Below are 230,686 nucleotides of genomic sequence, written 5' to 3'. Positions count from 1 at the left end.
AACACGCAATTAAGTCATTTCGGCAAGCTACGTGAACCAATACAGCGTTTTTTAGCTTGGGCACATAGCTTCAATGCAAACTCACCGAGCGATCTTTGGCGCGTTGGCGACACCAGCGATGCCGGCACCAAGCTTGGACAAAGCCCACTACGCTCCCCTAGCGTATTTAACTTCTATCGCCCTGGTTATGTGCCGCCAAACACCAGCATTGCCGCGGCATCTCTGAGCGCACCAGAAATGCAAATGGTCAGCGAATCTTCGGTTGTTGGCTACGTTAATTTTATGCAGGACATCATTGATGGCACGCGAGGTGGCAATGACCTGCAAGCAGATTACAGCAACTTACTTTTGCTCGCAGATAATCCAGCTGCCTTAGTTGGCGAAATCAACTTACTGTTGGCGGCAGAACAGTTAAGCAATGCCAGCGTGCAAACCATACAAAATGCCATCGCCAGTATCCCGATGACTACAACGAACAGCGAGCGCGCTAAATATCAACGCATTTACGCTGCTTTATTGTTGGTACTGGCATCACCAGAATTTATCGTTCTGAAATAAACCTGTCTACGTTTGAGGAAAAGATCATCATGCGTCATCAATCCGACACCAATCCTTCCCGTCGCGCTTTTTTACAGCGCGTTAGTGCAATGTCACTGGCTGGGGTAGCGACCCCTTGGGCAATTAATTTGGCAGCAATGGCGGAAGCTTCGGCCGCAAATGCGCAGGACTATAAAGCGATTGTTTGTGTGTTTTTGTATGGCGGGAATGACTATGCCAATACACTGGTGCCTTACGACACGAATAGCTATAAGGCCTATCAAAGCCTGCGTCCCAACCTCGCCTATGCACGCGATCGCCTACATGCCACCGCACTCAATTCATCGATGCCATTAATCGATAGAAATGGTCTTCAGCGGCAATATGCTTTAGCCCCCGAACTAGCACCGCTTTCGCCCTTATTCGATAGCGGCAAACTCGGCGTTTTATTAAACGTTGGCAGCCTGATACAAAAGACCGGCAAGGCGCAATACACCAACAAAACCGTGCCCTTGCCGCCGAAATTGTTCTCACACAATGATCAGCAGTCAATCTGGCAATCATCCTCGCCCGAAGGTGCTGTATCTGGTTGGGGTGGAAGAATGGGCGATCTGTTCGTTAGCGGGAATGGCAAAGCCACATTCACCTGCGTGAATGTATCGGGGAACGCGGTTTTTCTCTCAGGTAATCAAGCGGTGCAGTATCAGGTCACCAGCAATGGATCAGTTCCTTTGAACGGGCTCAGCACACCGCTATTTGGTTCGACGGCATGTTCCGACGCATTACGCCAATTGGTGACACAAAGCCGTACGCATTTATTTGAAAATGAATACAATCGGGTCAGTGCCCGCTCGATTGAAGCAGATCAAATTCTCAGTGCGACACTTACCTCGGCGCCACCAATCAACACCACTTTTCCTGCCGATAATCGCTTAGCATCACAACTTAAAATGGTGGCGCGCATGATTGCATCGGCCTCTGCACTCAGCGCGAAAAGACAGGTCTTCTTTGTCTCACTTGGCGGCTTCGATACCCACGATGGTCTGTTGACCGAACATCCTGTCTTACTGAAAACAGTGGCTGATGCGCTTGCTGCCTTCTACAACGCAACTGTCGAATTAGGTGTAGCAAATCAAGTCACCGCATTTACCGCATCAGATTTTGGCCGTACCCTTACTGGCAATAATGATGGCAGCGATCATGGTTGGGGCAGCATGCATTTTATGCTGGGTGGTGCAGTGAAAGGCGGAGCACTTTATGGTACCCCACCTGTAGTCGCTAACAATGGCGAGGACGATGTCGGTCAAGGTCGCTTATTGCCAAGCACCGCGGTCGAACAATATGCTGCAACGCTGGGCAAATGGCTAGGAATTTCCGATTCCGAACTGATTGATTTGTTACCGAATCTCAAAAATTTTGATGCCAGCACAAGGGATTTAGGCTTTCTTTAATGGTTTTTAATAGTCTTTAGGAATTTAGGATCTACGCAATACAGCCGATGGCGGTGTTGTATTCCCTTGGGGTGCCCGATAAACGGGGGGGAGCAGTATTGACCTCAAGAATATTTGGAGTTGGGTAGGGTGCGCCGTGCGCACCGAAGCAAACTATGTGTGTGGTGCGCACGGCGCACCCTACGCAATGAAGTCCAAGTCTGTGCAATTTGCGGAAGTCCTAAATTTTTAAGAGCATTTAAATAAGCTTAAGTACTTTCAACAAACTTCCATCAAGATAATTTACTGAAAGCAAGCAGGGATCAATTAGTTGTTATTGACAACCAATTAATCCCTGCTTATGATGTCTGCTCCTTTACCACCCCCATCATACTTTTTATGTCCGCATCACCATTATCAGGTTCTCTGGTCAGAGAAGTTAGCCGCCTTTTTGTTCGCTCACAACGTGCGCAGACCGCTTGCGTCGACGGCGCTTCGAATGTGCAATGCCATGTTTTGACTGAATTATTGCGAGTTGACGGCATTACTCAACAAGCCTTGGTCGAACGCTTATCTCTGGACAAGGCGTGGATCAGCCGTGCAGTAGAAGCGCTAGTCGGTGATGGCGTCGTCTCGAAGGTGACAAGTGAGCTCGATAAACGCAGTGTTAAACTCAGCCTCACTCCACTCGGGCGGGTACGTGCTGAGAAATTGGAAAATGCGCTCAATCATCACGCAGCCCAAGTATTTGATCTAATTCCGCAAGACAAACACGCACAATTGGAAGAGTCGCTCAACATCTTGATCGCAGCCTTGCGACAAAATCCTTTCGATGCTGCGAGTCGTGAAGTATCCAGTGCCTCCATTCAAGCGCCTGCCTCTGAGCTGGGATGTGTTGACCTAGTGCCACGCAAAGCACAGACGCATGATTGGCAAGCCATTGAGCACATGCTCAAGCAGGCCGGCTTACCTGTTGAAGGCGCGCTTGAACACTTGCATCATTTTTGTGTGATCAGCAAATCGGATCGCATTATTGCACTCGGTGGATTTGAGCTATATGGTCAGGTCGCCTTATTACGCTCTATCGTGGTTGACGAAAGTGCACGCGGCGCAAATCTAGGCTTACAGATCGTCACACATTTACGCCAACAGGCAAAGGCTACAGGGGTACACGATTTGTTTTTACAAACAACCAATGCACAAACTTATTTTGAAAAACTAGGATTTGAATCGATCAAGCGTGCCGAAGTTCCACACGCAATTTTGGCGTCTAGCCAATTCCAAGGAGCATGTCCGGCATCGGCTCATAGTATGCAACTAAAGATCGGATAACGACGCAATTACAATGCAACTACAACGGAAATAAGCACACACTCAAAACGGCAAACCACGCTCTTTGCTTAAGGCTGCCAGGTAGCGCTGCGCATCTTCCCAACTAATATTGCTTACTTGCACAGTCTCGCGCGTCTCCGCTGTTGTTTGACGTGCTTGCTGCAATAAACGCAACTCAGCCGCTTTATTGCGTCGTTCAAGCGCTTCTAAATCACGCAGTCGTTTTTGTTTTTCTGCCAAAGCATGCAAGGCTGCAGAAGCTTGTTGACGTCTTTGTAGTTCTAATTCTTTACGCAATCGTCTTTGTTCAGCACGCTGTTGCGATGCGCTATCCAAAACGGACAATTCTTGTGGTGGCACGGTTGATGAGGACAAGCCTGGTTCATGCACAAGCTGCGCGGCTTTTTTCATCGCTATTAAAAGCGCCAATGCAGTCGATGGACGCTTAGCAGCTTCGATCGCAAAACCACTTTGCAAAACCTGCCACTGTGCCTGATTGATGCCCAGCGGCTTCTGTGCCTGTTGTTGCGGTTGCCGATATTCACCAAAAGGCAAACGCCCTTCCAACATTTGATAAATCATAATTGCCATGGCATACACATCCAACGCTGGCGTGTATTGTGGTGTTTGAGAATTACTATGGGCTTGCATATCCGCTTCTGGTGCGCGATACCCTGCAGTTCCGGCATGCGGAGAACGCACACTAGGAAAACCCGGGGTACTCAATCCCGTACTAGTTTGCGTACGTAAACGCGCTGAAATACCAAAATCGAGCAACTTCACGTGACCATCACGGGTCAGGAATAAGTTGCCTGGCTTCAGATCACGGTGAACCAGTTTGTGTTTTTCCCACGCGTATTGCAAAGCATGCGCAACTGGCAACAACATGCGCAAAGCTTGTTGCCATTCACAGCGTTGATGTTGTGCCAGATAACGATCAAAATCTTGTCCATCCAGATATTCCATCATAATGAAATAGCTGTTGGTAGCAGGATCGCGCGCCCAATCATAAACTCGTACAATATGCTCATGCGCTAGTTTGCGCACCAACGAAGCTTCTTCAATGAGCAAACGTGTATGCAGTGTACTTTGGGTAAAATGCGGCGGAAGAATTTTGATCGCCAGTTTTTCACTATGACCAATTGCAGCAAGCGTCGCTAAATCACTAACTTGCCACACTTGTCCCATTCCACCCTGACCTAACAAGCGTTCTAATTGATAACGTTTGGCTTGGCCGCCAATTTCTTGACCTGCGACGAAACCTAAATCGGTTCCATCACTTGATTCAAACTGCGATTGCGGTGCACTCAAACTACCATTCGGGCCAAACTCAGTATCTAGAATCGCATTTTTTCTTTGCGTAAATTCTTGCTCGCTCAATAAACCTTCGTTCAAGAGATCACGCAATTCACGGATTTTTTGGAGTGGCTTTTGCATGATCTAGATTTGGTGCTTCGTTTTGTGCTTCATTTGTGCACTTTATTGTGCGTTTAGTTTGCTACTTTATGAATGACACTTTTCTGTCATTGACTTCCACAAGCGAGGCTCCGAAGCTCATTTTCTGCCGACGGATGACGCATGAGGACGTTGTAGTGGCATCAAATTCTGAACGATGCTCAAATCAATTTCGTGCCGTCTTTGCTGATCTGCCTCACGTTGCTCACGCTCTTCGCGCAAACGCTCTTGTAGCATCTTCATTGACTGCTCTAAACTCATGCCGTGCTGAATTTGTGCCATCGCACTCATCGCTTGCGCTGCATGACTTGATTGGCCGGCTTGCGCCGCTAATATCTGCTCAGCACTCATGCCTGCCTGTGTTTGCAGCTTCATCACTTCGGCTAAGGCGTTTGCATTGGCAACATCAGCGGTGGCGATCTTGCCAGTTTCACTAAAATTCGCAATCGCCTGCAAGCGCTCGACCTGTGTTTTTTCCATCGCGATCTGATGTTGCTGTTGTTTTTCCAGGCTCTGTTGTTGACGATCCCATGCTTGCTGCTCTGCCTGCAGCTGTAACTTCATCCGACTTTCTTCGATCGCAAACACCGCCAGCGCGGCTTGCTCTTGACGCTGCTGTTCTTGTTCTTGGAAACGTGCATGTAGCTCTATCGTGCGTTGTAATTTCCCTTGCTGTGTCGTGATGCGAGCCTGCTCTTCTCGCTGTTGAATCGAGGTGATTTGCTCTTGCACTTGCGCCAGTTTGAAAGCCGCATCCATCTCCTTAATTTGCTGCTCTCTTTGCAAATCATCGACGCGGGTTTTATGCAGTTCTTGCTCCCATGCTTGCATGCGTTGAAACTCGCGTGCGCGCAATTCGGTTTCTAAACTGATACTCATCAAACGATGTTTTTGACGTTCGTCTTCTAACTCTTGTTCCGCTTGTTGCAAGCTTTGCTGCTGTTGCCTTTGTAATTCAAGCTGCGATGCTTGCTGTGCCTTATCGGCGATTAACTGATTTTGTGCGATCTCATGTTCAAGCTGAATTTTTTGCAGCTGCTGTGCGCTTTGTAATTGCAATAATTGCGCTGCTTGTTTACTGTGCAATTGCGTTAATTCAGATTCTGAACGCATCTTGATACGCGCTAAAGTACGCACGTGCAACCATTGATCTGCCTCATTTTGGCGGATCTCATTTTTTTCTTTTAAATCATGTTCCAAGGCGCGTACCGTTTCACCCGCGCCTGCATCAATCGCTTGCTGACGGCTACTTGCCTCAGTCACCTGCGCGTATAAATCCAATTCGCGCAAACGTATGGTCTGCAAACGTTCTGCTTCATCTTGCTGCAACTTAGCGCGACTTAAACGCTTTTTCGCTTTATCGTAGTCACCTTGCAAATATAACCAACCCAGATCTTTCGCAAATTGCGCGCGCATTTCTTCATGACGATATCGCAAACGTACTTGCTCTTCTTGCTTGCTGACTCTTTGCCATTCACGTTCACGGTATAAATCATCAGCTTGTTTTGTGTGCTGTAATTGGGCACGATTGGCATCCAGTTGCAAAGCCTGCAGTTCAGCATTTTCGCTCAACGCCTCTCTCTCATTCGACAGTTTTACGTGTTGCAGTTGCTGCGTAATCAGCTGTGTCAACGCTAAGCCATAATTAGAAAACCTTTGGTTCAAAGTCGATAGCAATTGCTCATCTAGTTGCGCATAAAAATCAACATCATCTTGCATCGTTCGTAAAGACTTGGCTCTCACCACGCTTAGCAAGGCTTGTCTTACCATAGGTGCCAATAATGCCTGCAACTGCACAGTATTCAGTGTTCCTGGTGTCAGCATAAACTGATGTGCGAATTGCGCAATCTGGTCAATCTTAACGCGCAATAAAACACTGGCCGTTATTGGCAAAAACTCACTGGAATGCAAGTCATCGAATACAAAGTTCAAGGCTAAAGGGTGGGAACGCGTGATCAACAAATCCACTGCCTGATCAGGATTCAATGCATTAGTACGTGCGCGCAAGCTTTGCGCATCGTAACTACCTGAAAATAGCTCAACACTGCGGTCATTTTGCAAGACATAAGCGCGCGCACGGGCAGGAATTTGCACGCCATCTTTCGCCAGCTTTGCCAAGGACTCCACCGCAAAAAATACTGCCATCTCATCATCAGCAGGCAACCAATACGCTTGTTTAAAAATCGCTTCATGTGGCGGACTACCAACCAGCAAACCGCACTGCGAACAATAACTAGCATCTTTGGGATTTGCGGAGCTGCCAGAACTGCAATAAGCAGCACAACGAGCGCATTGAAGCTTGAAGGAATGAAATAATGAGCGCATGCAAAACCCCTTCCGACGGATCGCGTCGGCAACGAACAATCAATTGAAAACTGCGTAGAAAGATGCAGTGAGGAAAAGAATAGCATTCGCCCGCGAATCAAGAGGCGCGAATAGAGGCCGAAAAACCCGTCAAATCGGGATTATGGATAGAATGAAATTTGACGAAAAATCAAGCAATTCAAGTGTCGCAGGTGTACCGGTATGCCTGCAGGCTAGGATGCAGCCCTGCGAGTTCGATGGATGGATCAAGCACACTATCTTGCAAACTATGCGGATCGTGATACCAAAATTGCCCATGCTGATGAAAGAACAGCAGATTCTCATTGGTGGCCATCTTATTCGGCATTAGAGTCGGCATTAAAGTCGGCATTGAATCTGATGTACCAACTTCAGGTCGCTGCTCGGGGTTCAGCAGGTAAAACAGCGCGACTACATTTCCACCCACGATTCTTTGCAAGATGACGGCATGTGGAAAAATAGCAGCAACGCGCAATTCAACTAAGCCTTTAAAGCTTGCGGATAATTCCAGCCGCATGCCAACAAACAAGGGCATAGGGTGGTATTTTTCCAAAATGACCCCGTCGACCAAAAGACCGTAACGCGAAACATCGGTGATTTCAACACGCGCATCTTGCCTGCGGATAATCGCATGACGACTACTGATGCGCTTGGTCAACACTTGCTTTTGACCAGATTCGGTCAAGTGCTGCAATTGAATATCGGCGTTTTGTCGACTACCGTCTTGCCGCCCCAAACACCATTCATCGAGCGCTAACAAATGGAATGGTACTGCATTGGCGCGATTTTTAGCAACTAAGCTGGCGCGATAGGTGGTTGAATTTCTTACTGAGTTCGTTGTTGAGTTCGTTACTAAATTCGTTATTGATTTCGTCGCTGAATTTGTCGAATCAGGTTTCATCAAATCTTGCCTTGCTGGCGTTACGGGTAGGTTGAGTGATGAGGCTGGCACCGCAAGCTCAATTAATACTTCGCGCCAGGCGATACTACTTAAACCTATTGCATATTTCCCTTGATCACCACCAGCGCTATCTAAGGCATTGAAATCAAGTTGGGCGATTGCCGCATCTTTGGCATAAATATCCACATCCAAATTCGCATGCATGCCTATACCTGCTGGCTGAAAACCACTCAACTTAGCAATCGCACCATCTTCCGCATGGACCCGATATTGTTTTTGTGCCGCTAAAAATACCTGATGAATTTCACTCAGACTTGCATTCGCTCGCGGTAGCAAAATCGTACTGGTACAAACCCATAAATGCGGCTCACCTGCTGCATCGTGATAAGTCAGATGAATTTCTAATGGATATTGACCATGCTCACGCGTTTTAGTAGAGAAGCTCAACAAGATTGGTGGCCATATTCCAGCCGGGCTGCGTAACAGTTGATGGACGCTACCAGACTGTGCGATTAGCTCGGAACGGCAAGTTAAACTAATCTGCTGCAAACCAGGTTCAAAATCTTCAGGCAACTCTAATTTAAGCGTTTGCCGGCCGCCCGCTGCCCTCGGATCATAGCCACTAAATCGCAGATACGGTTGAACCGTCGTCAGGCCTGCGGATAATTTTCCCGATCCATAGGAAGACAGCGTGCCCAAGCTGGCCTGTGCCGACAAGTTTTGCCACGAATTTGCTTCTTGAGATTTATTCATTTTGCACAGACTTCACGATGGATCGCTGACTGCGCTTAATGTAGTCCATTCTGCGCGATGCAAATCCGCAGAACAGACTAAGATTTCCAGTCCAATTGCAAAGCTCAATCCTGTTAAAAAGTTAAGTCCATGGATTGACCAGTAGATCGCAGTGCAGTAACCTAGCCGCGCTCTTCATTTTGCGGACAGACTGCACTTCATAGCAAAATTCACAAAGAATGAAGACAAAGCATGCTCAAATCCATCTGCCCTAAAATAAAAATATTCTTGGCACCTCCACACAAACCGGAAACAGAATGAAAAAAATCGTTGTTAAATTTGGCGGCTCTAACTTACGCAAACCACAAGACATTGATCGCATCGTCAACGTCGTACAAACCTATCAACGCCCTTTGATTTTGGTGGTATCCGCATTTTATGGCATCACGAATGCCTTAATTACCTGTGTACAAGCGGCCAAAGAAGGTGCAGGAACCAAAGCCGCGTTAGCAGAAAGCCAGAATTACACGCAACATCTCCGACGTTTAAAACGTGAGCTGATTGACGCGAATGTCGCCGACCAAGCGCAACGCGATCGCATAGAAAAAGCCTTGGCAGTGCGGATCGATCAGTTAGATCGTTACCTGACTGGTATCCATTGTATTGGCGACGTACCAACCTTTGTCTATGACGCGATACTCAGCTATGGCGAACGTCTGTCCAGCTTATTGCTAACAGAAGTGCTACTCAGCCGCGGCATCCAAGCACGCGAGGCCTTACCAGAAGACATCGGACTAATTACTGACGGCGTGTTCGGCAACTCTGCCTGTGATTTTGCCGCAAGTACCGCATCGGTATCACAAGCCCTCGCTGGTGACGGTGTGATCGTGGTGCCGGGTTTTTATGGCATTGACCGTGATGGCAAAGCCACTTTGTTCGGCCGTGGAGGTTCCGACTATTCTGCAGCATCAATTGCCTGCTGTATCGGCGCAGAATCGCTTGATGTATGGAAAGACGTGGACGGTTTTTTAAGCGCGGATCCTGGCACTGTCAGTACACCACGTTCCATCGCACAATTAAATTATCTGGAAGCTGCGGAGTTATCGTATTTCGGCGCGAAAATTTTGCACCCACGAACCGTCGAACCATTATTTGACCAAGACATTCCTATTCGCATCTTGAACATCACTAAACCAGAGCGCGGCTTGCAGCCTTACACCATGATTAACGGACAACGGAAAGTAACCAAGGATGTGGTAAAGAGCGTGACCTCAACCGAAGATGTCGCCATCTTAAAATTACATGGTCCCGGAGTTGGCTTTAAATCGGGAATTTTGGCGCGTGTCACGAATCAACTCGATAGTTTGGGAATCAATATCAAGAGTGTGTTAACCGCACAGACGGCGATTAATATTTTGCTCGCACGTGATCACTTAGATGCAGCTTATGCGGCATTGGCAGAGCACCATTTGGCAGGCGTAGTGGAGGTATCCCGCAACGCTGAAGTGGCGATTGTCGCGGTGGTGGGTGATGGCGTGCTAGAAGCCTCTGATGTCGGCAGTGCAATTGCCAGTCGTGCGCTTTCCGCAGCAATTGCTAGCGGGGTTCGCGTTTGCCTAGCCGCTGCCGGTGCGAGCGAAGTCGCAGCGTATATGTTGGTACATCAGGATGATACGAAACTCGCATTGCAAGCGGTACACGCTGAGTTTTTTGGCGCATAACTTTCATCACCATCCCAATTAACCTAGACCCACTAAAGAGAACACGATGGAAAAACGCATTAGCGCCGACGCCGCCTTAGGGCGCCCCTTAGAAGGCTGGCGTTTACGTTTATACACCATCATTTTTGAGGCGGATACAAGAGCCGGACGTAATTTTGATATTGCACTGATCGTCGCGATTTTATTGAGCATCTTATTTGTGATGTTGGGTAGCGTCGCTTCAATTAATGCACAACATGCCGCACTGTTTAGCTGGGTCGAAATTGGCTTCACCGCTTTATTTACAATGGAATATATTGCCAGGTTAATCTGCGTCAGACATCCATTACGATATGCCTTGAGTTTCTTTGGTATTGTTGATTTACTCGCCACGCTACCTAGTTATCTGGCTTTGTTTTTTCCAGAAGTGTATGTACTGGTGGATATTCGCGTATTGCGCTTATTACGCATATTCCGGATTTTCAAACTCACTGCCTACTTGGCAGAATTCACGACACTTGGTTTCGCATTACGCGCTAGCGCACGTAAAATTTTGGTGTTTTTGTCAGTCGTCTTGATGGTTGTCGTAATCATGGGTACGGTCATGTATGCGGTCGAAGGACCAGAGCATGGTTACACTAGTATCCCCGCCAGCATTTATTGGGCAATTACAACCATGACTACGGTTGGCTTTGGTGATATCACGCCAAAAACCGATCTGGGTCGCTTCATCGCATCCACCATGATGTTAATGGGCTGGGGCGTATTGGCAGTGCCAACTGGCATCGTCACCGCGGAAATGACCGCACAACGTCGCCAATCTGCGAACACACCAACCACTCGTACTTGCCAAGAATGTCTGAGCGAAGGACATCAAGCCGACGCGAACTTTTGTCAACATTGCGGTGCGCATCTGCCGCTGTATCAACACTAATTTCCGATTTAATTCCGATTTGCGCTAAGACAAAAAGTATCTAGGTTTTTTTGAATATTGTTGGAGAGCAGTTTATGCTGGTCTTCGGCAATATTTTTGATATGAATTGCAAACGCAAAACTGGAGCGCATGATGACCTCAGGCAAAGACAATGGTGATTGGCTTTCTGCACAACAGGCAGTACAAGCCGATGGCAGCGAACGCGAGAATCTACCGCTAATCAATAAAAAATTACCGCCTTTAGTTCGCGATACAGAGGCAATCACTATGGTCGTCAACACTGCATCAACAAACGACAAGCTAGCGACAGACATTGAACAAACCTAGTTTGTCATCTAAGTTATTTGATACAAACCACTCTGACTTGTTTCATGTCGGTGATGCCGGATAGGACTTTTTCTATACCATCCATTTTCAAGGTCAGCATGCCGTCTTCCAACGCTGCGGTAAATAATTGCGCGACGCGTGCATGTTCCTGTATCAATTTTTTTACAGGGTCACTGCCAACCATGAGCTCATGCAAACCAACCCTGCCCTTATAACCATTCACACATTTATCGCAGCCTTGAGGGCGATATAAAGTAAATTGTCCTTTGGCATCGGCATAATCCTTCGCCCATTTTTTCAACACCTGACGTTTAGCTGCCTCGGCATCTTGTTGGAACGCAGAGGTTGGTAGCAACTCCGCGCAATACTCATTGAGCAAACTGAGCAATTCATCCTGCGTAGGATGATAAGCAACTTTACATTGATTACATAAACGCTTGGCCAAACGCTGCGCCAAAATACCGAGCAAAGCATCGGCGAAATTGAATGGGTCCATACCCATATCCAGCAAACGAATAATCGACTCCGGCGCGCTATTCGTATGCAAAGTTGCGAAAACCAAATGCCCAGTTAACGATGCTTCTAAACCAATCGATACGGTCTCTTTGTCACGCATCTCACCAACCATAATGATATCGGGATCGGCACGTAAAAATGCCCGCATCACAGTCGCGAAATCCATACCAGCTTTGCGATTGACCTGCACTTGTCGTAAGCCTTTTTGCGTAATCTCAACGGGATCTTCGGCGGTCCAAATTTTGGTTTCTGGTCGGTTCAAATAATGTAAAACCGAATGCAAGGTCGTCGTCTTACCTGAGCCGGTCGGCCCGCACACAAAGAAAATACCATAAGGTTTTTCCACCACGTCTTTCAAACGTTGTAGGTTATGCGGTAACACGCCTAGTTTATCTAAGGGTATCGGTTCACCAGCCGCCAAAATACGCATGACCACGTCTTCCATTCCTGCCGCGGATGGAATGGTTGCTACCCGCAATTCAATATCGAGAGGGCCGTATTTTTTAAATTTGATTTTGCCGTCTTGCGGCTTACGTTTTTCAGAAATATCCAGATCACACATGATCTTAATCCGCGCTAACAAAGCATTGCGATAGCTGGCTGGGATTTCAATATAGGGCGATAAAGAACCGTCTTTTCGGAAACGAATCAAGGTCTTCTCTTTACCCGGGCGCGGTTCGATATGAATATCCGAAGCGCCTTGCTGATAGGCATCGACAATCACTTTATTGAGTAACTTAACCAATTCGTTTTCGACCGCTGCGGAAACCTCTAGATTCGTACCAGCGGTGTCATCCTCTTCACCTTCCATGCCAGATAACAGTTCACCAACGCTGGCGCTATCCACAGTCTGTCCAAAAAATTGGTCAACTGTGAGTTTAAATTCACGTCTGGTCGTGACCTTGAAAGACAAACGTGCGCTAGGAAAAATCAAGTTAACCACCCTTGTACTTTTCACTTTTTCTGGATCTAATGCCAGAATAGTCATGCCACTCTTATCTTCAGAAATCGGCAACCAATTATTTTCTTCAACATATTGGCGTTTTAATTTCTTCACCAGTTCGACATCAACCACGCGGCCATCTTGCCAGGCTTCGTAAGGCACACCAAAAAACTTCGCTAGCGACAATCCCATTTTGACGACCGGTACCTGAAACTCATCGATTAGGATGTCTTCTAAATCCGCTTGTTTTTTTCTTGCTGCGCTGATCGCTAATTCAAACTCAGGCAAAGATAAAATTCCATCAGACACCAAGCCATTAAATTTTGACGGCGGAATAACTAAAGGCTTGCTCTTTTGCGCAAAAGCAATCGCCAAGGTTTCACACAGCTCACGCACGCCCTCCTGCGCAATTGCATTAAATGTCGTGCCATGACGACTATTGATAAACTGTATGGCGCCCAATAAGTCGCCTTTTACCGCATCAATAATGGGGGCGACGAGCATCTCTTTGGTACGGTAACCCGTACGCTGATCGATCGCTTTTTGAAAATGCAAATCAGCGGAAATAGCGCGCAACTCGGCTTCATCGTACACATCATTAATGCAAAGCACTTCGCGATTCAAAGCGACGTACCCAGCAATACTTTGGTCTGAGATCGGCAAACGAATGTCTTTAAAGGAATTGAGTCCTTTCTTTACCTTAGAAATCAAATTGCTAGCATCGGGAGCCACCACATAAATCGTCAGACGGTCACAATCAAATAAATCACAAATATCAGCGACCAAATCCGAAACAATTTGATCGACCGTGCTACTGGCATGAATCTTATTTGTTAGCGTCTGTAATCGTTTAAAGAAAATCAAACGCTGTGTGGCGCTATCTGCGCTGCTGTTTGGCTTCACCTGCATATTTTCCTTCTTTCATCAAAGCGGAAATAAATGATGCTGCATGATGGCATTATCACTCAATAAAATCATATTGAAAAAATAAGGGCGCGTACTTTAGACTCTTCTGCAACACATTTCTCAATCCCTGCTCACAACAACAGCTGATATTTTCATAAGAAAAAAAAGATTAGGTGATTTTAGATAAAGCATGTATATTCCGTTCCGTACTTGTATCAGGTCGTAATATTGTTGGTCCCAATTCCGCATGGCTGTTCTTCTCTAGTCGTTCTGTTTTATCTCCTTCGGTTTCATCTCTTGGTTTTAAGTGCCTAACAGGCAATCTTGCCTATCGGCCGCAAATCACGCACAAACTTTGTTTTGCGCAGTGAGCGCTGCCACTAATCTAAAGGAAATAAAATGAGTACTCAAACTGGAATCGTCAAATGGTTCAACGATGCTAAGGGCTTCGGCTTCATCACACCTGACGCTGGTGGCGCAGATTTATTCGCTCACTTCCAAGACATCCAATCTTCTGGTTTCAAAAGCCTGTCGGAAAATCAACGCGTTTCTTTCGAACGCAGCGCTAGTCCTAAGGGCGACAAAGCCAGCAACATTCAGATTTTGTAATCGCTACAAGATCTAATTAAATTTGATGTGTAATACATACGCATCAAAGCGAATGCAGGTCAGCACCGAGTTAAACCCTCGTGCGCACCAGCTAAAAAAGATTCACACCACGCAGATAGCATGGGTGAATTTGATTTAGATTCACACCCACATTCAAACCGCAAATGGTCGAAGTAAGTCGGGCAACAAACCCGGCACGCAGACCGCACAAACTGGTTCTAACCGGCTAAGGCCACTATGCAGATAGCATGGGGTAGTAGAAAATGGTTTAGCCAGGCGTGATGAAATTCAAGATGTCACCTTCATTCATGATTGGTGCAAGATGAAACATCAGGCAAAGCTAAAATTTCGCAAAATAACAGGCTGATTTGTGTACTTTGTGATTTGACGATGATTCGTCAAACGCAATCATTTGCTGCAAATAATTTGTACTTTGCACTGCACCTGTGTGATCAAACAGCTGCAGCCGCATAATTCCGAACGCACACCACGCAGATAGCATGGGTGCCGGAACCTTAGTAACACTTGGCAGATAGCCTTGGTTGTTAATGAATTATCGCAATGCATGAAGAGCCCGCCCTTGGTGGGCTTTTTGCTTTTTGCTTTTTACAAATACCAAATAATATTGTTCGGCGATTTTCATCAAGAATGTTGGTCATGAACATCATTTCATCGAATCAAATTTGACCACCACAAGTCTAAGCCCGATACTGAGCGGCTGCCTGAAAAACCATCAATCACATACTCAGGCAATCACATCAAACCCGGAGTATCGAATGAAAAAAACTATTTGTTCCGCCCTCATTTCCGCTGCATTTTGTATGAGCGCACCGGCACTCGCCGCAGACACTGCCGACACCTTGATCACTGCGCGCCAAATGCTCGACGTGCGTACTGGCAAAATGATCGCTAATCCACAAATTTTGGTGCGCGATGGTCGCATCATTAGCGTTAAACAAAATGGTAGCGCCAGCACCGACAGCAAATTGCAAAAAATCGATTTAGCTGGCATGACCTTGGTACCCGGCTTAATCGATATGCATGTCCATTTGGATACCGATCCGACTTATGGTGGTTACAGTAGCCTGCAATACAATGATCGTTTCTGGTCTATGCTCAATGTACCGCATGCAAGCCGTACTCTAGAAGCTGGCTTTACCACGGTGCGCACACTAGGTTCCGATGCATGGAATGATATCGGCTTACGCCAAGCGATTGATGAAGGAAAAGTGCCAGGCCCACGTATTGTCGCGGCGGCTTACTCTTTTGGTGCGACCGGTGGTCACTGCGATTCGACTTTCTTCCCACCATCAATGAACCAACAAAGTCCGTTTAATGCGGATAGTCCTGAAGAAGGACGCAAACGCGTACGCGAAATTCGCAAACACGGTGCGCAAGTCATCAAAATCTGCGCAACTGGTGGTGTGTTTTCACATAACACCGAGCCAGGTCAACAGCAAATGAGTTTGAAAGAAATGACGGCGATTGCGGAAGAAGCGCATCAATGGGGCATACGTGTCGCCGCACACGCACATGGCACTTCTGGTATTAAAGATGCGATTCGCGCTGGTATTGATACGATAGAACACGCCAGTTTGATTGATGATGAAGGTATTGCTTTAGCTAAAAAGCATGGCACTTATCTGTCGATGGATATCTACAATACGGATTACACCCAATCTGAAGGTAAGAAAAATGGCGTGATGGAAGACAATCTGCGCAAAGACCGTGAAGTCGCCGACGTGCAACGTGAAGGCTTCCGTCGTGCTCATGCGGCAGGTGTCAAAATGGTTTATGGCACTGATGCCGGCATTTATCCACATGGTGAAAACGCCAAACAATTTGCGACGATGGTGAAGTATGGCATGACGCCAGTACAAGCAATTCAAGCCGCAACAATCAATGCAGCAGAAGCACTCGCGAGCAAAGATGTGGGCATTATCGAAGCTGGACGCTTTGCTGATATGGTGGCAGTTGCTGGTGATCCCAGCAAAGATGTGCGCGTCTTGGAAAATGTCGCGGTAGTGATTAAAGGCGGGAAGATCGTCAAAGCACAACAGAAATAAAAGAGATTTATAAAGGCCAAGCGCTTTAACGAGTAAGAAGCGAGATGACGAGCGATATGCAGTCATCTCGCTTTTTTTATGATGAGATCTTCTTAGTCGAACTTCGGCGGCACTTCCTTGCTCGCCAGTGCTTGAGACCTCTGCTTAATAATTTTTCTGTTCGCGCCACCACAGCAGTAACAATGCAAGGATCAAACCCAATGCCCACGGCCAAGTTGCTAGGGGCTGATGTAGAGGTTTAGCATTTGGCGTCTGAATCGGTGCGAGCGCCTGCATCGCCTTAGTGTCCGCGCGCGCTTGCGCTCTTTGCCATGCTGGCCAATCTTGTGGCTGATACACATAAATCGCACCCGCTGGTGTTACGGTTGCGTCCTTGCTGTTCGCTGATTCAGGGTGTGTGACGACAGCCTGCCAATCTAACCATGCAGATTTTTCTGGCCAAAATGCAGCACAACGCGCATCCGCTTGATCACGTACTGCCTGCAATGGCATTCGCTTATTCAATAATGGAAATACGAGCGTCGCTTGTTGCAAACCTTGTCCACAAAAGCGTAAGTGTTGCCCTACGATCGGCATCTTAGGTTCGGTGCGAACTTCCCACTCAGCGCGTTTTTTTACTTGCGCCTGGTCTAAGATATTTTGCCACCATGCTTGTAAAGAATTCGTCGCACTGATTTGATAACGATGCCAATCAGCGACGCCAAGCCAAACAATCTGCCCTTGCCCCCAAGCACGCTGCGCCATCCAAGTTTGTGCTGTTGCTTGAACCCAGTAAGCATCCGATTTAACTTGCGGTGTCCATGCGGTAGATTGCAAGGACATCAAAGGATCAATCACGACTTCTTTCGCAGTATCGGTCGCTTGCAAACGCAAGCCAAGCTCGCGTCGCCATAGCGCCGTATCGCTGGCATTCGCACCCAGTATCAATAAGGATCCACCGGCAGCCACTTGTTGCAACACTTGCGCGCGCGCTCTCGAACTTTGTTGTTCGAAATAAGCGGCATCTTGGACGAATAAATCTGGGTTTGATGTATCCGCATTCGCGATTGAGTTCGATTGTTCTGCCGTCTCTGTTTGTGCAGTCTCGATGCGCGTAACAGTTTTACCCAACTTGGTTTGCCAATCTAACTTTGCCTGACTTTGGCTGAGCATGGCATTCAATACCTTGCTATCGAATGAAGGCGCAGCAAATCGACCTTGCACCAATAAATTTTGCGCGGCGATGACTTCTAAAGGAATCGGGCCCTGTTCAAGCACACGCCCCTGCTGATCAAGAATTTTTGCTTGCAACACCAAACGCTCTGCGGCCGGTGGTAACCATTGCAAACTGAGTCGTTTATCACGCCCACGCGTTTCTGCTAAGACTTGCTGATTCTCTGCAAGTAGTTGCAAACGCCACTCACCATCGACATGCTGACGTTGCACACTTAAATGAAAGATGCGGCCTTGCCTTATTTGCGTGGGGAAATCGAGTTCTATTTCAAGTCCTAGCACTTCGGCAGCTTTAGCCGAGCTTTGTTTAGGCACATCAACAGATTCAATACGGATAGGTAAGCGCGGCAAATCTTGCCACTGCGCCCAGCGTAAGCCGTCACCTCGCACTAGATAGGAATCTGCACTTTGACTCTGCTGTAATAATTGCGCCATGTGTTGCTGACTTTGCCTACCATCAATCAGCATCGGGTTCGCCATCAACGGCAGACTCGGCTCGACGATCATCATAGAAAAGCACAGTCCAGCGGCAACGATCAGCGCGGCATTGATGCGCTTACTTTGCCGCCAATAGACGAGTGCGGACAAAATTGCGACCAAGATCACGCCTACACATAACACGATCTGCCAATTTTCAAGCACCAGATGAGAAGTGAGACTCTGCATCATCGTTGCACCTCTTGCTTCAGTTGCACCAACTTCTTCCATGCTTGTTCAAATTCGCTCTCACGTTTTGACTGAAACACAGTCCGCCCTTGCAGAATCAACTCCGCCTGCGGAATTGCCTGACGTAGCCATGCCGCCAACACTGGTCGGCACTTTAAGCATCCATTTTCCACATCTAAAATCGCTGCCTGTGCTGCTAAGCGCTGTTCTTCATTACTGAGATGTAAGGCAATCCATGATCGCGCTGTTTTTGACCATAAGGCGGGCAACACGGTTTCGGATTGTAAAGCGCGCAGTAAATTCTGCAAATCTTCTGGGACGATCTGTTGCGCGGCATCTTGTTTCTTCTGTGTATTTTTTAAGTCCAATACATCACCAGTCAAACGCTTTTCTTCCTTAATCGCTGGCGGGGTAAATGCAGCTTTATGCAAATAGATGCGATCAGCTTGCTGCAATTGCTTAATCGCTTCCAAGGCTTTGTTCTCTGGCGCTAAAGCGCTTGCCGGACTAATCGCACGCAAAGCTTTTTCAGCGTCCCACATGGCGACCAAGGCGCGGCGTAAAATCTTCTTCGTTGCTTCATCAAACAAAGTCGCATTTTCTTCTTGATCATGCGCATGTCCATATTGCGCCGCTAAATTCTGTGGAGCAGCATCACCGTGATCATGTCCGTCATCGGCACTATGACCTTCTTGGTGATCCTCATCGCCAAATAAGCTCGATTCCTCGCCAAGAAACTTGCCGTACCGACGACGTAGAGTTCCCTGATCGCCCGCTATCGCTTCACTACGCGTGCGGATCAAATTCGGGTTCATCTTTGGATTCGCCTTCATATCCGCGATCAATTGTTCGGTGTCGATAATGATCTGACGCTGACTACGCAATGACTCTGGTTTAGCCAACATAGGTAAGGCCGAAGTTTCTTCCGCTTGGGCTTCAGGAGCAGGCAAACGTAAGGTATAGGTCGCTGAACGACTAATGTGAGGATTCTTATCCGCGTTATCGGTGGCGCGCACAAAGAAATACAACTCATCACCCGCTTCCATCCCCAATTCACTTAATGACCAGGTTTTATCCCACTGCCGCGTTTGCGGATTTTTGCCCTGAGGGATAGGTAGCTCTTTATCGCTGAAACGGATATTCTCGCCGCTGCCACGCGCCAAAGTCATATGCATCGTGGCCTGATTAATTTTGTAATCATCATCGATACGCATAGCGATCTTGACTTGCCGCGCATCGGGCGACAAGATTTGCAATAACTCACTAGGTTGCTCAATCTTGATTTGTGGTGCTTGGTCCAAAGTCACTTTCAATACCGTGCGGCTTTTCCCTGCGTCACCACTCCAACTCCAAAAGACCGTTTCACTCGCCTGCCAACTTGCGCACAGCGTTGATGTTTCTTTCAACTTTGTGTTTGTTGTTGCCTGCGTTTGTGTTTGCACTTGCGTCTGCATTTGCTTGTGGTCATCAGACACAGTAAATGGAATCTCTTGTCCATGGCTGAGTGTCAAGGTTGGGTTTGGCTCACCGCTTTGATTACCCTGTATGCACCATTTCACCAGGCTATTTTCGGGAACTTGTAACTCTTTAGGCGCAGAGTTAACACTTGCCAAGCCAGTATAAGCAGGAGGTACAACGTGCATGGACATACGCCATTGCGCATCTACCGCATTGCGCTGATCCGCAACAGCACCCGGTTTCGTTGATGCTTGCATAGACAGAAAAAACACCAGCAAGGCGCTGATCCAACTCACAGCGATCAAGCTACGCGGAAAAGCTAAATGCTGTTGTACCAATTGCCGACAGGCTGCGGGATGCAGCACTTGCGTCACGCGACCAAGTAGGCGTTGTTGCTGCAAGTGAAGCAGCGATGAGTTCTTGGCACTTTTGTTGGCTTGATTTTCCGCCAGTTTTTCTGCCGACTTTTCGACCAATAGTTGCACGCTGTCTTCAAGTTCTGGAAACGCCGTATTAGCCCAAGAAACCCAAGCCTTTTTTATCTGAGTACGCAGCCACCATGCATGCAAGGTGATCAAACCAAGGCCGATAATGAGTATCCAGAATTGCCGCAAAATGATCCACGGTGCCAATACCGCTAGCCACGCGAGTAAGTTGTGGCGACAAGCTGCCCGCCACAGTCCTTGAGAAATGGACACGAGCATGGCGCTGGTATCTTGTGGTTCAGAGACGTTTGACATGACTTACCATTCGCTCCAACGCAAACACCACTAACAGACACATTAATAAAAAACGACGCGTATTCTCTTGCTGCCCCGGCACAGCAGACTCGGCGCGTGGCAAAGTAAATCCGGTGAACGCAAAATCCATTTGTGGCGCTTTACTGTGTTGCCATGCGCTGTACCATTGCCTGGTTTCTTGTAAACTATTAAAGGGCCAACGACCTGTCTCATCGGTCAGCCAATAACGGACTTTTCCTTGTTGGTATTGACGCAGTTTCAATCCAACTAAGATAGGATTATCTTGCGCGACAAGGTTTGTTGGGATTCCGCCTGCTGGCCGACGCATCCACCAGTAAGGTGCATGCCAATTGGCTGGCGGCACTTCATTGCTATCCCAAATAATTAAGTCAGTCTTGGCATCGGATTGTTGCTGCCATACATATTCATCGCGTCCATCACCCGCCACGGTGAACGCGCGAAACAATGCTTGCCAGAGCTCAGGGCGATCACTACGCAACATGAGATGGTGCGTGCGGGTTGGCGCTTGGCGTGCATCGGCTTGAATGCGCACCTCAGTTGATAGATGCAATTGTGGTAATTCGGCGTTGAGTGGCAGCTGACCTGTCTTGGCCGCGATCAAAATGCGAGCGTCTGCTTTCCACCAAGCTTGCTTCTGCTCAAGCCAATACAGAATCTGTGTGCTTTGAATATCGCAATCACGACGCTCGCAAAAGCGCTGCTGCTTTGCATCCTGCATACCGGTTTCTTTGAGCTGTTGCTGCAACCATGCCGAATCCACACCGTCGGCTACCAACACCGTATCACCACGCCAAGCGACAAATAAGCTAGCGAGGTAGGCGAGCACGATTATCAAAAGCAAACAACGCAATAGCATCAATAACCATTCACGCCAACGCCACACACGAACTAATTGTGGATTTGCCGCGGCTAAGAATTTTGCCGTCGCCAAAATTTTTCGTTGCGCGCTTTCACGTCGTTGGCGCAACCACCAAATTGGTAAAATCAACAGTGGCAATAACAACCACCATGCAGGACTCAAGCCAAGATTCCAGTTCATCATGCGCGTCCTGCTAACTTAAGCCAATCCCGTAGGGTCCTGCCGACATCTTGTTCGATACAAGCACGCAAAAAAGGAATGTTCACTTGTCGGCACTGCTGTTCCACCCGCTGAAAATGCGCAGTATGGGCAGCCAAAAATTCCACCTTCGCATTGTCGGAGAATTTCACAGGATTGGCATGGTGTTCGGGGTCGACATACGCCGTATCAGAAGGAAAGCTGGCTTCGCATTCTGCCTTTGTTTGCAGACACAGGGCACGCACATCATGCTGCATATGACGCAAACGCACCAAGCTTTCAGAACAAGCAGATGGCCATTCCAGAAAATCACTAATCGCAAAAATCAAACTTGGCGCACGCGCAAAGTGCAGCTGCGTTTTAAGCAGCGCGGCATCAGGCAAGACGCCGGCAGGGTCCGTTTGCTTTAGCTGTGCCATTACACGATGAAATTGTCGTGGGCCACGCGCCGCCGGAGTAATCTGCAAGCGTCCTTGTTGCGCAATCAATAAACCAAAAGCATCGCCTTGACGCTGCGCAACCGCTGCAAGACAAGCAAAAATCACGCGGGCAAAATCCAATTTGGTAATGCCCGGAATCTGATAACTAGGTTCAGCCATTGACGCACTGGCATCTAGCCACAACCAGATCGCGACATGGCTATCGCGTTCTGCTTCGCGTACATAGTAACGATCATTGCGCGCTAATAATTTCCAATCGACTCGACGCCATTCATCGCCTGGCGCATAAGCACGATATTCTGAAAACTCGACACCTGCACCGCGCTCACGACCTGCGTGCAAGCCGTGACCAAGCCCCGCCAGTACATGGCGAACAATCAAATCCAAATCCTGGCTATGGGCCAACAAAGAAGCGCTATCAAGCATAAGCGGTCATGCGAATTTCAAATATTATGGCAAACGTGATGACACTATTCGACGCGTATCTGCTCGCGTAGCGCAAGCAAAATATCCGCAATCGCGACACCGTCGGCTTCTGCTTCAAAGTTACGCAACACACGATGTGCCAATACAGGCAACAACATCGCTGCCATATCATCACGCGTCACAGCCAATCGTCCATGCATTAAGGCGCGTGCTTTAGATGCTAGCACCAGCGCCTGACCTGCACGAGGTCCAGCACCCCAACCGACATGTTTGCGCACGCTGTCGACCGTCGTCAGTTGTGGTCGGGTAGCGCGGATCAGACGCGTCGCATAGCGCACTAAATGTTCACCCACTTCAATATCGCGCACCAAACTTTGTAATCGCAACAGACTCGCCACATCCATCGCACTCACCGCGTCAGCGATGCCAGCGTGCGTGGTGCGTTCAACCATCAACATTTCTTCGTCTTCACTTGGGTAGCCAACATCGATACGCAATAAGAAACGATCTAATTGCGCCTCTGGTAAAGGATAAGTGCCCGCCTGCTCAATCGGATTTTGTGTCGCTAACACAAAGAAAGGTTTGGGCAAACGATGCGTTTGCCCAGCAAAGGTCACACTGCGCTCTTGCATCGCTTCAAGCAATGCGGATTGGGTTTTTGGTGGCGCGCGATTAATCTCATCAGCCAGTAAAACTTGCGTGAATACAGGACCTTTTTGAAAGCGAAAAACACGTTGGCGCGTGCTGGTATCTTCTTCCAAAATCTCCGTACCAACGATATCCGACGGCATTAAATCGGGCGTAAATTGCACGCGACGAAACTCGAGATCTGTAGCTTGCGCTAAGGATTTCACTAACAGTGTTTTACCTAAACCGGGCACCCCTTCAACTAAGGCATGACCACCCGCCAACAAGCAAATCACTAAAGATTCAATCACCTCTTTTTGCCCAATAATCACTTGCGACATACTGGCGGTCAGGGCATGCACCTTCGCACTCAAATCGGCGACTTCGGCCTCACTCCAACTAATTGGCATACTCGACTGCATACTACGCTCCTAAAGCATACTGAATAATATTGACGGCAAAGCGGGTGTTATCGACCGCTAAAAACCGCTTATTCCGAAAATCATAATCCCATTCGCAACCGTAATCTTTGTTGCTATATAAAAGGCGAATACGACCATTGATCTCAACCGCTTTTAAATAATCATGCACGAGATCATCGCCCCAACCATTGAGTTCAACGCTGGTATTGGGCGGGCCATCAAAACGGAAAAAGCAGGAATACAAAGGATGGTTATTGGGAATTTTCTTTAAGGCTTTGATACCGAAAATTTGCGCGATTTCAGCTTCAAAAGACTTTGCGAACAAACCATCGATATCGTGATTGCAATCGTCTACAAAAAGAAAGCCACCGCCTTTAATGTAGCGCTCCAAGTGCTTACGTTCGGTCGCACTCAATTGCACTAGCTTATGTCCCGCCATGTAACAAAATGGCGCCTCTAGAATTTTAGGATCAGACAGTGCCGTCACGCGCTCTACGGTATCCACCCGCAAGGTCGTATACTCAACGAGTGAATTTAAAATGTTACTCGGCATACGGATATCTACATCCCAGTCGCCAGAGTCATACATTACACGGGTGAAGTAAAAATCGAAATTGGACATGCTGTCTTAATAAGGCAGGAACGAGCGTTTCAAACAAACGAATGTGGAAACGGCGAATGCTTTTTCACCGTTTCCAATTTGCACTGATTCAATACGCAACAAGAATATTGAGATCAGCCAGCAATTACACCGCGTCCGACAAAGAAGTAAAGTTAAAGTCACGCAACTTCATCGCTGGCACCACCGATTTGCGACCATCGCCAAACACTTGTGTCTTGCCCAAATCATCAATATTGTTCAACATCGTGACGGGGCTTTCATTGAAGCGGAAATTTTTGACGGGATGTTTGACCTTGCCGTTCTCGATATAGAAAGTACCATCGCGGGTCAAGCCTGTTACCAACAAAGATTGTGGATCAACGGAACGGATATACCAAGTACGCGTCACCAAAATACCTTTCTTGGTCGAGGCAATCAGTTCTTCCGTCGATTTGGTACCACCGGACATAATCGTATTGCCTGCACGACCGCGCGGCGCGACACCTTGCTTCTTCGCCCAGAAATTTGAATACTGCAAAGACTCGATCTTGCCATTCTTGACCATAGACATAGGCTCACGCGCCAACATCGATCCGCTATCCCATGGACTCACAGGCGCATCAGCATTCCAAGGATCGGTCCAGATATTCACCTGTTCATCAAACATTTTCTCGCCAAGACGATTACCACCACCTTTTTTGGATAAGAAACTGCGCCCCTCATCGGCCTGACGTGCGTCAAATGCATTGAACATAAAATTCAAAATATCGGAAGAAGCTGCAGGTTCCAGCACCACCGTATAACGGCCCGGTTCTAAGGCTTTGGCATCGACGGAACGCATCGCTTTTTCAATCGCAATTTCAGACGCTTCGCGCGGATCAAATTTACTCACGTCATTCGCGCTACGTGTCACCCAGCCAGAACCGCGACCATCTTCGGTACGGGCGGTACAACTAAAACTCAAATTCGTCGATTCTTGAAAGCCAAAAACACCATTTGAATTCGCAATCACTTCAAAGCCCAAGGTATCGAGGAAAAAGCCCGCAGAAACGAGTTTATTTTTCTTTGCCAAGCTAATGCTTTGTGCCGCTACTTCTGCACGGTATTCAGGATCAATCGCGGCAGTTTTTTCAAAATAAGTCGGAGTCGCTTTAAATTCTTGCTTGCTTGCCGCTGGCATAAATTCTGGATTTTCCGGTGCCAAACGGGCGATATCTTCGGCACGACGTACGGCTTTTTCCAAAGATTTATCATCAAATTCATTGATCGTCGCAGTACCTTGGCGTTTGCCAAAAGCGACGCTAACCGACAACTGAGTATCTTGATTCAAACCGGCAGTGGAGACACTATTTTGTGCATAACGAATATTACCAGCGCGGCTACCTTGAATCACAACGCGGCATTCATCGGCTTTTGAAAATCCAATCACACGGTCACAGATGCGCTTCGCTTCTTCTTGAGTCATTTTCTTCATCATATGTTTCCTATTTTTATTGGCTTATTTTGTAAGGGTATTTGGTTTAGCAAAATACAATGGATCAAGCAATTTTACGTGCTGTGTTGATCACATTAATGCCGTTAAACCGCGTTGTACTGGAGCCATGCGAGACCGCACTGACCTGACTTGGTTGGCCTTTTCCGTCAAAGAAAGAACCACCCATGCGCCAATCTCGATCATCACAAATCGCACTACAACTATTCCAAAACTCTTGTGTATTGGATTGATAAGCGACATCTTCAACCGGGCCAATGATCTTGCCGTTTTTGATTTCGAAGAATAATTGACCACCAAATTGGAAGTTATAACGTTGTTGATCGATAGAATAAGAACCACGACCTAAAATATAGATGCCCTTCTTGACGTCTTTCACCATCTCGTCCGGTGTCAAAGGTGTTTTGCCAGCGGCTAAGGAAACATTTGGCATACGCTGGAACTGTACGCTGCTCCAACTATCGGCATAAGAACAGCCATGCGATTCTTTTTCATCAATGATATGTGCTTGATCGCGCGTCGCCTGATAATTCACCAACACGCCGTCTTTGATGATGTCCCAACGCTTGCCTGCTACACCTTCGTCATCGTAGCCAACTGCACCGAGCGAACCAGGTGTGGTTTTATCGGCGAAGAAATTGACGCGATCAGAACCAAACTTAAATTTCTTCGTGCGCCATTTATCCAAGGTCGCAAAACTGGTTCCTGCATAGTTTGCTTCATAACCAAGAACGCGATCGAGTTCAGTTGGATGTCCGACTGATTCATGTATCGTTAAGAACAAATGATCTGGACTCAAGACCAAATCATATTTACCAGGCTCAACCGATTTCGCTGCCAATTTTTCACGTGCTTGACGCCCCGCTTCGCGCGCCTCTTCGATCACATCCAACGAGTTCTTATACAGCGTGACAACACCGCCTGCTGCTTTCACTTTGTCTTCTGGCTTGGCATCGAAGAATTCAAAACCCATGCCGACTGGTGAAGACAAGCTTTCACGACTGCGGAATTTGTTGGTCGCTTTATCGACTGCAGTTGCCGTCATCGGTGCCCACAAGCGATGGATATCTTGATCAATGTAGGAACCATCCGTAGAAGCGAAATACTTTTCTTGATTCACTTGGAATAGATTGGACTGCATAAAATTCGCACCCGCCTCTAAACCAGCGCGATTAGCTGCGATCAGCATATCCGCTTTTTCTTTTACCGGAACAGTACGCCAATCTTTGGTAAATGGTGTCGCCCAACTCACTTCGCCGACACCTTTTACTGGCGCCAAAATCAAAGGCTCACTCTGTAATTTCGCATTCGCTTTAGCAATCGCCACCGCTTGTTTCGCCATGCTGGCAACCGCATCCAAAGACAAATCATTGGTTGAAGCAAATCCATAAGCACCACCTGCAATCACACGCACGCCCACGCCCATCGATTCCGTGTTGACGATATTTTCTACTCGGGTGTCACGCGTGGTGATGAATTGGTTCACATAGCGACCAATGCGCACATCGCAATAACTCGCGCCCGCTTTGGTCGCCGCATTCATCGCGGCATCTGCCAAACTTTTCTTAAATGCTTTACCAACGGGATTTAATAGTTCTTCTGCGGCGATCGCATTCCCACATACAGGAATAATCAAACTGCCGGCGGCAATACCACTAATCTTTAAAAAGCTACGTCGTTCCATAGCAACTCCTGAAAAAATACTATCGTGAATAATCTTATTTTGTTGGTTTGCTCTACACCGCGTCGGATAGAGAAGTAAAATTGAAGTCACGCACTTTCATCGGCGGAATCAACATTTGGTACGGCACTTCATCACCAGCAATGATGACTGGCTTACCGATTTCCTCAATATTGTTCAACATACTGATCGGGCTTTCATTGAAACGGAAATTTTTGATCGGATACATGATCTTGCCGTTCTCAATGTAAAACGTGCCATCACGCGTTAAGCCTGTTAAGAGAACCGATTGCGGATCGACCATACGGATGTACCAAGTACGTGTCACCAACACACCTTTTTTGGTATTAGCGATTAACTCTGCTGTCGTTTTGTCGGTTCCTGCCATGATCATATTGCCATGGCTCGCCATAGGTGCGACTTGCTGTTTCTGCGCCCAAAAGCGCGAATATTCGAGCGAATTGACTCTGCCATTTTTGATCACTTCGGTACGTTGGCGCGGCAACATGGCACCATCCCACGGCAACACACCGATCTCTGGATGCCAAGGATCAGCCCAAATATTAACCTGCTCATCAAACAGCTTTTCACCGAGACGATTACCGCCGCCTTTCTTCGATAAGAAACTGCGACCTTCATCGGCTTGACGGGCATCAAAATTGCCGAGCATATTGCCGATCAAATCGGAAGTGGCGGCTGGTTCTAAAATAACCGTATAACGACCAGGTTCGAGCGCTTTGGCATTCAAAGAACGTTTTGCCTTATCCATCGCCACATCGACAGCTTCGCGCACATCGAAACGGCCGGCATCGCTAATCGAGCGCTTGACCCAACCAGAACCGCGACCATCTTCAGTACGCACGGTGCACGTAAAATCTAAACCTGTTTGGCGCTGAAATCCAAACACGCCATTGGAGTTAGCGATGCAGCTAAAACCATTGTTATCAGTAAAAAAACCTGCGCCGACCAATTTGTTTTTGCGACAAGCTTCCACCGCATACGCAGCGACTTCGGCACGAAATTCCGGATCGATATCCGCTGTCTTTTGATGAAAAGTTGGTGATGCTTGAAAGCTTTGCTTCGTCACTGCTGGCATGAACTCAGGATTTTCTGGTGCCAAGCGCGCCAAATCTTCTGCACGTCGCACCACTTTTTCTAAGGATGCATCATCAAATTCGTTGATAGTGGTAATGCCTTGTTTCTTGCCAAAGGCAACTGCCACCACCAATTGCGTATCGCCAATCACCCCTGAAGTAGAAACGGCATTGCGGGCAAAACGAATATTCCCTGTACTGCCGCCACCGAGCTGCACATTGCATTCGTCTGCCTTAGAAAAAGACATGACTTTATCGCAGATACGTTTGGCTTCTTCTTGGCTAAGTTGATTCAATAGTTTCATGATCATCCTCGCCTTAAGCAATCTTACGTGCTGTGTTAATCACATTGATGCCATTAAAACGCGTAGTGCTAGAGCCGTGCGATACCGCGCTCGATTGACTTGGCTGTCCTTTGCCATCAAAGAAGGAACCGCCTAAACGCCAATCACGCTCATCACAGGTCGCACTGCAGGCATTCCAAAATTCTTGGGTGTTCGATTGATAAGCAACATCTTCTAATTGCTCGCCAATCTTGCCATTCTTGATCTCGAAATACATCTGACCACCGAACTGGAAGTTAAAGCGCTGTTGATCGATAGAGAACGATCCATCACCAACGATGTAAATCCCTTTCTTCACGTCTTTCACCATCTCATCGGGTGTCAGACGTTTTTTGCCTGGAGCCAGAGAGATATTTGGCATACGTTGGAATTGAACGCTACTCCAGTTGTCTGCGTAAGAGCAGCCATGGGATTCGGTTTGACCGAGCATGTGCACTTGATCGCGGGTCGCTTGGTAGTTGACCAAAATACCGTCTTTAATGATGTCCCACTGCTTGCAAGCGACGCCTTCGTCATCGTAACCAACCGCACCGAGTGAACCAGGTACAGTTTTATCGGCGACGATATTCACATTGCTGGAGCCATATTTGAATTTCTTGCTTTCCCACTTATCAATCGTGGCGAAACTCGTGCCTGCGAAATTAGCTTCATAGCCAAGTACACGATCAAGCTCAGTTGGATGACCAACGGATTCATGTATCGTCAACCATAAATGTTCAGGGCTTAAGACCAGATCATACTTGCCTGGCACGACTGATTTTGCCGTCAATTTTTGTTTGGCGCTGGCACCACATGCGCGTGCATCGGCAATCAGGTCGTAGGAATTTTTATACAAAGTGGCAACTCCACCAGCTGCTTGTACTTTATCTTCTGGACGTGCATCGAGATATTCGTAACCCATGCCAACTGGCGCTGACAAACCTTGACGGGTACGGAATTTATTTGTTTTGGTATCCACCGCGGTCGCACTCAGAGGCATCCAGAAGCGGTGTACATCTTGGTCGATATAAGAACCGTCAGTCGACGCGAAGTATTTTTGTTGATTGACCTGGAACATCACCGATTGCATAAAGTTCGCACCCGCCTCCATCCCAGCTTTGTTCGCAGCTAGCAGCAATTCTACTTTTTCTTTGATTGGTACGGTACGCCAGTCTTTCTTAATCGGCGTCGCCCAACTAACTTCGCCAACACCTTTCACTGCGGCTAAACGCACAGGTTCCGTTTGCAATTTGGCATTCGCTTTCGCAATCGCCACCGCCTGACGCGCTGCTGTCGCGATACTGTCCGGTGACATATCGTTGCTGGCCGCGAAACCATAGGCACCATTGGCGATCACGCGCACACCGACACCTGCGGATTCCGTGTTGACGACATTCTCGACGTTCAAATCACGGGTAGAAATGAACTGATTCAGATAACGCCCAATCCGCACATCGCAATAACTGGCGCCCGCGGTTGTTGCCGCGTTCAAGGCGATATCCGCTAAGGTCTTGCGGACTTGATTAGAGACCGGCTTTAGCAATTCTTCAACTTCAATCGCACGCGCAAAGGAAGGTAGTAAAAGACCGCCTAGCGCAGCACCACCCATTTGTAGAAAATCACGTCTTTGCATCACATCTCCTTTTTTCTCGATATTGTTGGTCACTGCAATTCTGTTTCTTCGACCTATTCGACCTATGTAAGCTTGTTCCTATGCAGAGGTCACTCTCCACTGATTCTTGACGATACGTCTGCTGCTTGACTAAAGTTTGGTGTTTCCAAGTCAGACAAGTAATCAGGCGTACACGTTAAGAAGATAGGACTAAGTTCATCACGATAAGTTCCAGATTACTAGAATTTGGACAGTGATTTGTGACTATTTATTCAAATAGAAAATGGAAAGTTCTGGACACGTCTAAGCGCATTTGCAAGACATGATAAATAGCATTGCAAAATTAACTTGCTCTTGATTTATTGGCGCCTATTTATAGACTTACACAAAATTGCATTGACCAGAGCCTAACATCGTAGGGTGCGCCGTGCGCACCACACACATCAATTACGATTTCAGTACGCACGGCGCACCCTAGCGTATCAGCATCAGTTTTGTGTAGCCTCTAAGAATAAGAGATTTGATAAGCCCGCAATGCAAATGCTTCGAACTCGGCAAGTGCTAAAGGTTTGCTATATAAATAGCCTTGATATGCGCGGCAACCTTGTTGTTCAAGGAAGGCTTTTTGCGCCAGTGTTTCTACACCTTCGGCGACTACGCTTAGCCCTAAACTATCGGCCAAAACGATGACCATTTTTGCGATTGCGGCATCGTTCGGATCAATCAAAATATCACGTACAAAACTTTGATCAATTTTTAACTGATCCAAAGGCAAACGTTTCAAATACGACAGCGATGAATAACCAGTACCGAAATCATCTAAAGAGAAACTGACACCACGTTGTCGCAAGCTCGACATTCTGGCGATGACCTCTTCAATATTCGAAATTGAAAATCCCTCAGTCAATTCCAATTTCAGACGACGTGGATCGGCACCCGTCAGATCGATCACATCCGTGACTTGGTCAACAAAATTTTTCTGATGGAATTGGCTTGGACTGACATTCACTGCCAAGGTGAGTCCGGCAAATTCTGGATGCTCCGCCCATTTGGCCAACTGTTGCATTGCAGTGTTTAGCACCCAATAGCCAAGAATCGTAATCAAGCCAGTATCTTCTGCAATCGGAATAAATTCGGCTGGGGAGATCAAACCACGCTCAGGATGACGCCAACGGATTAATGCCTCTGCCGCAAACAACTGGCCTTGATCATTGAACTGCGCTTGATAGTGCAATTCGAACTGATCGTTCAACATCGCATCACGCAAGTCTTCTTCCAGCTCAGCACGCTGTGTCACCATCGCCTGCATTTTAGGATCAAAGAAACGCACCGTATTACGCCCCGCCGCTTTGGCCTGATACATGGCGAGATCGGCACGCTTTAAGGGCTCGGCAATGGTCTCGGTTTTTTCACCGAATAGTGTCACACCAATACTAGGTGAACTGTGATGCTCACTAACACCTAACCAGTAGGTTTGGTTCAACTCAGACAAGATCTTAATCGCCACCGTCTCTGCCTGATTTGCGGCATCAAAAATATCTTCATCGAGATTTTCCAACATCACCACAAACTCGTCGCCACCAAGTCGCGCCACGGTATCTCCCTCGCGGGTGCACAAACTCAAACGCTCGGCAACTTGTCGCAACAGCAGGTCACCATGATCGTGTCCTAAGGTGTCATTTAAGGTTTTGAAATTATCCAAATCAATAAATAGTAAAGCGCCTTTACGCTGATGACGATTGCCCGAGGCTAGCGCTTGTTCCAGCCTGTCCATCAATAAGCGGCGATTTGGCAATTGCGTCAATGGATCATAAAAAGCCAAATTACGAATTTCATCTTCGGCAGTTTTACGCAAGGTAATATCATTAAAAGTACCAACGTAATGCGTGATCACTCCAGCTTCATCGGTCACGCTCGAAATGTTAACCCATGCTGGAAAGGCACTACCATTTTTGCGCTGATCCGCGACTTCCCCTTGCCATGCACCACGTTCGGCGATGCTATTGAGCATGGCAACATAATTACTGTCTTGCTTAAATTGTTCACTTAAAAAGCGCGGCGGCAGACCAACGATTTCGTCAGCATGGAATCCGGTAATCTGATTAAACGATTGATTCGTGCGTAAAATCAGCCAATTCGCATCGGTAACAAACATGCCTTCTTGTGATTCAAATGCGGTGGCGGCAATACGTTGCGATTCTGCATGACGTTTGGCTTCGGTGGCATCATGCCATGCGACATAAATCGACGGAGCACCGTCAAAATCAATCAAAGCGCCCTGCGCCATCACATCAATCGCCGTACCATCGACTTTAACGAACTTGATTTCATAGCTTTGCTCTTGCCCACCTGGTTCATTGATTGTCTTAATTCTGGTTTGTAACAAGTGATGGAAATCAGGATGAATAATCTCGGTGATCGGACGTCCAATTAACTGCTCAGCAGAGCTCGCACCAAGCATGCGAATCGCCGAGGCGTTCACATAAATTAAACGTCCCTTGCGATGTACATTAATTCCCTCTGGCGACCATTCGACCAAAGTACGATGCCGTTCTTCGCTCGCGTGCAAAGCCGCTTCTACTTTTTTACGCACCGAGATGTCACGCACACTCGCTTGTATCAAACTCTTTCCATCTAGCTCGACTAAATTAAGCAACACTTCCGCATCAAAACACGCATCATTATCCAAGCGTTTATGCACCCATTCGCAGGAATACATGCCCTGCTCTCGCGCTAGCGAAAAATAGTGGTTTGATAGATGTAATGAACTGACACCTTCCGATTGAAATTCGGGTGATAAATCGATAGGCTTACACCGCATTAAGTGCTGTCGGTCACGCGCGCCGAATAAAGTGACTGCCGCTGGATTGCAATCGATCATACGACGTACATCCATCACAATCACGGCACTGGCGGTGGCATTGAATAAAGTTAAGTGACGTGCTTCTGACCATGCTAATTCCTGACTACGATCGACAATCGTCGCTTCTAAAGATTCTTGCGCGTTTTGTACCGCATCCGCCATGCCATTAAACGCCTTGGTCAAGGTGTGGATTTCACGTGAGTCATCTGCATTGACTACAGCGCGCACTGCCAAATCACCGCGCCCTAATTGTGCAGCACTACTCGCTAAACCATCGAGTGGGCGTGTCAATCGGCGTGCAAACATCCAAATCAAACTCAGCGCCAACAAGCTAATCAAGCTACCGGCAATCAACAAGAAATCGATATTCTTGAGTAAGCCAGACAACACATCGGTTTTTTTAGTCACCAATACCATCGTCCACATTTGCGTTGGACTCAAAGGCAGATTTCTATAGACCGCAATTAACTCTTCATCGGCTGCATTGCGTTGCGATACACTGCCCTCAAACCCGCCCATTACCGTCTGATTTGGAATGTATAAGGGCGACGTACTAAGTATCTTAGGAAAACTAAAAATCAGATTCGCTTTTGCATCAAACAATAAAGTGGTGCCAAAACGTTTGACCAAACTAGCATCGAGCGTGAGCCTGTCTTGTACAAATAATTCCAAATCCAGCAAGCCGACTAAGATCGTTGATATGGGTGCTGACGCAGTTTCTCTAACGGGTAACACAATCGCTTGTAGCGTATGTGCTGATTGGGCGGCTGGTAAATCGGTATTCGACCAACTCAAAATGTGTGAATCAAAATTTGGCATTGCGATCAAAGCGTTTAAATCTTGATCTGGGATTTTTTGCTGTTGACCCGATGCAGTTGCAGCCAATACCGTTTTACTTTGTAGATCAATCAGCATCAATCCAGTAAAACGCTGAGAACGCAGCTTGCCTAAAATTTGAAATTTCTTTTCTAGCTGGGCGGACAACACCGACGCGACAGCTAAAGTTGATGAGCCTGACGGCTTTGACGATGAAGAGAATAATGTGCGCTTGATCTCATCACTCTCCGCAATAAACATTAAATCGGCACTACTATCTTGCAGATCTGCAATCACCAGGTTTCTTTGCAGATCCGCTTTCATTTCTAGTTGCGCAATCGCACTGAGCAAACGCTCTTCGCGCGCGCCGGTGAGCCCAAGCGAGGGTAGGCCAACATACCACAGCAAAAACAATATCCCCATCGCCGCAATTAACACTGCGGCGAAATATCCTGTAATCCGATTGGAAAAAGAAGTGAACATATTGATTGTTGGCGAACCCTTTTATTGGGATATTGCGAGATTGCGTACTCAGGCGTGCTTATTCACCTGTGTTCACCTGTATTGACCTGTATGGATCTGTACTTATTCTGCAAAAAATTGCGTTCGCAAATCACGATATTGCTGGGCTTGCAAACGTGGGCCATATTGGGTCACCACGGTGGCGGCAGCGATATTGGCAAACTCAGCAGCGCGTGCGAAATTGACACCGCGATGGATTGCATACAAAAATGCTCCTGCAAACATATCGCCAGCACCATTGGTATCAATTGCCTGCACTTTCGGGGCATTCACTTGATGCAGTTGTTCGCCATCAAAGACGACCGCGCCATCTGCGCCACAAGTGATGGCAAATTTAGTCGCAAATTTCTTGAGCAATTCACAGGCTTGTTCAAAACTGTCTGATTGGGTGAAGCCCAAGACCTCGTCGCGATTACAGAAAATCAAATCGACTTTGTCGCCTATCATTTCTAGCAAACCATCGCGAAAAAATTGCACCATCGCCGGATCAGACAAGCTTAATGCCACCTGTGTTCCATGCTGTTGGGCCTGTTCACGTAACTGTATTGCGGCGCGACGACCAGTGGGTGAAGTGACCAAATAGCCTTCGATATAAACATAATCGCTGTCCTTCAAAGCCGCTAAATCAAGCTCATCGACACTGAGTTTTTCACTAATACCAAGAAAGGTATTCATGGTGCGCTCGGCGTCTGGTGTAATCATGACCAGACATTTGCCAGTAATGCCGGCCGGCGGTGTAATGTGCTGAGGAATCGAAACACCAGCGGCTTTCAAATCCGCTAAATAAAACGCGCCGTTCTCATCATTCGCCACTTTGCAAGAATAAAAACTCTGGCAACCAAAATAGCTGGCGGCAATTGTTGTATTGGCAGCAGAGCCGCCACTGGCACGTTTTGATGCCACCAGATGGTGTTCCAACGCCGCAATCAACTCTGCTTGACGGGCTTCATCGACCAGGGTCATGACACCTTTATCGACTTTCATCGCGATCAAATCCGCATCGCTCAAAGTAATTTCGGTATCAACTAAGGCGGCGCCTAGTCCATAAATGGCATAATTTTTTTTCATAGGTGGTGTTATCAAAAGAGGTAAAACTATTACGTTGAATAAATTCTTTTAAAATTTTGTCAGTCTGCCTTGTGGATGCGCCTAAAAATCAAATGAAGATCAAGCGCAGACCAAACAAAGAACAGGCAAAAAAATTTACTAAAATACATCAATATCAATTAATTTCGTCTAATTTTTTCTAATTTTGTCTATACAAGACAAATTCACTGCTTGCGAATGCGATTGACCTGATCAAATTGCCCAATCAATCTCACTGATTCATTCGAGTTTGAGTATTTTGCGCTCAAAATGTTGCATTTTCGCGCAAATTAACACTTCCCCAAAGAAATATTTGATTGACGGCAATATCAAAACCCCGCAATACTTGAAAACTGTCAATCGCTAAGACTTGCATGGACTGTTTTTCGTGAAGAAATTCTGGCTCAAAAAGCAGTGGCTGCTTCCGCAATATCTCCCCACTGCCATCTTCATTCTCGGCATGTGCTTCGCTACCGCGGGCACTTGGTGGCTGAATCATAACGAAAAAAATAAGCTTGAAAATGACTTTCGCAATAAAGCCGAGCGCCTGACCAATGAAATCGAGCAACGCTTTTCAACACCGATCTATGGCTTAAACGGCATCAAAAGTTTATTCGGCGTTAATCAACAACTGCGCTCTGCGGAGTTTAGGGCCGCTATTAAAACACATGATCTCGGCACTGAATACCCTGGTGTTCGTGGTTTTGGATTTATCGAGAAAGTCGCCAAAACAGAGGTTCATCGCTATTTTCAGCAACAAGAAAAAGACAGCGGGAAAAAATTTAGCTTGCAAGCATTTGATGAGAATGAAACCGATACCTGTTATCTCGCCAAATTCTTTGAAACTCCCTACAACAATCATTTTGTTCCCGGTACCGATTTTGGATCGGATCGCCGACGCCGTGCGGCGATCGAATCCGCAATCAGTTCTGGCTTACCAAGCATCAGTTCGCTGATTTATGCACCACCCAAGGCAGAGAAAAAAGCCAGCGTCTTATTATTTGTTCCTGTGTATCAAAATGCCTCGACGCATAACACCACGGCTGAACGCCATGCGACCGTGCTCGGGGTAGTTTACGCGCCGATTTTTCTTGCCGAACTGATGTCTGCCATTCCAGATGTCGACAAAGATATTGTGCAATTCCAATTGGAAAACACCGAATCATTCAACCAAGCAGAGATCACCCGGTTTCTCAGTCAGAATGCCAAAGTCAACGAAAACACCAACATCCCGCAAATGCAATATGCGATGTTTTCCAGCAGCAAATTAATCACCTTTCACAAACGTGATTTCAAATTAACCATCGCCAGTACCGAGAAATTCGAATCAAATCTTCACCGCACGGTGCCGATTGCTTTCTTCATTGCGATGAGTTTAATCAGTGCTCTACTAGCGTCTCTACTGAAAATACAACGGAGTTTCAATGAGCAAATTCAGAAAAAATTAAATGCCGCGGAACGTGATAACGACGCCTTGCTCAGCACACTGAATATGCATGCGATTGTGTCGGTTACCGATGCGAGCGGCGAGATTATCGATGTCAACGAAGCGTTTTGTCGGATTAGCGGCTATCCACGAGAATCCTTGGTCGGTCAAAACCACCGGATTATCAGCTCACAAGAACATTCAAGTGAATTTTGGTCGGATATCTGGTGCAAGATTTCAAACGGCACACCATGGCGCGGGGAAGTCTGCAACCGCGCACGTGATGGCCAACTTTATTGGGTCGATACCTTTATTGCGCCATTCACCAATACCGAAGGAATCATCGAGAAATACATCGCGATCTGTACCGATGTAACGAATAATAAATTGGCAGAGCAACACTTGCAGGCAGCCTTACGTGATAGTGATGCGCTGTTAAGTACCTTGAACATGCATGCGATTGTTTCGATTGCCAATGACGAAGGAAAAATTGTCGATGTGAATCAAGCGTATTGTCGTATCAGTGGCTACACACGGGAAGAAATATTAGAAGGTAATCACAAAATCGTTGCCACGGGCGTGCAGTCTCCCGATTTCTTATCAAATATGTGGCGCACAATTTCGTCAGGAACGCCATGGCGTGGCGAGGTTTGTAACCGTACCAAGGCAGGTAATTTGTATTGGGTCGATACCTTCATCGCACCATTCAAAAACGCCGATGGAAAAATAGAAAAATTCATCTCCATCCGCACCGACATTACCGCCAGTAAAAAGGCCGCCAGCCGGCTCGCCAACCAACGCTCGGCACTCGCTCACATCATCGAAGGAACCAATGTCGGCACTTGGGAATGGAATGTCGTTACCGGAGAGATGCGCTTAAATGAACGATGGGCCGATCAGGTTGGCTATGAACTCAATGAGTTAGGCACACCCAGTATTCAGATTTGGGACAATTTGACCCATCCCGACGATTTGAAGAAAGCAAAAGCCTTAATGTCCAAGCATTTTGCGCATGAACTCTCTTACTACGAATGCGAAAATCGTCTGAAACATAAAAATGGTTCGTGGATTTGGGTACTAACCCGTGGCAGGATTTCTTCGTACACCGCAGTCGGCAAACCCGAATGGGTTTCTGGTACCCAGATGGATATTACAGAGCGCAAAAAGGCAGAGGCTGAATTACAAAAAAGCACGCAACTTTTGCTCACCGTGCGCGATCAATTAACCAAGGCAGCAGAGATTGCCGAGCTTGGTATTTGGAGCTGGGATTTGCACACCAATGAGCTAGTCTTTAACGAACGCATGTTCGATATCTATGAAGTCCCGCAAAATTTAAGAAGCAATAAATTATTCTATGATTTTTGGCGTGCCAAACTTCATCCTGATGATTTAGCCGAAACTGAAGAACGCCTGCAAGGTGCGATTGCCGGAACCCATAGTTATAGTCCAATTTTCCGTATCATCAGTCCAAGCAAAGGCATACGATATATTCAGGCAGCAGGCGGGATAGAACGCGATGAATTCGGCAATCCTATGCTGGTCACGGGGATTAATCGTGACATCACTTTGCAATACCAAGCAGAAGAAGCTTTACGCCACGCCAAACAGGCGGCCGATGATGCGAGTCAGGCGAAATCTGCATTTCTGGCCAACATGAGTCATGAAATCCGCACACCGATGAACGCGATCTTGGGCATGTTAAACCTGCTACGGAAAACCCCGTTGTCACCGCAACAAAATGACTATGCGAGCAAAACCGAAGGTGCGGCCCGTTCTCTGCTCAATTTACTCAACGACATTCTAGATATTTCTAAGGTCGAGGCGGGCAAAATGACGCTCGATCCGCATCCGTTCAAACTCGAACAATTATTAGTTGAACTGTCAGACTTGCTACTCATCAATCTGACCGACAAACCGGTTGATATTTTGTTCGATATTGATCCACAAATCCCGGCACGCTTAATCGGTGATGCGATGCGCTTGCGGCAAGTACTGACCAATCTGGGAAGTAATGCGATTAAATTCACCGGGCAAGGTGAAGTCGTCATTGCGATCCGCGTGCTAGAACAAAGCGCCGATACCGTACATTTGCAGTTTTTAGTCCGAGATACGGGAATAGGCATAGCGCCAGAAAATCACGAGAAAATCTTTAGCGGATTTACCCAAGCAGAAGCCTCGACCACCCGTCGTTTTGGTGGTTCAGGTTTAGGGATTGCGATTAGCCAAGGCTTGGTTGACATGATGGGTGGCAAGTTACAGTTAGAAAGTACCTTGGGCGAAGGTGCGTGCTTCCACTTTACGATTGCGCTACCGATCGCACAAGATCAGACAATGCCATTGGAAGACTACGCCACCAATCAAGTCTCAGATCTCACCATGCATTTGCTGGTGGATGAAGCCAATTTATTTGTTCGCGAACACCTCAAAACAGCCTGTACAGAATTGCGTTTCACCGCAGACTTTATCGATAGCAGTCAATCCGCATTAGAAGCCTTGCAGAGGGAGCAAACACACTATCAAGCGATCTTAATTGACTGGGATAGCATCGAAGCAGATGGCTGGAGTGTGATCCGGGAAATCCGTGATGTCGCATCGGCGCGCTCACAAACCATGTTATTGCTAATGCGTGAAACCGAACGTGCCTTGTTTCAACGCGCTTCACCTAAGGATCAACTGTTATTCGATCATGTCTTATTTAAACCGGTGAATACGCAAAAGTTAGCCAACAGCTTGTTAAAAATGCGTACGCAAAGAAATGTTATTGCGAATAACGCTGTGACAAGCAGTGCGAGCCAGCCCCTACAAAATCTGCGCATCTTATTGGTGGAAGACAATCTCAACAATCAACAGGTAGCTCGTGAACTGCTGGAAGCAGAAGGTGCCAGAGTTGTACTAGCCAATCATGGACTCGAAGCGATCGAATTGATCACCAGCGAACGCCTGCCATTTGATTTGGTCTTGATGGATTTGCAGATGCCAATCATGGACGGTTTTACCGCCACAAAAAAAATCCGTGGAGAATTGCGACGCACCAATCTCCCGATTGTTGCAATGTCAGCGAATGTGATGGAATCAGATAAGATCGCTTGCCTAGAGGCAGGTTTAAATGATCACGTTGGCAAACCCTTCGATTTGCAAAATCTGGTGCAGGTGATCTTACGGCACACCTTCAAAGATGATCAAGTCAATCGTGATCATAGCAATTTGACGATCCCTGAAGATGTGGAGTTAACGACGACAGCAAAGCAATTGGGCTTCGATATTTACCCTGCGCTGAACCGAATTGGTGGCAGGGTTGATGTGTATTTACGCATGCTCGACATGTTCCGCAAAGATTTACAAGCACTGCCAGCGCAACTGCACAGCTGTGTCCCGGATCACTTGAGTACGGCATTACGCCATTTACACACCGTCAAGGGTTTATCAGGCACTTTGGGTGCGAATGAGCATGCCAAAGTACTAGCCCAGATTGAAAAAAACTTAGCCCAAGCCAGTGCAGACAATGACATTCAGGCGTGCCGTCAGCTAATCCAAAAAACCTGTGAACTCATCACCGATTTAGATCTGCAATTAGCAGAACTCGCCAAGTATTTACACGGTCGCAGCCAAACTCATACGCCGGCACCTGCGGATAATGGATTCGCGGTCAATCTCGATACCACGCAATTTCGACGCGGTTTATCAGAATTAGCCGATCAACTTGATAATGCAGATATGGCGGCAACTGAAACCATTCTTGAATTATTACAGCAGTTCGGCTCTGGCTTTCATGAACAACTAAGACCGATAGAAATCGCCATTTCCACCTTAGATTTTAAACTGGCACAATCGCTCTGTACCGATTTGCTAGAAGGATTATCCAAGTGACAGCAAACTCCTATAACCCGATGAATCCAAACGAAGACTTGCTTCCTCTGCCAAGCAAGCCACGACTGTTGGTGGTCGATGATCAGGCTGCCAATATTCAAGTCTTGTATCAGATTTTATCTAACGACTACCAAGTCTTAATGGCTACCAGCGGTGCACAGGCACTGGCTTTGTGTGCATCTAAGCAACCTGATTTAGTCTTGCTCGACTTAGTGATGCCAGAAATGGACGGCTATCAGGTATGCCAACGCTTAAAAGCAGATTCCATCATGCGCGATATTCCCGTGATTTTTATCACCGCGCAAACCGATGAATCAGCTGAGGAAAAAGGCCTGGATTTAGGTGCGGTTGATTTCATCTCTAAACCGATCAATCCGCGCATCGTGCGTGCCAGAATTAAAACCCACTTAATGTTAAAAGCGCAGTCAGATTTATTGCGGAGCTGGGCGTATTTGGATGGCTTAACTGGCGTACACAACCGACGTTTTTTTGACGAACGCGTGAATGCTGAAATGGGACGCGCTATTCGTAATCAAACAGCATTAAGTTTAGTGATGTTGGACGTGGACTTCTTCAAACGCTTCAATGATCATTATGGACATCAGGCGGGCGATGATTGCTTACGACGCGTCGCAAAAACTTTGAAGACCAGTTTGATGCGTTCAGGCGATAACATCGCACGCTATGGCGGAGAAGAATTTGTTTGTCTGTTGCCGGATACGGGATTTGCAGGTGCCATGCAATTGGCAGAAACCATACGCAAAGATGTGGCAAGTTTACAGATAGAACACGCGGCATCTTCTGTCGCGCCATTTGTCACGGTGAGTCTGGGCGTCGGCTGCAAACCAGAGAAAGCGCATGGGAATGCGAATAGCCTCATTAATCTGGCCGACACGCAATTATACAAAGCCAAAGAACATGGCCGTCACCGGATATTTGGCGCTGAATTATTGGTTGATATTTAGTTGGAACTAAGTTGAAACCAAGTTGAAACTGAGTTGACGCTTAGCAGATGCTTAGCTGAATTTGGAGAAATGCTAGCTTGGTTAAGTAGTCATCAAGCCTAAGCCAAATACAGATAATACTAATACTGTTTTAGCTTGCTGGTTTTTCCTGCACGTATAAATCAAAGGCTTCTCTGGAATGGTCAATGTGTTACTTAACACACTGAAAAAAGACTTTGATTTGTACACGCAAAATGAAGAGTGTGAAATTCGCTTCTACATTGTTGGGTCAGTACACCGAAAACACTTAGAACGATTTAAGTCTGCGAAGGTCTGCAAAGCTTTATACATTAGCACTTATATGCAAACACGATACAAACAAGACACACTCTTGAGTGAGCATCACGCTTCATAGATTAACCCTTCGTGATTGCTTTGTTTTTTGCAGCTGATTGCCACGCACGATCTTGTGCATCCATTGCCAGTTTTTGTTCAGGCGTTAAACGCTTAGCGCTGATAATCACGGTTTGCATGCCAGTCGATTGCAAATCAAATGCTAACTTTTCTTCTGGGCTCATACGCTTTGCCGCCACGGTCACTTGTTGCATTGTTTGTTTGCCTGCTACGACTTGTTTAGTTTGATTTGTTTGAAATGCATTTGCTGCGCTAACCACAACAACTGCTGAAACAACCGCTACGATCGCTTTATGGGTGAATGTCGATTTCATTTTATTTCTCCTTCAAAGTAGTTGATTTGGGTTTTAACTCGTCTCGACCTGTGTCGATGGTTGAACTATAGCGATAGCACTTTTTACTTACCATCGACTTGCGACGAAATGCAAAAACACGGGGATAAAGACACAAAATGTGCTGGCGAAAATACTTTATCAGCATGAAATCTGAAGAATTGGTCCAGCGGCACGCGAGAAGCGGCTTGCCAGCGTACAATGACGCTTTTCGGCAATCGCAACACCATCGATTCCCTGCATCACACCTTCTATTTTTATGACTATCCTGCTCTCCACCCTCAATGCCCGCTACGCCCACGCCTCTATGGGGTTGCGTTATCTGTACGCAAATATGGGAGAGTTACAGTCACAAACCCACTTACAAGAATTCGTGATCGGGGCAAAAACCACCGATTTATTAGAACGCTTATTAAGCTGGCAACGTGCCGATGAAAAATTGATCATCGGGTTCGGCGTGTATATTTGGAATGTCGAAGAAACCACGCGTTTAGTCGCGCTAATCAAACGCGTCGCGCCGGAAGTGATCATCGTGCTAGGCGGGCCAGAAGTCTCGTATGAGACGCAAGAACAAGCCATCGTCGGCTTAGCAGATTATGTGATCACTGGCTGGGGTGATATCAGCTTCGCCGCGCTATGCCAACAAATTCTGAACGGCCCCAAGCCATTAATGAAAATTCACGCAGGCGTGCAAGCCAAGCTCGATGAATTGCAATTGCCTTACGACTATTACACAGATAAAGATATACAAACCCGCACCTTGTATGTCGAAGCATCGCGCGGTTGTCCATTTAAATGTGAATTTTGCTTGTCCGCTTTAGATAAAACTGCCTGGCCATTTGACATCGACCGCTTCTTGGCCGAAATGGAAAAATTGCATGCTCGCGGCGCTCGCTTGTTTAAGTTCGTTGATCGCACCTTTAATCTGAATATCAAAACCAGTTTAAAGATTATGCAATTTTTCCTCGACAAGCTAGAAGCGAATCCCGATGATCCGGTGTTTGCCCACTTTGAAGTGGTGCCAGATCATTTACCTGATGCACTTAAAGCAGGAATACAAAAATTCCCTGATGGCAGTTTGCAATTTGAAATTGGTATCCAGAGCTTTAATCCCGAAGTGCAAAGCCGTATCAGCCGCAAACAAGACAACGCCAAGGCTGCAGAAAATATTCAATGGTTGTGCCAACATTCCAAAGCCCATTTACACGTCGATTTGATTGCTGGTCTGCCTGGTGAAACCGTCGCTAGTTTTGCCTCTGGCTTCAATCAATTGTATGCACTAGGACCACATGAAATCCAATTTGGCATCTTAAAACGCCTGCGCGGTACACCTATCATTCGCCACACCGAAGATTTCGGTATGCGCTTTGATCCTTATCCGCCCTACACAATTTTAGCGAACAAAGATGTGCCGTTTGCAGAAATGCAAAAACTGGTACGCTTCGCCCGCTATTGGGATCTAGTCGCCAACTCCGGTCGCTTTAGCCATACTTTACCGGTGATTCTGGGCGATGCGCCGTTCGAAAATTTCATGGCATTGTCTGACTGGATTTACGCCAAAACCGATGCCACGCATAAAATCGCTCTGGATCGCTTAGCCAATTTAGTCACCCAATGGTTGTGTCAAGAACGTGGTATGCCGCAACAGGAAGTCTTAACCATGATCGGTAAAGATTACGCTGGTGACGCGAAGCATAAGCAAAGTCCTGAAATCTTGCGGGCGGAAAATTTAGCAGATAAGTCTGCACAAAAGTCAGCAGCGACGACTTTAGTCGCTGAAAACAAAGCCAGACCAAAGCGTCAGAGTCGACATTTGCATAACTAATAATCGACATCGTATCGATAAGATGTCTATTTTTCATGTTTGGGTGTGTATTGGTATTGCATTAGGATCACATTAGGGCTGTATAGAACCTGAATTGACATCTAACAAAACAACAACATCAAAAAACTGTTTTTCGATCATCGTCGTCAATTGACAATAATTTGCTTTGAAGAATGTTTTTTGAAGACAGTTTCGCGCATAATGCAGAGGTTATTCTAAGTTCAATAAACTCGCATAATGCCGCCACAAGTTTTTCTTAATCAAGAAAGCCCGCTGAGCCGACTCAACTTCGGCTTCCGTTTGCTGTTGATTTTTGCCTCGTACTTTTTGGCGGGCGGCGCCAGTCTGAATTTTCCGTTTATGACACCGAACCTGATCTTGGTTTGGCTGCCCAGTGGAATTGCCTTAGCCGCGCTCTTAGGATGGGGCTACGCAATGGCTATTCCCATCTTCTTCGCATCACTCAGTCTGAACTTAATCAGTGGTGTTTCACCGTATGGCGCTGCCGTGATGGCGTTCGGAAGTACCTTGGCACCAGTCTCAGTTACTTGGTATCTGAACTATAAGAATTTCTCTATTCATTTTCCACATCGTGATGACGTCATTCGGTTCTGCTTAGGCAGCGCAGTCGGCATGATGATATCCGCCAGCCTTGGCTGTCTGATGCTTTGGCACGCCGGTACTTTTGAGCAACCTAGATTTGCATGGATTAGTTGGTGGGCGGGTGATATGGTCGGTATTCTATTGACTGCACCTGTCCTGTTTGCCTTACATCGTGGTGGCATCAGAACCAAGCTGATTTATGAAGAATCCCTGATATTCATTTGTTTTTTTGCGATATCTCACTGGCTAATTTTTCTATCCCCAAGTAGTCCCTTGCAATTAACTTTTGTTGCGATGGTGGTAATGATCTGGGCCGCTGTCCGTCTTGGTAATTTGTTCACGGCATTGACAGTCCTTAGCTCAAGTGCCTTCGCGGCAATCGCGACTTATTTAGGGCGTGGCCCATTCCAATCGCTAGACTCCACAGAAAGCTCGGTGGTGATCTGGCTATACATGGGCACCATGTCGATCACAGCCTTACTGATCAACGCTTTGCAAGCAGAACGCATAGCTGCAACCAATGAGTTGCAAGATTCTTTTGAACGCATCAGCAAAGTGGCTTCCCGGCTCCCCGGCATCATCATGCAGTACCGTATTCACCGCGATTACACCACCTCGGTTCTTTATGCCAGCGATGCAGTCGAAACCATGTTCGAAATCAGCGCGCAAGAAATTCGTCTGAATGCCTCCGTTCTGGTAACGCGAATCGATCCAGCTGACAAGAAAACCTTTCTGGAAAATCACGAGTACGCGACCAAACATTTAAGCCCCTATCAAATGGAGTTCCGCTATCACCGCGTAGACGGCAGCGTACGCTGGCTTTACTTGGACGCGCTACCAGAACTAGAAACGGCGGAAGGCAGTACCTTATGGCATTGCTTTATTAGTGACATCACTGACAGGAAAACCGCAGAACAAGATTTGCGCATCGCTGCGATTACGTTCGAATCACAAGAAGGTATCTTCGTCACCGACAGCCAATGGCAAGTGCTAAGAGTTAACCAAGCATATTCGCGCATCACTGGTTTTGATGCACGGGAACTGATTGGCAAACCCCTGCCCATGCTAGTCAATCAACAACAAGATGAAGCGTTTTTTGAAAAGATTTATCAAGCCCTAGACCAACATCGTTTTTGGCAGGGCGAACTATGGGCAGAAAAGAAAAATGGCGAATCGTTTCCGCAATTGATCACGCTCACCGCGATTTCCAACGACATCGGCATGATTACCAACTACATCGGTTCATTCACCGATATCAGTCGTCACAAAGGCTATGAAGATGAAATCTTGAATTTAGCATTTTATGATCCGCTGACCCATCTTCCAAACCGTCGTTTGTTGATGGACCGATTGCAGCATCTGATCGCGATTAATCAACGCGATGACGCACACAGTGCGATTTTATTCATCGACTTAGATAATTTCAAAACCTTAAATGATACGCGGGGACATGACGCCGGCGATTTGCTATTGATTGAAGCTGCACAACGATTGCAAACCTGTGTGCGTGAGAGCGATACCGTAGCGCGTCTTGGTGGTGATGAATTTGTCGTCGTATTGGAAGCGCTCAGTCACGACCGGAACGATGCCGCAATACAAGCCGACCGCATCGCCGAAAAAATTCGTTTACTCTTAAACGAACCGTATCAAATTACCGACTTCATCCATCATGGCGCAGGCAGTATTGGTGTGTGCTTGTTCCAAGGTGGCGATGTCACCGTCAAAGATCTATTTAAACGCGCTGATACCGCCATGTACGAAGCCAAGACATCTGGGCGCAATGCAGTACGCTTCTTCGACCCCGCGATGCAAGCGGTACTGGTGGTGAAGATGATGTTGGAGTCGAATCTGCGAGTGGCTTTGGCCTTAGAACAATTTCAGTTGTATTACCAGATTCAAGTCGATGCGGACGGCAATGTGATTGGTGCCGAAGCCTTATTGCGTTGGATACATCCTGATCGCGGCTTTATCTCTCCGCTAGAATTTATTCCCGTGGCTGAGCAAACCGGCTTGATTATTCCTATCGGCACTTGGGTGTTAGAAACCGCCTGTAATCAATTGAAGAAATGGGGCAGAAATCCTAAGACTGCGCATTTAAGCTTGGCGGTGAATGTCAGCGCCAAGCAATTCCAGCAAAGTAATTTTGTCGAAACCGTGACTGAAATTGTACGTCTGCACAATATCAATCCAACTCGTTTAAAAATCGAGCTGACAGAAAGTACGATTCTCGATAACGTCGATGCGACAACTGAAAAAATGCAGCAATTGAAAAAGCTGGGCATCGCTTTTTCTATGGATGATTTCGGCACCGGTTATTCTTCACTGGCCTATTTGCAAAAGCTACCGTTAAATCAATTGAAAATTGATCAGTCTTTTGTACGCGACCTGAATGATGATGAAAACGATGCGACCATTGTGCGTGCGATTATTTCTCTGGGCTTAAACCTGGGCTTAGATGTGATTGCTGAAGGTGTCGAAACTGTCGCGCAAAGGCGCTTCCTGATTGACCATAACTGCCTAACCTTCCAAGGTTATTTGTACTCGAAGCCTATTCCTATCGAAGGTTTAGATGCCTTGCTAGCAGGCGATTCTAGCGATCATCAGTTTTTATTAACGGCACCAGATCCCGACGAATAAATTCATTGTGTTATCTGTGTTGTCTGCGTTATCTGTGTAATGCCCTGATTCTTTAGTTGTATCCACTGCGACATATACTGCGTACTTTTCATGCTGTGATGTCGTAACATGGCACCAGTAAAATTTTGTAGACGTCGCGTCGCCTGTTGTTCACGCGCTTGTAGGATCGCAGCGATAAAATTCTGTGATGCTAAGGTGCGATCGAAATGCTGTTGCAAAATCTGCTGCCCACGCTGCTGCGCTAATTGCCATTGCGCTTCATCAGTTGCCAACATCATCGCCGCACCCACAAAATCCTCTAACTGATCGGCAATCACACCGCCCCAAGCCATGTCGCCGTGCATAGATTCCGCACCTATCGTAGTCGTCACACTAGGCGTACCACAGGCCATCGCATCGGCGAGCTTGCCTTTGATGCCAGCACCAAACCGTAAAGGCGCTAAACACACGCGTGCTGCTGCCATCACTTGATGCGCATGTTCCGCCCAGCCTCGCACATGAAAGCCTTGCTCGGGCTGATGCAAGGCCATCGCTTTCGGCGGCGGATACGAACCATAGATGTGAATTTGTGCATCCGGCATCTTTGCACGCAAACGTGGCCACACCGCCTGCTTCAAATACAAGACTGCATCCCAGTTCGGCGCATGTCGAAAATTACCGATACTGACAAAATGCTGACGCTGATGAAAATCCGTTTGTACTTGTGGCGCGGGCATTAACATCAGATTGTTTTCGCACAACAAATACTTTGGCACTGCAAACGCATCATGCAGCAATGCCGTTTCGACACCAGAAATCATCAAACTTAGATCACAACGATAAATTGCGGCGATTTCTCGCTGTGCGACATCGTTCTGACACATCTGTTGATAAACAAGTGAAGCGTCGCTTGCTGCTTGCAAGATCAACTGCCGTTCGCGTTCATTATGGCAGGCTTGCAAGCGCTGTTTCAAGATTTGCTGGCGCGCTTCGCGTAAGCTATGTAAATCACAGGTATCTAAAACACGCAGTGCATTTGGTACTTGACGTTCGACTCGCCAAGCAAATTGTTCTTCAGTAAAGAAGCGGTCAAACACCACCAGATCGGGTTGATAGTCACGCACAAAGGCATCGAAACTATCGCAGTTCAACGTCAATTGTTTTTCTTCAATTTGCAAGGCCGACAGATCGGCACGATGCGGAGATAAAGCAGCAGCGGAAGCAAATATGACTTGCCAGTTTTGCTGGCGAAACAAGCGCAAGAATTCCATCGTTCTGCTACCGGCCGCGGACGAATTAGGTTCTGGCCAGACGTAGCCGAGATATAAAACTTTTTGAATTGTCATGCTTTGGAGTTTTGAAAAACCGGTTTCGAAAAAACCCGTTGGCCGGATTACTCTTCAGGCCAAATCGACAGCACGATTTGTTCAACATCGTTAGGGTCACCGACTTTTTTCTTGGCGGCTATCCAGTCTTTAGGTTCTGGAATTGCCTTGGTGGTATGTTTAGGCGTATCAATCGCCATCTTGATCGCGAATACTACAATCCCACTATCGACATCGAAAGGGCGCATTTTCTTAATCGCCTCGACAATTTCGTAATCATAGTATTCGTGTAAAGCGGGTTCCATGTCCAACCATACCGCCACTTCTTGATCAGATCGCACCGCGACTACCACATAGCCATTGCCCGGTGTTGTCTGTCCCTTTTGCATCGCGTTAGCGACTTGGGTCTGTAGAGTACGCGTATATTGAGATAACTGTTCCAAATTAATTTTCCTCTTTTGCAAGTCCTCTTCGGTTTGGAAGAAATACACCGAGTCGAAACGCACCTGGACATTTTTTTGACAGCCAGCAAGCATAAACAAGCTGCAGCAGAGAAACATGGCGAGTAAGCGTTTCATCAGTGGCTTCTAGAAAAAATTTAATTGATTAATAGGACTTTCGCAAAATTGCGCTAGGTGAACACAAGGACGCCGCCATCTGTTTTGCGTAAGACCTCATTAGTTGGGAACAAAAACGCCTACACTACGATCTTTTTTCACATTATCCCAAGCAAAAACCTGACCATTCATGGCGACATACACACCTGCGGGCATCAACTGTGCTGCGGCACAAGCAAATCCAAGATTAAAAAATGCATCGGAATTAGTCACGCCATAAGGAATCATCGCGCCTGTAAAGATAATCACTTTATCAAGCTTAGCGGCACCTAGGACATGGGCGGTCTCACGCATGGTGTCAGTACCATGAATAATCACGATCGCTTTTTCTGGCGATTTTTCACAGGATTCCAAAATCTCTTTACGGTCTTGATCAACCATATCCAAAGAATCAATCAAAGGACGCACTTCCAATTCCACCGGCACGGTCAAACGCGCACGTTTCAATACCTCTGGTAAATGACTTTCGTGAAAAGTCAGCTTACCTGCCAATTCATCATAATGTTTATCAAATGTGCCACCAGTGGCGATGATGCGGAGTGTCATACTAATTCCTTTTTTACTGCAATTAAAATGCTAAGTTGAAGTGGTGTTAAGAGTATGGGCGAAGGGTCATGCGCTGTCAATTTGCCGATGTACGTAAAATTCTGACGATACCGTCCATAGGTAAGGTGTATAAGGTTTTTCCGTCAGCTGAAAAGCGTGCTGCATAGACGGGAGATTCGTAACTTAAACTAAACACCAGAGTGGCATTTTTCGCATCCCAAAGTTTGACGGTCTGATCGGCGGAAGCGCTCACCACACGTTGACCATCGGGACTAAAGGCGATGCCAAAAATTCCTTCATCGTGCGCTAGTATCTTTTGCGGCTTCGCTTTCCCTGTCAGCGGCATGAAGCTAATACTTTTGTCATGCGACGCTGCTACCAAGCTTTGTTGATCCGGACTAAAACTGAGTGCAGCGATGCTAGCTTGATGTAGATGAAAACGGTGCAAGAGTTTGCCATTGCTCGCATCCCAGATTTTGACACTACCATCGCTGCCGCCAGTGGCGAAATAACGTTCTTGCGCACTCATGGCAGTGCTGCTGACATTTTTTTCGTGCGCTAATTGGAACAACACCTTACCGCTGTCGATATCCCACAGCTTGGCAGCACCAGATTGCGAAGCGGCAAAAACGCGCTTGCCATCACGACTCAAATCAACGGCAATTAATTGCTGGCCTTTGATTTGCTCCAGATTTTTATATTCTTGAAAGCTATGCGCGGTTCCAGTTCGTTGCCAAATTTTGAGCTTGCCATCATTACCAACGCTGGCGAGCCGATCTTGTTTCGCATTCACACTAACCGCATTGGCAGAACTTTGATGAGCCGTCCACTCTTGCACTATTTGATTTTTTTCTGTATCCCACACTTTAATACCGCCTTGCCAGGCAGCGGTATAGGCAAACTTGCCATCAGCCGATAGTGCGATGCCGTAAACACTGGCTGGGTGCTTCCAGCTCTGCACAGCTTGTTTATCAGCCTGCCAACTATCAGCATTCCAACGCTTCACTTCCGGCGCTCCAGCGCTCAACATAAATCGCGCCTGTGGATCAAAGCTAACGGCATTAACGCTCTTAGTGTGGGCTAGCAAAACCGCCTCTTCTGTGCCTTTACGTACATCCCAAACACGCAAGGTCTGATCGGTGGACGCTGACACTAAACGCTGTCCATCGGGACTAAAAGCGATACTGTTCACCCATTTACTATGCCCCCAACCGCGCCCACCTAAGGTATGCACGCGTTGCTGCGTGGCGATATCCCAAATGCGAATCCGGCCATCCTTGCCACCTGCCGCAAGTTGCTGGCTATCAGGGCTGAAACTAATACTCTGTACTGCTTTATATTGTTCATCGGCTTCAGAGACAAACAATTTCGGCGCTTGCCATTGTGCTCCTTGTACCGCTGCCGCTGCTTCTACGACGTCCCATACCGCGACTATCTTTTGCACCTCCCAGGAACCGACCGCCAAATATTTTCCATTCGGGCTAAAGGCAATACTGACTAAGGGTTTTTCGCCGTATTCGAGTTGCTGGATTAATGCACCGGTAACGACATCCCAGATTTCTACGATGCCCCACACACCACGCTCTGCACTACGATTCCAAGAGGCCGATGCTAACCAAGCACCATCGGGACTAAACGCAATTGCGGTGATGCCTTTTCCGGCACCTTGAAATTGCCTAAGTTCTTTACCGTCAGCGCTATTCCATAATTTCACCGTATGCTTAGAAAAAGCGGCTGCCAGCCAAGGCTGATGTGGATTAAATGCCACCGCTTGCGGCTGTAAAGCGGGATCAAGAAATTGCCAGCGCAAGGCACCACTGGCAAGCTCGCGCATTTGTACCGTTTTATCCGTCGCGACAATCGCCACCGTCAAACCATCAGGACTCACTTGCAGCGAACTCGCTGTCGCATCTTGTAAGCGAAGAATCGATTCGGCCTGTGACGATTGCCGCTGTAAGTAATGCCATTCCCAAGCACGATGAGCTGATGGCGCTTGCGCTAACCAGCGTTGCACCTCAGCAGTATCGTGATGACGCAAGGCATGATTGGCGGCCGCGATATGGGCGAGGTAGGATTGATACGAAGGCGAAAGAGTTGGCTTCGCCACATCTGCAGCGCTCGCACTCCCTCCCCATAAACTACAAAGCAAAATATAGCTGGAAACTTTGACAGAATGAACAGGCATATGGCCTCCGATTTGACCTCTGCAGACAGACTCTCGCTGACTACCACCGACTACGACTGACTACCACTGACTACAAATCGGGCAGGCTGATAAAAAGTTGTTCCACTTTCGCTCTTGCCCACGGTGTTTTGCGCAAAAATTTCAGACTCGATTTGATACTTGGATCATTGGAAAAACATTGAATCGCAATTCTCTGCGCCATCCCATCCCAGCCATACGCTTCAACCAATTCGGTCAAGATGGCTTCTAATGTCTTACCCTGTAAATTGCGCGCCATTGTCTTACTTATTTTTTGAGTGAAACGAGTTCAACTTCAAAAACCAAATGCGTGTTTGGCGGGATATTGCCAGAGCCTTGCGTGCTATATCCCAGATAGGCTGGAATCATCAAAGTACGTTTGCCACCGACCTTCATTCCCAATAAGCCCATGTCCCAACCACGAATCACTTGTTTGGCGCCCACCATCACTTGCAAAGGTGTGCCACTGTCGCGCGAAGTGTCGAACTGCGCACCACGCAAGTTCCAAGCTTTGTGATTGTAGAGCCAGCCGGTGTAATGCACTTCAACGGTGGCGCCATTCACCACTTCATCGCCAGTGCCTATCACCGTGTCAGTAATACCAAGTTTAGTCAGGTGTAAGGGTGCAGGTGTTGTAGTTTGTGGCGCACTCGCAGCCGTTGCATCAGCACTTGCTGTCGCGCTGCTCTGAGCAAACGCTGAATTGGTCAAAATACCGAACAGTGCCAACAATAAAGAAGAAGCAAGTTTCATAAAGCGATCCAGATCAAAATAAATAACAAAGTAATAGCCCGCATGATAATCGAAAATTTGGCAAAACTAGTCGAAATTTCATTGCAGCATTCTGCAATCACATGCATGGCTGAAAATTACTGAGAATGTTATCTTTTTACTTTCGTATCTGGCACGACTTGATTACACTAGGGCATATGCAAATCGCGCTGGCTAGCACCTGCCCTAGCATACTTAAATCGAAGGCTTGAGCAGAAGCCTGTGCAATTGCACGACAAGATGAACTCAACAACGCCAGCATCTGCTTTGCGCGGGTTCTATACTCTTTGACCTGTCTAATTTTTTCTAGCAACTTAAAAAGGATCACACGTATGCGAGCGTTTCGTAAAACCTTGATTGTCAGCACAATTTGCAGCATGTTCTGCTTGAATCCAGTCTTTACGATGACGAGTTATGCACAAGATGTAAAGGCTTCGTCCAGCACAGAAATTGACCTGACACAATTAGAAAGAAACGCGCAAACCGCCTTAGCACAAAAACAGTATCCAAGCGCAGCCAAGCTATTTGAACAACTTGCCATCGCAGCACCGCTGGTGGGCGGCCACGCTTATAACGCGGCTTGCGCGCACGCGTTAGGTGGCAACACGGATTTCGCATTTACCTGGCTCCATCGCGCTATCGAAGCGGGATTTCTTGATGTTGAACATAGCCAACAAGACAGTGACTTGAGTAGTTTGCGTCAAGATCCGCGTTGGAATAAAACGATGGACGCCATGCAAAAACGTGCAGAGTTTTTAGGTCGCTTATGGAATTCCACATCTTGGAAAACACCTTACAAAGAAAACCTCAGCGAAAATGAAAAGATCGCCGGTCTATCTAAGTTCTGGTCAGAGGTGAAATATAACTTCATCTTTACTAACACCTTACGCGAACTTGACTGGGATGCAGTTTATCAAAGTTATCTAACAAAAGTTCGCGCCACCAAAAGCACGCTTGAATACTATAAATTGCTGATGGAAATGTGTGCTCTACTCAAAGATGGGCACACCAATGTCTATGCACCAAAAGAGCTTTACCAGTCTGAACTCACAGTCGCTAAATTTCGCACACGCCTGATCGAAGGACGTGTATTTGTCACGCAGGTCGGTGATCCACAATTGATCAAACAAGGTTTGGTGCCCGGCGCGGAAATTCTCAAAGTCAATCAACGCGATGTGCATGACTATGCGCGCCGCGAGCTTGCACCATATGCTAGTGCATCCACGCCGCAAGATCTGGAAACGCGCATTTATTCTTATGAATTTTTGCTAGGTTCAAGTAAACAAAAACCCCTATTAGAGATTCGTGATGTCCAAGGAAAACTGCATCAAATCAAAGTAGAACGCGTCAGTTTTAAAGAACGAAACAAAGTCTTATCTGGCCAGCCTGCATTCACTTGGCGCATGCTGCCAGAGAATATCGCCTACGTCGCTTTAAACAGTTTTAATGACGACACCGCAGCAATCGAATATGTCAAAGCCTTTCCAGAAATCAGTAAGGCAAAAGCCATCATTTTTGACGTGCGTGACAACGGTGGTGGCAATGGTAGTGTGGGGTTTACAATCCTCAGCACACTCGTCAATAAAAACTTCGCCACCAGCGCTGCAGCAACGCGCGATTACAAGCCTAGTCTGCGCGCTTGGGGTAATCCCGAAACCTTGCACCACTTCCCTCAATCACTGGAACAAGCAGACCTACAGCGACAATTTTCTGGCAAAGTGGTGGTGCTAACGTCTGCCAGGACTTACTCAGCGGCTGAAGATTTTACTTTGGCATTCGATCTGATGCAAAGAGGAAAAGTTATCGGCGAAGCGACCGGTGGTAGCACCGGCCAACCACTATTTTTCGATCTGCCCGGCGGTGGAACTGCGCGTGTCTGTACCAAGCTTGACAGTTACCCAGATGGCAAAGCCTTTGTCGGCGTTGGGATTCAACCGCATCACCTAGTGCGCCCGACGATCGCAGATTTTCATGCAGGTAGAGATACCGTTTTAGCCAAAGCTGTCGACTTTTTAAAGGAATAAAATACCTTAACAACGGGGCTTGGCTTCTGCAATTTCAGCGACATAAAAACTAGCTAAGCAAGCAGCCAACAGTGGCTGCGATGGCTGCGATAAACAACACAATAGTCAAATCCATACTAAGCTGATTGACATCTAAGCCTGCCACGGCAGATACTTTTTTAGAGAGCACACAAAACGAAAGCGAATCCAGTTGATAGCGACAGCGCCCAGAGTCAAACCCAAACTCAGCGCTTTAGCATTCCAAACATCTTGACATGTTCAGGTACATCAACAATTGCAAGAGCAATCGCATGATCGATTGAAAAGACCAGCTTATGTCATCAATGGCACCTGCCAGAAAAGATAATGCGCTATGTTGAACCTACTGTAAACTGACGCCTTACTAGTCTCTCATGCTGTCTTGCTACTGCTCATTATCGCACTAGCGATCATCATTTTCATTGTGCGTCGACGCTTAACTGCATCCAGGGTCGTCAATCGTGATCTACTGATCATTCTCCATAACAAAGAAGAACTCGAAAAAAAATTAGCTGCTGAAGAAGCACGCTTTCAATCCATGTTTGAAGATTCACCCGACCCAACCTGGATCATCGATGGCCACCAATTTACCCTGTGCAATCACGCAGCGGTGGAGATTCTCGGTTACGCTAGTAAAGAGGCCTTAAACAATACCCATCCATCAAAACTGTCACCCGAATTTCAGCCTGATGGTGAAGCATCTTTTTCAAAAGCAGAACGTATGATGCAACTAGCCGATGAGCGTGGCTTACATCGATTTGAATGGATACATACCCGCTTAGATGGCAGTCATTTTCCAGCCGAAGTCACATTATCTAGGATGACGATGAAGGGGCGGCAAGTGATTTATTGCGTCTGGCGTGACATCACCGAACGCAAAGAAATTGAAAGAAAAGAATTTGAGAGTCAACATCTACTAACCACCATTATCGACCATGCTGCCACGTTGGTTTATATCCATGACGTCAACAACAAATTGATCTTGTGCAATCAGCAATTCGAAAAAGCCGTCGGACAACAACGCTCGGCGATTCTTGGGAAGGAAAGGCATCGCTTTCTGCCGCCTGAGATTGCACAAGAACATTATCAGAACGATTTATTGGTTCTGCGAAGTGGCAACACTACTTCTTTTGAAGAAACGAATCTGGAGGCCGATGGTCTTCACACTTACTTGACGGTCAAAAATCCACTCTATTCTGAAAATGGCGAAGCGTGGGCTGTAGTTGGAATTTCTACCGATATCACTGCACGAAAGCGTAGTGAAAATGAGGGAAAATTAGCTGCCACGGTGTTTCGACACACCGCAGATGGCATCATTATTACTGACTCGTCGGCGACAATTATTTCAGTCAACCAAGCTTTCACGAGTATCACCGGTTACCACGCACAAGAAGCCATCGGGCGCAATCCTAGTATGCTGCAATCAGGACGGCACGATAAAGTTTTTTACGAAGAAATGTGGCGACATATTATCGAGAAGGGTGTCTGGCAAGGTGAAATCTGGAATCGTCGCAAAAATGGTGAAATTTTTCCCGAATGGCAAACCATTACTTCGGTTAAAAATGAGGCAGGAGAAATTAGCAATTTTGTCTCTGTCTTTTCGGACATCACCGAGGTTAAACATGCGCAAGAAAAACTCGAACGTCTAGCACACTTTGATGCGCTGACTGATTTACCCAATCGCGTATTATTTAAAGATCGCGTTACGCAAGCACTGGGTCATGCCAAACGCAATCACAAAAAACTGGCGATAGTGTTATTTGATCTCGATGGATTTAAGACCGTCAATGACAGTTTAGGTCATTCTATCGGTGACCGTCTGCTGCAATTGGTCGCACAAAGATTAAGCAAATATATGCGCTCCGAAGATACCGTATCGCGTTTGGGGGGTGACGAATTTGCTGTACTAATCACAGAACTAAACGCCAGCGGCGACGCAATCCTAGCCGCGCAAAAGATTTTGAGCGCATCACAACAACCGTATTTCGTTGATGAACACACAGTGATGGTCACCAGCAGTGTAGGCATCTCTATTTTTCCAGATGATACTGAGGATGGTAATGAATTGATCCGCAACGCGGATGCTGCGATGTATGAAGCCAAATCCAAAGGCAGAAACACCTACTGTTTTTATCAGGCAGAAATGACGGCCAAGGCACAACAACGATTGAGCGCAGAACGTGATTTACGGCGCGCGATTGAAAACAGAGAGTTCGAAGTCTGGTATCAACCACAGATCGACTTATCAACACAGCTTTTTCTTGGTGCTGAAGCACTGGTGCGTTGGCGCGACCCGACACGCGGCTTAATTCCGCCACTAGACTTCATCCCACTGGCCGAACAGAATGGCATGATTTTGGCAATAGGCGAACAGGTTTTACATCAAGTCTGCGCCGACTTTAGTGAATGGCGCTCACGTCAATTAAACGCTAAACGGCTCGCTATCAATGTTGCAGGACCACAGTTTTATCGCAGCGACATCGTTGCCACGATCAAACGCTATATGGATCAGTATCAAATTCCACATGGCGTACTGGAAATAGAAATCACCGAAACTTTTATGATGGAGAACCCACAAGAAATCAAAGAAATACTGTCCAAAATTCAGCAACTAGGCGTCACTACAGCGATTGATGATTTTGGCACTGGTTTTTCTTCACTGGCATATTTACGAGAATTGCCCATCGACACACTTAAAATTGATCGCACTTTCATCCGCGATATCCCATCAAGTAGCAAAGACATCGCCATTGTGCGTGCCATCTTAGCGCTAGGAAATAGCATGGGATTTAACGTCGTTGCTGAAGGAATAGAGACTCAAGAACAGCGCGATTTTCTCCAAGCAGAAGATTGTCGGGAAGGGCAAGGATATTACTTCGCCAAGCCGATGCCAAAAGCAGAATTTACGCAGTGGTTACAAAATCAATCTGACATTGTATAAACTGCCAAGCGCGCCACATCCAAACAATTCACAATGCAAAACAGACAAACCCGCAATTATTACCACGTTGACGTTTTCGCAGAGAAAGCCTATAGCGGCAATGGCTTAGCAGTTTTTCTTCATACTGAAAACTGGCCAGCTGATTTCATGCAAACATTAACGCAAGAAAAACAACAGTTTGAATCTATCTTCCTGTCAAATATTCAAACCACGAACGGCTATTACGCAAGCGCCAGAATCTTTACCGTTGAAGAAGAGCTGACGTTTGCAGGCCATCCGATTTTAGGTGCTGCCGCGGTTTTGCATCGTACACAGGCAAATGATCAGCAACAATGCGCGTGGACGATACAAGTCGGTGAACGTGAGATTGCCGTACGCAGCGATCACCGTGGCGATCACTTTGTGTGCCAAATGAATCAGGGCAAACCCAACATCCAAGCCGCACTTTCACACACACAAGTTGCGGGTGTTTTGCAAAGATTGGGCTTGCAGCAAAGTGACTTAATCCGTAATCTACCACCGCAAATCATTTCAACGGGTTTAGATTATCTGATCTTGCCTATACTCAGCGACGCTATCGATAAAGTGCAATTTTGCGGCAAGGATCTGGAGCAGGAACTCGCCAAATTAGGAGCGAAATTTGTTTTTATCTTCGACGTTCAAGAGCGTGAAATTCGCACCTGGGATAACGCTGGCAAAGTCGAGGACATCGCCACTGGCAGTGCTGCTGGCCCGGCGGCGGCTTATCTGTATGCACATGGTTTAGTGCAATCGGATCAGAGCATCACTATTCAACAGGGAAGATTTCGCCATCGTCCAAGTTGTTTATCGGTGGAGAAAAATAGTGATGGTGAAATTTTAGTCAGTGGCGGCGTATGGGGAATCAGCTCAGGCCATCTGGAAGCAATGCCGCGAAAATAAAGTAAGCGATTGGCTCGTAGAACAAGCATGAGCCCGATCACCATTCCATCCTTATAAAGAAAATCTCATGTACATCATCTTAAAACACCTACATCTGAATTGTATTGCACTTAGCATCGTATTTTTCGTTACGCGCTTTTACTGGCGCAAACAACATTCAAGCATGTTACAAAAAAAGTGGGTCAAAATTCTGCCGCACAGCATTGATACGATCTTGTTAGGCAGTGCGATTGGCATGGCGATTATTGCCAGCATCAATCCCTTGGAACAACATTGGCTAGCAGCGAAAATTCTCGCACTATTAGCGTATATCGTTGCGGGCACTTTCGCCATCAAACGCGCACAAAGCGCGAACGCGCAGAACATCAGCTTCGTGTTTGCGCTCGCTTGTTTTGCCTATATTCTGATGGTGGCGATCAGCAAGCAAGTCATCCCGTGGATGAACTAAATCAGACAATACCCATCCAATTACAGATCATTTGCTCAACAAAAATAGACATCGGAGACACCATGCAAGAACAAAAACACCTAGTCCTAAGTATTGCGCTGGCCTGTATGACATTCAGTGTTGCAAGTCATGCACAGAACACGGAAGATTTGCATCAGTTAAAGCAGGATTTGCAATCTGGCAAAACCACCGCTGTCCAAATTTTGGAGCACTATCAAACCCGCAGTGACAAACTCAATCCGCAGATCGCTGCGGTTAGCGCAGTCCGTGCTGATGCTAAACAAGATGCGGTCTCCGCCGATAAAAACAAAAATCCTCGCTTGCCGCTACAAGGCTTGCCTGTGATGGTGAAAGACAATATCGCGATTCAAGGTATGCCAACCACAGCGGGCTCACTCGCTTTAGCAAACAATGTGGCAAACAGTGACGCATTTATCGTTGCCAAATTACGTGCCGCTGGTGCGGTGCTGGCTGGGAAAACGAATTTGAGTGAGTGGGCGAATTTTCGCTCCACCAAGTCGACGAGCGGCTGGAGTAGCGCGGGTGGACAAACTCGGAATCCCTACAATCTGGGTAAAACACCGTGCGGCTCTAGTTCTGGCTCAGGCGCTGCGGTCGCTGCGCGTTTAATTCCCGCCGCGATTGGTACGGAAACCGATGGCTCTATCGTTTGCCCAGCTGCAGTCAATGGCTTAGTTGGATTTAAACCGACACTAGGATTAGTCAGCCGCACCGGCATCGTGCCACTCTCCCATAGTCAAGATACCGCTGGACCTATGACCTTAACCGTACGCGATGCAGCGTTATTGATGAATGTGATTGCCGGTAGCGATCCAAGTGATACGGCAACCAAAGCCGCAGATCAGCATAAAGTCGATTACACACAAGGACTCGATCCGCAAGCACTCAAAGGTAAGCGCATAGGTATCGTCAGCAAATTAGTCAAAGGCTATGACAAGCAATCCTTGGCCTTGTTTAAACGCAGTGTTGAAATTTTGAAAGCACAGGGCGCCATCATCATCGATCAAGTCGAGATTCCGCACTTGGAGAAAACAGGTAAAGATGAATACACCGTCTTACTCTATGATTTCAAAGCCGATCTCAATGCCTATCTGGCAACGACACCTAGCGCAGTTAGTACACGGTCGATGGCTGATGTGATGGCATTTAATAAGAAAAATGCGAAACAAATGATGCCGCATTTTGCTCAAGAAATCATGCAACAAGCACAGGCGAAAGGCCCGTTGAGCGACAAGGCTTACCTTGAGGCCAGTGAGCGTGCGAAACGTCTATCTGGCCCCGAAGGCATCGATGCGGCGCTCAAAAAACATCAGCTCGATGCATTGATCGCACCGACCACAGGTCCTGCTTGGGATATCAATTACAAAAAAGGTGATGTGATCACAGGCAGTGCGAGTTCTCCGGCGGCGATTGCTGGCTACCCACATTTGACTGTGCCTATGGGTTTGGTAAAAGATTTGCCAGTTGGCCTTTCATTCTTCGCTGGAGCTTGGAGTGATGCGAGTTTATTGAAGATGGGTTATGCATTTGAACAAGCACGCCCTGCATTGCCTGCGCCGAAGTTATTGAAGTAAGAATTTAAGTTCAGTAAGTACAAAAAAGCCGCAGCCCAAATAGGTGCTGCGGCTTTTTTTCAATTCAAACAAATTAACTCTGCAAACTCATCAAGCTAGCATTACCACCCGCAGCTGTCGTGTTCACACACAAAGCGCGTTCTGCCACCAAACGCCATAATGGCAATTCTGTCTTCGCATCACACTCTGCAGTACAAACAATCGCACCGGTTTGCTGTGCCAATGCCACTTTGTAGTTGGCTGCAATATCACGGCTAAGTAAAGCAAAATGCACGTGTTCAGAAGGACCGACACTGATCGCATCACTGACCAACTTCGGCAAATCTGCTGGCAACAAAGCTTTAGTTTTGCCTTCCAGCACAACGGTATTGCCTGTGGCGAGAACTGCTGCAATTTGATTGAGCAAAGTCGCAACATCGCTGGCCGCACAGAACACACTGCCGCGGGAAGCGAATGCCAAAGTATTCGTCTCACCTGTTGGGCCTGGCAACAACATCGTCATCTTATAAGGATTGAGACGTGCGTATTGTTCAGCTAACAAAGCGACATCGGCGTGGCCGTGGGTTTTCGCCCAAACGGTGAACGCATCCAAAGCAACTGGCGCTTGTTTCTCGTACACGGTATTGCCGCTAAACGTCATGTTCGGATTATGTTGCAGGCGTTTCAGATACAATGGGCCGCCAGCTTTTGGACCAGTGCCGGATTTACCTTCACCACCGAAAGGTTGCACGCCAACGACCGCACCGACGATATTCCGGTTCACATAGATATTGCCGACATGCGCACGTTGCGTGATAAATTCTATGGTTTCATCAATGCGAGAATGCACACCCAGAGTCAAACCAAAACCCGTCGCATTAATCGCATCAACCAAACCTGGCAATTGATCGCGCTGATAACGCAAGACGTGCAAGACTGGACCGAAGACCTCTTTCGTCAATTCAGACAGTGAATTAATTTCCATCACCGTCGGAGCCACGAAAGTGCCGTTGCTGCAGCTCGCTGGTAACTCTAAGCTGTAGAACGATTTAGCTTTAGTACGCATCGCGTCAATATGATTTTGCAGATTTTTTTGTGCTTCGGCATCGATCACAGGACCGATATCGGTTGCTAAACGATCTGGAATACCGACGCGCAATTCCTGCATTGCACCGCGCAACATTTCTAAAGTTTTATCAGCGATATCTTCTTGCAGACACAACACGCGCAGAGCAGAACAACGTTGACCGGCGCTATCAAAAGCCGATGACAGCACATCATTCACGACTTGTTCTGGCAATGCACTACTATCGACGATCATTGCATTTTGACCACCGGTTTCGGCGATTAAAGGGATATCAATGCCTTCCGCAACCGAACGTTTTGCCAAAGTACGATTAATGATTTGCGCCACTTCTGTCGAGCCCGTAAAGATCACACCCTTGACACGACTATCGGCCACCAATTGCGCACCGACGACTTCGCCCGTACCTGGCAAAAATTGCAAAGCACCGACTGGTACGCCAGCTTCATGCATCAGTTGAATTGCACGATGCGCGATCAAGGGAGTTTGTTCCGCAGGTTTCGCCAACACGACATTACCCGCTGCCAAAGCGGCACTGACTTCACCGATGAAAATCGCGAGTGGGAAATTCCATGGGCTAATACAAACCACTGGGCCCAACGCCTGCGTTTGCGGCTGATTTTCAACTTGCGCTGCATAGTAACGTAAGAAATCAACCGCTTCACGCACTTCTGCTAAAGCATTTGGTAAAGACTTACCTGCTTCACGAATCGCCAAAGCCATGAAATCTAAAGTCTGAGCTTCTAACAAATCACCCGCATTACTCAAGCAGGCAGCGCGTGCGGCTGACGTTTGATTTTGCCATTCTGCAGCATAGGTTTGCGCTGCAGCTAGGGCGATTTGTACATCGTTTGCATCAGCTTCGATCACTTGACCAACCACGTCGCTGTGGTTCGCTGGATTCAAGACCGAACGTGCAGAAGTCGCTGATACAGTACCAGCTAATAGCGGTGTCGCTGTCAAAGATTGCTGGCTAAATGCGCTGAAATGCGCGCTGATTTTTTGCAATTGCAATTCATTGCTGAAATCCAGACCTGCTGAATTTTGACGTTCTTTGCCGAACAGATTCGTTGGCAAGTTGATGCCACTATGCATCTTGCCTGCTAGCTTGGTCGCAATGCTGATCGGGTCTTCAATTAAAGAATCGATCGAGATTTTTTCATCGACAATTTGATTTACAAAGGACGAGTTAGCACCATTTTCTAACAAGCGACGGACCAAGTACGCCAATAAAGTTTGATGTGATCCAACTGGGGCGTAAATACGGCAAGGTTTATTCAACTTATCTGCACCTACCACTTGATCGTACAAAGTTTCACCCATGCCGTGCAGACATTGGAATTCGTAATCGGTGACTTTCGCTTCTTGCGCCCAGCTGTAAATCGTCGACAAGGTTAAGGCATTGTGTGTTGCGAACTGTGGGTAAATCACATCCGTGACCGCCAACAATTTTTGCGCGCACATCAAGTAAGACACGTCGGTGTAAACTTTGCGGGTATAGACTGGAAAACCGGGCATGCCATCGACTTGCGCACGTTTAACTTCAGAATCCCAATATGCGCCTTTAACCAAACGCACCATGAATTTACGACCACTGCGGCGCGCCAGATCGATCAAATAATCAATCACAAACGGGCAACGCTTTTGGTATGCCTGCACCACAAAACCTATGCCTTCAAAGCCTTCTAAGTCTTTATCGAAAGCCAGTGCTTCCATCAAATCTAAAGACAATTCCAGACGATCGGTTTCTTCTGCGTCGATGTTTAGGCCAATATTGTATTGCTTCGCGAGCACCAGCAATTTTTTCAACAATGGCAGCAATTCTTCCATCGTACGCGCACGTTGCGCGCGCGAGTAACGTGGGTGCAAGGCTGAAAGCTTGACTGAGATACCTGGACCATCTTTGATGCCACGACCGTTTGAGGCTTTACCAATCGCATGAATCGCGGTTTCGTATGCTTTGTAGTAAAACGCTGCGTCATGCATGGTCAACGCAGCTTCCCCCAGCATATCGTAAGAATAACGATAGCCACGCGCTTCATTCTCTTGACTGTTTTTCAGTGCTTCATCGATCGTCTGACCTGTCACGAATTGATTACCCAACATGCGCATCGCGAGGTCGACACCTTTACGAATCAAAGGCTCACCGCCTTTCGCGATCAAACGCGTCAATGCAGAACCCAAGCCTTGGTCACTATTGGTGCTGACCAATTTACCCGTTACCAGCAAACCCCAAGTCGCAGCATTCACAAACAAGGATGGCGATTCGCCCAAATGTTTGCGCCAATCGCCTTTACTAATTTTGTCAGCGATCAAACGATCTTTAGTCGCCGCGTCGGGAATCCGCAACAAAGCTTCCGCCAAACACATCAAAGCCACACCTTCTTCTGATGACAAAGAAAATTCATGCATTAAGGCATCCACACCAGAAGCGCGAGTACGCTGTTGGCGCACAGAACTCACCAATTTCTTCGCCAGTTCATGAATGTTGTTTTTTGCTGCAGGGATTTCCTGCAAATTGGACAACAACCAAGCGACCGCTTCCGCCTCATTGCGACGATAGGCTTCAGTGATATTGACTCGTAATTCAGAGGAATTTGCTAGCAATTCTTGCTGCAGGGCTTGGAAAGGCGTGGTGCTTGAAGTTGGATTCATGGAAGGATTCATCATTTATTTATAAAAGCAAATATGATTTAATTGTATAGATCATTGGCGAGGATTAATTCTGGAAATTCCGAGGTATATCGAAATATTCTATTTTGTGCGACAATTCCGCCAAATATTATTAATGAGCACTTATTCACTTCGCAAGTTGTACTCAACAGCGACTTAAAAGCAGCTCAATAACGATACGACGGCTACTCAACAACTATTTAATAACTACTAAAACTGCCTTCTTATGCTAGACAAAATCAGTAAAAGAATCTTGGCCGAATTACAAAATGACGGCCGCATCAGTAATGTAGAACTTGCCACGCGCGTCAATTTGTCTCCGGCAGCTTGCCTGGAGCGTGTTCGCAAACTGCAAGAATCAAACTACATTTTAGGCTATACCGCCCAACTTAATCCACATTTACTCGATGTCGCTTTATTAGTGTTCATCGAAGTGGTCTTAGATCGCACCACACCAGATGTGTTCGACGCATTCAAACGCGGCGTGCAAGCTATTCCAGAGGTATTGGAATGTCACATGGTGGCCGGTGGTTTTGATTACTTGGTCAAAGCACGTGTTAAAGACATGAATGCTTATCGCGATTTCCTCGGTAAATCTTTGCTGCAATTAAGTGGTGTTCGCGAAACACATACTTATGCAGTCATGGAAGAGGTCAAGAACACGACAGCCTTACCGATCAAATAAATTGCTGACCTGCATAAACAAAAAGCAGTAAAGACCAAATCTTTACTGCTTTTTTGTATGCTTTGTTCAAACTTATTTCATGTAAGTCCAGTAACGTGCCAATTCAACTGCACCATCGTTGCCCTGCACTGTCTTCAGCACTTCTGCTGCTTTAGCTTTATTGCCCGCTTTATGATACGCCACCCCTAAATGCAGTTTCGCTTCTTCTGGATATTTCAAACCACCTTTCGCTAAACCTGCTTCGATCAAAGCGATACCACGATCATATTGCCCATAGGTGACAAAGTTGTAGCCCATGTTAGTCATGGCTAAACCAGTCTTCGCGGCTTTTGCAGCAGTTTCGCCAGCGTCTAAAGTTTTCGCATCATCTGCAGCTTGTTTATTTGCTTTATCTTGCAAAGGCTTGTGTTTGGCCATATTTTTGCCCTTACCGAAATAGCCCGCTTTATAAGCAGCATCGACCACAACTTTTGCTTCTAAAGGCAAACCCGCTAACAAAGCAATCTCTGCCATCTCCATGTACTGAGTATCATCTTCCAAATTGTCATTTGCTAACATCAAACGATACCAATCCAAACGCAAGCGGTCGCTAAAACCTTGTTTGCCAATCAAGCGATACATCAAATCGGCCCAATATTCTTTGGTTGCATGATACTTTACCAGCAACTCTAATGCTTGAGTTGAGGAATCAATATCTTTCAATTTTGTCGCGGCGCCATGCAATAAACGCAAACGTTTTTCGTCTGGCACTTTACCTGCTTGTTCATCGCTGGCAATTTGCGCTTTTACTTCTTTTAATGCATTTGCAAAATCATCTGCAAGATAGTAATTCTGCACAAGTAAATCCTGCATCATGGTATTGCTTGGATTGGCAGCCAAATAACGTTTAGTCCACACTTGTGAATCGGCATATTGCTTCAAAGTGTAAAAAGTACCGGCCATGCCTTCCATAAACCGAAACTTTTCTTCTGGTGACAAGAATTCACTACCGATTAAAGCCTCAAAACTTTTCGCCAATGCGACATTGTCGCCCGTGCCAGAAGCAATCGCAGCGCGGGTACGATTTAAGACAAAAATTTCGTAATCTGTTTTCTTTTCAGATGCATCCAAGGCCGCGACTTTTTCTGCTGCAGCTTGGTACTGCTTCTCACCAATGAGTTTTTGAATTTCTATATATGGTTTAGACCATTCAGTACGAATCACTTCTTTCTTTGCTTTTTCTTTCTCTTCCGCAGTTTGCGTCGGCGCTTGCGCTTGAGCAGTTGCTGGCAATACAGAAATAGAAGCGGTACCAAGGGCTACGAGGAATGCCGCCAAGGCGATAGGAGATTTTTTTATCATGGCTTTAAATATAGTGAGCGAATGAACAGGACAACCCAAATAAAACATTTTTTATACGCAGCTGTAAACAGTCGCGGTCTAATGACTGCATTGTAAGACCAGTTTACAAGCCACTTTGTTCGCGCATTATAACGCGTTTATTGTGACTCTCTACTGCTAACGCAGTTCACGCATTTTGGTTTCAGGTTTCTATTTAATTTGCATCAATTTTCACTTTTATTCACAATCCAGAAAAAATCGCACGACCTGCTGCAAGAATAACAATCTACGAGTAAACTACGCCAGATTCCAATCTCGTCTAAGTATTGTGTCAACCCATCCCCCATTCAACGCCATCGACAATCAGGCTCATGACTGCTTCGCATTATTAGATGATGCGCAAAGCGAGGCTGAGGATTCGCGTTTCTATTCTGATTTAGTTGAGCATTTATATTGCCGATCTGCGCAAGAATGGGCACCGCTCTGGAAGCAGGCACAGCAAGCACTTGATGCTGGCTATTTTGTACTAGCAATACTAAATTATGAAACGGGTGCGCAGTTACAGGCGATCAACGCACGGCCTGAACATCAGCTATCGCAGGCCGTTTCACAATTACTCATATTTCGCCAATGTCAGCGCTGGAATAGACAAGAAGTCAGCCGCTGGTTAACGCTGCAATCTGCACATCAAATTGCCGGGATCCGAGCGATTCGTAAGAGTGTCAATCAAGACGAATTTACAGTAGCAATTAAGAAAATACTCGCGTATATCGCAGCTGGCGATACTTATCAGGTTAACTATACCTATCGATTACATTTTCAGACTTACGGATCGGCCATCGCTTTGTATCAAGCTTTGCGTCAGCGTCAACCTGTTCCATTTGCTGCCTTGATTGCCTTACCTGATGGTGCTGCAATCCTATCACTCTCGCCCGAATTATTTTTCCGCCATCAACAAGGGCAATTATTCGCGAAGCCAATGAAAGGCACGGCCGCGGCAAGTGGCGACGACCAACAAGATCATTTGATCGCAAAACAACTCAGTCAAGATCCTAAAAATCGCGCAGAAAATCTGATGATTGTTGACTTGCTACGCAATGACTTGGGCCGCATTGCAGAAACCGGCTCAGTCAAGGTTCCAGCTTTGTTTGAAGTGCAGCGGTTCACCAGCGTGCTACAAATGACCTCAAGCATCACTGCGCGACTACGTCGTGAGCTTGAACTCGACACGGTGATGTCGGCATTGTTTCCTTGTGGTTCGATTACGGGCGCCCCCAAACATCGGACGATGGAGATCATTCGTGAAATAGAAACAGAAGATCGCGGTATTTACACTGGTGCGATTGGCTGGTTCGATCCCCCTATTTCACCGCAAACCATCGGTGATTTCTGCTTGTCTGTGCCGATTCGTACACTGGCTTTACAAGCGCAAGATGCTGATGGCTGTCGAACGGGCACAATGGGCGTTGGTGCAGGCATTGTCTTTGATAGCAAAGCTGATGAAGAATATGCCGAATGTGCATTGAAGGCAAAATTTCTGACCGGCCTACACCCAGATTTCAGTTTATTTGAAACTATTTACGCAACCCAGGAAGAAGCATGCCGCCACTTGGATCGACATCTGAACAGGTTGCAAAAATCGGCTGAGTATTTTGAATTTCACTTTGACAAAAACGCGATTCAAGATCAGTTGAAACATTTATGTGCCAAGCTTATCCCTGCCAAGTCATACCGCGTACGATTATCACTTAGCTATGACGGAACCATACAATTACAACATGCCGAGCTCAACACGATCACCGAGCCTGTCACACTAATTTTCAGCCAAGAGACCTGTACAACACCAAGCATTTTTCTTGCACATAAAAGCAGTCACCGTGCAGTGTATGATCGGGCTTGGCAGAACGCGGAAGCACAAGGAGCGTTTGACAGCTTATTTGTAAATTCCGCAGGAAAAGTCACAGAAGGTGGTCGTAGCAATCTATTCGTGCGCATCGGATCACAATGGTTTACACCACCAGTCAATGATGGTGTTTTGCCAGGTATTATGCGCAGCGTATTATTGGACGATGTGCTGCTTCAAGCACAAGAACGTTCTTTGAGTATTGATGAAGTACGACAGGCAGATGAAATTATTGTGTGCAATGCCTTACGTGGTGCACTACAAGCCAGACTCAGTGTGACTTAATCCACAAACTGGGCAATCACTATTTTTTGAAATAGCTATCGTAGTCCAATCCATGTGCATGGCATCAAGTAACATCAAACGACCATTTAAAGTTTGTCCCAAATCCATCACAATCTTGAGCGCTTCCGCCGCTTGCATGGTGCCGATAATTCCTACCAAGGGGGCGAATACTCCCATCGTAGAACAACGCACCTCTTCCACTTCCTGATCAGCAGGAAATAAACAGGCATAACAAGCGGCGTCTTTTTTTCGGGTATCAAATACGCTGATCTGTCCGTCAAAAGAAATCGCTGCGCCCGAGACTAAGGGGATTGCAAATTCGACACATGCTGCATTCACGGCATGTCGCGTTTTAAAATTATCACTACAATCTAAAACCACACTCGCGCTACGAATCAATTCGCGCAAACGCTCTCCCTCCAAGCGTTCTTTGATCGCATCAAGTCGCACTTCTGGATTGATCTGATGCAAACACATCTTGGCAGAAGCGACTTTACTTTGCCCTACCCGTTCAGTTGTATGCAAAATCTGACGCTGCAAGTTGGTGAGATCCACCACGTCGTCGTCAACGATGCTCAAATGACCAATTCCTGCACTTGCTAAGTAAAGTGCAACAGGAGAACCAAGACCGCCGGCACCAATGACCAAGGCATGCGCATCCAGAATTTTTTGCTGTCCTTCGATTCCAATCTGATCGAGCAAAATGTGTCGCGAGTAACGCAGTAATTGATTGTCGTTCATGATCAAGAAGTAAGTACAAATCAGCGATTTCGGAGGTCCTCAATCGCTATTTTTTTATTTTTTATTCGCGTTATTTTTTGTATTGGTTTTCGGATTAGCGGCAGGAGCAAACGCAGGCGCATTGGCCGCAGTTTCAGTGTTGATCGTTTTCAAAGGCGTTACTTTCACTGCCACGCCTTTTAAATGATTCAATGCCTGTTGCAATTGAAAATCTTCCTTGCTACCGAATTCTACTGGCGTACTTTTCTTGGCTAATTCGACTAAGCGCTTTTCTTCTTCCACTTCGTCGACACTAAGCGCTTCTGCTTCTGCCTCAGCCTCTTTGTCATTGCTTAAATGTTTGAGCAGATCCGCCTCGCGTGAACGCAATGCATTGAACCCATCACCGTTGGCGGTTTCTTCTACACGTAAATCTGGTTGTATACCTTTGGCCTGAATTGCGCGACCTAGCGGTGTGTAATAACGTGCAGTGGTCAATTTAACCGCTGTTTCATCCGTGATCTGATGGACGGTTTGCACCGAACCTTTGCCATAACTTTGAGTACCCAAAATGGTCGCTCGACGATAATCTTGCAAAGCGCCCGCTACAATTTCTGAAGCCGATGCAGAGCCAGTATTAATCAATACCACCATAGGCACATGCTTCACCGCTGCAGGCAATTTTGCTAAAGGATCACTGCCGACTCGACCAGCATAAAACTCGCGTTTGGCAAAATAAGTGCGTTTGGAGTCTTCAACTTGTCCATTGGTAGAAACCACCGCCACGTCTTTAGGTAAGAAAGCAGCAGATACCCCAATCGCCCCCGGCAATAAGCCGCCCGGATCATTACGCAAATCTAATACCAAACCCTTCAAAGCAGGATCTTCCAAATACAAGGCATTAATTTTCTTGACCATGTCTTCCAGCGTCGGCTCCTGGAATTGAGAAATGCGTAACCAGGCATATCCTGGTGCCACAATTTTCCCTTTCACACTGTGCTGCTTAATTAATTCGCGGATCAATGTGACGACGATGGGTTTATCTTCCGTCTTGCGCGCGATGGTCAAATCAATTTTAGTGTTCGGCTCGCCGCGCATTTTTTTTACCGCATCATCAATGCTCAAGCCTTTAATGGGAACGCCATCGATACGGGTAATCAAATCGCCAGGATGAATGCCCGCGCGTGACGCGGGTGAGTCTTCGATAGGTGAAATTACTTTGACGTAGCCATCTTCCATCGCGACTTCAATACCCAAGCCAATAAATTTGCCCTCGGTACCTTCACGTAACTCCTTGAAAGATTTTTTATCTAAGTAAGCTGAATGCGGATCTAAGGCACTGACCATGCCATTAATCGCCTCGTTGAGCAATTTCTCATCTTCAACAGGTTCAACATAATCTGATTTGATCATGCCAAAGATTTCTGTAAATTCACTGAGCTTTTCTAATGGCAAAGGCAAACCTTGCATTTTTTGTGCGAGCGCAGAATATTGCAGCGAGGCCGCGACTCCTGCGACCACACCAAATCCGATCAAGCCTAAACTTTTTAATTTACTGCCCATTTTTCTACAATCGCCTTAACCGAACTCAATTTATCAATACAAAATTTGCCACCAAAATTCATTTACTCATCAGACTACTTATGTACCAACTTATGCATCTATTTACGCACCCAACTCATCGGGTCAAATACTTGTCCCTTATAGCGCATTTCAAAGTATAGACCTGTTTCTTCGTTGCCGCCGCTATTGCCAGCATTAGCAATCGTGTCACCGGCTTTGACCACATCGCCCGCATGTTTCAGCACGGCTTGTGCGTTGCTATAAAGACTCAGATATTGGCCACCGTGATCCAAAATGATCATATTGCCAAAACCGCGTAGCCATTCGGCAAATACCACTTTACCTGCCGCGATGGCCTTCACTTCAGCGCCTTCGCTAGCTTTGATAAACAGACCTTTCCAACTCGGACCATCACCGCGTTTCGTACCAAATCTGGCGATCAGTTCACCTTTTACTGGCAGAAACAACTGCCCTTTGAGACGATTAAATTCGCGACCATCAAACATTCCCGCAATCGGCGTCTGTTCAATTGCCATGCCTTTGCTGACTTTAATTTCTTCGGTTTCTTTAGTCACTTTGCTAGCATTCTTACCAGCAAGTTGATTCTTTTCTCGTTGTGCTTTTTCTTGCGCTAACTTTTCTTGACGCTGTTTTTGTAACTCAGCCAGACGAGCCTGTTCGGCCTTCGCTTGCTCTTCCATTAACTTATTTAGGCGCGATACCAGATTACTTAAACGCTGTTCATCTTTTTCCAGGTTCGCAGCTTCTTTCTTCTGTGTATGCAACTTGCTGGCAAGTTGCGACAACAGCGATGCGTGACGCTTTTTCTCTTTTTCTAAGCCTTGTTTATGTTCACGCTCTTCCTGCGCGATTTCATCAAGCTCGTCTTTGGTTTCTTGTGCCGCCTGTTTATTCTTTTCGATTTCTTCTAAGCTAGTACGTAATGCATCAATCATTTTTGCCTGCGTTTGCGATACATAGCTCATGTAATGCAATTCGCGATTAATACGATTGGGATTATCACCAGACAATAACAACTTAATTCTGTCACTATCACCATGCATGTATTGACGACGCAGAAAATCCGATAGTTGTTTTTTCTGTTGTTCTACCTGCGCGCTTAAACGTGCTTGCTCGGCAATCAACTGATTCAATCGTTCATTCGCTGCTTGCTGTTCAATTTGTAGATCACGAATTGAACGATTCGCTTCGGAAATCGCTTGTTCAGAATCTTCCAGCGCATCACTGGCTTTTTCTTTGGCAGATTCTGTTTTGCTAATATCTTTTTTCAGTGCCTTGAGTTTTTGCTGTAATTCAATGCGGTTTGCTTCAGCTTGTTTCTTTTCTTTCGCACGTGCGCTCTGCGCGTATGCAGAATTCGCAAGCAAACAAAAACTGATCGATAAACTGATTGAGCAAAGCAGGCAAACCGCCTTTATCTGTTGTGATAAAGCAGGTTTGCCGCTTGATTTTTGGCCCGACAAAGGAGAAAACAACATTGGTTTATTTCGACTTCCCTTGATTTGCAACGGCTGCCAATGCAGCAGCAATGGCTGTTTGGTCGCCAAGATAATAACTCTTAATCGGTTTCAAATCTGCATCCAATTCATACACCAAGGGCTGACCATTTGGAATATTCAGATTCACGATGTCATCATCACTAATACCATCTAACATTTTGATTAAGGCACGCAGACTATTACCGTGCGCCGAAACAATAATCCGTTTACCAGAGCGAATCGCAGGTGCAATCGTATCGTCCCAGGCAGGTACCACGCGCGCGACCGTGTCTTTCAGACATTCAGTTAAAGGAATCTGTTCACGCTGCAAACCCGCATAACGTGGGTCATTGAATGAAGTGCGCTCATCATTTTCGTCCAAAGGATTCGGTGGCGTGTCATAGCTACGACGCCATACCAACACTTGTTCATCGCCATACTTTGCAGCAGTCTCGGCTTTGTTCAAGCCTTGTAAAGCACCGTAGTGACGTTCATTCAAACGCCAGTCGTGCTGCACAGGCAACCACATTAAATCCATTTCATCCAAGGTACCCCATAAGGTACGAATCGCACGCTTTAATACGGAAGTAAAAGCTAAATCAAATGTAAAACCAGCTTCTTTCAACAGTTTGCCCGCTTGACGCGCTTCAGCCACGCCCTTTTCAGTCAGATCAACATCAGTCCAACCAGTAAAACGATTATCGAGATTCCAGGTGGATTCGCCATGACGCATCAATACAATTTTATACATGATATTTGCTTAAATTACGTGGGTTGAAGAGGACAAGATAGAATTTGCTTGGGATTTCATTCAGTTTTCAAACAGTTTAAAACTAAATTCCCCTTCTATTTTATAATGAGGCGCTTGTCTTAACCACTTATAACCATTCTTAACGCGGGAAAACTGTGAATTTCATTAGCGACAATCTGTTTCTGCTGTCCATCGCCATCATTTCTGGCGGTGCCTTATTACTTCCTAGCCTGCAAAGACGCGGTGCCAGAGTTTCGCAATTACAAGCGACTCAATATATGAATCAGGCCAAAACACTGGTTCTGGACGTTCGTAGTGTAGAAGAATTTGCCGCAGGTCACTTGCCAAATTCTAAAAACATTCCATTGAAAGAATTAGAATCAAGAATAAAAGAGATCGAGAAGTCCAAGACAAATGCGGTGATCGCGGTCTGCGCCACTGGCGTGCGTTCAAGTTCTGCGGTTTCCATTTTGAATAAAGCTGGCTTTGAAAAAGCATTTAGTTTAGACGGTGGGGTTGCGGCTTGGCAGTCGCAAGGCTTACCAACAATTAAGTAAGGAGTGGTCATGGTTGCGCATGTAGTAATGTATAGCACTGCAGTTTGTCCGTATTGTGTGATGGCAGAACGTCTGCTGAAATCCAAAGGTGTAGAAGAAATCGAAAAGGTCAGAGTTGATCTCGATCCAGCAATTCGTGAGGCAATGATGCAAAAAACCGGGCGCCGTACGGTTCCTCAAATTTACATCGGGGAAACACATGTTGGTGGTTTCGACGATTTATCAGCCTTAGACCGTGCCGGGAAACTAGATTCGCTGCTAAATCCAACATAAACCGCAGTGCACAAGCGGCTTTGATTGCGGTTTTTCGGTGGTGCTTGCTACAATAGCAGGCTAATTCTGTTTAGTTTGCTTGCATCACAAATATGATTTATTTGCATGGCAAAACAAGCCCAAACAGAATGGGGCTTGAATATCACGTATTTGTCCCTATGTAAGCAGCTAGCTGTTCCTGATTAATTTATAGAATTTTAAGAAAGCCTCACATGTCCGACCAAAATTTGCAGCCAATTTTCCAAATTCAACGCGTCTATCTGAAAGATTTGTCGCTCGAACAACCAAATTCTCCAGCGATTTTCTTGGAACAAGATGCGCCAAGCATCGAAGTTACTTTAGACGTAGGCGCAGAGCCATTGGCTGAGGGTATTGTTGAAGCAACAGTGACTGTGACTGTTACTGCAAAAGTAAAAGACAAAGTTGCTTTCTTGGTTGAAGCAAAACAAGCTGGTATCTTCGAAGCACGCAATATTCCACAAGATCAAATGGATCCATTGTTAGGCATCGGCTGCCCAAATATCATCTATCCATACCTGCGTTCTAACGTAGCGGATGCGATTTCTCGTGCAGGTTTCCCACCGATCCATTTGACAGAAATCAACTTCGAAGCGTTCTACCAACAACGTTTGGCGAACATGGCTGAGCAAGCTAAGTTGGCAGCGGAAGCGGGCAATACTGACGCAGCTGCAACGACGCACTAATTCAGTACTCATGCAGCACTGATTGTATTACTAACCCACTAAGCCTGAAATCAGACCTAGTGGGTTTATCTTTTTAGATCTTCATCCTAGGGTTACGCAATGCGCCTTATCTCCAGACTATCAACACTGGTTTTGTTAGGATTAAGTTCTGTCTCCGCTTCTTCCCTCGCGTTAGAATTCCGCTCGGTTGGTGCCGCGCCAATCATTATGTATGACGCACCATCTGCACGCGGTATGAAAATCTATGTCGCACCTGCTGGGATGCCCGTAGAAATCATCTTAACCTCAGGCGCCTGGTGCCGAGTTCGTGATATGAACGGTGATTTAAGTTGGGTCGAAGCCAAAGATTTGATCCCACGACGCAATCTAGTGGTAAAAACGGCGACAGCAAGAATTCGTGTTGCGCCCGAAGAATCTGCCACGATGACGTTCAGCGCCGATAAACACGTTCTATTAGAAATGGCGGAACCTGCGATAGGTGCGTGGGTTAAAGTCAAACACCGTGATGGTCAAACTGGTTTCGTCCGCACCAGCGAAGTGTGGGGACTGTAGTAATCGCAGCACTGACTTAATCTTCCTTCTGTACTAATTCAAGCAAATAAATAGGTTGATGATGAAAATTACCGTTCTCGGCGCTGGCGCCTGGGGTACAGCTTTAGCTATTTCACTTGCTAGCAAAAATCAGGTGATCCTGTGGGGACGCAATCAATCCGCCATGGAGGCTGCGCAAATAGCACGTGAAAATCAGCATTATTTGCCTGGTTTCCCACTGCCAGAGAATTTACAAGCGAGTGCTGATTTTGATTTAGCACTACGCCATGTGCTTGATGACGGCTTATTGATTATCGCCAGTTCAGTATCAGGTTTACGTCCCATCCTACAGCAATGCAAATCTTATCCATTAAAAAATGTCGTATGGTTGTGCAAGGGTTTTGAAGAGACTAGTCGTTTACTCCCACATCAAGTGGTGAAGCAAGAATTAGGCGATCAGATTCCTGCTGGCGCCTTATCAGGTCCATCCTTTGCGCAAGAGGTAGCACAAGGCTTGCCTTGCGCTTTAACCATCGCCTCAAGCTCAGCTGAACTTTGCCAGATCGTGGTGGATGCAGCGCATAGCCCTAACTTACGAATCTATTCCAGTGACGATGTAGTCGGTGTCGAAGTTGGTGGAGCCGTCAAAAATATTCTGGCGATTGCTACTGGGGTCGCAGATGGTTTGGGCTTAGGATTAAACGCACGAGCCGCGTTAATGACGCGTGGTTTAGCAGAGATTAGCCGACTTTGTACTGCGCTCGGTGGTCGCTTGGAAACCCTAATGGGACTGACAGGTGTTGGTGATCTCATTTTGACCTGCACTGGTAATTTGTCACGCAACCGCAAAGTCGGTTTGGCACTAGCAGAAGGAAAATCCTTAGAAACGATCATCCAAGAATTAGGTCATGTCGCGGAAGGTGTGCGCTGTGCGCAAGCGGTCAAAGCACTGGCGCAGGAATTAAAGATTGATATGCCAATTACAGAGGCGGTCGCCAGCGTCTTATTTGAACAGGTAGCAGCACGTGACATGATAGAGCGCCTACTATCACGCAACGCAAAGATGGAGTCAATATAAGGGATAGTCATCGCCGATGACCCGGGCAATCACAGGCTCGGGGACATTTTTTTCGCGCAAAAAGGCAATCGCTTTGAGACCACCGAAGGATTCGGCATATGTCATACCAAGATCAACCAACATCCGCGTCAACATATCGCGTCTACGCAAAGGGCGCCGAAACTTATTCAAGCATTTACGCTTTCTACAGCCTGACATAGTGGACTCCGGTTTTTAGTTCGTATTGCAATGACGCAATATGTTGCTGAAGTTTAATCCTGTTCAGTATCGATTGGCAATTTCTTTAAGGCTTGTTTCTGCGCTTGTCGTAATGTCGCAGCATTTTTCTGATGACTGCCAGCACCACCACGTTTCGCCAAGACCGCAACAGGATTACGTGGTTTAGCCTGAGCAGGATCAAGACGAAACACTAGTTTTTGACGCGTGCCTAAAGTCTTGTTTGCCATCCTGCTCTCCGCCTTCCTTCATCAATCTAAGCTGATTAAGTTACAACACATAACGCGATAAATCTTCATTAACGGATAATGCTTGCAAACGCTGTTCTACATAAGCGGCATCAATCACCACGGTCTTGCCACTATTTTGATGCGCGTCAAATGAGATCTCTTCCAACAATTTTTCCATGACAGTATACAAACGACGCGCGCCGATGTTTTCTGTCGTTTCATTAACGGAATAAGCGATACCAGCCAGACGTTGTATGCCTTCTGGCAGGAATTCGATCTTCACACCTTCGGTCGCCAGCAGCGCCTCGTACTGGCGTGTCAAGCAAGCATCGGTACTGGTCAAGATACATTCAAAATCGGCAATCGATAAAGATTCCAACTCCACCCGAATCGGAAAACGACCTTGCAATTCAGGAATCAAATCAGAAGGTTTAGCGAAATGAAAAGCACCCGATGCGATAAACAAAATATGATCGGTCTTGATCATACCAAACTTCGTATTGACGGTGGTTCCTTCGACCAGTGGCAGCAAATCTCTCTGCACACCAGCACGCGAAACCTCTGCACTACCAGATTCTGAACGCGATGCAATCTTATCAATTTCGTCTAAGAAAACGATCCCGTTTTGCTCCACGTTTTTAATCGCAGCTTGCTTCAATTCTTCTTCATTGACGAGCTTAGCGGCCTCTTCCTCGACCATCAATTTCAAGGCATCTTTAATTTTCAGACGACGTGATTTCTTACGTCCACTACCCACTCCCGAAAACATCGACTTGATTTGCTCAGTCATTTCTTCCATGCCAGGAGGCGCCATGATTTCCATTTGTGGGGCGGCTTCAGCGACATCAATCTCGATCTCTTTGTCGTCAAGATTACCTTCGCGCAAGCGCTTTCTGAAAGTTTGACGCGTCACATTATCTGTCGAATTGCTCTCAACAACTGCGTCTTGTCCAATGCCGAAATCACGGGCTGGTGGTAACAAAACATCTAAAATTCTGTCTTCGGCAGCATCTTCAGCACGTGTTCTGACTTTACGCATCGCTGCTTCGCGCGTTTGCTTGATACCGATGTCAACCAGATCACGAATGATGGTATCGACATCACGTCCAACGTAACCAACTTCGGTAAACTTGGTCGCTTCAATCTTGATAAATGGTGCGTCAGCTAATTTTGCTAGGCGGCGAGCAATTTCCGTTTTACCGACACCGGTCGGGCCTATCATCAAAATATTTTTAGGCGTAATTTCATAGCGCAAAGGCTCAGCCACTTGCTGACGACGCCAACGATTACGCAAAGCGATTGCTACGGCGCGCTTGGCTTTGTCTTGGCCAACAACATGTTTATCTAATTCGGAAACAATTTCCTGCGGGGTCATATTCATCATCTTGATCTCAGTTTCGGATGTGCTGCTTATTCTAAAGTCTCTATCGTGTGTGAGAGATTGGTGTAAATACAAAGCTCTCCAGCAATTGTCAGCGATTTCTTCACGATATCAATGGGTGACAAATCGGTGTTTTGATACAAGGCGATCGCCGCAGACTGGGCAAATGTACCGCCTGAACCTATCGCACCGATGCCATCATTTGGCTCCAGAACATCACCATTACCAGTGATTACCAGCGTGGTGTCTTTGTCCGCAACCAGCAGCATTGCCTCAAGACGACGCAACATACGATCAGTACGCCAGTCTTTTGCCAACTCAACCGATGCGCGCATCAAATGCCCTTGATGTTTTTCCAACTTCGATTCAAAGCGCTCAATCAAAGTAAATGCATCTGCAGTGCCGCCGGCGAAGCCTGCTAACACTTTATTGTGATAAAGCTTACGCACCTTACGGGCAGTTCCCTTCATCACAATATTCCCCAAAGTGACTTGGCCGTCACCACCCAATGCCACCACATTACCTCTGCGTACCGTCAGAATCGTGGTGCCGTGAAATTGTTCCATAATGTCCTCGTTGAATTGCCGCCGCATAAAAGCATAGGCGAAAGCTGCCTCAGAAGTAAGTCTAAAGCGCTGAGAAATAAGGAAATGGGGTGTTTTCTGCCAATTACAAGACTGGCGCGAGCGGAATCAAATTAAGATTGCTTGCGGGGGAAGATCGCCGCGACATTTTTCAAACCCATCGCATTGAACAAATGCATGACCAGATAATTCACTTCATGAAACTGGATGGACTTATCTTTACTGCTAGAAATTGGCACTAAACCATTCAATAATTGCGCGGACGCACCAAATTCAACACGTTCAAGCTGAGAACAATCAAGAATAATTAGCTGATGATCTTTAGCAAATGCGGCGATCTGCTTGACCAATGCATCGGTGCTACCTTCGATTGATTTTGGCATCAGAAAACGATCCGAGTTGTCTTCTTCCGAAACAGGTTCTGGGACGGCCGTCGTGACTTTATTCGTTGGCGCTTCATAAGCCGGAGGCGAAACTTCAAAAGTCACACAATAATCAATACTGGCTTCTTCAAAAACTTCTTTCAACTGTAGCAATTGCAGTATCTCAAGCAATAACAACCAAGGTGCCTCGGTCTCATCACGACGGCCAACTTCAAGAATCGATCGAATTTGCTCGGTCAGATTTTGCGCAGCGACGAGCACCAAGTCGTGCTTGGTTTTTTGTAAATTACGAATAGCGCGCAATAATAAGCCGCAACCAACTGGATCAACCGTTTTCACCCTGCCAAAATCAAGCTTCAATACCTTGCTGTTTTCGCTGAATCCATTCAGCTTTTGCAGCAGCTTAATAATTTCACCATCAAGCTTCGATGGGAAAGTCAGGCTAGGAACAGCACTTTCGTCTTTGCTCGCTGGCGCGTCTTTATTGGCATCAGAATTTCGCCAGATTGGCGGCGAGGTTTCATACTTGCCAGCATAATCTAATGAAAGACTTTCGAAGGCATACTGATTCTGTTCAATCTGATAAAGATCGAACAACATAAACCAAGCTAATGAAGTTGCGGTTCCCAGATTGTCGAGATCAATCGCACTGCGCAGCATATGCTCAGCGACCTTGGTTTGGCCAGTCGCAAAAAGAATGGCTGCTTCTTCGAGCAAAGGTACAGACTCAATTTGCGCCATAGGGGCGGCTTGTAAATCGGTTTGTCCCAGAATTAATTCGGTCGTTTGCATACTCAATGCGACTGTGCTCTGAAAATCAGTCGCAACAAAATCGGTATGAAACTGATTTGGTGCGGTACGGGTCAATGGACCATCGTTGGCAGTTTTGGAAGCGACCGACTTTGGTCTTCCCATATCACGCGACATCTCAAATTCAATCGCGTCGATTTTTCTTTCGGTGGCGCGCGCAATATGCTTTTTCTCGGTCAAGGCATGTGTCAATGCTTCGTCATCCTGGACTTGTCCAATGACGGTATTTTGACCCTTCACTCGAGTTTTCTTTGAAGCAGGTTTGTCTGAGCTTGTTGGCTCTTCACGACCTGGCTTCTTTCCGAAAAGCTTAAAAATCCCCACGGCAACCTAACTATTGATTAAGTAATGCAAAAACTTTGGCGAATAAACGTTTTAAACAAACTTATCCGCACCACTCATTTAACTGCTTTAAATCAATATTTCATGACTTACTCGAAGTATAGTCGGAAATCGAACAATTTTGCTCACTTACAATACCGGAAAACAAAGTTCATTTGAAAAATTTTGTATCAAGAACTGATATTAAACAACTTATTCGTCGAGTTCAAAGAGCACGCTGCGCAAAACCAAACCTGATTATCTATCAGACTACAAAGATGAAGTGCCATTTAGCTACAAAGCAAATACCAAAAACAATAGAGAAAAATACCTATCCATCTTCATGCGAATTGGCTGACATGGGCAGTGATTCTGGGTCAACACGAATTGATTAACCCAGAATCGTCGCCACGATGGAACTTAAAAATTCACACGTACGCCAGCAATCAAACCACGCATAGGCTGTGGCACGGTTTCTCTAAGAACCGATGTCGCCAAACGAATATCTTGATTGAGCAAATTCTTTATTTGTGCAAACCAAGTGACCTGCGTATTCATATACGGATGCGTATAAGTGACGTTCAAATCTACTTTTGTAAATGAAGGTGTGACAAAGGTTTCAGACGCAGCTAAACGATCTTGTTTTTGTGCGTGCAACACGCTAATCGTGTTGCGCCACGCACCGCTGCGATAACCTATATCAGCACCAACACGATTCGCTGGCTGCAAAGGCAAACTGCCACGCGCTGCGAGTGTTCCACGAGATGTATCTGCGAAGCCGCGGATTGAAAATCCTTCACCGAATTGGTTGTACGAAATCTCCGCTTCGCCACCACGAATCGTCGCTTTTGCTTGCTTCCAGAAACGCTGCGTAAATTCGCCTTCAGGATCGTGTTCCCCTTCTTCATCGACGCGCAATCCATCGATTTCACCAAACACATAGTTATCAACTTTATTCACAAAAGCATTGATCTTCCATTGAACCAAGCCAGATGTTTTTTGCACACTGAACTCGATATTACGAGACTTTTCTGTCTTTAACCGATTGTCGCCAATGTCAAATGTCAGCGTCGATTCATGCGGACCATTGGAATAAAGTTCTTCGGTCGTTGGTGCTCGTTGCGCGCTCGATAAACTACTGACAATCGCATAGCCATTTGCGACAGGAATTAAGCCGCCCAAAGAAAATGAATGTAAATTAAATTCCCGCTGCGGCAAATTGAATGAGGCTTGTGGTTGGCGTTTCACTTTTTCGATACGTCCACCGCCGCTCAAAGTGATCGCGCCAAAATTCTTTTGCTCAACTAAGAAAATTGCGTTTGAAGTGCTACGCGTTGTAGGTACGGTGTCGGCACGGCCCGTTTCAGCAGACAAAGCAGAAAAATTCGCGTGCTCTGTTTGTAACCCAAGACTTCCTTCCCAACCATTCCAGTTGGTGTGTGACAAACTAGTACGTGTTTCTAAAGTACGGTTCTTAAAATCGGTGGCAGGCGTACCGTCTTGCAGCTTTTCCGTATGCTGGTAATCAGTCGAACCCAATTTAAACTTCAAAGTATCAAATACAAAGAATGGCTTAAACACCGCAGCATCAATATCAAAGCGGGTTTGATCTAAATCGATGTAGGACATTTCTTCGGTTGGAATACCGTAGACATCCTGCATATTTTGTACTGAAGCACCGATATGTCCCCATGACTTAATCAAAGTTGCGCCAAATCCCATGCTATGTTCACGCGTGAAGCTATTCGACAAACGACCTTTCATATCACCCTCGCCATTTGCATTCGCAAAGCCAGGGATTTTGTAATCTTTGGTATCGCGGCTGTTGCCGTCTAAATGCAAGGCGATGTCGTTAATGGAGCCATCTAAGAAAAATGAACCGCTCTTTTCTGAGTTCACGCCCACATATTTAACTTCAAATTCGCCATTTAATTGCTTACTTAAACTGGTCGGAATGCGTCCATCGACCACGTTGACCAGGCCACCGATCGCACCACTTCCGTACAACAATGCCGCAGGTCCGCGCAAAATTTCGATTTGTTGCGAACTTGCCGTTTCACTGGCAACCGCGTGGTCGTTAGACAATCCTGAAACGTCGGCAACTGACATGCCATTTTGCAGAATCTTTACACGCGGACCTTCTAAACCACGAATAATCGGGCGCGATGCACCAGCACCAAATCCAGAAGCACTAACACCCAATTCACTACCCAAGGTTTCGCCTAGTGAGCTACCAATTTTAGAACGTAATTCCGAACCAGACAAAATCTTCGTCGGACTTAAAATTTGTAAACTTTCTTCTTTACCCAAAGGGTTGGCCGATACGGTGACGGTGGTGGTAGATTGCGCCTGAGCGCCAAAAGGTGTAAATGCGGCGCAAACGGCAGCGGCTAACAAAGTGCGTTGTAATGACATAGGATTTCCTGAAAACAAATAGCGAAAAGCGTCGACGTGGCGACGTTGGTCAACAATATGGCTGCGAATGATCTCGACAGCGTGTTTTCAGAAAGGAGGGGCGCGGCTTAAAAAATAAGCACTAAAAGCCGCCAACCAAGGAAAGATACGTGGCTGAACTGCCGGTAAATCTGCAAAGGCTGAGGCGGCAAAGACGACGATGGTATGTTGCAAGCCATCTGCAATACTGGCAGCATCAAACAAGATACAAGAATGCAAGCTAGATTCATTCGCATTACTGAGCTTTTGAACACCCAAGTAATGCGCACCATCCGATGCCAAGGTCATCACTTCACCTGTATTGGTGCTGATGTGTGACATCCGATGCGCGAAACCTAACCATTGCGCCGACAATAGAACAAGCAACATAGTCCAGAGCAGGACTATGGCTTTCAAGCGTCTATTTTTTATCGACAAATTTCGCATACGGGATCATATCGAAGTGATACATCTGTTTCTTATCAATTGTCTGGCATTTTATCGCAACAAGGGCAAGGATAAGCATGACGGCCAGCGACTTTGTATGACAATCTTAGTGCAACAAAGTTGCAGTGCTGATGCATAAAAAAATGCGCAGTGGAAATTCTGCGCATTTTTTGTCAGTGACAAGCAAAGCGATTTGCTTAGTCTCCGTATAATTTTTGTTTCAACTCACGACGTTGTTGCGCTTCCAAAGACAAGGTTGCTGTTGGACGTGCCATCAAACGTGGTACGCCAATTGGCTCGCCTGTTTCTTCGCACCAACCGTACTCGCCAGCATCAATGGCGGCAATGGATTGCTGCACTTTGCGTAACAATTTACGTTCACGGTCACGGGTACGCAACTCTAAAGAATGCTCTTCTTCAATCGTCGCGCGATCTGCTGGATCAGGTACTAAGACCGTTTCACGCAAATGCTCAGTCGTTTCGTCGGCATTCTTCAGCAAATCTTTTTCAAGTTGTTGCAGACGGGCTTTGAAAAACGCCAATTGCGCGTCGTTCATATAGTCCTTCTCACCCATCTTCAAGATTTCTTCTTCTGTGAGGAGGGCTGCAGGTGCACCAGCGGGTGCAGTTGATTTAGATGATTTAGTTGCCACTTCGCTTACTTTCGATACAACGGGTTAATATACGCAAGTGCGGCTGAACACTCTTCTTTATTGGAATGTTGCTACCCACACTTTCCCTCAAGGACAAGTATATAGCGTGCTTGTTCCGCATACAAATCTATTCAATTAAGACAGAAAAGAATCTGTTTCAATTCAATAGGGCGCTAGTTTATACCAAACATTGCTCTAAACCTTGAATAAAAATCTCTTTCGGTAAATTTTTACCAATAAAGACCATTTTACTTTCTTTGATTTCATTGTCCGCCCATTTTCCCCCTATGTCGGTGCCCATGATCTGGTGCACTCCTTGGAAAATCACCTTACGGTCAGCGTGTTCCATATACAACACTCCCTTATAGCGGAGCATACGTGGACCATAAACCTGTACCAAACCACCGAGGTAGTAATCGAGTTTTTCCGTATTAAAAGGACGTGTAGCTTTATAGACAAAAGCAGCAACATCGTCAGAGTGATGTGCGTGATGATGGTCGTGCTCGTGATGCGCATGTGAGCAGTCCTCTTCACAATGCTCGTCATGGTGATGATGGTCGTGCTCGTGATGCTCTTCAGCGGCTAAAAAATCAGGGTCGAGTTCCAATTTTGCATTTAAATTAAAGCCTTTTAAGTCCAGCACTTCAGCGATCGCGATTTTGCCAAAATCAACCGCCTTAATTGGCGCACGTGGATTCATTCTAATGATGCGACTCTTAAGTAAAGCCAATTCTTCGGTGCTTACTAGATCCGCCTTGGACAACAAAATCTTGTCTGCAAAGCCAATCTGACGCTGCGCTTCTTCGTGTTCGTCCAATTGCATCATGCCATGTTTGGCATCAACAACGGTTACCACCGCATCCAGCATGTAATGCAAACCCACTTCTTCATCTACAAAAAAGGTCTGTGCGACCGGACCAGGATTTGCCAAACCCGTGGTTTCAATGATGATGCGGTCAAATTGCAGTTCCCCCGCGTTTCTTCTTTGCGTCAAGGTATTCAGTGCGACGATCAAATCCCCCCGAACCGTACAACAAATACAGCCATTATTCATTTCGATAATTTGCTCATTGCTGTCTTGCACCAGAATTTCATTGTCGATGTTTTCCTGGCCAAACTCATTTTCAATGACAGCAATCTTATAACCATGCTGTTCCTGCAAAATGCGGTTTAATAAAGTGGTTTTGCCAGCGCCGAGAAAGCCGGTCAGTATCGTGGTGGGAATTAATGCCATGATGGATTCTAATTAAGTAATAAAAATTTAAGCCAGACTACATTGATTACACCATCCTTTGATGGTGACTTCGATATCGTGACTTTGAAATCCTTTAAGGGCTGTCGATGCCAGCGTTTCTTGCAACTGATCGCGCAAGCTGTGATTGCTATCTGGTTGTTCCAGACAGAAAACTTTAGCGCAACGGGTACATTTGAAATGTCCATGATGATGCTGCGCATGCCCACCAGCCTGCTTCTCGTCTGTGGTCTGCGCCGATTCACTGCCTGAACTAAAACGGAAAACTCTGTCATCACTGGCGATTTTGTGAGCCAAGCCTGCTTCGGTTAGGCAATCCAGCGCGCGATATAAAGTCACTCTATCCATTTGCGGCATTGCGTCTTGCATTTCTGTATGCGACATCGCCCGATGCTGCGCACACAATAGGCTCAATACTTCTAAGCGCGCTTGCGTGACTCGTACTCGTGCAGCCCTTAGCTTGACTTCCGCTAAAGCCATATTTGTTTGAACAGAATCCGATGCTATGGAAATAGTAGGCTTTGTTTTCATGCTGATCTTTTGCTTGTTTTTTGCTTATTTCCGCTTGGCTTAGGTTGACTTTTGTTGGCTTACTCTCTGCTACACGAACATCTGCGCAAAGTTTAAGCAGATTGCGCTAAAAGTGATGTACTCATACAAGTCGACAAAATGCCATTATGCCCTTAATGCAATTGAGTTGCAAAATCTAAAGTGCCGCGGCGAATACTTCAGATGTAATTTCTTATACTTAGCTAACTCTTAGATAATACTTAGATATCGACAGGATCAATTTCCACGCCCCACTTCACACGGCTCTTCAACGCCCGCAGATCGGTGATCCATTCTTTTAAGAAGGCTTGCAATGCCGGTCGTGAGGTCGATTCCACTAAGAGCTGCGCACGATCCACATTGTGCACGCGGGTCATCGTCATCGGAATCGGATCATTGATCGTAATTCCATGGTGCGGCGTACAATTTGCCGCGTCTTTCAAAAACAGGATTGCAGTCTCCAACTCTTTTGCTTCGGCACGCAATAGCGCTTGATAGATAAACGGTGGCATCGCTGCCTGTTGACGTTCTTCTAAGAGATCGTCCGCAAATCCCGGATAATTATGTGCCATCAATGCATGGTACAAAGGATGATCGGGATAACGGGTCTGAATCAATACCTCACTGGCATTACCACCCTCTTTTTGTGCGGCACGTCCAGCGCGCCCCGCGACCTGCATTAGTTGTGCGAACAAGCGCTCGCTGGCACGAAAATCTTGCGAGAACAAAGCGCTATCGGGGTTCAATGCCGCAACGAGAGTTAAGTTCTTAAAGTCATGCCCTTTTGCCACCATTTGTGTGCCGATCAGAATATCCACCTCGCCACGGTGCACTGTATCAAACGCTGCTTCAGCACTTCCCTTCAATCGAGTTGAGTCGGCATCAATCCGAAAAACTCTGGCTTCAGGAAAAAGAACTTGTAAGCCCTCTTCCAATCTTTGCGTACCGCGTCCCAATGGCTGCAAGTCAATATTGCCGCAAGTTGGGCAAGCACGTGGAATCCTTTGCTCCAATCCGCAGTGATGGCAACGCAGTTTCTTATCCAATTTATGCATCACCAAATGCGCGGTACAGCGCGTGCAATTGCTAATCCAACCGCAAGCATCACAATGAATTACGGGTGCATAACCACGACGATTGAGGAAGAGTAGTGATTGCTCACCTTTCTCCAAACGTTGTCGAATCGCGGAAACCAATCTTTGCGTTAAGCCTTCAGACGGCTTTTCTCGCTCGGTGTTAATAATCTTAACAATGGGTAAAACCGCTGCCTGGACGGCGCGTTCACTGAGTTCAAGTTTTTGGTAACGCCCCGCTTTTGCGTGTTGCCATGTTTCCAAAGACGGCGTAGCAGAACCCAGCACGACCGGAATACCCAATTGATGCGCACGCCAAACCGCCAAATCGCGAGCGGAGTAACGCAAGCCTTCTTGTTGCTTATAGGAAGGATCATGTTCCTCGTCGATCACGATCAATTTGAGATGCGGCAAAGAGGACAAAATGGCTAATCGAGTTCCAAGAATAATTCTTGCCTGACCTGTGTGCGCGGCTAACCAATGGAGCAAGCGCTCACCTTCAGCCATGCCACTGTGCAAAGTCGCGATCTGCAAACCCGGAAAGCGATTGCGAATATTGCCCTCTAACTGCGGGGTCAGATTAATTTCTGGCACCAAAATCAAGACCTGCGTTTGCTGACTCTGCGCCAAAACACGTGCTGCGGTTTGCAAATAGACTTCGGTTTTACCACTACCCGTCACGCCATGTAACAAGTATGCGGTGAATGCGGTATTGGCCGAAATGACATCAACCGCAGTCTGCTGCTGTGCATTTAATGCAGGTTCTTGTACCGCGCTCGCATCCTGCGCGGGAGCAAGCTTCGCCAGTTTCTTCAGATTGCGATCAAGTGAAGTCGCTTTTGGCACCCGCAGATTTTTCGGCAAAGCTGGAATCGCCACTTCGCCTAAAGGCCGTTGATAGTAATCAGCTGCGAATCGACATAGGTCAATCCAGCGACTATCTAAAGCAGGACACTGATGACGCACTGCCAACACTGATTTAATTTTATCGGCAGGCACTTCGGTTTGTGAACCAACCGCCAGGATTAAGCCCGCAATTTCTTGTCTGCCAAAAGGCAGCCAAGCAATTTGCCCTACTTGCGGCAGCGCTTCGTCCGCGACAGGCTCCCAACGATAGTCAAAGAGTCTGTCAAGGGGGGTATCTAGGGCGATAGTAAGGTAAATAGGTTCCACGAACTTAATGTAAGGCTTGAGGTAATGCGCTAACTATCGGTTTCATAAGCTCTTTTTACTCTATCCACATAAACTGTGGATAACTTTGTGGACAAAGGCATCTTGACAAGCCGCCAGCCTAGTCTCTATGCGGGTTTCAACAGAATGCACAATTGCGATGCACAAAAAATTCTGTTTATAAACAATGACTTACAAAAAACAATTTGAAGCGAAAAACAAATTTCCATATTATTTTTTTGTGTGTCTTTTTTTGTGAATAACTACTAAAAAATCTAGTACAAAGGCCGACTTATCCACCGCGAAATTACTCGCTTTATCCGTGATTATGTCCGCTAAGCCGCACCGTCGCTATGTTTTGCGTAGCAACATGACGAATCATCAAGCTTGAACATTCGATATAGCTTTTAAACACCAGCGATAAGGCGAAAATAAGTAGCTAACTGGCATAGCACTTCCAATCCAAAGGCAAACCAAGCTCATACCAGTTACATCGCCATCGCACATAAAATATTTATAACATCACGACGCTTTTTAAAGTAGGCACTTAGCCTTGGCGCTGCTGACGGCTAACTTCATGCACGGTCTCAACCAAAACGCTCACGGCATCTGGTGATGTAAATTGAGAAATACCATGACCAAGATTAAACACATGACCATGACCCGCACTTGGCTTGCCATACGCATGCAAAGCGGCCGTCACTTCCTTACGGATCTGATCTGGCTCAGCGAACAAGACTGCTGGATCAAGATTACCCTGCAATGCCACTTTGTCGCCAACGCGCACACGCGCCTGACCTAAATTAACCGTCCAATCCAGACCTAATGCATCGGCACCGATATCGGCAATTTGCTCCAACCACAAGCCGCCACCTTTGGTGAAGACGATGCAAGGAATACGTTTGCCATCTTTTTCTTTTTGCAATTTGCTGACCACGTCTTGCATGTATTTCAATGAAAAACGTTGATAAGCACCATCCGCCAAAGCGCCGCCCCAGCTATCAAAAATCATCACAGCCTGCGCACCCGCATCAATCTGCGCATTCAAATAGGTCGCCACTGCTTCTGCATTCAAAGTCAAAATGCGATCCATCAAATCGGGACGCTTATACATCAAGGTCTTCACACCATGAAACTCGCGCGAACCCTGCCCTTCCACCATATAACAAGCCAAAGTCCACGGGCTGCCAGAAAAACCGATCAAAGGAACACGACCATCCAAAGTACGACGGATCTGCGTCACGGCATCAAACACATATTGCAAGCTACCCTCTTCCGGCACTTTCAAATCCATAATGGACTTTTCATCCTTCAAAGGACGTTCAAATTTAGGGCCTTCGCCTTCTTCAAAGTACAAGCCCAAGCCCATCGCATCAGGCACAGTCAAAATGTCCGAAAACAGAATCGCCGCATCCAACTTAAAACGATCCAAAGGCTGTATCGTCACCTCGGTCGCAAAATCCGGATTTTTCGCCAAACTCATAAACGAACCAGCACCCTTACGCGTAGCACGATACTCTGGCAAATAACGCCCCGCCTGACGCATCAACCACAAAGGCGTGTATTCAGTCTCTTGACGCAACAAGGCGCGTAAAAAGGTATCGTTTTTGAGCGGAGCAAATTGGTTAGACATAGCGTGCTTTCAGAGAGCAATAGAGGTAATCCGATATTATCCCTGATCTCAGCCCAAACCGCATACGTAAAATGTCAAAGGAGCTGCGGGTGGTAGATACTGAACAAGGATAATATGGATGAAAGTCATGCACTTGCAACTGCTGGATTGTCATGGCCCCTACTAATCCATTGCTCGTATTTTATTTACTTGACTCGAGTAAAGTGATTGATAGAATCACCATCTTCATCACTAATACTTTTAATAGATTTTTTATACATGGCAAAAATTAGCAAGAAAAGGTGAGACCGTCGTTCGATTGACTAGTTACTATGCACGCTCAATAGGAGATTTAGAAAGTATGACCTGGTCACAACGCATGAATCTGGCAATTGAATACATTGAAAGTAATTTAGAAAGTGCACTCAATGTCGAAAACATCGCGAAAGAAGCATATTGCTCTAAGTATCATTTCCATCGAATGTTTTTTGCTAGCTTTCAAGTTACATGTGCAGAGTACGTTAGAAGGCGAAAGCTTACAGTGGCTGCAGTTGAGTTGTTGAGCACCGATAAAAGTGTCCTCGATATCGCTTTGAAATACGGATACGAATCTCCAAATGCTTTTACTCGTGCATTTCGGAAATTACATGGAATAAACCCAAATCAAGCTCGCCTAAGTTCTGCAACGCTTTCCTCATATAACCGAGTCTTCTTCCCATTAAAAAATCAAGGCGGAGAAAATATGAACTACAAAATAATTGAGATTCCAAAATTCAACATCATTGGCAAAAGCAAAGGCTTTGAATTTGAAGAGTTCGTTAAAGATGGTGCAAAGTTCTGGAAAGAATATGTCAACTCAGAAGACTATCAAAAACTTGGAGACCTACACATGGGTCGGCCCGGTCCAATAACGAATGCTCCATTGCTCTCAGCTTATTTTCCGAAACAAGACGGAAATCGAAACGAATTCATTGATGTTCTGGGTTTAGAAGCTACAAACGCATCGGAAGCAAATGGGTTTGAAATCCATTTGGTTCCTTCAGCCACCTATGCAGAGTTTTATTGCACTTATAAAACCTCAATGCAGACAAATCGTTATATTTATGGAGAATGGTTTGCTGCAACTGGGTATGAAAGGGATGGAAATAAACCAGACATCGTGGCGTACTTTCCAATACCGTTTAGACCAATGAATGAAATGCGTGTTCGCTGGTGGATTCCAGTGATTGGTAGGCAAAAGTAATTATCCCAATAGCAACAAATAGCCTCAATCTAGACATAACCACTTTCTATATTCATTAAAAGACTATTGAACAGTGCAATACACATGTGAAGTCAATCTCTGAATTTCACATCGTCGTGTTATCTGCACCTAAGTAGAGCGCCACACCCTAACTGTGGACTCAACGTAAACTGCGTATAGGTCTATGCGAGTGCGGGTGCGCCGAATGCCAAGGAAAGATAAAGATTCACCCTAACTGCTCTGCCACACAAGACGCTCCTACATCACATGCATTGTTCGCTTGACTCGACCAAACGGCTTGATAGAATGGCCATCTTTATCAGTGACGGTTTTCATAGAAAATTTAACACTGATTAAATATGTCGTGGATTCCTGAAGAAGCTTGCTACAAAAGCGTTTCACGAATATTTATTAAACTTTTTATGCGAACTGTGTCGGGTTTATTTGACGAACTGTCGCGGAAAACACGTTAGTTGCCCTTAATTATGGATAAGCAAGAGATACTGAAGATTATTGGTGACGCAGTGGTTGTAACGCAAAATACTGAAGACTCCGCTTTAGTCATTCTCATTGAAGCCGTACATTTTGATGTATTGGTAACGGTGCCTTATCAAGTAACTGAGCTTTTTTTTGAGGTCAAAGATAAAGAGGGCAATATCCTTTTAACTGATCATCACGATTTCTATGGTATTACCGAAATTGAAGATTTTAAAGAATCGCTATTAGAAATTGCAGACATCGTTAAATCACCTGATCTAAGAGTCGTAAATAATGGAAAAACAGTTCAGGCTAAGGGCTACGAATGGTATTACTGGTTCGGAGAATTCATCAACTAACAGGTCGGTCGTCGGGGAATCGCCAGTGACGGTTTCTCTCTTTATTAATTTTCTGGTGTGGGCGATCCCTACACCTCTGCGTTAGGCATTGGGAGCGATAGTGAAACTTGGTGACATCAAGGAGAGGTTAATGCCCATGATTGACGATGCACATTGGGCAGAACAAGCGCTAGATAAAGAAGACAATCAATTTACACGCAGAGCCTACGTCAGAAATGTTTTTGCGATGATTGAGGGTTCCATTTGGGTATTAAAGCAAACCGTGTTATTCGCTCCAGTACCAGAGGGGAGATTCAAAAAATTATCGCCTGCTGAATATGCGTTGCTTTCAGATAAAACTTATGAGTTGAAACGTAATGGCCAAACTAAAGAACAAACAAAATATTTAAAGCTGCCCGAAAATTTTAGATTTACCTTCGGTGTTTTGACGAAATATTTTGGTATAGAGTTTAATTTGGGAGTCGGCACGGTAGCTTGGGATAACTTTTTGGCGGCACAAGAAATAAGAAACAGAATTACACACCCCAAAACAGCCACAGAGTTTGAAGTTTCCGACAGTGAGCTAGCCACATGTAAAGAAGCTTGCTCTTGGTTTAATGAGCTTGTGGTGGCATTTTTCAATGGACTGGTCGTCAAAGTGGAAAAGAATTCAAATGAAAATGCCTAACCCTGCGTTCAAGCGGGAAGGCGCAAAAGCGCGCCGCCCCTCAACTTCACGCTATGTGTCTTTGAATCACCCATGCAAATGATAAAAAAATTCTTCTTGACGTTCTTTAAGTACCTTAGCCCTGTGGTCTTGTTACTTTTGCCGCTTATGGCACTCTATGGATTTCTATATCCATGGCCAGAAGCGAAGGCAGCTCTATCCAAATACCACGGAGAAATGGTTTTTCTTTCTGGAATGAAATCTGAATATAGTGGTTCTTATGAAAAACGTTCAAACACATATCTGATTATCAAGGCAGATCCAATTTCATCTGAGACAGTGACCGTCACAACCGATTCAAATGGGATGTATGAGGTAACGCAAGAAGATGGGGGCTTACTAAGCATTCTATTTCTGTATGCAGCAATGATTTTCTCGCTATGGTGGTTTTGGATCAAGAAACGCAACATAACAGAACGGTCGTCTGAGGCTCAATAATGACGTCCGCACTCTTCATTAGTCTATTGGTGGCAGCGATACCGATGCCTCTGCATTAGGTCCTAGGAAATCATATGCACAAATACATCGGAATGGCTATCGTCTTTGCACTTACCCTTGCGACCGACCATTGGTTCGGCGCTATCGGTGTCACGCGATTCTTTGGTCTGTTTTTCCTGTGTGCTTGCCTGTACGGCTGCTTTGCTCCAAGAATCACAATCTCTGCAGGGAACATCGAAATTGGGAAGCTGACTGGCTGGAGTAAGGTGTTTGCGCTAGTACCGCTTAGCGCCGTAGGGCTGATGCTAGTTCTCTATGCTCCGGCAATCACATGCGTATCAAGCAAGTACAAGCATCTCTGTGCGTAGCCAACTCAAAATGCAATAGGTCGCTCTTGTGCAAAAGCCGCGGCATAAACCGTCGGCAGGCCGCCGTTTTCGGCTCAATTTCTACGTTAGACTATGTAACACGTGTATGACAGCAACACCCTACTTTCATATCGCCGCATAAATTACATGAGGACATCATGCCTTTAGCAAAACCGCTTTTATCGTCACTATTTCTTGGACTATTCATCCCGATGGCAATGGCAGTCAACACGACTCCGACCGAGATCATTCAAGTTGGCACTTTTCATAAGGGCGAAGTACCCAATGTGGCAGGTAGAAATTGGTTTGCTTTAATGGTCAATGGCGAACGTGCTGAACTAAAGGTCGCTGCGCCTACGATCAAAACGGTGTTTGACGGCATTATGGATGATGAGCGTAATAAGGCGTCGTACTCTGGAAAATTGGTCGAGATGAAAGGACCCGCACCTTTTCTTATCATTCGAAGAGAAGGGCTGAAAACGGGTGAGCTTAAACAAGCTAACATTACTTTGGCCGACAGTGATCAACTCATTAGTTTCGATAACACTAAGTACACGGTACAACATCAGTGCAAGAAAAAAGCCAAGGGCGAAGAATTTCAGCAGTGTAAAGTTTATTTGCTTGGTAACGGGATTCAGCAATGGTTAGGCGATACTTTAGAAAATGGCGACAGCGATTTCACCGATACGATTAGCATCTCGTGGGCTGGCGACCTTGACCGCGATGGCAAACTCGACCTCGTGATGGAAAAATCGCGTTACAACAATGCGGATACCGTTTTACTTTTGTCATCAGCCGCAAAACCTGGGAAGCATGTGCAAGAGGTGGCGAAGTTGTCTCGACAAGGGTGTTGAGATTCAACGCCTTAAACCGAACTATTTGAGCAGCTTATGCGACAAGACGTTTTTTCCGCTCGCTTGGGATCAACTATTGAAGTGACGTATAATCTTTTATGTTTATACCTGCTCGAAGGAGAACAAAATGTCCTTAAATCTTTTAGAGTTAGAACAAAAAGCATCTCTGTTATCCGCTGACGAAAGAGCGCAATTTGTCCTGTTTTTACTTGGAACGCTTGAACCAACAGATTCTGGTGATATCGAGAAAGAATGGCGCATTGAGGCTGAGTCAAGACTAGCCGAGATCAAGCGCGGTGAGGCAACTTTGATTTCAGCAGATGAGGTATTCAACAATGTGCGTCGTCGTCTCAGCTGATGCAGATTCAGTTTCATTCTGATGCTGAAACAGAACTTGTTGAGGCTGCTTTGTTTTATGAAGACAAAGTAATCGGTTTGGGCAAATCGTTTGTCGCCGATCTGCAAAACGCAGTGACATTCATTCAGATCCATCCAGAATCACCACCACGTCTTGGACAATTCCTCCGTAAGTTCATCCTCAAACGATTCCCCTATTCAATCATTTACCAGCATGATGAACAAGATATTTTCATATTGGCTATTGCCCATAACAAACGGCGCCCGGGCTATTGGAAACTTCGTCAAAATACTCGTTAGTTTTAACGCCGACTTGCACTTTCTACAGAAGCACTTCGGTGCGCCCAAAAGGAATTAAAAATTTCACAGCGCACCAACGCATCAAACAATCCATCCAGTTCAATACATGCCCAACACAAACCCCATCCCCGCCAACATGCTCACTGCGAGTCATCTGAAAACCCACCCGGTTTGGCAGTTTTGCGGCGATGCGGAGAGCGATGCTGATTATGATGAGTCCTACGTCAAGCCCTGCGAGGAAGCCTTGGCCTTGGGTGCATTTGGCAGTTATCTGGTAGCGGCAAATTATCAGCTAGCGAATGGTGACGTGCTTCCTGGTGCTGTGCAGCTTGACTTACTCGGTGCGAAAGTTCACTTCACTCCCTCGACGATTTATGTAAAAGAAAAATCCATCGATCCCTTGGCACACGATGCCAGTGTTCGGCTCACGCGGATCACTAAAACTTCCAATACACAGCCCGTACAGTGGACCCTTGCTGTCCACTTTGATGGAGAACAAAACTTACGAAGTGGAAAAATCGCTAAGACAAGATGGGTAACAGCCTTGTCATTGCTAGTACGCCTTGTTGTCCTTCGCTTTAGTCGGCGACGCTGACTAAATTACTTACGGTTGTGGCTTCGCTCGCAAATCACCGCAAGCTTGTGTACCGATGTTGTTCGACATGTTTCTTGACTCTCGATGCTAGACGACTAGAATGCTCCTTTCAGTTTAAGATTTCATGCGTCGCTCTAATGCGCAAGGAATTTCGCAGAAGCCTTTAGAAGGTTTGTTAACGGTTTTTTTAAATTCCCTCATTCAAAAAGCAAACGCGAACAACTATTTTCATCATCAAGCCATCAAGAAAGCTCCAATGAAAAATCTGCGCATCACCGAAATCAAGGCTTTCGTGCCAGCGAAAGATTTCAATATCTCGAAACAGTTCTACCAAGATATAGGCTTCACAATGGCATCCGACGGCGATGGTATCGCCTACTTTCATCTTGGTCATGTGAGTTTTCTGCTGCAAGACTTTTGCGCCGAATCGTTTGCAGACAATTTCATGATGCACATCCTGGTCGAAGATGTCGATGCATGGTGGCAGCACATACAGGCTAGCGGTGTGCTAGAAAAGTACGACGTCAAGATGACAGAGATAGAAAAGCAAGCCTGGAAAATGCGCGATTTTTGTCTGATTGATCCGTCAGGCGTGCTATGGCGCATCGGGCAAAACATTGATTAGCGATTCGGGCTTTTTTGGATAAGCATCGCTTCTCATTTGCGCAAATGATTGTTCAACAACAGTCGTGATTCATCAAAAATCGTTTGCTTGACTAGGCGCAGTGGAAAGTTAGAATGGCTAACATTATTCATGACGTTTTTTACGTTCAACATAGTACGATTTCAGATCACAAAATAGAATACAAAACGCCAATTCACCTGGGTTTTCAAGGGGTTACATAAAAAGTGCTGTGCGAGAAGTTAGTTTTTCGCCTATCATCTTGACCGCTACATTTTGTTGAACTGAACTAATATTAACCGACGAAATAATGGAGAGTTATGGTTCCAATCAGGAATCATTAGCGCGAGTCGTGACTATTGGTTTAAGTTCGGCACGAAATAACATTGATAGTAGTTCTAAAAAGAAGGCATTATGATCGGTAGAGCGAAAACACTTCAACTGGATGATCAAAAAAATCACTGTTATGGTCGTACTATTCTTTAATTCTGGTGGCGGTGTTCCGTTCATCTAAACATTAGACCTCGCATGCCACTACCACCCGACTTCGTCGCATCTTTGGAATGCCCGTCGACTGAGGAAATTATTCAGCGTACGCAGGTAACACGGTCGACGGCGCATCCCAGCGCATATCTTGAACTCCGCAACGAACTGAAGCCTATCGATCTATACTGCTACTTCTCGGCGCGGTTTGGCATGCCCAACGGAATCCAAAACTTTCTGCGGAACGATCACTCTGATAATCTGGTCCATTGGGACTGGACACTCAAGCATCGAGAGTCACTTATCGGATTCTGGGGAACCAACTTCAGAACCGATCTATTTGTGATTGGAGAACTGGAGTTCACTAGTTCTGAACGCCTCGAACTAATAGATCAGATTCGAGCAGATTTTAAGAATCACGGACTGAAGATGGCCGCCGTTCGAGAGAAACTGGAACATTGGACAGAGTTTGTAAACCCATACGCACGCCTAACGCGCACGATTCACAGTCTTCGTCACGAACTCTCGAATCTAGACCTTTCATCTCCATTCTCAAGTGAATTCAATACGCCAAGTTCAGCAATCGAGCAAGCCAAAGTTTGGAAGGCGGTTACTGAATCACATAGTCGAGCCTACGGGCTTTGCTTTGGAATTAGATCAATGCTACCAGTATGGGCGGAAGCATTCCTCAATCTGCTGATCTTTGTGCTAGCCCGCCCAGACGTCAAATCGGATAATCGCTTGATGGAAAGCATATATCGACAACAAATTGACGTCCGAATCCGTGGTTTACACCTATCGTGTATAGGCTTTGAGAAGCCCATTGATTTCAAGACCGAAGCCTGCAAAAACTTCCATCGCTTAATTAACGAACGCAATGATTTACTCCACGGCAATGTCGTACCTGAAAAACAGAAATTTAATGAGGTCTACTTTTTGGGCAAAGTTCCAGTTTTTAAAGAGTACAGATCACTTTGGGATCGCACTCTTGCTGTCGAGGGGAATTCGGTAGGGATCGGACAGCTTGACCAAGAGATTCAAACTGTAGAGAACTTTGTAGCTTATGTGTTAAGTTGCTTGAAACAAAACCAGAGAGAGTTTATGCAGGCTGTGCTCAGAAAGCGCGACCTCGCAACAAACATTAAGGACGGTCGTTTTGGAGTTCTATTTCCTGACCACCTAATCGATTCCAGGCCAGTCTTTGAGGGCAAGAACACAACCGTTGCGCAGTCCGCAGACGACTCCTGCTCCACCGATCAAGAGGAACGCCAACGTTAACAGCTATGTTTTTCTTTGGGCTGGGTGCTCGGTAAAAATACCGAGACCTAAATTTTGCAATCTGAACTACGCATCTTGTGAAAGTACTTTCTTAAGTGGTACTAGCACATGACATCATCTCGCTATTACTTCGTCACAGCTTAGGGCAATGCCGGAACTCTGAGCTGTTGTACCGCACTGCGACGGCCATCGGGTAATACTGTTAATACCTTTACGGTAACTGGCTGCGTTGGGCTTGCCGAAAATTGCAATGTTTGAGTCGTCGGTGCTGTCTTGTCGTCGGGCGTGCTACCGTCTAGGCTGACGTACATGCGACTATTGCGAACCGGGGCGCGCAGTTGAATTCTTGCTTGTTCACCTGTCCACTGTACTTGATCTAAGCCCTGTGGGCGTGGAATGCGGTAGCGGATATTGTGCGAACTTAAACGCGGGTAGTGCGCTTCCAATCGCGTTTCAAAATGGGCGAACTGGCGCTGTTCTTGTGCACTCCAAGCGACTTCGGCCATTGCCAGCAATCGTGGGAAGACCATGTATTCGACTTTTTCTTGAGTCGGCAAATACTCAGTCCAAACGTTGGCTTGTACACCGCGGATTAAGCGTTGTTGCGATGGACTAAGCACACTGGGAACCGGATCATAAGAATAGACTTTTTGAATCGGAATTTCACCACCGAGTTGCCACAGTTCTTGCTCTTTCGGCCCTTGTCCCGCATCAAAATAGCACCACGCTGTCGGGGTCATGATGACTTCGTGTCCTTCTTTCGCAGCGGCGATACCACCTGCTTCGCCGCGCCAAGACATGACGGTGGCATTGGGTGCTAAGCCTCCTTCTAAAATCTCATCCCAGCCTATCATGCGCTTGCCCTTGCTTTGGATGAATTGACCGACTCGGCGTATGAAATAACTTTGCAACTCTTCTTCGTTTTTTAAGCCTTCACGTTGCATCACCGCTTGCGCTAGTGGGCTCGCTTTCCAGCGTGTTTTCGGTGCTTCGTCGCCGCCGATATGAATGTATTGGCCTGGAAATAAGTCTATTACTTCGCTGAGTACATTATTCAAAAATTCGAATGTGGTCTCACTTGGGCAAAGAATGTCATCAATGATGCCCCAAACAGTTCCAACTTCAAAGGGGCCTGGTGTACAAGCCAATTCGGGATAAGCGGCCAATGCCGCTAAAGAATGGCCTGGTAATTCAATTTCGGGCACCATGTCGATGTGCTTTGCTTGGGCATACGCAACCACATCTTTGATTTGCTCTTGGGTATAAAAACCACCATAAGGTTTACCATCACCGATATAGGGATCGAAGTTGCGATCTTTGATGGTCTCTTTGCGATATCCACCGATTTGCGTCAGCTTCGGATATTTTTTGATCTCGATGCGCCAGCCTTGATCTTCGGTCAGATGCCAATGAAAGGTATTCATTTTGTAGATCGCCATTTGATCAAGTAGAGACTTAATAAAGTCGACGCTATACATATGTCGGCCAACATCTAAATGTAAGCCACGCCAAGCAAAACGCGGTTGATCTTGTATCGTCAGTGCGGGTAGGCTTAAGCTTGTTGTTGTGTGTTTTGTGTTTTTTGTTCTTGCTGCTGCAATCGGTAACATTTGCAGCAGACTTTGTATGGCGTAAAACTGACCTGTGGCGCTGCCTCGGATCACGATGCGATCACGACGAATTGCTAGCTGATAGGCTTCTTTTTGAGCGGTTTCGGTGGATGCTGCTTGCTCAACGGCAGAAAAGAGAATGACATTGTTCTGACGTGGGCTTGGGCTGCCTGACTTCACCAGCAATTGTCTTCCTTGCGTTTGCAGGAGCGCTTGCTGCAAAATTGCCGCATTACGCAAGCCCGCCGTATCTGCCGCATAAATCGTGGTGCGCGCGTTGAAAGTGAAGCTGCCTTTTTCTGCTTGTAGCGAATGTGGCAAAGGGATAATGGAAACCTGCGGTGCTTGCGCTGCAGAGGCGGATACTGCAGTTACAACTGTTACCGCTATTACTGCAAGGCTTACCACGATCAAGATACGTTGCCACATACGATTTTCTCCAATCGGCTAGGTTTGATTAAGTATGCTCACGACTCGCTGATTTGTTGTTGATGGTCGATGTCCAGTTTTGAAATTGTTGCACGAAACTTTTTAACCAGATCGCACTGTCTTTCCAGATTCGGCGCTGACTGACGTAATCGACATAAATTAAACCGAAGCGGCGTAAGTAACCAGAATTCCACTCAAAATTATCCAGCAGGCTCCAGTAGAAAAATCCTTGAATATCGACTCCAGCGGCGATCGCTTTGGCGACTTCTTGAAAGTGGCGTTGCATGTAGTCAATGCGTGGGCTGTCGTGGATTTGGTCGCCTTCTAATTGATCCGCAACCGCCATGCCGTTTTCTGTGATGTAGATCGGTGGCAAGCCCAGATCTTTATATTCCTGGTGTATGCCGATCAAAAGACGGCTCAGTCCTTCAGGATAGATTTCCCAACCCATATCTGTCAGGCCAAGTTTCGCTTCTGGCATACGAGGCGGCGTTTCGGTGCTGACGTAAGCGCGGAAGTAGTAATTGATACCTAAGAAATCAAGTGGTTGTTGAATCGCTTGCATATCTTCTGGGGCGACGATAAAGCGGCTGCGATCGATTTTGGCAAGCGCGAGCGCTGGATAATGTCCTCGGAAAATCGGATCCATGAACCACTGTACTGAGCGTGCGTATTCCCATGCAGCGGCGGCGCGGTCTTCCTCACTATCGGTCGCTGGATCGGCTGTCCACTGATTCAACACGATCCCTAACTTGGCACTTTTGTTTTGCTGACGCATTGCCTGTATCGCTAAACCATGCGACAACAAGAGATGATGTGATACTTGCAAAGCGGCGACAGGATCGACGACGCCGGGAGCGAATTGGCCATTGCCATAACCCAAATTGGCGGTACACCATGGTTCATTATGGGTAGCAATACTGGCTAATTGGTCACCAAAACGTGCTGCCATTTCTTGCGCATAACGGGCGAAATGAACGGCAGTATCACGATTGAGCCATCCACCCTGCTCTTGCAAAGCTTGTGGCAAATCCCAGTGATACAAAGTCATGTGTGCGCGAATATTCTTTTGCGCTAATGCTGCTATCAGTCGGGCATAGAAATCCATACCCTCTTCATTCCACGCACCGCACCCATCGGGTTGAACGCGTGACCATGATACAGAAAAGCGATACGCATCCAGCCCCAAATTGGCGATGTGCTCGACGTCTTCGGCATAGCGATGATAATGATCGCAGGCGACATCACCATTGCTCTGATCGAGAATTTTTCCGGGTGTGTGGCTAAAAGTATCCCAAATCGATGGCGCTCTGCCACCTTCATTGGCTGCCCCTTCGATCTGATAAGCGCTAGTCGCTACACCCCACACAAATCCCGCCGGGAATTGGCGCGCTAATGCATCTTGCTCTGGCATGATGAGATCCTCGCGTTTCATATTTAGTAGGCAGACTTGTCATACATACCGGCATATTTCAAGCCGAAGAATAGAATGAAGATATAGCAGGCCGCAGGAACAAAGAAGGACCATTGCAAACCAATCTGATCTGCGAAATAGCCTTGAATAAACGGCACAATCGCGCCACCCACAATCGCCATACACAGTACGCCTGAACCTTGCCCGGTGTGTCGTCCTAAATCTTTTAAGGCCATACTAAAAATCGTGGGGAACATAATCGAGTTACACAAACCCACCGCAATCAAGGCCCACATCGCCACGCCGCCAGCACCAAAGATCGCCAACACGATCAAGACAATCGAACAGGCGGCATTAAAAGCAAGTGCCTTGCCTGGACTCACTTTGCGCATCACAACGAAGCCAATAAAGCGGCCGATCATCGCACCGCCCCAATAGTAACTAACGTAATGTGCTGCATCCGCCGCACTTAGATTCGCAATCTTCGCTTCGCCTAAGAAATTAATCAGAAAACTACCGATACTGACCTCACCACCAACGTACAAGAAAATACCAATCGCACCCAATACCAAATGACGATGTGCGAACACCGATTTATGTGCATCTGCGGCAGTGCTGGTGTTTAATTGCGCTTCATCCTGATGCACAATTTTTGGCAGGCGCGCTAAGGCAAATAGAACCGCCAATACGAGTAAGGCGCCAGCCAATGCAAGGTAAGGCCCTTGCACTGCCGCAGCTTCTTTCGCACGATGCGCCAGTTTTTCGACTTCAGGCAGCGCATCAAACTGCGCTGCGGTGAGTACCGTACCGGATAAGATCAGTAGTCCACCCAATGCTGGTGCGATGGTGGTGCCGAGCGAGTTGAATGCTTGTGTCAAAGTTAAACGACTCGATGCGGTCTTCGCGTCGCCTAAAACCGTTACAAATGGATTTGCCGCTACTTGTAAGATCGTGATGCCAGATGCGAGCACAAAAAACGCCAATAAGAACACACCGTAACCACTGGTCGCGGCAGGATAAAACAAAGCGCACCCAGCGGCAGCAATCACCAAACCCGTGACGGCACCACTCTGATAGCCAATTCGTTTAATCAATACCCCTGCTGGCCATGAAACAATAAAGTAGGCACCAAAAAAACAGAACTGCACCAACATCGCCTGTACATAGCTTAGGGTATAGACTGCCTTCAAATGGGGAATCAAGACATCGTTGAGCGAAGTCAGCAAACCCCACATAAAGAATAGTAAGGTCACAATCACCAAGGCACTTTGATGCTGGTTTTCGGCACTACTAGCTGCGTGGCTCGTAGCTGGACTTGCGATTGAACTGCCACTTGGTTGACTGGCCATAGAATGTCTCCCTTTTCTATCTACTTTGTGATGTTATTTTTAGTAATGTCTCTGCGAATGACGCTTCGTGTTAGTGCTTGATCTACTTGCTGATTAGCTTGTCGCATGCAAGTACATCGGCATCTTTCGCCGCGCCACCAACAATTTGGATGTCTGCAAAGTCGGCAGTAAAGTTCCCCTCCGTACTAACACTAAACGGTGTTTTCACCTTACGCATATCGACGCCGAGCGCTGCAAAACACGCGAGCGGGATCTTCACGGTCTTAACACCCGCGCCGAGATAGCTTTGGAAACTCTTGCTCAGATCAAGGCTGGCAACACAGTTCTCGCCGCATTCCATCCACATGCTGACTTTGCTACTTGGAGCCTGATGAATTTGCGCTTTAAACTGCAGAGCACCGTCACTAATGAGATTGGCTGGAATTGGCGTTGCAAATGCGGCAGAGGCTTCGTAACGACCTTTACCTCGCCAGCTGACTTGTTTGCCAACGATATTTGCCAAAGTCGCAGGCTTCACGCTGACTGTGTCACTGCTGTGGGTTAAGGCTAAGTCCTGTCCCAAGGTGAGCTTGCGTGTCCCTGTAGTGACAACCAATGGATACGTGGTCAAATCAGAAGGACCAGAAACCAACAAGGAATTTCCGCTCGTACATGGGTTTGTATGGTCTTCTGGCAAAGTACCAATCGTACTCGTTTTGCCATACTGCAAACCGTAACCATATTTAAAGAGCACTTGCTTACCGCCATTTGCAACAGCGTCATTCAAGCAGGCTTGCGCTGGCCAAGAAAATGATAAACGTCCTTTTATAGGATGATTAATTTTGCCTTGTGCGTTTTTAAATAACACATCGGCGACGCCTTTGCCCTCAGATCCTGGTAACCATGCAGCGACAAAACTATCTGACAAATTCATCAGATCATTGGCATACACCGCGCGACCGCTGACTAATACCGTGACGACTGGTTTGCCTTTGCTAGCAAGCTTCTTCAGTACCGCCAAATCTTCTGGAAACAAGTGGCTATGACTTAGTGGACGACTTGCTGCCACATCGCCAAAACCTTCTGCGTAAGGAGTCTCACCGAGTACGGCTAACACCACGTCAAACTGCGCTACATCAACATCATCTGCATTGGCACTGTAATGGACATTCACCGCGCCAGCCGCTTCTTTGATCCCAGCCAAGATGGTGTCACCTGGCGTGTAATCGCTTTCTTTATTTTCGGTTCCCTGCCAAGTGATAGACCAACCACCTGATTGATTAATCATACTGTCAGCACTTTTACCAACCACGAGAATTTTCTTACCCCGTGCCAAAGGCAAGGTTTGCTGGTTGTTTTTTAACAGAACCAAAGACTCGCGCACTGCTTGCCGTGCTAGGTCGCGTGCTTGCAAGGCATCTTGCTTGCCCGCGTATTTGTTGTCAGAAGGCTTTTTACCAAACAAACCAGCGCGCATTTTTACGCGGATAATCCGCGTTACGGCATCATCAATACGCGCCATTGGAATTTCGCCTGCTTCAACTTGCTTGATGGTGTTGGCGATAAAATTCTTCCAATTATCTGGCACCATCACCATATCAATACCCGCATTGATCGCTTGCGCACAGCTATCATTGCTGCAACCCGGCACTTCCGCAATACCATCCCAATCGGATACGACAAAACCATCAAATCCCATTTTGTCTTTGAGGGCATCCGTCAGCATCGCTTTGCTGCCGTGCATTTTTCCGTAATTCACACCAGCAGCAACGTCATTCCAGCTATTGTAAGAAGCCATCACCGTTTGCGCACCAGCAGCAAAGGCACCGTAGTAGCCTTGCGCTTGTACGTTAATCATTTCATGCAAGGTAGACTTGGTGACGCCGCGATCGACACCTTTATCGGTGCCGCCATCACCGATGAAATGCTTGGCTGTAGCGACGACGTTTTGATCGTCTTTAAACTTCCCTTGTAAACCTTTTACGTATAAAGCACCGTACTCTTTGACCAGTTTGCCATCTTCAGCAAAGCTCTCATAAGCACGTCCCCAGCGCGCATCGCGGCCGACCGCCAAGGTCGGTGCGAACACCCATGCGATGCCAGTTGCCCGCACAGATTTGGCGACATGTTCCGCCATTTGTGAAATGATTTTTGGATTACGTGCTGCACCTAAGCCGATATTATGCGGAAACAGCGTTGCGCCAACCACGTTGCTATTGCCATGGATCGCGTCAATTCCCCAAATGACTGGCACTTTGTCGACCATATCGGTACTCATTGATGCAGCATGGTACTGATCTGCCAAGCTAACCCAATCAGCCGCAGTGGCATACTTATTCATTTTTGGCCAACTGCCGCCGCCATTGAGCACAGAACCCAAATAGTATTTACGTACATCATCTGGCGTGATGAATTTGATTTCTGGCTGCGTCATTTGCCCGACTTTTTGCGCGAGTGTCATCTGCGCGACCATCTTCTTAATCTTCGCTTCCATTGCTGGATCTTTAGCAATGGCGCTTTGAATACGTGGCCAGTCTTTCAGGCCAGTTTGTGTCGCCGAATTTTTGACTTGCGTGTTTTTTTCTGGGGCGCTCTGCATCCATGCATTTGCTGTACAGCTAAATGCCAAGGTCAGACTAAGTGGCATTAATTTAAGTAAAGTGTGTTTAGTTTTGTTGGATTTCACGGTCGTCTCTCTCATTTATTTTGACTGATTTTCCCCGCCTGTCGATTGACTATATGCAGGCATAAGAAATTCATAGATCAGCCTTGTTCCTGATATTACTTCGGTCGATTACCACTGCTACTTACTTGATTTTTATCGACTACTAATTTGCTCTCTACAAACCTGCTTATCGGTGAATAAGGCATGGTCTTACTGAGAATGGGTAATTCATCAGTTTGTTGATATTAGTAGCCGCTGTTCTTGTGTCCCATACGCAATTACAACGCATATTGCGTCCACAAATTTTGAAATTAATTCGTCGGTGCCCGCGCTTATTTGAATCTTATTAGCCAAATTGGGAAGCTTTCCGTTTTATTCTAAATCAATTTTGGAAACGTTACCAATTATTTTTTCAAAACGTGTTTTTTAAGTTAAAAGGACGCGAGAATGGACGTCAAATCTGGTTTCAGACGGTCAGAATGCAGGGCGAACAACAGTACAAAAAACCTACCATCGTTCGCCCCCACTCTTGCTTACTTCTCCCCCCCGGGACAAGTAGTGCATAAAACCATGTATGCCATGCGATCCTATTGGCTGAACGAGATTTACTTGTTTGACCGATTTAAAAAATCGCAAAACCATTGACCACTCTGCTTCAAAGTTCGCGCTTGCGTGGCAAAGTCAACATACACCATACCGAAACGGCGTAGGTATCCTTCTGCCCATTCAAAATTATCGATCAAGCTCCATGCGAAATAACCACGCACATCCACGCCTTGTTGACGTGCTCGCTTCAATGCATCGAGGTGACGGATAAAGTAATCGCGCCTTTGACTATCGTTGACGCTACCATCGGCTTCCAATTGATCATCGTAACTAGAACCATTTTCGGTCAGATAGATAGGCACAGCAGGATAATCTTGGGTGATTCTGTACAACAGTTCGCGCATACCATCGGGCGCAACCTCCCAACCAAAGCCAGTTCGTTCACGCCCAGCCAACTCTCGTAAACGAGTATGTAGTGGGGGATTTTCTGCTGCGGCAGCAATGGTTTCCGGGAAGTAGTAATTGACGCCTAAGAAATCAACTGGTGTCGCGATTGCATCTAAATCACCTAGTCGTATCTCTGGTAGAAACTCAGCACAATGCGCTTGAATATCGAGTGGATATCCACGACCAAACAAAGGATCAAGAAACCAACGATTACGCAAACCATCATGTCTTTGCATGGCTTCTTGATCTTCTTCACTTTGGCTTGCGGCACGCAAAGGGTGCAAGCTCAGCGCGATTCCTACATGAGCGTCTGTGACATTCGCTCGGATCATTGGTACAGCAAGTCCGTGTGACACCATCACGTGATGCGCTACCTGCAATGCGGCTTTGAAATTTTTTTGGCCAGGCGCATGCATACCATCCCAATTGCCATGCATCGCGGTACACCAAGGTTCGTTATGGGTAATCCAATTCTTTACTCGATCGCCAAGACGACGCGTTACCGCATCGGCATATGCCAGATAGGCGTCTATCGTAGCGCGGTTCTCCCAACCACCAATATCTTGCAAATACTGCGGTAAATCCCAATGATACAAAGTCGCCCACGGCTGTAATCCGCGTTCCAACATGCCATCGACCAAGCGCGAATAAAAATCTAATCCACGTTGGTTAGGCGCACCACCGATCTCAGTGATGATGCGTGGCCAAGCGATAGAAAAGCGATAGGCGTTCATACCAAGCTGTTTCGCAATATCCAAGTCTTCAGGCCAGCGGTGATAGTGATCGCAAGCGACCAAAGCATTGCTGCCATCGCGGATCTTTCCCGCTTGTTGACAAAAGCTGTCCCAGATTGAAGGCACACGGCCATCTAGATCGGCACCACCTTCAATTTGAAACGATGAGGTAGAACAACCCCAAACAAAGTTAGAAGGAAAATCGCTGCGAGCCACAGTCGGCAAGTGGTGGGAAGAAGTCACGGTCGTATCGGTAATAGCGGATTGAATAATTGAGGACATAGTGTTAAGGACGCACAAATGGATCGGGAGCAACCGCACTAGTCATCCATGCCATGACTGCTTGTTGCGGTTCGTAAGGAATATTGCCAAATAGCTGGAACAAGGCTTCGATTTCACTCAAAGAAGCGGTCTGGAAATTTAAGGCAGGTATTTTTCGCCCGCTCTGATTGGTCACCAAGCCCCACGTGCCATCGCCTTGCCCGCCATTATTTGACATCAGCTTGTAAGACCAACTGGTGGCAGCCCAGCCTAGCGCGGCATAAGTATCGTAAGTGGCGCGCGTAATTTGCCCACCCAGTTCAGCACCTAAGCCAGCCCATGGTTGAAACTCGCCAATCAACAAGGCGGTGTTCAGATTCTTTAGGCGGGAATTCCATTCACAGACACCGGTATTTCCTGTCAATCTCAACCCACCACATTGCAACCAATCTTTGTGCACTTGTATGCTGGGCTGCCCCCAACCAAAAAAGCCCGGATAAGGATGAATTTCAAATGCCACATTTTGCATACCTTGTTCCGCTGGCTTGCCATAAGCATCAATACCACTAGAATGCCCTGGCAAGATAATGACGTGATTCATATCAACTGCGCGCACAGCTTGATAGAGCCGTTTCATTTCTTTGACCATGACCTCGGGGCTGGCACCCCATGGTTCATTCAATAGGCTGTAACCAGCTACCGCAGCGCGATCCTTGTACCGTCCTGCGATCTGTTGCCACAACCAAATGGTGCGCTCTTGGTACTCTGCGTTAGTCCAGTAGAGATTCTTGCCTGCGCAACCCGAATGGTGCTCCCAACCTTGACTACCGACTGTGCCATGTAAAACACATCGTTCAAAGCTTATTCTAAACATACCGACTTTCTGGCTGTCGATTCATTTACATCGATTCACCAGTCCATTCTTGCATTCGTGCTACCAAAACATTACGTGCCATAGCGCTGCGTCTGCGGCATTACGCCAAATTCCACTTTTTCCGCAGCACAAGTGGCGGCAATAAACTCAGCATGGGTCGGCATCACATCCACGCATTTTTGTATGGTCTTTTGTACTTGACTGAGGAAATAAGCAATATCTTCCTCGCTGCGCTGGTCCACCAAGGGATGATAGCTACTGGCGCGCAAACCCTGGCCATGCATCACTTGTAACCAGCTAGCGTCAGCAAACAACTCTTCGCCCAATCGGAAAATGCGGCCATGGCTGCGATATAAATCAATTCGGTGCTGTACCTCTTTCGGCACTTCCATCTCACGGCAATATTGCCAGAATGGCGCATCTTGGTGCTGATTTAACTTGTAGTGCATGATCAGAAAATCGCGAATACGCTGATATTCTTCATCATTCTGTGCATTATAGGTGTCAATATCTACCTGACTGAAACCACGGTCGGGGAACAGGCTCAACAGTCGCATGATCGCCGTTTGTATCATGTGGATACTGGTCGATTCGAGTGGCTCCATAAAACCACCAGACAATCCGATTGCTACGCAGTTCTTATTCCAAGCACGTTTGCGCTTGCCCGTGGTGAAGCGAATCAAGCGTGGCTCCGCTAATGCTTGGCCATCCAGATTGCCCATCAAAATAGCTTGTGCCTCATCTGCACTCATGAATTGACTGCAAAAGACATGACCATTCCCAGTCCGATGTTGCAATGGAATACGCCATTGCCAACCCGCCTGATGCGCCGTTGAGCGCGTATAAGGCAATAGCGTTTCAGATGAAGTACATGGCACCGCAATCGCACTATCGGCTGGTAAATAATGACTCCAATCCTCATACCCCGTCTGCAAAGTCTTTTCGATCAGTAGGCCAGACATACCCGAGCAATCGATAAAGAAATCTGCACTAATCAGCTCATCATTTTCCATGCGTAAAGCAGTGATAAGTCCATTCTGCGCATTGGTCTGCACTTCGACGATCCGCCCTTCGGTACGCAAAACACCTTGACGCTCGGCGATACCACGCAAATATCGTGCATACAAACCCGCATCAAAATGAAAAGCATAAGAGATATCCGACAAAGGCGAATTCGGCATATCTTTGGGTGGACGCATAAATTTGGCGTGACGCGGCGCGACGGTATTAATCGAAAACGCTTCTAAATCAGGTGCTTTGCCGGCTTGAACCATCTTGAGCCAGTATTGATAGAACTTGGCAACCACCTGATCGCGCCCGATTTGACCAAAACCATGAATATAGCTATCACCTGGCTTGCCCCAGTTCACAAATTCGATGCCGAGTTTAAATGTCGCCTGCGTTTGCCGAATGAATTCATCTTCATCCAAATTCAACAATTGATTAAAAGCGCGAATACTCGGAATCGTTGCCTCGCCAACGCCGATGGTCGAAATCTGATCCGACTCGACCAAACGAATCCGCTGTCCATGAGGCAGGCAACGCGATAAAGCCGCCGCGGTCATCCAACCAGCGGTTCCGCCACCAACGATAACAACATCCCTTAGGGCGCGTTCGTTTTGTTGGTTTGAAGGCATAGCCTTATTCAGATCTGGGTGCATAGCGTATCCTACAGTCGTTGTTCTGTCTTGGGATCAAACAGCGAAATCTTGCGTGTATCGATGCTGTACAACACGGTCTGGCCGATTGCAAACGGCCGCTGTTCATTGACGATACATGAAATCGTTTGTGCTCCAGCCTGCAACCAGACGACCTGATGATTGCCCATCGGTTCTACTAGCGCGACTGAACCGACAAACGGCCCATCATCACGAATCTGAATTTGTTCAGGACGCACGCCCATAATCACTTCGCCACTGTATTCCCCAGAATCAGCAAAGACATAGGAAGACAAATCCATATTGATCGAGTTTGAAACAAAGCGCTGTTGGGAATCTAATTGACCTTGAATGAAATTCATCGCTGGCGCGCCTAAAAAACCAGCCACAAACAAATTCACTGGGCGCTCATACACACATTCTGGTGTACCGATCTGCTGAACCTTACCCGCCTGCATGACCACAATGCGCGTCGCCAGAGTCATTGCCTCGACTTGGTCATGGGTTACATAGATCATGGTTGACTGCAATTGCTGGTGCAATAACTTGAGTTCGCGACGTAAATTGGTGCGTAATTTCGCATCCAAATTCGACAAGGGTTCATCAAACAAAAACACTTCCGCTTCACGCACTAAAGCACGACCAATGGCTACCCGTTGTCTTTGTCCACCGGACAGTGCTGCGGGCTTACGTTTCAATAACGGCGTCAAATGCAACATCTCGGCGACTTTATTGATACGTCTTTCAATCTCAGCTTTAGGAGTACCGTTGATCCGCAACCCAAAAGACATATTTTTTTCAACCGTCATGGTGGGATACAGTGCGTACGATTGAAACACCATCCCGATTTGACGCTCGCTAGGGTCCGCCCACGTCATGTCTTGACCAGCAATTTCTACCGTCCCGGCGCTAACGTCAATCAAGCCAGCAATCGCGTGTAACAAAGTCGATTTGCCGCAACCAGAAGGGCCGAGCAACACCAAGAACTCACCCGCCTCTACCGCGAGATTGAGTTCAGCAATAATCTGATTGCCACTCAGATTGATGCCCAGATTTTGCAAACGAACATTTGCCACGTTGTATCCTTTATTTCCCTTTTTGTGCTGCGTATTTGTTTTTACTGTTGATCTTTACTCAGGTGAATGGCGATCAGCCTTTGACCGCACCGGCCGCAATGCCACGTACAAACCATCGTCCTGACACAAAGTACAGCGTCAACGGCACCAGTGACGTCAAAATCGTCGCCGCCATGTTCACGTTGTATTGCCGCGTGCCAGTCGTCGTGTTAATCACATTGTTGAGCTGTACCGTCATCGGCAAGTGATCGCGCCCAGCGAAGACCAAACCGAGGATGTAATCATTCCATACACCCGTCAATTGCATAATCGCTGCCACCACAATGATCGGCGTTGACATCGGCAATACCAATTGCACGAAAATGCGAACAAAGCCTCCGCCATCGATACGTGCCGCTTGAAACAATTCATGCGGAATCGTGCTGTAATAGTTACGGAACAAGAGCGTCATCACCGGCATACTAAACACCGTATGAACCAAGACGATGCCAGGTAAAGAACTATATAAATCGACACTCGCTAAAATTCTGACCAACGGAAAAATCATTACCTGTACAGGAATGAAAGCACCCACCATGAGAATACCAAACAAAACATTTGCACCACGTGGTCGCCAAAACGACAAAGCATAACCATTAAGAGCGCCTAATAAAATCGGAATAATCGTGCTAGGAATAGCGATTGCCAACGAATTCATAAAGCCACCGCGAATACCTTCACAGTCAATACCTGTACAGGCGCTGGACCACGCAGTAATCCAAGGCTCAATGGTGAATTGTGTCGGTAATGCGAAAATATTCCCCATCCGAATTTCATCCATGCTTTTCACTGATGTGACGAGCATAATGTAAAGCGGCAGTAAGAAAAACATCGCAGCACTCAACAAGAAAGCGTAGATCCCCAAGCGAGCTGGCGTCCAGCTGCGCGTTATGCGTTTGGTGCGTTTTGCATACTTAGACTTATGTTGAACAGCCGTCGTGGTACTCATGCCTGCTTCCTCCGACTGCGTGCGTACACATAAGGAGCAAGAATCACAATTACCGGCACCAGCAACATCACTGCGCCAGCAGAGGCAAGTGCAATATTCGCGCGACCAAACAAATGATCCATAATAAATTTGGCTGGTACTTCGCTGGCTGTGCCGGGTCCGCCTTGCGTCATCGCAACCACCGAATCAAATAGCTTAATCGCTGTGGTCGACAACAATAAGAAAACCGTGGCGATTGCTGGAGCGAGCATCGGGATCACGATTGAAACATAGACGCGCCAGACGGGGATGCCATCGAGTCGGGCGGCCTTCCAAATTTCTTCGTCAATTCCGCGCAGTGCCGCCAATAGCAAAGCCATCACTAGTCCCGCTGTCTGCCAAACTGTCGCAATCACAATGGTGTAGATCACCTTATCTTGATCAATAATCCAATCAAAAGTAAAGTCAGGGAAACCCATTTGGCGCACCGCGTACTCGATACCAATTCCGGGGGTCAACATCCATTGCCAAATTAAGCCCGTCGCTACGAAAGACATCGCATACGGATATAAAAAGATTGTACGCAGTGCCCCCTCTGCCATCACTTTTTGGTCAATAAAAACAGCTAACAAAAAACCCAAAATCATACTGATCAAAATGAATAACACGGTATAGACAGCGATGTTCTCAATCGACAGCAACCATCGATCGTTATCAAACAATTTCACATACTGCGCGAAGCCAACAAAGGTGTCCGTCGGCATGGTGCGTGAGTTTGAGAACGACACCCTAATCGACCACAATGTCGCGCCCAAGTAGGCGACCAAGGTCACCATCGCCATCGGCAGGATGGCAGCGAACGGTACAAAGCGACGGAATAGGTGTTGGCTTAGGTGCTTGCGCATGTGATTTAATCTTTAAAGGCGCTGGCGATACTTTTTTGTACTTTTTCAACGGGAATACGGGTGTTCCAATAAGCGGTCAGAATGTCTTGCAACGCGCCATTCTGATCTGGTGTGAGGAACATCTCACTAATTCCCAAATGACGCGACTTGTCTTTCATGATTGCCATACCGGTCTGCGCGCAAATGTCCATCGTCGAGGTATCAACGTCACTCCGAATCGGAATCGAGCCTTTAAGTTTATTGAAATCTATTTGGGTCGCAGGGTTCAACAAGACTTTTGCCAGCAGCTTCTGTGCTTGTACGGTTGCCGGATTGTTAGTGCGCGGAAAAACAAAGGCGTCGCCCTGTATTAAATAAGGTGAATTCGGTGTTAGTCCAGCGATACAGCCAAAGTCCTTCCCAGCTACTTGCTTTGCGGCCGCAAACTCACCTTTAACCCAATCGCCCATGATTTGCACACCTGCTTTGCCACTAATCAGCAAAGCGGTTGCATCATTCCAATTACGTCCTGGTGAACCAGGGTCGATGTAGCTTTGCATACGCTTAAATGCGAGTAAGACTTTCTTAAATGCTTCGGAGTTGATCGCCTTTTGATCACGATCACGAATCACGCTTAAGTAAAGGTCTTTGCCACCCACATTAGTGAGCATCGCTTGAAACACGATTGTTTCTTGCCAAGCTTGCCCGCCGTGCGCGAGAGGAATAATACCAACGGCTTTCAACTTATCCATCGCCGCAAACATCTCATCCATGCTAGCAGGCTCTTTGGCAATTCCCGCCTTCTTAAAGGCTGCCTTGGAATACCAGAACCAAGTTTGCATATGGATATTCACAGGAACCGCGTAATAATGACCGTTGATCCGAATTACATTCAATACCGGTTCTGGAAGAATCTTTTCCCATCCCTCAGCTTTTGCGACATCATCGACATTGTTAAGCATGCCTTGCTCGACAAGGTCTAGGAATTGTTTGGTTGTATTGAATTGCGCTGCCGTGGGTGGATTGCTACCGACAATACGATTGATCGCTACAGCACGCGCTTGATCAGCTCCGGCGATTGCGGTATCAACCCAAATCCCGCCAGCCTTGCGGTAGTTTTCAGCGATCAGTTTGGCCGCTGCAGATTCACTATTCGAAGTCCACCAGTGAATAATTTCTGCTTTCTCGGCTGGGATTGGCTTGACGGCTCGCGCCGCGCTATTTTGAGCAACAGCCTGTCCTGCCACCAAAGCGGAGGCTGATGCGATTGAAGCGATACACAATGACAGCAGCGTCTTTTTAAAATTCAACATCCAGTCTCCTTACGATGCAGATACTTTGTCTGCATGATGTTTTCTCTTTTTTCTTAAATCTTTCGCAAACAATCGAGGATATCTTTCCCCGTATTCCTTGCATCGGTTTTTGCTTTTTATTTGTGCTCAATTTGAAGTTTCCACACGCATTTTATAGCGCCACATTGGAAACGTTACCACACCGAAAGACTATAGCATTCTTCAAATTTTACTGTCAAACAATTCTGTTGAAGACTTCACGCCGATATTTCACCAAATTGCGTTCTCACGGTTTGACGCGTTTAATCCAGGAATGTTGGTTTTTCAGTTGACACTTGAAAATGAATAATGCCATACTTCAAACCAAATTGGAAACGATTCCATATTATCACAAGAGGAATACAGCAGGAATGCAACATTGCCTGATTTGCTTCCCAGCGCTGACCGATCGGCGCTTACCGCATGCAACTCTAACGGAGATTCGGACATGACGACAGACATTGAACTCACTTGGCACCATAGCAAAATACGCGTCGCAGCGTATTTGCTCAGTCTAAGTGCTGGCCTAATTGCTCTGAGCGCGTGTGGTGGTGCTTCCGCAAGTACCCCATCAAACACGGCTGTTGGATCAAGCACGCCAGCGACTACGCCGAGTCAAAGCACGCCTGCCTTGCCTGCCGCCGGTATTCCAACAAACTGGAAATTAGTTTGGGCGGACGAATTTGATCAAGCGGGCTTACCGAATGCTTCAAAATGGATGTTTGATACCGAGCGCAATAAGGCGGGTTGGTACAACAATGAGCGTCAATATTATTCCAAAGAGAGACTAGAAAATGCACAAGTCGATGATGGCTTACTAACGATCACCGCTCGTAAAGAGCAATTGAACAATGCAAGCGATTATGGCGGGCAGGCTTACACCTCTGCACGCCTACTCACACGCGGTAAGGCAAGTTGGACCTATGGCTATTTCGAAATCCGCGCCAAGCTTCCTTGCGGTCTAGGTACTTGGCCGGCAATCTGGACACTCGGCACCAAAGGCGTCTGGCCCGATGATGGTGAGATCGATATCATGGAACACGTTGGCAAGAACAAAGGAAAAATTCTCGGAAGTGCTTACACCGCTTTTTACAACTGGCCAAATGGGACAGGTAATACAAAAGAAACCGTAGTCAATGACGCATGCGACGCCTTCCATACCTACCAGCTATTTTGGGATCAAGATCAAATTGCGATTGGGGTCGACAACAAATACTACTTCCAATTTCTCAACCCAAAGAACGGTGATTACAAGAAATGGCCTTTCGATCAGCCGCAGTATTTGATTCTGAATCTGGCAATTGGTGGTGATCTCGGTGGTGCGGTGGATGACAGCATCTTCCCTAGCAAATTTGAAATTGACTATGTGCGGGTGTATCAAAAATAGGCGATGAACATGAACCCAGTTTCAATGAAGCCTAGCGAATACATGGTCGAGCATCCCGCTCGCCTGTTTAATCCAGCCGCGAAGATACAGCGGATTCCGCTATTTGATGGTCACCACTGCGTAGTAATTGATGATTTCTTAAGTGATCCAAAAGCCTTGCTAGACCACGCTTGCGAGCAGCGGAATGCATTTCGCTATGACCACGACAACTTTTTCCCGGGCGTGGAAGTTAATTTAGGCCGACAATTTGCCATCGCATTGGAACAATACTTCATGCTGCACTTACGTCCGCACTTTCAAGCAAGGCGTGAGCTCGGTGTAGCCTGTCGAATGTCGATGACGACTTTGCAGCCTACACAACTGCATCCCTTGCAGCGACTTTGTCATCGTGATGCTGAGAGTTTTCCGCCTGGCGTTGGCATCGCTGCTGCGGTTGTCTATTTGTTTGATCATCCGGCACTAGGTGGCACCAGTTTTTATCGCCCGCGACGTAGTGATGATGAGATTCGACAATTACTCCATCGCCTGCAACACGCAAGCAGCGAAGTTTGCGACCAAGTACTGGAAACAAAGCCCGCCTATCTACATGCTAGCAACGCCTATTTCGAACTCATGCACACGGTCGAAGCAAAATGGAATCGAGCGATATTCTATGAAGGAAGCATCTTTCATGCGGCGCAAATCACACAAGCTGAACTGTTAAACGATGATCCACGTAGCGCGCGCTTGGCACTCAACGGCTTTATCAAAATAAAGAAAAATGCCTAAGAGAAAAATTTAACACTTACTTGTTTTACGCTTTTTTCCCACGCTGCCACGCTCGACGACCTTGCCGATGTAATCAGGCGCAAAAGGAACTTTGCAGGATGTACCACCCATATCGACGCTGATTTGTCCCATCGCTTGTCCTGCTGCGATAGCGGCTTCTGTCAAATCGGGTACATAGGAGCCCAATGCAATGACAAACCCATTCATGCAATAACGCACACGATTCGGCGCTTGGTGAATCTGCGTTTGCACATGCTTAAGGAGTTGACTAAATACCTTCAAATCCACTTTCGCATGTTCGATCACCGAAAGATAACTACTCAAAGTAGACCAGCCAGCCGCTGCGATTTCTGCGTTGCTTGAATCAATCCACGCCAGCGCCAATGGCATGGCAAACGGACTCTCCGCCGCCACCCACGCCACGCTGTATTCGCGTATGCCGTGCGAATTGGCGTTTTCAACCCAATGCTGTAATTGCGCTTCACTCATCTTGCTGCCATCGGCTAGCAAACCCGCCATATACTGCGCGTCATAAATACCGGTATCAAATAAGGCGCAAGCAAATGCCAGATCATTTTTGTAGGGCTTCATCAGCTTCTTCATCTCACCGATCTTGACACCAAAGATGGGCTCTCGCGCGCCATGCTTCAACATTGTATTACGATAAGAATCGAGCCCCAAGGATTGGAGCTGTGCGACGACCTGTTGGACTGCATCGTTAGTATTCATTTACCCACCTTTTGAAGCCGTTTGATTCAAGACGAGCGCTTAGCTTATCAGAATCGTGTCTGACAACAAGCTAGTACACCTGAATTTCAACAAGGGCTATACTCTGTTCGCGTTGTTTCCGACCAACGCGCAACTTCAACAAAAGATCCAAGAGGACATCTGTGAGTGTGACTACCAAAGCCAATCAACGACCCATCATTAACCTCGCGCTACAAGGTGGCGGTTCACATGGCGCATTTACTTGGGGCGTACTAGACAGCTTATTAGATGACGGGCAGATTCAGTTTGAAGGCATCAGTGGCACCAGCGCTGGTGCGATGAATGCGGTCGCCATGGCGCATGGCTTTGCGCTCGCCGATAAAAAATCCGATCTAGCAAAACGCGAGGCGGCGCGGCAATCACTCAAAGATTTTTGGGATGGCGTAATCCACATGGGCGCTTTACAAAATAACTTGGTACAAGCGCAACGCGTACCTTTCGATATGGTATTTGGCGGCATGGCAGCGCTGGTCGGCGCCCCCTCGCCCGCACAAATCATCTCAGAATCGATTGGTAGTATGTGGAGCAACGCAATTTCGCCGTATCAAAGCAACCCCTTAGACATCAATCCCCTAAAGGCTTTTCTACAAAACCACATCGACTTTGAACGTGTAGCAAACTGCAAATTAATGAAAGTGTTTGTCGTAGCAACCAAAGTCAGCAATGGCAAAGCCGAAATTTTTAGTGGCAAACGTTTGACTGCGGACGCACTGATGGCGTCCGCCTGTCTGCCAACGGTATTTCAAGCTGTCGAGATTGAAGGTGAACGCTACTGGGATGGCGGCTATTCCGGCAATCCTGCCATCCATCCTCTCATTTACGAATGCGAAAGCCGCGACGTCGTACTGGTGCAAATCAATCCTATCCAGCGCGATAGTTTGCCAAAAACGTCGAGCGACATTTTAGACAGACTCAACGAAATGACCTTTAACGCCGCCCTCATCGCTGAGATGCGCGCAATTGATTTCGTTAAACGCCTACTAGCAGAAGGCAAACTCGACCCGACACGCTACAAAGACGTCCTCATGCATCGCATCGACGGCGGCGAAGAACTCGAAGCCTACTCCGCTGCCAGCAAATCACAAACGGATGCGCATTTAATTTACCAGTTACGTGATCTAGGAAAAACCCGCGCCGAGCAATGGTTGCAAACCCAAAGACAGCATCTAGGCGTGTCGTGCAGCGTGAATATTGCGCATGATTATTTGGATGATTTGCGGGTGCCGGTTGGTGGGGGGAATCGTTAACGCATAGCGAAGCGGCGGCCCGTCAGGGACGTCCGCCTTACGCGAATTGTTATGTCGGCGTATCGGTATTCTGGGCTTCTATGCGCGAGGTGTAGGTGAACTCTTGGAAATCTACTTTGAACGTAGAAAGGTTTCTTTCCCCCTGCCAAAATCTCACATTCGAATTTTGCCCCTTCAGGACCAAGCATATTACCTCCAAAACATCTCGGCCTATATTGGGGCCGAAATAAACACCGGTTAAGACTTCAGTCGGATATGTGTATGCGGTTCCGGCCTCGCTATGAAGAACCCGCCATTCACGCTCATATTTCCAAGCACTAGATTTTGTGCAAAAAAGATCCAGCACTTCACCTCGCTCTCCATTAGCGAAAACACTCAACGCGTTTAGTTTGGGCATCTCTTCTACATACTTCACTTTTTTTGCTTTTGCAAAAAGCTCTGTGTTTGTGTCGAACTCTAAACAGAACCCTTTGTATTTATCCGAATAATGAGCCCACATGAGCAGTTCGTCGTTTATCTCAGAAAAACAGGAGACACCTCTACTCTCGATGAATTTTTCGATGACCTCTTCACAAGCCGTTCGAGCCCCCCTCATAAGCATCGGCCTCAGTTCGCTAAGAGCCTTCGACTCTAATGCTCGCTTCACATGGTCAGGCCAAGCCTCGGCCAGATAGATCGACCTAAACTTCTCAATCTCGTCGGGCCTTATCTCCTCGATGTCAGCTTTCAGCGCGCAATCATATGGGTCGTTAAAGCCAGATGGTGGAGCAAAATATACGACCTGATTCTTGAGGTTTAGAAGGGACTGTACGGTGAAAGCCTCGTACTTATAAAGCTTTTCTGGAAGATCCAAATCCCACTCTCCTAATAGACATAACGCGATTTAATTTGACAAGTTGCAAAGATAAACGACTATAAAAAATTTGGCAATTTGTTTCTACCCTTTGGAAACCCGCATCAGGCTTAGCTGAATTTACTTATGCTCTGTAAAGACTCGGTTTAAACAAACCGACAAAAAGTGCAGATGATTTTTAAGAATAATGAGTACGCGAAGGACACTTTTCAGCAGGCAGTTCCGCTCTCCATCAAGCCAACCGACTCTCCGTCTGACTCGCCTACAATTCCCATCCTTGTATCGATCTCAAAATAAGGGAAAGGAAAGTTCCCTCCCCCATCGTTAGATCCTGGCTTCCACAAAAATGAAGCAATCGCGACAAAAGCTTAGGGGTCACACTACGCGAAAATTGGCGAATTAGTAGCCGTGCGATTTCGCAATTCGGCCAGCATATCTCGTTCGCTCATGTTTGCAGCCCAACTTGGTCGTAGTTGAAAATGTGGCTGATCAACGATCGTTGTCCAGTTTCCACCCCACTCGAGGCCTAAATCCATTCCGAGTACGCCGACAGCCTTGTACTTAGGTGATTCTGGCAGATAGCTGTTGCCAGAAAAAACGCCAACGTCAAATGCAATCCCAAAATTGTGGTTTGAATAGCCGCCGCGTGCTTTTGTAACCTTGTTTCCTGGGGAAGTTCGGCCTTGAGCATAAAGTGCATCTTGTTCGGCGTAGGTTCGAAGTCCGCTGATTATTTTTATGGTGATGCCATTTGCCGCCGCTTTTTGAACCAATGCGCGCGCTAGGGGTTGAACTTCGGGAAGTAAGGTAGCGATGTTCCGTTCGCTCCGATCATCAACTTTGGAGATGGCAAAACTAGGATCTATCCCGTTAATCGATGGCTTAACAATCGCCGCATAAATCGCACTCCAAGTCTCGGTACCCGCCTTACCGTCGACTTCGATTTTCAGCTTCTTTTGAACTGCTTCAATCATCTCAGTAATTTGCATTCTTTTCTCCTTGAAATAAGTGTTAGTTGAATGTGAAACCACAACGACTATAGGCTTAGACGCCTTTTTTCCCCACGGTGCCAATAAGCTTAGTAGAGCGTAGCCCATTGTCTTGAAGGTAGTTCACGATCGTACTTCTCCCCGTCGATTTGTTCATTTGTGAGAGCAGCCAACATCGTGCCAGCGCTTGGGGCACGGGGCTTGGCGTTTGGTGCAATAGGTTGCCACAACTTTGAACGTTGAATTGCCCTCGCGCACTGAAAGAAGACAGTCTCGACTTTGACGATAAGCACACACTTGGGCAAATTGCCTTCCATTGAAAAGCGTTGTAGTAGATCAGGGTCTGTAGTAATTCTAGCGCGACCGTTAACGCGCAATGTTTCGCCTACTCCAGGAATGAGGAACAGCAAAGCGACCCGTGGATCAGTGAGTATGTTTCGCAAGCTATCGACGCGGTTGTTACCTCTGCGTTCGGGTATTAGCAAGGTGTGTTCATCTTGGACGATCACGAAACCGGGAGGATCACCACGGGGTGAAGTATCTAGCCCATCAGGACCACTCGTTGCCAACACGGCGAACGGAGATGCTTCAATGAGTGCCCGATAGTGCGGATGCACGAACGAAACCTCCTTTTTCAACGAGGCCTCACCAACCTCGCCGAAAAGCGAGGCCAATTGTTCCGCTGTGTTCACGACGTATTGCTCCGCTATGTGAGTCATGGGATGAATTGGAGGAATCGAAAACAATTTAACAAGTTGCTAAGATAACCGACCACCCCAAATTTGGCAATTTGTTTCTCCCCTCTGGAAACCCGCATCAGGCTTAGCTGAATTTGCTTATATCTAGCAAGAAGGTGGTTTAAAAAATCGACAAAAAGTACAGATGATTTTTGAGAAAGTTGAGTATCCTAGTGACTCAATTCACCGGACACTTATGTACCTAATACTGTATCGTCATACCCAACATCTTCATCATTATTTCCGTCAACTCGAAACCTATGTTCGGGTGGAAGTGAAGGGCCTTCTTAAATAACGCCAAATCACACTGTCTGCTCAATGAATTCACGCATGATTCCTTAATACCTCACGTAAAGCAAAGCGGAGCGTCTCTTTGAACACTCGTTAGAAGTCACGTTTCTCTGCCCAAGTTGCGATAGATGTGGGGCTGTATGCGTTTAATGGTGTTGCCTCATCACTCCAATAATCCTCGTACAAATCACGCAAAATAAAGCCCGCCGAAAGTTGCCCACCGATCTGTGACTCCAAGGTGTGGCCGAACTCAAGGGCACGCCCTCCCTTTTCTACTGCCACTCGTCCTGCCTCAGACAAGCTTTCCGGCTCCCGATAAGGAAGCTTAAACTTCACCGTCAGCGTGTTGGATTCCGAATCGTGATCAAATAGAAAAAATGCCGGATTCATAAACCCAGCTAGCAGGCTGCCGCCAGATTTAAGTACGCGATAGCACTCGCGCCAAACTGGTGCTACATTCGGGACAAATACATTTGAAACGGGATGAAAGATCAAATCAAATTCTGCATCCGGAAAGACTGATAAGTTCGCCATATCGCCTCGAATACACTGAATACCAAGACCATCGCGGTCAGAAACCAATCGGTCTTTCTCCAATTGCACCTCTGAAAGATCAAAACTCACCACCTGGGCACCAGCAGCGGCCAAAATGGGAGCCTGCTGACCGCCGCCTGACGCCAAGCACAAAACCTTCTTACCTGAAAGTTCGCCGAACCAACGAGGAGGAACAGGTTTGTTTGGCGTAAGAATCACTTCCCAGCGTCCAGCCTTAGCGTTCTGTACAAGGGATGAATCTACCGGGAGAGACCACTCACCACCTTCGGCCGACTCTCGGTTCCAAGCCTTTCTGTTGTGCTCAAGTATATCCATAGTGGCCTCTGCGCAATTGAATTTAACAAATTGCAAAGATAACCGACCATCAAAAAATTGGCAATTTGTTTCAACTATCTGGAAACCCGCGTCAGACTTGGATAAATTAGCTTGATTCCGGCAAGAACTTGGTTAATCAACCCAACAAAAACTACAGCCGATTTTAAGGAAGCTACGCGCGAAAATTTTCTAAATAATACTGTCATCTATACGGTAACAATGACATCCCCAGAATGTTGGGCAAAGCCGTAAAACTTGATAGCTCTCAAGTGTACAAACGCCTACTTACTGTTACTCAATTTCGCGGTACATCACATCTGTGCGTAAAACATACTTGGTGCCATTGACCACATTATTTGCTCGATGACTTAGCCTGTGAGGAAAGACTAAAGCCATACCAGCTTTCGGTTGTATTTTTTCCCAAGGAAATTCGGTCTGTCCTTGTTCAAAATCATCGCTAAGATAAATGAGAAACGTGAGCATGCTTTCTTCCGTATCGCTACGGATGAAAGTGCCGTCTTTATGCCATTTGAAATAATGTTCTTCATGATAGCGATAGAAACGAAAGCGTTCGTTATACACCATCCTGTTTTCTTTTTTTTCGAGAAATCCGATTTCGAAGTCGTCCAAGTGCCGCTGTCTTTTTGTTGGGCTCTTGATTGGCAGGATTAGTTGGGCATGCTCGCAAATCTTTTATGGCAGAACCGATTAATAATCCCCCACAAATCAGCCAAATCGAGGCGTTCACATAGACTGCATAAGAACCAAAAAAATGCTTTAAAGTTAGATAGAAAGCTTGTGTTCCCCACCGCCCTGAAGCAGAAATATCGCTAACAAAGGATTGAGCGATACCAAAACAAAGAAAAAGAAACCCCAAGACGAGAAAACTCAATGCGACGATTTTTTGTTTAGTCATAGAATCTTTTGACATTAAACTTTAAGAATCACTATCGCGTAAATTATTTCAGTCAACGGTTTTTGCATTTAGTTTGATATCCCGCCGCCAAAACCTCTGCGCGGCATATAAAAGCCCTAAAGCAGCGAGTAGTGAGAACAGCGCTGTAAACCCGTTCGCCGTTTTGTATTCCGACATCGAATCAACTGGAAGAGATTCGGTCTGATCCTCAGGGTTGACCTTGAGCGCGATGCTTGCTCCCGTGTAAATATGTGAAGCTTTTGGCGCTTGTGCTAAACCCGTCAAAACTTTTCCGCTACGGTCTGCGTACTGATATTCAATAAGCGAATACCCTGTTTGACAAATAAGACATTTGAATATGGGCAAACTAATGTCACTACGCTTTATAACGCGACCATAGGTTTCCTGCCATCCCTCTGCTCTACTTCCCAGTGAATATTCCGCTAATGAACTTGGGATGGCCGTGATTAACACTAAAGAGATCAGTCCAGCACAAATAGCAATTACGCGTTCAGGATTCATTGTATTTGACACTGCATTCACAGTCTTGTCCGGTGCAATGCTTTGCTAGCCTTTTTGTGTTTCTGGTTGATGAAGTAGAGACGAATATTGCTCCATGCAGTTAAGAATTTTCCAATAACAATGTAGGAAATCCAGCTATAGTGTTCCGCTTCAAATGACTCCTCGAAGTCATGACCATAAGTTTTCTTCCTAAGTTGATCGGCATCAATGACCTCAACATCAATGCATTTGAGATTTCCATTTATAGCTTGCTCAGTTAGGAAGTTTTCAAGATTCTCCCGCGAAGAAAGAGACTCTTGAGTAAGCCTGAACCTCTCAAATCTAGGATAGTTATCATCGGTGGGATACACAGGAATTGTTTTATTGTATCCATCCTCGGTGCGCAGCTTCGCCAAGTACTTCACATCTGAGCCGTAGTATCCCGTGCCTTCGGTGGGACGCATTGGTATGACCGAAACCGTCATGTGGTTCTTGAAGAAGTCATACACGGGATCCCATCTATTTATCCATTCCTTCACCACATATTTCCCGTGAGAAGTAGATAGAACTAGGCTCTTCTTGACCTTTTTCGAACCAAGAAGCTTGTTGAGCTTAATTCGGTTCATGCTCACGCAGTAGAAATCCACGGGCCCATAGTGATTCGTATATGACTCATATGGTTTTAGAATTTTTGGTTCATGTTCGAAATCATCAAGTTCTATGTAATAGTTTGCCCCAATCCGTAGAAAAACCTTGAATATGATTACTGACCTATCTTTGAAATTCTCTAACGTGACGCTACTAACGTATTTGTCTTCAGCGTATGCGCTTGAAGTAATACAAAACTGCCCTTTGATATGCGTCCCAGATTTTCGCCAATAATTCCTAATCACAAAGTACAGAGCGGTAAGTGAAACAGCTAAGGCTATATACGGTATAAAATCCTTGAGGCTCAACTCATACTCCCATGAGGCTAATGCGATTTAATTTAACAAGTTGCAAAGATAACCGGCCAACAAAAATTTAGCAATTTGTTTCGCCCCTCTGGAAACCCGCATAAGGCCTAACCAAATTTTCTTATACCCCACAGCTACTTGATTTAAACAAGCTGACAAAAAGTGTAGGTAAATTTAAGAAAACTGCGTACACGAACGACAGATTTCAAATGCTCACCGCTTCTCTTCCATCAAGCCAACTAGATTTCCATCCAGATCACGTACAAATCCTATCCATAGCGCGTGATCGGGCATTTGTGCAGCTAATTGCGGTGGGCGTTCTACTTGAGCGCCGCGTTCGACGATTGTGGTGAAGACGTTTTCTATCTCGTTCACTTTGAAATACAACACGGAATTAGCGCCGACAGCGCCTGCACCTTGCGGTGTACTGAGCATAATTCGCACCGAGCCAGCTCGCAAAAATGCTAAGGTCGGGGCGGGGCTGAATAAAAATTCTAGACCAAGCACGTCACGGTAAAACACTAAGGCCTGCGAAACATCACTGACCATGATGGCGATCTGGCCGATGTCGGATACTTTATGTTCCATCGCTCTCTCCTCTAATTTTATTCGGTTTGTTTGATTTGCTTAGTGTGCTTAGTCTGACCATTTAGCTTGCAGGTGTACGCAAGCGAGAATACAAAGTTCGCCACATCGCCACTGTAATCACCAGCGTTAAAGCCATCCACAACGCCGCAATCGCATAGAAAACCGGATCAATATCTGGGCTTGCTGGTGTCTTACAATGATGTGGTTTGCGTAGGCTACAACGCAATTGCACAGTTTGATTGGCGGGCGGGATTTCATCTGCGACCATCGCATTTTCCAGCTTTAAAATTTGTCCATCTGAGAGTCGAAAGCTTGGGTAGAAGCGTGGTCTGCCGCGTGATGAATGTGGTGGCCCTACATCGACCAAAGTCGCATCAACTGTTTTTACCTGGGCAAATACATAGTCCGCGTCATTTTGCCAAAAGGCAGCAACCATCATCAAACAACCCAGCAAAAAAGGGATCGGGCACAATAGCAAAACAAGCGAGCTAGTACGTTTTTGACTGGTTTGATGATCGCGCATGGCTCATCCTAACAAATTCGATTTACACAAACGCTAAAACCAAACTACCACCGACAGAAACCGCCTGCCATTGCGCACTGAGTTCTAGCAGTTTGTTGCGCACGGCTTCAATATCCTCTTCATCTAATGCCAAAGGCGCGCATTGCCGCGCATCACATGTCACTTGATAGAGGTCTAACATGTCTGTCGAAGCACTAGTCCAGCCTGACCAACCGTCTGCCTGAAACACTTCCACCAAGCGCTCTACGCCGTCACTTTCGGCATCGGCTTCCATTTGAAACGAGGCGGCTTCGCCATGCAAAATCCGATTCACAAAACCACGTTTGTGCAAAGTGCTCTCGACGCCGTAGTGCACCATGTCATGCGGAATAATGCCTTGCTTTGGGCAGGCGATACTCTCAACGGATACGCCGTCGCGTACGACTTCCATTTGATCGTATTTGCCGGAACCTTTGGTAAAAATTAATTGCATCATTATTAGTGTTATCTAATTTGATTGTTGTCGCCGATCGCCATTGAGGTCATGTACGACCAAAATACTCTCTAGCCATTTGCTCACAATGCGACCACAAAGCAGGTGAACCACGTTCGATTGTGGGGCCATAGCGTTGTAGCACCATCTCTAAACTGACATTATTTTCAGTCCAAGTGCCGCCGTCGGTTGCAACGTTGATTAATAATGGTTGCACGCGATCAAGCGCTTTGGCGAACTTCGCATCTTCGCTATTCGCGGCTTCAAACTCGTGCCACAGTGCGAGTAAGTCGGCAGCTTGCGCTTGTGGCAGCAGGCCAAATAGACGTTCTGCGGCCAAACATTCTTGTTGCGCCTGATCTTGTGCGGACGCGCCGCTATGAATTGGCGTATCCCCAACATCCACTTCGACGATATCGTGAATCAACAGCATTTTGATGACGCGCTCGATATTCACTGTACTCGCTGCATGATCGTGTAAAAGCAAGGCATACATTGCCAAATGCCAGGAATGTTCTGCACTATTTTCTTTGCGACTTTGGTCTAGCAAGGGTGATTGTCGGATCACGGACTTCAAGCGATCAATTTCACGCAAAAAATTTAGTTGTTGCAGCATAGGGTTGGTTTGCATGGCAATTACTTCGCTTTCAAATTCTAGCGGGTTCATTCTTGATCGTTCGCTCTTGTGCTGCCACCTTTAACCGCATCGCGTTTACGCCGTTGGGAACGCAGACGTGCGGCCGTGCCAGCGCGATAAGGATCAACGTGGAAAGGAAAACTTTGCTGCGCCGTAAATCCTTCTGGCATGTAATCACCAAAGACGCCATAGTTTTTGGGGAAGCCCGTCTGCCCTTTGATCGCCGTTCCAAACACATAATCGATGAATGAGAAGTGCGCCGCATAATTCTTATCAATCGCGATCTCGTCGGATGAATGATGCCAGTGGTGAAAATCAGGCGTCACGATCAAATACTTCAATGGCCCCCAAGGCAGATGGACGTTGGCGTGATTAAACACCGCTTGGAAACCCACCACGATGATATATACATCCATCACGGTCTTTTCAAAACCTAAAACATATAAACTACCCAGCACCAAAACACGGGTGGCGATCAGTTCTAACATATGCATGCGCGATCCGGCCAACCAATCCATGGTTTTGGTACTGTGATGCACGGCATGGAAACGCCATAGAAACGGCACTTCATGATAAGCACGATGCGTCCAATACTGCGCTAAATCTGCCACCAAAATACATAGCAATAACTGTAAAAGGAAGGGAATGGCCTGTACCAGTTCTTGCAAAGCAGGGATCGCAATCCAACCAAAAATCTTATGTATCAAAAAGTTGACCGTCAACAGCGCTAAACCAATGATGAAATGATTGACGGCGAAATGCACCAAATCGGTCTGCCATTCTTTTCTAAAAATCGGTTGTCCGCGATACAGAGGAAAGAGTTTTTCTAAGCCGACAAAAATCAAAGTTGAACCCAACAAATCGAGAATAAACCAATCTAAACCGATGTAAGGTGTGTGGTCGGGAAAGTCGTCCACTGGCACGTGCGATCCACCTAAGATGACACTAATCAACACCAGCAAACCCGCGACCGCATTGATGCTACGGGCGCGATTCAAAATCAAATTCACCAAGCTAATCGATCCAGACAACACCAAGGCAGCGAACATCAAGTGACGAATTAAATCAGGGGAATATTGACGGCGTAACTCTGGTGTCGTCAAATACTGCGGAAAATGAAACGCCAGCACGCCAAGCAAACACAGAATTGCCAAGCCCAAGGCCCAAACGCCACTGACGATGCCATAGCCTTTTCTTAATTCACCGTCGGCAGCCATCAGTTTTGCGGTGTCTTTCGCAGCATCGGCAATCACAGCAACGGGTATGGGCAATTTATCGTGTTTGATTTTGTCTGACATAAATATCCGATGAATAAAGAAAAGAAACCCACTGCGCGAATATCTGCACCGCGCCGAGAGTTTGTAATGGTAAGTGATTTTCTGGCAATTGCAAACGAAACGGCAGATAGTGCAACATGCTGAGCAAGCTAGCCGTGGCGCTTTTCAATATCAGACAGCTAGACTTAAGCAATAATCAAAGTGATTGGGAAAGTGATTGGGAAATCGCACGCAAATAATCCAGCTGGCTTTGCGTTTCTTGGGAATCAAAATGGGGAGAATGTGGATTCATGAATCCATGCGCCGTGCCGGAGATCAGTGTGCAATCCCTATCCGAGCTGCGAAGTTGATCGACGATAAGATGCGGCGCAAACGCGCTCTCACGTTCTGCGAAGATCAAAGAACTTTTACAACGAGGAACTAGCGTCAAGTGATCACGAATGCGAGAGCCATAATACAAAACCGCGCAACTATCACGATGACATTCATCGCTACTAACATAGTGCCACAGTGCCGATGCGCCAACGCTAAAGCCAATCAGCAAGGCAGGCGCATCGCCCGCGACCTTGGCAATCTTTTGCTGATATCGAAGCAAACCTTGCTCCGCATGAAAAGCCTTGACGGCCTCTTGCTCACTTGGAAAAGGATTTTCATCGCTATCCCATGGCGATAAAAACCGCAATGGATGCTGATCAAAATTCCCGAATAAAGCACGAACGCCATCGGTAACGCCATGAATGTCAGTAGCAATAATTATCTGCATCAATCACATTCCTTTTATCTTCGTGAGGGTGGACGAAGTCTAAATTACATGGATGTTGTCATCAATCGCGCTGCACCAGAAACGCGAATCGATGCACCTGGTTCCGCACCAATATCGGCGGCAATGCGAGAGCGCATTCCCATGTCTTCCCCCTGAACAATATCAATATGCCCGCCATGCGGCCAAGCAAGATCACGTAAATAGCCAGCAAATGCCGCACTCGCCGCACCTGTTGCCGGATCTTCCAACACACCGCCAGAAGCAAACGCATTGCGAGTGTGGAAGAGTTGATTGGTCTCGGCAAATACGAAAAGAATAGTGACCAGAGCTTCGCGATTCATCCATACACGACCAACTGATAATTCGTAGCGCATCGCACTTAAAGCCTGTCGCGAGTTCAGCGCAAGCACTAAATGATCGGCACCACCATGAATACGCGCGGGAGGAATACGCGGATCAAGATCAGCCTCGCTATAAGCAAACATCGCGAGCGCTTCAGCGATCAGTTGTGGAGATGCTGCGGCACTGCGCGTCGGTGGCGATTGCAAGGCAGCAGAAATGGTACTGCCATCACGATGGCCATCAACTGTAATTTTGGCTTGATTCAACTGCAAAGAAAATACGCCATCACCCTGCTGCATTGCGAGCGCAGCGCCCAGCGCGATCGTCGCATGACCACAAAATGGCACTTCAGATTCTGGGGAAAAGTAACGCACACGCCAATCAGCGCCAGCTTGAACGGCGAATGCCGTCTCAGAAAATCCCACATCAGCAGCGATTTTCTGCATCTCAGTGTCGGATGGAAATTGATCTGCAATCAAAACACCAGCGGGATTACCGCCGACATCACCATCTGAAAAGGCTGCGATTTTTTGAACTTGCATTGTGGTTCCTTGAGGTAAGTGTGGAAGCATCATAAACGATTCGTTCAATCAGCAAAGACGGTCCCTTTTTGTATAGGCTTTCCATCTTTAAATCGCACTGAACATGCGACACGGAACAAAGGCCCTTCATTATGATTAACGATCCAAACCATTTCATCTTCTTGCCATTTCCATATAAAGAAACCTTTTGCTTTTCCAGCTAATATAATTTGTTCTCGCGTCTCATCATTTTCAATATTGCGACAGAATGAATCGACTGGATAAACAAACTTAATGTGTATAACGACGAATGGAAGGATTAATATCAGTAAAAATACGGCGATGATGACGATGCTTTTTTTCGAAGGATAGTTCATTTGCACGTTAATTATTGGATCGACTATACGAAGTTATCACAGCGAATTCAGATACCGAAGCGCATAAGCATCCGCGGCAAGATTAAATGCCTGCAGATCTTTGCCAAGAGCATCTAAAAATTGTCCAGATAGATCAAGCAGGATATCGAGATTATATTCATCATCTTCAGATAAATTCTCACCCCATACCCAATCAATCATGTTTGCCCGCGTATCACGGTCACGTGGGTATTCTTCACCAAAAAAAGTCATACACGCCTCTGTGATCTCAGCAGCATCATCTAGCCCAATTCTTCTCAGTGCAGTAAGCGCCTCGGGTGCTAACACACCAGTCGAGTTCGAGAAAAACTGTGGGAATGCACCATTCACCACTTCAGATACCAGCCAGTGTGCGGCATATAAATCACCGACTGCTTGTGGCAATTGCTTAAATTGGGTCAAGAATATGTCAGGCGTTTTATGAATATCAGCCTTGCCCCAGACTGGTTCTAGCACATCCCAGTAACTAGGTATTTCTTCTGTATTCATCAGCAGTTCCCTACAAAAAAAGATAGGCTTTATTTCGAAGAAAATTCTTCAAGTGCAGCAATACTGTGCACACAAATTTGCGTATTGAGTGTCTCAATCATCTCATCCACATTGGATGAGGGCCACACGGTCCAGAATTTTTCCATTTGGTTTTCAACTATATGATGCTCAAAGCTTGCTAAAGTGAGGGCTTGATCTAAAGAGCTTATAGCAATTGTCTCTTCTGTCGGTCGAATGCCAGCATAGGAGACAATTTGAAAAACTGTTCGCTTCGTCGCAAATTGCGGAATCTTTCTCAAATTAATACAAATGAAAAACTTTGAGTCAGGCGGGCACTTAGTAAACCACGCGCCTTTTCGCCGAAAACCAAGATCAACTAGCATCTCAGCAACGCCAGACAAAATCAGTTTAAAGTTAGCCGCAGAACTCATCCGTTGAAGCCTCCATTTATATAAACCTCCAGAATCTGCTCACACAGACCCGCCCATCGATCCGCTTAAAGAAGCAAATTAAGCCCAACACGCAAACGTGCCGACTAGATCAATATAAGAATCCGGGAGATTCTTATTTTAATACTATAATTTACATTATCAAACCAGAAAAATAGATGATCTGTAGGCCACCAAGTAAGGATTAATTTTTCTTGGGGAAGAACTTCTCTCCCAAATTCACCCCTGTCACTTGGCCGTCTTTCATCACATAAGTGAGGATTTGTCCGCGTCCCAATAATTCAGTTCTAAATGCATGTTCATCGGCTTTAAAGACTTCTGTCACTGCCTCTGCAATCCCCATCTTTAACACCAATTGATTGTCTTTGATTTGGCATTGCAGGGTACCAAGTTCGTTCACAAAGCTTCCTGCATAAGTTGTCATTGGCAGCGGTAATGGTTGTTGACGTGCTGCGCGTTTTTGTTTCTCGGCGAGTTGTGCTTGTAGCATTTTCGCGTAATTTGCTTGTAGTTTATTCTCGGCGTCGATTCGTCGCGCATCGTGATCAGGTTCGTTTAACAAGTTAGCGTAGATCACATCAACGATATGTTGGTTCATCATGCCGGAGAGCGTTCCGCCATTACTCAGTACAACAACACCAAGACCACGTTCTGGCATCATCGACATGTGTGCGCTATAGCCAGTGAAACCACCTGGACGCAGATAGATTTTTTGCCCTTTATATTCAGCGATATCCCAACCTAACGACCAACCAACCCGTTTCATTCCAGCCACCATGCGATTTTGCGAGGCGGTTTGCTTCCAAGCGTCTGCGATTAGTTCCGGTGGAAAGATTGTTTTTCCCTGCCAACTTCCTTGTTGCAGGTGCACGCCTAACCAAGCCGCCAGATCATTTGCGCTGCTATAGGTACCGCCAGCGGCATGCATGTTCTTATCGATTTTCTTCGCTGGGCTAAGACTAAAAGCATCACCAAAGAATTCATGTCCTTGCGCAATTTCACCTTGCGTTAACTGACTCAAACGATTCGCGCTATTGCGCATATTCAACGGCTTAAAGATTTCTTCATCCACTAAGTTTTGCCAAGGTTTTCCGGTGAGGTGCTCAAGGATATACCCTGCCAGTACTGGACCAAGATTTGAATATTCAAAACTATTCCCAGCCACAGAGGCTGGATGATGCGGCAAGAAACTGAGTAATTCTTGGGTTGATTGAAATTCACCAGTGAATGCCGTTCGATAAGTCACAGGGCCATCCCCGCTAATGCCGTGCGTGTGATTCAGCAGGCGTTCCAGCGTCACTTCGTCTGCCTTCACGCTAGGATGAAAGCGTAAAGTCGGCATGAGCTTTTGCACTGGTGTTGTCATCAACATTGGCTTGGTTTTGGCAACATCCGAAGCAATATGGGCGGTGAAAGATTTCGTGCTTGATGCTATATAGAATGGGGTATCGGGAGTGATGGCAACAGAGCCACCGATTTGCGTTTTTCCGAAGCCTTTAGACAGAACAACTTTTCCATCAGCGACGACTGCTACCGACAAGCCCGGTGAAAATTGTTCAATTAACTTGGTATTCAGAACGCGTTCCAAGTTTTCTGATTTCACCGCTTGTGTGCCGATCGATGTTTGCGGCTGCGCCGGGCTTTGCGCCTTGAGATCGTCGCTAAGTGAACTGATTAGCGCGAATACAGCGAGGGTGATGGCTTGTTGCTTCATTTCATTTCCTTTCGTTTTTTACAAATGGACGATCCCATTCTTGACGAAAAGCGATGATATTTTCTTTCTCTTATTGGTCTTTAAAGAAACCGACGAATTGCATTAATCGATATCTGAACTGCAAAAAAATAAACCGCCGTTTAATTTTGCATCGCGGAATGCAGCTTCAGTGACCAAACAAATTTCTTTGCATCCATTTCTTGCTGATAAGATGGCTTAGGCGGATAGCCCACCATCACTTGATAAAAGCGATTTCCGATCCACAAAACCCGGATGTAAAGGTTCTGCGTTTTGCCTTTTGTCGTCGCGGCGAAATGTTCACCACGTGCCACTTCCGTTTCAGATATTTTGACTTCATCGCCTTTTCTATCTTCAGCAACCCAAGCATTTGCCTCTAACATCGTTTGAAGCGTGGGAATTTCGTAAGCTGAAGTGGTGATACGGCGCCATTCGTCGTTAATTACTTTCGGTATGTCGAAATAATTGATGGTGTACACCACACCGTCCCGCTCTCCAGCATAAGAATGCATGGTGACCTCGCCATTCTCGAAATGACTTAATTGCGACTTGTACTGCATCGACGTCGGTGATGCAATTTCAAACCGCCCGTCCTTCGATATAAATGGCTTAAATTCTGCTTTTTTGGAACACGAGGTGAGGGCTAATAAGGCAAACAATAAGAGTAAATTACGGAAACGGCTCATAAATTCGAAGAATGTGGATTTTGCAAAAATACTGAAACGTCAGCTAATTCGGTGGGGTTCAGGTCGGCTGACTAGAAACACTGCGACAAGCAAGAATAGCAAGCCAACGCTAATCAATATCCAACTATTGTCAACACGCACCAGCATGAGCGCGTAACTCAACATTAGCATCAGCACAGCGATGATTTTACTTTTTCTGGAAATGCTTTTATTGGTTTCCCAATCTGTCAGCAATTTGCCAAAGATCGGGTGACGATGCAGCCATTGGTGCAAACGTGGAGAACTACGTGCTGAAAACCAAGCCGCCAATAAAAGAAAGGGCACCGTTGGCAATCCGGGCAAAAAGATTCCTATGATCGCCAAAATCAAAAATAGACACGCCAACAGCAAAGCCAGATATCGCAACATCAGAAACCTTTAAGCTAGAAACCTCAATTGACCACTTAATTCTCTCTTGAAAGTCACATGAACATTCATTTTTTCGATGTTTTTCCTGTTCACCATTTTGTTGATGGCGCTACGAATTCGATTGCACACTCGAACTCGTCCAACTGAGGTTTCTAGGTTAATCAACTGCAAAAATTTAGTGCCACAATTTTGCAGCTGAATTCATCAAATTAGCAATAGGCTCGATCCTAGAGAGGATGGTTTTACTGGTAAGCCATGTAATCAAGTCCACGGCCTCGTACCATCAACACTGTCAAGATTAACGCTCGACAATTTTATTCCCAATTCCACTCTTAGTGATGCGTGAAACCAGCCCCTTTGGAATATACAAAGTATTTCCCTCGCCTTCCAGATCTATTTGTTCCACTGTTGCACCGCTGCGTATGCTGAGATCATTATTAACACCCGTAACGCGAATTCTGCCGACTTGATTTTTTTCGGCGATGACGATGTTATTACTGGTGCCGGTGATATACACGTTATAGCGCCCTGATTTATTAATGATGCTATCGAGTTTGTGTCCATCGACTTTCACTTCGCTGCCGCGATCGTCCACATGACCACTACTGCCGCAGGCAATTAAGCTCAAACTGGCTAGCGCAATCAGCGCACGTAAAATCCATTGAGGTAGTAAGTTCAAGTTCGCGTAATGTCGCATAAATAAAATCCTAAAATGTTAGTTGGATAAAGTGTTTCAAAAACCCTGTGCTTTCCTATCGATGAAACAGGTCAACACATGTTTATGTTCTCGAAAGTGCGCTTCTAACTCTAGGAAAATGCGATCAGTAGGTAGGATTAATGCGTCAGTCACTCTGATTTCGGTGCGAATTGCAAAATCAAATTCAAAAAAAAGCCCGCCATTTGTCTCTGGCGGGCTTGGTCGATGGCTAAAAAATCTTAGACTTATTTCTTCTGCTGTCCTTCACCAAGAAATGCTTTGGCATCAGTACCGACGCGAATAACGCGAATTTGCCTTAACTCGCCAGCTGCGTCTAACTTCATCAAAGCATCTTGGCCTGCAATCAGCTTCCCAATCACAATAAATTCTGGCGACAATATGGCATCGGCAGCGCTAATCAATAAATGACCTTGTGCATTGATCGCCAGCGAATGCCCGTTTGATGGCTGCGTTGTCTTCACGGAATCGTTGAGTGCCGCATCAGGCCATTTTCCATTCAAACTGACGATCCATTTCCCATCGACCATTTTTGTCTGGCCAATCGGAGGAGCTGGTGTACTTGGTCGTGCCGCGCCAGGATTGAACGCAGGTGGTTTGAAATTGGATTCGAGCTGACCGACTAGACGAGCGACATTTGCTGGTGCAAGTTCTGGGCGTAATTCAAGCAAGACATTGCCTTGATTTGTCACTAACTCGGTATATAAGCCCGATGGTAAATAATAGCCTTCACGACTTAAATTTTCTGGCGCATTCGCAACTTCATAAGCCATCAGGGCGATTGCGATGGCGGAATGTTGTTGCGCTTTCGCATATGGAACAACTTCGTTATAAGTGTCTAGCAAAGTATGCCAAGTTCGGCCATACACAAAATCTGTCTTATTCGCTGCGGATGGCGTAGGCACGCCCTTCATGGAGAAGGCTGACGCATCGGTACCAGACAGTGCTTCGGCACGCACGCGTGGATAATCGCTGGTTTTCACTTCAAAACCAAATTCATTGGACTGTCCTTGCAGACTCTTTGCGACACGCTCAAACGGCGCCTTCCATGCAGTCGGAACAGTAATCCCTGAGATCGCTCCAGGTGCACCATCACGATTCAGCATCATGACAACTTTATCCATACTTTTTGCGTGTTTTTCAGCGTAAGCTGCCGCACCCAAAATACCAAGCTCTTCCCCTGCCGAAGCTAGCATCACGATACTACGCTTAGGTTTTGCGCCAGCTTTTGCCAACAGACGCATCGCCTCTATTGTTGGAGACATTCCAGAACCGTCATCGACGGCGCCAGTTGCGCTATCAAAGCTATCGAGATGCGCACCAATGATCACGTACTCGTCGGGTTTTTCTACCCCCTGAATTCGTGCGACAACATTATGAAACGGCACTGGGCCAGGGAAAAACCAATTGCGAATATCAAATTCCAATTCTGGCTTTTCACCTTTCTTAATCTGTTCCTGAATCTCTTGGTATTGGCCTGCACTAAGTTTAATATCAGGTAAGGTCGGTAACTTATCCCAGCTCGTTGGTTTGGCATCAAGTAGCGTTAAAGGATCTTTTCCGGCTTGCAAAGTACCAAGTGCGCCCGCTTCCATTAGCTTCAAAGTGACCGCATCAGGTTTATATTCTTTTCGACCATCGCGTCCCATGCCGCGACTTTCTCCGGCAATCAAGACCCAAGCACCTTTGAACTCTGCCATACGCGCTTGCGCTTCTGTCTCATTTGCCGGCCCCAAAACGGCTGGCCCGCGTTGCACGCCCTTAGTGCCAGCGGTGTAGCTTGGGGTACCAAAACGCAACGGCTTTTCAACTGGAGCGACGAGCTTACCAAACCAAGGGCCGCGATTAAATCCTAAACTCTGCTGCCCTGCTTCTTCTAGGTTCGCCTCGATACCCCATTGCTGCATCTGACTTTGTGTCCAACGCGCGGCATGCGTGTAATTGTCGCTACCTGTCATGCGTCCGCCAAAGCGATTAGTCAAAATATCCAACCACGTCATGACCTGTGGATCTTGGGTACCGATTTCAATAATCTTTTTTGTTGTGGCATCTTGCGCCAAACTAAGGGGACTAAACCCAATCAGAATGCACAAAGTCAGTATGCCTACTGGGCGTTGTTTGAATTTTTTCTTGAATTCTTGCATGATCTTGCCTCTATTTTTGTTGTAGGAAGTATGAAAGATAGGAGTGCGAAGAAACTTCGGGCTTAGCGCTTATGAGCAAAGGACTTCTCATCACTTCCATATTACTTTCACTCGACTTCGACTAGGAAGCCTGATGCAAGTTCCAGTGTGGGTATAAACCCTTAGATAGAAAAAACCACCAAGACTTGTCAGTGTTGGTGGCTTCAACGCCAATCAAATGCCGCATAAAAACATGGTCAGACCATAGGCTTGGCCATGCAATTCGCGCGAATATACTCCAAATGCGTTGGCATCGCATCGACACACTTACGGATCACCGCTTGTGTATTGTGCAGGAAACCTGCGATTTCTTCTTTGCTACGTTGATCGACCACTGGATTGTATCGACGCGGACGCATGCCCTGCCCGTGCATGACTTGTAACCAACTATCTTCTGGAAACAATTCTTCGTTTTCGCGCAAGATACGTCCATTGCTTGCAAACAGATCGAGCTTTAACTGCAAACTATCCGGCACTGGCATATTGCGGCAATAGCGCCAAAATTCGGCATCATCACGTTGATTCACTTTGTAATGCAAAATCAAGAAGTCACGGATCTGGGCGTATTCTTTATCCGTTAATCGATTGTAGTTATCGATATCCACTTGATCGAAGTCTTTATCTGGGAAAAAGCTAATCAGGCGCATCAGGCCTGTTTTCACCATGTGAATACTAGTCGATTCAAGAGGTTCCATGAAACCACCCGATAAACCAATTGCGACCACATTCTTATTCCAAGCCTTTTTACGTTTGCCCGTGGTGAACTTGATTTGGCGCGGCTCGGCTAAAGCTTTGCCATCCAAATTCTTCATCAAAATGTCTTGGGCCTGTGCTGCATCCATAAAATGGCTGGAGAACACATGCCCGTTGCCGATTCTATGTTGCAAGGGAATACGCCATTGCCAGCCCGCGCTATGTGCAGTTGAACGGGTGTGTGCCTGTGCCGATCCCGCTAGCTCACAAGGCACTGCGATTGCGGTATCGCAAGGCAGCCAATGGCTCCAATCTTCGTAACCTGTTTGTAAGGCTTTCTCGATTAGCAAGCCAACCATGCCGGAGCAATCAATGAAGAAATCAGCGCTAATTTTTTCACCGTTCTCCATCACTAAGGCTTCGACAAATCCATCGTCTTGTCGCAGCAAGGTTTGTACGATTTTTCCTTCAATACGTTTGACACCACGCTGCTCAGCATAGGCACGTAGGTAGCGGGCATACAAACCAGCATCAAAATGATACGCATAAGAGAGATCGGATAAAGGTGAATTCGGCAGATCAGGTCTGCCAATACTGAATTTGCCGAGCATGCTGGCGACAGTGTTAATCGAATACGGCTCTAGCCCGCCGACCATCTCCAATTGATTGAGCTTGAGCCAGTAATGGAAAAAATTCGCGGTCGGTTGATCACGACCCACTGAGCCAAATCCATGAAAATACTTGCTATGATTGATTCCCCAATTCACGAACTCAATACCGAGTTTGAATGTGCCTTGGGTATTTCTGAGGAAATCATTCTCATCTATCCCCAAATGCATATTGAAATTGCGAATGCTGGGAATCGTCGCTTCGCCAACGCCAATAGTTGAGATTTGATCCGATTCCACTAAACGGTAATTGTATCCATTCGGCAGTAACTGCACTAATGCAGCAGCGCTCATCCAGCCAGCGGTGCCACCCCCCACTATAACGATATCCTTAATGCGATTTTCTCTCATCTTCTTTTCCATTTATTTTTTACGGCTAATAGATATTCTCATGGCGGCGTGAGCAGCGCACTTCTTTAGCAATGAACTCTGCATAAGCGAAAGAAAAAAAGAGTCTATGCAATGCAAGTGTAACTTTGCACCACATAGACTCAATCACCCTCGAGGAATACGATAAAAATTAAATTTAGTAATTGAAACCAAATCGAATACCAAACATCCGCGGCTCGACTGGAGAATAGTTCATTTGTGCGCCGATAGCGTTGCCGCGCCAATAAGCCGCTTTACTATCTGTCGCATTACGAACAAACAATTCCGCATGCCAATCATCGTCTGGTGAATCGAGACGCACCGATGCATCCGTTAAGGTATAAGCCTTTTGGAAACGGCCAATATGCGCGAATTCATCATTTCTGACATCAAAGTAAGCCTTATCACGCCAGTTCAATTTGATGTAAGGCGTAATCGAGTAACCACTTGGCAAATCAAATTTCTGTGAGAAGTGCAGCATGAACGTTTTCTTTGGCGCATTCGGTAAGCTATTGTCGGTTACGTCATACAGACGCTTACCGTTATCAGGTCCGAGACCATTGAATTGTGCTGGGCATGGTGTCAGACCAAATTCCACACGCGCATCACAATTGTAATCATCGCTGTAAGAACCATAGTCGCGGATTTTGGTATCTAAGAGCGTGAAGGCACCACCAACTTTACCACCCGGCCAAGGTTTGTAATCCCATTCGACTTCCAATCCACGAATCTTAGTATTACCGACATTGATCGTGCGCCAAGTTTCGTACACATCGCATTTCGGTTGATCGGAGGTGCATGGTATAGGTGTTTTGTATTTGCTGACGAAGTAAGTGCCCGTCAATTGCTGATCTTTATAATTCATCGCAAAGGCAACAGCGGACAAACTCAAGGTATTGTCAAAGAATTTTCCCTTGTAACCAAGTTCAAAGTTCGTCACCAACTCCGGTTTGTACGGTAAGAAGGTCTCGGTGTTTGGTTTGCCATCGGCACATACACGTTGAACTGGATCCGTTGCACTGCCACCGCAAGCTAAAGTGCGATCGCCGAAGCCACCCGCTTTATAGCCAGTCGCCAAGGCGGCATACGCCATTTCGTTCTTGTTGATTTGTGTTTGCAAACCTAAACGCCAGGTCAGCTTACGCCATGATTCGCTATGATCATTCTTACTTGGTGTGCCATACAAATGGTAAGCGGCCGCACTACCACCAGGACCGTAATTGAGATCATTCCCTTGCGGTAGACGATATCCCGGCGTGCCTGGTGTGCCTGGATCGTAGCCACCGTTATAGAATTCTTTTTGCCCCCACCAACCGCCGAGGTTCAAACCATCTTTATCGGTTTTACTGTCGGAGCTAAAACGAATGCCAGCTGTCGCTGTCCAATCTTGGACGAAATCCCAATCCGCTTGCGCGAAGACCGCTTTCGCATCCACTTGACGATTTGGCTGTGCGTAGAAAGCACCCGAAGCTAAACCAACCGGCGCGCGATAGAGATCGACAACTTCATAGTTGATCTGATTTTTTTCATGCATCCAAAACAGTCCTGCGACATAACGCAGACTATCTACACGTTGTTTGAATTGCAGCTCATGCACAGTGGAGACATATTTTGAATCGACTGTTTGTTGGTATTGGTCAGACAGTGGCCAAGTGCCCCAGTTGTTACCACCAGCGATGCGTGGATGATCTTGCGTGATCTGAAACGGTAAGGCGCTTTGATTGCCTTTGTCATTATCATACAATTGGCTACGGCGTTGGTCAGCCAGCGCGAAGCTGTAGTCTAAACTTGCATCATTACTGATATTCCAGTTGGATCCAGCACGCAAAGTGCGGATTTTCATATCGGTCATACCCGGCACATTGATCTTCAGATCAAAGCGACCCCAACCCGTTGGGCAAGCGTAACGTGTTCCCGCGACTGAATCACAATCCTTGAATGCAGTACCACCAGCGCTGGAATCTTGAAATTCTTCGTAGGTTGCGTGCAACTTCCAATCTTTATTGACTTTGTAAAGAGCAGCTAAACGTGCAGCCCAAGAATTCTGATTAGTGTAGTAATCGCTAGGATCTACTTTGCGATTCCAACGTTGAATATTGTCTGGAATACCGTCCGGAATCCAACCCTTGGATGGTAAGTTGGCTTCACTAAAATCTTGCATCTGATTCGCGTAACCATCACGCGTCACTTTCATGATCGCAGCGCGCAAGGCAAAATCATCGCTCACTTTAATGTTTTGAACAGCATGCAGCTGACGCTTGTTGTAGTTACCGAGTTCAACTTCTGCTCTGCCGTAATTACCTTTAAAGTCTGGCTTGGCAGAGATCACATTGATCGTACCGCCAGTCGAGTTACGACCAAATAGCGTTCCTTGCGGACCACGCAAAACTTCGACCTGCGCCACGTCAAACATCAAGGCTTGTGCGCCTTGTGGACGTGGGGAATACATACCATCGACGTGGAAACCCACTGCTGGATCGCCGATCTCTGTTGTGTTACTTGAAGTAATGCCGCGTATTGTCACTTGAATCGCGGAGTCGTTTGACTGAACAATCGTGACATTAGGAATTTCATTCGCGAGATCTTTTGCACTCGTCACACCCATGCGTGCCAAACTCTCTTGATTGAATGCGGTCACCGCCAAAGGCGTACGCAATAGCGAGGTGGAGTAGCGTGTTGCCGTGACATTGACTTCTTGAATTTTGTCGGTTTCTTTACCATCAGTTTTTTTCGTGCTGGCAGGCTCAGTTGTTTTATTGGATTCTACAGGTGCGGCTTGTTGTGCTTGCACATGCATACTCATCATTCCACAAGCGCCCGCTACGGCAACGCTCATGAGAGTTTTGCTGGTTTTCAGATGAAACATTTTGTCTCCTTATTGAGATAGTCGACTTGCGCTATCTGCTTTCATTAAATATCGCTTGGTGATTTGCTCACCATTTTTTTACTGTAGTTGAACTGATTTTACTTCTGTACGTGTGACGTGTTTCGTTTTTGCTTTTCAACTTACTGCTAGTAATTTTCTTGGTATTCGACCGAAACTTCTCACGGTCACAAATTTCTGTTCCATTGAAGCAGATTTTTGCGTCGTCAATTTGAGCGGCTGACTCAAGATGCTGACAGGCAGTTTCAGAAAATAAGGTCAATTGACTGAAAACTCGCGCTTTTGTGGAATCGTTTCCATTTGTGATTTGGAATATAGCATTCAACAAAAATCAGTGTCAACATTTTTTTGGAAACGTTCCCATTTTGTGTTTTTTTGCGACATTTCGACATGTCGAGACCAAGATGAATAGATGATCATCCTAAAGACGATGCATCTCAGGCTGTGGATAACTTTGTGGGTAATTTTTGGATAAAGTAGTGCCTACTGGCATCAAGATAGAGAATGATTTAAATTACTTCTATAAGCTACTGAATATAAACACTATTCTTGAAGTTAAATTCCTCGCAAGTAATTTCTATTCGTAAATACTTATTCTTTTTTTGTGGATAAATAAATCCACTCGCTTAGAGTCACTCAGATCCATCGACAAATGAAGCCAAATCCAGCCCTACTCCACTTTGATTTTGGCATACTCAGGATATGGAGGTGGATAGTTCAAATCCATACCTGCTAGTTTCTCGGCAACGATCCCGGCAATGATTAAATTACGTTGTGTCTTCGAGTTCGCGGGAACAATATGCCATGGAGCGACTTCATGATGCGTAGCCCGAATCGCGCCTTGATAGGCATCTTGATAAGCATCCCATAAAGAACGCTCGGTCAGATCTTGCGCATCAAATTTCCAATGTTTATTAGGGTCGTTCAAACGCTCTTGCAAACGCATTTTTTGTTCGTCTTTCGAGATATGCAGAAAGAACTTCAAAATACTTGTGCCCGTTTCAACGAGCATTCTCTCAAATGCATTGATGTGTTGATAGCGTCTTTGTACTTCGGACTCGTCAATCAGCCCATGCACTTTGGTGATCAAGACGTCTTCGTAATGACTTCGGTTAAAGACTGTAAGCTCGCCAACTGCTGGCACATTCTGGTGGATCCGCCACAAGAAATCATGTGCAAGTTCCTGCGCGGTGGGAGCCTTGTAGCTGATAATCCGGACGCCCGCAGGATTGGTGCGACCGAACACAACTTTCACGGTTCCATCTTTTCCCGAGGTATCCATACCCTGCAGCACGATCAATAACTTATGCTTTTGCTGCGCATGAAGAATGTTTTGAAACTCGCCAATCTGCTCGCTTAATTCCAGCGTTCTCGCCTTCATCAACTCCTTATTACCATTCGCTGCCAAGGGTCGTAAACTAGCGTCTTTATCTTGAATTACGCTGCTCTTAGATGCAAGAAATTGGCTGGAGATACTCATGCGATGGGCACCATTCTGAAATTAATTGAGAATATTATGTAAGCGCTTAAATTCTATCTTCGTACATCGATCCATTACCACATCTAATCCCGCCAACTTGGCTTGTTCAGCAGCGAGTTCGTTCGTAATGCCGAGTTGCATCCAAACGGATTTGGCTTGTATCGCGATTGCTTCGCTTACGATAGCAGGAATATCTTCCGCTTTACGGAAACAATCAACGATGTCGATCAAACATCCGCTACCTTGTTGTGCCTCGGTCAAATTCGCGTAGCAGGTGAGTCCCAATATGCTAGTTCCTGCTTGCATTGGATTCACCGCCAAAATGCGATAGCCATGTTCTTGTAAAAATTGCGCGACTTTAAAACTATCGCGTTCTGGTTTATTTGAAATACCAACGATGGCAATCGTTTTTGCGGTATTCAACAATTGATCAATCAAAATTTCAGACATATTTTTCTACCCAGATAATCGGAATACATGTGTAAAGACAAAAAGAAAAAGGCAGCCGTAGCTGCCTATTCTATTGAACCATTTACTGCTTCCGCAAAGTAAAATTTTTGCAGAATTAACGCTTAGAACGTAACTTCTGAATCGCTGCCAACTGAGCGATCGCGGATTGCAATTCGGCTTGCGCTTGCGCGTAGTCGATGCCTGATTCGCGATTGACCAAAGCCTCTTCCGCCAATTTCTTAGCTTCAGCTGCTTTTGCTTCATCAAGATCATGACCACGAATCGCAGTATCAGCAAGAACAGTTACCGCATCAGGTTGAACTTCCAAAATCCCGCCAGCAACGAATACAAATTCGTCTTCAGCTTGACCTGCAACCTTGATACGCACCGCGCCTGGCTTGATACGTGTGATCAATGGTGTGTGTTTTGGATAGATACCCAATTCACCTGATTCACCCGGCAACGCGACGAATTCAGCTTCGCCAGAAAAGATCATCTCTTCTGCAGAAACCACGTCAACGTGAATAGTATGTGCCATGTGCTAACCTTTTCTGTTTTGCCCCTCCCCCGTCAAGGGGGAGGCTGGGAGGGGGATGGGTTTAACATTGAGCACTTATATCCTTCTTAGTAACTCGAACTTTACCCCATCCCCACCCCAGCCCTCCCCTTGAAAGGGAGGGGGACGTCACTCCTCGCCCTTGCGGGCTTGGAATAATTATGCAGCCATTTTCTTCGCTTTTTCGATCGCTTCGTCGATAGTACCTACCATGTAGAACGCTTGTTCTGGCAAGTGATCGAGTTCACCGGATGCAATCATCTTGAAGCCTTTGATTGTATCTTTGAGTGAAACGTATTTACCTGGAGAACCAGTAAATACCTCAGCAACGTGGAAAGGCTGAGACAAGAAACGTTGCATCTTACGTGCGCGAGCAACGATCAACTTATCTTCAGGTGCCAATTCGTCCATACCCAAAATCGCGATAATGTCACGCAATTCTTTGTAGCGTTGCAAAGTACCTTGAACAGCGCGTGCTGTTTCGTAGTGATCTTGACCAACGACTTGTGGATCCAACTGACGTGAAGTTGAATCAAGTGGATCAACCGCTGGGTAAATACCCAAAGAGGCGATGTCACGAGACAAAACAACGGTGGAATCCAAGTGAGCAAACGTAGTAGCTGGGGATGGATCAGTCAAGTCATCCGCTGGAACGTAAACCGCTTGAATAGAAGTAATAGAACCAGTCTTAGTGGAAGTAATACGTTCTTGCAAACGACCCATTTCTTCAGCCAATGTTGGTTGGTAACCTACCGCGGAAGGCATACGACCCAACAACGCGGAAACTTCCGTACCAGCCAATGTGTAACGGTAGATGTTATCGACGAAGAACAACACGTCTTTACCTTCGTCACGGAAACCTTCAGCGATTGTCAAACCAGTCAAAGCAACGCGCAAACGGTTACCTGGTGGTTCATTCATCTGACCGTACACCATCGCTACTTTGGAATCTTCTGGATTTTCCAGATTCACAACGTTAGCGTCAGCCATTTCGTGATAGAAGTCATTACCTTCACGAGTACGTTCACCAACACCAGCAAACACGGACAAACCGCTGTGTGCTTTAGCAATGTTGTTGATCAACTCCATCATGTTAACGGTCTTACCAACACCCGCACCACCGAACAAACCAACTTTACCACCCTTCGCAAATGGGCAAACCAGATCAATAACTTTGATACCGGTTTCCAACAATTCTTGCGATGGAGAGAGTTCGTCGTAAGCAGGTGCTTTACGGTGAATCGACGCTTGTGTTTCACGGCTAACCGGACCACATTCATCAATCGGGTTACCCAATACGTCCATAATACGGCCGAGTGTTGCTTTGCCGGTTGGAACCATAATTGGATTACCTGTGTTACTAACCATCAAGCCGCGACGCAGACCATCAGATGTACCCAGCGCGATGCAACGGACAATGCCGTCACCCAATTGCTGTTGCACTTCTAACGTCAGGTCAGAGCCTTCCATTTTTAAGGCATCGTAAATTTTAGGCATCGCATTGCGTGGAAATTCAACGTCCACAACAGCGCCGATACACTGAACGATTTTGCCATTAGCCATGTTCGTTCCTTCAATATTAAAATAGATTCTTCACTTCAACTCCCTCCCCCGAGTTTTCACTCTGGGGGAGGGCCGGGGTGGGGATGGGGTAAACCGCGAGTAACTAAGAAAAAATTAAACGCGACTTTTAGTACCCCAAAATAAACCCATCCCCCTCCCAACCTCCCCCTTGAAGGGGAAGGAGCTAAACTGCATTAGACCGCTAATTAGACCGCTGCCGCGCCGGCGACGATCTCGGAAAGCTCTTTGGTAATAGCGGCTTGACGAGTTTTGTTGTAAATCAATTTCAACTCACCAATCACACTACCTGCGTTATCACTTGCTGACTTCATCGCCACCATACGTGCCGATTGTTCAGACGCCATGTTTTCTGCAACAGCTTGATAAATCAAAGCTTCAACATAACGAATCAACAATTCATCGATCACCGCAGCTGCATCTGGTTCGTAAATATAGTCCCAAGAATGGGAAGCTTTATTTGTTTCCAGCTTGTCCGCTGTCAGAGGCAATAATTGCTCTAACACTGGCTCTTGCTTCATGGTGTTAATGAATTTCGTGTAGCTTAAGTAAACCGCATCGATTTTGCCTTCCTGATACGCATCCAATAACAACTTCACTGGACCAATCAATTTATCGAGGTGGGGTGTATCACCCAATTGCGTCGCATGCGCCACAACTTTTGCACCTACTCGATTCAGGAAACCAAGACCTTTATTACCAATTGCGACCGCTTCAATTTTTGAACCCTGACCCTCAAGTTCACGCATTTTGTTGGTGACCAAACGTAATACGTTGGTATTCAAGCCACCGCACAAACCCTTATCTGTCGTCACAACAACCAATCCAACTTTCTTGGATTGGTCTTGTTGAACCATGAAAGGATGCGTGTACTCTGGGTTAGCTTGTGACAAGTTAGCTGTGATCGTACGAATCTTTTCACTGTACGGACGAGCCGCACGCATTCTTTCCTGCGCTTTACGCATCTTAGAAGCGGCGACCATTTCCATCGCCTTCGTGATCTTCTTCGTATTCTCTACGCTTTTGATCTTGCCACGTATCTCTTTACCTACAGCCATGAGTAAACTCCTTCAAGCTATAAGTAATTAAAATGCGCCGGATTTTTTGAAATCAGCGATTGCGGCAGCCATGGCAGCTTCGCCATCTTTGTCCAATTGCTTAGTCTCTTCAATCTTTTGCAACAAGGCTGCATGGCTAGTTTTCATGAAGTTGTGTACGCCAGCTTCGAAAGCCAAAACTTTCTTCACAGGTACATCATCCAAGAAGCCTTTGTTCACTGCGAACAAAGTGACAGCCATCAGAGAAATTGACAATGGTGCGTACTGAGCTTGTTTCAACAATTCAGTAACACGGGCACCACGATCCAATTGCTTACGGGTTGCTTCATCCAAGTCAGACGCGAACTGCGCAAACGCAGCCAATTCACGATACTGCGCCAAGTCAGTACGAATACCACCGGACAAGTTTTTGATAACTTTAGTTTGCGCAGCACCACCAACGCGAGACACGGAAATACCCGCGTTAATCGCTGGACGAATACCGGCGTTAAACAAAGAAGTTTCCAAGAAAATCTGACCGTCAGTAATAGAAATGACGTTAGTTGGAACGAAAGCAGAAACGTCACCCGCTTGTGTTTCAATGATAGGCAATGCTGTCAATGAACCTGTCTTACCTTTAACTTCACCGTTAGTGAATGCTTCAACGTAGTCTGGGTTAACACGTGCTGCGCGCTCTAACAGACGTGAGTGCAAATAGAACACGTCACCTGGATACGCTTCACGACCTGGTGGACGGCGCAACAACAGGGAAACTTGACGGTAAGCCACAGCTTGCTTAGACAAATCATCATAAACGATCAATGCGTCTTCGCCGCGATCACGGAAGTATTCACCCATCGCGCAACCAGAGTATGCGGATACGTATTGCATCGCTGCAGATTCAGCTGCAGTTGCCGCAACAACGATTGTGTATTCCATCGCGCCGTGTGCTTCTAAAGCGCGCACAACGTTTTTAACAGAAGATGCTTTTTGACCAATCGCTACATAGATACAGGTAACGTCTTGACCTTTTTGATTAATGATCGCGTCAATCGCTACCGCTGTTTTACCAGTTTGACGATCGCCAATGATCAATTCACGCTGACCACGACCAACTGGAACCATGGAGTCGATAGACTTCAAACCAGTTTGCAATGGTTGAGAAACGGATTGACGTGCAATAACGCCTGGAGCAATCTTTTCGATTGGCGCAGACAATTTTGCATTGATAGGACCTTTGCCGTCGATTGGTTGACCCAATGCGTTGACAACGCGGCCGCGCAACTCTGGGCCGATAGGAACTTCCAAAATACGACCAGTACATTTCACTGTGTCGCCTTCAGAGATGTGCTCGTAGTCACCAAGAATAACGGCACCAACGGAATCACGTTCCAAGTTCAAAGCCAGACCAAATGTATTGCCTGGGAATTCCAACATCTCGCCTTGCATCGCATCGGACAAACCATGGATGCGGCAGATGCCGTCGGTAACGGAAATAACCGTACCTTGATTACGAATCTCAGCACCGTCGCCAAGGCCTTGAATACGGCTCTTGATCAACTCGCTGATTTCTGATGGGTTGAGTTGCATACAAACTCCTAAAATTATTTCATTCTTTCGGGAACCACTAAAATCCAATTCTAGAGCGCATCACTGCGTTGCCTTTCCTCACAATACATTCGTATTGTTCCGGGAGGCGCCTTGTGCTGCATCTCTATAATTGAATTTATAGAGGCTCCCTTTTGACTGCCAATTAGGCCGTCAAAGCGTTGTGCATCTGTTGCAGCTTTGCGCGAACCGAAGTATCTAACACTTGATCACCAACCACGATACGCACACCACCGATCAGGGACGAATCCACTGTCACAGTTGGGTGCAGTTTGCGACCAAATTTCTTTTCCAGTGTGGCGGCCAAATCTTTAACCTGTGCTTCAGTCATTTCAAATGCGCTGGTGATTTCAGCATCTGCAGAGCCAGCGTCGGCATTTTGCAAAGCGTGAAATTGCACAGCGATTTCTGGCAACGTGGTTAAACGGTCATATTCAGTCAATGTAGTGATGAAGTTTTTCGCTTCGGCATTTACAGGTGACTTCAACACGGACAAGAAAGCCTCAGCAGTTTGCGCTGCGGAGACTTTGGGGTTGTGTGCAAGAGCTACTACATCGGGATGCGCTGCGGCTTGCGCCATCTCAGCAACCAGTTCCGACCAAGCGGACAGGTTGCCGGACTTAGCAACGCGATACAACGCTTCTGCGTATGGACGAGCGATCGTTGCGAGTTCTGCCATGATTACAGCTCAGTCTTCAATTGGTTCAACAAATCTGCATGCGCAGAAGCGTTAACCTCACGTTTCAGAATTTGCTCTGCGCCTTTGACTGCCAATGTAGCAATCTGGTCGCGCAATTCTTCGCGTGCTTTTGTGACTTGATTTGCGGCTTCAGCTTGAGCGGCAGCGATAATACGCGCAGCTTCTGCATTAGCAGCATTCTTAGCTTCTTCAACGATCAATTGACCACGCTTCTCAGCGCTAGCAACATGTTTCAAGCCTTCTTCACGAGCACCAGCCAATTCGAGCTGAATCTTTTTCTCAGCTTCTTTCATGGCAGCTTGCCCTTGATCCGCAGCGGCTAAACCGTCTGCGATTTTTTTCATACGTGCATCGATGGCACCAATCAATGGTGGCCACACGAATTTCATGGTAAACAAAGCCAGGATGAAAAACACCCCTGCTTGGTACCACATGGTTTGATTAAGATTCATCGTCGTTTCCTTGTGTGAATTATCGTTCCGCTAGCGCTGATCGAATGACCAGCACCGCGGTAGAAAAAGGAAATTAAATTAACCTTGGAATGGGTTCGCAGTTGCGAAGAACATCGCGATACCAACACCGATAATGAACGCAGCATCGATCAAACCAGCCAACAACAACATTTTACCTTGCAACTTGTCCATCAATTCTGGTTGACGAGCAGACGCTTCCAAATACTTACCACCCATCATAGCGATACCGATACATGCACCCAAAGCGCCCAAACCGATAATCAAACCACAAGCCAAAGCTACAAATGCGACGTTAGTCATGAGAGAACTCCCTAAAAGTTAAAAAATTAAAATACCAAAACCAAAAACTAAAACCCAAAAACCTAAATTCAAAACCGTTCTTACTGAATCCTGCTGAACTACTTAATACCGATTACTCATTTCTAATAATTAATGCGCCTCATGAGCCTGACCCATGTACACCAGAGTCAACATCATGAAAATAAAGGCTTGCAAGAATACGATCAAGATATGGAAGATAGCCCAGATCGAACCAGCAATAATTTGTCCAACGCCACCGAAGTGACTGTAAGCACCAAGTAAAGCGATCAACAAGAACAACAATTCACCAGCAAACATGTTACCGAACAGTCGCATACCGAGTGAGAATGTCTTCGCGGCATATTCAACTAAGTTCAAGGCAATATTGAATGGCAACATCATTGGGCCAAACGGTGCTGTGCATAATTCTTTGATAAAGCCGCCTGCACCTTTAATCTTAACGGAGTAAAACATCATCAATGCAAACACACCAACAGAGATACCCAAAGTACCATTCAAGTCAGCGGTAGGAACAACGCGGTGATAAGTATGGGTATCAATGCCCAATGCTGGAAATAACCAGACTGAAAACAAATCAACTGGCAAGAAATCCATCGCGTTCATCAAAGAAACCCACATGAACACGGTTAAAGCCATCGGCGCGATAAAGGAGACATTGCCATGAACAATACTTTTCGCTTGATCATTGACCATCTCAACAATCATTTCAATCGCGCATTGGAAACGACCTGGAACGCCAGAGGTGGCTTTGCGTGATGCCATGTACATCAAGATGATCGCGGTCAAACCACAGAACACTGACCAAATAATTGTGTCGTAGTTGATGTAAGACATGTCGACCAACGCGGTTTGCTGTTGGTTCGCATTATTTAAGTGCCCGAGATGATGGGATATATATTCTGACGGGGTTGGGGCGTTTTCTGATGCGCTCATAATCAATGCCTAAAGAGTAGTATTAAATAACTTTTCATTACCACGATGAATGCAGCGAGAAACGCCAGCCAGTTCAAACCGGGGTAAAACAAAACCACCGCGCCCATGAGAGCGATAGTCAGTGCAATTTTTATAAACTCGCCGACGAAAAAATTCATCGGGTTGGCGCCACCGGGTTTTTGCACGCTACTAAGTAAGCGTAAAGCGAAAAACGCGTTCGGTAACGCGCAACACAGCCCGCCGAGCAGAGCGGATATTCCGGAAGAGAGGCCAGACGCTAATAACGCCACGAGCGCCGCGATGAAGGCTGTTGCGATTTGCAACAGGATAATGCGCGCCATGCCACTCCCCAGTTTTACAACAAGTGTTCATTTATCACCAACGCACGAACCAAATTTCTTATTTTTATAGGTTGAACTTGCGCTGTATTGGTGCTGTGTTTGATCTATTTTAGTGCCGCCTCAGTGCGATTTTGGTGCGCGTTAAGGCAGATTTTCCAAAGCCACGGAATTATACGTGCATGTATAAGCAAGGTCAAACGTTTGATGCAACGCAACAGAAATTGATTCGGTTAACTGCTGCATTACATAAAACGCTAAGTTCACTCTTGTTTTTAAGGAAGAAATTGACTTGGTACTTCAAGCACTAAACTTTTCGAGTGTTTTTACAAGTGCTTTTTCTATCGTCATTTGCTTTACGTATTCGGGAACGCTATCCAATGATGGCACTAATATATCTTTATAAGTCTTATTTGCTTCTCTTCCAAATGTTATGTACTTAACTTCATTAGCCTTAATACATAGACAATAATATATTTTTTCAAATAAAGACATGTCTTGCTTACTTGTAAGTACAGACACATTTTGCCCAGTGTAGAAATCCTGCCATTGAACAAAGGAAGATAATATAGAACCGCCCAAAGCAACCGAAATTGCTCCTTTTCTATATGGTTTAATTTTATTGACTTGATTAACTTTTGCTGTTATCCCGCAATTACTAGAAGATCTATTTACAAACGAAATTCCGTTTTCGGCCTCATCTAGTTTATTTAAATCTAATTTATTACCAGTACTTATATGAAATAACTCGTGAAGAGGCACAATTTTCTTATTGTCAACTTCATGAATAACCATCTTTTTCGACAGAATGTCTTTAATAGTTAGCCCGTTGATAAGCCCATATGCGATGTATTTTTTTACTTCGTTAAAAAAGAGTTCTTCTGTCACAACAGAGTAGTCAATATGTATATGCGCCTCAAAACACCACTCATCACTAGGGATAATTTTCTTTTTTACAGCGTTTTTATTTTCTGTTTTGTTAATAAAATCAGTTACCCATTGATTTCTAATATTTTCCCAATTACCACCATCTATTCTTCCTTTATGTTTTAATTCAATAAAGTTGTCTTCCTTCCAATTATAAAAACTGGTTTTAAATTCCTTTGGATGTGGCTTGTGAGCTTCAATAATAATTGCACAAGTAATAGTGCTAACTTTCGAGTTGTAAAATAGTTTTGCTGGTAACGTACCAACTGAAACAACGGTATGCAAAGACATTATTTTTTCTTTTAGCAACAATCCCTTGCCACTTTGTGCGCATACAGAATTTAGCGGTATTAATGCGATACAAATTGCATTTTTTTCTAAACACTCAAGATTATTAAGCACAAACTCCAATTCTTCAATATCATCTTTTTTCATAGCAAATGGAGGATTTAGAAAACCAACATTTGGCGTTAATTTTTTAACCTGACTTATTACATTAGGGTCGAAACAATCACTGTTAAATATGTTTGTTTTCCCATCGCCATGTAACATCATGTTTGAGCAGACCAATGAAAAAATACTAGCTTGATATTCAGTGCCTGCAATTCTTTTTTCTTTAATATCTGATCGTTCTTTCTCAGTTTTGGCCAAAGACATCATTTTCTGCATAGCTGCGATCAAAAATCCGCCAGTACCGCAGCAGTTATCATAGACAATGCTTGATTTATCAATTCCTGCCAACTCTACAAAAAAGTCAGTTATGTGTTTTGGGGTTAAAACAATTCCGAGCCCTTTGTCATTATTTGCATACCGTAAAAACTCTATATAAAACTCACCAATAACATCGTAATATTTATAAGTTTTAATAAATGAATTAACTTTTTTATTAATTTCGTCAATTAAGTTAACTAGAAATTCTTTGTCTGTCGATAAAGTTTTGTGTGTTTTTATAAAATCAAAACTTGCACGTATCATTTGAATTTTACTATCTTGAACACTCGCATATTCCAGCTCTGTTGCCACAGTATCAACCAATGACTTCGATAAACTCGCTGCCGTCTTTTGCTTCTTAAATGATGACAAAAATGAATCATCATTAAGTGCGATTAAAATACCACTTATCAACAGACTTCTTTTGTCTTCTTGTATCTTTGCTTTATGAAGACTTGCATTTAATTCTTTGGAGTAGCCTAAAAGATTTAGATACTCTAAAGAGGCTTTTTTAGCATCATGTTTGTATTCACTTATATATTCATTCAAAGACAATATTGAATCCGCTTTTAATGTCTTTGCTTCTAATTCCCCCTTTAAATGAAGAAAGTTTGAAATCCTCAAATCTTTCTTTAATTCACCACTTACGGCGATAGCTATGACATCAAAATCTTTTGCTAAATAACTGGAATATAGTAAAACTCCATCAACGGCATAATCATTATATTTATCTCGCTTTTTGCTTTCATGCTTCATTTGATTAGCTTTGCATTCAATAACAATTAAAAGCTCCGAATTGTCTTTGAATGAAATAATAAATTCAGGAAATCCAGCACCATTCCCCGACTTTGAAGCATTTTTTAATAATTTATTTATGCGAGGATTATCTGACCGTTGGGGTTCGATAATAATTTGATTATTATCTTCATATCCTAACCTCCGTAAAGTATCGGTAACAATTTTTTCTGTTTTTCTTTCGTTTCCCATAAATTTCTTTCTTTTTAATACTAACGTCATAACTTATTGATTTACACGTGCCAATATAATCTAGTCATTAAATGACAGTATCAATGTATTTTACGTAACTTCCAATAGTTTTATTATTTAAATTAATGACCGCGAATTTTCAAGATCACGCCATCCAAAGAATCCAGATCCTCAAAATCAATCAACATCTGACCGCGACCTTTGCTGCCCATCTTCAAAGTCACTTGGGTTGCTAGCAAATCTGATAACTCTTCTTCTAAACGCGTAATATCACGTGATTTTTCTGCTTTGTCTTTTTGTTTGGCGGGTGTCGCTAATTCTGTCGTCGTCTTAGTAACCAGCTTTTCTGTATCACGTACCGACATGCGTTTTGCTACGACTTGATTCGCCAACTGAATCTGGGTTGCCGCATCGACGGCCAATAAGGCGCGAGCATGGCCCATATCAATATCGCCCGCCATCAGCATGGTTTGTACCGGGCGCGCCAAATTTAACAGACGCAACAGATTTGATACCGCACTACGCGAACGCCCTACTGCATTGGCGGCTTGTTCGTGCGTGAAGGTGAAATCGGAAATCAAACGATGTATGCCCTGCGCTTCTTCCAAAGGATTGAGATCTTCGCGTTGAATGTTTTCGATCAAGGCCATCGCGGCGGCGGCTTGATCATCAACATCTTTCACCAACACCGCGACTTCGGTTAGACCTGCCATCTGCGAGGCACGGAAGCGACGCTCACCAGCAATGATCTCGTACTTGGTCACACCATTCGCCTGACCGATAGGACGCACCAAGATAGGCTGCATTAAGCCTTGAGCTTTGATCGACGCGGCCAGTTCTGCCAATGCGCCCTCGTCCATCCGAGTACGCGGCTGGTATTTACCTGCTTGCATTTGCGTGACCGGCAAACTGGTTGGAGCGCCAACCACGGTCGGTACCGCTTCTGCAAAATCACCAGCACCATCTAATAAAGCGTCTAAGCCACGCCCCAAGCCTTTTTGTTTTTTAGTTGCCATAATTATCTTAAATGTTTACTTCTTATTTTTTATCTAAAGCTTTAATTCTTTCCACCATCTCTGCGCCAAAGGCAATATAGGCTTGCGCGCCTTTGGATGATGGATCAAACACCACGCCAGGGATGCCGTAGGATGGCGCTTCGGCCAAACGTACATTACGTGGGATCACTGTCTTAAAGACTTTATCGCCAAAATGCTGTTCCAACTGATCCGAAACTTGCTGCGACAAAGTCATGCGTGGATCAAACATCACACGCAGCAGACCGACAATTTTCAGATCAGGGTTTAAATTGGCGGACACCTTCTTAATCGTATTCGCCAAATCCGACAAACCTTCCAAAGCATAGTATTCACATTGCATAGGAATAATCACGCCATTCGCCGCGCATAAACCATTCAGAGTCAGCATCGATAAAGCAGGTGGGCAATCGATCAAAATGAAGTCGTAGTCAGCGCCTACTTGGTCTAAGGCTGAGCGTAGACGCTTGTCTCGGTTTTCCAACTCGACCATTTCAACTTCGGCACCGGCGAGTTCGCGGTTCGCAGGAAGGATGTCAAATTTACCAGATTCTGATCTCACCACGGCGGATTTCACATCGGACAGCCCCAGCAACACTTGATAAACAGATAACTCTATTTTCGCCTTATTGACGCCAGCACCCATGGTAGCGTTACCTTGGGGATCTAAATCCACCAGCAAAACCCGCTGGTCAAGCTTCGCCAAACCCGCAGCTAGATTGACCGTTGTAGTGGTTTTTCCTACACCACCTTTTTGATTGGCAACGCAAAAAATTTTAGCCATAGACACTTTTTAGAATAATTGCGGTTAAAAGAAAATCCCGGAACTGCTGTTTCACGTGTAACTTAATTTGCTGAAGCAAGCTTCTTCACATGCACCAGATGTCTTTCTACATCCAGACCTGGCACTTGCAAAGGTTCAATACTTTCGACTTCCCAACCTTCGGGCAGACGTTCAATTTCTTGGGTTGGCGAAACACCCTTCATCGCTAAAAAGCGACCATCCTCGGTCAAGAGATGATGCGACCAATTGATGAAATTATTCAGCTCGGAAAATGCGCGGGACGTAATCACGTCGAATTTGTGCTCGGCTTTCAAAAGCTCGACGCGCCCGGTATGCACGGTGACATTTTTGAGTTTGAGCTCAGCTTTGACTTGCGTCAGGAACGCGGTCTTCTTATTCACGATATCGATCATCGTGACCGAAGCCGTCGGAAAAACGATCGCCAAAACGATACCCGGTAAACCACCGCCAGAACCGACATCGAGAATATTCTTCGCTTGGGTAAAAGCATGTACTGCCGACAAAGAATCGAGCAGATGCTGTTTAACCATATCGTGCGGATCACGGATGGAAGTCAGGTTGTAGACTGAATTCCATTTGATCAATAAAGCCAGGTAGGACAGCATCTTTTCTACCTGATCTTCATTTAAAGGCAGACCTAAGGAGGCAATACCATCTCTCAGCTCATTTCCCAGAGCTTCTTTATCAAAACGACTCATCACTTATTCACCTACCACTTTGACATTCAGTTCTTCATCATTGGCAGGTGCTGCATTGGCAAAACCTTTAAAGCCACGTTTTTTTAAATGCACCAGCAACAGCGACAAAGCCGCTGGCGTCACACCAGAGATACGGCCACACTGCCCTAAAGTTTCTGGTTTTTGTGCATTCAGTTTTTGCTTCACTTCGATTGAGAGGCCATTTACTTCCAGATAATCAAAGTCGTCTGGCATTTTCAAATTCTCGTAATGCGCCTGACGTTCCACCTCTTTAGCCTGACGTCCGATATAGCCTGAATACTTGATTTGAATTTCTATCTGTTCTTTGACTGCCGGATCGGTGACGACTTCACCACCTAAGGATTGCCCCTCTTTACCTTTAAGCGTCATCAAGTGATCATACGTAACCTGCGGACGACGTAATAAATCAGCTAGAGAATACTCACGCTCTAACGCTTTACCCACGACGCGTTCTGCTTCGGCATCTTCAACTATGCGTGGATTGACCCAGGTTGATTTCAATCTTTCCATTTCACGTGAAACAGCTTCACTCTTTTCTTCGAACATTTGCCATTGCTTATCGCTGACACAACCGAGTTGACGACCAATTTCTGTCAGGCGCATATCGGCATTATCTTCGCGCAAACTCAGACGGAATTCGGCACGGCTGGTGAACATGCGGTAGGGTTCTTGCACGCCTTTGGTGACCAAATCATCGACCAACACGCCCAGATAGGCTTCGTCACGACGCGGAACCCAGGCTTCTTTGCCCTGTGTTTGCAAGGCCGCATTCAGACCTGCCAGCATACCTTGCGCTGCGGCTTCTTCATATCCTGTGGTGCCATTGATCTGGCCAGCGAAGAACAAACCTTGGATAGAGCGGGTTTCCAACGAGGTTTTCAAACCGCGCGGATCAAAATAATCGTATTCAATTGCATAGCCGGGACGCAAAATATAGGCATTTTCCATACCACGCATAGAGCGTACTAACTCTAATTGCACATCAAATGGCAGGCTGGTGGAGATGCCATTTGGATAAAATTCATTCGTGGTCAAACCTTCTGGCTCAAGGAAAATCTGATGTGAATCCTTGCCTGAAAAGCGATGAATCTTATCTTCTATCGATGGGCAATAACGTGGGCCAACACCTTCAATCACCCCCGTGTACATCGGGCTACGGTCTAAACCCGCACGGATAATGTCATGCGTTTTTGCATTCGTATGCGTAATCCAGCATGGCATTTGACGTGGGTGCATGGCGACATTGCCCATGACCGAGAACACAGGAATAGGATCCAGATCGCCCGGCTGCTCTTCCATTTGGGAAAAATCGATGCTGCGACCATCAATCCGTGGTGGCGTTCCTGTCTTCAAACGGCCTTGCGGCAAGGCTAATTCTTTCAAGCGACTAGACAAAGAGATCGCAGGTGGATCACCGGCACGGCCAGCTGAATAACTATTTAGGCCAACATGGATCTTCCCATCGAGGAAAGTGCCGGCTGTTAACACCACAGCACGCGCCTTAAATTTCAGTCCAACTTGCGTCACAGCACCGACGACTCTATCACCCTCCACCATCAAATCATCCACGGCTTGCTGGAAAATCCACAGATTTTCTTGATTCTCAAGACGACTACGGATCGCTTGCTTATACAAAATCCGGTCAGCTTGGGCGCGGGTTGCCCGTACTGCAGGGCCTTTAGATGAATTCAAAATGCGGAATTGTATGCCTGCCTCATCGGTCGCAATCGCCATCGCACCACCCATGGCATCGACCTCTTTCACTAGATGTCCTTTGCCAATTCCACCTATCGATGGATTGCAAGACATCTGCCCTAGGGTCTCAATATTATGGGTCAACAATAGCGTTTTTTGGCCCATGCGTGCGGAAGCCAAAGCGGCTTCTGTACCGGCATGACCGCCGCCAACGACGATGACATCGAATTCATTTGGATAAAACATGTGGATAGCTCAAGGAGGAATTGCTTGGTGACGACACGGTAAAACTTATACGAGGCACGATTATAGTTGCTTTTTGCCTCGCAAATACTTAAATCAACCCAGAAAGAATGAAAAAGCCCACAAAACGTTTCACGTGAAACAATCTCAATTTCCGCCAAACAAAGCGAGCAGCACCAAAATAAGACCTACAGCGGTCAAAGCAATATAAATACGCATCGGCCACTTACTTACCGGAACGGGTTTGGCCCGCTTAGAACGCCTACGTTTTTTTGGCTTCTCTGGCTCTGGAAACACCTGCACCAATTTACTACTACGCTTCTCTTTCTTTATTCTAAGCTTAGTGTCCAACTCTAATGAAAGTGGGATATCGATATCATAAACACTCTCAGCCTCCTTCTTTCGCTGCTTCACTGAACGCATGAAATTCGCTCGGGTATCTACTACCAAACCTGAACCACTATGCAAAGGATCTAAGGATGATGAAAAGAACTCATCGGAATTAAGACCCCCAACCTGAGCATCGTCATCGCTTCGCATTTTCACTCCCCGCTCAACGGCGACTTCTCCGGGTATCGCGACAAGAAGATCTTTTCCAATTAAAGCTGCCGCAATTGAATCAAGATCAATCGCACCGTCACCCTCAAAAACAAGTTGCAAATCGACATAACTTAAATCACGATCAACAGCCAGCAAGACAAGCTGTTCAGGCCGACTGAGCTCAAGATTGCGATTGCGAATTTCTGCATCACCTAAATTCGTGCGACGAAATACTTTACTCTTCAACTCGCCCAAAATATTCTCCAAATATTCCATCTCAAACGTTTCACGTGAAACAAATTCACTTTAAAAAAGCATCATAAGAAGTCTTCATCACCAACAAGCTCACTACCAATAGGAATAAACTTCGAACAAATTCACTTCCATATTTAATAGCCATGCGACTTCCTGCAATTGAACCAACTACGCCGCAAACAGCCATGCCTATTCCTAAAAGCCACATTACGTGACCACTAAAGCCGAACCACAGCAAAGCAGCAGCATTACAGGCAACGTTCAATACTTTAGCAGAGGCTGATGCCTGCAAAAAGTCGTACCCAAATACGCGCACAAAAATAAAAATGAAAAAACTGCCGGTACCTGGGCCAAAGAAGCCATCATAAAAACCAATGATGCCGCCAACCAATAACGCTAACAGCAACTCCTTACGCCCAGAATAAAAAGCCTTGGATTGCGCGCCCAAATCCTTTTTCCAAAAAGTGTAAAGCGCTATTGCTACTAAAATAAACGGCAGTGTCTTACGTAAATATGTTGGTGGGATATGCGTAACAGTAATCGCACCAGCAAAAGAAAACATAAACGCAACGACACCAGCCGGGACGATGATGGTCCAAGGCAAGCGCACCGCCTTTACATAATTCATCGCAGCTACTGAGGTTCCCCACACACCAGCGAATTTACTGGTACCAAGCAAACTGGCCGGAGCCGATGTTGGGAAAACCGAAAATAGTGCGGGCAATTGAATCAAGCCACCACCGCCCACTACTGCATCAACAAATCCAGCAAGAAAAGCGGCAATTCCCAATATAAAATAATCAGCCACACCACTCCAATTCGTAGCGAAAATACATTAATAACACAATAAAAAAGCACATCAAATAAGCAACAAGGATATCAAGCTTCATTCACGAAAGCAGGAAAAAATCAACCGTATTGCTCCAAACCAACTGCAAATACAACAGAGTTTTTCTTAAAAGCAAAACTCTGTTGTATCACTCAAACAGAACGGGAACTTTCATTGACACGCTACAACCGAAAATGATTTGATGTCGTCTGCAACTAGGATTCCAAAAAAGTTGCAAACAAAGACACGCAATATAGACGTGCTAAAAGAAAGACAAGCAAGAGGGAAGTAGCAAATCTCACACTTATCAACAAATGGTGCAATTCCTCAAAAAAATCATCATATCCACAAGGAGTACTAAATGATTGAAAAAATCTTATCGCGATCTATGCGATTGATGTTTACAGGTGGTGTCGTCGCGAGTATGGGCGCAATGGCTTTACCTGCAGTAGCACAAGACAAAAAAGTTGAAACGGTCGTGGTGACTGGTACACGTATTACTTCACCAGGTACGACATCAAATAGTCCTATCGGTTCCATTACCGCAGAAGAAATCAAATCTTCACAGCCAGTCGCAGTTGAAGAATTTTTTAAAGGCTTGCCAGCAGCGGTACCCGCTATCGGTCCAGGCACTAACAATGGTTCCGGCGGTGCGGCAACGATTGACTTGCGTGGCTTAGGTTCTAATCGCACTTTGGTTCTCGTGAACGGTCGTCGTATCGTTCCTTACGATTTGAGCGGTACAGTTGATACTAACTCTATTCCTATCGCTTTATTGAGCCGTGTTGACTTGGTAACTGGTGGCGCATCCGTGGTTTACGGTGCAGATGCTGTTTCTGGCGTTGCCAACTTTAACTTAAAAAAGAATTTCCAAGGTTTCGAAGTTAATTCATCTTATGGCACGACCAGCAAGGGTGATGCGCAACGTTACCGTACTGACGTCACCATGGGTGCTAGCCTCGATGATGGTCGTGGCAATGTTGTTTTGAGTTTAGGCCGTACAAAATCGGACCCACTTACTCAAGGAACACGTCCATGGGGTTTAACCGCATTGAGCTCTACCACAGGCCTGCCTGATGGTTCAGGTACAACGGTTCCAGCAGCAATGTCGACAACCAAAGGCACTGGCGGCACAGATGCTTTAGCTGGCACATGGCAAATCGACCCAGCGACGGGCAAATTGGTACAACCAGTCAAGTTGTTTAACTACAACCCGCTAAACTACTACGTAACAGGTTTAGATCGCTCACAAGCAACATCATTAGCTAACTACAAAATTAACGATAATTTTGAAGTTTATGGTGAAATGTTTTACACAGCGAGCAAAGTAGCTTCTACTTTGGCTGAGTCTGGCACGTTCAACAATACCTTTAACGTACCTATCGGCAATCCATTTATTCCAGCAGCTACACGTGATCAATTGTGTCAACGTCGTGGTATCGCTGCGGCAGATTGCGTAGTTGGTAATACAACCATCGTTCCTTTAACAATTGGTCGCCGTATTACTGAATTAGGTCCACGTTTCAATGATTTTGATAACAAGACTTTGCAATACACCTTAGGTACTAAGGGTGAAATTGCTGGTTCTTGGAGCTACGATGCTTATTGGAGTCGTGGAACAGCAGATCAAACTCAGATTCGTAAGAACTGGGGTTCTCTGTCAAAAGTTAAGCAAGCTTTGAATTCTGTCGCCGCTGGTAAGTGCGTTGACGCATCCGGTGGTTGCGTACCTTTGAACGTTTGGGGTGCCGAAGGCTCAATTACAGCAGCACAAGCAGCATTCATCAACCAAAGTGCGATCTTGATGCAAGGCGTTGAACAAGACGTTGCTGCCGCATCTACCACAGGTGATTTAGGCAATATTCGTAGCCCATGGGCAAAGCAACCAATTCAGGTCGCGGTTAGTGCAGAACAACGTAAAGTCACAGCGTACACGAGATCAGATTCTGCTTCTCAAATACAAGGTGAAGTACTCGGTACAGGCGCACCGACACCAGATCGTACTGGTACATTTAAGTTAAAAGAATACGCGGTTGAAGCTTTAGTTCCATTGATCAAAGATTTGCCATTTGTACGTACTTTGAACATGGAATTAGGTTATCGCCAAACAAACTTTGAAACAGCGATAAAGTCACAAGACTACGGTAGCTATAAATACGGTGGCGAATGGGAACCAGTTAAATCAATCCGTTTCCGCGGTATGGTTCAGTTAGCGACACGTGCGCCAAATGTTAATGAACTGTTTGCACCACAAACTACTGGCTTAAGTAATTTGGCTGAAGATCCATGTCAATTGAATTTGATCAACGCTGGTGCTGCTAACACAGCAGGTACCTTGTCTAACTTGTGCCGTTTAACTGGTGTTCCAGCTAGCGTTATCGGCTCATTAGATAAACCATCCGCAGGTCAAATTAATCGCCAAACTGGTGGTAACCCTAACCTCGGACCTGAAGAAGCGAAAACCAAGACTATCGGTTTCGTGATCGAACCATTGCCAAAATTGGCAATCAGTCTCGATTACTACAAAATCGATATCACCAAAGCGATCTCTTCTCCAACCACAACTGACGTATTGAATGGCTGCTATTCAGCGAAATTTAACCCTAGCTTTGCTTTAAACGCGTCTTGTGCTTTGATTTTCCGTAGCACAGCAAATGGTAGTTTCAATGGCACAGACTCAAAAGGTGTAGTCACCACTTTGTCTAACCTCGGCACACAAAGTACTGCTGGTTACGATTTGAGTGTGAAATACCAAATGCCAATGACAGCATTAGGTTTGGACTCTAAGTTTGGTCGTTTGGATTTAGGCTTTGATATGAACAAAACAACGTCATATCATGCTCAACCAACGCCTGCTTCCATTGATCGTAATTGCCTAGGCTATTACTCTGTTGCTTGCGGTGGTCCAACATACAAAAACAAGTTTACTCAACGTACTGCATGGACGTTTGGTGAATTCGTATTTGGCTACAATCTACGCCATGTTTCTGGCGTAGAAGTTGAACCTCTGTCAAACGTCAATACTGCCGGACTTCCGATCTTCTTGCCTGCTTACTCTAAAATCGAGTCATATAACTACCTCGATTTAAGTGCTGTTTGGAATTTCAATAAGCATATTCGTCTGAACCTGAGCGTCACCAATGCAACCAATAAAGTACCTCCTGTTGTCGGTGCAAATATTGGTTCTACAGGTACTAACAGCGGTAACACCTTCCCACAGTACTACGATGCAGTTGGTCGTTATTTCAGTGTAGGTGCAACGATCAAGTTCTAATTTGATTAGTGCTTATTTTTAGTACTTAAGCTTAAGAATGGCGAACTTCGGTTCGCCATTTTTTTCTTCTTTGCATAGTTTTTTTCATAGTTCAATACCACTTCTTTGCATTCTGATAAATCTTTGATTAAGCTAACTGAGCCTGTTTTCCACACACCTCTCAACATGCGTTAGAAAGTCAAAGATACGATGAAATACATCCCCAACATCAGCATAGCCCTGCTTGCAATAGCCTTGTCCGCGTGCAATATCACACCCGCAAAATCAGAAAAAAAGACCGGTTTTATGATCACCGAAGCGCAATTCGAAGCGCTCTTCCCCAAGCGCATACCGTTTTACACTTATGCTGGCTTACAAGAAGCAATCAAGGCTTACCCAGAATTTGGCAATTTCGGCAGTGAAGCAGATAACAAACGTGAGATTGCCGCCTTTCTAGCCAATATCATGCATGAGTCTATCGAGCTGCAAGCGATCAATGAACTGGATAAAAGCGTACACGATCATTATTGCAATGATAAACAAGGCGTGCCCTGCGCACCTGGCAAACAGTATTTTGGTCGCGGGCCAATTCAATTAAGCTGGAATTTTAATTACGCGCTAGCAGGTAAAGCATTAGGTTTGGATCTATTGAACGATCCAGACATGGTGTCGCGTGATCCGGCTGTCGCATGGAAAACGGCGCTATGGTATTGGATGGAAATTAAAGGTTCAGGTCCACTGCCAAGTCACGTCGCTATGAAACAAAACTTGGGATTTGGTGAAACTGTACGCAGCATTAATGGCGCTCTCGAGTGCTCAAAACCTATCGATAATATCGGCTACAAGCAACAACAAATGCGCATAAAGAATTATTTAAAAATAAGCACAATGCTCGGCGTAGAACCAGGTAAATACGAGGCCTGCTGATCGTTAATGTCAATGAAGCAGAATGGTGTGCCATGCGCGCCATTCTTATCGATACGATCAGCTCTTCTCAATCTACCTCACACCATTCACTTCGCGACTGGCATCGTAAACTCCGCCCCCTTCGCAATACTATCTGGCCAGCGCTGCATAATCGATTTATAGCGCGTATAGAAGCGAATACCCTCTTCGCCATAAGCATGCATATCGCCAAACAAAGAACGCTTCCAGCCGCCAAATGAGTGCCATGCCATCGGTACTGGAATCGGCACATTGATACCGACCATACCAACCTGCACCCGACGCGAAAATTCTCGCGCTGTATTGCCATCGGCTGTGTATAACGACACGCCATTTGCAAATTCATGGCGGTTAATCAGATCGAGCGCAGCACTAAAATCCGGCACTCGAACCACACATAAAACCGGACCAAAAATTTCTTCGCTATGAATCCGCATGCCCTCTTGCACGTGATCAAATAATGACCCACCGATAAAATAGCCTTGCTCTTGACCGGCGACTTGCAGGCCACGGCCATCGACTAGCAATTGCGCACCTTGCTCAACACCGCTCGCAATCAAGCTCTCGATCTTCGCCTTATGTGCAGCACTGATTACAGGTCCCATTTCAACATCTTGCGCCATCCCATCACCAATTTTCAAAGCCTCTACGCGTAGCTTTAATTTAGCGACCAAGGCATCCGCAATCTCACCGACCGCCACGGCTACAGAAATCGCCATACAACGTTCCCCCGCCGAGCCATAGGCAGCACCAATCAAGGCATCCACAGCCTGCTCCAAGTTCGCGTCGGGCATCACGACCAAATGATTTTTCGCACCACCTAAAGCTTGTACGCGCTTGCCTAAACGACTGCCTTCTGTATGAATGTATTGCGCAATTGGGGTCGATCCAACAAATGAAATAGCAGCGACATCGGGATGTGCTAACAAAGCATCAACCGCGATCTTGTCACCTTGCACGACATTGAAAACACCATCAGGTAAGCCAGCTTGTTGCAACAATTCTGCAATCAATAACGAGGCAGAAGGGTCGCGCTCCGAAGGTTTAAGTATGAAAGTATTCCCACACGCAATCGCCAGCGGTGCCATCCACATCGGTACCATGAAAGGAAAATTAAATGGCGTGATACCCACAGTCACACCCAAAGATTGACGGATATTCCAGTTATCTATGCCGCCACCGATATTGTCGGAAAATTGGGTTTTCAAAAGCTGCGGTAAACCACAGGCAAACTCCACCACCTCGATACCGCGCGTCACTTCACCCATTGCATCAGAAAAAATCTTGCCATGCTCACGTGTAATCATCGCGGCTAATTTTTCTTGATTTTGTTCAAGCAGCTCTTTGAACTTAAACATCACCCGCGCCCGACGTAAGGGTGCGGTTTCTGACCAAGCTGGCCACGCTGCTTTGGCTGACGCGACCGCTTGATCCACTAACTGTTGATCTGCGAATTCGACTTGCGCGATCTCCAAGCCACTAGCTGGATTAAACACCGGTTGACGACGCGCATCTGGCACTCCTACGACAAGGCCATTGATGTAATGTGAAATGATAGACATGATTACCCTTCTGCTATTCTCTAAAGCAAGCGTCTAGATTATCATGTTGCAGCATCGCGATACCAGCACTCATCGCAGATTCAGATTATTCAACCCTGTTTTCACTTGAAAGTTGTCATGGCACGTTCAACCAAAGCCAGTAATGCCGTACTGCGATTACAACAACGCAGCAACAACGCGCCCTACTCAATGGTGACTACAGCCAACGGGCATTTCTTTCTGGTACTTGGACATGATCCAGACACCCAAGAAAAACTTTGCGCGCCCCTAGAGATCGATGAGTTTGTCCGCTTCGTCAATGGAATGAATAAAGAAGCTCCGCGCAAAGCCAGCAAATTGGATATCGCTTTTGAAGCCAAACTAAAACGCTCTTAAACAAAATCTCACTCAATTACAATCCATCTACCAAGACCAAAAGGACATCAAGCTTATGAAATCTCCACTCTTGATTAGCATCGCCCTCGCTGCAAATGTTTGCCTAATACCTGCACATGCGCAGGAACAAAAGACAGAACAGAAAACCGAACAAAAAACGCAGCAAGAAAGCACAGCAAGTGCCGCCGCAACAAGCGCTAGTACCCCAAGCGCAAGTCAGGAAGTCACAGCACCAGTCGTCGCACCAGTTTTAGAAAAAATCGACACCGTAGTCGGCACAGGCACAGAAGCCGTGACTGGTAAAACTGTGGTCGTCCATTACACCGGCTGGCTACGCGATCCACAAGCAGAAAATCAGCGTGGCAAATCTTTCGATAGTTCGGTAGGTCGTGCGCCGTTTAGCTTCAATCTCGGCGAAGGTCGCGTGATTCGTGGTTGGGAACAAGGCGTGCCTGGTATGAAAGTCGGCGGCAAGCGTACCTTGATGATTCCGTCGACACTGGCCTATGGTTCACGCGGTGCTGGTAAGGGTGTGATTCCACCAGATGCGGATCTGATTTTCGATATCGAATTACTTGATGTGATCAAAATGCCGGAAGTCGAAAAAATCGATAGCAAGTTAGGCAAAGGCGATGAAGCGAAAAGCGGTAACACCGTCACCGTACATTACACCGGTTGGTTGCGCGATCCTAAAGCCAAAGGACAAAAAGGCAAAGAATTTGATAGCTCAGTCAAACGCGAGCCTTTTAGTTTTACCATCAATGGCGGTGAAGTGATTCGTGGTTGGGATCTCGGTGTACAAGGCATGAAAATTGGTGGCAAACGCACCTTAATCATTCCAGCGGCACTCGCCTATGGCGCACGTGAAGTTGGTAATGGTTTGATTCCAGCAAATTCGGATTTAATATTTGAAGTGCGTTTGTTAAAAGTCAGCGCAGCAAAAAAATAAGGTGAATTCAGAATCTAACAAATTGACTTACTTAACTGCCTATCCTGAGCACTTACAAGCCCAGGTTAGGCAATTAATCGTCAGCGATCAATTGGCTTCACATCTGCGTAAAAAGTACCCACAAACACACGCCATACGCACCGACAAAGCGCTCTATCAATATGTGCAGGATTTAAAAAGCGCCTCACTGCGCAATGGCGATCAAATCAGCAAAGTCGTCTACGACAACAAATTGCACGTAATCAAAAATGCCTTGGGCACACATACTTATGTCTCCCGAGTGCAAGGTAGTAAACTCAAAACCAAAAATGAAATTCGCATCGCCAGCTTATTCAAAACGGTGCCCGAAGAATTTCTCAAAATGATCACAGTACACGAGCTTGCCCACTTAAAAGAAAAAGCGCACGATAAAGCTTTTTATCAGCTGTGCTCGTATATGGAACCGAACTACCATCAGTACGAACTTGATTGCCGTCTATATCTAACCCAAATCGATATTTTCGGCGGTGAAGTCTGGAGCAGTTGAGCATCATTTAACTGGAGGTCTAACATGACTTACTTACTCGCACTTGATCAAGGCACTTCCAGTTCCCGTTCTATCCTATTCGATCATCTTGGCAACATCATTACATCAGCGCAACAAGAATTTACCCAGCATTTTCCACTGGCGGGTTGGGTTGAACATGACGCGCAAGAAATTTGGCAAAGCCAACTCGCCACCATTCATCAGGTACTCAAGCAAACTCAGCTTCAAGCACAAGATATCGCCGCGATCGGCATCACCAATCAACGTGAAACGACTGTGGTCTGGCATCGCAAAACAGGCAAACCAATTTGCCGCGCGATCGTCTGGCAAGACCGTCGTACCGCGGATTGGTGCGATGATTTACGGCAGCAAGGCTATGGCAAAACCATACAAGAAAAGACCGGCTTGCTGCTCGACCCGTATTTCTCCGCCACCAAAGTCGCTTGGATACTGCGCCATATTCCCAATGCCAGAGAACTTGCAGAAAACGGTGAGCTGGCATTTGGTACGGTCGATAGTTGGCTAGCTTACCAACTTAGCGAACACAGACTACACGTCACGGATGTCACCAATGCTTCGCGTACCATGCTGTGGAATATACATACACAACAATGGGATGCCGAACTACTCAATCTGTTTGACATCCCACACCAACTCTTACCCGAAGTTCATCCATCTTGCCATCATTTTGGTCATACGCATTTATTCGGTAAACCCATTCCCATTGCCGGCATCGCTGGTGATCAACAATCAGCGTTATTCGGCCAAGCTTGTTTTAACTCAGGTATGGCAAAAAATACTTACGGTACGGGTTGCTTTACGCTCTTACAAACAGGCGGTTTTTGTAGTCAATCACAACATGGCTTAATCACCACCGCAGCCTGCCAAGTTAATCAACACCCACAATATGCTTTAGAAGGCAGCGTCTTCGTCGGTGGCGCAGTGGTGCAATGGCTACGCGATCAGCTACATCTAGCACCGACGGCAAAGGCCATTGGCGAGTTAGCCGCAAGTGTTGAAGATAGCGATGGTGTCGTCTTCGTGCCCGCCTTTACTGGCTTAGGTGCACCCTATTGGGATGCGAACGCACGTGGTGCGATTTTAGGTTTACATCGCGGCAGCAGCGCTGCTCACATCGCCAGAGCTGCGATTGAGGCCATTGCTTTTCAAACTGCTGAATTACTATTTGCGATGCAAAAAGATAGCCCAATACCGATTATTGAATTACGTGTTGATGGTGGCGCTGCAAGTAATGACGCTCTTCTACAATTTCAAGCAGACTTGCTCGGCATTCCCGTGATCCGACCCAAGATCATCGAAACCACCGCTCTGGGCGTTGCCTACCTCGCTGGCCTACAAACAGGAATTTATAGTGCGCCCGAAGAATGCGCCGCGCTATGGCAAGAACAACAGCGTTTTTTACCACAGATTAGCCGGACAGAAGCAGCAAATCGCTTAGAAAATTGGAAGAACGCCGTGAGTCGCTTGCTTTCAACAAATTAACTCAAGCACAATCAGAGACTTCAAATATTAGGATCAAAAATCCAAGGAGTTGCTATGAAAATCCTCAAACGCATGCTAATCGGCTTATTGAGTTTGCTCGTGTTAATTATAGTTCTAGCCTACTTAATGCCTAACCACTATGGCGTCATTCGCAGCATACAAATCCAAGCTAGTCCCGACAAAATTTATCCACTGATCGCAAGTCCAAAAGAATGGAAAAAATGGTCGGTCTGGAATCAACGTGATCCAAAAATGGAAATTCTCTTTTCCGGCCCAGAAACCGGTGCTGGCGCAAGTTGGGATTGGAAAAGCGAAAGCCAAGGCAACGGTGGCATGAAACTGACCAAGGTCGCAGAAAATCAAGTCATCAATTATGAATTGCACTTTGAAGACATGGGAAAACCATCCAAAGGCGCACTCACTTTAGAACCAGAGGGCACATCTACTAAAGTGACGTGGTCTATGGTCGGTAGCAGCGAAGGCAATTTCATGATGAAATTATTTGCGCCATTTATGGATAAAATGGTCGGGCCCGATTTTGAAGATGGCTTGAAGAATTTGAAGGCTGTAGCGGAGAAAAAATAAATACTTCTATTTAGCCTTATAAAAAAGACTTACGTAAATTTGTGCAAATAGTCAGATTAGGGCTTTATCGCGTAGGGTGCGCCATGGGCACCACATACTTTGGCTGCTGCTTCGGTGCGCACGGCGCAACCTACCATCCCCTCCTTTAAAGTACCCTGCAAACGAACACAATAGCGCCAACATCTGTTTTATCTAAGTCCTTTTAAAACTAGTAAAAACCTCATCAAAAAGGGCGGTAAAGTTCTCACTTTACCGCCCTTTTCTCATTCAAACCACTACTTCCAAATCAACTAGTCTGTGCACGCATATTTGAAAACGCAGCCTTCATTTTCTCCGATGCTGGCGCGCCAAACTGGCTGCCTAGCCAAACTGCCGCACAACCAAAGAAGAAACCTGGTACCAATTCATACAAGCCAAACCATTTAAACTCGCCCCATACCAATACCGTCAAGGCACCGACAAACATGCCCGCCAAGGCACCGTTGCGGTTCATCTTAGGCCAAATCAAGGATAACAAGACCACTGGGCCAAATGCAGCACCAAATCCAGCCCACGCGTTACTGACCAAACTCAATACACTGCTAGTTGGATTGGCGGCAATCGAAATCGCAATCACCGCAACCACCAACACCATCATGCGACCAAACCAAACCAATTCAGTTTGTGATGCATTTGGACGGAAGAAAGGTTTGTAGAAATCTTCCGTCAAAGCAGAAGAACAAACCAATAATTGACAAGACAAAGTACTCATCACCGCTGCCAAAATTGCGGATAACAAAATACCGGCAATCCAAGGATTAAACAAAATCTGCGACAAGGAAATAAACACGGTTTCCTTATTTGCCGTCACCGCACCTGCTTGATCAGGATGCATCGCGAAATAAGCGATGCCAAAGAAGCCAACAGAAATCGCACCAAGCAAACACAAAATCATCCAAGTCATACCGATGCGACGCGCATTTTTAATTGTCGCGAAATTTTCAGCCGCCATGAAGCGCGCCAAAATATGCGGCTGTCCCATATAACCCAAACCCCAAGCCAGCAAGGAAATAATGCCTATCAAAGATGTACCGCTAAACAAATCCGTATATTTTGGATTGATATTTTGAATCACTGTAATCGCTTCACTAAAGCCACCAACATGCATGATCACCATCACAGGAGCCAATAACAAAGCAAAAATCATCAAGGTCGCTTGTACAGTATCGGTCCAACTAACCGCTAAGAAACCACCGATAAATACATAAATAATCGTCGCTGCCGCACCAGCCCACAAAGACACGTTATAGCTCATACCAAAGGTTTCTTGGAACAAGCGTGCACCAGCCACCATGCCAGACGCACAGTAAATCGTGAAAAACACCAAAATCACTATCGCGGAAATAATGCGCAACAACTTGCTGGTATCTTCAAAACGATGCGTAAAATAATCCGGCAAAGTCAAAGCATTATTCGTCAATTCGGTATACACACGCAGACGACCTGCGACCAAATGCCAGTTAAACCAAGCACCTAAAGTCAGGCCAATCGCAATCCAACTTTCAGACACACCAGAAAAATACAAAGCACCCGGCAAGCCCATCAGCAACCAGCCGCTCATGTCTGAAGCACCAGCACTCATGGCCGTGACGAAAGCACCAAGGCTGCGACCACCTAAAATATAGTCGGATAAATTATTGGTAAAACGCCAGGCGGCGAATCCAATTGCTAGCATCGCCAGGATATAAATAATGAAGGTGATGCTGGTGGGGTTAGTAAAATCCATCTCCGTATTGCCTTTCTTTTTAAGTGTAATTATTTTATTTGCCTATCCAAACACGAGGATAAGCAAGCCCGCAGTATCGCTCAAGCCTGCTAATCTCACAAGAACAGAAAACGCCAAGTTTGCTAGTTCCATCAGACTAAAATGGTGTCAGGCAGTTCCTGATTTTTTTACACAAAAACCCAAGTAAATACAAAGTCTTATCACGCGCTAGAATTGGCAACTATTGTTCTTCGAAACCCCTAAAAAGTATCTGCTTATTTTGAAAAAGTGATTTAGGTAAATGATTATCTAAAAACTCTCGACCCAAAATCTACCTAAATAACTCCTAAATAGCTTCTATACTCACGTCAATTAATTTACGCTGTTTGTTAATAATTTGATGTATTTTCAGCAGATTCAAATGTATTGTTCGTCAAATGTCACTCCAATCAAAAACCTTATGCAAAGACATCGCTTTCATCAATACCTGACTTTTTTGCTGATTTTGCTGGTACACATCGCCATAATTTTAATCTGGCAAAGAAGCGCATCATCATCAAATAAAATCACCAATAACGATAAAGTATTGCTTCTACTCGCATTACCACAGCAAAAACCAACTACAGAAGTCGCTCAACAAAGAACTTTAGTAAAAGCCAAACCAAGATCGACAATCACATCGGCTAACAAAAAACCAATAATTCAAGCTGAGCGAATCACCACAAAAACCCAAACACCTGTACCAATATCCGAACCTGATACTCTTTCAGTGCCAGCTCCTACAGCTCCAGCACTACAAAAAAACATACGTGAATTAAGTTTGAGTTTGAAAGACGACTTTCTAAAGCAAGAAAAAAACTTCCGCCCTGACATTAAAAGTAGCAGTGAGAAGATGAAGAAGTTTTCGAATACCTTAGCTGGCATGGCACAAAGTCAAACGGAAGGCGTCGTTATCGAGAAAAAATTTGCCTATGATGGCAGACCGGTGAGCAAAGTTAAAACACCGTTTGGTACCTATTGTGTACGACACCCCAAGGCTGGCGAGAAATTAGAATTATCCCCACCACCGCTTCCCGTAAGCTGTGGACAGCTATAAATAAACCAACAAAAAAAATACACTTTTACAAATATTCAGAAGCCCATTATTTTTGTCATAAACCTGTCACCTGATCGGCCTAGAGTAGTTCCATTTCTAGCAAACTCTCAGGTACAAATCATGAATACGAAAGCCTACTTTCACAGCAAAACAACGATTCTTGATTCCTTTTCAGCCAGTAAATTCTTCGCTGAACTAAAACCGCAACACAAATTAATTCAATCGCAAACTTGGGCTGACAGCCATATTGATTTATTGGCGCTGAATCTCAAACCAGCTGCTAACATCGTCACGATCGCTGCTGGTGCTTGTCATGCTTTAGCTTATCTCAGTACAAAACCCGCAGCAATTCACTGCGTCGATGAAAATCCGGCACAACTAGCGCTATTAGAGATTAAAGCGAAAGCCTTGATGCATTTACCTGATTACGATGCCGTACTTAAATTTTTGGCGCAACCGCATCAAAGTGATAATTTGAAACGCTACCAACGTCATTTGCGTGCCAACTTATCCGAACAAGCTAGTCATTACTGGCAAAAACGTAATCTTTTTGGTCGCCCGCGCTATTACGCCTTTAGTAAAAATTTACAAGAACATGGTTATTACAATACTAGCCTGCGCGGCCTACGATTTCTGTTGAGCCAATTAGGTGCCCGCTTCGACAAACTACAGCAAGCTAAAGATTTACCCCAACAAAATCTGATCTTTGAACAAACCATTTTGCCCGCATTACAAAATAAGTATTTTCAATTTTTGATGCAACGCCGCTTTGTCTTGAATCGCCTTGGCTTTAGTCAAAACCAAATCACGCGCCTCAAAAATGCGAATCAAGAAGAAATATCCCCCATCTTGATACAAAGACTGCGACGTCTATTATGTGATTTCAGTATTAGCGACAACCATTTCGCACAACAAGTCATAGGGCAAACTTACCAAATCCAGCAACAACAAAGCCTACCCTTGTATTTACAAAAGGAAGTTTTCCCACAACTACGTCAATATGCACACCGTGTTCATCCGCATCAACAACGGCTGATCGATTTTTTACAACAGCAAAGTGCCCAATCCATTGATGCCTTCGTGTTACAAGATCATCTCGATTACCTACATCCAGACCACATTAAAACTCTCTGGCAAGAAATTAATCGTTGCTCCGCACCAGGTGCAAAAGTCCTTATCCGCAGTTTGGGAACACAATTGCCGTTACCACAAATCGTTTTCCAATCCACAGAAACGAACTGGAAAACAAATTCATTACATAACCAAGCGCTACAAAATAAGGATCGCTGTGCCTTATACGGTTCCTTATTTGTATTCGAAAAATCCTGCTAAAAATCAAAATTCATCAAAAATAAGTAAAAAAATATTAATAAATGTCTGTGGATAAGTCTTTGTATATCTTGAGGAGCTTATGTGCAAAACCACATGAGCTTTCCACAGTCCAAATCTTATGCAGAATCTATTCTTTTTCTGTACAAGCATTGTCCCAGTCTTTATCCTTGCGCTAAATCCTTGATTTCAAGTTAGTAAACCGGCTTATCCACAAAATTTGTCGCCGTTAACTACTACTACTATGTATATATATACCTTATGTATACAAAACAAAGCGAAGTTCTTGTTATCTTCTTCTTTTGAAAAACCATGCTTATTTCAAATAAACCGAATACCACAGGCTTAATCTTTGCCATGCGTGAAGAACAAGAAGGATTAGAAGCCTTTATTCAACACAAAACAGTTCATCGAATTGCTAAACGCAATTTCATACAAGGTGAGCTGTGGGGACATCCAGTAGTCATGGTATTAGCCGGAATAGGAAAAGTAGCAGCCGCAAGTACGACAAATCTCTTGATTCATCATTTCCAAGTGAATCAACTGATTCTAAGTGGCGTTGCAGGCGCTGCTGATCCGCAGTTAAAGGTGGGAGACATCGTGATTGCTGAAACCTTGCTACAGCACGATATGGATGCTTCGCCCTTGTTTCCTCGTTTTGAAATTCCGTTAACTGGTAAATCACGTTTTTTTGTACAACAAGATTTGCATATGGCCTTACAAAATGCCACTGACCAGTTCATTAAAACCATGCATCAACATTTTTCTGCGAGCCAAATCACGGAATTTCAATTGCAAGACGTGAAATCGCATACTGGATTAATCGCGAGTGGCGATCAATTTATTCACGACAGCAAAGTGTTAAAAGAATTAAAGCAAGCGCTACCTAATTTGTTAGCGGTAGAAATGGAAGGCGCAGCAATTGCGCAAGTTTGTGACGAACATGATTTAGCGTTCGCGATTTTAAGAACAATTTCTGATAGTGCGGATGAAACGGCGCATGTTGATTTCTTAAGCTTTGTAAAAAACGTCGCTGCGCCGTATACCTTGGAAATTTTGAAGAATTATTTTGAAAATCGAAAAATACAAGTCGATTGAAACATCAAACAGAAGAAATACAAGAAAGAAAAAAATATTTTTTTGTGGATAAAGCTGTGGATAAGCTTTGCAGATTTTGTGTAGAACTGTCTTACTTATCCAAGTCAAAAAACTTATACAAAAATTGTTGAGCGTTCATACAAAGATTTTCCGCCTACTTATATTTTCTGTAGCGCCTTGATTTTAATTAGTAAACTCAGCTTATCCACAAAATTTGTCGCCGTTAACAACTACTACTATTCATATATATAAACTTATTCAATTAAAAGAAAAAGACCTTGTTTTTCTTCATCAAAAAATCTGCTGAAATAATTCACATTTGTTGAAATAAATGGGTATGATTGCGGCTCACTTCGAGTTTCTCGGAACATCCTTTTAAACCTAACATTTGTCGACCACGAAAATCCCGCGTAACTTCCGCAATAGCACTCACCCTAACCAAAGCTGATCGATGTATACGCCAAAATTCTTTAGGATCTAATTCATCTTCTAATTCTTTTAAAGTTTTTCGAATCAAAAATTCTGCTTGTTCTGTTTGTACCAAAGTATATTTTTCATCCGATTTAAAAAATAGAATTTCTTTGGTACTGATCATGCGCAAACTGCTACCAACACTGGCTTGTATCCAACGTAGATATTCTTTTTGTTGTGCTTGTTGTAGCATCAGTTGCGTCAATAATTGTTCGACTTGTTGTGATTGATTATTTGATTTAGCGACAGGTTTTTCTTCTTCATTATTTTTTTTATCCGCAAATTTTTCTAAAACTCTTTGTTTTAGACGTAAGCAAGTTTGCTCTAAACGTTCGACATCAATAGGCTTTAAAAGATAATCCATCGCACCACGTTCAAATGCTTGAATTGCATATTCATCGTAAGCTGTGACAAAAATAAGAATCGCGTTTTCTGCTAACTGTGCTGCCGCTTCTATGCCATTTTTTCCAGGCATACGAATGTCTAGAAAAATAATTTGAGGGTGAAGTTTCTCTGCTTCTTCTATCGCAACAATACCATTTTGAGCTTCGGCAATAATCTCCAGCTCTGGCCAAATTTGCTTTAGTTTGCTACGTAGATGTGAGCGCATTGGAGCTTCATCATCGACAATCATGGCAGTAATTTTATTCATATTATGTATTTGGAATATGTAAGGTCAATTTAGCGCCACCGGTTTCAGGAACTTCAATTACTAAACTAGCTTTCAATCCATACAGAACTTTCAGACGTTCACGGATATTACTTAAACCTATGCCGTCATCGGCATGTAAATCAAAACCAATACCGTTATCACTGACTTCAACTTGAACTTCCGCTTCACCCTGACGCGCGATAATATGAATATGGCCGCCATCCGTTTTAGGCTCTAAACCATGCTTAATCGCGTTCTCAACTAAAGTTTGTATCATCATCGATGGAAAAGCTAAATGCGTAAGCTCAGGTGGACAGCTAATCTGATACGTTAAACGTTCTTGCATACGTGCCTGCATAATATTTAAATACGCACGCGACAATTCTAATTGCTGTCCTAATTTACCTCCACCTTGTTCGCGAATTTGCGGTAATGCAGCACGCAAGTACTTAATCAAATGGGTATGAACAATCGATGCTTGTTGTGGATCGGTTTCAATTAATTGTCCAATTAATGCCAAGGTATTGAATAAAAAATGGGGTTCAATTTGCGCTTGCAAGGTCGCCATTTCTGCTTCTAAAACACGACGTTCTAGCGCTTCAACGTCTGCTCGTGTAAGAGCATCACTGGCGACCAATTCAGCTTTACGTTTACCACCCGCTAAACTCTTGATCATGATCGATACAAAAGCCAAGAAAGGTATTAATCCACCTAAACCCAAAATGGCACCGATAATCATCGCTAAGAAAGAAACGAAAATCAGGTAAGACCACGAAATGACAGCCAACCAATCAAAAAATTTCCACCAAAATACTTTACTTGTTTCGATCAGATCTAACATGAACAAAAGTACTTTGTTTTTATCATCCGCTTTCATGTTAGCTCTCCTCATCCGGTTTCTTTTCTGTCGATTTTTCTGCCTTTGTTTCTGTTGGAGCTTCGGTTTCCGCTGGAGTATCTTTACCGATAAAACACTTCAACAATAAGGAACCAATCACCAACCAATTCGCTAAAACATGTAGTGATAACAAACCACCAGCGATCAAGGTCAATAAACAAGCGAGAAACAATTTTCCCCAAGAGACATCGATAATCCATTCTGCGTAACGTTGCCAAACATATTTAGCTGTATCTGCCACGTTCAAAACAAATTCGAGCACTGGATTTTTAGTGTTTGAGTTCATGGTATTACTCCCTGTAGTCGATGGATTTTCTGAAGAATTCATTGATGTTGTTTCTAATACGACGGCATTGCTAACGAATGTTTGGTTTTCTGTATTGTTTGAATTCATTTTATTTCTCCTCAAGTTTTTGTTTGTACTTAAAAATTGAATGATCTTTGCTACTTCTATGACTACACAGTAGCACCAGCAGAAAAACCGCTCTAGGCTTCTGCGATTAAGCGTACAAACGTATAGCTCAACGGTAATTTTTAGCGATAAGTGGATACGAAATGGATACGAGTTGGAAACCAAATAGAAAGGAATTAACGAGAATTGTTTAGTTCAATTGCTAGTCATAGCGTTTTTTAGCGCTATGCATGGAATATTGATGTCAGTTCTTAGTGAGCATGACCTACAATGGAGGCTAGATTTAACTTCAATACTATGCTCGGCGTTTTGCCTGAAAAATCAGCACTGATAAAGAAAATAAAGAAGAGAACAACAAGGGAAGTAAGAAATAATGAAGAAACTGATCAGTTATCTATTGTTAATAACAAGCATATTCAGCATTTCTGCTTGTAGTCCTCAATTTGATTGGCGTGAGATTAGAAATAACGATGCGCCATTTGTTGCGACTTTCCCGGGAAAGCCTGCAAGTCATAGCAGAGATATCGAGTTAGATGGTCTTAAAGTAAAACTCTATATGACGGCAGCTGATGTAAATCAAATTAGTTTTGCAATCGCTTATGCAAAATTAGAGAACAGTGACAAAAATCTACAAACTCAACATCAGCAACGTGCTCTCAGTGCGATGCAAGTTGGGATGCTAAAAAATATTCAAGGAACTATTGTTCAACCTACACCGATTGAATCACCTAAAAATACCTTAACAGCGATTGGTAAAACACAAAGCGGAAAGACGATCAAAATGCTTGCGCGCTTTGTTCAACATGGTCCGTGGATTATCCAAGTGGTGATGATGGGTGATGAACAAGCAATTACACCCGAAGTGGCAGATATGTTTTTTGGATCGATTAAATTTAATTGAAATGAATTTGGTATTCAAATTTTTTCTATCAGTACTTTTAGAAAGACAGTATGTTAATTATTTTTAAATCAAAAGCAGCGGCAGAAGTGATTATGTATAAAGAACATATTGCACTTGTGTTGGATGCATTAAGTAAAGATAGTCATCGCGGTGTGATTACTTTTGCTGAAAGTGCGAATGCGATTGCACTAATAGAAAAATTAATTGAAGAAGATAAGCAAATCAGAAAACAGCAAGAAAGCTTAAATGACAATGCTGACGATGAATCCGACTTAGATGAATTTGAAAAAAAGAAACGCGATACGGTAACATTATCAGCGCGATTATTTCCTATTCTAGACATGCTAAGAGCTGCGAATAAAAAACAAGAAGATGTTTTATGGGGAGTGTAAATTCATGACCGCGCATGTAGAACATACGAAAGAATTTTTGATCGATGCTTTAGATGGAACTTCTTTATTTGTTCGTGATTGGGATGTAAAAGACCAAGTAAATGCGCCAGGCATTGTCATCATGCATGGCTTGGGTGAACACTCAGGACGTTATGTACACATCGCCCGGTTTTTTAATACCTTGGGTTTTAAAGTTAGAAATTTTGATCAACGTGGACACGGGCAATCCGCCGGTGGGCGTGGTGATATTCCTGACGTCGATGCGATTTTGCGTGATACGCGTTTGGTCATTAATGATTTTGCAAAGCAATTAGAACAAGCGCCATTGATCTTAGCGCATAGCATGGGTGGTTTGTTTGCTACGCGTTTCGCGCTAGAAGGTTTAACACCATTAAGTGGTTTAATCCTTTCTTCTCCCGCTTTTTCAGTACGTACTAGTTGGTTAGAAAAATTTTTGTTCAAAATTAGTCGTGTATTAATTCCACATTTAGCGGTGGGACATGGAACCAATGGACGTTACTTATCGCATGATAGTGAGGTTGTGACCGCATATCAAAACGATCCTCTAGTGCATGCCAGAATTAGTGCCAGCTTATTTCAAAGCATGCTCAATACGATGCAGTACGTAAAAAGTAATGCGACAAAACTAAAGATTCCAAGCTTATTATTGATTGCTGATGGTGATTTGGTAGTGAACCCACAAGGCGCAAAAAATTTTTTAGCGCAAATTCAAGCTAGTTCAAATGCACATTATGTCAAGGCACACATCTACCCGGGTTTTTATCATGAAGTTTTTAATGAATTAGAAGCCTTGCGGGTATTTGATGATGTCAGAGTCTGGTTGGAACAAAATCATTTCTTACCAGATGTTCAAAATCAGACGGAAGTTTAAATTGTTTTAATGGAATTGTTATGGCTGAACCAACTAGAAAAATCTTGACCCGACCTGCGCTGAATAAAGCTAAAACGCGGACAGGGAAAGAACAATTGAAACCTAAAGCACCAGAACCCGAGACTTTGCCAATTAAAGCGGATTCGCTGGCGTTTAGTTTAGTCGGTGCGGCGCAAACAGTTGCGTATGTGTTAGATGGCATCGCTTTGCCGCAAGCATTGTCACGCGTATTTACACAAACAGATGCCAGCCCACAAGCACGCGGTGCGATTCAAGATATTTCTTACCGCACTATGCGACAAGTTGGACGTGTCGATGCATTAATCGCCGCGATGACCACAAAAGCACCTGAGCCGCCTTTGTTATATGGTCTTTTATGTTGTGCCCTAACATTACTCATCACAGAAAATACCGATGAAGCACCCTATGATGATTTTGTCGTCGTTGATCAAGCGGTCAACGCGGCGGCGTCGTCTCCGAACATGGTGTTTGCTAAAGGAATGGTCAACGCCGTGTTACGTCGGTTCTTGCGCGAGAAAGATGAATTATTGACGATGGTGGTCAAACAAGCGGCAGCGCGTTGGAATTATCCTCAATGGTGGGTTGATCAATGTAAGTCGGCCTACCCACAAGATTGGCAACAACTACTAAGTGCTGCAGACACGCCGCCGCCAATGACTTTACGGGTCAATCAACGATTAAGTTCTATTGAAAATTATTTACTTCTGTTGAAACAAGCACAGATTGAAGCAAGCCAAATTGGTCCTAGCGCGATTCGATTACATAAAGCTTTGCAGGTGCAAAATATTCCTGGTTTTGCACAAGGCATGGTTTCGGTACAAGACGCTGGCGCGCAACTAGCGGCCGTGCTGTTGGATGTGCAAGATGGACATAAAGTTTTAGATGCTTGCGCAGCACCTGGTGGTAAAACCGGCCATATTCTTGAATTAGCTAAGGTGGATTTATTAGCCTTAGATGTTGATGCGAAACGATTAGATAAAATTCATGACAATCTGGCGCGTTTACAATTATTCGCTACGATCAAAGAAGGTGATGCTAGTTGGTCAAACTGGTGGGATGGTCAGCAATTTGATCGTATTTTAGCGGACGTTCCTTGTACAGCTTCTGGTGTAGTGCGTCGTCATCCAGATATTCGTTGGCTACGTCGTAAGACCGATGCCGCCCAATTGGCAGTCACTTCCAGCCGGATTTTGGACAATTTGTGGCGGATGTTAAAACCCGGAGGCAAGCTCCTTTTGGTCACTTGTTCTATCTGGCCAATAGAATCAGAAAATCAGGCTAAGGCTTTTGCTGAACGACATGCAGCTATTCGTCTCGATGCACCAGGACAGTTGTTGCCAACGTCGGAAATCAACAACGAACATGATGGATTGTTTTATGCCTTATTTCAAAAACCAGAAGTTTGAAACTTGTTTCAAGTTATGATGTCAATAAGACTTGTTCAGTTTTTATAATTTGCTATTTGTAGGATTGACCCAAAACAGACGCTGGCGTTGTTGTGTTCGCCTTGCCAGTAAAATTTTGCGTCAGTCCTCATTTGTTGATATTTGTTGAGTTTGGCTTAGGACTTTCTGGTTTTTCACATGTTCACAAGTTTGATCCACATTTCGAGATCAATATTTTTTGCATGGGCGCTGATGTGTTTCGCGCCCATGCTGTTTTCGTCCGCCCATGCGCATGCTGCTGACGTCGAAGTCATGAACGCTAAGTTAGAAAGTACGGATGAAGGTTATCGCGTATTTGTCTCGTTTTCTTTTGAATTAGGATCTGATTTAAAAAGTGCCATCAACGAAGGTATTCCAGTTTCATTTACTGCAGAAGTTGAAATCAACCGGCCACGTTGGTATTGGTTCGATGAGAAAACCATACGTTCGTCACAGACTGTCAGAATTCAATATGATCTATGGCGACGTCAATATACCGCCGCCGTCAATGGTGGCTTAAAGCAAAATTTTAATAGTTTAGAAGAAGCGATGGCGCTGGTTTGGCGCCCGCGTCGCTGGTTAGTTGCGGATAAAAAAGCACTTAATCCTAGCGCTACCTATAACGTTGCTGTACGACTTAAATTAGACAGCAATCAGTTATCAAAACCCATGTTAATAACTTCGTTTAGCAATAGTGATTGGCGTTTGGCCTCCGAGTGGAAACGATTTACGTTCAAGGCTGACGACAAGTGACAAGATTTTTGCGGCAAGGTTTAGTCATCGGCGGCGTTCTAATGAGCGTCTTACTTTTCATTTTGATGACGGCGACAGAAAACTCAAGTCGCTTTCGCGCCATTAATGAAAATCTCCCTTTGCTGTTGATGGCCAATGCCGTGGTCGCGTTTGGTTTGCTAGCGATGGTGACCACGCTCTTGTGGCAATTAATACGTCGTTATCGTCAACGTGAATTTGGTTCACGGATCATGACGCGTTTGGTCATTCTGTTTGCCTTGACCGGGATTTTGCCTGGCTCTTTGATTTATCTGGTGTCAGTGCAGTTTGTGACACGCTCGATTGATTCCTGGTTTATTGTCAAACTCGATCCCTTGCTGAATTCGGGTGTGAATTTAGGACACACCGCCTTAGATTACACCTTAAAGGATCTTGAAGGTAAGGCACGCAGTATGGCGAATCAATTAGCCGATATTGCGGATAGTTCACTGTCTTCTTCTTTACCTATTCGCCTGTCACGTCTGCGCGAACAAATGCAAGTGAAAGAAGCAACCATCGTGAGTAATCGTGGGCGTGTGATCGCCACCTCGAATGAAAATAGTGGCGTTTTAGTGCCAGAATTACCCACTGCTGGGATGATACAAACAGCACGGGCTGAGGGAAAATATTCGCAGTTCAGTAGCCATGTCGATCACACCGGCGAAGATGCGACCCGAAATTTGTTTACCGAAGCGCATCAACATACCAGCACCGAAAATAGTAGTCAGGAATTTTTGCGGGTGATTATTCCTTTACAGTCTTCCGGAATTGATTCACGCTTTCAGAAAGAGCGAAATTATCTGCAAGTGATTCAAGCGGTTCCAGAATTACTTGATACCCAAGCCAAGGTTTTTACGAATGCGATTGCAGAACATAGAGAACGTTCATCAAGTCGTAATGGCTTGAAAGATATGTATCTTGTCACCCTGACTTTGCTTTTGCTATTTGCGATTTTCGGCGCAATTACCGCTGCATTCTTTATTTCTGGCGAATTAGCTAGGCCGCTTTTGCTACTGGCGGAGGGGACAAAAGCGGTGGCAGAAGGGAATTTATCACCACGCCCTATCACCACTACTTCCGATGAACTTGGCAGCTTGACGCAATCATTTAATACCATGACGCATCAATTGTTTGAAGCCAGATCATCAGTCGAGAAAAATCGTAATGAATTAGAAAATGCGAAAGCTTATCTAGAATCCGTTTTAGGAAGTATGTCTGCAGGTGTGATGGTGCTGGATCAAAATGCTTGTCTAGTGAGTTGTAATCATTCGGTAGAACGAATTTTACGCCGTGAACTAGATAAAGAAATTGGTAAACCTCTATCGCAAATCCAGGGTTTACAGGTTTTTGCTTCGGCAATTGATAAGGCATTTTCAGAACAACATGCGCAATCTGCTGGTGGACCTGAACAAGAACATTGGCAACAACAAATTGAATTACCCAGTTCAGCCTTCGAAGGAATTAGCGATACCGAGAAATTCGCTTCCAATAGTGAAGAGGAAAAAGGCGTGACTTTGCTGGCCCGAGGTTCTCATTTGCCTGTGAATTCGAATGTTGGATATGTGATTGTTTTTGATGATATTACGAATATTATTTCAGCGCAGCGTTCAATCGCGTGGGGTGAAGTTGCTCGCCGTCTTGCGCATGAAATCAAAAATCCACTGACACCTATTCAACTGTCTGCAGAACGTTTGCAAATGAAATTAGTCGATAAGTTGAATGATATCGATGCACAATTCTTAAATAAGAGTACAACCACAATCGTCAATCAAGTGACATCAATGAAGCGGATGGTCGATGATTTCCGTGATTATGCAAAGATTCCCCAAGCAGTCTTATCTAAGATTAATTTATCGGCCTTAATTGATGATGTTCTGCATTTATACTTGTCAGGCGACGGCCGCGATATTATTCATTTGCAGATTGCTTCCGAGCTTCCTTTGATCATGGGTGATGCAACCCAAATTCGTCAGCTTATTCATAACTTGCTGCAGAATGCGCAAGATGCGGTGAGTGAGAATGTAAAAGCGGGTCAAACGCCGCGTATCGATGTCAGCGCCGAAGTTGTGCATTATATTAGTGCCGATAAAACAGAACGCGTCGCAGTACGCCTGTCGGTGATTGATAATGGCCCGGGATTCTCTAATAAAATATTGGCTCGTGCATTCGAGCCATATGCTACGTCGAAACCTCGTGGTACGGGTTTAGGTTTAGCGATGGTGAAAAAAATTGTCGATGAACATGGCGGTAAGGTCGATATTCAGAATCGAACTGATTCAAACGGTGCCAAAGTTTCGATTTTGCTGTTAAAGTTAGCACCGGATGCAAATACCTTAGTATGATGCGAGGTTTTATCTCACTAAGATCTAAAAAATAGTTCAAGAGCTTCCTTAGAGAAGAATGACATCACGTAAATAGCGGAGTAGGGTTTAGGGTAGATTTATGGCAAACATATTAGTCGTCGATGACGAAATGGGAATTCGGGAGCTACTCTCGGAAATTTTGGGCGATGAGGGACACGTCGTTCAATTAGCAGAAAACGCACAGCAAGCACGTGAAGCAAGAGCGCAATCGCGCCCTGACTTAGTCTTATTAGATATTTGGATGCCGGATACAGATGGCGTCACCTTATTAAAAGAATGGCAGCGAGATGGATTATTGACCATGCCAGTGATTATGATGTCTGGTCATGCGACGATCGATACTGCTGTTGAGGCCACCCGTATCGGGGCTTTGAATTTTCTGGAAAAACCAATTGCTTTGCAAAAGTTATTAAAGGCAGTGCAGCAAGGTTTAACTAGAAACATTGAAGTATCGCGCCCTGTTGTACCCGTAGCCAGAATCAATGTATCTGAAGCGACTTCAAATGTCGTCGCGACAACGCAATTTTCTGCTTCACCTGCAAATTATGATAATCGTGATTTCTCAATGGGAAATCATATGCTGCAAAACAATCAGCATTCATTTAATAATTTATCGTTTGATTTACCTTTACGTGAAGCACGTGATGCATTTGAAAGAATTTATTTCGAATACCATCTGCATCGTGAAGGTGGCAGTATGACGCGGGTAGCGGAAAAAACAGGTTTAGAGCGTACGCATTTGTATCGCAAGCTCAAACAATTAGGTGTTGAATCTGTCAAGTATGGCAAACGCGGCGAATAGGCTGACTAAGCTTAGCATCGTCGCAGGTGGTAGTTATGCTCAGCGAGAAGCCTGGATAACTACCACTTTACAAAATCTCCGCTCGGATTCGTCTGAGTCCCATCATCGATTTGGTGTCTTGCTAGAAGGCTTGCCGACTGGCAGCATGTCCTTGCAAGCATCTTCACATTTAAAGCTCGAACGTATTGCGCCTGGCTGCTTTTGTTGTATAGGCCAGATCGCTATGCGTGTGACTTTAAACCGCTTATTGCGTCAACAACTTAGTCATTTGTTTATTGCTATGAACGATGTTGAACATTTGTCAGCTTTGCGCGCCTCGTTATCAAGCCCAGCGTATGCTTCTTTTTTACAACGCGAAAATGAAATAATACTTTGAGCTAAAGTTCAGCCATTTCCTTGCCGTAACTATTCACATGGAAGCAATTTGAATTTGCTGCCAAAAACTGATCAAAAGCACCTTGGTTTGTTCTTGAATAGAGCTAAATATGTGTGAGGAAGAACAAAATGAATATTATTTATAACAGCGACCAATACAGTGTGGTCGAGTTTGGTGCGCAAACTGATCACGAAGTATTACGCTTTGGTGGTTATGAAATTACCGATAAGTCAGTGCGCCGTGAATGTTTTATTGGCGGTATTCAGGCCGAGACTTTCCGTCATGATGTACAAGAGTTGATTTCAAATGAGCCTAGCATAGAAGAAATTGATGAATTTCTTGCTAAGTTTGATTCCTATATGGGACAGGCAGTACTATTGCATTGATACCAGTAAGCATAGCAGTACCAAAGTTAATTAACAGCGCTTATTCTTTCGATTAAGCGCTGTTTTTCTTTGTCAATGTACTTTTTCAAATGTCATGGCGAAAAAAAACCCGCTAGCCTAAGCTGCGGGTTAAGTCCAAACCTTAGGAGGTGTTGGAGGAGACAGGTGTAACTTTATCGCAGTGCAGCAAATAAGTCTGCTTGCATTTTCGTATACCAGATATAAACCAAATATATATCTAGATTTTTCTGTAATTTCTTCTTATTTTCTTTATCTTTCAGCTACAAGTCTTTAACAAGCCACTTTACGAGATTGGCGTTTTTATCCTGACATCGCAATGCAGCGTGGTTTTTCGCTGAAATGCTTTACACTCTAGCTCTCTTAATAAGTGTATGCAGTCTGGAGAAAAGTATGAATTTGATTGATCCCATCCAAAAATTTCAGCAAGAAATTCAAGCCATTCGTCGTGATATTCATGCGCATCCTGAATTATGTTTTGAGGAGTTCAGAACCGCAGACCTTGTCGCTAAAAAATTAGAAGAATGGGGTATTCCTGTCATTCGGGGTTTGGCTGGAACGGGTGTTGTTGGTGTCATTCAGCGCGGAAATAGCACACGGGCAATTGGTCTGCGTGCTGATATGGATGCCTTGCCTATGCAAGAGATTAATCAATTCGAGCACACTTCAACACATATCGGGAAGATGCATGCCTGTGGCCATGACGGGCACACCGCGATGTTGTTAGGTGCAGCACGCTATTTAGCACATGATGCGGATTTTGATGGCACGGTTTTTTTGATTTTCCAACCAGCGGAAGAAGGCGGCGGCGGCGCGCGTCGTATGATTGAAGACGGACTTTTTGATCAATGCCCTATGGATGCGGTATTTGGCATGCATAATTGGCCGGGCATTGCTGCGGGCAATTTCGCCGTGAAAACAGGTGGCATGATGGCATCGTCTAACGAATTTGAAGTCACTGTTCGTGGCAAGGGTGCGCATGCCGCCCAGCCACAAAAAGGCATAGATCCTGTAATGATCGCAGTACAGATTGCACAAAGTTGGCAGACAATTGTGAGTCGCAATGTGAATCCTTTAGAGCCAGCGGTATTGTCGTTAACACAGATTCATTCAGGTAGCGCGACCAATGTTATTCCGGATGACGCTAGCTTGATCGGCACTGTGCGTACTTTCAGTACCGAGGTGCTGGATTTGATTGAAACCCGCATGGAAAAGATTGCGCGTGCCACCGCCGACGCTTTTGATGCCCAAATTGATTTTGTATTCAAGCGAAATTATCCACCATTGATTAATCATGAACAAGAAACGCAATTGGCAATTCAAGTCATGCGTGAATTGGTCGGTGAACAACGAGTCGATACCCAAGTTGAAGCAACGATGGGAGCGGAAGATTTTGCCTATATGCTGCAGGCCAAACCTGGTTGTTATGTGTTTTTGGGAAATGGCGATGGCGACCATCGCAGCGCTGGCCATGGTTTAGGCCCATGCAATTTGCATAATCCTAGTTACGACTTTAATGATGATTTATTGCCGATAGGGGCTGCTTACTGGGTCGCCCTAACGCAAACTTATTTGAAGTCGGCGTAAATACTCTTGTTATCACCGAAAGATTCAGACAGAAAAAAGCCGACGTGTTTACGAGAAAACACGTCGGCCAGAAATTTGAAACCTAGTTGCTTTAAAACTCTTCCCAGTCGTCCGCAGATTTCGCAGCTTGCGTATTTCTTGTTGCTGTCGGTGCCGCAGCAATCCTTACCGGTGTTGGTTTTGGGCTTGGTTGAGATGGAGCAGCTCGGCTAGCTGGCTTACTACTGCTATGGACATTATTTAATTTGAAGACATTTAAAGCCTTCGTCAATAAATCAGCCTGTTCTTCCAGTGATTCCGCCGCTGCCGCGGCTTCTTCAACTAACGCGGCGTTTTGTTGTGTCATTTCATCCATTTGATTAATCGCTGAACCAATTTCTTGAATGCCCGTACTTTGTTCCTGACTTGCTGCCGTAATCTCGGACATGATGTCACTAACGCGGCGTACTGAAGCGACGATTTCTTCCATGGTTTGACCAGCCTGATCTACCAGCGTTGAACCCGTTCTGACTTTATCGACAGAGTCACCAATCAAGGTTTTGATTTCTTTTGCCGCCGCTGCGCTACGTTGTGCGAGGCTACGCACTTCCGATGCGACTACCGCAAATCCGCGACCTTGTTCACCTGCCCTTGCCGCCTCAACGGCCGCGTTCAAAGCCAGAATATTCGTCTGGAAGGCGATGCCGTCAATGACGCTAATAATGTCGACGATTTTCTTCGAGGATTGATTAATATCATCCATCGTGGTGACTACTTGACTGACCACATCACCACCTTTAACCGCCACTTCCGACGCGGTTTGCACCATTTTGTTTGCTTGCCGAGCGTTGTCCGCGTTTTGTTTGACGGTTTCAGTCATGGTTTCCATCGAACTGGACGTCTCTTCTAAGCTACTTGCCTGTGATTCGGTACGTGAAGACAGATCGGTATTGCCTGAAGCAATTTCGGCACTCGCCACTTTAATTGTCTCGGCCGAAGTTTTGATTTCAGAAACCATATTTTGCAAGCGACTTTGCATTTCACCGAGCGCTGCCAACAGGCTACTAGTATCCCCGCTTTCCACTTCGATGTGCATCGTCAAATCGCCAGAAGCGACCGCAGAAGCAATTTCTTGCGCGTATTCTGGTTCTCCACCAAGTTGTGCCCAAACGGTACGAATAATGAAATAGGACACTATGCCAAGTACCAGAATCACAATCACTCCCGCGATGATCACGGTCCACAATACACGACTAACATTATCGGCACTGCGATCAACCCCCGCGGTAAATTGCGCTTGTGCGGTATCGACAGTTTTCTTTAAGTCGTCTTCCAAGACTTTCAGTGAGGTTTGCATTTGTCCAATGGCTGCTTGTGGATCACCTTGATCTACCCCAAGCATAATTTTCGCAACAGAAATGGCAGGCGTATAGTAAGCGTCAAACTCTTTTCCAAGTCGATCACCTAAAGCTTGCTGGCCCTGCAGACTGGATAAATTTTTGAATTTTTCTTTAACTTTTTTCGCTCGTTCAGCGATGACGTCCAATCCCTTTTTGTCGTCTTCACCAACCGCTTGTTTTAAGGCATCCACAATGCCTTGAACATCGGCTTGAATATTCTTTGAGCGGTCTAGTACCGGATAATCGATTGTTTCTGTGGTTTTGATCGACTTCATGGCAGTCGTCGAAAAATAGACGCTGGCAGCAATACCAACACCAAAGATGACAGTGGCGATGATGGGGAGGGCCCAAATTCTGCGTTTGATACTCATGTAGAAACCTCGACTTATGTTGTAATAAACGGTCGGAGTCCACTGCTTTCCGACTCTAGCTAGACAGCTGCACAATCGTACTTCGTGAAAAAGAGAATTTGCTTGGTTTATTTCTGCTTAGAAAGAGAGAATTTAACGCGAGCGAGAAGGCTAATAATTGCGACAGTAATGTATGCCTTAAAGTACTTACCGTTAGGTAACAGTGTAAGCCAAAGTTTTGAAAATTGCGAAGCTCTTATTGCTGGACGTTAATGTTCCCGCAATGCGCGACGATACTGTATCGCTTCTGCCACATGTGCAGGAAGGATAGACGGTGAATTTGCTAAATCCGCAATACTGCGCGCTACTTTTAAGACCCGATGGTAGGCGCGTGCAGACCAATTAAGTTTTAACATGGCACTTCTTAACAAATGCTCGGTTGCGCTATCGGCATGGCAATGCAAATCAATTTCTTTACTGTCGAGCAAATTATTGGGTTTGCCTTGTCTCAGTAATTGTCGTTGAAACGCGGCTTCAACCCGATCCTGAATCGCGCTACTATTTTCACTTTGATGTGGGGCAAATAAGTCGTCTTGCGGTAAGGCCTGTACTAGTACCTGCATATCAATGCGGTCGAGTAGAGGGCCGGAAATTTTCCCCTGATAGCGGGTGATTGCATCAGGTGTACAGCGACACTTATTGTTGCTATGTCCCAAATAGCCACAGGGGCAAGGATTCATTGCTGCAATTAACTGGAATCGTGCTGGAAAGTGCGCTTGTTTTGCCGCGCGCGAGATATGAATGTGACCAGATTCCAAAGGTTCGCGTAGCACTTCTAGCACTTTGCGATCAAACTCTGGCAGCTCGTCCAAAAACAAAACTCCATGATGCGCTAAAGAAATTTCGCCTGGTCTTGGTGTTCCCCCTCTGTAAAAATTAAAATTAAGTGAGAATAAGATGTACTTAATCCAATCAGAAAACAGAATTAAATGAGAATAAAGCGGGTAATTCCAAAGAAAATCGACTAAAAAAATAGAATTAAATGAGACTATTAGAAACGTTGTGTCCGAATTTTTTAAGGGCAAAAATAGAGCTATTTTCGTACATATCTTCTAACGTTATTGTATTGACTATATTCGCATCAGGTGATGATGGCTTATCGATTTTTAACAACCAAGCAAGTAATTTCACGATTATTCCTAGGGATAGCTACCCAACCAGATCCTCAAGAAACATAAGGGTATGAATTCCGGCCAAAGCTTCGCTGCTGTCAAGACTCTCTAAAACGTTTGTGGCAGGTATGTTGTACCCTAGTGAGCGGAAATAATCAGCGTGCGACGAAGAAATTGGTGTGCCACTATAACCGTCATGTCCTTTTCCGTTAAAATTCACGGAATACAATTCTTGTCCACCGCCGTTCTTCTTTGCATACACGTGAGCATGCTTATCTGTCATTGTATTTGTGTTGGCAGCATCTTGTCTGTAGGAAGCCTTGGTTCCCGGTATCTGCTTATAAGTCTCATGCTCGAGCACAAGGGGCAACTTTGAAATAGCATTCTGGCGTTCTAGGTCTGTATTAAATTGTCTGAAGCTTTTCATAGCTATTCTCTCCTGTAACTTTTCAGCAGTACCATCTCTGCGTCCCGCGTCGACCGCGCGCTGACCGTATTTGCCTTAGTCAAACGATGCAACTCCTGTTTCTTCGTTAAATTAACATCTATTCAGATAGAGCAGCCTAAATTGCCACCACCAGCATTTTCATCAAGCAGTTATTACAGTTCACTTTATCCAAGCTTGCCTCACTCGGAAAGGTTGATTCACCGTCACTTGCGAATGCAACAGGTAGTCCGCACGCTGTAAAACTTCCGTTTCCCTCCGTATAGTGCCATTTAGTGGCGTTTTTTAACAGTCGCCTAGTGTTTAATGAAGATCCGGCCTTTTGCCATTGGACGGAGCGTGGGGAAGGGTTTCTAAGTACTTGGGTCCAATTGTCGCTGCGGCAAATATGCGTAAAAGTCATGGTCTATTGGTCTTTCTCAAATAGTCGGATCAGGGCGTTTTGCACCGAGCTCAACGAAATTCAAATACATCACCATAAACTTCACACACTCCATTGGAGTCCAAAGCGAAATAATAGCGTGGCTTTTTCCACCTTTTGCATTGAGGAAGTAACCAACATAATGATTTTTGTCTGTCCAAACAAACAAAAAATCAGCAACATGATGTCTTTTGTGAGAAATCTTTATTGTCTTTTCTGCGTCAGTCACAGAAACCGTTACCTCATCAATATCCTTTAAGGCCTTTAAACGGCTTGCAATTTTTTTTTGTCGACTAGACTTATTGGTAGTCATGCTATTTCTCTCACATTGTTATTGCTCGTTAAAGCGAATTTGATTCGTATGTATAGCGTTCATACATTTCTATTGTAAGACTTTGGAGCGACTATATTTGACTAGATTTCCTACTTGGGGTTTATCTGCACCACAAACTTAATAATCAATAGGTGCCCAAATATTTTTGTTGCAGATGATCTTCAGATCAAATTCAAATTGAGTTATTAAAGCAGAACGAAAGAAGCTATGACTGAATGCTCGAATTTTCAAACTGAAATTGCAAACAATACTCTTCATACGCCTCACACCGGTATTACATCTGCCTACCAGATACTTTTGATGTCACCTACATGAGCATTGGGTTTAATCAAATGATAGCCATATTTTTTTCATCAAAGATTTCTTTTGACTATGTCAAGCCAGATCAGCAAAATTCGATACCCTTACTTTAAGGGAAGAGTTCGAAATTTAGAACGACTTTTAGCTAAGGGAACATAAATTTCAGTAGCTTTGGATTTTTAGCTACAATTTAATGTGGAAACGTCAATTTGAATCAGTAGGCCTTATTCTTTTCTGTTCACAGTAATATTAACTAAAGCGGTTACAAAAAATGCCAGTGCGTAAAATTCCAATTAGTAATCGCGCTGTGACGGGTCTACACGCTGGTACCGGAGCAAGATATGAGTCCTCACTTGAGCGAGATTTCTTTGAGTGCATGATGATGGAACCAGACTTTGATCGCTTGGAAGCACAACCGATCAAAATTAAATACAGAACCAGCGCGAATAAATCGCGCCGCTATACACCGGATGTACTGGTGCACTTCAAATCACTCGCGGCAGGAAAACCTCCTCGCCGCTCAATACTTTGCGAAGTGAAGTACAGGGAGGAACTCGAAAATGAGTTTGATAAATTTAGAGAGCGGTTTCTCGTTGCGCGTCGTTTTGCCAGAGAACGTGGTTGGATATTTAAAGTTGTTACCGAAAGGCGCATAAGAACGATTCGGTTTGCTAATCTAAAATTTTTGTTTCGTTATAAAAAACGATTAGTTTCACAATCTGATCGAGAGCTTTTGCTGGAGCTAATCGCAACAGATAAGGTGGTTACCCCCAAAATATTAATAAACTCTGTGAGTGAAAGTCCAATGAGGCAAGCTGAGCTAATTTGCTGTCTATGGCATCTTGTTGCAAACGGGTTGATCTCGGTCGATCTTCAGTCACCCCTCACAATGAATTCCCAAATTAGCCTCCGTAAATGAATACTATCTTCAAATTAAAGCCAGGTATTTTCGTTCGGCATCAAGGCGAGCGCTATATTGTTGTGAGCCTTATTGATTTAGAGTCTGTTTTGTGTCGAAAGTTATCGAGTAGAGAAACGACGAAATTACTTATTGTCGAGCTTGAGAGGGATTCGGAAAAAGCATCGAAAAAGCGTAAAGAAAAAATAGATCTGGGTGCAGTGAATTCTGAGGAATGGAGCCTAGCAACAAAGCAAATGGCGCAGGTAAAAGCGCTCTTTGAAATGGGGCGACGACAAAAAACTCGCGAGGAAGTGGAAAAAATCGCAAAAGAGTTTGATCGATCGCTACCTACGATTTATAGATGGATAGCAAAGTTCGAGAAGGACTCGACTGTAAGGACGTTTCTCAAAGAAGAGAGAATCGACAAAGGTAGCTCCCGCTTAGTGCCCGAAGTTGAACCCATTATTGCGGAAGCGATGAAGCGACTGTTGATGAAACAAGAGTTTGGTACCTTTGGTGACGTCTATCTCGAAGTGAAGCAAGCATGTATAAAGCAAAACATTAAAGCGCCAAGTGTTTCGACTATTCGTAATCGATTCTCCCAAATCTCTGAGAAAGAGCGAGTTTCAAGTAGACAAGGCAAGAAGGCTTCCAAACAACGATTTATGCCAACCTTGGGAGAATTTCCTGGCGCAGAACACCCCTTAGATGTCATTCAAATTGACCATACGCCAGCAGATATTATTATTGTGGACGACGTCTATCGAAAGCCCATCGGACGCCCAACTCTTACCATAGCTATTGACGTGAATTCACGGGTACTAATGGGTTTCAATTTGTGGTTGGATGCACCGAGTGTGGCAAGCACAGGTTTGTGTTTGATGCATGCACTTATGCCGAAAGATAAATGGCTAAAAGGCCTAGGTATTGATATCAGTTGGCCTTGCTATGGGCGCCCTCGAAAAATTCATACAGATAACGCAAAAGAATTTCGCGGAACGGTACTTGGTCGTGCCTGTGAAAACTATGGAATAGACCTAGAGCAGCGACCGCGTGGTTCGCCGAAACATGGTGGCACGGTTGAGCGAAGCTTTAGAACCTATATGCGTAAGATACATGCAGCACCAGGTACGACCTTCTCAAATGTCAAATCTAAATTTGAATATGATTCCGAAGGAAAGGCAATCTTCACGCTCAAAGAGTTTGAGTATTGGTTCACCTTGTACATCACCAAGATTTATCATCAAAAAAAGCACTCTGGTATCAATACCACACCTTTGGCACGATTTCAGGAAGGCATTGGTGGCACTGATGATAAGCCAGGCATTGGGGAACTTGAAATTTTTGCGGATCCAGAAACTTTTAGAATAGATTTCCTCCCATTCTATGAAAGAACGGTACAACGATACGGCGTCTTAATCGATCACATCTATTATTTTGATGATGTTTTGCGAATGAGGGTTGATGAGCCAGATCCTGAAAACCCAAAGAACGCCAGGAAATTTATTTTTCGACGTGACCCTGTCGATGTTAGCGTGATTTATTTTTGGGATCCTGATTCAAAAAACTATCGTGAAATTCCATATGCACATCTGGGGCGTCCACCGGCGTCTCTTTGGGAAGTTCGCACTATAGTTCGAGAGCAGAACGCAAAAGGAAATTCGCAAGTCGACGAAAATATTATTTTTGAAGGCATTCTAGAAATGCGAGAGGTAGAAAGACTAGCAGCTGAAAAGAAGAAAACAGCACGTAGAAATCAACAAAAACGCCAAGATCATGAAGATAAACGGAAAAAGAATGTGACCGCAAAAAAAATGCAATTACCAACAGCAATTTTAGATTACCAAGATAACTCAAATTCGTCTGAAGACAGTGTCAGTTCAAGTGATGGATTCTTGGACGAAGATGATTTGATATTGCCGTTTGAAGACATTGTGGTGAACAGATCATGAGTGATTTTCCGCATCTCAACGCAGAAACCCAAAGCAGGATGAAATTATCGCGGGCTGAACGTATTTTTCTCATGAATCAAGATCAATGGGTTGGGTATTCTCACGCAAGATTGATATTGGATAGAATGGAAGAACTACTGAATTTTCCTAGAATCAGTCGCATGCCAAATATGCTCTTGGTTGGCAGTACAAACAATGGAAAGACACAAATTTTGAAGAGGTTTCGGGAGCTACATCCTGCAAATGATAATTTGGGAGAAGAGGCGATCAGTGTACCAGTTGTCTACGTTCAAGCTCCTGCCGTGCCTGATGAAAAAAGACTGTATGCAGACATCTTGAATACCTTGTTTGCAAAGTATTCTGTATCTGACCATCCGCACAAGTTGCTGAGTAATGTAAAGGACAAATTTTCCCGTATTGGCGTACGTATGTTGATCATTGACGAGCTAAATAGCATATTGTCTGGTTCGTCTGCAAGACAGAGGCAGTTTCTTACGGTCTTGAAACATCTAAGCAATGAGCTGCAAATTCCTATTGTAGCTGCTGGTACAGAAGATGCGATTAGAGCGATAAAGACGGATCGGCAGCTTGAAAATCGATTTAATCCGATGATACTTCCTAAGTGGGGTTTTGATACTGAATTTCGTCGGTTCTTAGCTAGCTATGAACAAATGTTACCCCTATCCTATCCTTCGAATTTATCTGAAAAAATTTTAGCTCATGACATCTGGGCAAGAGCGGAGGGAACCATCGGAGAGACCGTAACCTTGTTGAAAGCATCGGCTCGGTACGCGATAAGTAATGGTATCGAAAAAATCGATATCGACGTGCTCGACAAATCTGGATATGAAAAACCTAGCGCCAGAAGAAAGGCACTGAAGGATCATTGAGATGAAGTTGGGTTTATCCGGAAATGTTCTCCCCATTCACCCGCAACCAAAAACTGACGAGATATTCTCGTCATGGTATTGCCGAATCGCGCAAGAAAATGGAATCAAACTGCATACGCTTGAGGTGCAACTTTTTGGTCGAGACAAACAAATTTGGACTCGAGACATCGATAGGTCCATTGACGAGCCCACTTTAGAGAGAGTCGCTTCGATTTGTGCGACTGATATTGATCGTGCACGCGACACAACTCTTCGAAGTTTTGAAACACTGCTATTTGATCAAATAACGACGACTAGTAATACCAATTGGATTTTGCCAGCCGGCGTATTTCATCGAAAACGGCGTAGGCGCAGTATGCAATTTTGTCCACTGTGTCTTGCAATGGATCAAGTACCGTATTATCGAAAACAATGGCGGCTCGCGCTTCATACTTTTTGTGATCAACACGATGTATTGCTGCATGATTGTTGCCCTAAATGCCAAGCACCGGTCGTTTTTCATCGACAGGAGCTCGGTGACCGATGGCGTCATCATGTGCATTCGATCACGTTATGTACAACGTGTGGTTTTGATTTGAAGAGATCACCGGCTTTTCAAGCCCCCGCAATAGAGATCCACTCTTGGATCAATTTGAAATCACAATTATTTTTCTTGGACAATGGATGGACATTTATTCCCGGACAAAATTTTCCGTACTCACATCTCTATTTTTCGGCTCTCCGAAATCTAATCTATAAATTGCTTTCGAACTGGACCACATCAAGGTTACTTGAGCATTTTCAAGAGAAATTTCCTGTGACTAGGTCTCTGAAAATCGTCAATAGACAAGCATTTGAATTTTATGGTGTAACAGATCGACATTGCTTGCTGCAAATAGGAACTTGGTTTCTTCTAGACTGGCCAAATCGGCTCTTAGAACTATGTACTTTACTCAAAGTACGTCATTCAGAATTAATACGTGATTTCGATCAAATACCATTCTGGTTTTTCGACGCCGTTCAAGAGTTAAAATATTTGCCAGTGGGGCCATCTGAAGGGGAGAAAGCAGCGATGCTTCAATTGCTGATAAAGTACGAAAACACTCCATATAAGACAGAGCTATGGAAAATTATCGCTAAACGAATCTCGACGGGTTCAGTGCGTCAAACATTGGAAAATACCGGAATTATGTAGCAGCCGCACAAAGCTTTTTAAATGCGAAAACTAGTTAGGGATACCCCCAGTTTTCAACTTTCGGCTTGATTTTCCAGGCCGTCAATCAAATTTAGTGGCTATGAAAATGTGGCTGGTAATTCAAAACGCCGAGATGGCCTCTTGTCGCAAACTGCAATTGAGGCCAATGGCGGAAGCTCCAAAGAATGAGTTTCAATCTGTGACAAATATTGATGATCTCGCTTGCAAAGCCCTTTTCTTACTAGTCGGTAAAGCCATCGTTCAACTTCACATATCGAGCTAAATGAGCGACTGAAACGGATCTGCGGGTCATTGGAAGATATAACCACAACAATGTTTCGACCCGTACCAGTCACTTCAGCTTGATACATTCTAGCCAATCTTTTCACGATCTGTTCCAACCGATAAGGCAGTTGCCAGTCATAGTTGTTTTGCTATTCAAGCCACGAATATAACTGATCCCAAGCAAGTTCCAAGATTCTTTTTGAGCGCACTTCCACAAATGCCGCTGTCCAATCATCCGTTTTTTCACCAATAGCTGCGAGATGTGGCATGTGAGTCGCAAGCTCCACAATTGACTGAGTTGAGCCAGCAAATTCTATCCCACTAGATTTAGCATCAGCAAGAACACGTTCCGCAGCATCGTGGGACGCCGCGCCTAACGCCTGATATAGGATACGTTTTTGACTCCAAGGTCTATCTGATAGGGAAGAATTCGCGTCATTCTGTACTAGCACCAAATTTCCAATGCGATGTGCGATTTCTTTATTCTCATAAATGAGCGCATCCCATCCTTGGGCAAGCTGTTTCGGGGCTATATGTTCAAGAGCAAGGTGTCGATCATCCTTTAATCCGTCGTAGGACAAGCATGGCGACACTGCAGGCTTTCCTTTTTTTATCAGTCCAGGATTTTCAGTATCCGCAACCGCATCGTGATATGCCGCGAGCAATATGAAGCGTGCGACTTGGGGTGCATTTAGATAAGCGGGAAGAAGACTGGCTTCTGCTACGAAAGAATCTCTATCCGCAATCGTCCCGTGGTCAGCATGGGCTAGGCGTGCTCGTAACTCTGCTTTCAGTCGAATGACATCCACGGCTGGAGCAAATGAATCATCGGGAGCATCTTTTCTTAAAGCTCTCGCTAATGGAGGAAGTCCTGTAGGGGAATTTGTGCCCGATAAAATATCGCGATATTCCCTGTCAATATTTGCGGTGGTACGATGAGAAACTCGCCACAATGCCGAGAAAGCGGTCATGGCTTTTAATGCTTCTTCAAATTCTTTTATTTTCGCTGACTGGTCAGTCGAATTGCTACATAGCGCTATCGAGTAAAATCTTACAAGTGGCGCAATCGTTACTGAATGATTCAAATTGCTGAGAAATGCCAGACATAATTTCACGGCATCAGTGGTGGCATCCACTGGTAAACCATGTAGCGAAGGCGTCCTACCGCTAATATCCCATGCATGCTCTTTGAAAGTTGTCGTATCTTGCAAATGACGAATAAAGCTAACTCGCTGCTCTTCAACCTTTTCGTAGCGCTCAAATTCATCTTTCAAATATTTCCGTTGATCAGCCAGCCTTTTGGATAGCTTGAAACCAGTTTCGGCAGACGCAAAAAATATTAGTAGATCACGCGTTGCTGCCTGCAAAGGTTCACCTACCTTAAACGTGGATAGATAGTTTGATATGACAGATATGTGTTGCCGCGATTGAGATTTTTCAAAATTTGGAAGACCTTCTGCGCTAACTACACGGGGCTTAAACGTTTCAAACGCCGTGAGAGGTTCCCCCGTAGTATTGAGTGATTCAAAGATCGTAAATGCGTAGTCCTCATTTTTACCCCGCACCACGGTAACAGCCACCCGGTTAAGCACGTAACTAGAGAGCAATACAAGTTGTAAAAGACCCTGAAATTCAGATGGTGCGCCGTCCCGTATATTTTGAGAAACGTCTTCTGGAAAATCATGGTTTAGTAAAGCTCGCTGAAAGCGTTTATCATCATTGATTTGCTTTAACGTAGGTAATTCTTCTAATTCCTCCTTTTTACCTCCACCATTCGTTATAGCCTTGAGCATCTTGGAAATCTGAGTATATCGCTCCACCAGTGCTTCCTCACCTTCAATATGGCCATCCCGTTTCTGTGGTTTAAATTCGACGGGCTTTGCTGTATCAAAAGTATTCGTATAAGACGATATTAGATGCGCTATGGGTGATTGATACTTGGCATTTGAAAGAGTGCGTGACCACTGATCATCGAAAGACCTGATCATGCGCGGGTATCGAGGAGAGTCACCTGAAGCTTGTTTTTCGTAAAAAGTTGATGCCAACTCATCAATCAAACGCAAGGTCTGCCCATCTAACCAACCCTCGACGCTAGACATGCTATCCGTAGTCTTGCCTTTAAGCATTTTTCCATGAGCTAATCGAATGTGATTATGTAAAGCGATGCACAAGCAAAGTAACGTTGTAAGTCTCTGTTGCCCATCAATTACTGTAAGGACTTTTGCAGGCACTTCTGGACGCACAATCGGTTGAACAGTCGTAAAGTTAATATCATGAATAGTGATGACCGTACCAAGAAATGTGAAGCTTTCTTCACCTGTCAGTAGCGTACCGTAGCCATGCAATATGTCATCGAGAAGCTTACTGACTTTTTCTTTATCCCATCCGTAGGGGCGCTGATAAGGCGGGACGTAGAGACCCAAACCTCGCTCACTTAGCATCTCACGGACATTTTTTGATAATGCCTCAAAAATCTCTTTCGCTTCCATCGCCATGACGTTTATCGCTTTCTTAGTATTTGATCGTTATTTGTGACAGATTAGGCACGCTCCGCCGCCTTCGTCCTCAAGGTAAAGATCGTCAATTTCAAGGGGGTGTTCAACTTTTGGTCTTAACGGATTTATTCTTATACGCGCATATTCACGTTGCTTCCTTATTTCAAAATCCGCGTGAATAGCAGCTAGGCGCTCTGGCTGCTCCAATTCAACAAGCGATTCGCCTTGGGTCCAGGTAAAAGGTGATCCGCTATCTAAAGCCGTTTTTTCGTATGCCTTCGCCTTTTCAAATTCATCAGGATGCCTGTCACGAAGTCTAGCCCACTCTATTTTCTGTTGAAAGAAGCAAAAAGTACAGCCACTTCGGGAGCGCCATTCGTAATATTTCGGCATGCCGACGCCAGAAGCATCCAATAAATCATAAACTCCTGGCTTATCAATGCCATGCTCACGAAAAGGCAACTTGACTATGAGATTGTCATGCTGAGATATTAGCCCTTCGCGATGATCCTCATCAGACCTAATGGCTACATAGCTGTAAACTTTGTCGCCACTATCAAGCCAAGGGCGAACCCAATTTTTGAAAGGTAAAAGTTTAAGCTGGCGTGTACACCAGCGTGTATTCGGGCTTGGCAAAAAATTTCCATACTGTCTAAGCCAAAAATCAAAATCACGCTGAGAATTAAGGCGCTCAATTTTCTTACCTAAAAACCCTTCAAGCTTCGCTAAAAAATCATAGACCTCGGGCAGCTCCTTTCCGGTATCCGTAAAAAAATATTTGATATTTAAGTGCGGATATTTCTGACGCATAAAAATCGCTAATGCTGCGCTGTCTTTCCCGCCTGATAAACCAAGTACATGATGTTCACTCATGGCTAGATCCTTCCCGTTCCATGTTTAAATTCTCAAAAATATTTGCGCCAACTTCAGCGATTGCAGCTAAAAATATTTCGCGCTTCAATGTGCCGGATGCCAATTTTCCAAGCAATTCGTTAGCAAGGGTTTGGATCGCAAGACTGTCGCTTTCGGAAACATCAAACGTCCCAGTGACGGTTCGCGTTGAGCCAAATACAACACCAATGGCGCGTCTGGTCGCTGGGCGACCGCGCACTTCGGCCAACGATTCCAATCTTCGAAACTCCATTGCCCAAGACAACAATTGAACCTCGCCCGCATCGATATCACGATCAGTCCAATCTTTACTTGGCTTACCCAATGCGAGCATTAGTAAGCCCTCAATATCTCCAATTGAACCAGCATAGTCGGTAAATCGTGTGGCAAACGCATCAAGCTTAAAGTCAGCCCCTACGCCTGACACCGTTTTGCCACGTGTTATCAATTGACTTAAATCGCCTTGATGATCAAGTGCATTAAAAAGGCGTTTCTCAACTGCGCGCAAACGAGCATCGAATGCTTCTGTTAGTTCACCAGTAATCGCCGCAATTTTTTTTGCTAACTCGGCAGGATTTCGAGTATCAAGAACTAAGGGCAGATCCGCAAATAGCACCTTGTGAGGATCGGAAGCGTGCAACAAAAGATTACGGACTCCCTTTGCTTCACTAGAGAGGCAATCAGTACGTCTTGTCCAGTACGGCAATTGAAATACCAAAGTCACCAATGCTCTCGCGGAATCGAGTGCATCGGCGGCAACCGCTGTCCCCAAGCGTTTGCTGAGCGCTGTAGAAAGTGCTTCAAGCATCTTGCGCTCACTTGCTTCAATCCGAACGTAACGCCAACCGATACGTTTAGGGTCTTGCAACCATTCATCAACATGAGCCTCAGTTACGTCTGGAGTAAAAATACCTTCAACGTAGAGCGCAAGCTGGTTACGATGTGCCATAAAAAACGCGAGCGCGAATATTGGAAGTAGACCCACCTTGATACCAAAAGGAGGCTTGATCCAAGCTTCGTAAATTTCAGATAAGCTCACGATTTTGTCAGAATTGATGACAAGAGCCTTTGCTGCATCCCAAGCCTCGGTCATCGAATCACTACTGGGCGTGCCGCTTGGATCGGTAAAGCGCCATACGCCTTTTACCTCACGATGCAAACCAAGTGCTCGTACAACTGTATGCTGGAGTCCCGCATCTGCTGAAAAAGTCGTATATCCCAGATTTTGGTAATCCGATTTTGACAGCATTGCGTGTAGTAGGCCACGTTGCGCTTTAACAGCACTGGTAGAAAGAGAATTACGATTAACAAGTTCGCTATTTACGCGAGGTGACTTACTGTAAATCGTTTCAGCGACGTCAGATGCAAGACGCGACAGGCCTTCGCTACCCAATTGTTTTTTTGAGTGACCTTCGTAGTACCATGCCGCGTTATGGAATGCATCACGCAATTCATCAGACAACGCAGAGCGAGTCGCCTGCAAGCGGGCGGTGATCTCCCTCATCGCTATACTATCTGAATGTAGTTTCTGACTGTTTTGACGCACGTATTCTAATGCAGCAAGTTCGCCAACCAACTCCTCAATTCTATCCGCGTTTGTTGGTGTTCCTACCAGCAGTCCATTTCCTTCTGAAAGCGCAGATAGTTTTTTCGCAGCCCGATTACGAGCTGGCGCATCTACCCTTTGATCAAACAATACAAGGATAAATTCACCACATTGTTTGCTTTGTGATTTATAGTTATTGATATAGGACTGTGCTTGACTTTCCTGAACGATGGAACGAGAAAACCAACGCATGGCGCCAGTGATCCAATAGTGACGACGGGCTGTTACAGGGCCAAGATCAACAAGATCACCTAGTTTAGAAAAATCGTGGGTTCCCAATCGAGCTGCTGCGTCTCTAACCGCAGCCTCAATATCAAAATCGCTTCCTGCATAAACACCCCAAGCATTAAGGTGCTTCCTAAAAATTAGAATTGATGCAGATGCCAATTCCGCTAGCGCATTCTTGACCGAACCTGACAGAGATTGCTCAACGCAGCTTTTCAATAAATCGTCTTCAGCGGCTAGGCCAGAACCGTTTCGCAATAACTCAATTAAGCCAACGGTTTTTACGAGCGCGACATGGAGTTGCGAAAACCGCGATTCCGCACGCTCGACTGCCTCAGCGCCTGCTGCCCAGCGATGCCCATCTGAAGATGCAAGAATTGCTGGTTCAAAATTGGTTCGTAAATAATCCCAAAATTGAGACGGCCAATAATAGCTATTTGGATTAACATCCAGCCCTCTCAGCACTTCCGTAAATCCCAGAGGCTCCGCAGACGCAAGAAAACTAAAAACACTTCGTTCATTTTGTCCGAAACGTTTTTTGGAAGCAGGCCCAAGCATTGCAGCAGTCACAGGATGCAGCGGCCAGCAAGCATCGAGCAATTCTGTAATATCCGAAGCGGCACTTGGCCTACGGTTACGAATTACCTTTGATACACGTTCTGCGATTTTCTTTGATGTTGGATGTTTATACTCAACACGTAACGCTCGACCAATCAGCGACACTACTTCGTCAGAACCAGCAACCAGTGGAATATCAACATATCGACCTTGAACCTTTGCCCACTCTTGCTGTGCAGATTGTCCTAGCCGTGACGCATATTGTTCAAATGATTGATGTAAAACGCCAATGATTACAAGATTACCTCGACACCGACTTGCGGCTTCCGCTATCTCTTGATAAAAGCCAATGTCTTCACCTGAATGTGAAGCATATTCAAGAAATTTTCCCAATTCATCAATCACCAATAGCACGCCGCCAATATCGTCGCGTGTTTCTGCGGCACGCACAAGTTCCATCACGACATCTCTTCGACCGCCCGACTGAGGTTTTCTCCCTCTTGTTCCTCGGAGATGGCTATCTATGGCCGTGCCAATTTCATCAATAACCGACGCACGTTTTCCAACGACAGGAAGGACTACCCAAGGAGTCTTGCCACCGAAAAATTTCTGTATACCATCGTTATTTGTTCCACCAAGTGCGAGACGTGCCGCTTTGCGGATAGCACTATCACCACCAGCGAGGGATGCCAACGTTAAAGCGAGTGAAGATTTCCCGCCGCCATACGGGCCAGTCCAAGTGAATGCACGTTGTTGCGTATTGATGAGATGTTTCGCTGTCGTCTCCAACAGCGTTCGAGCTGATGGTTGCAGAATATAACCCTGCATTGCATCAGCTCGCCCAAAATCGGCATCAAGACGAACAGAGCGTAAAAATTGACGGTTGACGGCAACGTGGTTTGATAGCTTATCTTGCATAAGCCCTCCTCAAAGTATTGGTGATGGCATCATCTATGGAACCACTTCCAACACGACTAACTTGCCGCACTCCCGATGAATCGGTCCAAGCCAAGTAGTCACGCGTAATGTCTGCAATTTTGGATAGCCTATCGCTAACAGAATCTTCATCTAATTTAAAAACCCGTCCCGGCGACCCATATTCATGAGCAATCATATTGAATGAGAGTGTTGATTGCGATGTATTTGTGATCTGTTCCCACCGCCTCCAAAAGTCGAGTAGGGCGAAAGCAAATACTCCATCAGGTAATGAATGTTGCGGTCCACGATGGAAGTGATATGTGTTACCACTAGCTGATAATAATCCGAGGTCGGATAGGAGCGGTTCTGCGCTGTCTTCTGTTGCATTCGTAAGCGCAACTGAGGTATAGCAACGCAAACAAACTTCCACATCTCGCGTTAGCGTAGTGCCTGATCGCACCGATTTATTGGCAGTCGCATACTCATCAATTAGCGCCACAATATCTTTTGGTTGGAATGATTGGCTCTGCACGTAATTAAACACTACATACCAAGTTGCTGAACGTTTTGCACGACCTGCTAACAACCAATGTACCAACCAAACGGTCGCATCACGCTCTAAATATGGATCGCATGCGTGCGATCCAAAGAGCAAGTTGCCAATATCGCCAATCTCAAAGCCTTCAACATCTTTACATTCGCGAATGACATCACAAGCAAGTGCCCAATGACGGATTGACGACACCATATTTTTACCAACACCAAAACGCTCAATTGCATCGTCATTAGAGAACACTCCTTTTGGCGCGAACTTACCATGGCGTTCAACTTCACAGAATGCCTTACGCAACCAAAGCTGACGCAATGGAAACGTCTCATGTCCAGAAAACATTGGCTTTATATCGGAGGGGAATCGAATCAGAGTCATTGGCTGGAGACCTTCGCCAGTTGATTAGTAGGGTTGACTGGTGAAGTCTACCAGTTCTGCAAGAAATAGGCTAGGAAATGGGTAAATTGAAGCTAATTCCACGCCATTTTTCCAACGCTATATTCTACACATAATACTGATTATATATACAGTATAATCAATTCTACCTTAGTGGTCGAATCGTATCGTATCTTTGCCTAATGCTTTCATACATTGCATAAAGAATGCGAATGTGAACGCACCTCGGTTGATCTTGTTGGCGATGCCTTTGTAGCTTTCTTCAACACCTATTTCGGCGAGGCGTTTTATCAATTCTTCATAGCCAATTCCAGCTAGTTTTAGTTCGGACTTTAATAAATTGGTCGCGCGGCTGTTCCAATCGTTATTTTGCATAAGCTATCCATTTTATTTACTGATTAATCATCAATTCTACATATAAATAGAATATTCCACAAATATGTATTGCGACATTCTACAAAATAGGTATAATTTCCACATAAACGTAGATTAATGGAGAAGGTAATGACACAGCACTTCCTACTCTCAGCCAAAGCCCGTACTCTGTCTTTGCGCCGTGTGTTTGAAATGAATGACGAACAAGCATTTAAGGTATTCAAGAAAGTACGTTGGGGCGATAGCAAGGCTGTGACCTGCCCAATGTGTGGCGTGGTGCACGAGCACTATTTCATTGCCACGCGCCGCCAGTGGCGCTGCAAAGACTGTCATCACACGTTTAGTGTGACCTCTGGCACGATCTTCGCGTTTCACAAACTACCGCTTAAAATGTACTTAGCAGCGATTGCGATCTACACCAATGCCGCAAAGGGCATTTCCGCCTTACAAATGGGACGGGATTTGGATGTGCAGTACAAAACCGCGTTTGTCCTGTGCCATAAAATCAGGGAATCTCTGATGGAGCGCCGCGACATGTCGCCGCTGTCCGGTGAAGTGCATGTGGATGGTGCCTACGTCAACGGGCATATTCGCCCTAAGAATAAAAAGGAGGATCGGGTTGACCGCCGTTTAGCTGAGCATCAAAACCCTGCTAAACGCTGCGTGCTGGTCATGCGCCAGAAAGTTAATATTGTGGGTGATGCTATTCAGGGCGCAAACAAAACAATCTCGTTCGTGATTAAAGCGGAGAATCAAGCCGACGTGGGCAAACTGGCTGAACTGTATGTGCAGAAGGGTTCTGTCATTTGCGCAGATGAATCTAACGCTTACGATGGCCTGCACGCCAAATTTGATACGCGCCGCGTCAATCATGCTGTGGAATATCGCAGCGATGCAGGTATCACAAACAATTTAGCGGAATCGTATTTCTCACGCTTCCGCCGCATGCAATACGGCCAGACACATAAGTTCGGCAATTTGTACCTGGCGAATTATGCCAATGAAGCGGCCTACCGTGAAGATACACGACGCATGAGTAACGGCGACATATTTGATGATATTTGCGAGAAGTGCGTACAAACAAAAACGCACCATGACTGGTGCGGTTACTGGCAAGGGAACAAACGGACTGCTGAGCGACTGGCAGCTTAAACGCTTAGACAATTTCCCACTGCATCACACCAGGTTCACCCTGCGCATCAATGGCCTTAATAATATTATTTGCCATTAAGCGGTGCAACACGGCCAGAATATTTTTTTGAATTCGCGCCACAATGGCCGCCGTTGATTCTATGTGCTTACGCTGTATCAACGCATTGGCAATTTCACGGCTACACATTGGCTCGCCAACTTCACGTAACACATCCAACGTCATGCGCTGCGCTTCACCATGCCCAAAGTATTGATTACGTGCGTTAGTTCGCTTAGACTTCACTGTACGCAAATCAAATTCCGGCGCAAATAATTTAATCGTTCCATCTAAATGCGACAATGCACTTTGCAAGCGCTGGATTTCGGATTGATACGAGGTGATTTGTCCGGCGACTTCGGCGCGTTTCGCTACTAAGCCCGATATGACGTGAGATTCTGCCATGTTGATTTCCCCAAAAGTGAGTTTTGAATGGGGATAGTGTAAGTTTTTAGTTCAAGAAAAGCTTTGTGCGGCTGCTACATAATTCCGGAAAATACTTCATAAATTGAAATGATGTCTATGAATCACACACGTCACATTTAGCAACGTTGAGTGTCTAAAAAAGTTCGAGACGTAGTTATTTACGACTTTGCATGTGTTTCAGATCGATCTTGCCGTGAGTCTTTCCCAAGTCATTCATCTAGCCTAGTCTTATTAACTCGCAATTGATGAAATCTGTGAATTCCGTATCGATAAAGATGCGCATGGTGTGCAAGTAAAAAGAGAAATTTCAGTTGCCAATAGTAAAGTGTAGTTAATACCTATAAGAGCTAAACTAACTCCTCGTTTGAGCCTAGATGAACGACGGCATCTCGAAGTGAGTTAAGTAAATGGATGGTTTTTTCGCATCCTGTATGTGATACGGAAAATTGAATCAGTAATTCACCAACACCAATCATGACCGCTTGTGCTGGTACATTTGGATTTTGATGGGCGAATTTGGTTACCGCATCTAAGCAAATTAATTTGATGTCATTGGATGCAGCTTTTAAATCTTTAACAGAGTGCATTAGATTTTTACTTAATTTGGGGTTGAATGTTCATTTTTAGATGATACAAATCATTATTCTTGAAAATATTTAGCCATTAACAATGGCGTTGAGTCTTGCGCACCATTCGTTTGCCGCTCTTTCATTCATGGGGAATTTGAGAATCGGATTGTCCATATTGGCTACTTCAATGGCGAGACAAAAGCTCTCTCGTCGAGTCGTGTTCTGGAAGGCTGGTACGCGCATGTTGGTGCCGTCAATTTGATTCCCCATCCCGGAAACTTCCATTCTATTCTTATTGGTCCATTCAACTTGCCACGCTAATAGGTGCGAGAGTTCATATATTTGTGAGGACCCATCCACACTATTGAAGGAAGCCATTTTTCGATTTTCTCGATCAAATGCAAAGAAAACTGGACTGGGGTAGCCAAGCAAGTTGGATTTGTCGAATTTGAAGTTTGTTTCCTCGTTTGTTTTTATCACGAGGTTATGTGCCTTTTTTTGAAGATTGATTAAAAAGCGAAACGTGATGTAAAAAATGGCAGAAGCGATGACAAAGAAAAGGAATACACCACTTGTTCGATTACCTTTGATAAACAACCAGCCGAGCATTGAACCAAGTGCACCGAGCCCAGAGAGCCCTGCGATGGGAATTGCAAGAGACGCGGCCATGATAGTGCCAGCTGTTTTTAAGGTATTCGCCATCGGTATCCTCAGTTTTCAATAGTTTGTTGAATTTGACGATGCAACTTCGTTAATCTTACCTGAAAATGAGATTTAAAAACAGTAGAGTTATAGGCTGTAGATTCAAAAGCGGTAGAGGTTCAACCTTGCATGTATGAATGCAAGAAAAAAACCTATAGAGAATGCACGGCATCGAATTGCCATTAATTTGAAGCGCCTGCGCAAAGAGCGTGGTTGGAGTCAAGAGTACATGGCCGAGGCTGCGGACTTTCATCGCACGTATGTTTCGCAATTGGAACGTTGCATCACGAATATATCCATTGATGGCTTAGAGCAACTGGCTATCGCATTAGGTGTCGATGTGGTGGAATTAATTATGCCTATTGAGGCTGAGTAAGAGCGGATTGATTGAAAGGTGCTTTTAATTCAAAGTAAGCGCGTTAAGTTCTTTGTCGATCAAAGTGGATGAAGAATCCTTGCATGCATTTTCAAATTCTTGTGTCAACATTCCACTGACCGTTGAATGAAAAATATCTGCGATTAATTCATGGTTATCTTGAACATTCAATAATTCTGCTTTATGCACGGTCGATATCGCACCTTGACCGAGTTCGTAATTGGATTCTGTTTCGACATATTTCGAAAAATGGATACCAATTGCGGCCAATAAATCCTGAGTCGTTCTTATCGCCTTTGACTTATCAAGGATGACGTGCAATTCGAGCTCTTTCGCGGTTTCTGACATCTCCGGAACGATGAGGTAAACACAGCTGTAGGCGTCAATAATTCTTGCAACTGAAATGTGTCGATTTCGAGTAAATGTTTTTGAATTGTTGGAAGACTCAGGAAATGACATTACGCAAGACGAAAGTAGTTCTCCATCCTCGTTAACGATTCTGGGCATGGTCGAAAGGTAGTTAAATCGTTGCCTCGAGTCTAGGCGAACTAAGTTAATTGGCATGTGCTGGTAGTCCTGACGAATCCTTTTGAGTAACTCGAAAAATACTAAGGAAGTTAAAGATAATTTTTTGTTTGTAGATTTTGGAATTTGGAAATCTTCGTCATCGTAATCAGAAAATTCAATTGGGTGAATCGTGGATAGGTTCCCCTCATCACCAACAGATAGTCCATCAACGACTGATATCCCTTCTTTGCGTAGCATTAGGGTTGGGATGTGCTCATTTTCAATTTTTGTAATTGACTTGCGTATTAGATCTGGAAATTGAGCACTTGAATGTTGCGTGTTGATTCTCTCTGCAACTCTTTTCTTATCTGGCTCTTCATCAATAACCGTATTATTCGCCTGACGGGCTTTTGAGAATAGAAGCCCACTCTTCTCTTGTTTTGCTTTTAAATCAGTTTTAGGAGCCTCTCCTGACTTCGAAGTCGACTTTTTTGTAGAGGTGTATTTGATTTCCTTAAATGGAAATGGATGTGAGCAAGAAATAAGGCTGAATACTAAAAAGACGCCTTTACTATTTCCGTTGAATGGAAGCCACTTTCCCGAAACGACTAAGTCAGTTTCTCCCTCAAAGGGAAACAGGGCTTTAGGAAAAGCGGGTTCATTCCGAGCAGTGGCCGTAATGCATGAGTTACCAATCAACTCAGCTGCTGAGCGAGCTACCTTTGAGAATGCGATGCGACCAATGTGTGGTGCCGAATGTCCTGATATGCCAGGCGCGAGATGAATTGTTGGTCTTGATGAGGAAGTATTTTCGGTGCTAATCCAAAAGTTTTCTTGAGCAAATGGTGCGTCAAAAATTTTCGCCAGGACTGTACTTGAGGAACCGAAATAGAAGCGAATCAGTTCAATACAGGGAACGATGATATGGTAAGCATCTGTTTTGATATGTACACAGTAAGATTGTGTATGTTCCATATGCTGTGGATGGTGCGACATCGGAAGAAAATATTGACTTGTTTCAGGATCCGGTAGTCCTGCCTTAATCAGTGATGAGCTGTTCCGTGTAATTTTTAACTGATTGAAAGACATTACGTCGTAGTCCGGTCGTTCGAAAAAAGTACCGTTTTTCCAAATATCGCCAATTTTTAGGATGGACAAAAGACCGACTGGGAGCCTTATTAACCGTTTTCTGGATTTCTTGAAATTCTCTGAATCAAAAATGCCTGATGTGTCGATTACCTGATCTGGAATTTGAGAAAGTTGCACTTCGATCTTTGGTTGACTGGAGCGCCGATAGATTTCTGCAAGTGATACCGATCCGAACCAGTCAATTCTCCACATAGTGTGTCCATCGGTGAAATTCAAAATTTCAAAATTTTTAATAGCATTCATATGCGAAGTGTACTTAATAAAAAATAATAATTTAAGTATTTTTAATGGAATATTTTTAATGTACTAGACAGTGCCGATGATATTACTTCATTCATCTATGCTGTCGTCGTTCGAAAAGTATTGATTTTTGCTTCAATCGTACAACGCAATCATTATTGACAACTAATTAAGCGAACTATCTTCTTGCATAAATTTATGCAAGTGTCATAATTAATGTATGAGAAATATTACGGAAAATGAAGCTAAAAATTTCGGAAATTATCTTAGGCAAGAATTTGCTAAGGTAGGTCTTTCGTCGCAATCAAGGATTGAAATAGTAACTGGAGTAGACCAGACTCAAATTAGTAAAATCTTTAATGGAAACTTTCGAAGAGTATCAAGCAACTTGAAAATTTTATGCAAATATGCAAATTGTGACTATTCGAAGTTGAGCGAGTTTGGCGTTCACGAAATGGAAGAGCCACCTGATCGGGACCGTGTTTTGAAGGCGTTTGATACAGTTTGGGATGGAACAAAAGAGCATGCAGATGTAATCGCCCACCTTATTTTAGTGACAGGACGCTTTACTAAAAGGCTTCATTCGGGTGAAAAATCAATAAAAAGAGGTGAATAAATGTTTCGATATTTTGGTTCAAAAGCATCGACCAGTTCGCAAATTTCTCAGCTCATTTCAAGTCTCACACCTACAGGGTCTGTAGCAGATGCCTTCGGTGGCTTGGGAACTATTGGTGCTGAGTTGAGGTTAAATGGATTTAGAGTTACTACGTGCGACGTTCTTACCTTTCCTCATACCTTCCAGATTGCACGAATTGAAGGTAAATCCACTTTACCATTTAGTAAGCTGCGGGAGAGCATGGATATCCAGTCTATGGAGCAGATCAGTTCTATTCTAAATATGTCATACGCTCCAAACAGTTGGCTTGTGAATGAGTATGCTGTGGAGCGGTTGTTTTTTACTCGTGAAAATGCGGTAAGAATTGCGGGTGCTTGGCATCAAATTAAGCGATGGCATGAGGAGGGACTTCTTAACCGTCGCGAAAGGGCACTGCTAATAGCGTCTTTGCTAAATAGCATGGATGCTGTTGCAAATACAGCAGGCACATATTATGCATACCTTAAATCGTTCCATCGCAAAGCAGTCAAGACTTTCAACTTTGAGTGGTTTCCCGTGAGGGGTGGACAATATGTCGGTCACGCCTTATTGGGAGATGCATTGTCTTGCTTAGCGGGTAAAAATTTTGACGTTCTTTATTTGGATCCGCCATATAATAATAGAAACTATGCAAGCTATTATCATTTGCCGGAGTCAATGTCCACACTCAAGCAACCTAAAACAAATTATGAGCGCGCCTCTGGAGTGCCTATCCACCCTCATCCAGCATCAATAAATATTCGAGATGGCATGACCGTGGAATACATTGAAAAACTCGCTGCACAAGTTGGCTGGAAATGGTTAATTGTTCACTACTGTGATGGTGCACTTATTCCTTTAGAAACGATGCGATGTGCACTTAAGAAATTTGGTTCGTTAAATGAATTCACCCTACCCGCACTAGGTTATACAACAACAAAATCCACTAGGACAATTCATCACCATGTTTTCGTCGTTAGCGCATCAGCCAATTAATTTGCCGGATTACCTGGCTCCACTTGAGGAGCTTGAACCATTTAGTCGCGTTCAGCTCATTGCATTTGATCTCGATGGAACTTTACTTAAGGCTCCAGATGAGGCTCCAGGCGAAAGGATTAAACGACTTCAAGGTTCAGCGAAGAGTCTTGGTGTGCGTATTACTTTAGCTACTGGGCGCACGCTGACAGGTGCTCAGAATACATTATCAGCACTTGGAGATTTGGGAAGTACTCCGATTATTCTTTACAACGGAAGTCTGGTTGTACAGCCAGGACTAAAAAAAATAATTGCACATCGAAAAATAGAAGCATTGGCAGCGAATAAGGTGATAGAAATTGCACGTGATAATGACGTTGACTTGTTCATTTATACAGTAAGCGATGAAAATGCGGAAGGTTGTAGTGAAATTGGTACTTGGGAGACAGTAAGTTTTGTCGGCGCTGTTCCGCCAGCAAGAGAATTCAATGGTATGAAAGTCTTCAACCTCGAAACAGAGTATGTCCAATTAGCCGTAACAGCAATGCTAATACTACTTAAGCCTCAAAGTGATCAAGTCCGTCTGAATAAGGTTCTTAAAAATTTAGATGGAATCTCAATCACATCTAGTGGCTCCCGTTTTATCGAACTGAGACCGAAAGGCTCTTCAAAAGCGGCTGGTATGACCGATGTGATTCGAAGTTTAAAGTTGTCACAAAAGGATGTGTTGGCAGTTGGAGATAACGATAATGATGTTGAGTTGCTTGAATGGGCGGGGATTGGGGTGTCGGTACAAGGCGCATCACCAATGGCTAAATCCGCGAGCGACTATGTGTCGAGATTCGGCGCTGAAAACGCTGCGATCGATGTTCTTGAAATAGTACGTCGCGCAAAGCGATTACACCGAACAAAGAGATAAGAATGACTAATATTGATAAGCCGCACCCATGGCGAGATGCGGCTGAAAAATTCACTTCAGCGGCAAATGAACAAATATTTTCCGTATACATGCTTCAGCGAAGTTTGGAACAGCTGATTCGTATGGATTCATCACCGCTCAGTGGTATTAAGGTGATAATCAAGCAACATCATGTTGAACATGAAATATTTGTTGGAACCATTGCCGATAAGCAGCTTTCAACTCAAATTGAGCCTTTAGGTGAGGATGGAGCGATTCCCGGTGGATTGGAGGTTTTGGCTTGGTCTTCTAGTGGGAGCGTAGTGTCGACAAGTACTTGGTATCAACCAGTTAAGGACTTAGTTCTTGCAGCATGGCGAGCAGAGTTAAGGGAAGGAGATTTTGGTTTACTGAAATTTAAAGCAGAGCTAGTTAAATCACGTCTACCACGAACAATTAGACGTCTTGTAGGCGAAATGGGAGATGCGAATTTATATGTTGTTTATATTGACTTAGATCGCTTCAAGATAATTAACGATCAGTTAGGGCATGCCGTTGGTGATGACGCGATACGCCATGTCGCCCAGTGTATCGAACAAATTTCAAAGAATAAACCAATATTTGGATTTCGAAATGGGGGGGATGAATTTTGTTTGATCGTCGCTGGGATGCCGATCGCTGCACTCGTGGAAGATCTCTGGCTTTTGAATGAAATGATTGCTGCAAAAGAATTTGGCACGGAGAAATATTCAGTAGGTTTCACAGCAGGAATAGCGCCACTGAATGATTTTGAAACATTCTCTCAATTCGAGAGTTCATTAAGCAGTGCTGAAAGTGTGACAAAAAATCCTGAGAATCAAAACAATAAAAAGCGTGGGACAGTTTCAATTGTTAGTTATTCGAATTCAACTAAAACACAACTTAGTCCTTTATTATTTATGAAATTTGGTGTGCTTTTAGCACGTACATTTCAAGTTGATAAAGCGCCGTTTGCAAATATTTACCTCAATCTATTAAGTCGAATTGTATGTAACTCTGTAGTGTCTGAAAATTCGTTAGAGTCACTATCGTCAAAAATAGACCAAGCTACAAGTTTTTTTGGAGTTCAAGTTTCGGATGGGCTTACGGAGGATAGTTTAGTCGGCATTGAAAATTCAAGTACAGATCTTTCTCTCGCAGCAATTGCTATAGCGATTTATCACGGAATTGCGCGAGCGCAAGGAGAACGGACAAACCCCGAAAAAGGTCAATTTTCTCTCCGGCTTTCACAATGCCTAATGAAAGCAGGACTGTTCCAAGAAGATTTGTTGATTTGGGGTGATGTAAATTGCACAGGATTTGAAGTGCCAATAGGATCGCCAATAATCACGTTAGCTCCGTGTGCCTATGCCACAGCGATAGCATTTCAGGTTGGTTTTAAGAACACGGTCTTTTTGCCTTCGGGAAGTGACCTTCCTCAAAAGTTATTTATTGATACTGTTGTTGTCGATGACCGCCCCAAAACCGGAGGTGGTTTACCAGATTTTTGGCAAGCGGGAGTGGCCAATTTGATTTCTGTAGTCGGGAATAATTCAAATTTTCAAAATTTAGTGGTCATAGGCAACCCAGAAAATGCTCCAGAAACAATAAAACGAATTAAGGGTGAGATTTCTATAAACAGCGGGGAACTATCAGTGGTTACCGCTCTATCAAGAGAAACTGTAGATCATTCACTTGACGCACTTAGGTGCTCGGGTGCAATGCTGTTTGCGAATGACTTCGAAAAGATCATCGATATATTGTATGAGGCGTCGTTAAGACTTAAGACGTGGCAAACAAAGGAACCAGAAATTTCTCGGGAGCGGCCGCCCAAACTTAAGAGAAAGTTGGATGCCGAGGGGCTGACTTTAGGAACTATCGATGGAGTGCGATGTGATTCGGCGGCTCAAGCCTACCCCTTAGTCGTAGAAATAATGAGGACGAGTAACCTTGTAGCAACTACCTATGATGATGCTTCACAAACTCTTCGTGAGATCGTGGGATTCAAGTTAGTTTTAGAAAATCCAATTCAAGATCCTATCCCTGATTATTGGGCAGATCAGAAAGACGCGTTTGAAGGCTATGCGGGGTCTGTACTCATTAATTCCGATTCATTCATTTCAAAAAAATTTCATGATGACGGTCAGTTCGTGGCATTTATCAGTCAACTTGCTGATTACTGCGACCCCAAAAATAGTAGAAAGTCGACTCGCCGAGCAATTTTAGTGGTTGAGAATATCGTTCACGATAATCAATTGCGCCCACTAGGATTAGTTAGTATTTGGGCAACGCCACGTCACCATGACGGTATATGCTCAATTGAGTTTTGTTTTTCGTGGCGAACCGTTGAGACATTAGTGGGCTTGCCATATAGCTTGTTCGGTTCAATTAGATTCTCTGAATTTGTGATTAAAAATGTAGGTGATCTGCATAAGGAAATGGGAATAGACGTTCGTGTGGAGCTTGGGAAGTTAACTTACCTCGCATTAAGTCTTCATATGCGTGTAGACGAATTTCATCGTCGTATTGCTAAACAAATTGCTGATGCCGCTAGTGTTTGATCGTCAAGTTCATTACATTGCTGTTCCAATTGGAATGAACCTAAAAAACACCAGTATTTTCCAAGGACTGGTGCATGTTAGCGGTGACAGTGAGGAGGCCAATATTTATGCAACACAAAAAATGCTCGCCAAAGAGGAAGAGTCTCTAATATTGCAGCTTCACTCGTTAGGCTATGAAAGGATTTTTGAAAATTGTTGGTTGCCAATTAACTACGATAATTATGATCGATCCAGCCTTGTTAGTTCTCTCTTTAAAGAAATCGCTGGTAATTATGATCAGCTCGTAACCAAAGAGAAAAATATTGGTTGTTATGAATATTTGTATTCGATCGCAAAAAAGAAGAAACAAATAAACCGCTCTCGGACATTAGATTTCGGATGTGGCACAGGCTTGATATTACAAGCAAACTTTGTGATGGAGTTAGAAGTTCTCGTAGGCTCAGACATCTGTGTTCAAATGAGCCAAATAGCTGAGTTAAAGGGAATTAAAATCATTTCCTCATCATCTTTTACAGCGAGATGCCATGAAAATTTTGACATTATTCTTGTATCTTACGTAATGCACTATGGACTGAACTTAATAACATTTATGAATTTAGTAAACTTTTTGAGTAGCGGTGGGATTCTGGTGGCAAACTTTCATAAGGATATTCAACTTGAGAAAATTATTGAATTTGTAAATACAATTAACGATAGTTCTTTTACTCACTCAGTTTCGCCTTCACCATATGGTTCAGTTTTAGAAATTTTGAAGATTTCTGATAAGAGTATTTTATGCTGACCTACTTAGTTCAAATGGATGAGGCTGAACGAAAGCTTTGCAACATATTAAATGATTGGGGTGTTTTATCTATCATTGGTGTTGATCAAGCGGCGTTTGTAAGTACGGAACAATTTCAGCGTATACGGAAAATTGCAGGTGATGGTTTAATCGAAAGGGATAAAGTAAACAATTTGTTGCACCTCTTTCCATCAGAACATGAGTTGATGCTTTCGCCTTCGACAGGGTTATTTCGGAAAATGGAGAATGGGCGGGAAGTGCCTGGGGGAACAGTAATCTCACAAATTTTACCAAAAATAATTGAGAAGGCATCTGGCAAGTCAGTTTTTTCTGCAATTGGCGAAGTTCATTTGCCAATGAAAGGTATATCTGTCCTAAGTAAAGATCCTCAAGTTCTGTTCGATGTTGAACAAAAAACAGAACGTTTCTTTAATAGGGCTTTAGAGCGAGAAAAGCTAAATATTTTGGCGCGTTCCGCAAGTTACATGGGAGCTAAAACACTTCTTTGCCCTGCTCTTTGTGAAATTGTTGAAGAGTATCATCCTCGTGATGGTGTCATACTCGATTTGATGTGTGGATCGGGTGCAACATCTGGTGCATTTGCTCAACGCTGGCAGGTGTATGCCTCAGACGCTCAAGCATTTTCAAGACATTTGGCCGCTATCCAAGGGGGCGGTATGGACGAAATTGGTGCACGTAGCATCGTGCAACGAGTTACGACAAATGCTAGATCTCATTTTGATCAACTTACGGCACTAGTCGGGCATGAAATGGAGATCGAAGAAAGTTTTCTAATGTCAGAAATGACGGGTATTGACTGTGAAAATTTTGTTGAATGGGCTACACAATATCTTAATGTAAACAACTCAAGTTTCGAACTTAATCCTTATCTATCTAATGAACTTGCGATAAGAAGGCGACACCCATTAACAGCTCCCGCAACGCTATTCACTAGATACTATGCGAATCTATTTTTTGGTGTGCGTCAAGCTGTAGAAATTGATAGCCTAAGGTTAGCAATTGAAAGTCTGAACGATGAGAATCAGAAAAAATGGGCACTTGGAGCACTTATTTGCGCAGTAAGCGCTTGTGCGGACAATTATGGAGGTCACTTTGCACAACCCAGGTTTGATACCGCACATCCAGAGAAATTAGCAACTAAAATAAAAGAAACAATCTTGCGTCGGAGTATGTCGGTTACTCAAGAATTTTCCGCTCGATTGATTAGTCTTTCACAAGAAAGTCAGGTGTCAAGCCGCCCGATTAGGACAATTCCAGGCCCCTGGCAAAATGCAATATTAGAAGCCACAAAGATTTTAAAAGGCCAACCAACTTTAGTCTATCTTGATCCTCCTTATACTAGGGATGAATACAGTAGGTATTATCATGTTTTAGAAACGCTTGTTAACTATAATTATCCGGTCATTGGTGGAAAGGCGGCAATTCCAACTAAAGGTCGAAATGGACGATTCGCATCGGAATTCTTTACGAGGAATGTATCATCCATTGAAACTACCATTGGACGAGTAATCAATACTTGTTTAGAAAACAACTGGAGTTGTTTGTGGAGTTACTCCAGTAGTGGTTTGGCGAGTGTTGATAAAGTGATCGAGCAACTCGGTTCTAGGCCAAAGGGACTCGAAATTTACACAACAAAATACTCTTATAAGCCTCAAGGTAAGCGTAATATTCAGGTCGAAACCGATAATGAATCGATATTGACTGAATCCAAGGATCTGAATACCTCAGGTAACAATGCGTTAAGTAAGGGGAGATCTGGAAAACTGAAGCCAGTTGACGAATATATGATCATGATCCGTGCGAAGTAACGACGCAATTCAAATCATTCAGAAAAATTTTAAAGGAAGCAGATATTTTTAGTCTGACACTCGTCGATAATTTACCGAGACCGATTTATTAGTAGGTATTTTTACTAGGACATTATCGCACCCACCTGGTTTACCATCTGAATCAGATCCGACTTTATCCGGTGACATAAGACATGAAGCGTCTTCAATATCTGTTCTAAAAACTTGTCCAAGTTTTTCTAATTCGGTGATGATTTCCTGATCCGGTAATACAACGGTTGCATACTTAGTCGGGCCAGCAGAAACAATAAAAGTTTTTGCTCCCACCGCATCAAGGAATTTCTTTCTAGAGGAAGTTTTACTTCCATGGTGCCCCACTACCAAAATATCTGCCTTCAAATCTTCTGTGCAGCAGGCTAAAAGCTTTCCTTCGATAGATGATTCTTTTGGTGTTGTCGAAGGCAAATTTCTACCGCCAGCCTCTGCATCTCCCATGAGAAGTATTTTGTGAGTGCCTAGGTCTAGTCGTACAGCTAAGCTGTTCTCATTGAGGCTCGATCTAGGTGATCCGTCCACAAACAAAAAAGTCATGAAGGCACCTTGGCCAAGAGAGATTTTCTCGTTGGTGATTTTCTTACCGTGATTGAGCGTTAATGTTTGTGATGGCTGTTTGTCGCCATAGCAGTTCTTTGCTGCCATTTCGATGGATTCACTACCTTCATCCTGGGTCGCAGTGTGATACTGGATCGAAGGATCTGCGGCGATCGCAAACAGAAAATTCCGGTAGCCACAGATGTCGTTGTAGGCACCAGAGTTCCATACATTACTAGGCTTTAATCGAGTGACTACATCAGGTAGTAATTCGACGTGATCTCGGTGTGGGTGACTGAGGATGACGTGGGAGAGTTTCTGTATTGGTGGTTGCAACGTATTGAGATAAGCCAGCGTTCTATTATTGTCCCCGCGTTCCATATCGTCGTTGCTACCTGCATCATAAAGAAGAGCAAAGTCTGGTCCGCGAACCAGCACCGATAACCCGGTACCGACATCAATTGCGTGCAACTCGTATTGAACCTCAGGTGCTGTTGATACCTTCGTAGAATTCTCTGCACAAGTAATAACTTCAGTTGAACGTTTAGACGCAAAAGTTGTTTGACCGTTTGCTAGCTGGATTTCGTACCATCCAGGCATTGATGCGATGAGCGGTAATGTTTGACCAGGCTCAAGTTTGCCGTTGGCCGCGCTTTTTGCAGTAGGTGACGTGCGCAGTGTTACCGCGGCCACGGCACCTCCAGATGGCGCGATGCAATCTGATGCTGTTGCTACCTCAATATGTACTAAGAAACCCAGTGCGACAGCAATGGCAGACCTAGAATTCGATAGCATCCATAAGCTGGCAAAAATCTTAGGCATAACGATTCCTTTCAATTTGAATTGATTTTGCTTGCATTGAAAATAAGCAATTTTGATGCCGTCAATTGTTACCGAAATTTTTTTAGATTCTCTGAATTTGTGAAGTACGGGTATAACTGTTACGAAGTCTTTGACCTAAATGTTTTTGTCACCCATTCCTTGGCACATCAATGTCAAATTGGTGCTTACCCAATCATCCTTGATGGCTGCCGCCATTATTGTTTGATACGTAAATATTTAGTGAGTTTTCTCATTCTATGGAAATTATTGCATGTAATTTACGTGTCAATATTTGCCGGATTTACTGATCGATTTTCTTATTGCGATCCTGATACTAGCTAAGAATTCGTTCAAGCTACCTGGTACATAAATTGCTCATATTTTCCAGAGAAATCGCATTTGCTTTTCGTCTTGGCTGTAATTTTTTTGCATAAAAACAATAGTTGCAAAACGAAAAGTACATGCAATTCACTTTATTGTTAAGCAACAATATAAATTGCATGAAGTCTCAATTGTTGTATTAATCAACGATAGAACGGAGAACACATGGCTGACCGAGCGAAAATTAAGAAAGAGGTAGTGCAGGTGATCGATATGTTGAGTCCACTTGATTTAGCAAGCATGGAGGATAATGCAGTGGAGGGCGTAAAGATCAATGTCACTACAGGGTTCGACAGTTCAATGAAGCGTGCGTTGTGCATCCCGTTAACTAAGATTGCACGCAGAAATGGACTATCAAAAAGCCGTCCTATATCTCAAACTGAGACATCTGCGCTTAAAACGGTGAAAGGTGCGATCGATCTAACGAGTGCAGCAGCCGACGGTTTACCATTCGACGGGGAGTAACTATGAGTAAGCTAAAGACCCTACACGGAGTTGTGCTCATAGCTGCTTTCATGACATCGTCGTCAGTATGTGCACAAATGACCCTGCGGTTAGATCCTGCATTAGATGATCCTGGGACTAGTTCCATGCCTGCAAGATTAGGATACTCCTCAAGTAATAAAGCAAATGGTGGAGTGACACAATTCGCTTTGGCTTATAGCATCGTTAAGGGTGGTTCCAACAGTAATTTTTTGTATGAACCATTTATCGCACTTGTGGTTAATGACAACGCATCGGTCGGATCCGATCAAAAGTCATTTGAACTCGGTGTTAAATCCGTTTTTGGTGATATTACACATGGAACCTCTTGGTTGATTGACTCGGACTTAGCACGATCTCGAGATAGAATTGCTGGAACAAGTAGCCTTGAAGGTAAATTTTCTGTCGAACCTGTTAATGTACCCTCGCTAAAATTTGGGCTAGGCTACACTCCGAATACTTGGGGACTATTTATTCGTCCAAAGACGAATATTTATTATCTAAATACGCTCGAGACGGACGATCCAGTAAAAGCACCAAAAGGGCGGACTGCTGGATTATCAGTCAATATAAATGTTGACTTGTTCACATCATTTTGCGACCGGGCGAAGATTACTTTCTCCGGTACATATGCCCGAGACATCACGGCTTCGGGTGATCGATTAAAAGATACCTATAAAAAAGGCAAAATTCAACTTGAATACGCATTCTACGATGCAGCTAATCCACCCAAAGGCCAAACACTTTTTTCCTTGCTTATTGAACGTTCAATTGGTCGGGAAATGCTCAGCACATCAATAGAAAAGAAGGTGTCGACTGGCATCTATTTGGGGGTTAAACTTTAATCAGAACATTAAGATATTCAATATCATTATGTTTATTTCATAAAAGTATTTTAATTCGCTATTTCAACGGCAGCACAACCAGGAAGCGACAATGGCAAAATCCCCGGCAGGCAAAACAGCGAACAAGTCGAGCACGACGCAAAAAGATGGCAAGGCTGAGAAACCAGTCAAGGCTGGAAAGACAGGTAAAGCTGGGGTGGCGGCCGATACAGCGGCAGAGCCAGCGCGGCGCTTCAACGCCCGCCGTGACAGTCTCGATTTTCGCGACCGGATGTACGTTGCCAGCCTGGTCGAAGTGCCCTGCGAGATCCCGCTTAACGACTACCTGAAACACAAGGTGCCGGTGCTTGACCAGGGTGCGGAGGGCGCTTGCACTGGATTCGGCCTGGCCACGGTCGCCAACTATCTGCTGCGCCGACGCCAGCACGTCCCGGACCTGAACAAGGTGAGTCCGCGCATGTTTTACGAGCTGGCGCGCCGCTACGACGAATGGCCAGGCGAAAACTACGACGGATCGAGCGCGCGCGGCGCCATGAAGGGATGGAACAAGCATGGTGTTTGCCGCGACGAAGAGTGGCCTTATCACGTTGAAAAAAGCAAGCGCGGCAGCCTCAATGACGCGCGTTTGGTGGCCGCGCGCGCCTGCCCGCTGGGCGCCTACTACCGGGTCAACCATAAAGACCTTATTGCGATGCATGCCGCGATTGCCGACGTCGGCGCACTGTACGCGACTTCAATGGTGCACGCCGGCTGGCAAGCGGTCGGCGCCGATGGCGAAATCAAGTACAGCCCCGACGTGCTGGGCGGGCACGCATTCGCGATCGTCGCTTATGATAGCAAAGGATTCTGGATTCAGAACTCATGGGGCAGCGGATGGGGCAAGGACGGCATGGGCCACGTCAGCTACGACGACTGGCTCGAAAACGGCACCGATGTCTGGGTCGCGCGCCTTGGCGCACCAGTAGTGCTCAACAAACCGCTTTCATTTGCGACTGCCCACGCCAGCGGCTCTGGCATGTCGGTGGCTTACACCTACAGCGACCTGCGCCCGCACCTGATCAGTCTGGGCAATCAAGGGCGCTTCAAACCTGGTGGCGACTATGGCACCAGCGACGAGGAAGTGACCAACATTTTCAAGAACGATATCCCGACCATGTTCAACGCCAGCACGAAGAAAAAGCGGCTGTTGTTGTTTGCGCACGGCGGCCTGGTATCTGCCGATGCAGCGGTACAGCGCGTGGCTGAATACCGCGGCGCGCTGCTCGCGGAAGGAGTGTACCCGCTTGCGTTCATCTGGAACACGGACTATTGGTCGACCCTGACGAATATGCTCCAGGATGCTGTGCGGCGGCGCCGACCCGAAGGCTTTCTCGACAAGGCCAAGGACTTTATGCTCGACCGGTTCGACGACGCCCTCGAGCCGCTCGCGCGCACGATGAGCGGCAAGGCGGCATGGAGCGAGATGAAGGAAAACGCGCTGGCCGCCAGCGGCAAGGACGGTGGCGCACGCCGCGTGGTGCAGCTCATCATCGCGCTGACCAAACAATTTCCTGACCTCGAGTTGCATGTGGTTGGCCACAGCGCCGGATCAATTTTGCATGCGCCACTGATTCAGCTCCTGGCTAGCAAAGGTGTCATCACCAGCGGCCCGATGAAAGGGCAGACCGGCGCGAATCTGTCGGTGGCAACTTGCACCTTGTGGGCGCCGGCGTGTACGGCGCAGTTGTTCAAATCAAGTTACCTGCCCCTGATCGAGAACGGACAAATCGGCAAGTTCGCAATGTACAGCTTGTCTGATACCGCTGAACAAAGCGATAACTGCGCGCGCATCTACAACAAAAGCTTGCTCTATCTCGTCTCGAACGCCTTTGAAGAAACCCAGCGCATTCCGGGCTTTAGCGAAGGTGTGCCCATCCTGGGAATGGAAAACACCGTCAAAAATGATCCTGACTTGAAGCAGCTGTTCGGTAAGAGCGGCGCAGCCGATTGGGTGATCGCGCCAAACGATGAGGCAAAGACCTCCATCAAGGCCTCGAAGGCTCGCCAACATGGGGCCTTTGATGATGACGACAACACCGTGGCGTCGACGTTCAGCCGGATCTTGGGCGCGGCCCCGGTCAAGAACGCGACCATCACCATCGACCCGGCCAACCTGTCTTTTGCCATGTCCGCGACCAGCCTTATCCGTACAAGAATGGATATCGACAATCAGACCAAGCGCTGATCATAGATGACGCAAAAATTGCGTGGTTGTGGGGCAAATCAACAACTGTCCCGATGCATGACTTGGGGACAGCGTCGACGCAGCGGCGTGGCTCTGAACAAGTCTGCTCTGTGTAATTCAATTTATAGCACCCGGCGGCCGCCTTACCTATCTGTAAAAAGAGGCAAGTTCGTCGGACATAACCAAGGATACTAATGCAAACCTCATCACACTCACCTGTTCCCTTATAACTTATTCGTAAAGGCGGAAGCATCATTACTGCACGCGTGGACTTTTGGATAGCGACGACCGCAGGCTGGGATCTAAGCGAAAGCAGTATCTTTCAAGATGTGACAAAAACGAATGAAAAAAAGGCGATCAACCATGGGCGCAATCTTTAGACTTAATCACGCTAACATCATGGCGTTCGTGACCTCCAGGTCCCAAAGTGCACCACGGGTTCGCCGTGGCGACCTAATTGAGTTTCTCGAAGCGCTGACATACGACGCGAGGCGCTATCTCATTTCTGAGCCGGCCTTCGAGTCCTGGCCGGAAGAGATCGCTGAAGTTGCATCGCGAGCCGCTTCACAGCTACGGGAGACACACAATTTCAGTGACCGAGAAACGTTGCCCGGCCTCGTCGTCGAGCGTGTTCTGGAAGAGTTGCGGTCCGAACTTTCCGACTACGCGCTGTTCGCGCTTGCCGTCGGTGCTGGTGACCGGTTGCGGGAGACAGCGAGGCAGATCGCAAGCGCGCCCATGTATGGCCAACTGCTTGTGCTGATTCCCGAGCAGGACATGACGGATCGGAACTTCGAAGTCCTCGACCCAATCGCGGCATTCTCGGTTGCGCTGCATGCAGCTGCGGATTGGCCCGGCATCGTGTTCTGGACCGCCAATGGTGCGAGCGCCTTCGCTCGCATGGAAAGCGTTCCAGAACTCATGCGTGAGCTTGAAAATGGCATGCATGAGGGCAGGCATCGCCGAGGGCCGTTCCCGGGCTACCGAGGCAGCGGCGGATTCGATGCCGTACTTCGGCGCTGGGCGTCAAACAGGCCCAGCAACTGTCGGCGGCTGCTGCACCTCAGCGACCTGCACTTCGGCACCATCGATGCGACCGAGAACCAGCCGCTGCTCGACGCCGAACTTCGCGACATCGTCAAGTCAGTAGATAGGGTAGTCATCACCGGCGACCTGTTCGACACGCCCAACCAGAACTATGCAGCGATGTTCGCGGGATTCAAGCAGAACATCACCTACTTGGCAGGCGGCCGAGAGCCGATCTCGATCACCGGCAATCACGACCAACGAATGATTGGCCTGTTCGGCGACAACTACAAGCAGGTTGCGTTGATCGGTTCCACCAAGATCGTTGTCGATGAACAGTGCCAGATGGTCTTCATCTGTTTCAACTCGTCGGTTAAGGGGAGCTTCGCTCGCGGGAAGATCACGCAGTCTCAGTTCAGGCAGATCGGCGCCGAATACCGAACGCTAAAGGCGGCCAGGCCGGAACTCAAGGACTTCCTGCCGATCGTGTTGGTACACCACCACCCGTTCTCCTTCGATGTGCCGCCTGAGACTTGGGTGCAACGAGCGCTCAGCGTTGTCGGTCTCAGGGACGAGGCCTTCCTTGAGATGGTCGACGCCAAAGACCTGCATCGATGGTGCCTCGACTGGAAGGTGAAGACGATTCTTCACGGTCACAAGCACAAGGCCCGCTACGTCGAGCGCGAGGTCGAATACGGGTCAGATTGCATGCCGCTCACATCGATTGGCTGCGGTAGTTCTCTTGGGGCTGAAGGCTCGCCCCTCTCGTATAACTTGCTGGAGTGGGCGCCAGATAGCCAACGATGGATTGCGTCATTTTTCGAGAGCGTCAACGGCGGCGCTTTCCGTGAGGTAGTTGCCTCCGTGTCTCCGGAGTTCGCGAACCGGCGGTAACTGGATTCGGGATTGGGGGTGTCTGCTTGCTCTGGTCACCGTGGTCGGCTTTGGGTTAGTTTCAGCCCTTGGGTACCGCATTCACTCGCGTGCAGTCGTCTTCTGAAAATGACAGGTCTCCCCTTGTCGACACTTCAAAATTCTTAAGTCGGTTCACTGTTCCATTGCGCCCCAAGCATCAAATCGCACCCTGACGCTCTTCGACGGAATTTTCTGGGGTTTCGGCTTCCCCCCTGAAGCAATTGGACGAGCTCTTCAAGCATGCGGAGCACACTGTGGTCGTCCATTATTCTTGCGAAAATTTTTATGATCGTGGCGAAAATCCTCGTTCACCTCGAACCACATATATTGCAGTACGTAACCTCGACAGCGGGCAAACCAAATCTTTTTCGATACACTTGATTGCAGAGCAACGCGGGCTGCTTGATAGCATCGAGCAGCATTACGACGATCTTGAGCGTGAGATGCTTCTGACATTCTTTGATGCAGTGAAAGAGCGCCAGCATTGCTTATGGATGCATTGGAATATGCGTGACGCCAACTATGGATTTGAAGCCCTTGAAAATCGCCTCAAAGCGCTGGGGAGCGTACCTAATACGTCGGTCCCGGAATCAAAAAGATACGATTTGTCTCGCATACTAATCGGTATTTACGGAGTTAAATATACAAGGCATCCTCGAATCGAAAGCTTGATGGGGCAAAATCACATCTCTGCACGAGATTTCCTTATCGGCCAACAAGAGGCTGATGCCTTCGAACAGAAGCAGTTCGTGCGCCTGCATCAATCGACCTTGCGCAAGGTCGATGTCCTCGCAAATTTCGCAGGCCGGGCTTATGCCGGTGATCTCATAACGTCATCAGGCTGGAGGGAGCTACATGGTCGGCCAATCTTAGCCTTCTTTGAACTGTTCAGGGAGCATTGGTTAGTAAAGATTCTTGGAGGTGGTATCGTCCTAGTTGGACTTGCTTACAAAGCGTGGCATTGGTTTCATTAGTTGTCGTCATCGTGTAGTTGGCATGCATCTCACTCCATTCCCGTTGTCGCCTGCCAATCTATGCGTCGCGCGACGGTAAATGAATTCTTTGGCTGAGAAAAAGAAGCGAATTTATACAAAAAAATGTTCTCATTTATCGCCAACTTTCTCATCTAGCTCCAATCTTTACAATGGGCTAGAGAAACGTCGATTTTCCTATTGTCATTTAATTTTTACAATTGCTTGACGCCAGCATACGTGCTACGATCATAGTGCGCTTTGGAGAAAGCCAGCCGGCCCGCATTCGGCGAAGCAAATGCATCTCGTCACAACCAAACCTATGTTTAACCTTGAGCGCTTAAGGGATTGCGGGTCGTGCCTACGTTTGTGCTCTAGGAGCTTACATGGAAACCATCACCTTCTCTTACGTCGACTATATCAATAATGCTGATTTAATTAATCTTCTAAAACGATTTGCGAAGACTGCAAAGTCAATAGATCAGCCTAGCCAACGGCTGACACATTATCAAGATCAAGTTGCACGCTGGCTTGGTTATGCCAATTGGTCGATGCTGCACAAGCATTTGGATGAGCTGGGCGCTAGCAAGTTTCAAGAAGTACTGAGCAGGGTTCTTCGCCATGAGGTACTTGGCGACTTTATCGCCGAAAAGGCGGTCCGCACCGTTGTTGTAACAGATGCCGTGGAAGTAATGACGACATGGATCCGGGTAACCTATACTCCCTTGGTTAACTTTGCCTATTACGATAGCGAATCTGAAACCGGCTTCAGTTTGCCTGACGTTGACTTGGCTTATGAACTGGAAGAAGAGTTTGGCGGGCGCTTCCCCTCTGAATTAATTCAGGATGTGGCTGCCGACTTGGAAGTTGATGAGGGGCCATGGGGACTTGAAGACTACGGCGATGATTAATTTCAAAGCTTCCGGGGGCGTTTAGTTGAGATGTACGGAAAAAGGGCGTGGATGCAAGCAGCTTCCACGCCCTTTTTCTCGCTAAGCGCGGCGTCGGGTATCCTGTAATCTTTCATTGCGATTCTTCAAATTTGGGTATGAATATATTTGACCTATACAAACCGCTTCGTATTTACAATGAACTACTAGCTCTAGGTTATTTACAGGGGGGAGACTACTCAATCTAACAATGACGTGAGCGGAGCTGTGTTATTGGACAAAAATAGCTGATTTCTTATTCTCAATTAATATTAATCTTTACATCATCTTCTCAAACTGAAACTCAGCATCTTTACTGTCATTGTTCGTGTGTACGGTTGCTTATGCGTCCATGCCTCATCAAATTATCTCCACACAATCAATTTACAGACCGCATTGTGGATTTGTCAAAGGTGTTTGCTCAAGACTTAAGCAAAATGATGTTTCCCTTTGAAGATGGTATTCGACTTACTGTTATCCAGAGGCTAATCCACAAAACCTGTGGATATTTCGTTGCCACTTTGCATTGCTAAAAAATATTCAAAGGCAAAGTAACTCAGCTAAATTTGATTTTTCCGAGCGGTAAGCAAAACGGCTCACCGTCGTGAGCCGTTTCTTTTCGATTGTGTCTAGGGGGGAGGTTTTGCCCCACGAAACCCAGAGCTAACAAGCAACTAATACGCTAATTTCACAAATTACTCAAAATCGACGCACCGCTTATATGCGTCGATTTTGAGTAATTCTTATTGGCTTAATGTGAATTGCCCCCAAACAGAACGACCATCATAAGTCGTTGACAAAGTTACGTAATAATAACTACCCGCATCGATATTGGTCCAGCTCGCAGATGAGTTGGTAGTACTGCTTCCACTGGTAGAAAAATTTTTCGTGCCGTAAGATTTGTCGGGCCAAAATGAAATATCCCGATACAGAGTTGCTGTATAGGTTTTTGATGAGCTAGATGTCGCAGAAATTGAAATTGAAGCGTTTGATGTAGATGGCAGATAACACAATGGAGAACTCCATCCACCGCCACCGCCTGTAATACTATAGCTAAATGTGCAATTTGTCGCAGCGATCAGTGCTCGTGATGGTAATGAGGTTGAGTTTACGCGGTCCAGCCCAAGAATTGCAGCATCGGACTCGCCTTTAAGCATTTTGATCTTTTGTTCATTTTTTATTAGCATCATGTGCGTATATTGATGGTCAGTCAATTTCCCAGCCAATTCACCATCTGCAATGATAAATTCACCAGTCGCCGTATTCGTAACTTTTGTTTTCCCACCCTGATTTTCTAATTTCACTTGCGTGTTACCGCGAAGATCCCTAGCGTATGAAACTGTTGATGCCTTGTTCGCAGAAACAGTCTGTGCATATGCGGCCGAAGAGGTTAACGCACAAATAGCGATACCCGTACAAAAAAGAATGTTCTTCATACTTTCTTTCTATAAAATATCATAATGACAAATCATTACTTTAATTGTCGTTAAGTTGGCATAACGACACAAATAAAAATCACTTTGCCTATTTGTATTTGCAGAATTAATATAATATATATTTAAAAGCAAGACAACTTATAACTAACAATTTATAGACATCCACTACAGTAGAGAACTGAAAAAATCACTTTGGAATCGCATCTATGCCAAATATTCTAGATATCCCGGAAACATCTGAATTTAACTACGATCCGGAGAATTTACTCGATGCAATCATCAAACATTTAGGCATTCGCAACGATGCCGCTTTGTCACGCCGTCTCGAAGTAGCTCCACCAGTAGTGAGCAAAATTCGTCATCGAATATTACCCATTGGGGCTACTCTATTAATTCGCATTCATGAAGAAACTGGTTGGACGATTAAAGAGATTCGGTCGAAAATGGGAGACAACCGCGAGAAATTTAGGATACATGATCTAATTTAATCAAGATCCTAGGTTTCTCATTACTGTGACTTCCAATACTATTTTCAAAAAGGAACTCAACGAAAAAGCAGCTAAGAGACCAATCCGATCCGGCTTCGCTGGCGCTTCGTGTTTTCTTAGATGATGAGCGCACCACGCCAGAAGGGTGGGTACGTGTGTATTGGCCAGATGAATCGGTTGTACTCCACGGATTTATTCCACCGAGGACGAGTGTTCATTCAGCAAATTCTTCTGCTAGGCAAAAGATGGAAGCAGGTATACAGGCGATTGATAAATTCTTAAAGAAATGAATTGTTCCATCAAGAAAAGAAGCAAATTTTTTAGTTAAAAAATGTTGTCACCTATCGCCAACTTTCTCATTTCGCTCAAATCTTTACATCCAGACGGAAGATAAATTTTGACGAGTGAACCCTGAAAAACTTCTTTCAGAAAATTCGGCTGTGCTTTGGCAATTTAGCCGCTAAGTAATCGTGCTGATCAGCGATCACATTTCGACCAGAAAGTAGGTAATGTTCATAACGACACGGCTCATAGGGCACATACAAAAGCGGCTTAAAATCATACACAAATTTGTCTGCCTTGGCCTGATTGCATCGGCGACACGCGGTCACACAATTCGTCCAGGTATCTTGGCCATTTTTGGACTTCGGAAGAATGTGGTCACGCGACAGTTCACTGTGCGGAAAAATGTCACCGCAATAGGCGCAAGTATTGCGATCGCGAGCAAATAACAAACGATTGCCATCACCTAAAGGAATTACGTGTCGCAAAACTTTCGTTTTACGCGCATTACTTGCAATCGCAATGACAGGCCGAATCGCAATGAGTGAGGTATCACCATCAAGATTAGTTCCTCCACGGTACACCCGAGCAATGTCGCCAACGTCCCACGCCACTTTTTGTGAAGCGTAATAGGTGGCGGCATCATTGGATGAAATCCAATCGAATGGTGTTCCGCTGATGTCACATGCTAAGACTTGCATAGTTTGCCTAGAGATAGAAAATCTAGGAAGATCAAATCTGAAATGGTCGGCATGGCCGGAATCGAACCGGCAAGCAATGAAGCGACGGATTTTAAGTCCGTTGTGTTTACCAAAGTTTCACCACATGCCGATATTTGGTGCGCAAAGAGAGATTCGAACTCTCACACCGAAGTACTAGTTCCTAAGACTAGCGTGTCTACCGTTCCACCATTTGCGCGTAGAGTTTGCTACCGAACAAATAAACTTTCGAAATGTTCGGCAGCCATAAGATCATCAGAAAAATCCCAAGGGCATTGGTACGTCACCAGCGAAAGCTATCTGCTAACTGCCAGCGCCGACACCGATGCGATGACGACTTAATGTTGGAGGAAGTGGTGAGATTCGAACTCACGGAGCCTTTCGACCCTTCGGTTTTCAAGACCGATGCAATAGACCACTCTGCCACACTTCCATAAACCTGGTGCCGGTTGCAAGATTCGAACTCGCGACATCCTGATTACAAATCAGGCGCTCTACCATCTGAGCTAAACCGGCTTAAAATAAAATGACTGGCGGAAGGTGCGAGGATCGAACTCACATAACCTCTTTCGAGATCGCCGGATTAGCAATCCGGTGCACTACCATTATGCGAACCTTCCGAAAAACATAGATCTGGTGCCGCGCTTGTCCAACATGGACAAAGCAATCGTGAGGGATCACCGACTTTCGTCTGCGCGGCATAATTGGACCCGCCTGCAAGATTCGAACTTGCGTCCTCGACGTTCGTAGCGTCGCGCTCCTCCAACTGAGCTAAGGCGAGATAAATTGAAGCGTGATGTCAGATTCGAACTGACGAACAACGGATTTGCAATCCGCGCGATTAGACCTCTCTCGCAACCACGCATTAATTCTTGGTAGATGTACTTGAACTCGAATCAAGGACCTCCGCGTTATCAACACGGCGCTCTTACCAACTGAGCTACACATCTGCTGTTTGTAGAAGAAACGTACTTTGGGGTGACTAATCGGAATCGAACCGATGACCACCAGAATCACAATCTAGAGCTCTGCCAACTGAGCTATAGCCACCCCAAAATACGCTTAAAATTGGTGTTCCTTGCCGGAATCGAACCGACGACCCCGCTACGCTCTCTACCCGTCTA

The 230,686-nt window shown here is 45.6% G+C and carries 192 protein-coding genes, 10 tRNA genes and 1 pseudogene (2 of these 203 only partly in view); 76 read left to right on the top strand and 127 right to left on the bottom strand.

Annotated features, from left to right (window positions below):
- The 3 genes from H8K33_RS13900 to arsN2 all read left to right on the top strand — a co-directional run.
- A protein-coding gene (locus H8K33_RS13900) for a DUF1800 domain-containing protein (protein ID WP_246443603.1) crosses the window boundary here: on the top strand, positions 1-558 show its 3' end. It extends 1,242 nt beyond the left edge of the window; the window shows 558 of its 1,800 coding nt (coding positions 1,243-1,800); its start codon lies off the left edge, out of view; its stop codon occupies positions 556-558.
- A 29-nt stretch (positions 559-587) separates the two neighbouring features.
- Complete coding sequence (locus tag H8K33_RS13895) at positions 588-1,988, top strand: DUF1501 domain-containing protein (protein ID WP_186891632.1); 1,401 nt, start codon at positions 588-590, stop codon at positions 1,986-1,988.
- Positions 1,989-2,366: 378 nt separating this feature from the next.
- Complete coding sequence (gene arsN2 / locus H8K33_RS13890; RefSeq protein ID WP_186891631.1) at positions 2,367-3,299, top strand: arsenic resistance N-acetyltransferase ArsN2; 933 nt, start codon at positions 2,367-2,369, stop codon at positions 3,297-3,299.
- A gap of 42 nt (positions 3,300-3,341) precedes the next feature.
- Here the strand turns inward: arsN2 and H8K33_RS13885 are convergent, their stop codons facing one another.
- From H8K33_RS13885 to H8K33_RS13875, 3 genes are all read right to left on the bottom strand, one after another.
- Positions 3,342-4,736: a protein kinase domain-containing protein gene (locus H8K33_RS13885; protein ID WP_186891630.1), complete on the bottom strand. Its 1,395-nt coding sequence runs from the start codon at positions 4,734-4,736 to the stop codon at positions 3,342-3,344.
- A 117-nt stretch (positions 4,737-4,853) separates the two neighbouring features.
- Positions 4,854-7,079 carry a hypothetical protein gene (locus H8K33_RS13880; protein ID WP_186891629.1) on the bottom strand — a complete coding sequence of 742 codons (2,226 nt, stop codon included), beginning with the start codon at positions 7,077-7,079 and terminating at the stop codon, positions 4,854-4,856.
- Between the two features lie 178 nt (positions 7,080-7,257).
- Positions 7,258-8,751 carry an FHA domain-containing protein gene (locus H8K33_RS13875; protein WP_186891628.1) on the bottom strand — a complete coding sequence of 498 codons (1,494 nt, stop codon included), beginning with the start codon at positions 8,749-8,751 and terminating at the stop codon, positions 7,258-7,260.
- A gap of 296 nt (positions 8,752-9,047) precedes the next feature.
- Between H8K33_RS13875 and H8K33_RS13870 the strand changes: the two genes are divergently transcribed.
- The 3 genes from H8K33_RS13870 (at position 9,048) to H8K33_RS13860 (ending at position 11,691) form a co-directional block, all read left to right on the top strand.
- A complete protein-coding gene (locus H8K33_RS13870) occupies positions 9,048-10,451 on the top strand; it encodes an aspartate kinase (RefSeq protein ID WP_186891627.1) in 1,404 nt (467 codons plus the stop codon).
- Between the two features lie 46 nt (positions 10,452-10,497).
- Positions 10,498-11,364: an ion transporter gene (locus tag H8K33_RS13865; protein WP_186891626.1), complete on the top strand. Its 867-nt coding sequence runs from the start codon at positions 10,498-10,500 to the stop codon at positions 11,362-11,364.
- 129 nt (positions 11,365-11,493) lie between these two features.
- Complete coding sequence (locus tag H8K33_RS13860; protein ID WP_222613432.1) at positions 11,494-11,691, top strand: hypothetical protein; 198 nt, start codon at positions 11,494-11,496, stop codon at positions 11,689-11,691.
- A gap of 13 nt (positions 11,692-11,704) precedes the next feature.
- Here the strand turns inward: H8K33_RS13860 and H8K33_RS13855 are convergent, their stop codons facing one another.
- The gene (locus H8K33_RS13855) at positions 11,705-14,059 is read right to left on the bottom strand and encodes a GspE/PulE family protein (protein ID WP_186891625.1); all 2,355 of its coding nucleotides are present in this window, start codon (positions 14,057-14,059) and stop codon (positions 11,705-11,707) included.
- Between the two features lie 396 nt (positions 14,060-14,455).
- On the opposite strand from H8K33_RS13855, the gene H8K33_RS13850 reads away from it, so the two are divergent.
- Together H8K33_RS13850 and H8K33_RS13845 are read left to right on the top strand one after the other, a co-directional pair.
- The gene (locus tag H8K33_RS13850; RefSeq protein WP_186891624.1) at positions 14,456-14,665 is read left to right on the top strand and encodes a cold-shock protein; all 210 of its coding nucleotides are present in this window, start codon (positions 14,456-14,458) and stop codon (positions 14,663-14,665) included.
- Positions 14,666-15,441: 776 nt separating this feature from the next.
- Positions 15,442-16,731 carry a Xaa-Pro dipeptidase gene (locus tag H8K33_RS13845; protein ID WP_186891623.1) on the top strand — a complete coding sequence of 430 codons (1,290 nt, stop codon included), beginning with the start codon at positions 15,442-15,444 and terminating at the stop codon, positions 16,729-16,731.
- A 144-nt stretch (positions 16,732-16,875) separates the two neighbouring features.
- On the opposite strand, the gene H8K33_RS13840 is transcribed toward H8K33_RS13845, so the two are convergent.
- The 12 genes from H8K33_RS13840 to H8K33_RS13785 all read right to left on the bottom strand — a co-directional run bounded on the left by H8K33_RS13840 (position 16,876) and on the right by H8K33_RS13785 (position 35,872).
- Entirely contained in the window at positions 16,876-18,651 is a 1,776-nt protein-coding gene (locus H8K33_RS13840; RefSeq protein WP_222613422.1) for a hypothetical protein, read from the bottom strand.
- Entirely contained in the window at positions 18,609-20,807 is a 2,199-nt protein-coding gene (locus H8K33_RS13835; RefSeq protein WP_186891621.1) for a hypothetical protein, read from the bottom strand. The genes H8K33_RS13840 and H8K33_RS13835 overlap by 43 nt, the downstream gene beginning before the upstream one ends.
- Positions 20,791-21,870: a BatA domain-containing protein gene (locus tag H8K33_RS13830; RefSeq protein ID WP_186891620.1), complete on the bottom strand. Its 1,080-nt coding sequence runs from the start codon at positions 21,868-21,870 to the stop codon at positions 20,791-20,793. Before H8K33_RS13830 ends, H8K33_RS13835 begins: the two co-directional genes overlap by 17 nt.
- Positions 21,867-22,751, bottom strand: a complete 885-nt coding sequence (locus H8K33_RS13825) for a DUF58 domain-containing protein (RefSeq protein ID WP_186891619.1) — start codon at positions 22,749-22,751, stop codon at positions 21,867-21,869. The genes H8K33_RS13830 and H8K33_RS13825 overlap by 4 nt, the downstream gene beginning before the upstream one ends.
- A 44-nt stretch (positions 22,752-22,795) precedes the next feature.
- Entirely contained in the window at positions 22,796-23,800 is a 1,005-nt protein-coding gene (locus H8K33_RS13820; RefSeq protein WP_186891618.1) for an AAA family ATPase, read from the bottom strand.
- Position 23,801: 1 nt separating this feature from the next.
- Positions 23,802-24,422: a DUF4159 domain-containing protein gene (locus H8K33_RS13815; RefSeq protein ID WP_186891617.1), complete on the bottom strand. Its 621-nt coding sequence runs from the start codon at positions 24,420-24,422 to the stop codon at positions 23,802-23,804.
- A gap of 124 nt (positions 24,423-24,546) precedes the next feature.
- The gene (locus tag H8K33_RS13810; protein WP_186891616.1) at positions 24,547-25,875 is read right to left on the bottom strand and encodes a TldD/PmbA family protein; all 1,329 of its coding nucleotides are present in this window, start codon (positions 25,873-25,875) and stop codon (positions 24,547-24,549) included.
- 64 nt (positions 25,876-25,939) lie between these two features.
- Positions 25,940-27,577 carry a TldD/PmbA family protein gene (locus H8K33_RS13805; protein ID WP_186891615.1) on the bottom strand — a complete coding sequence of 546 codons (1,638 nt, stop codon included), beginning with the start codon at positions 27,575-27,577 and terminating at the stop codon, positions 25,940-25,942.
- Between the two features lie 52 nt (positions 27,578-27,629).
- Positions 27,630-28,964, bottom strand: coding sequence for a TldD/PmbA family protein (locus tag H8K33_RS13800; RefSeq protein WP_390318874.1), 1,335 nt, complete (start codon positions 28,962-28,964; stop codon positions 27,630-27,632).
- A gap of 22 nt (positions 28,965-28,986) precedes the next feature.
- A complete protein-coding gene (locus H8K33_RS13795; protein WP_186891613.1) occupies positions 28,987-30,624 on the bottom strand; it encodes a TldD/PmbA family protein in 1,638 nt (545 codons plus the stop codon).
- Between the two features lie 484 nt (positions 30,625-31,108).
- Positions 31,109-34,765 (bottom strand): bifunctional diguanylate cyclase/phosphodiesterase, encoded by a 3,657-nt coding sequence (locus H8K33_RS20100; protein ID WP_186891612.1) that lies wholly within the window; start codon positions 34,763-34,765, stop codon positions 31,109-31,111.
- 102 nt (positions 34,766-34,867) lie between these two features.
- The gene (locus tag H8K33_RS13785; RefSeq protein ID WP_186891611.1) at positions 34,868-35,872 is read right to left on the bottom strand and encodes an adenosine kinase; all 1,005 of its coding nucleotides are present in this window, start codon (positions 35,870-35,872) and stop codon (positions 34,868-34,870) included.
- A gap of 406 nt (positions 35,873-36,278) precedes the next feature.
- Between H8K33_RS13785 and H8K33_RS13780 the strand changes: the two genes are divergently transcribed.
- Both H8K33_RS13780 and H8K33_RS13775 read left to right on the top strand, forming a co-directional pair.
- The gene (locus tag H8K33_RS13780) at positions 36,279-41,183 is read left to right on the top strand and encodes a PAS domain-containing protein (RefSeq protein WP_186891610.1); all 4,905 of its coding nucleotides are present in this window, start codon (positions 36,279-36,281) and stop codon (positions 41,181-41,183) included.
- On the top strand, positions 41,180-42,148 hold the full coding sequence (locus tag H8K33_RS13775; protein WP_343043825.1) for a diguanylate cyclase: 969 nt from the start codon (positions 41,180-41,182) through the stop codon (positions 42,146-42,148). The genes H8K33_RS13780 and H8K33_RS13775 overlap by 4 nt, the downstream gene beginning before the upstream one ends.
- A gap of 395 nt (positions 42,149-42,543) precedes the next feature.
- Here the strand turns inward: H8K33_RS13775 and H8K33_RS13770 are convergent, their stop codons facing one another.
- Positions 42,544-42,855, bottom strand: a complete 312-nt coding sequence (locus H8K33_RS13770) for a hypothetical protein (protein ID WP_186891609.1) — start codon at positions 42,853-42,855, stop codon at positions 42,544-42,546.
- 277 nt (positions 42,856-43,132) lie between these two features.
- Here H8K33_RS13770 and H8K33_RS13765 point away from each other — a divergent pair, with 277 nt between their 5' ends.
- Positions 43,133-44,698 carry a B12-binding domain-containing radical SAM protein gene (locus tag H8K33_RS13765; RefSeq protein ID WP_186891608.1) on the top strand — a complete coding sequence of 522 codons (1,566 nt, stop codon included), beginning with the start codon at positions 43,133-43,135 and terminating at the stop codon, positions 44,696-44,698.
- A gap of 237 nt (positions 44,699-44,935) precedes the next feature.
- Complete coding sequence (locus H8K33_RS13760; protein WP_186891607.1) at positions 44,936-47,938, top strand: bifunctional diguanylate cyclase/phosphodiesterase; 3,003 nt, start codon at positions 44,936-44,938, stop codon at positions 47,936-47,938.
- A gap of 2 nt (positions 47,939-47,940) precedes the next feature.
- Here H8K33_RS13760 and H8K33_RS13755 read toward each other — a convergent pair whose 3' ends face one another.
- The 6 genes from H8K33_RS13755 to H8K33_RS13730 all read right to left on the bottom strand — a co-directional run bounded on the left by H8K33_RS13755 (position 47,941) and on the right by H8K33_RS13730 (position 53,361).
- A complete protein-coding gene (locus H8K33_RS13755; protein ID WP_186891606.1) occupies positions 47,941-49,263 on the bottom strand; it encodes a glycosyltransferase in 1,323 nt (440 codons plus the stop codon).
- A gap of 47 nt (positions 49,264-49,310) precedes the next feature.
- Positions 49,311-49,820: an EexN family lipoprotein gene (locus H8K33_RS13750; RefSeq protein WP_186891605.1), complete on the bottom strand. Its 510-nt coding sequence runs from the start codon at positions 49,818-49,820 to the stop codon at positions 49,311-49,313.
- A gap of 99 nt (positions 49,821-49,919) precedes the next feature.
- Positions 49,920-50,405, bottom strand: coding sequence for an asparaginase domain-containing protein (locus tag H8K33_RS13745; protein ID WP_186891604.1), 486 nt, complete (start codon positions 50,403-50,405; stop codon positions 49,920-49,922).
- A 76-nt stretch (positions 50,406-50,481) separates the two neighbouring features.
- Complete coding sequence (locus tag H8K33_RS13740; protein ID WP_186891603.1) at positions 50,482-52,590, bottom strand: WD40 repeat domain-containing protein; 2,109 nt, start codon at positions 52,588-52,590, stop codon at positions 50,482-50,484.
- A gap of 70 nt (positions 52,591-52,660) precedes the next feature.
- Positions 52,661-52,867: a VF530 family protein gene (locus tag H8K33_RS13735; RefSeq protein ID WP_222613421.1), complete on the bottom strand. Its 207-nt coding sequence runs from the start codon at positions 52,865-52,867 to the stop codon at positions 52,661-52,663.
- A gap of 8 nt (positions 52,868-52,875) precedes the next feature.
- Positions 52,876-53,361, bottom strand: coding sequence for an FKBP-type peptidyl-prolyl cis-trans isomerase (locus tag H8K33_RS13730; protein WP_186891602.1), 486 nt, complete (start codon positions 53,359-53,361; stop codon positions 52,876-52,878).
- Positions 53,362-53,711: 350 nt separating this feature from the next.
- Here H8K33_RS13730 and H8K33_RS13725 point away from each other — a divergent pair, with 350 nt between their 5' ends.
- From H8K33_RS13725 to H8K33_RS13705, 5 genes are all read left to right on the top strand, one after another.
- The gene (locus tag H8K33_RS13725; RefSeq protein WP_186891601.1) at positions 53,712-55,403 is read left to right on the top strand and encodes a S41 family peptidase; all 1,692 of its coding nucleotides are present in this window, start codon (positions 53,712-53,714) and stop codon (positions 55,401-55,403) included.
- 400 nt (positions 55,404-55,803) lie between these two features.
- Positions 55,804-58,362 carry a sensor domain-containing protein gene (locus H8K33_RS13720; RefSeq protein WP_186891600.1) on the top strand — a complete coding sequence of 853 codons (2,559 nt, stop codon included), beginning with the start codon at positions 55,804-55,806 and terminating at the stop codon, positions 58,360-58,362.
- A 33-nt stretch (positions 58,363-58,395) separates the two neighbouring features.
- Complete coding sequence (locus H8K33_RS13715; protein ID WP_186891599.1) at positions 58,396-59,283, top strand: PhzF family phenazine biosynthesis protein; 888 nt, start codon at positions 58,396-58,398, stop codon at positions 59,281-59,283.
- Between the two features lie 67 nt (positions 59,284-59,350).
- A complete protein-coding gene (locus H8K33_RS13710; RefSeq protein WP_186891598.1) occupies positions 59,351-59,731 on the top strand; it encodes a SirB2 family protein in 381 nt (126 codons plus the stop codon).
- A gap of 62 nt (positions 59,732-59,793) precedes the next feature.
- Positions 59,794-61,326 carry an amidase gene (locus tag H8K33_RS13705; RefSeq protein ID WP_186891597.1) on the top strand — a complete coding sequence of 511 codons (1,533 nt, stop codon included), beginning with the start codon at positions 59,794-59,796 and terminating at the stop codon, positions 61,324-61,326.
- A gap of 73 nt (positions 61,327-61,399) precedes the next feature.
- Here H8K33_RS13705 and putA read toward each other — a convergent pair whose 3' ends face one another.
- The gene (putA, locus tag H8K33_RS13700) at positions 61,400-65,056 is read right to left on the bottom strand and encodes a trifunctional transcriptional regulator/proline dehydrogenase/L-glutamate gamma-semialdehyde dehydrogenase (protein WP_186891596.1); all 3,657 of its coding nucleotides are present in this window, start codon (positions 65,054-65,056) and stop codon (positions 61,400-61,402) included.
- Positions 65,057-65,288: 232 nt separating this feature from the next.
- On the opposite strand from putA, the gene H8K33_RS13695 reads away from it, so the two are divergent.
- Positions 65,289-65,747, top strand: a complete 459-nt coding sequence (locus H8K33_RS13695) for an Lrp/AsnC ligand binding domain-containing protein (protein WP_186891595.1) — start codon at positions 65,289-65,291, stop codon at positions 65,745-65,747.
- A 72-nt stretch (positions 65,748-65,819) separates the two neighbouring features.
- On the opposite strand, the gene H8K33_RS13690 is transcribed toward H8K33_RS13695, so the two are convergent.
- Positions 65,820-67,088, bottom strand: a complete 1,269-nt coding sequence (locus H8K33_RS13690; RefSeq protein ID WP_186891594.1) for a hypothetical protein — start codon at positions 67,086-67,088, stop codon at positions 65,820-65,822.
- Positions 67,089-67,395: 307 nt separating this feature from the next.
- On the opposite strand from H8K33_RS13690, the gene pabB reads away from it, so the two are divergent.
- A complete protein-coding gene (gene pabB, locus H8K33_RS13685) occupies positions 67,396-69,255 on the top strand; it encodes an aminodeoxychorismate synthase component I (RefSeq protein WP_343043824.1) in 1,860 nt (619 codons plus the stop codon).
- On the opposite strand, the gene H8K33_RS13680 is transcribed toward pabB, so the two are convergent.
- From H8K33_RS13680 to gpmA, 4 genes are all read right to left on the bottom strand, one after another.
- Positions 69,229-69,996 carry a HesA/MoeB/ThiF family protein gene (locus H8K33_RS13680; protein ID WP_186891593.1) on the bottom strand — a complete coding sequence of 256 codons (768 nt, stop codon included), beginning with the start codon at positions 69,994-69,996 and terminating at the stop codon, positions 69,229-69,231. The two genes, pabB and H8K33_RS13680, sit on opposite strands and share 27 nt — an antisense overlap.
- A 54-nt stretch (positions 69,997-70,050) precedes the next feature.
- Positions 70,051-71,538, bottom strand: a complete 1,488-nt coding sequence (locus tag H8K33_RS13675) for a S41 family peptidase (RefSeq protein ID WP_186891592.1) — start codon at positions 71,536-71,538, stop codon at positions 70,051-70,053.
- A gap of 98 nt (positions 71,539-71,636) precedes the next feature.
- A complete protein-coding gene (locus H8K33_RS13670) occupies positions 71,637-73,106 on the bottom strand; it encodes a murein hydrolase activator EnvC family protein (RefSeq protein ID WP_246443601.1) in 1,470 nt (489 codons plus the stop codon).
- Positions 73,042-73,788, bottom strand: a complete 747-nt coding sequence (gene gpmA / locus H8K33_RS13665) for a 2,3-diphosphoglycerate-dependent phosphoglycerate mutase (protein ID WP_186891591.1) — start codon at positions 73,786-73,788, stop codon at positions 73,042-73,044. Before gpmA ends, H8K33_RS13670 begins: the two co-directional genes overlap by 65 nt.
- 155 nt (positions 73,789-73,943) lie before the next feature.
- On the opposite strand from gpmA, the gene H8K33_RS13660 reads away from it, so the two are divergent.
- The 5 genes from H8K33_RS13660 (at position 73,944) to H8K33_RS13640 (ending at position 76,931) form a co-directional block, all read left to right on the top strand.
- Positions 73,944-74,345, top strand: coding sequence for a rhodanese-like domain-containing protein (locus H8K33_RS13660; RefSeq protein ID WP_186891590.1), 402 nt, complete (start codon positions 73,944-73,946; stop codon positions 74,343-74,345).
- Positions 74,346-74,354: 9 nt separating this feature from the next.
- Positions 74,355-74,618: a glutaredoxin 3 gene (gene grxC, locus H8K33_RS13655; protein WP_186891589.1), complete on the top strand. Its 264-nt coding sequence runs from the start codon at positions 74,355-74,357 to the stop codon at positions 74,616-74,618.
- A 212-nt stretch (positions 74,619-74,830) separates the two neighbouring features.
- Positions 74,831-75,322 (top strand): protein-export chaperone SecB, encoded by a 492-nt coding sequence (gene secB / locus H8K33_RS13650; protein ID WP_186891588.1) that lies wholly within the window; start codon positions 74,831-74,833, stop codon positions 75,320-75,322.
- 99 nt (positions 75,323-75,421) lie between these two features.
- Complete coding sequence (locus H8K33_RS13645) at positions 75,422-75,874, top strand: SH3 domain-containing protein (RefSeq protein WP_186891587.1); 453 nt, start codon at positions 75,422-75,424, stop codon at positions 75,872-75,874.
- A gap of 61 nt (positions 75,875-75,935) precedes the next feature.
- Positions 75,936-76,931 carry an NAD(P)H-dependent glycerol-3-phosphate dehydrogenase gene (locus tag H8K33_RS13640; protein ID WP_186891586.1) on the top strand — a complete coding sequence of 332 codons (996 nt, stop codon included), beginning with the start codon at positions 75,936-75,938 and terminating at the stop codon, positions 76,929-76,931.
- On the opposite strand, the gene H8K33_RS13635 is transcribed toward H8K33_RS13640, so the two are convergent.
- The 12 genes from H8K33_RS13635 to hemE all read right to left on the bottom strand — a co-directional run bounded on the left by H8K33_RS13635 (position 76,923) and on the right by hemE (position 90,066).
- Positions 76,923-77,129 (bottom strand): hypothetical protein, encoded by a 207-nt coding sequence (locus tag H8K33_RS13635; RefSeq protein ID WP_186891585.1) that lies wholly within the window; start codon positions 77,127-77,129, stop codon positions 76,923-76,925. The genes H8K33_RS13640 and H8K33_RS13635 overlap by 9 nt on opposite strands.
- A gap of 53 nt (positions 77,130-77,182) precedes the next feature.
- A complete protein-coding gene (locus tag H8K33_RS13630; RefSeq protein ID WP_186891584.1) occupies positions 77,183-77,377 on the bottom strand; it encodes a hypothetical protein in 195 nt (64 codons plus the stop codon).
- A 40-nt stretch (positions 77,378-77,417) separates the two neighbouring features.
- Entirely contained in the window at positions 77,418-78,758 is a 1,341-nt protein-coding gene (hslU, locus tag H8K33_RS13625) for an ATP-dependent protease ATPase subunit HslU (RefSeq protein ID WP_186891695.1), read from the bottom strand.
- Positions 78,759-78,787: 29 nt separating this feature from the next.
- A complete protein-coding gene (gene hslV, locus H8K33_RS13620; protein ID WP_186891583.1) occupies positions 78,788-79,324 on the bottom strand; it encodes an ATP-dependent protease subunit HslV in 537 nt (178 codons plus the stop codon).
- Positions 79,325-79,455: 131 nt separating this feature from the next.
- Entirely contained in the window at positions 79,456-80,775 is a 1,320-nt protein-coding gene (locus H8K33_RS13615; RefSeq protein ID WP_222613419.1) for an STAS domain-containing protein, read from the bottom strand.
- 501 nt (positions 80,776-81,276) lie between these two features.
- Entirely contained in the window at positions 81,277-83,271 is a 1,995-nt protein-coding gene (locus H8K33_RS13610) for a TonB-dependent receptor (protein WP_186891581.1), read from the bottom strand.
- A gap of 87 nt (positions 83,272-83,358) precedes the next feature.
- Positions 83,359-83,679, bottom strand: a complete 321-nt coding sequence (locus H8K33_RS13605) for a hypothetical protein (RefSeq protein WP_186891580.1) — start codon at positions 83,677-83,679, stop codon at positions 83,359-83,361.
- 254 nt (positions 83,680-83,933) lie between these two features.
- Positions 83,934-84,389, bottom strand: coding sequence for an RNA polymerase-binding protein DksA (dksA, locus tag H8K33_RS13600; RefSeq protein ID WP_186891579.1), 456 nt, complete (start codon positions 84,387-84,389; stop codon positions 83,934-83,936).
- A gap of 178 nt (positions 84,390-84,567) precedes the next feature.
- On the bottom strand, positions 84,568-85,623 hold the full coding sequence (locus H8K33_RS13595) for a CobW family GTP-binding protein (RefSeq protein ID WP_186891578.1): 1,056 nt from the start codon (positions 85,621-85,623) through the stop codon (positions 84,568-84,570).
- A 27-nt stretch (positions 85,624-85,650) separates the two neighbouring features.
- Positions 85,651-86,172 carry a Fur family transcriptional regulator gene (locus H8K33_RS13590; protein ID WP_186891577.1) on the bottom strand — a complete coding sequence of 174 codons (522 nt, stop codon included), beginning with the start codon at positions 86,170-86,172 and terminating at the stop codon, positions 85,651-85,653.
- Between the two features lie 239 nt (positions 86,173-86,411).
- Complete coding sequence (locus tag H8K33_RS13585; RefSeq protein WP_186891576.1) at positions 86,412-88,436, bottom strand: primosomal protein N'; 2,025 nt, start codon at positions 88,434-88,436, stop codon at positions 86,412-86,414.
- A gap of 544 nt (positions 88,437-88,980) precedes the next feature.
- Positions 88,981-90,066 (bottom strand): uroporphyrinogen decarboxylase, encoded by a 1,086-nt coding sequence (gene hemE, locus H8K33_RS13580; RefSeq protein ID WP_186891575.1) that lies wholly within the window; start codon positions 90,064-90,066, stop codon positions 88,981-88,983.
- A 340-nt stretch (positions 90,067-90,406) separates the two neighbouring features.
- Here hemE and H8K33_RS13575 point away from each other — a divergent pair, with 340 nt between their 5' ends.
- From H8K33_RS13575 to H8K33_RS13530, 10 genes are all read left to right on the top strand, one after another.
- A complete protein-coding gene (locus H8K33_RS13575) occupies positions 90,407-91,288 on the top strand; it encodes an AraC family transcriptional regulator (protein ID WP_186891574.1) in 882 nt (293 codons plus the stop codon).
- A 485-nt stretch (positions 91,289-91,773) separates the two neighbouring features.
- Positions 91,774-92,124: a hypothetical protein gene (locus tag H8K33_RS13570; protein WP_186891573.1), complete on the top strand. Its 351-nt coding sequence runs from the start codon at positions 91,774-91,776 to the stop codon at positions 92,122-92,124.
- 130 nt (positions 92,125-92,254) lie between these two features.
- Positions 92,255-92,791 carry a hypothetical protein gene (locus H8K33_RS13565; protein ID WP_186891572.1) on the top strand — a complete coding sequence of 179 codons (537 nt, stop codon included), beginning with the start codon at positions 92,255-92,257 and terminating at the stop codon, positions 92,789-92,791.
- A 72-nt stretch (positions 92,792-92,863) separates the two neighbouring features.
- Positions 92,864-93,268 carry a hypothetical protein gene (locus H8K33_RS13560; protein ID WP_186891571.1) on the top strand — a complete coding sequence of 135 codons (405 nt, stop codon included), beginning with the start codon at positions 92,864-92,866 and terminating at the stop codon, positions 93,266-93,268.
- A 526-nt stretch (positions 93,269-93,794) separates the two neighbouring features.
- Positions 93,795-94,490, top strand: coding sequence for a hypothetical protein (locus H8K33_RS13555; RefSeq protein WP_186891570.1), 696 nt, complete (start codon positions 93,795-93,797; stop codon positions 94,488-94,490).
- Positions 94,491-94,617: 127 nt separating this feature from the next.
- Complete coding sequence (locus H8K33_RS13550; protein ID WP_186891569.1) at positions 94,618-94,848, top strand: addiction module protein; 231 nt, start codon at positions 94,618-94,620, stop codon at positions 94,846-94,848.
- Positions 94,848-95,147, top strand: a complete 300-nt coding sequence (locus H8K33_RS13545; RefSeq protein WP_186891568.1) for a type II toxin-antitoxin system RelE/ParE family toxin — start codon at positions 94,848-94,850, stop codon at positions 95,145-95,147. Before H8K33_RS13550 ends, H8K33_RS13545 begins: the two co-directional genes overlap by 1 nt.
- Before the next feature lie 106 nt (positions 95,148-95,253).
- Positions 95,254-95,742, top strand: a complete 489-nt coding sequence (locus H8K33_RS13540) for a hypothetical protein (protein WP_186891567.1) — start codon at positions 95,254-95,256, stop codon at positions 95,740-95,742.
- A 124-nt stretch (positions 95,743-95,866) separates the two neighbouring features.
- Positions 95,867-96,367 (top strand): VOC family protein, encoded by a 501-nt coding sequence (locus H8K33_RS13535; RefSeq protein ID WP_246443600.1) that lies wholly within the window; start codon positions 95,867-95,869, stop codon positions 96,365-96,367.
- Between the two features lie 525 nt (positions 96,368-96,892).
- Positions 96,893-98,125 (top strand): hypothetical protein, encoded by a 1,233-nt coding sequence (locus H8K33_RS13530; protein WP_186891566.1) that lies wholly within the window; start codon positions 96,893-96,895, stop codon positions 98,123-98,125.
- Between the two features lie 140 nt (positions 98,126-98,265).
- Here the strand turns inward: H8K33_RS13530 and H8K33_RS13525 are convergent, their stop codons facing one another.
- The 11 genes from H8K33_RS13525 to H8K33_RS13475 form a co-directional block, all read right to left on the bottom strand.
- Positions 98,266-100,164, bottom strand: a complete 1,899-nt coding sequence (locus H8K33_RS13525) for a beta-N-acetylhexosaminidase (protein ID WP_186891565.1) — start codon at positions 100,162-100,164, stop codon at positions 98,266-98,268.
- Between the two features lie 28 nt (positions 100,165-100,192).
- On the bottom strand, positions 100,193-101,578 hold the full coding sequence (locus H8K33_RS13520) for a GH1 family beta-glucosidase (RefSeq protein ID WP_186891564.1): 1,386 nt from the start codon (positions 101,576-101,578) through the stop codon (positions 100,193-100,195).
- 23 nt (positions 101,579-101,601) lie between these two features.
- Positions 101,602-102,927, bottom strand: coding sequence for a sugar MFS transporter (locus H8K33_RS13515; RefSeq protein ID WP_186891563.1), 1,326 nt, complete (start codon positions 102,925-102,927; stop codon positions 101,602-101,604).
- A gap of 82 nt (positions 102,928-103,009) precedes the next feature.
- Complete coding sequence (locus tag H8K33_RS13510) at positions 103,010-105,592, bottom strand: glycoside hydrolase family 3 protein (RefSeq protein ID WP_343043823.1); 2,583 nt, start codon at positions 105,590-105,592, stop codon at positions 103,010-103,012.
- A 584-nt stretch (positions 105,593-106,176) separates the two neighbouring features.
- Entirely contained in the window at positions 106,177-107,580 is a 1,404-nt protein-coding gene (locus tag H8K33_RS13505; protein ID WP_186891562.1) for a GH1 family beta-glucosidase, read from the bottom strand.
- A gap of 4 nt (positions 107,581-107,584) precedes the next feature.
- Complete coding sequence (locus tag H8K33_RS13500) at positions 107,585-108,433, bottom strand: glycoside hydrolase family 5 protein (protein ID WP_186891561.1); 849 nt, start codon at positions 108,431-108,433, stop codon at positions 107,585-107,587.
- A gap of 71 nt (positions 108,434-108,504) precedes the next feature.
- Positions 108,505-110,094 carry a tryptophan halogenase family protein gene (locus H8K33_RS13495; RefSeq protein WP_246443598.1) on the bottom strand — a complete coding sequence of 530 codons (1,590 nt, stop codon included), beginning with the start codon at positions 110,092-110,094 and terminating at the stop codon, positions 108,505-108,507.
- 8 nt (positions 110,095-110,102) lie between these two features.
- A complete protein-coding gene (locus H8K33_RS13490) occupies positions 110,103-111,167 on the bottom strand; it encodes an ATP-binding cassette domain-containing protein (RefSeq protein ID WP_186891560.1) in 1,065 nt (354 codons plus the stop codon).
- Positions 111,168-111,240: 73 nt separating this feature from the next.
- Positions 111,241-112,155, bottom strand: a complete 915-nt coding sequence (locus H8K33_RS13485; protein ID WP_186891559.1) for a carbohydrate ABC transporter permease — start codon at positions 112,153-112,155, stop codon at positions 111,241-111,243.
- The gene (locus tag H8K33_RS13480) at positions 112,152-113,039 is read right to left on the bottom strand and encodes a carbohydrate ABC transporter permease (RefSeq protein ID WP_186891558.1); all 888 of its coding nucleotides are present in this window, start codon (positions 113,037-113,039) and stop codon (positions 112,152-112,154) included. Before H8K33_RS13480 ends, H8K33_RS13485 begins: the two co-directional genes overlap by 4 nt.
- A gap of 5 nt (positions 113,040-113,044) precedes the next feature.
- The gene (locus tag H8K33_RS13475) at positions 113,045-114,331 is read right to left on the bottom strand and encodes an ABC transporter substrate-binding protein (protein ID WP_186891557.1); all 1,287 of its coding nucleotides are present in this window, start codon (positions 114,329-114,331) and stop codon (positions 113,045-113,047) included.
- Positions 114,332-114,797: 466 nt separating this feature from the next.
- On the opposite strand from H8K33_RS13475, the gene H8K33_RS13470 reads away from it, so the two are divergent.
- Both H8K33_RS13470 and H8K33_RS13465 read left to right on the top strand, forming a co-directional pair.
- Positions 114,798-115,736, top strand: coding sequence for a glycoside hydrolase family 16 protein (locus tag H8K33_RS13470; protein WP_186891556.1), 939 nt, complete (start codon positions 114,798-114,800; stop codon positions 115,734-115,736).
- Positions 115,737-115,745: 9 nt separating this feature from the next.
- Positions 115,746-116,504 carry a DUF6445 family protein gene (locus H8K33_RS13465; protein ID WP_186891555.1) on the top strand — a complete coding sequence of 253 codons (759 nt, stop codon included), beginning with the start codon at positions 115,746-115,748 and terminating at the stop codon, positions 116,502-116,504.
- Between the two features lie 9 nt (positions 116,505-116,513).
- On the opposite strand, the gene H8K33_RS13460 is transcribed toward H8K33_RS13465, so the two are convergent.
- Positions 116,514-117,233, bottom strand: coding sequence for a DNA alkylation repair protein (locus H8K33_RS13460; RefSeq protein ID WP_186891554.1), 720 nt, complete (start codon positions 117,231-117,233; stop codon positions 116,514-116,516).
- 161 nt (positions 117,234-117,394) lie between these two features.
- Here H8K33_RS13460 and H8K33_RS13455 point away from each other — a divergent pair, with 161 nt between their 5' ends.
- Positions 117,395-118,519, top strand: a complete 1,125-nt coding sequence (locus H8K33_RS13455) for a patatin-like phospholipase family protein (RefSeq protein WP_186891553.1) — start codon at positions 117,395-117,397, stop codon at positions 118,517-118,519.
- Between the two features lie 49 nt (positions 118,520-118,568).
- Here H8K33_RS13455 and H8K33_RS13450 read toward each other — a convergent pair whose 3' ends face one another.
- The 43 genes from H8K33_RS13450 to H8K33_RS13240 form a co-directional block, all read right to left on the bottom strand.
- A complete protein-coding gene (locus H8K33_RS13450; RefSeq protein ID WP_186891552.1) occupies positions 118,569-119,372 on the bottom strand; it encodes a DUF2971 domain-containing protein in 804 nt (267 codons plus the stop codon).
- Positions 119,373-119,752: 380 nt separating this feature from the next.
- Positions 119,753-120,361 (bottom strand): M15 family metallopeptidase, encoded by a 609-nt coding sequence (locus H8K33_RS13445; RefSeq protein ID WP_186891551.1) that lies wholly within the window; start codon positions 120,359-120,361, stop codon positions 119,753-119,755.
- Positions 120,362-120,450: 89 nt separating this feature from the next.
- Positions 120,451-121,080, bottom strand: a complete 630-nt coding sequence (locus H8K33_RS13440; RefSeq protein WP_186891550.1) for a pyridoxamine 5'-phosphate oxidase family protein — start codon at positions 121,078-121,080, stop codon at positions 120,451-120,453.
- 402 nt (positions 121,081-121,482) lie between these two features.
- Positions 121,483-122,142, bottom strand: a complete 660-nt coding sequence (locus H8K33_RS13435) for a class I SAM-dependent methyltransferase (RefSeq protein ID WP_222613418.1) — start codon at positions 122,140-122,142, stop codon at positions 121,483-121,485.
- A gap of 408 nt (positions 122,143-122,550) precedes the next feature.
- The gene (locus H8K33_RS13430; protein ID WP_186891548.1) at positions 122,551-122,844 is read right to left on the bottom strand and encodes a 2OG-Fe(II) oxygenase; all 294 of its coding nucleotides are present in this window, start codon (positions 122,842-122,844) and stop codon (positions 122,551-122,553) included.
- Positions 122,834-123,175, bottom strand: coding sequence for a hypothetical protein (locus H8K33_RS13425; protein WP_186891547.1), 342 nt, complete (start codon positions 123,173-123,175; stop codon positions 122,834-122,836). Before H8K33_RS13425 ends, H8K33_RS13430 begins: the two co-directional genes overlap by 11 nt.
- A 48-nt stretch (positions 123,176-123,223) precedes the next feature.
- A complete protein-coding gene (locus H8K33_RS13420) occupies positions 123,224-123,718 on the bottom strand; it encodes a hypothetical protein (protein ID WP_186891546.1) in 495 nt (164 codons plus the stop codon).
- On the bottom strand, positions 123,715-124,632 hold the full coding sequence (locus H8K33_RS13415; RefSeq protein WP_186891545.1) for a hypothetical protein: 918 nt from the start codon (positions 124,630-124,632) through the stop codon (positions 123,715-123,717). Before H8K33_RS13415 ends, H8K33_RS13420 begins: the two co-directional genes overlap by 4 nt.
- Before the next feature lie 213 nt (positions 124,633-124,845).
- On the bottom strand, positions 124,846-125,220 hold the full coding sequence (locus H8K33_RS13410; protein ID WP_186891544.1) for a VOC family protein: 375 nt from the start codon (positions 125,218-125,220) through the stop codon (positions 124,846-124,848).
- Between the two features lie 61 nt (positions 125,221-125,281).
- A complete protein-coding gene (locus H8K33_RS13405; RefSeq protein WP_186891543.1) occupies positions 125,282-125,743 on the bottom strand; it encodes a hypothetical protein in 462 nt (153 codons plus the stop codon).
- Between the two features lie 22 nt (positions 125,744-125,765).
- Positions 125,766-126,218 (bottom strand): hypothetical protein, encoded by a 453-nt coding sequence (locus H8K33_RS13400; protein WP_246443596.1) that lies wholly within the window; start codon positions 126,216-126,218, stop codon positions 125,766-125,768.
- A 46-nt stretch (positions 126,219-126,264) separates the two neighbouring features.
- A complete protein-coding gene (locus H8K33_RS13395; RefSeq protein WP_186891541.1) occupies positions 126,265-126,846 on the bottom strand; it encodes an HD domain-containing protein in 582 nt (193 codons plus the stop codon).
- Positions 126,847-126,878: 32 nt separating this feature from the next.
- The gene (locus tag H8K33_RS13390) at positions 126,879-128,150 is read right to left on the bottom strand and encodes a sterol desaturase family protein (protein ID WP_186891540.1); all 1,272 of its coding nucleotides are present in this window, start codon (positions 128,148-128,150) and stop codon (positions 126,879-126,881) included.
- Positions 128,151-128,325: 175 nt separating this feature from the next.
- Positions 128,326-128,892: a dienelactone hydrolase family protein gene (locus H8K33_RS13385; RefSeq protein WP_186891539.1), complete on the bottom strand. Its 567-nt coding sequence runs from the start codon at positions 128,890-128,892 to the stop codon at positions 128,326-128,328.
- Positions 128,893-128,936: 44 nt separating this feature from the next.
- Positions 128,937-129,776, bottom strand: a complete 840-nt coding sequence (locus tag H8K33_RS13380) for a PhzF family phenazine biosynthesis protein (RefSeq protein WP_186891538.1) — start codon at positions 129,774-129,776, stop codon at positions 128,937-128,939.
- A 44-nt stretch (positions 129,777-129,820) separates the two neighbouring features.
- Entirely contained in the window at positions 129,821-130,132 is a 312-nt protein-coding gene (locus H8K33_RS13375; protein ID WP_186891537.1) for a hypothetical protein, read from the bottom strand.
- 36 nt (positions 130,133-130,168) lie between these two features.
- A complete protein-coding gene (locus H8K33_RS13370) occupies positions 130,169-130,660 on the bottom strand; it encodes a DMP19 family protein (protein WP_186891536.1) in 492 nt (163 codons plus the stop codon).
- A gap of 29 nt (positions 130,661-130,689) precedes the next feature.
- Positions 130,690-131,091 (bottom strand): hypothetical protein, encoded by a 402-nt coding sequence (locus H8K33_RS13365; protein WP_186891535.1) that lies wholly within the window; start codon positions 131,089-131,091, stop codon positions 130,690-130,692.
- A gap of 202 nt (positions 131,092-131,293) precedes the next feature.
- Entirely contained in the window at positions 131,294-132,823 is a 1,530-nt protein-coding gene (locus H8K33_RS13360; protein WP_186891534.1) for a serine hydrolase domain-containing protein, read from the bottom strand.
- Positions 132,824-132,963: 140 nt separating this feature from the next.
- A complete protein-coding gene (locus H8K33_RS13355) occupies positions 132,964-133,527 on the bottom strand; it encodes a hypothetical protein (RefSeq protein ID WP_186891533.1) in 564 nt (187 codons plus the stop codon).
- A gap of 39 nt (positions 133,528-133,566) precedes the next feature.
- Positions 133,567-133,935: a YbaN family protein gene (locus tag H8K33_RS13350; protein ID WP_186891532.1), complete on the bottom strand. Its 369-nt coding sequence runs from the start codon at positions 133,933-133,935 to the stop codon at positions 133,567-133,569.
- Positions 133,936-134,233: 298 nt separating this feature from the next.
- Entirely contained in the window at positions 134,234-134,632 is a 399-nt protein-coding gene (locus H8K33_RS13345) for a hypothetical protein (RefSeq protein WP_186891531.1), read from the bottom strand.
- 245 nt (positions 134,633-134,877) lie between these two features.
- The gene (locus tag H8K33_RS13340) at positions 134,878-136,794 is read right to left on the bottom strand and encodes a M28 family peptidase (protein ID WP_186891530.1); all 1,917 of its coding nucleotides are present in this window, start codon (positions 136,792-136,794) and stop codon (positions 134,878-134,880) included.
- A 236-nt stretch (positions 136,795-137,030) separates the two neighbouring features.
- Complete coding sequence (locus H8K33_RS13335; RefSeq protein WP_186891529.1) at positions 137,031-138,545, bottom strand: tryptophan halogenase family protein; 1,515 nt, start codon at positions 138,543-138,545, stop codon at positions 137,031-137,033.
- Positions 138,546-138,720: 175 nt separating this feature from the next.
- The gene (locus tag H8K33_RS13330) at positions 138,721-141,429 is read right to left on the bottom strand and encodes a TonB-dependent receptor (protein ID WP_186891528.1); all 2,709 of its coding nucleotides are present in this window, start codon (positions 141,427-141,429) and stop codon (positions 138,721-138,723) included.
- 688 nt (positions 141,430-142,117) lie between these two features.
- Positions 142,118-142,927, bottom strand: a complete 810-nt coding sequence (locus tag H8K33_RS13325) for a PPK2 family polyphosphate kinase (RefSeq protein WP_186891527.1) — start codon at positions 142,925-142,927, stop codon at positions 142,118-142,120.
- Between the two features lie 21 nt (positions 142,928-142,948).
- Positions 142,949-143,377: a CoA-binding protein gene (locus tag H8K33_RS13320; RefSeq protein ID WP_186891526.1), complete on the bottom strand. Its 429-nt coding sequence runs from the start codon at positions 143,375-143,377 to the stop codon at positions 142,949-142,951.
- Positions 143,378-143,492: 115 nt separating this feature from the next.
- Positions 143,493-143,915 (bottom strand): F0F1 ATP synthase subunit epsilon, encoded by a 423-nt coding sequence (locus tag H8K33_RS13315; protein ID WP_186891525.1) that lies wholly within the window; start codon positions 143,913-143,915, stop codon positions 143,493-143,495.
- 177 nt (positions 143,916-144,092) lie between these two features.
- Positions 144,093-145,496 (bottom strand): F0F1 ATP synthase subunit beta, encoded by a 1,404-nt coding sequence (gene atpD / locus H8K33_RS13310; RefSeq protein ID WP_186891524.1) that lies wholly within the window; start codon positions 145,494-145,496, stop codon positions 144,093-144,095.
- Positions 145,497-145,702: 206 nt separating this feature from the next.
- Positions 145,703-146,572 carry a F0F1 ATP synthase subunit gamma gene (gene atpG, locus H8K33_RS13305; RefSeq protein ID WP_186891523.1) on the bottom strand — a complete coding sequence of 290 codons (870 nt, stop codon included), beginning with the start codon at positions 146,570-146,572 and terminating at the stop codon, positions 145,703-145,705.
- Between the two features lie 27 nt (positions 146,573-146,599).
- Positions 146,600-148,141, bottom strand: coding sequence for a F0F1 ATP synthase subunit alpha (gene atpA / locus H8K33_RS13300; protein ID WP_186891522.1), 1,542 nt, complete (start codon positions 148,139-148,141; stop codon positions 146,600-146,602).
- Positions 148,142-148,304: 163 nt separating this feature from the next.
- Positions 148,305-148,838, bottom strand: a complete 534-nt coding sequence (locus H8K33_RS13295; RefSeq protein ID WP_186891521.1) for a F0F1 ATP synthase subunit delta — start codon at positions 148,836-148,838, stop codon at positions 148,305-148,307.
- Between the two features lie 2 nt (positions 148,839-148,840).
- Positions 148,841-149,311 (bottom strand): F0F1 ATP synthase subunit B, encoded by a 471-nt coding sequence (locus H8K33_RS13290; RefSeq protein ID WP_186891520.1) that lies wholly within the window; start codon positions 149,309-149,311, stop codon positions 148,841-148,843.
- Between the two features lie 78 nt (positions 149,312-149,389).
- Positions 149,390-149,632 carry a F0F1 ATP synthase subunit C gene (gene atpE / locus H8K33_RS13285; RefSeq protein ID WP_186891519.1) on the bottom strand — a complete coding sequence of 81 codons (243 nt, stop codon included), beginning with the start codon at positions 149,630-149,632 and terminating at the stop codon, positions 149,390-149,392.
- Positions 149,633-149,761: 129 nt separating this feature from the next.
- Positions 149,762-150,586 carry a F0F1 ATP synthase subunit A gene (atpB, locus tag H8K33_RS13280; RefSeq protein ID WP_186891518.1) on the bottom strand — a complete coding sequence of 275 codons (825 nt, stop codon included), beginning with the start codon at positions 150,584-150,586 and terminating at the stop codon, positions 149,762-149,764.
- A 2-nt stretch (positions 150,587-150,588) separates the two neighbouring features.
- Positions 150,589-150,927, bottom strand: coding sequence for an ATP synthase subunit I (locus H8K33_RS13275; protein ID WP_186891517.1), 339 nt, complete (start codon positions 150,925-150,927; stop codon positions 150,589-150,591).
- Between the two features lie 297 nt (positions 150,928-151,224).
- A complete protein-coding gene (locus tag H8K33_RS13270) occupies positions 151,225-153,579 on the bottom strand; it encodes an N-6 DNA methylase (RefSeq protein ID WP_222613417.1) in 2,355 nt (784 codons plus the stop codon).
- 92 nt (positions 153,580-153,671) lie between these two features.
- Positions 153,672-154,565, bottom strand: a complete 894-nt coding sequence (locus tag H8K33_RS13265; RefSeq protein ID WP_186891515.1) for a ParB/RepB/Spo0J family partition protein — start codon at positions 154,563-154,565, stop codon at positions 153,672-153,674.
- Positions 154,566-154,587: 22 nt separating this feature from the next.
- Complete coding sequence (locus tag H8K33_RS13260; RefSeq protein WP_186891514.1) at positions 154,588-155,367, bottom strand: ParA family protein; 780 nt, start codon at positions 155,365-155,367, stop codon at positions 154,588-154,590.
- 62 nt (positions 155,368-155,429) lie between these two features.
- A complete protein-coding gene (gene rsmG / locus H8K33_RS13255; RefSeq protein WP_186891513.1) occupies positions 155,430-156,086 on the bottom strand; it encodes a 16S rRNA (guanine(527)-N(7))-methyltransferase RsmG in 657 nt (218 codons plus the stop codon).
- Positions 156,087-156,089: 3 nt separating this feature from the next.
- Entirely contained in the window at positions 156,090-158,048 is a 1,959-nt protein-coding gene (gene mnmG, locus H8K33_RS13250) for a tRNA uridine-5-carboxymethylaminomethyl(34) synthesis enzyme MnmG (protein WP_186891512.1), read from the bottom strand.
- Positions 158,049-158,192: 144 nt separating this feature from the next.
- Positions 158,193-158,861 carry a hypothetical protein gene (locus tag H8K33_RS13245; RefSeq protein WP_222613416.1) on the bottom strand — a complete coding sequence of 223 codons (669 nt, stop codon included), beginning with the start codon at positions 158,859-158,861 and terminating at the stop codon, positions 158,193-158,195.
- A gap of 25 nt (positions 158,862-158,886) precedes the next feature.
- Positions 158,887-159,648 (bottom strand): TSUP family transporter, encoded by a 762-nt coding sequence (locus tag H8K33_RS13240; protein WP_186891510.1) that lies wholly within the window; start codon positions 159,646-159,648, stop codon positions 158,887-158,889.
- A 382-nt stretch (positions 159,649-160,030) separates the two neighbouring features.
- Between H8K33_RS13240 and H8K33_RS13235 the strand changes: the two genes are divergently transcribed.
- Both H8K33_RS13235 and H8K33_RS13230 read left to right on the top strand, forming a co-directional pair.
- Positions 160,031-162,943, top strand: coding sequence for a TonB-dependent receptor domain-containing protein (locus H8K33_RS13235; protein ID WP_186891509.1), 2,913 nt, complete (start codon positions 160,031-160,033; stop codon positions 162,941-162,943).
- A gap of 189 nt (positions 162,944-163,132) precedes the next feature.
- Positions 163,133-163,849 carry a chitinase gene (locus H8K33_RS13230; protein ID WP_186891508.1) on the top strand — a complete coding sequence of 239 codons (717 nt, stop codon included), beginning with the start codon at positions 163,133-163,135 and terminating at the stop codon, positions 163,847-163,849.
- An 86-nt stretch (positions 163,850-163,935) separates the two neighbouring features.
- Here H8K33_RS13230 and H8K33_RS13225 read toward each other — a convergent pair whose 3' ends face one another.
- Positions 163,936-165,429: a CoA-acylating methylmalonate-semialdehyde dehydrogenase gene (locus H8K33_RS13225; protein WP_186891507.1), complete on the bottom strand. Its 1,494-nt coding sequence runs from the start codon at positions 165,427-165,429 to the stop codon at positions 163,936-163,938.
- A 117-nt stretch (positions 165,430-165,546) separates the two neighbouring features.
- On the opposite strand from H8K33_RS13225, the gene H8K33_RS13220 reads away from it, so the two are divergent.
- Genes H8K33_RS13220 through H8K33_RS13200 form a run of 5 tightly spaced genes read left to right on the top strand, consistent with a single transcriptional unit; the run spans position 165,547 to position 169,367 of the window.
- Complete coding sequence (locus H8K33_RS13220; RefSeq protein WP_186891506.1) at positions 165,547-165,804, top strand: hypothetical protein; 258 nt, start codon at positions 165,547-165,549, stop codon at positions 165,802-165,804.
- Between the two features lie 55 nt (positions 165,805-165,859).
- Positions 165,860-166,753: an FKBP-type peptidyl-prolyl cis-trans isomerase gene (locus tag H8K33_RS20190; RefSeq protein WP_186891505.1), complete on the top strand. Its 894-nt coding sequence runs from the start codon at positions 165,860-165,862 to the stop codon at positions 166,751-166,753.
- A gap of 1 nt (position 166,754) precedes the next feature.
- The gene (locus H8K33_RS13210) at positions 166,755-167,279 is read left to right on the top strand and encodes a YgjP-like metallopeptidase domain-containing protein (protein WP_186891504.1); all 525 of its coding nucleotides are present in this window, start codon (positions 166,755-166,757) and stop codon (positions 167,277-167,279) included.
- Positions 167,280-167,303: 24 nt separating this feature from the next.
- Entirely contained in the window at positions 167,304-168,782 is a 1,479-nt protein-coding gene (glpK, locus tag H8K33_RS13205; protein WP_186891503.1) for a glycerol kinase GlpK, read from the top strand.
- A 54-nt stretch (positions 168,783-168,836) separates the two neighbouring features.
- Positions 168,837-169,367 (top strand): SRPBCC family protein, encoded by a 531-nt coding sequence (locus H8K33_RS13200; RefSeq protein WP_186891502.1) that lies wholly within the window; start codon positions 168,837-168,839, stop codon positions 169,365-169,367.
- A gap of 286 nt (positions 169,368-169,653) precedes the next feature.
- On the opposite strand, the gene putP is transcribed toward H8K33_RS13200, so the two are convergent.
- Positions 169,654-171,132 carry a sodium/proline symporter PutP gene (gene putP, locus H8K33_RS13195; RefSeq protein ID WP_186891501.1) on the bottom strand — a complete coding sequence of 493 codons (1,479 nt, stop codon included), beginning with the start codon at positions 171,130-171,132 and terminating at the stop codon, positions 169,654-169,656.
- Between the two features lie 379 nt (positions 171,133-171,511).
- On the opposite strand from putP, the gene H8K33_RS13190 reads away from it, so the two are divergent.
- From H8K33_RS13190 to H8K33_RS13180, 3 genes are all read left to right on the top strand, one after another.
- The gene (locus tag H8K33_RS13190; protein WP_186891500.1) at positions 171,512-172,207 is read left to right on the top strand and encodes a hypothetical protein; all 696 of its coding nucleotides are present in this window, start codon (positions 171,512-171,514) and stop codon (positions 172,205-172,207) included.
- Between the two features lie 120 nt (positions 172,208-172,327).
- Entirely contained in the window at positions 172,328-173,539 is a 1,212-nt protein-coding gene (locus H8K33_RS13185) for a DUF3419 family protein (protein ID WP_186891499.1), read from the top strand.
- Positions 173,540-173,848: 309 nt separating this feature from the next.
- Entirely contained in the window at positions 173,849-174,634 is a 786-nt protein-coding gene (locus H8K33_RS13180) for a 5'-methylthioadenosine/adenosylhomocysteine nucleosidase (protein ID WP_186891498.1), read from the top strand.
- 313 nt (positions 174,635-174,947) lie between these two features.
- On the opposite strand, the gene H8K33_RS13175 is transcribed toward H8K33_RS13180, so the two are convergent.
- Genes H8K33_RS13175 through H8K33_RS13165 form a run of 3 tightly spaced genes read right to left on the bottom strand, consistent with a single transcriptional unit; the run spans position 174,948 to position 177,049 of the window.
- Positions 174,948-175,757, bottom strand: coding sequence for a LytR/AlgR family response regulator transcription factor (locus H8K33_RS13175; protein ID WP_186891497.1), 810 nt, complete (start codon positions 175,755-175,757; stop codon positions 174,948-174,950).
- 1 nt (position 175,758) lies between these two features.
- Positions 175,759-176,634, bottom strand: coding sequence for a sensor histidine kinase (locus tag H8K33_RS13170; RefSeq protein WP_186891496.1), 876 nt, complete (start codon positions 176,632-176,634; stop codon positions 175,759-175,761).
- Between the two features lies 1 nt (position 176,635).
- Positions 176,636-177,049, bottom strand: a complete 414-nt coding sequence (locus tag H8K33_RS13165; protein WP_186891495.1) for a hypothetical protein — start codon at positions 177,047-177,049, stop codon at positions 176,636-176,638.
- A 391-nt stretch (positions 177,050-177,440) separates the two neighbouring features.
- Here H8K33_RS13165 and H8K33_RS13160 point away from each other — a divergent pair, with 391 nt between their 5' ends.
- The 10 genes from H8K33_RS13160 (at position 177,441) to H8K33_RS13115 (ending at position 187,000) form a co-directional block, all read left to right on the top strand.
- Positions 177,441-177,968, top strand: a complete 528-nt coding sequence (locus tag H8K33_RS13160; protein ID WP_186891494.1) for a hypothetical protein — start codon at positions 177,441-177,443, stop codon at positions 177,966-177,968.
- Between the two features lie 50 nt (positions 177,969-178,018).
- Complete coding sequence (locus H8K33_RS13155) at positions 178,019-178,360, top strand: DUF1840 domain-containing protein (RefSeq protein WP_186891493.1); 342 nt, start codon at positions 178,019-178,021, stop codon at positions 178,358-178,360.
- 4 nt (positions 178,361-178,364) lie between these two features.
- Complete coding sequence (locus tag H8K33_RS13150; protein ID WP_186891492.1) at positions 178,365-179,252, top strand: alpha/beta hydrolase; 888 nt, start codon at positions 178,365-178,367, stop codon at positions 179,250-179,252.
- Positions 179,253-179,272: 20 nt separating this feature from the next.
- Positions 179,273-180,679 carry a 16S rRNA (cytosine(967)-C(5))-methyltransferase RsmB gene (rsmB, locus tag H8K33_RS13145; RefSeq protein WP_186891491.1) on the top strand — a complete coding sequence of 469 codons (1,407 nt, stop codon included), beginning with the start codon at positions 179,273-179,275 and terminating at the stop codon, positions 180,677-180,679.
- Positions 180,680-180,925: 246 nt separating this feature from the next.
- On the top strand, positions 180,926-181,450 hold the full coding sequence (locus tag H8K33_RS13140) for a DUF4390 domain-containing protein (protein ID WP_246443594.1): 525 nt from the start codon (positions 180,926-180,928) through the stop codon (positions 181,448-181,450).
- Positions 181,451-181,491: 41 nt separating this feature from the next.
- Positions 181,492-183,810 carry a sensor histidine kinase gene (locus H8K33_RS13135; RefSeq protein ID WP_222613415.1) on the top strand — a complete coding sequence of 773 codons (2,319 nt, stop codon included), beginning with the start codon at positions 181,492-181,494 and terminating at the stop codon, positions 183,808-183,810.
- A gap of 100 nt (positions 183,811-183,910) precedes the next feature.
- On the top strand, positions 183,911-184,633 hold the full coding sequence (locus tag H8K33_RS13130; protein WP_186891488.1) for a response regulator: 723 nt from the start codon (positions 183,911-183,913) through the stop codon (positions 184,631-184,633).
- Positions 184,614-185,009 (top strand): GTPase, encoded by a 396-nt coding sequence (locus H8K33_RS13125; protein ID WP_186891487.1) that lies wholly within the window; start codon positions 184,614-184,616, stop codon positions 185,007-185,009. The genes H8K33_RS13130 and H8K33_RS13125 overlap by 20 nt, the downstream gene beginning before the upstream one ends.
- A 128-nt stretch (positions 185,010-185,137) precedes the next feature.
- Positions 185,138-185,395 (top strand): BTH_I0359 family protein, encoded by a 258-nt coding sequence (locus H8K33_RS13120; RefSeq protein WP_186891486.1) that lies wholly within the window; start codon positions 185,138-185,140, stop codon positions 185,393-185,395.
- A 411-nt stretch (positions 185,396-185,806) separates the two neighbouring features.
- The gene (locus tag H8K33_RS13115; RefSeq protein ID WP_186891485.1) at positions 185,807-187,000 is read left to right on the top strand and encodes a M20 aminoacylase family protein; all 1,194 of its coding nucleotides are present in this window, start codon (positions 185,807-185,809) and stop codon (positions 186,998-187,000) included.
- A 91-nt stretch (positions 187,001-187,091) separates the two neighbouring features.
- On the opposite strand, the gene H8K33_RS13110 is transcribed toward H8K33_RS13115, so the two are convergent.
- From H8K33_RS13110 to H8K33_RS13090, 4 genes and pseudogenes are all read right to left on the bottom strand, one after another.
- Positions 187,092-188,750, bottom strand: coding sequence for a methyl-accepting chemotaxis protein (locus tag H8K33_RS13110; RefSeq protein WP_186891484.1), 1,659 nt, complete (start codon positions 188,748-188,750; stop codon positions 187,092-187,094).
- Positions 188,751-188,998: 248 nt separating this feature from the next.
- A pseudogene (locus H8K33_RS13105) lies at positions 188,999-189,655 on the bottom strand (ATP-binding protein); the annotation flags it as partial.
- Between the two features lie 283 nt (positions 189,656-189,938).
- Entirely contained in the window at positions 189,939-190,328 is a 390-nt protein-coding gene (locus H8K33_RS13095) for a hypothetical protein (RefSeq protein ID WP_186891482.1), read from the bottom strand.
- A 437-nt stretch (positions 190,329-190,765) separates the two neighbouring features.
- Positions 190,766-191,080 (bottom strand): hypothetical protein, encoded by a 315-nt coding sequence (locus H8K33_RS13090; protein ID WP_186891481.1) that lies wholly within the window; start codon positions 191,078-191,080, stop codon positions 190,766-190,768.
- Between the two features lie 592 nt (positions 191,081-191,672).
- Between H8K33_RS13090 and H8K33_RS13085 the strand changes: the two genes are divergently transcribed.
- The 4 genes from H8K33_RS13085 to H8K33_RS13070 are packed head-to-tail and all read left to right on the top strand — an operon-like array spanning position 191,673 to position 196,318.
- Positions 191,673-192,320, top strand: coding sequence for a TnsA endonuclease N-terminal domain-containing protein (locus H8K33_RS13085; protein ID WP_186891480.1), 648 nt, complete (start codon positions 191,673-191,675; stop codon positions 192,318-192,320).
- Positions 192,317-194,254: a Mu transposase C-terminal domain-containing protein gene (locus tag H8K33_RS13080; RefSeq protein ID WP_186891479.1), complete on the top strand. Its 1,938-nt coding sequence runs from the start codon at positions 192,317-192,319 to the stop codon at positions 194,252-194,254. Before H8K33_RS13085 ends, H8K33_RS13080 begins: the two co-directional genes overlap by 4 nt.
- Complete coding sequence (locus H8K33_RS13075; RefSeq protein ID WP_186891478.1) at positions 194,251-195,144, top strand: TniB family NTP-binding protein; 894 nt, start codon at positions 194,251-194,253, stop codon at positions 195,142-195,144. The genes H8K33_RS13080 and H8K33_RS13075 overlap by 4 nt, the downstream gene beginning before the upstream one ends.
- 1 nt (position 195,145) lies before the next feature.
- Positions 195,146-196,318: a TniQ family protein gene (locus H8K33_RS13070; RefSeq protein ID WP_186891477.1), complete on the top strand. Its 1,173-nt coding sequence runs from the start codon at positions 195,146-195,148 to the stop codon at positions 196,316-196,318.
- 434 nt (positions 196,319-196,752) lie between these two features.
- On the opposite strand, the gene H8K33_RS13065 is transcribed toward H8K33_RS13070, so the two are convergent.
- The 5 genes from H8K33_RS13065 to H8K33_RS13045 form a co-directional block, all read right to left on the bottom strand.
- Complete coding sequence (locus H8K33_RS13065; RefSeq protein WP_186891476.1) at positions 196,753-199,098, bottom strand: DUF262 domain-containing protein; 2,346 nt, start codon at positions 199,096-199,098, stop codon at positions 196,753-196,755.
- A gap of 30 nt (positions 199,099-199,128) precedes the next feature.
- A complete protein-coding gene (locus H8K33_RS13060) occupies positions 199,129-199,971 on the bottom strand; it encodes a phosphoadenosine phosphosulfate reductase domain-containing protein (RefSeq protein WP_186891475.1) in 843 nt (280 codons plus the stop codon).
- Complete coding sequence (locus tag H8K33_RS13055) at positions 199,964-203,296, bottom strand: ATP-binding protein (RefSeq protein ID WP_186891474.1); 3,333 nt, start codon at positions 203,294-203,296, stop codon at positions 199,964-199,966. The genes H8K33_RS13060 and H8K33_RS13055 overlap by 8 nt, the downstream gene beginning before the upstream one ends.
- A complete protein-coding gene (locus tag H8K33_RS13050; RefSeq protein ID WP_186891473.1) occupies positions 203,286-204,224 on the bottom strand; it encodes a DUF4007 family protein in 939 nt (312 codons plus the stop codon). Before H8K33_RS13050 ends, H8K33_RS13055 begins: the two co-directional genes overlap by 11 nt.
- Before the next feature lie 168 nt (positions 204,225-204,392).
- Positions 204,393-204,617, bottom strand: a complete 225-nt coding sequence (locus tag H8K33_RS13045; RefSeq protein ID WP_186891472.1) for a DUF6471 domain-containing protein — start codon at positions 204,615-204,617, stop codon at positions 204,393-204,395.
- Positions 204,618-204,746: 129 nt separating this feature from the next.
- On the opposite strand from H8K33_RS13045, the gene H8K33_RS13040 reads away from it, so the two are divergent.
- Entirely contained in the window at positions 204,747-205,769 is a 1,023-nt protein-coding gene (locus H8K33_RS13040) for an IS1595 family transposase (RefSeq protein ID WP_186891471.1), read from the top strand.
- A gap of 4 nt (positions 205,770-205,773) precedes the next feature.
- On the opposite strand, the gene H8K33_RS13035 is transcribed toward H8K33_RS13040, so the two are convergent.
- The 3 genes from H8K33_RS13035 to H8K33_RS13025 form a co-directional block, all read right to left on the bottom strand.
- The gene (locus H8K33_RS13035; protein WP_186891470.1) at positions 205,774-206,211 is read right to left on the bottom strand and encodes a hypothetical protein; all 438 of its coding nucleotides are present in this window, start codon (positions 206,209-206,211) and stop codon (positions 205,774-205,776) included.
- A gap of 368 nt (positions 206,212-206,579) precedes the next feature.
- Positions 206,580-206,819 carry a hypothetical protein gene (locus H8K33_RS13030; protein WP_186891469.1) on the bottom strand — a complete coding sequence of 80 codons (240 nt, stop codon included), beginning with the start codon at positions 206,817-206,819 and terminating at the stop codon, positions 206,580-206,582.
- 69 nt (positions 206,820-206,888) lie between these two features.
- Complete coding sequence (locus H8K33_RS13025; protein WP_186891468.1) at positions 206,889-207,503, bottom strand: hypothetical protein; 615 nt, start codon at positions 207,501-207,503, stop codon at positions 206,889-206,891.
- 133 nt (positions 207,504-207,636) lie between these two features.
- Here H8K33_RS13025 and H8K33_RS13020 point away from each other — a divergent pair, with 133 nt between their 5' ends.
- The gene (locus H8K33_RS13020; protein ID WP_186891467.1) at positions 207,637-207,879 is read left to right on the top strand and encodes a helix-turn-helix domain-containing protein; all 243 of its coding nucleotides are present in this window, start codon (positions 207,637-207,639) and stop codon (positions 207,877-207,879) included.
- 24 nt (positions 207,880-207,903) lie between these two features.
- On the opposite strand, the gene H8K33_RS13015 is transcribed toward H8K33_RS13020, so the two are convergent.
- Positions 207,904-209,778, bottom strand: coding sequence for a hypothetical protein (locus H8K33_RS13015; RefSeq protein WP_186891466.1), 1,875 nt, complete (start codon positions 209,776-209,778; stop codon positions 207,904-207,906).
- Positions 209,779-209,995: 217 nt separating this feature from the next.
- Between H8K33_RS13015 and H8K33_RS13010 the strand changes: the two genes are divergently transcribed.
- Genes H8K33_RS13010 through H8K33_RS12985 form a run of 6 tightly spaced genes read left to right on the top strand, consistent with a single transcriptional unit; the run spans position 209,996 to position 217,471 of the window.
- Complete coding sequence (locus H8K33_RS13010; RefSeq protein WP_186891465.1) at positions 209,996-210,391, top strand: helix-turn-helix domain-containing protein; 396 nt, start codon at positions 209,996-209,998, stop codon at positions 210,389-210,391.
- Complete coding sequence (locus H8K33_RS13005) at positions 210,392-211,405, top strand: DNA adenine methylase (protein WP_186891464.1); 1,014 nt, start codon at positions 210,392-210,394, stop codon at positions 211,403-211,405.
- Positions 211,374-212,303, top strand: a complete 930-nt coding sequence (locus H8K33_RS13000; RefSeq protein ID WP_186891463.1) for an HAD-IIB family hydrolase — start codon at positions 211,374-211,376, stop codon at positions 212,301-212,303. The genes H8K33_RS13005 and H8K33_RS13000 overlap by 32 nt, the downstream gene beginning before the upstream one ends.
- Before the next feature lie 2 nt (positions 212,304-212,305).
- On the top strand, positions 212,306-214,861 hold the full coding sequence (locus tag H8K33_RS12995; RefSeq protein WP_186891462.1) for a GGDEF domain-containing protein: 2,556 nt from the start codon (positions 212,306-212,308) through the stop codon (positions 214,859-214,861).
- Entirely contained in the window at positions 214,854-215,642 is a 789-nt protein-coding gene (locus tag H8K33_RS12990; RefSeq protein WP_186891461.1) for a class I SAM-dependent methyltransferase, read from the top strand. The genes H8K33_RS12995 and H8K33_RS12990 overlap by 8 nt, the downstream gene beginning before the upstream one ends.
- Positions 215,636-217,471 carry a DNA adenine methylase gene (locus tag H8K33_RS12985; RefSeq protein WP_186891460.1) on the top strand — a complete coding sequence of 612 codons (1,836 nt, stop codon included), beginning with the start codon at positions 215,636-215,638 and terminating at the stop codon, positions 217,469-217,471. The genes H8K33_RS12990 and H8K33_RS12985 overlap by 7 nt, the downstream gene beginning before the upstream one ends.
- Before the next feature lie 48 nt (positions 217,472-217,519).
- Here H8K33_RS12985 and H8K33_RS12980 read toward each other — a convergent pair whose 3' ends face one another.
- Positions 217,520-218,863 (bottom strand): MBL fold metallo-hydrolase, encoded by a 1,344-nt coding sequence (locus H8K33_RS12980; protein ID WP_186891459.1) that lies wholly within the window; start codon positions 218,861-218,863, stop codon positions 217,520-217,522.
- A 546-nt stretch (positions 218,864-219,409) separates the two neighbouring features.
- Between H8K33_RS12980 and H8K33_RS12975 the strand changes: the two genes are divergently transcribed.
- From H8K33_RS12975 to H8K33_RS12950, 6 genes are all read left to right on the top strand, one after another.
- Positions 219,410-219,709, top strand: coding sequence for a hypothetical protein (locus H8K33_RS12975; RefSeq protein ID WP_186891458.1), 300 nt, complete (start codon positions 219,410-219,412; stop codon positions 219,707-219,709).
- 2 nt (positions 219,710-219,711) lie between these two features.
- Positions 219,712-220,572 carry a hypothetical protein gene (locus tag H8K33_RS12970; RefSeq protein ID WP_186891457.1) on the top strand — a complete coding sequence of 287 codons (861 nt, stop codon included), beginning with the start codon at positions 219,712-219,714 and terminating at the stop codon, positions 220,570-220,572.
- A gap of 91 nt (positions 220,573-220,663) precedes the next feature.
- Entirely contained in the window at positions 220,664-222,796 is a 2,133-nt protein-coding gene (locus H8K33_RS12965; RefSeq protein ID WP_186891456.1) for a C1 family peptidase, read from the top strand.
- Positions 222,797-223,159: 363 nt separating this feature from the next.
- Complete coding sequence (locus H8K33_RS12960; protein WP_222613413.1) at positions 223,160-224,716, top strand: metallophosphoesterase family protein; 1,557 nt, start codon at positions 223,160-223,162, stop codon at positions 224,714-224,716.
- 275 nt (positions 224,717-224,991) lie between these two features.
- Positions 224,992-225,711, top strand: coding sequence for a hypothetical protein (locus tag H8K33_RS12955; RefSeq protein ID WP_343043821.1), 720 nt, complete (start codon positions 224,992-224,994; stop codon positions 225,709-225,711).
- A gap of 383 nt (positions 225,712-226,094) precedes the next feature.
- Positions 226,095-226,619: a hypothetical protein gene (locus H8K33_RS12950; protein ID WP_186891454.1), complete on the top strand. Its 525-nt coding sequence runs from the start codon at positions 226,095-226,097 to the stop codon at positions 226,617-226,619.
- A gap of 761 nt (positions 226,620-227,380) precedes the next feature.
- Here the strand turns inward: H8K33_RS12950 and H8K33_RS12945 are convergent.
- Positions 227,381-228,073, bottom strand: coding sequence for a hypothetical protein (locus H8K33_RS12945; RefSeq protein WP_186891453.1), 693 nt, complete (start codon positions 228,071-228,073; stop codon positions 227,381-227,383).
- A 206-nt stretch (positions 228,074-228,279) separates the two neighbouring features.
- On the opposite strand from H8K33_RS12945, the gene H8K33_RS12940 reads away from it, so the two are divergent.
- A complete protein-coding gene (locus tag H8K33_RS12940; protein ID WP_186891452.1) occupies positions 228,280-228,561 on the top strand; it encodes a hypothetical protein in 282 nt (93 codons plus the stop codon).
- Positions 228,562-228,986: 425 nt separating this feature from the next.
- Here H8K33_RS12940 and H8K33_RS12935 read toward each other — a convergent pair whose 3' ends face one another.
- The 11 genes from H8K33_RS12935 to H8K33_RS12885 all read right to left on the bottom strand — a co-directional run.
- Positions 228,987-229,544 (bottom strand): HNH endonuclease, encoded by a 558-nt coding sequence (locus H8K33_RS12935; protein WP_186891451.1) that lies wholly within the window; start codon positions 229,542-229,544, stop codon positions 228,987-228,989.
- A gap of 43 nt (positions 229,545-229,587) precedes the next feature.
- A tRNA-Leu gene (locus tag H8K33_RS12930) sits at positions 229,588-229,674 on the bottom strand.
- 5 nt (positions 229,675-229,679) lie between these two features.
- Positions 229,680-229,761: transfer RNA gene (locus H8K33_RS12925), tRNA-Leu, on the bottom strand.
- A gap of 146 nt (positions 229,762-229,907) precedes the next feature.
- Positions 229,908-229,995: transfer RNA gene (locus H8K33_RS12920), tRNA-Ser, on the bottom strand.
- Between the two features lie 7 nt (positions 229,996-230,002).
- Positions 230,003-230,078: transfer RNA gene (locus H8K33_RS12915), tRNA-Thr, on the bottom strand.
- A 15-nt stretch (positions 230,079-230,093) separates the two neighbouring features.
- Positions 230,094-230,182: transfer RNA gene (locus tag H8K33_RS12910), tRNA-Ser, on the bottom strand.
- Positions 230,183-230,267: 85 nt separating this feature from the next.
- Positions 230,268-230,343, bottom strand: a tRNA-Arg gene (locus H8K33_RS12905).
- Between the two features lie 9 nt (positions 230,344-230,352).
- A tRNA-Cys gene (locus tag H8K33_RS12900) sits at positions 230,353-230,426 on the bottom strand.
- Between the two features lie 9 nt (positions 230,427-230,435).
- Positions 230,436-230,512 (bottom strand) — tRNA-Ile (locus tag H8K33_RS12895).
- 24 nt (positions 230,513-230,536) lie between these two features.
- Positions 230,537-230,612 (bottom strand) — tRNA-His (locus H8K33_RS12890).
- A 19-nt stretch (positions 230,613-230,631) separates the two neighbouring features.
- Positions 230,632-230,686, bottom strand: a tRNA-OTHER gene (locus H8K33_RS12885); it runs 12 nt beyond the window's last position.

Origin of the sequence: Affinundibacterium amnicola (assembly GCF_014284275.1) — a bacterium.
In the GTDB taxonomy this organism is placed as follows: domain Bacteria; phylum Pseudomonadota; class Gammaproteobacteria; order Burkholderiales; family Burkholderiaceae_D; genus Undibacterium; species Undibacterium amnicola.
Note: the sequence above shows the minus strand (reverse complement) of the source record. Positions and strands in the feature narration are given on the sequence as shown.

Excerpts from the sequence above, each read along its gene's own strand:
- H8K33_RS13895 (WP_186891632.1), top strand. The coding sequence starts at position 588 with ATGCGTCATCAATCCGACACCAATCCTTCCCGTCGCGCTTTTTTACAG.
- arsN2 (WP_186891631.1), top strand. The coding sequence starts at position 2,367 with ATGTCCGCATCACCATTATCAGGTTCTCTGGTCAGAGAAGTTAGCCGC.
- H8K33_RS13885 (WP_186891630.1), bottom strand. The coding sequence starts at position 4,736 with ATGCAAAAGCCACTCCAAAAAATCCGTGAATTGCGTGATCTCTTGAAC.
- H8K33_RS13880 (WP_186891629.1), bottom strand. The coding sequence starts at position 7,079 with ATGCGCTCATTATTTCATTCCTTCAAGCTTCAATGCGCTCGTTGTGCT.
- H8K33_RS13875 (WP_186891628.1), bottom strand. The coding sequence starts at position 8,751 with ATGAATAAATCTCAAGAAGCAAATTCGTGGCAAAACTTGTCGGCACAG.
- H8K33_RS13870 (WP_186891627.1), top strand. The coding sequence starts at position 9,048 with ATGAAAAAAATCGTTGTTAAATTTGGCGGCTCTAACTTACGCAAACCA.
- H8K33_RS13865 (WP_186891626.1), top strand. The coding sequence starts at position 10,498 with ATGGAAAAACGCATTAGCGCCGACGCCGCCTTAGGGCGCCCCTTAGAA.
- H8K33_RS13860 (WP_222613432.1), top strand. The coding sequence starts at position 11,494 with ATGATGACCTCAGGCAAAGACAATGGTGATTGGCTTTCTGCACAACAG.
- H8K33_RS13855 (WP_186891625.1), bottom strand. The coding sequence starts at position 14,059 with ATGCAGGTGAAGCCAAACAGCAGCGCAGATAGCGCCACACAGCGTTTG.
- H8K33_RS13850 (WP_186891624.1), top strand. The coding sequence starts at position 14,456 with ATGAGTACTCAAACTGGAATCGTCAAATGGTTCAACGATGCTAAGGGC.
- H8K33_RS13845 (WP_186891623.1), top strand. The coding sequence starts at position 15,442 with ATGAAAAAAACTATTTGTTCCGCCCTCATTTCCGCTGCATTTTGTATG.
- H8K33_RS13840 (WP_222613422.1), bottom strand. The coding sequence starts at position 18,651 with ATGGAAGAAGTTGGTGCAACTGAAGCAAGAGGTGCAACGATGATGCAG.
- H8K33_RS13835 (WP_186891621.1), bottom strand. The coding sequence starts at position 20,807 with ATGTCAAACGTCTCTGAACCACAAGATACCAGCGCCATGCTCGTGTCC.
- H8K33_RS13830 (WP_186891620.1), bottom strand. The coding sequence starts at position 21,870 with ATGATGAACTGGAATCTTGGCTTGAGTCCTGCATGGTGGTTGTTATTG.
- H8K33_RS13825 (WP_186891619.1), bottom strand. The coding sequence starts at position 22,751 with ATGCTTGATAGCGCTTCTTTGTTGGCCCATAGCCAGGATTTGGATTTG.
- H8K33_RS13820 (WP_186891618.1), bottom strand. The coding sequence starts at position 23,800 with ATGCAGTCGAGTATGCCAATTAGTTGGAGTGAGGCCGAAGTCGCCGAT.
- H8K33_RS13815 (WP_186891617.1), bottom strand. The coding sequence starts at position 24,422 with ATGTCCAATTTCGATTTTTACTTCACCCGTGTAATGTATGACTCTGGC.
- H8K33_RS13810 (WP_186891616.1), bottom strand. The coding sequence starts at position 25,875 with ATGAAGAAAATGACTCAAGAAGAAGCGAAGCGCATCTGTGACCGTGTG.
- H8K33_RS13805 (WP_186891615.1), bottom strand. The coding sequence starts at position 27,577 with ATGGAACGACGTAGCTTTTTAAAGATTAGTGGTATTGCCGCCGGCAGT.
- H8K33_RS13795 (WP_186891613.1), bottom strand. The coding sequence starts at position 30,624 with ATGCAAAGACGTGATTTTCTACAAATGGGTGGTGCTGCGCTAGGCGGT.
- H8K33_RS20100 (WP_186891612.1), bottom strand. The coding sequence starts at position 34,765 with ATGTTCACTTCTTTTTCCAATCGGATTACAGGATATTTCGCCGCAGTG.
- H8K33_RS13785 (WP_186891611.1), bottom strand. The coding sequence starts at position 35,872 with ATGAAAAAAAATTATGCCATTTATGGACTAGGCGCCGCCTTAGTTGAT.
- H8K33_RS13770 (WP_186891609.1), bottom strand. The coding sequence starts at position 42,855 with ATGAAATCGACATTCACCCATAAAGCGATCGTAGCGGTTGTTTCAGCA.
- H8K33_RS13765 (WP_186891608.1), top strand. The coding sequence starts at position 43,133 with ATGACTATCCTGCTCTCCACCCTCAATGCCCGCTACGCCCACGCCTCT.
- H8K33_RS13760 (WP_186891607.1), top strand. The coding sequence starts at position 44,936 with ATGCCGCCACAAGTTTTTCTTAATCAAGAAAGCCCGCTGAGCCGACTC.
- H8K33_RS13755 (WP_186891606.1), bottom strand. The coding sequence starts at position 49,263 with ATGACAATTCAAAAAGTTTTATATCTCGGCTACGTCTGGCCAGAACCT.
- H8K33_RS13750 (WP_186891605.1), bottom strand. The coding sequence starts at position 49,820 with ATGAAACGCTTACTCGCCATGTTTCTCTGCTGCAGCTTGTTTATGCTT.
- H8K33_RS13745 (WP_186891604.1), bottom strand. The coding sequence starts at position 50,405 with ATGACACTCCGCATCATCGCCACTGGTGGCACATTTGATAAACATTAT.
- H8K33_RS13740 (WP_186891603.1), bottom strand. The coding sequence starts at position 52,590 with ATGCCTGTTCATTCTGTCAAAGTTTCCAGCTATATTTTGCTTTGTAGT.
- H8K33_RS13735 (WP_222613421.1), bottom strand. The coding sequence starts at position 52,867 with ATGGCGCGCAATTTACAGGGTAAGACATTAGAAGCCATCTTGACCGAA.
- H8K33_RS13730 (WP_186891602.1), bottom strand. The coding sequence starts at position 53,361 with ATGAAACTTGCTTCTTCTTTATTGTTGGCACTGTTCGGTATTTTGACC.
- H8K33_RS13725 (WP_186891601.1), top strand. The coding sequence starts at position 53,712 with ATGCGAGCGTTTCGTAAAACCTTGATTGTCAGCACAATTTGCAGCATG.
- H8K33_RS13715 (WP_186891599.1), top strand. The coding sequence starts at position 58,396 with ATGCAAAACAGACAAACCCGCAATTATTACCACGTTGACGTTTTCGCA.
- H8K33_RS13710 (WP_186891598.1), top strand. The coding sequence starts at position 59,351 with ATGTACATCATCTTAAAACACCTACATCTGAATTGTATTGCACTTAGC.
- H8K33_RS13705 (WP_186891597.1), top strand. The coding sequence starts at position 59,794 with ATGCAAGAACAAAAACACCTAGTCCTAAGTATTGCGCTGGCCTGTATG.
- putA (WP_186891596.1), bottom strand. The coding sequence starts at position 65,056 with ATGAATCCTTCCATGAATCCAACTTCAAGCACCACGCCTTTCCAAGCC.
- H8K33_RS13695 (WP_186891595.1), top strand. The coding sequence starts at position 65,289 with ATGCTAGACAAAATCAGTAAAAGAATCTTGGCCGAATTACAAAATGAC.
- H8K33_RS13690 (WP_186891594.1), bottom strand. The coding sequence starts at position 67,088 with ATGATAAAAAAATCTCCTATCGCCTTGGCGGCATTCCTCGTAGCCCTT.
- H8K33_RS13680 (WP_186891593.1), bottom strand. The coding sequence starts at position 69,996 with ATGAACGACAATCAATTACTGCGTTACTCGCGACACATTTTGCTCGAT.
- H8K33_RS13675 (WP_186891592.1), bottom strand. The coding sequence starts at position 71,538 with ATGGGCAGTAAATTAAAAAGTTTAGGCTTGATCGGATTTGGTGTGGTC.
- gpmA (WP_186891591.1), bottom strand. The coding sequence starts at position 73,788 with ATGTATAAAATTGTATTGATGCGTCATGGCGAATCCACCTGGAATCTC.
- grxC (WP_186891589.1), top strand. The coding sequence starts at position 74,355 with ATGGTTGCGCATGTAGTAATGTATAGCACTGCAGTTTGTCCGTATTGT.
- secB (WP_186891588.1), top strand. The coding sequence starts at position 74,831 with ATGTCCGACCAAAATTTGCAGCCAATTTTCCAAATTCAACGCGTCTAT.
- H8K33_RS13645 (WP_186891587.1), top strand. The coding sequence starts at position 75,422 with ATGCGCCTTATCTCCAGACTATCAACACTGGTTTTGTTAGGATTAAGT.
- H8K33_RS13640 (WP_186891586.1), top strand. The coding sequence starts at position 75,936 with ATGAAAATTACCGTTCTCGGCGCTGGCGCCTGGGGTACAGCTTTAGCT.
- H8K33_RS13635 (WP_186891585.1), bottom strand. The coding sequence starts at position 77,129 with ATGTCAGGCTGTAGAAAGCGTAAATGCTTGAATAAGTTTCGGCGCCCT.
- H8K33_RS13630 (WP_186891584.1), bottom strand. The coding sequence starts at position 77,377 with ATGGCAAACAAGACTTTAGGCACGCGTCAAAAACTAGTGTTTCGTCTT.
- hslU (WP_186891695.1), bottom strand. The coding sequence starts at position 78,758 with ATGAATATGACCCCGCAGGAAATTGTTTCCGAATTAGATAAACATGTT.
- hslV (WP_186891583.1), bottom strand. The coding sequence starts at position 79,324 with ATGGAACAATTTCACGGCACCACGATTCTGACGGTACGCAGAGGTAAT.
- H8K33_RS13610 (WP_186891581.1), bottom strand. The coding sequence starts at position 83,271 with ATGTCATTACAACGCACTTTGTTAGCCGCTGCCGTTTGCGCCGCATTT.
- H8K33_RS13605 (WP_186891580.1), bottom strand. The coding sequence starts at position 83,679 with ATGTTGCTTGTTCTATTGTCGGCGCAATGGTTAGGTTTCGCGCATCGG.
- H8K33_RS13595 (WP_186891578.1), bottom strand. The coding sequence starts at position 85,623 with ATGGCATTAATTCCCACCACGATACTGACCGGCTTTCTCGGCGCTGGC.
- H8K33_RS13590 (WP_186891577.1), bottom strand. The coding sequence starts at position 86,172 with ATGAAAACAAAGCCTACTATTTCCATAGCATCGGATTCTGTTCAAACA.
- hemE (WP_186891575.1), bottom strand. The coding sequence starts at position 90,066 with ATGTCTAACCAATTTGCTCCGCTCAAAAACGATACCTTTTTACGCGCC.
- H8K33_RS13575 (WP_186891574.1), top strand. The coding sequence starts at position 90,407 with ATGACCTGGTCACAACGCATGAATCTGGCAATTGAATACATTGAAAGT.
- H8K33_RS13570 (WP_186891573.1), top strand. The coding sequence starts at position 91,774 with ATGGATAAGCAAGAGATACTGAAGATTATTGGTGACGCAGTGGTTGTA.
- H8K33_RS13565 (WP_186891572.1), top strand. The coding sequence starts at position 92,255 with ATGCCCATGATTGACGATGCACATTGGGCAGAACAAGCGCTAGATAAA.
- H8K33_RS13560 (WP_186891571.1), top strand. The coding sequence starts at position 92,864 with ATGCAAATGATAAAAAAATTCTTCTTGACGTTCTTTAAGTACCTTAGC.
- H8K33_RS13555 (WP_186891570.1), top strand. The coding sequence starts at position 93,795 with ATGCCTTTAGCAAAACCGCTTTTATCGTCACTATTTCTTGGACTATTC.
- H8K33_RS13550 (WP_186891569.1), top strand. The coding sequence starts at position 94,618 with ATGTCCTTAAATCTTTTAGAGTTAGAACAAAAAGCATCTCTGTTATCC.
- H8K33_RS13545 (WP_186891568.1), top strand. The coding sequence starts at position 94,848 with ATGCAGATTCAGTTTCATTCTGATGCTGAAACAGAACTTGTTGAGGCT.
- H8K33_RS13540 (WP_186891567.1), top strand. The coding sequence starts at position 95,254 with ATGCCCAACACAAACCCCATCCCCGCCAACATGCTCACTGCGAGTCAT.
- H8K33_RS13535 (WP_246443600.1), top strand. The coding sequence starts at position 95,867 with ATGCGTCGCTCTAATGCGCAAGGAATTTCGCAGAAGCCTTTAGAAGGT.
- H8K33_RS13530 (WP_186891566.1), top strand. The coding sequence starts at position 96,893 with ATGCCACTACCACCCGACTTCGTCGCATCTTTGGAATGCCCGTCGACT.
- H8K33_RS13525 (WP_186891565.1), bottom strand. The coding sequence starts at position 100,164 with ATGTGGCAACGTATCTTGATCGTGGTAAGCCTTGCAGTAATAGCGGTA.
- H8K33_RS13520 (WP_186891564.1), bottom strand. The coding sequence starts at position 101,578 with ATGCCAGAGCAAGATGCATTAGCGCGCCAATTCCCGGCGGGATTTGTG.
- H8K33_RS13515 (WP_186891563.1), bottom strand. The coding sequence starts at position 102,927 with ATGGCCAGTCAACCAAGTGGCAGTTCAATCGCAAGTCCAGCTACGAGC.
- H8K33_RS13505 (WP_186891562.1), bottom strand. The coding sequence starts at position 107,580 with ATGTCCTCAATTATTCAATCCGCTATTACCGATACGACCGTGACTTCT.
- H8K33_RS13500 (WP_186891561.1), bottom strand. The coding sequence starts at position 108,433 with ATGTTTAGAATAAGCTTTGAACGATGTGTTTTACATGGCACAGTCGGT.
- H8K33_RS13495 (WP_246443598.1), bottom strand. The coding sequence starts at position 110,094 with ATGCACCCAGATCTGAATAAGGCTATGCCTTCAAACCAACAAAACGAA.
- H8K33_RS13485 (WP_186891559.1), bottom strand. The coding sequence starts at position 112,155 with ATGAGTACCACGACGGCTGTTCAACATAAGTCTAAGTATGCAAAACGC.
- H8K33_RS13480 (WP_186891558.1), bottom strand. The coding sequence starts at position 113,039 with ATGCGCAAGCACCTAAGCCAACACCTATTCCGTCGCTTTGTACCGTTC.
- H8K33_RS13475 (WP_186891557.1), bottom strand. The coding sequence starts at position 114,331 with ATGTTGAATTTTAAAAAGACGCTGCTGTCATTGTGTATCGCTTCAATC.
- H8K33_RS13470 (WP_186891556.1), top strand. The coding sequence starts at position 114,798 with ATGACGACAGACATTGAACTCACTTGGCACCATAGCAAAATACGCGTC.
- H8K33_RS13465 (WP_186891555.1), top strand. The coding sequence starts at position 115,746 with ATGAACCCAGTTTCAATGAAGCCTAGCGAATACATGGTCGAGCATCCC.
- H8K33_RS13460 (WP_186891554.1), bottom strand. The coding sequence starts at position 117,233 with ATGAATACTAACGATGCAGTCCAACAGGTCGTCGCACAGCTCCAATCC.
- H8K33_RS13445 (WP_186891551.1), bottom strand. The coding sequence starts at position 120,361 with ATGCAAATTACTGAGATGATTGAAGCAGTTCAAAAGAAGCTGAAAATC.
- H8K33_RS13440 (WP_186891550.1), bottom strand. The coding sequence starts at position 121,080 with ATGACTCACATAGCGGAGCAATACGTCGTGAACACAGCGGAACAATTG.
- H8K33_RS13430 (WP_186891548.1), bottom strand. The coding sequence starts at position 122,844 with ATGGTGTATAACGAACGCTTTCGTTTCTATCGCTATCATGAAGAACAT.
- H8K33_RS13425 (WP_186891547.1), bottom strand. The coding sequence starts at position 123,175 with ATGACTAAACAAAAAATCGTCGCATTGAGTTTTCTCGTCTTGGGGTTT.
- H8K33_RS13410 (WP_186891544.1), bottom strand. The coding sequence starts at position 125,220 with ATGGAACATAAAGTATCCGACATCGGCCAGATCGCCATCATGGTCAGT.
- H8K33_RS13405 (WP_186891543.1), bottom strand. The coding sequence starts at position 125,743 with ATGCGCGATCATCAAACCAGTCAAAAACGTACTAGCTCGCTTGTTTTG.
- H8K33_RS13400 (WP_246443596.1), bottom strand. The coding sequence starts at position 126,218 with ATGATGCAATTAATTTTTACCAAAGGTTCCGGCAAATACGATCAAATG.
- H8K33_RS13395 (WP_186891541.1), bottom strand. The coding sequence starts at position 126,846 with ATGCAAACCAACCCTATGCTGCAACAACTAAATTTTTTGCGTGAAATT.
- H8K33_RS13390 (WP_186891540.1), bottom strand. The coding sequence starts at position 128,150 with ATGTCAGACAAAATCAAACACGATAAATTGCCCATACCCGTTGCTGTG.
- H8K33_RS13385 (WP_186891539.1), bottom strand. The coding sequence starts at position 128,892 with ATGCAGATAATTATTGCTACTGACATTCATGGCGTTACCGATGGCGTT.
- H8K33_RS13380 (WP_186891538.1), bottom strand. The coding sequence starts at position 129,776 with ATGCAAGTTCAAAAAATCGCAGCCTTTTCAGATGGTGATGTCGGCGGT.
- H8K33_RS13375 (WP_186891537.1), bottom strand. The coding sequence starts at position 130,132 with ATGAACTATCCTTCGAAAAAAAGCATCGTCATCATCGCCGTATTTTTA.
- H8K33_RS13370 (WP_186891536.1), bottom strand. The coding sequence starts at position 130,660 with ATGAATACAGAAGAAATACCTAGTTACTGGGATGTGCTAGAACCAGTC.
- H8K33_RS13365 (WP_186891535.1), bottom strand. The coding sequence starts at position 131,091 with ATGAGTTCTGCGGCTAACTTTAAACTGATTTTGTCTGGCGTTGCTGAG.
- H8K33_RS13360 (WP_186891534.1), bottom strand. The coding sequence starts at position 132,823 with ATGAAGCAACAAGCCATCACCCTCGCTGTATTCGCGCTAATCAGTTCA.
- H8K33_RS13355 (WP_186891533.1), bottom strand. The coding sequence starts at position 133,527 with ATGAGCCGTTTCCGTAATTTACTCTTATTGTTTGCCTTATTAGCCCTC.
- H8K33_RS13350 (WP_186891532.1), bottom strand. The coding sequence starts at position 133,935 with ATGTTGCGATATCTGGCTTTGCTGTTGGCGTGTCTATTTTTGATTTTG.
- H8K33_RS13345 (WP_186891531.1), bottom strand. The coding sequence starts at position 134,632 with ATGCGACATTACGCGAACTTGAACTTACTACCTCAATGGATTTTACGT.
- H8K33_RS13340 (WP_186891530.1), bottom strand. The coding sequence starts at position 136,794 with ATGCAAGAATTCAAGAAAAAATTCAAACAACGCCCAGTAGGCATACTG.
- H8K33_RS13335 (WP_186891529.1), bottom strand. The coding sequence starts at position 138,545 with ATGAGAGAAAATCGCATTAAGGATATCGTTATAGTGGGGGGTGGCACC.
- H8K33_RS13330 (WP_186891528.1), bottom strand. The coding sequence starts at position 141,429 with ATGTTTCATCTGAAAACCAGCAAAACTCTCATGAGCGTTGCCGTAGCG.
- H8K33_RS13325 (WP_186891527.1), bottom strand. The coding sequence starts at position 142,927 with ATGAGTATCTCCAGCCAATTTCTTGCATCTAAGAGCAGCGTAATTCAA.
- H8K33_RS13320 (WP_186891526.1), bottom strand. The coding sequence starts at position 143,377 with ATGTCTGAAATTTTGATTGATCAATTGTTGAATACCGCAAAAACGATT.
- H8K33_RS13315 (WP_186891525.1), bottom strand. The coding sequence starts at position 143,915 with ATGGCACATACTATTCACGTTGACGTGGTTTCTGCAGAAGAGATGATC.
- atpD (WP_186891524.1), bottom strand. The coding sequence starts at position 145,496 with ATGGCTAATGGCAAAATCGTTCAGTGTATCGGCGCTGTTGTGGACGTT.
- atpG (WP_186891523.1), bottom strand. The coding sequence starts at position 146,572 with ATGGCTGTAGGTAAAGAGATACGTGGCAAGATCAAAAGCGTAGAGAAT.
- atpA (WP_186891522.1), bottom strand. The coding sequence starts at position 148,141 with ATGCAACTCAACCCATCAGAAATCAGCGAGTTGATCAAGAGCCGTATT.
- H8K33_RS13295 (WP_186891521.1), bottom strand. The coding sequence starts at position 148,838 with ATGGCAGAACTCGCAACGATCGCTCGTCCATACGCAGAAGCGTTGTAT.
- H8K33_RS13290 (WP_186891520.1), bottom strand. The coding sequence starts at position 149,311 with ATGAATCTTAATCAAACCATGTGGTACCAAGCAGGGGTGTTTTTCATC.
- atpE (WP_186891519.1), bottom strand. The coding sequence starts at position 149,632 with ATGACTAACGTCGCATTTGTAGCTTTGGCTTGTGGTTTGATTATCGGT.
- atpB (WP_186891518.1), bottom strand. The coding sequence starts at position 150,586 with ATGAGCGCATCAGAAAACGCCCCAACCCCGTCAGAATATATATCCCAT.
- H8K33_RS13275 (WP_186891517.1), bottom strand. The coding sequence starts at position 150,927 with ATGGCGCGCATTATCCTGTTGCAAATCGCAACAGCCTTCATCGCGGCG.
- H8K33_RS13270 (WP_222613417.1), bottom strand. The coding sequence starts at position 153,579 with ATGACGTTAGTATTAAAAAGAAAGAAATTTATGGGAAACGAAAGAAAA.
- H8K33_RS13265 (WP_186891515.1), bottom strand. The coding sequence starts at position 154,565 with ATGGCAACTAAAAAACAAAAAGGCTTGGGGCGTGGCTTAGACGCTTTA.
- H8K33_RS13260 (WP_186891514.1), bottom strand. The coding sequence starts at position 155,367 with ATGGCTAAAATTTTTTGCGTTGCCAATCAAAAAGGTGGTGTAGGAAAA.
- rsmG (WP_186891513.1), bottom strand. The coding sequence starts at position 156,086 with ATGAGTCGTTTTGATAAAGAAGCTCTGGGAAATGAGCTGAGAGATGGT.
- mnmG (WP_186891512.1), bottom strand. The coding sequence starts at position 158,048 with ATGTTTTATCCAAATGAATTCGATGTCATCGTCGTTGGCGGCGGTCAT.
- H8K33_RS13245 (WP_222613416.1), bottom strand. The coding sequence starts at position 158,861 with ATGGAATATTTGGAGAATATTTTGGGCGAGTTGAAGAGTAAAGTATTT.
- H8K33_RS13235 (WP_186891509.1), top strand. The coding sequence starts at position 160,031 with ATGATTGAAAAAATCTTATCGCGATCTATGCGATTGATGTTTACAGGT.
- H8K33_RS13230 (WP_186891508.1), top strand. The coding sequence starts at position 163,133 with ATGAAATACATCCCCAACATCAGCATAGCCCTGCTTGCAATAGCCTTG.
- H8K33_RS13225 (WP_186891507.1), bottom strand. The coding sequence starts at position 165,429 with ATGTCTATCATTTCACATTACATCAATGGCCTTGTCGTAGGAGTGCCA.
- H8K33_RS13220 (WP_186891506.1), top strand. The coding sequence starts at position 165,547 with ATGGCACGTTCAACCAAAGCCAGTAATGCCGTACTGCGATTACAACAA.
- H8K33_RS20190 (WP_186891505.1), top strand. The coding sequence starts at position 165,860 with ATGAAATCTCCACTCTTGATTAGCATCGCCCTCGCTGCAAATGTTTGC.
- glpK (WP_186891503.1), top strand. The coding sequence starts at position 167,304 with ATGACTTACTTACTCGCACTTGATCAAGGCACTTCCAGTTCCCGTTCT.
- H8K33_RS13200 (WP_186891502.1), top strand. The coding sequence starts at position 168,837 with ATGAAAATCCTCAAACGCATGCTAATCGGCTTATTGAGTTTGCTCGTG.
- putP (WP_186891501.1), bottom strand. The coding sequence starts at position 171,132 with ATGGATTTTACTAACCCCACCAGCATCACCTTCATTATTTATATCCTG.
- H8K33_RS13190 (WP_186891500.1), top strand. The coding sequence starts at position 171,512 with ATGTATTTTCAGCAGATTCAAATGTATTGTTCGTCAAATGTCACTCCA.
- H8K33_RS13185 (WP_186891499.1), top strand. The coding sequence starts at position 172,328 with ATGAATACGAAAGCCTACTTTCACAGCAAAACAACGATTCTTGATTCC.
- H8K33_RS13180 (WP_186891498.1), top strand. The coding sequence starts at position 173,849 with ATGCTTATTTCAAATAAACCGAATACCACAGGCTTAATCTTTGCCATG.
- H8K33_RS13175 (WP_186891497.1), bottom strand. The coding sequence starts at position 175,757 with ATGAATAAAATTACTGCCATGATTGTCGATGATGAAGCTCCAATGCGC.
- H8K33_RS13170 (WP_186891496.1), bottom strand. The coding sequence starts at position 176,634 with ATGAAAGCGGATGATAAAAACAAAGTACTTTTGTTCATGTTAGATCTG.
- H8K33_RS13165 (WP_186891495.1), bottom strand. The coding sequence starts at position 177,049 with ATGAATTCAAACAATACAGAAAACCAAACATTCGTTAGCAATGCCGTC.
- H8K33_RS13160 (WP_186891494.1), top strand. The coding sequence starts at position 177,441 with ATGAAGAAACTGATCAGTTATCTATTGTTAATAACAAGCATATTCAGC.
- H8K33_RS13155 (WP_186891493.1), top strand. The coding sequence starts at position 178,019 with ATGTTAATTATTTTTAAATCAAAAGCAGCGGCAGAAGTGATTATGTAT.
- H8K33_RS13150 (WP_186891492.1), top strand. The coding sequence starts at position 178,365 with ATGACCGCGCATGTAGAACATACGAAAGAATTTTTGATCGATGCTTTA.
- rsmB (WP_186891491.1), top strand. The coding sequence starts at position 179,273 with ATGGCTGAACCAACTAGAAAAATCTTGACCCGACCTGCGCTGAATAAA.
- H8K33_RS13140 (WP_246443594.1), top strand. The coding sequence starts at position 180,926 with ATGCTGTTTTCGTCCGCCCATGCGCATGCTGCTGACGTCGAAGTCATG.
- H8K33_RS13135 (WP_222613415.1), top strand. The coding sequence starts at position 181,492 with ATGAGCGTCTTACTTTTCATTTTGATGACGGCGACAGAAAACTCAAGT.
- H8K33_RS13130 (WP_186891488.1), top strand. The coding sequence starts at position 183,911 with ATGGCAAACATATTAGTCGTCGATGACGAAATGGGAATTCGGGAGCTA.
- H8K33_RS13125 (WP_186891487.1), top strand. The coding sequence starts at position 184,614 with ATGGCAAACGCGGCGAATAGGCTGACTAAGCTTAGCATCGTCGCAGGT.
- H8K33_RS13120 (WP_186891486.1), top strand. The coding sequence starts at position 185,138 with ATGAATATTATTTATAACAGCGACCAATACAGTGTGGTCGAGTTTGGT.
- H8K33_RS13115 (WP_186891485.1), top strand. The coding sequence starts at position 185,807 with ATGAATTTGATTGATCCCATCCAAAAATTTCAGCAAGAAATTCAAGCC.
- H8K33_RS13110 (WP_186891484.1), bottom strand. The coding sequence starts at position 188,750 with ATGAGTATCAAACGCAGAATTTGGGCCCTCCCCATCATCGCCACTGTC.
- H8K33_RS13095 (WP_186891482.1), bottom strand. The coding sequence starts at position 190,328 with ATGAAAAGCTTCAGACAATTTAATACAGACCTAGAACGCCAGAATGCT.
- H8K33_RS13090 (WP_186891481.1), bottom strand. The coding sequence starts at position 191,080 with ATGACTACCAATAAGTCTAGTCGACAAAAAAAAATTGCAAGCCGTTTA.
- H8K33_RS13085 (WP_186891480.1), top strand. The coding sequence starts at position 191,673 with ATGCCAGTGCGTAAAATTCCAATTAGTAATCGCGCTGTGACGGGTCTA.
- H8K33_RS13080 (WP_186891479.1), top strand. The coding sequence starts at position 192,317 with ATGAATACTATCTTCAAATTAAAGCCAGGTATTTTCGTTCGGCATCAA.
- H8K33_RS13075 (WP_186891478.1), top strand. The coding sequence starts at position 194,251 with ATGAGTGATTTTCCGCATCTCAACGCAGAAACCCAAAGCAGGATGAAA.
- H8K33_RS13070 (WP_186891477.1), top strand. The coding sequence starts at position 195,146 with ATGAAGTTGGGTTTATCCGGAAATGTTCTCCCCATTCACCCGCAACCA.
- H8K33_RS13065 (WP_186891476.1), bottom strand. The coding sequence starts at position 199,098 with ATGGCGATGGAAGCGAAAGAGATTTTTGAGGCATTATCAAAAAATGTC.
- H8K33_RS13060 (WP_186891475.1), bottom strand. The coding sequence starts at position 199,971 with ATGAGTGAACATCATGTACTTGGTTTATCAGGCGGGAAAGACAGCGCA.
- H8K33_RS13055 (WP_186891474.1), bottom strand. The coding sequence starts at position 203,296 with ATGCAAGATAAGCTATCAAACCACGTTGCCGTCAACCGTCAATTTTTA.
- H8K33_RS13050 (WP_186891473.1), bottom strand. The coding sequence starts at position 204,224 with ATGACTCTGATTCGATTCCCCTCCGATATAAAGCCAATGTTTTCTGGA.
- H8K33_RS13045 (WP_186891472.1), bottom strand. The coding sequence starts at position 204,617 with ATGCAAAATAACGATTGGAACAGCCGCGCGACCAATTTATTAAAGTCC.
- H8K33_RS13040 (WP_186891471.1), top strand. The coding sequence starts at position 204,747 with ATGACACAGCACTTCCTACTCTCAGCCAAAGCCCGTACTCTGTCTTTG.
- H8K33_RS13035 (WP_186891470.1), bottom strand. The coding sequence starts at position 206,211 with ATGGCAGAATCTCACGTCATATCGGGCTTAGTAGCGAAACGCGCCGAA.
- H8K33_RS13030 (WP_186891469.1), bottom strand. The coding sequence starts at position 206,819 with ATGCACTCTGTTAAAGATTTAAAAGCTGCATCCAATGACATCAAATTA.
- H8K33_RS13025 (WP_186891468.1), bottom strand. The coding sequence starts at position 207,503 with ATGGCGAATACCTTAAAAACAGCTGGCACTATCATGGCCGCGTCTCTT.
- H8K33_RS13020 (WP_186891467.1), top strand. The coding sequence starts at position 207,637 with ATGAATGCAAGAAAAAAACCTATAGAGAATGCACGGCATCGAATTGCC.
- H8K33_RS13015 (WP_186891466.1), bottom strand. The coding sequence starts at position 209,778 with ATGAATGCTATTAAAAATTTTGAAATTTTGAATTTCACCGATGGACAC.
- H8K33_RS13010 (WP_186891465.1), top strand. The coding sequence starts at position 209,996 with ATGAGAAATATTACGGAAAATGAAGCTAAAAATTTCGGAAATTATCTT.
- H8K33_RS13005 (WP_186891464.1), top strand. The coding sequence starts at position 210,392 with ATGTTTCGATATTTTGGTTCAAAAGCATCGACCAGTTCGCAAATTTCT.
- H8K33_RS13000 (WP_186891463.1), top strand. The coding sequence starts at position 211,374 with ATGTTTTCGTCGTTAGCGCATCAGCCAATTAATTTGCCGGATTACCTG.
- H8K33_RS12995 (WP_186891462.1), top strand. The coding sequence starts at position 212,306 with ATGACTAATATTGATAAGCCGCACCCATGGCGAGATGCGGCTGAAAAA.
- H8K33_RS12985 (WP_186891460.1), top strand. The coding sequence starts at position 215,636 with ATGCTGACCTACTTAGTTCAAATGGATGAGGCTGAACGAAAGCTTTGC.
- H8K33_RS12980 (WP_186891459.1), bottom strand. The coding sequence starts at position 218,863 with ATGCCTAAGATTTTTGCCAGCTTATGGATGCTATCGAATTCTAGGTCT.
- H8K33_RS12975 (WP_186891458.1), top strand. The coding sequence starts at position 219,410 with ATGGCTGACCGAGCGAAAATTAAGAAAGAGGTAGTGCAGGTGATCGAT.
- H8K33_RS12970 (WP_186891457.1), top strand. The coding sequence starts at position 219,712 with ATGAGTAAGCTAAAGACCCTACACGGAGTTGTGCTCATAGCTGCTTTC.
- H8K33_RS12965 (WP_186891456.1), top strand. The coding sequence starts at position 220,664 with ATGGCAAAATCCCCGGCAGGCAAAACAGCGAACAAGTCGAGCACGACG.
- H8K33_RS12960 (WP_222613413.1), top strand. The coding sequence starts at position 223,160 with ATGGGCGCAATCTTTAGACTTAATCACGCTAACATCATGGCGTTCGTG.
- H8K33_RS12950 (WP_186891454.1), top strand. The coding sequence starts at position 226,095 with ATGGAAACCATCACCTTCTCTTACGTCGACTATATCAATAATGCTGAT.
- H8K33_RS12945 (WP_186891453.1), bottom strand. The coding sequence starts at position 228,073 with ATGAAGAACATTCTTTTTTGTACGGGTATCGCTATTTGTGCGTTAACC.
- H8K33_RS12940 (WP_186891452.1), top strand. The coding sequence starts at position 228,280 with ATGCCAAATATTCTAGATATCCCGGAAACATCTGAATTTAACTACGAT.
- H8K33_RS12935 (WP_186891451.1), bottom strand. The coding sequence starts at position 229,544 with ATGCAAGTCTTAGCATGTGACATCAGCGGAACACCATTCGATTGGATT.